This is a genomic window from Aliiroseovarius sp. S2029, from assembly GCF_023195575.1.
Taxonomy (GTDB): Bacteria; Pseudomonadota; Alphaproteobacteria; order Rhodobacterales; family Rhodobacteraceae; genus Aliiroseovarius; species Aliiroseovarius zhejiangensis.
Window position 1 is genome coordinate 115,344 of record NZ_JALPQE010000004.1, and the last position, 224,934, is coordinate 340,277.

At 59.5% G+C, this 224,934-nt stretch carries 229 protein-coding genes and 3 tRNA genes (2 of these 232 running past the window's edge); 110 read left to right on the plus strand and 122 right to left on the minus strand.

Going from position 1 to position 224,934, the window contains the following annotated elements; genetic code table 11:
• A protein-coding gene (locus MUY21_RS09590; RefSeq protein ID WP_248410166.1) for an amidase family protein crosses the window boundary here: on the minus strand, positions 1-934 show its 5' portion. It extends 395 nt beyond the left edge of the window; 934 of the gene's 1,329 nt are visible here — the first part of the coding sequence; the start codon lies at positions 932-934; its stop codon lies beyond the left edge, outside the window.
• Positions 935-1,019: 85 nt separating this feature from the next.
• Between MUY21_RS09590 and MUY21_RS09595 the strand changes: the two genes are divergently transcribed.
• A complete protein-coding gene (locus MUY21_RS09595; RefSeq protein WP_248410167.1) occupies positions 1,020-2,246 on the plus strand; it encodes an FAD-dependent monooxygenase in 1,227 nt (408 codons plus the stop codon).
• A gap of 4 nt (positions 2,247-2,250) precedes the next feature.
• Here the strand turns inward: MUY21_RS09595 and MUY21_RS09600 are convergent, their stop codons facing one another.
• From MUY21_RS09600 to MUY21_RS09620, 5 genes are all read right to left on the minus strand, one after another.
• The gene (locus MUY21_RS09600; RefSeq protein ID WP_248410168.1) at positions 2,251-2,442 is read right to left on the minus strand and encodes a Trm112 family protein; all 192 of its coding nucleotides are present in this window, start codon (positions 2,440-2,442) and stop codon (positions 2,251-2,253) included.
• Positions 2,439-3,083, minus strand: coding sequence for an LON peptidase substrate-binding domain-containing protein (locus tag MUY21_RS09605; protein WP_248410170.1), 645 nt, complete (start codon positions 3,081-3,083; stop codon positions 2,439-2,441). The genes MUY21_RS09600 and MUY21_RS09605 overlap by 4 nt, the downstream gene beginning before the upstream one ends.
• Before the next feature lie 27 nt (positions 3,084-3,110).
• Positions 3,111-4,019 (minus strand): co-chaperone YbbN, encoded by a 909-nt coding sequence (locus MUY21_RS09610; RefSeq protein WP_248410172.1) that lies wholly within the window; start codon positions 4,017-4,019, stop codon positions 3,111-3,113.
• Between the two features lie 54 nt (positions 4,020-4,073).
• Complete coding sequence (locus tag MUY21_RS09615) at positions 4,074-4,862, minus strand: exodeoxyribonuclease III (protein WP_248410173.1); 789 nt, start codon at positions 4,860-4,862, stop codon at positions 4,074-4,076.
• A gap of 81 nt (positions 4,863-4,943) precedes the next feature.
• The gene (locus tag MUY21_RS09620) at positions 4,944-5,321 is read right to left on the minus strand and encodes a VOC family protein (RefSeq protein WP_248410175.1); all 378 of its coding nucleotides are present in this window, start codon (positions 5,319-5,321) and stop codon (positions 4,944-4,946) included.
• 83 nt (positions 5,322-5,404) lie between these two features.
• Between MUY21_RS09620 and soxR the strand changes: the two genes are divergently transcribed.
• The 3 genes from soxR (at position 5,405) to MUY21_RS09635 (ending at position 7,182) form a co-directional block, all read left to right on the plus strand.
• Positions 5,405-5,869 (plus strand): redox-sensitive transcriptional activator SoxR, encoded by a 465-nt coding sequence (gene soxR, locus MUY21_RS09625; RefSeq protein ID WP_248410177.1) that lies wholly within the window; start codon positions 5,405-5,407, stop codon positions 5,867-5,869.
• A gap of 80 nt (positions 5,870-5,949) precedes the next feature.
• Positions 5,950-6,660, plus strand: a complete 711-nt coding sequence (locus MUY21_RS09630; protein ID WP_248410178.1) for a VIT1/CCC1 transporter family protein — start codon at positions 5,950-5,952, stop codon at positions 6,658-6,660.
• Between the two features lie 150 nt (positions 6,661-6,810).
• Positions 6,811-7,182: a 4a-hydroxytetrahydrobiopterin dehydratase gene (locus MUY21_RS09635; RefSeq protein ID WP_348984589.1), complete on the plus strand. Its 372-nt coding sequence runs from the start codon at positions 6,811-6,813 to the stop codon at positions 7,180-7,182.
• Between the two features lie 106 nt (positions 7,183-7,288).
• On the opposite strand, the gene MUY21_RS09640 is transcribed toward MUY21_RS09635, so the two are convergent.
• On the minus strand, positions 7,289-7,975 hold the full coding sequence (locus tag MUY21_RS09640) for a response regulator transcription factor (protein ID WP_191287368.1): 687 nt from the start codon (positions 7,973-7,975) through the stop codon (positions 7,289-7,291).
• Between the two features lie 153 nt (positions 7,976-8,128).
• Here MUY21_RS09640 and ribA point away from each other — a divergent pair, with 153 nt between their 5' ends.
• Together ribA and MUY21_RS09650 are read left to right on the plus strand one after the other, a co-directional pair.
• Positions 8,129-9,208: a GTP cyclohydrolase II gene (ribA, locus tag MUY21_RS09645; protein ID WP_248410180.1), complete on the plus strand. Its 1,080-nt coding sequence runs from the start codon at positions 8,129-8,131 to the stop codon at positions 9,206-9,208.
• Positions 9,209-9,225: 17 nt separating this feature from the next.
• Positions 9,226-9,711 (plus strand): L,D-transpeptidase family protein, encoded by a 486-nt coding sequence (locus tag MUY21_RS09650; protein WP_248410419.1) that lies wholly within the window; start codon positions 9,226-9,228, stop codon positions 9,709-9,711.
• Positions 9,712-9,769: 58 nt separating this feature from the next.
• Here the strand turns inward: MUY21_RS09650 and MUY21_RS09655 are convergent, their stop codons facing one another.
• Complete coding sequence (locus MUY21_RS09655; RefSeq protein WP_248410182.1) at positions 9,770-10,423, minus strand: YggS family pyridoxal phosphate-dependent enzyme; 654 nt, start codon at positions 10,421-10,423, stop codon at positions 9,770-9,772.
• A gap of 95 nt (positions 10,424-10,518) precedes the next feature.
• Positions 10,519-11,358 carry a porin gene (locus MUY21_RS09660; protein ID WP_248410183.1) on the minus strand — a complete coding sequence of 280 codons (840 nt, stop codon included), beginning with the start codon at positions 11,356-11,358 and terminating at the stop codon, positions 10,519-10,521.
• A gap of 295 nt (positions 11,359-11,653) precedes the next feature.
• Here MUY21_RS09660 and MUY21_RS09665 point away from each other — a divergent pair, with 295 nt between their 5' ends.
• The 5 genes from MUY21_RS09665 (at position 11,654) to MUY21_RS09685 (ending at position 16,868) form a co-directional block, all read left to right on the plus strand.
• Positions 11,654-12,157, plus strand: coding sequence for a DUF3576 domain-containing protein (locus MUY21_RS09665; protein WP_248410185.1), 504 nt, complete (start codon positions 11,654-11,656; stop codon positions 12,155-12,157).
• A gap of 74 nt (positions 12,158-12,231) precedes the next feature.
• On the plus strand, positions 12,232-14,775 hold the full coding sequence (gene leuS, locus MUY21_RS09670; RefSeq protein WP_248410187.1) for a leucine--tRNA ligase: 2,544 nt from the start codon (positions 12,232-12,234) through the stop codon (positions 14,773-14,775).
• Complete coding sequence (gene lptE / locus MUY21_RS09675; RefSeq protein WP_248410189.1) at positions 14,762-15,259, plus strand: LPS assembly lipoprotein LptE; 498 nt, start codon at positions 14,762-14,764, stop codon at positions 15,257-15,259. Before leuS ends, lptE begins: the two co-directional genes overlap by 14 nt.
• Positions 15,256-16,281: a DNA polymerase III subunit delta gene (gene holA, locus MUY21_RS09680; protein ID WP_248410191.1), complete on the plus strand. Its 1,026-nt coding sequence runs from the start codon at positions 15,256-15,258 to the stop codon at positions 16,279-16,281. Before lptE ends, holA begins: the two co-directional genes overlap by 4 nt.
• Positions 16,278-16,868 carry a glutathione S-transferase gene (locus MUY21_RS09685; protein WP_248410193.1) on the plus strand — a complete coding sequence of 197 codons (591 nt, stop codon included), beginning with the start codon at positions 16,278-16,280 and terminating at the stop codon, positions 16,866-16,868. The genes holA and MUY21_RS09685 overlap by 4 nt, the downstream gene beginning before the upstream one ends.
• Here the strand turns inward: MUY21_RS09685 and MUY21_RS09690 are convergent.
• Together MUY21_RS09690 and MUY21_RS09695 are read right to left on the minus strand one after the other, a co-directional pair.
• A complete protein-coding gene (locus tag MUY21_RS09690) occupies positions 16,844-18,040 on the minus strand; it encodes a TIGR03862 family flavoprotein (RefSeq protein ID WP_248410195.1) in 1,197 nt (398 codons plus the stop codon). The genes MUY21_RS09685 and MUY21_RS09690 overlap by 25 nt on opposite strands.
• Positions 18,037-19,362, minus strand: coding sequence for a mechanosensitive ion channel domain-containing protein (locus MUY21_RS09695; RefSeq protein ID WP_248410197.1), 1,326 nt, complete (start codon positions 19,360-19,362; stop codon positions 18,037-18,039). The genes MUY21_RS09690 and MUY21_RS09695 overlap by 4 nt, the downstream gene beginning before the upstream one ends.
• Before the next feature lie 45 nt (positions 19,363-19,407).
• Between MUY21_RS09695 and MUY21_RS09700 the strand changes: the two genes are divergently transcribed.
• Positions 19,408-19,740 (plus strand): HNH endonuclease signature motif containing protein, encoded by a 333-nt coding sequence (locus tag MUY21_RS09700; RefSeq protein ID WP_248410199.1) that lies wholly within the window; start codon positions 19,408-19,410, stop codon positions 19,738-19,740.
• Here MUY21_RS09700 and MUY21_RS09705 read toward each other — a convergent pair.
• Positions 19,737-20,369 (minus strand): enoyl-CoA hydratase/isomerase family protein, encoded by a 633-nt coding sequence (locus MUY21_RS09705; protein ID WP_248410200.1) that lies wholly within the window; start codon positions 20,367-20,369, stop codon positions 19,737-19,739. The genes MUY21_RS09700 and MUY21_RS09705 overlap by 4 nt on opposite strands.
• The gene (locus MUY21_RS09710) at positions 20,366-21,121 is read right to left on the minus strand and encodes an SDR family oxidoreductase (RefSeq protein ID WP_248410201.1); all 756 of its coding nucleotides are present in this window, start codon (positions 21,119-21,121) and stop codon (positions 20,366-20,368) included. The genes MUY21_RS09705 and MUY21_RS09710 overlap by 4 nt, the downstream gene beginning before the upstream one ends.
• 117 nt (positions 21,122-21,238) lie before the next feature.
• Here MUY21_RS09710 and MUY21_RS09715 point away from each other — a divergent pair, with 117 nt between their 5' ends.
• The 8 genes from MUY21_RS09715 (at position 21,239) to MUY21_RS09750 (ending at position 28,815) form a co-directional block, all read left to right on the plus strand.
• On the plus strand, positions 21,239-22,585 hold the full coding sequence (locus tag MUY21_RS09715) for a TldD/PmbA family protein (protein ID WP_248410202.1): 1,347 nt from the start codon (positions 21,239-21,241) through the stop codon (positions 22,583-22,585).
• Positions 22,572-23,351, plus strand: a complete 780-nt coding sequence (locus tag MUY21_RS09720; RefSeq protein ID WP_248410203.1) for a 3'(2'),5'-bisphosphate nucleotidase CysQ — start codon at positions 22,572-22,574, stop codon at positions 23,349-23,351. The genes MUY21_RS09715 and MUY21_RS09720 overlap by 14 nt, the downstream gene beginning before the upstream one ends.
• A 95-nt stretch (positions 23,352-23,446) precedes the next feature.
• Positions 23,447-24,487, plus strand: a complete 1,041-nt coding sequence (locus MUY21_RS09725; RefSeq protein WP_248410204.1) for a LacI family DNA-binding transcriptional regulator — start codon at positions 23,447-23,449, stop codon at positions 24,485-24,487.
• 44 nt (positions 24,488-24,531) lie between these two features.
• Positions 24,532-24,608, plus strand: a tRNA-Arg gene (locus MUY21_RS09730).
• Positions 24,609-24,669: 61 nt separating this feature from the next.
• Entirely contained in the window at positions 24,670-26,067 is a 1,398-nt protein-coding gene (locus MUY21_RS09735; protein ID WP_248410205.1) for a tyrosine-type recombinase/integrase, read from the plus strand.
• A gap of 192 nt (positions 26,068-26,259) precedes the next feature.
• Positions 26,260-27,132 carry a hypothetical protein gene (locus tag MUY21_RS09740; RefSeq protein WP_248410206.1) on the plus strand — a complete coding sequence of 291 codons (873 nt, stop codon included), beginning with the start codon at positions 26,260-26,262 and terminating at the stop codon, positions 27,130-27,132.
• Complete coding sequence (locus tag MUY21_RS09745; RefSeq protein ID WP_248410207.1) at positions 27,129-27,752, plus strand: hypothetical protein; 624 nt, start codon at positions 27,129-27,131, stop codon at positions 27,750-27,752. The genes MUY21_RS09740 and MUY21_RS09745 overlap by 4 nt, the downstream gene beginning before the upstream one ends.
• Complete coding sequence (locus tag MUY21_RS09750) at positions 27,727-28,815, plus strand: MBL fold metallo-hydrolase (protein WP_248410208.1); 1,089 nt, start codon at positions 27,727-27,729, stop codon at positions 28,813-28,815. Before MUY21_RS09745 ends, MUY21_RS09750 begins: the two co-directional genes overlap by 26 nt.
• A 224-nt stretch (positions 28,816-29,039) precedes the next feature.
• On the opposite strand, the gene MUY21_RS09755 is transcribed toward MUY21_RS09750, so the two are convergent.
• Positions 29,040-29,519, minus strand: a complete 480-nt coding sequence (locus tag MUY21_RS09755; protein ID WP_282569014.1) for an SOS response-associated peptidase family protein — start codon at positions 29,517-29,519, stop codon at positions 29,040-29,042.
• A 277-nt stretch (positions 29,520-29,796) separates the two neighbouring features.
• On the opposite strand from MUY21_RS09755, the gene MUY21_RS09760 reads away from it, so the two are divergent.
• The 8 genes from MUY21_RS09760 to MUY21_RS09795 all read left to right on the plus strand — a co-directional run bounded on the left by MUY21_RS09760 (position 29,797) and on the right by MUY21_RS09795 (position 36,100).
• Complete coding sequence (locus tag MUY21_RS09760) at positions 29,797-30,387, plus strand: BRO family protein (protein WP_248410210.1); 591 nt, start codon at positions 29,797-29,799, stop codon at positions 30,385-30,387.
• Between the two features lie 182 nt (positions 30,388-30,569).
• Positions 30,570-30,734, plus strand: a complete 165-nt coding sequence (locus MUY21_RS09765; RefSeq protein ID WP_248410211.1) for a hypothetical protein — start codon at positions 30,570-30,572, stop codon at positions 30,732-30,734.
• Positions 30,735-30,861: 127 nt separating this feature from the next.
• The gene (locus MUY21_RS09770; RefSeq protein WP_248410212.1) at positions 30,862-31,479 is read left to right on the plus strand and encodes a recombinase family protein; all 618 of its coding nucleotides are present in this window, start codon (positions 30,862-30,864) and stop codon (positions 31,477-31,479) included.
• 246 nt (positions 31,480-31,725) lie between these two features.
• The gene (locus tag MUY21_RS09775; RefSeq protein WP_248410213.1) at positions 31,726-32,550 is read left to right on the plus strand and encodes a ParB/RepB/Spo0J family partition protein; all 825 of its coding nucleotides are present in this window, start codon (positions 31,726-31,728) and stop codon (positions 32,548-32,550) included.
• Positions 32,551-33,062: 512 nt separating this feature from the next.
• Positions 33,063-33,446 carry a hypothetical protein gene (locus tag MUY21_RS09780; RefSeq protein ID WP_248410214.1) on the plus strand — a complete coding sequence of 128 codons (384 nt, stop codon included), beginning with the start codon at positions 33,063-33,065 and terminating at the stop codon, positions 33,444-33,446.
• Between the two features lie 36 nt (positions 33,447-33,482).
• Positions 33,483-33,941, plus strand: coding sequence for a ribonuclease HI (rnhA, locus tag MUY21_RS09785; RefSeq protein WP_248410215.1), 459 nt, complete (start codon positions 33,483-33,485; stop codon positions 33,939-33,941).
• Positions 33,942-34,444: 503 nt separating this feature from the next.
• Positions 34,445-34,858, plus strand: coding sequence for a helix-turn-helix domain-containing protein (locus MUY21_RS09790; RefSeq protein ID WP_248410216.1), 414 nt, complete (start codon positions 34,445-34,447; stop codon positions 34,856-34,858).
• 927 nt (positions 34,859-35,785) lie between these two features.
• Positions 35,786-36,100, plus strand: a complete 315-nt coding sequence (locus tag MUY21_RS09795; RefSeq protein ID WP_248410217.1) for a hypothetical protein — start codon at positions 35,786-35,788, stop codon at positions 36,098-36,100.
• 235 nt (positions 36,101-36,335) lie between these two features.
• On the opposite strand, the gene MUY21_RS09800 is transcribed toward MUY21_RS09795, so the two are convergent.
• From MUY21_RS09800 to MUY21_RS09850, 11 genes are all read right to left on the minus strand, one after another.
• A complete protein-coding gene (locus MUY21_RS09800; protein WP_248410218.1) occupies positions 36,336-37,232 on the minus strand; it encodes a DUF6615 family protein in 897 nt (298 codons plus the stop codon).
• 307 nt (positions 37,233-37,539) lie between these two features.
• A complete protein-coding gene (locus MUY21_RS09805) occupies positions 37,540-38,160 on the minus strand; it encodes a phosphoribulokinase (RefSeq protein ID WP_248410219.1) in 621 nt (206 codons plus the stop codon).
• Positions 38,160-39,086 (minus strand): carbohydrate kinase, encoded by a 927-nt coding sequence (locus tag MUY21_RS09810; RefSeq protein WP_248410220.1) that lies wholly within the window; start codon positions 39,084-39,086, stop codon positions 38,160-38,162. Before MUY21_RS09810 ends, MUY21_RS09805 begins: the two co-directional genes overlap by 1 nt.
• A gap of 40 nt (positions 39,087-39,126) precedes the next feature.
• The gene (gene xylB, locus MUY21_RS09815) at positions 39,127-40,578 is read right to left on the minus strand and encodes a xylulokinase (protein WP_248410221.1); all 1,452 of its coding nucleotides are present in this window, start codon (positions 40,576-40,578) and stop codon (positions 39,127-39,129) included.
• A 3-nt stretch (positions 40,579-40,581) separates the two neighbouring features.
• The gene (locus MUY21_RS09820) at positions 40,582-42,075 is read right to left on the minus strand and encodes a mannitol dehydrogenase family protein (protein WP_248410222.1); all 1,494 of its coding nucleotides are present in this window, start codon (positions 42,073-42,075) and stop codon (positions 40,582-40,584) included.
• Positions 42,076-42,077: 2 nt separating this feature from the next.
• Positions 42,078-42,851 carry an L-iditol 2-dehydrogenase gene (locus MUY21_RS09825; protein WP_248410223.1) on the minus strand — a complete coding sequence of 258 codons (774 nt, stop codon included), beginning with the start codon at positions 42,849-42,851 and terminating at the stop codon, positions 42,078-42,080.
• Positions 42,848-43,852 carry an ABC transporter ATP-binding protein gene (locus MUY21_RS09830; protein ID WP_248410224.1) on the minus strand — a complete coding sequence of 335 codons (1,005 nt, stop codon included), beginning with the start codon at positions 43,850-43,852 and terminating at the stop codon, positions 42,848-42,850. The genes MUY21_RS09825 and MUY21_RS09830 overlap by 4 nt, the downstream gene beginning before the upstream one ends.
• 9 nt (positions 43,853-43,861) lie before the next feature.
• Positions 43,862-44,692, minus strand: coding sequence for a carbohydrate ABC transporter permease (locus MUY21_RS09835; protein WP_248410225.1), 831 nt, complete (start codon positions 44,690-44,692; stop codon positions 43,862-43,864).
• Between the two features lie 13 nt (positions 44,693-44,705).
• On the minus strand, positions 44,706-45,584 hold the full coding sequence (locus MUY21_RS09840; RefSeq protein ID WP_248410226.1) for a sugar ABC transporter permease: 879 nt from the start codon (positions 45,582-45,584) through the stop codon (positions 44,706-44,708).
• A 117-nt stretch (positions 45,585-45,701) separates the two neighbouring features.
• The gene (locus tag MUY21_RS09845; RefSeq protein ID WP_248410227.1) at positions 45,702-47,009 is read right to left on the minus strand and encodes a sugar ABC transporter substrate-binding protein; all 1,308 of its coding nucleotides are present in this window, start codon (positions 47,007-47,009) and stop codon (positions 45,702-45,704) included.
• 117 nt (positions 47,010-47,126) lie between these two features.
• Positions 47,127-48,158 carry a LacI family DNA-binding transcriptional regulator gene (locus MUY21_RS09850; RefSeq protein ID WP_248410228.1) on the minus strand — a complete coding sequence of 344 codons (1,032 nt, stop codon included), beginning with the start codon at positions 48,156-48,158 and terminating at the stop codon, positions 47,127-47,129.
• Between the two features lie 902 nt (positions 48,159-49,060).
• On the opposite strand from MUY21_RS09850, the gene MUY21_RS09855 reads away from it, so the two are divergent.
• Positions 49,061-49,372 carry a DUF1127 domain-containing protein gene (locus tag MUY21_RS09855; RefSeq protein WP_248410229.1) on the plus strand — a complete coding sequence of 104 codons (312 nt, stop codon included), beginning with the start codon at positions 49,061-49,063 and terminating at the stop codon, positions 49,370-49,372.
• A gap of 42 nt (positions 49,373-49,414) precedes the next feature.
• Here the strand turns inward: MUY21_RS09855 and MUY21_RS09860 are convergent, their stop codons facing one another.
• The 3 genes from MUY21_RS09860 to MUY21_RS09870 are packed head-to-tail and all read right to left on the minus strand — an operon-like array spanning position 49,415 to position 50,764.
• A complete protein-coding gene (locus tag MUY21_RS09860; protein ID WP_248410230.1) occupies positions 49,415-49,750 on the minus strand; it encodes a hypothetical protein in 336 nt (111 codons plus the stop codon).
• Between the two features lie 53 nt (positions 49,751-49,803).
• A complete protein-coding gene (locus MUY21_RS09865; RefSeq protein ID WP_191286899.1) occupies positions 49,804-50,508 on the minus strand; it encodes a helix-turn-helix domain-containing protein in 705 nt (234 codons plus the stop codon).
• On the minus strand, positions 50,480-50,764 hold the full coding sequence (locus MUY21_RS09870) for a hypothetical protein (RefSeq protein WP_248410231.1): 285 nt from the start codon (positions 50,762-50,764) through the stop codon (positions 50,480-50,482). The genes MUY21_RS09865 and MUY21_RS09870 overlap by 29 nt, the downstream gene beginning before the upstream one ends.
• Positions 50,765-50,919: 155 nt before the next feature.
• Between MUY21_RS09870 and MUY21_RS09875 the strand changes: the two genes are divergently transcribed.
• From MUY21_RS09875 to MUY21_RS09890, 4 genes are all read left to right on the plus strand, one after another.
• The gene (locus MUY21_RS09875; RefSeq protein ID WP_248410232.1) at positions 50,920-51,405 is read left to right on the plus strand and encodes a hypothetical protein; all 486 of its coding nucleotides are present in this window, start codon (positions 50,920-50,922) and stop codon (positions 51,403-51,405) included.
• Positions 51,406-51,520: 115 nt separating this feature from the next.
• Positions 51,521-52,159 (plus strand): ribonuclease HII, encoded by a 639-nt coding sequence (locus MUY21_RS09880; RefSeq protein WP_248410233.1) that lies wholly within the window; start codon positions 51,521-51,523, stop codon positions 52,157-52,159.
• A 112-nt stretch (positions 52,160-52,271) separates the two neighbouring features.
• A complete protein-coding gene (locus tag MUY21_RS09885; protein ID WP_248410234.1) occupies positions 52,272-53,372 on the plus strand; it encodes a site-specific DNA-methyltransferase in 1,101 nt (366 codons plus the stop codon).
• 174 nt (positions 53,373-53,546) lie between these two features.
• Positions 53,547-54,170 (plus strand): glutathione S-transferase, encoded by a 624-nt coding sequence (locus MUY21_RS09890; protein WP_248410235.1) that lies wholly within the window; start codon positions 53,547-53,549, stop codon positions 54,168-54,170.
• Here MUY21_RS09890 and MUY21_RS09895 read toward each other — a convergent pair.
• The gene (locus MUY21_RS09895; RefSeq protein WP_248410236.1) at positions 54,167-55,306 is read right to left on the minus strand and encodes an alkane 1-monooxygenase; all 1,140 of its coding nucleotides are present in this window, start codon (positions 55,304-55,306) and stop codon (positions 54,167-54,169) included. The genes MUY21_RS09890 and MUY21_RS09895 overlap by 4 nt on opposite strands.
• A gap of 52 nt (positions 55,307-55,358) precedes the next feature.
• Positions 55,359-56,399 (minus strand): A/G-specific adenine glycosylase, encoded by a 1,041-nt coding sequence (gene mutY, locus MUY21_RS09900; protein WP_248410237.1) that lies wholly within the window; start codon positions 56,397-56,399, stop codon positions 55,359-55,361.
• An 81-nt stretch (positions 56,400-56,480) separates the two neighbouring features.
• Between mutY and MUY21_RS09905 the strand changes: the two genes are divergently transcribed.
• Both MUY21_RS09905 and MUY21_RS09910 read left to right on the plus strand, forming a co-directional pair.
• Entirely contained in the window at positions 56,481-57,002 is a 522-nt protein-coding gene (locus MUY21_RS09905) for a DUF721 domain-containing protein (protein ID WP_248410238.1), read from the plus strand.
• A gap of 8 nt (positions 57,003-57,010) precedes the next feature.
• The gene (locus MUY21_RS09910; protein WP_248410239.1) at positions 57,011-57,664 is read left to right on the plus strand and encodes a DsbA family protein; all 654 of its coding nucleotides are present in this window, start codon (positions 57,011-57,013) and stop codon (positions 57,662-57,664) included.
• A 24-nt stretch (positions 57,665-57,688) separates the two neighbouring features.
• Here MUY21_RS09910 and lpxK read toward each other — a convergent pair whose 3' ends face one another.
• From lpxK to MUY21_RS09925, 3 genes are all read right to left on the minus strand, one after another.
• Positions 57,689-58,684, minus strand: coding sequence for a tetraacyldisaccharide 4'-kinase (lpxK, locus tag MUY21_RS09915; RefSeq protein ID WP_248410240.1), 996 nt, complete (start codon positions 58,682-58,684; stop codon positions 57,689-57,691).
• A gap of 9 nt (positions 58,685-58,693) precedes the next feature.
• Entirely contained in the window at positions 58,694-59,968 is a 1,275-nt protein-coding gene (locus MUY21_RS09920; RefSeq protein ID WP_248410241.1) for a glycosyltransferase N-terminal domain-containing protein, read from the minus strand.
• Positions 59,969-60,056: 88 nt separating this feature from the next.
• Positions 60,057-60,974, minus strand: a complete 918-nt coding sequence (locus tag MUY21_RS09925) for an alpha/beta hydrolase (RefSeq protein ID WP_248410420.1) — start codon at positions 60,972-60,974, stop codon at positions 60,057-60,059.
• A 222-nt stretch (positions 60,975-61,196) separates the two neighbouring features.
• On the opposite strand from MUY21_RS09925, the gene MUY21_RS09930 reads away from it, so the two are divergent.
• The 9 genes from MUY21_RS09930 (at position 61,197) to MUY21_RS09970 (ending at position 69,595) form a co-directional block, all read left to right on the plus strand.
• Positions 61,197-64,022 (plus strand): molybdopterin oxidoreductase family protein, encoded by a 2,826-nt coding sequence (locus MUY21_RS09930; RefSeq protein ID WP_248410421.1) that lies wholly within the window; start codon positions 61,197-61,199, stop codon positions 64,020-64,022.
• Positions 64,022-64,753 carry a 4Fe-4S dicluster domain-containing protein gene (locus tag MUY21_RS09935; protein WP_248410242.1) on the plus strand — a complete coding sequence of 244 codons (732 nt, stop codon included), beginning with the start codon at positions 64,022-64,024 and terminating at the stop codon, positions 64,751-64,753. The genes MUY21_RS09930 and MUY21_RS09935 overlap by 1 nt, the downstream gene beginning before the upstream one ends.
• A gap of 12 nt (positions 64,754-64,765) precedes the next feature.
• On the plus strand, positions 64,766-65,635 hold the full coding sequence (locus tag MUY21_RS09940) for a DmsC/YnfH family molybdoenzyme membrane anchor subunit (protein WP_248410243.1): 870 nt from the start codon (positions 64,766-64,768) through the stop codon (positions 65,633-65,635).
• A gap of 65 nt (positions 65,636-65,700) precedes the next feature.
• Positions 65,701-66,312, plus strand: a complete 612-nt coding sequence (locus MUY21_RS09945) for a ribonuclease D (RefSeq protein WP_191286884.1) — start codon at positions 65,701-65,703, stop codon at positions 66,310-66,312.
• Positions 66,313-66,391: 79 nt separating this feature from the next.
• Positions 66,392-67,015 carry a hypothetical protein gene (locus MUY21_RS09950; RefSeq protein ID WP_248410244.1) on the plus strand — a complete coding sequence of 208 codons (624 nt, stop codon included), beginning with the start codon at positions 66,392-66,394 and terminating at the stop codon, positions 67,013-67,015.
• Complete coding sequence (locus MUY21_RS09955) at positions 67,012-67,509, plus strand: LptA/OstA family protein (RefSeq protein WP_248410245.1); 498 nt, start codon at positions 67,012-67,014, stop codon at positions 67,507-67,509. The genes MUY21_RS09950 and MUY21_RS09955 overlap by 4 nt, the downstream gene beginning before the upstream one ends.
• Positions 67,509-68,270, plus strand: a complete 762-nt coding sequence (gene lptB, locus MUY21_RS09960) for an LPS export ABC transporter ATP-binding protein (protein WP_191286881.1) — start codon at positions 67,509-67,511, stop codon at positions 68,268-68,270. The genes MUY21_RS09955 and lptB overlap by 1 nt, the downstream gene beginning before the upstream one ends.
• Positions 68,271-68,516: 246 nt before the next feature.
• Positions 68,517-69,092 (plus strand): ribosome-associated translation inhibitor RaiA, encoded by a 576-nt coding sequence (gene raiA, locus MUY21_RS09965; RefSeq protein WP_248410246.1) that lies wholly within the window; start codon positions 68,517-68,519, stop codon positions 69,090-69,092.
• Between the two features lie 38 nt (positions 69,093-69,130).
• Positions 69,131-69,595, plus strand: coding sequence for a PTS sugar transporter subunit IIA (locus tag MUY21_RS09970; RefSeq protein ID WP_248410247.1), 465 nt, complete (start codon positions 69,131-69,133; stop codon positions 69,593-69,595).
• Here the strand turns inward: MUY21_RS09970 and MUY21_RS09975 are convergent, their stop codons facing one another.
• The 7 genes from MUY21_RS09975 to cysQ all read right to left on the minus strand — a co-directional run bounded on the left by MUY21_RS09975 (position 69,596) and on the right by cysQ (position 77,603).
• Complete coding sequence (locus MUY21_RS09975; protein ID WP_248410248.1) at positions 69,596-71,020, minus strand: sulfotransferase family 2 domain-containing protein; 1,425 nt, start codon at positions 71,018-71,020, stop codon at positions 69,596-69,598. It lies immediately after the preceding gene.
• A gap of 4 nt (positions 71,021-71,024) precedes the next feature.
• Positions 71,025-72,722 (minus strand): beta-1,6-N-acetylglucosaminyltransferase, encoded by a 1,698-nt coding sequence (locus MUY21_RS09980; RefSeq protein ID WP_248410249.1) that lies wholly within the window; start codon positions 72,720-72,722, stop codon positions 71,025-71,027.
• Positions 72,719-73,729 (minus strand): glycosyltransferase family 2 protein, encoded by a 1,011-nt coding sequence (locus tag MUY21_RS09985; protein ID WP_248410250.1) that lies wholly within the window; start codon positions 73,727-73,729, stop codon positions 72,719-72,721. The genes MUY21_RS09980 and MUY21_RS09985 overlap by 4 nt, the downstream gene beginning before the upstream one ends.
• Before the next feature lie 87 nt (positions 73,730-73,816).
• Positions 73,817-74,854 carry a glycosyltransferase family 2 protein gene (locus MUY21_RS09990; RefSeq protein WP_348984590.1) on the minus strand — a complete coding sequence of 346 codons (1,038 nt, stop codon included), beginning with the start codon at positions 74,852-74,854 and terminating at the stop codon, positions 73,817-73,819.
• 6 nt (positions 74,855-74,860) lie between these two features.
• On the minus strand, positions 74,861-75,757 hold the full coding sequence (galU, locus tag MUY21_RS09995; protein WP_248410251.1) for a UTP--glucose-1-phosphate uridylyltransferase GalU: 897 nt from the start codon (positions 75,755-75,757) through the stop codon (positions 74,861-74,863).
• Between the two features lie 241 nt (positions 75,758-75,998).
• The gene (locus MUY21_RS10000) at positions 75,999-76,802 is read right to left on the minus strand and encodes a manno-octulosonate cytidylyltransferase (protein WP_248410252.1); all 804 of its coding nucleotides are present in this window, start codon (positions 76,800-76,802) and stop codon (positions 75,999-76,001) included.
• A 3-nt stretch (positions 76,803-76,805) separates the two neighbouring features.
• A complete protein-coding gene (gene cysQ / locus MUY21_RS10005) occupies positions 76,806-77,603 on the minus strand; it encodes a 3'(2'),5'-bisphosphate nucleotidase CysQ (protein ID WP_248410253.1) in 798 nt (265 codons plus the stop codon).
• 133 nt (positions 77,604-77,736) lie between these two features.
• Here cysQ and MUY21_RS10010 point away from each other — a divergent pair, with 133 nt between their 5' ends.
• A complete protein-coding gene (locus tag MUY21_RS10010; protein WP_248410254.1) occupies positions 77,737-78,558 on the plus strand; it encodes an ABC transporter permease in 822 nt (273 codons plus the stop codon).
• Here MUY21_RS10010 and MUY21_RS10015 read toward each other — a convergent pair.
• Positions 78,555-79,184, minus strand: a complete 630-nt coding sequence (locus MUY21_RS10015; protein WP_248410255.1) for an alpha-ketoglutarate-dependent dioxygenase AlkB — start codon at positions 79,182-79,184, stop codon at positions 78,555-78,557. The two genes, MUY21_RS10010 and MUY21_RS10015, sit on opposite strands and share 4 nt — an antisense overlap.
• Before the next feature lie 192 nt (positions 79,185-79,376).
• Between MUY21_RS10015 and dnaK the strand changes: the two genes are divergently transcribed.
• The 3 genes from dnaK to radC all read left to right on the plus strand — a co-directional run bounded on the left by dnaK (position 79,377) and on the right by radC (position 83,323).
• Positions 79,377-81,290, plus strand: a complete 1,914-nt coding sequence (dnaK, locus tag MUY21_RS10020) for a molecular chaperone DnaK (RefSeq protein WP_248410256.1) — start codon at positions 79,377-79,379, stop codon at positions 81,288-81,290.
• A gap of 64 nt (positions 81,291-81,354) precedes the next feature.
• Positions 81,355-82,497, plus strand: a complete 1,143-nt coding sequence (gene dnaJ, locus MUY21_RS10025) for a molecular chaperone DnaJ (RefSeq protein WP_248410257.1) — start codon at positions 81,355-81,357, stop codon at positions 82,495-82,497.
• Positions 82,498-82,549: 52 nt separating this feature from the next.
• Positions 82,550-83,323, plus strand: a complete 774-nt coding sequence (radC, locus tag MUY21_RS10030) for a DNA repair protein RadC (protein WP_248410258.1) — start codon at positions 82,550-82,552, stop codon at positions 83,321-83,323.
• 2 nt (positions 83,324-83,325) lie between these two features.
• Here radC and MUY21_RS10035 read toward each other — a convergent pair whose 3' ends face one another.
• Positions 83,326-84,885, minus strand: coding sequence for a phosphate ABC transporter substrate-binding/OmpA family protein (locus MUY21_RS10035; protein ID WP_248410259.1), 1,560 nt, complete (start codon positions 84,883-84,885; stop codon positions 83,326-83,328).
• Positions 84,886-84,972: 87 nt separating this feature from the next.
• A complete protein-coding gene (gene secA / locus MUY21_RS10040) occupies positions 84,973-87,645 on the minus strand; it encodes a preprotein translocase subunit SecA (RefSeq protein WP_248410260.1) in 2,673 nt (890 codons plus the stop codon).
• Between the two features lie 178 nt (positions 87,646-87,823).
• Here secA and MUY21_RS10045 point away from each other — a divergent pair, with 178 nt between their 5' ends.
• From MUY21_RS10045 to mutT, 3 genes are read left to right on the plus strand one after another with little or no spacing between them, the layout of a single operon-like run.
• The gene (locus tag MUY21_RS10045; protein ID WP_248410261.1) at positions 87,824-88,720 is read left to right on the plus strand and encodes a peptidylprolyl isomerase; all 897 of its coding nucleotides are present in this window, start codon (positions 87,824-87,826) and stop codon (positions 88,718-88,720) included.
• A 17-nt stretch (positions 88,721-88,737) separates the two neighbouring features.
• Positions 88,738-90,039, plus strand: a complete 1,302-nt coding sequence (gene argJ / locus MUY21_RS10050; RefSeq protein WP_248410262.1) for a bifunctional glutamate N-acetyltransferase/amino-acid acetyltransferase ArgJ — start codon at positions 88,738-88,740, stop codon at positions 90,037-90,039.
• Positions 90,040-90,058: 19 nt separating this feature from the next.
• Positions 90,059-90,457 (plus strand): 8-oxo-dGTP diphosphatase MutT, encoded by a 399-nt coding sequence (gene mutT, locus MUY21_RS10055; protein WP_191286863.1) that lies wholly within the window; start codon positions 90,059-90,061, stop codon positions 90,455-90,457.
• Positions 90,458-90,766: 309 nt separating this feature from the next.
• Here the strand turns inward: mutT and infB are convergent, their stop codons facing one another.
• The 5 genes from infB to pip all read right to left on the minus strand — a co-directional run bounded on the left by infB (position 90,767) and on the right by pip (position 97,232).
• The gene (infB, locus tag MUY21_RS10060; RefSeq protein ID WP_248410263.1) at positions 90,767-93,250 is read right to left on the minus strand and encodes a translation initiation factor IF-2; all 2,484 of its coding nucleotides are present in this window, start codon (positions 93,248-93,250) and stop codon (positions 90,767-90,769) included.
• Positions 93,247-93,885, minus strand: a complete 639-nt coding sequence (locus tag MUY21_RS10065) for an RNA-binding protein (RefSeq protein WP_248410264.1) — start codon at positions 93,883-93,885, stop codon at positions 93,247-93,249. The genes infB and MUY21_RS10065 overlap by 4 nt, the downstream gene beginning before the upstream one ends.
• Positions 93,886-93,906: 21 nt before the next feature.
• Positions 93,907-95,520 carry a transcription termination factor NusA gene (gene nusA, locus MUY21_RS10070; RefSeq protein ID WP_248410265.1) on the minus strand — a complete coding sequence of 538 codons (1,614 nt, stop codon included), beginning with the start codon at positions 95,518-95,520 and terminating at the stop codon, positions 93,907-93,909.
• Between the two features lie 4 nt (positions 95,521-95,524).
• Positions 95,525-96,109 (minus strand): ribosome maturation factor RimP, encoded by a 585-nt coding sequence (gene rimP, locus MUY21_RS10075; protein ID WP_248410266.1) that lies wholly within the window; start codon positions 96,107-96,109, stop codon positions 95,525-95,527.
• A 133-nt stretch (positions 96,110-96,242) separates the two neighbouring features.
• Positions 96,243-97,232, minus strand: coding sequence for a prolyl aminopeptidase (gene pip, locus MUY21_RS10080; protein WP_248410267.1), 990 nt, complete (start codon positions 97,230-97,232; stop codon positions 96,243-96,245).
• A 56-nt stretch (positions 97,233-97,288) separates the two neighbouring features.
• Here pip and ubiG point away from each other — a divergent pair, with 56 nt between their 5' ends.
• A complete protein-coding gene (gene ubiG / locus MUY21_RS10085; protein ID WP_248410268.1) occupies positions 97,289-98,041 on the plus strand; it encodes a bifunctional 2-polyprenyl-6-hydroxyphenol methylase/3-demethylubiquinol 3-O-methyltransferase UbiG in 753 nt (250 codons plus the stop codon).
• Here ubiG and MUY21_RS10090 read toward each other — a convergent pair.
• From MUY21_RS10090 to MUY21_RS10110, 5 genes are read right to left on the minus strand one after another with little or no spacing between them, the layout of a single operon-like run.
• Positions 98,038-98,820, minus strand: coding sequence for a GNAT family N-acetyltransferase (locus tag MUY21_RS10090; protein ID WP_248410269.1), 783 nt, complete (start codon positions 98,818-98,820; stop codon positions 98,038-98,040). The two genes, ubiG and MUY21_RS10090, sit on opposite strands and share 4 nt — an antisense overlap.
• Positions 98,817-99,263, minus strand: a complete 447-nt coding sequence (locus MUY21_RS10095; protein WP_248410270.1) for a MarR family transcriptional regulator — start codon at positions 99,261-99,263, stop codon at positions 98,817-98,819. The genes MUY21_RS10090 and MUY21_RS10095 overlap by 4 nt, the downstream gene beginning before the upstream one ends.
• Positions 99,263-100,081 carry a carbon-nitrogen hydrolase family protein gene (locus tag MUY21_RS10100; RefSeq protein ID WP_248410271.1) on the minus strand — a complete coding sequence of 273 codons (819 nt, stop codon included), beginning with the start codon at positions 100,079-100,081 and terminating at the stop codon, positions 99,263-99,265. The genes MUY21_RS10095 and MUY21_RS10100 overlap by 1 nt, the downstream gene beginning before the upstream one ends.
• A 3-nt stretch (positions 100,082-100,084) precedes the next feature.
• A complete protein-coding gene (gene grxC, locus MUY21_RS10105) occupies positions 100,085-100,342 on the minus strand; it encodes a glutaredoxin 3 (protein WP_248410272.1) in 258 nt (85 codons plus the stop codon).
• A gap of 48 nt (positions 100,343-100,390) precedes the next feature.
• The gene (locus MUY21_RS10110) at positions 100,391-101,122 is read right to left on the minus strand and encodes a ComF family protein (RefSeq protein ID WP_248410273.1); all 732 of its coding nucleotides are present in this window, start codon (positions 101,120-101,122) and stop codon (positions 100,391-100,393) included.
• 15 nt (positions 101,123-101,137) lie between these two features.
• Between MUY21_RS10110 and MUY21_RS10115 the strand changes: the two genes are divergently transcribed.
• Both MUY21_RS10115 and hemH read left to right on the plus strand, forming a co-directional pair.
• The gene (locus MUY21_RS10115; protein ID WP_248410274.1) at positions 101,138-101,971 is read left to right on the plus strand and encodes an SAM-dependent methyltransferase; all 834 of its coding nucleotides are present in this window, start codon (positions 101,138-101,140) and stop codon (positions 101,969-101,971) included.
• Between the two features lie 57 nt (positions 101,972-102,028).
• The gene (hemH, locus tag MUY21_RS10120; protein WP_248410275.1) at positions 102,029-103,057 is read left to right on the plus strand and encodes a ferrochelatase; all 1,029 of its coding nucleotides are present in this window, start codon (positions 102,029-102,031) and stop codon (positions 103,055-103,057) included.
• 3 nt (positions 103,058-103,060) lie between these two features.
• Here the strand turns inward: hemH and MUY21_RS10125 are convergent, their stop codons facing one another.
• Positions 103,061-103,981 carry a hypothetical protein gene (locus MUY21_RS10125; RefSeq protein ID WP_248410276.1) on the minus strand — a complete coding sequence of 307 codons (921 nt, stop codon included), beginning with the start codon at positions 103,979-103,981 and terminating at the stop codon, positions 103,061-103,063.
• 97 nt (positions 103,982-104,078) lie between these two features.
• Here MUY21_RS10125 and hslV point away from each other — a divergent pair, with 97 nt between their 5' ends.
• From hslV to MUY21_RS10140, 3 genes are read left to right on the plus strand one after another with little or no spacing between them, the layout of a single operon-like run.
• Positions 104,079-104,636, plus strand: coding sequence for an ATP-dependent protease subunit HslV (gene hslV / locus MUY21_RS10130; protein ID WP_248410277.1), 558 nt, complete (start codon positions 104,079-104,081; stop codon positions 104,634-104,636).
• Positions 104,633-105,940: an ATP-dependent protease ATPase subunit HslU gene (hslU, locus tag MUY21_RS10135; RefSeq protein WP_248410278.1), complete on the plus strand. Its 1,308-nt coding sequence runs from the start codon at positions 104,633-104,635 to the stop codon at positions 105,938-105,940. The genes hslV and hslU overlap by 4 nt, the downstream gene beginning before the upstream one ends.
• 57 nt (positions 105,941-105,997) lie before the next feature.
• Complete coding sequence (locus MUY21_RS10140; RefSeq protein ID WP_248410279.1) at positions 105,998-107,092, plus strand: alpha/beta fold hydrolase; 1,095 nt, start codon at positions 105,998-106,000, stop codon at positions 107,090-107,092.
• A gap of 3 nt (positions 107,093-107,095) precedes the next feature.
• On the opposite strand, the gene MUY21_RS10145 is transcribed toward MUY21_RS10140, so the two are convergent.
• The 3 genes from MUY21_RS10145 to MUY21_RS10155 are packed head-to-tail and all read right to left on the minus strand — an operon-like array spanning position 107,096 to position 109,379.
• Positions 107,096-107,689: a Smr/MutS family protein gene (locus tag MUY21_RS10145; protein WP_248410280.1), complete on the minus strand. Its 594-nt coding sequence runs from the start codon at positions 107,687-107,689 to the stop codon at positions 107,096-107,098.
• A 2-nt stretch (positions 107,690-107,691) separates the two neighbouring features.
• Complete coding sequence (locus tag MUY21_RS10150) at positions 107,692-108,672, minus strand: murein transglycosylase A (RefSeq protein WP_248410423.1); 981 nt, start codon at positions 108,670-108,672, stop codon at positions 107,692-107,694.
• A 47-nt stretch (positions 108,673-108,719) separates the two neighbouring features.
• A complete protein-coding gene (locus tag MUY21_RS10155) occupies positions 108,720-109,379 on the minus strand; it encodes a Tim44/TimA family putative adaptor protein (RefSeq protein ID WP_248410281.1) in 660 nt (219 codons plus the stop codon).
• Between the two features lie 105 nt (positions 109,380-109,484).
• Between MUY21_RS10155 and MUY21_RS10160 the strand changes: the two genes are divergently transcribed.
• Positions 109,485-109,979: an FxsA family protein gene (locus MUY21_RS10160; protein WP_248410282.1), complete on the plus strand. Its 495-nt coding sequence runs from the start codon at positions 109,485-109,487 to the stop codon at positions 109,977-109,979.
• Here the strand turns inward: MUY21_RS10160 and idi are convergent.
• Entirely contained in the window at positions 109,959-110,480 is a 522-nt protein-coding gene (gene idi, locus MUY21_RS10165) for an isopentenyl-diphosphate delta-isomerase (protein ID WP_248410283.1), read from the minus strand. The two genes, MUY21_RS10160 and idi, sit on opposite strands and share 21 nt — an antisense overlap.
• 102 nt (positions 110,481-110,582) lie before the next feature.
• Here idi and secB point away from each other — a divergent pair, with 102 nt between their 5' ends.
• Positions 110,583-111,074, plus strand: a complete 492-nt coding sequence (gene secB, locus MUY21_RS10170) for a protein-export chaperone SecB (protein ID WP_191286840.1) — start codon at positions 110,583-110,585, stop codon at positions 111,072-111,074.
• A gap of 9 nt (positions 111,075-111,083) precedes the next feature.
• Here secB and dnaQ read toward each other — a convergent pair whose 3' ends face one another.
• The 4 genes from dnaQ to MUY21_RS10190 are packed head-to-tail and all read right to left on the minus strand — an operon-like array spanning position 111,084 to position 113,839.
• Positions 111,084-111,815 carry a DNA polymerase III subunit epsilon gene (gene dnaQ, locus MUY21_RS10175; RefSeq protein ID WP_248410284.1) on the minus strand — a complete coding sequence of 244 codons (732 nt, stop codon included), beginning with the start codon at positions 111,813-111,815 and terminating at the stop codon, positions 111,084-111,086.
• The gene (gene coaE, locus MUY21_RS10180; protein ID WP_248410285.1) at positions 111,808-112,410 is read right to left on the minus strand and encodes a dephospho-CoA kinase; all 603 of its coding nucleotides are present in this window, start codon (positions 112,408-112,410) and stop codon (positions 111,808-111,810) included. Before coaE ends, dnaQ begins: the two co-directional genes overlap by 8 nt.
• Positions 112,407-113,243 (minus strand): shikimate dehydrogenase, encoded by an 837-nt coding sequence (locus tag MUY21_RS10185; protein WP_248410286.1) that lies wholly within the window; start codon positions 113,241-113,243, stop codon positions 112,407-112,409. The genes coaE and MUY21_RS10185 overlap by 4 nt, the downstream gene beginning before the upstream one ends.
• The gene (locus tag MUY21_RS10190; RefSeq protein WP_248410287.1) at positions 113,240-113,839 is read right to left on the minus strand and encodes a Maf family nucleotide pyrophosphatase; all 600 of its coding nucleotides are present in this window, start codon (positions 113,837-113,839) and stop codon (positions 113,240-113,242) included. The genes MUY21_RS10185 and MUY21_RS10190 overlap by 4 nt, the downstream gene beginning before the upstream one ends.
• Positions 113,840-114,236: 397 nt before the next feature.
• Here MUY21_RS10190 and MUY21_RS10195 point away from each other — a divergent pair, with 397 nt between their 5' ends.
• The 7 genes from MUY21_RS10195 (at position 114,237) to MUY21_RS10225 (ending at position 121,606) form a co-directional block, all read left to right on the plus strand.
• Positions 114,237-114,686 carry a CopD family protein gene (locus MUY21_RS10195; RefSeq protein WP_248410288.1) on the plus strand — a complete coding sequence of 150 codons (450 nt, stop codon included), beginning with the start codon at positions 114,237-114,239 and terminating at the stop codon, positions 114,684-114,686.
• Between the two features lie 133 nt (positions 114,687-114,819).
• Positions 114,820-116,091, plus strand: a complete 1,272-nt coding sequence (gene rho / locus MUY21_RS10200; protein WP_248410289.1) for a transcription termination factor Rho — start codon at positions 114,820-114,822, stop codon at positions 116,089-116,091.
• Between the two features lie 30 nt (positions 116,092-116,121).
• Positions 116,122-117,411 (plus strand): tRNA uridine-5-carboxymethylaminomethyl(34) synthesis GTPase MnmE, encoded by a 1,290-nt coding sequence (gene mnmE / locus MUY21_RS10205; RefSeq protein ID WP_248410290.1) that lies wholly within the window; start codon positions 116,122-116,124, stop codon positions 117,409-117,411.
• A gap of 30 nt (positions 117,412-117,441) precedes the next feature.
• Entirely contained in the window at positions 117,442-119,310 is a 1,869-nt protein-coding gene (mnmG, locus tag MUY21_RS10210; protein WP_248410291.1) for a tRNA uridine-5-carboxymethylaminomethyl(34) synthesis enzyme MnmG, read from the plus strand.
• A complete protein-coding gene (gene rsmG / locus MUY21_RS10215) occupies positions 119,307-119,927 on the plus strand; it encodes a 16S rRNA (guanine(527)-N(7))-methyltransferase RsmG (protein WP_248410292.1) in 621 nt (206 codons plus the stop codon). Before mnmG ends, rsmG begins: the two co-directional genes overlap by 4 nt.
• Complete coding sequence (locus MUY21_RS10220) at positions 119,920-120,723, plus strand: ParA family protein (RefSeq protein ID WP_248410293.1); 804 nt, start codon at positions 119,920-119,922, stop codon at positions 120,721-120,723. Before rsmG ends, MUY21_RS10220 begins: the two co-directional genes overlap by 8 nt.
• A gap of 1 nt (position 120,724) precedes the next feature.
• Entirely contained in the window at positions 120,725-121,606 is an 882-nt protein-coding gene (locus MUY21_RS10225; protein WP_248410294.1) for a ParB/RepB/Spo0J family partition protein, read from the plus strand.
• Here the strand turns inward: MUY21_RS10225 and hemW are convergent.
• Genes hemW through rph form a run of 3 tightly spaced genes read right to left on the minus strand, consistent with a single transcriptional unit; the run spans position 121,603 to position 124,071 of the window.
• The gene (hemW, locus tag MUY21_RS10230) at positions 121,603-122,790 is read right to left on the minus strand and encodes a radical SAM family heme chaperone HemW (protein ID WP_248410295.1); all 1,188 of its coding nucleotides are present in this window, start codon (positions 122,788-122,790) and stop codon (positions 121,603-121,605) included. The genes MUY21_RS10225 and hemW overlap by 4 nt on opposite strands.
• A complete protein-coding gene (gene rdgB, locus MUY21_RS10235) occupies positions 122,753-123,361 on the minus strand; it encodes an RdgB/HAM1 family non-canonical purine NTP pyrophosphatase (RefSeq protein ID WP_248410296.1) in 609 nt (202 codons plus the stop codon). Before rdgB ends, hemW begins: the two co-directional genes overlap by 38 nt.
• Entirely contained in the window at positions 123,361-124,071 is a 711-nt protein-coding gene (gene rph, locus MUY21_RS10240) for a ribonuclease PH (RefSeq protein WP_248410297.1), read from the minus strand. Before rph ends, rdgB begins: the two co-directional genes overlap by 1 nt.
• A 72-nt stretch (positions 124,072-124,143) precedes the next feature.
• Between rph and hrcA the strand changes: the two genes are divergently transcribed.
• Together hrcA and MUY21_RS10250 are read left to right on the plus strand one after the other, a co-directional pair.
• Positions 124,144-125,208 (plus strand): heat-inducible transcriptional repressor HrcA, encoded by a 1,065-nt coding sequence (gene hrcA, locus MUY21_RS10245; protein ID WP_248410298.1) that lies wholly within the window; start codon positions 124,144-124,146, stop codon positions 125,206-125,208.
• 10 nt (positions 125,209-125,218) lie between these two features.
• Positions 125,219-125,782 (plus strand): nucleotide exchange factor GrpE, encoded by a 564-nt coding sequence (locus MUY21_RS10250; protein ID WP_248410299.1) that lies wholly within the window; start codon positions 125,219-125,221, stop codon positions 125,780-125,782.
• 43 nt (positions 125,783-125,825) lie between these two features.
• On the opposite strand, the gene mutS is transcribed toward MUY21_RS10250, so the two are convergent.
• Both mutS and galE read right to left on the minus strand, forming a co-directional pair.
• On the minus strand, positions 125,826-128,447 hold the full coding sequence (gene mutS / locus MUY21_RS10255; RefSeq protein WP_248410424.1) for a DNA mismatch repair protein MutS: 2,622 nt from the start codon (positions 128,445-128,447) through the stop codon (positions 125,826-125,828).
• A 94-nt stretch (positions 128,448-128,541) separates the two neighbouring features.
• Entirely contained in the window at positions 128,542-129,552 is a 1,011-nt protein-coding gene (galE, locus tag MUY21_RS10260) for a UDP-glucose 4-epimerase GalE (RefSeq protein WP_248410300.1), read from the minus strand.
• A 252-nt stretch (positions 129,553-129,804) separates the two neighbouring features.
• Here galE and MUY21_RS10265 point away from each other — a divergent pair, with 252 nt between their 5' ends.
• Together MUY21_RS10265 and MUY21_RS10270 are read left to right on the plus strand one after the other, a co-directional pair.
• A complete protein-coding gene (locus tag MUY21_RS10265) occupies positions 129,805-132,066 on the plus strand; it encodes an NADP-dependent malic enzyme (protein ID WP_191286822.1) in 2,262 nt (753 codons plus the stop codon).
• A gap of 45 nt (positions 132,067-132,111) precedes the next feature.
• A complete protein-coding gene (locus MUY21_RS10270; protein ID WP_248410301.1) occupies positions 132,112-132,978 on the plus strand; it encodes a hypothetical protein in 867 nt (288 codons plus the stop codon).
• A gap of 65 nt (positions 132,979-133,043) precedes the next feature.
• Here the strand turns inward: MUY21_RS10270 and MUY21_RS10275 are convergent, their stop codons facing one another.
• Both MUY21_RS10275 and MUY21_RS10280 read right to left on the minus strand, forming a co-directional pair.
• On the minus strand, positions 133,044-135,257 hold the full coding sequence (locus MUY21_RS10275; protein WP_248410302.1) for an NADP-dependent isocitrate dehydrogenase: 2,214 nt from the start codon (positions 135,255-135,257) through the stop codon (positions 133,044-133,046).
• 182 nt (positions 135,258-135,439) lie between these two features.
• Positions 135,440-136,459, minus strand: a complete 1,020-nt coding sequence (locus tag MUY21_RS10280) for an isocitrate/isopropylmalate family dehydrogenase (RefSeq protein ID WP_248410303.1) — start codon at positions 136,457-136,459, stop codon at positions 135,440-135,442.
• Between the two features lie 186 nt (positions 136,460-136,645).
• On the opposite strand from MUY21_RS10280, the gene MUY21_RS10285 reads away from it, so the two are divergent.
• Entirely contained in the window at positions 136,646-137,527 is an 882-nt protein-coding gene (locus MUY21_RS10285; RefSeq protein WP_248410304.1) for a ribokinase, read from the plus strand.
• On the opposite strand, the gene MUY21_RS10290 is transcribed toward MUY21_RS10285, so the two are convergent.
• The 4 genes from MUY21_RS10290 to MUY21_RS10305 all read right to left on the minus strand — a co-directional run bounded on the left by MUY21_RS10290 (position 137,524) and on the right by MUY21_RS10305 (position 140,630).
• Positions 137,524-137,808 (minus strand): SCP2 sterol-binding domain-containing protein, encoded by a 285-nt coding sequence (locus MUY21_RS10290; protein ID WP_248410305.1) that lies wholly within the window; start codon positions 137,806-137,808, stop codon positions 137,524-137,526. The genes MUY21_RS10285 and MUY21_RS10290 overlap by 4 nt on opposite strands.
• A gap of 74 nt (positions 137,809-137,882) precedes the next feature.
• The gene (locus MUY21_RS10295; protein WP_248410306.1) at positions 137,883-138,287 is read right to left on the minus strand and encodes a DUF1810 domain-containing protein; all 405 of its coding nucleotides are present in this window, start codon (positions 138,285-138,287) and stop codon (positions 137,883-137,885) included.
• Between the two features lie 32 nt (positions 138,288-138,319).
• On the minus strand, positions 138,320-139,546 hold the full coding sequence (locus MUY21_RS10300) for an argininosuccinate synthase (protein ID WP_248410307.1): 1,227 nt from the start codon (positions 139,544-139,546) through the stop codon (positions 138,320-138,322).
• A 115-nt stretch (positions 139,547-139,661) separates the two neighbouring features.
• Positions 139,662-140,630: a hypothetical protein gene (locus MUY21_RS10305; RefSeq protein ID WP_248410308.1), complete on the minus strand. Its 969-nt coding sequence runs from the start codon at positions 140,628-140,630 to the stop codon at positions 139,662-139,664.
• Between the two features lie 139 nt (positions 140,631-140,769).
• Here MUY21_RS10305 and ilvA point away from each other — a divergent pair, with 139 nt between their 5' ends.
• A complete protein-coding gene (gene ilvA / locus MUY21_RS10310) occupies positions 140,770-142,017 on the plus strand; it encodes a threonine ammonia-lyase IlvA (RefSeq protein WP_248410309.1) in 1,248 nt (415 codons plus the stop codon).
• Here ilvA and MUY21_RS10315 read toward each other — a convergent pair.
• Positions 142,014-142,328, minus strand: a complete 315-nt coding sequence (locus MUY21_RS10315) for an Hpt domain-containing protein (protein WP_248410310.1) — start codon at positions 142,326-142,328, stop codon at positions 142,014-142,016. The two genes, ilvA and MUY21_RS10315, sit on opposite strands and share 4 nt — an antisense overlap.
• Positions 142,329-142,521: 193 nt before the next feature.
• Here MUY21_RS10315 and MUY21_RS10320 point away from each other — a divergent pair, with 193 nt between their 5' ends.
• Positions 142,522-143,778 (plus strand): SpoIIE family protein phosphatase, encoded by a 1,257-nt coding sequence (locus tag MUY21_RS10320; RefSeq protein WP_248410311.1) that lies wholly within the window; start codon positions 142,522-142,524, stop codon positions 143,776-143,778.
• Here the strand turns inward: MUY21_RS10320 and MUY21_RS10325 are convergent.
• Positions 143,760-144,200, minus strand: coding sequence for an NUDIX hydrolase (locus MUY21_RS10325; protein WP_248410312.1), 441 nt, complete (start codon positions 144,198-144,200; stop codon positions 143,760-143,762). The genes MUY21_RS10320 and MUY21_RS10325 overlap by 19 nt on opposite strands.
• A 72-nt stretch (positions 144,201-144,272) precedes the next feature.
• Here MUY21_RS10325 and MUY21_RS10330 point away from each other — a divergent pair, with 72 nt between their 5' ends.
• The 5 genes from MUY21_RS10330 to MUY21_RS10350 all read left to right on the plus strand — a co-directional run bounded on the left by MUY21_RS10330 (position 144,273) and on the right by MUY21_RS10350 (position 148,828).
• Positions 144,273-145,265 carry an Hsp33 family molecular chaperone HslO gene (locus tag MUY21_RS10330; RefSeq protein WP_248410313.1) on the plus strand — a complete coding sequence of 331 codons (993 nt, stop codon included), beginning with the start codon at positions 144,273-144,275 and terminating at the stop codon, positions 145,263-145,265.
• Positions 145,258-145,854: a CoA pyrophosphatase gene (locus MUY21_RS10335; protein WP_248410314.1), complete on the plus strand. Its 597-nt coding sequence runs from the start codon at positions 145,258-145,260 to the stop codon at positions 145,852-145,854. Before MUY21_RS10330 ends, MUY21_RS10335 begins: the two co-directional genes overlap by 8 nt.
• Positions 145,851-147,008: a CCA tRNA nucleotidyltransferase gene (locus tag MUY21_RS10340; RefSeq protein ID WP_248410315.1), complete on the plus strand. Its 1,158-nt coding sequence runs from the start codon at positions 145,851-145,853 to the stop codon at positions 147,006-147,008. The genes MUY21_RS10335 and MUY21_RS10340 overlap by 4 nt, the downstream gene beginning before the upstream one ends.
• Positions 147,005-148,225, plus strand: a complete 1,221-nt coding sequence (locus MUY21_RS10345; RefSeq protein WP_248410316.1) for a class I SAM-dependent RNA methyltransferase — start codon at positions 147,005-147,007, stop codon at positions 148,223-148,225. Before MUY21_RS10340 ends, MUY21_RS10345 begins: the two co-directional genes overlap by 4 nt.
• Positions 148,226-148,333: 108 nt before the next feature.
• Entirely contained in the window at positions 148,334-148,828 is a 495-nt protein-coding gene (locus tag MUY21_RS10350) for a L,D-transpeptidase family protein (RefSeq protein ID WP_248410317.1), read from the plus strand.
• 18 nt (positions 148,829-148,846) lie between these two features.
• On the opposite strand, the gene MUY21_RS10355 is transcribed toward MUY21_RS10350, so the two are convergent.
• Positions 148,847-149,341, minus strand: coding sequence for a CAP domain-containing protein (locus tag MUY21_RS10355; protein WP_248410318.1), 495 nt, complete (start codon positions 149,339-149,341; stop codon positions 148,847-148,849).
• 169 nt (positions 149,342-149,510) lie between these two features.
• On the opposite strand from MUY21_RS10355, the gene MUY21_RS10360 reads away from it, so the two are divergent.
• Positions 149,511-150,113: a L,D-transpeptidase gene (locus tag MUY21_RS10360; RefSeq protein WP_191286806.1), complete on the plus strand. Its 603-nt coding sequence runs from the start codon at positions 149,511-149,513 to the stop codon at positions 150,111-150,113.
• A gap of 76 nt (positions 150,114-150,189) precedes the next feature.
• On the opposite strand, the gene trxA is transcribed toward MUY21_RS10360, so the two are convergent.
• The 8 genes from trxA to regB all read right to left on the minus strand — a co-directional run bounded on the left by trxA (position 150,190) and on the right by regB (position 162,168).
• Positions 150,190-150,510 (minus strand): thioredoxin, encoded by a 321-nt coding sequence (gene trxA, locus MUY21_RS10365; protein ID WP_191286805.1) that lies wholly within the window; start codon positions 150,508-150,510, stop codon positions 150,190-150,192.
• Between the two features lie 36 nt (positions 150,511-150,546).
• Positions 150,547-153,918: a double-strand break repair helicase AddA gene (gene addA, locus MUY21_RS10370; RefSeq protein ID WP_248410319.1), complete on the minus strand. Its 3,372-nt coding sequence runs from the start codon at positions 153,916-153,918 to the stop codon at positions 150,547-150,549.
• Entirely contained in the window at positions 153,915-156,860 is a 2,946-nt protein-coding gene (gene addB / locus MUY21_RS10375) for a double-strand break repair protein AddB (protein ID WP_248410320.1), read from the minus strand. Before addB ends, addA begins: the two co-directional genes overlap by 4 nt.
• Positions 156,844-157,536 carry a nucleotidyltransferase family protein gene (locus MUY21_RS10380; protein WP_248410321.1) on the minus strand — a complete coding sequence of 231 codons (693 nt, stop codon included), beginning with the start codon at positions 157,534-157,536 and terminating at the stop codon, positions 156,844-156,846. The genes addB and MUY21_RS10380 overlap by 17 nt, the downstream gene beginning before the upstream one ends.
• Positions 157,518-158,531, minus strand: coding sequence for a phosphotransferase (locus MUY21_RS10385; RefSeq protein ID WP_248410322.1), 1,014 nt, complete (start codon positions 158,529-158,531; stop codon positions 157,518-157,520). Before MUY21_RS10385 ends, MUY21_RS10380 begins: the two co-directional genes overlap by 19 nt.
• The gene (gene tsaE / locus MUY21_RS10390; RefSeq protein WP_248410323.1) at positions 158,528-159,025 is read right to left on the minus strand and encodes a tRNA (adenosine(37)-N6)-threonylcarbamoyltransferase complex ATPase subunit type 1 TsaE; all 498 of its coding nucleotides are present in this window, start codon (positions 159,023-159,025) and stop codon (positions 158,528-158,530) included. The genes MUY21_RS10385 and tsaE overlap by 4 nt, the downstream gene beginning before the upstream one ends.
• A 41-nt stretch (positions 159,026-159,066) precedes the next feature.
• Positions 159,067-160,650, minus strand: a complete 1,584-nt coding sequence (locus tag MUY21_RS10395) for a PAS-domain containing protein (RefSeq protein ID WP_248410324.1) — start codon at positions 160,648-160,650, stop codon at positions 159,067-159,069.
• 99 nt (positions 160,651-160,749) lie between these two features.
• Positions 160,750-162,168, minus strand: a complete 1,419-nt coding sequence (regB, locus tag MUY21_RS10400; RefSeq protein ID WP_248410325.1) for a sensor histidine kinase RegB — start codon at positions 162,166-162,168, stop codon at positions 160,750-160,752.
• Positions 162,169-162,269: 101 nt separating this feature from the next.
• Between regB and MUY21_RS10405 the strand changes: the two genes are divergently transcribed.
• The 3 genes from MUY21_RS10405 (at position 162,270) to MUY21_RS10415 (ending at position 163,866) form a co-directional block, all read left to right on the plus strand.
• On the plus strand, positions 162,270-162,899 hold the full coding sequence (locus MUY21_RS10405; RefSeq protein WP_248410326.1) for an SCO family protein: 630 nt from the start codon (positions 162,270-162,272) through the stop codon (positions 162,897-162,899).
• Between the two features lie 83 nt (positions 162,900-162,982).
• The gene (locus tag MUY21_RS10410; protein WP_248410327.1) at positions 162,983-163,537 is read left to right on the plus strand and encodes an ActR/PrrA/RegA family redox response regulator transcription factor; all 555 of its coding nucleotides are present in this window, start codon (positions 162,983-162,985) and stop codon (positions 163,535-163,537) included.
• On the plus strand, positions 163,537-163,866 hold the full coding sequence (locus MUY21_RS10415; RefSeq protein ID WP_248410328.1) for a hypothetical protein: 330 nt from the start codon (positions 163,537-163,539) through the stop codon (positions 163,864-163,866). The genes MUY21_RS10410 and MUY21_RS10415 overlap by 1 nt, the downstream gene beginning before the upstream one ends.
• On the opposite strand, the gene MUY21_RS10420 is transcribed toward MUY21_RS10415, so the two are convergent.
• Together MUY21_RS10420 and MUY21_RS10425 are read right to left on the minus strand one after the other, a co-directional pair.
• Positions 163,863-164,369, minus strand: a complete 507-nt coding sequence (locus tag MUY21_RS10420; RefSeq protein WP_248410329.1) for a GNAT family N-acetyltransferase — start codon at positions 164,367-164,369, stop codon at positions 163,863-163,865. The two genes, MUY21_RS10415 and MUY21_RS10420, sit on opposite strands and share 4 nt — an antisense overlap.
• The gene (locus tag MUY21_RS10425; RefSeq protein ID WP_248410330.1) at positions 164,366-164,962 is read right to left on the minus strand and encodes an HD family hydrolase; all 597 of its coding nucleotides are present in this window, start codon (positions 164,960-164,962) and stop codon (positions 164,366-164,368) included. The genes MUY21_RS10420 and MUY21_RS10425 overlap by 4 nt, the downstream gene beginning before the upstream one ends.
• A 135-nt stretch (positions 164,963-165,097) precedes the next feature.
• Between MUY21_RS10425 and ahcY the strand changes: the two genes are divergently transcribed.
• Entirely contained in the window at positions 165,098-166,489 is a 1,392-nt protein-coding gene (gene ahcY, locus MUY21_RS10430; protein ID WP_248410331.1) for an adenosylhomocysteinase, read from the plus strand.
• A gap of 152 nt (positions 166,490-166,641) precedes the next feature.
• The gene (locus tag MUY21_RS10435; protein ID WP_248410332.1) at positions 166,642-167,286 is read left to right on the plus strand and encodes a hypothetical protein; all 645 of its coding nucleotides are present in this window, start codon (positions 166,642-166,644) and stop codon (positions 167,284-167,286) included.
• Between the two features lie 67 nt (positions 167,287-167,353).
• Here the strand turns inward: MUY21_RS10435 and trpB are convergent, their stop codons facing one another.
• Positions 167,354-168,562, minus strand: a complete 1,209-nt coding sequence (gene trpB, locus MUY21_RS10440) for a tryptophan synthase subunit beta (protein ID WP_248410333.1) — start codon at positions 168,560-168,562, stop codon at positions 167,354-167,356.
• A 146-nt stretch (positions 168,563-168,708) separates the two neighbouring features.
• A complete protein-coding gene (gene lysM, locus MUY21_RS10445) occupies positions 168,709-169,128 on the minus strand; it encodes a peptidoglycan-binding protein LysM (RefSeq protein ID WP_248410334.1) in 420 nt (139 codons plus the stop codon).
• Between the two features lie 165 nt (positions 169,129-169,293).
• Between lysM and MUY21_RS10450 the strand changes: the two genes are divergently transcribed.
• Positions 169,294-169,635: a DUF2853 family protein gene (locus MUY21_RS10450; protein WP_191286789.1), complete on the plus strand. Its 342-nt coding sequence runs from the start codon at positions 169,294-169,296 to the stop codon at positions 169,633-169,635.
• Positions 169,636-169,885: 250 nt separating this feature from the next.
• On the opposite strand, the gene MUY21_RS10455 is transcribed toward MUY21_RS10450, so the two are convergent.
• From MUY21_RS10455 to tsaD, 5 genes are read right to left on the minus strand one after another with little or no spacing between them, the layout of a single operon-like run.
• Complete coding sequence (locus MUY21_RS10455) at positions 169,886-170,272, minus strand: DUF1761 domain-containing protein (RefSeq protein WP_248410335.1); 387 nt, start codon at positions 170,270-170,272, stop codon at positions 169,886-169,888.
• Positions 170,273-170,320: 48 nt separating this feature from the next.
• Entirely contained in the window at positions 170,321-170,740 is a 420-nt protein-coding gene (locus MUY21_RS10460; RefSeq protein ID WP_248410336.1) for an EVE domain-containing protein, read from the minus strand.
• Positions 170,740-171,012, minus strand: coding sequence for a YciI family protein (locus MUY21_RS10465; protein ID WP_248410337.1), 273 nt, complete (start codon positions 171,010-171,012; stop codon positions 170,740-170,742). The genes MUY21_RS10460 and MUY21_RS10465 overlap by 1 nt, the downstream gene beginning before the upstream one ends.
• A gap of 1 nt (position 171,013) precedes the next feature.
• Positions 171,014-171,961 carry an NAD(P)H-dependent glycerol-3-phosphate dehydrogenase gene (locus MUY21_RS10470; RefSeq protein ID WP_248410338.1) on the minus strand — a complete coding sequence of 316 codons (948 nt, stop codon included), beginning with the start codon at positions 171,959-171,961 and terminating at the stop codon, positions 171,014-171,016.
• The gene (gene tsaD, locus MUY21_RS10475) at positions 171,958-173,055 is read right to left on the minus strand and encodes a tRNA (adenosine(37)-N6)-threonylcarbamoyltransferase complex transferase subunit TsaD (RefSeq protein ID WP_248410339.1); all 1,098 of its coding nucleotides are present in this window, start codon (positions 173,053-173,055) and stop codon (positions 171,958-171,960) included. The genes MUY21_RS10470 and tsaD overlap by 4 nt, the downstream gene beginning before the upstream one ends.
• A gap of 90 nt (positions 173,056-173,145) precedes the next feature.
• Here tsaD and MUY21_RS10480 point away from each other — a divergent pair, with 90 nt between their 5' ends.
• The 4 genes from MUY21_RS10480 (at position 173,146) to MUY21_RS10495 (ending at position 176,976) form a co-directional block, all read left to right on the plus strand.
• Entirely contained in the window at positions 173,146-173,838 is a 693-nt protein-coding gene (locus MUY21_RS10480) for a uroporphyrinogen-III synthase (protein ID WP_248410340.1), read from the plus strand.
• A gap of 87 nt (positions 173,839-173,925) precedes the next feature.
• Positions 173,926-175,215 (plus strand): hypothetical protein, encoded by a 1,290-nt coding sequence (locus MUY21_RS10485; RefSeq protein ID WP_248410341.1) that lies wholly within the window; start codon positions 173,926-173,928, stop codon positions 175,213-175,215.
• Positions 175,216-175,225: 10 nt separating this feature from the next.
• Positions 175,226-176,728, plus strand: coding sequence for a heme biosynthesis HemY N-terminal domain-containing protein (locus tag MUY21_RS10490; protein ID WP_248410342.1), 1,503 nt, complete (start codon positions 175,226-175,228; stop codon positions 176,726-176,728).
• Positions 176,729-176,900: 172 nt separating this feature from the next.
• Positions 176,901-176,976, plus strand: a tRNA-Thr gene (locus MUY21_RS10495).
• A 17-nt stretch (positions 176,977-176,993) separates the two neighbouring features.
• On the opposite strand, the gene MUY21_RS10500 is transcribed toward MUY21_RS10495, so the two are convergent.
• From MUY21_RS10500 to mutM, 10 genes are all read right to left on the minus strand, one after another.
• Complete coding sequence (locus MUY21_RS10500; RefSeq protein ID WP_348984592.1) at positions 176,994-178,133, minus strand: threonine aldolase family protein; 1,140 nt, start codon at positions 178,131-178,133, stop codon at positions 176,994-176,996.
• Complete coding sequence (gyrB, locus tag MUY21_RS10505) at positions 178,066-180,483, minus strand: DNA topoisomerase (ATP-hydrolyzing) subunit B (RefSeq protein WP_248410343.1); 2,418 nt, start codon at positions 180,481-180,483, stop codon at positions 178,066-178,068. Before gyrB ends, MUY21_RS10500 begins: the two co-directional genes overlap by 68 nt.
• A 101-nt stretch (positions 180,484-180,584) precedes the next feature.
• Positions 180,585-181,205: a LysE family translocator gene (locus tag MUY21_RS10510; RefSeq protein ID WP_248410344.1), complete on the minus strand. Its 621-nt coding sequence runs from the start codon at positions 181,203-181,205 to the stop codon at positions 180,585-180,587.
• Positions 181,202-181,618: a VOC family protein gene (locus tag MUY21_RS10515; protein ID WP_191286778.1), complete on the minus strand. Its 417-nt coding sequence runs from the start codon at positions 181,616-181,618 to the stop codon at positions 181,202-181,204. Before MUY21_RS10515 ends, MUY21_RS10510 begins: the two co-directional genes overlap by 4 nt.
• Entirely contained in the window at positions 181,615-182,721 is a 1,107-nt protein-coding gene (gene recF / locus MUY21_RS10520) for a DNA replication/repair protein RecF (protein WP_248410345.1), read from the minus strand. Before recF ends, MUY21_RS10515 begins: the two co-directional genes overlap by 4 nt.
• Before the next feature lie 67 nt (positions 182,722-182,788).
• Entirely contained in the window at positions 182,789-183,907 is a 1,119-nt protein-coding gene (gene dnaN / locus MUY21_RS10525) for a DNA polymerase III subunit beta (RefSeq protein WP_248410346.1), read from the minus strand.
• Between the two features lie 135 nt (positions 183,908-184,042).
• Complete coding sequence (dnaA, locus tag MUY21_RS10530; RefSeq protein ID WP_248410347.1) at positions 184,043-185,419, minus strand: chromosomal replication initiator protein DnaA; 1,377 nt, start codon at positions 185,417-185,419, stop codon at positions 184,043-184,045.
• A 589-nt stretch (positions 185,420-186,008) separates the two neighbouring features.
• Positions 186,009-186,272: a 30S ribosomal protein S20 gene (gene rpsT / locus MUY21_RS10535; RefSeq protein ID WP_248410348.1), complete on the minus strand. Its 264-nt coding sequence runs from the start codon at positions 186,270-186,272 to the stop codon at positions 186,009-186,011.
• Positions 186,273-186,432: 160 nt separating this feature from the next.
• Positions 186,433-187,209: an enoyl-CoA hydratase gene (locus MUY21_RS10540; protein ID WP_248410349.1), complete on the minus strand. Its 777-nt coding sequence runs from the start codon at positions 187,207-187,209 to the stop codon at positions 186,433-186,435.
• 66 nt (positions 187,210-187,275) lie between these two features.
• On the minus strand, positions 187,276-188,127 hold the full coding sequence (gene mutM, locus MUY21_RS10545; RefSeq protein WP_248410350.1) for a bifunctional DNA-formamidopyrimidine glycosylase/DNA-(apurinic or apyrimidinic site) lyase: 852 nt from the start codon (positions 188,125-188,127) through the stop codon (positions 187,276-187,278).
• Positions 188,128-188,201: 74 nt separating this feature from the next.
• On the opposite strand from mutM, the gene ubiE reads away from it, so the two are divergent.
• Positions 188,202-188,954 (plus strand): bifunctional demethylmenaquinone methyltransferase/2-methoxy-6-polyprenyl-1,4-benzoquinol methylase UbiE, encoded by a 753-nt coding sequence (gene ubiE, locus MUY21_RS10550; RefSeq protein WP_248410351.1) that lies wholly within the window; start codon positions 188,202-188,204, stop codon positions 188,952-188,954.
• A gap of 1 nt (position 188,955) precedes the next feature.
• On the plus strand, positions 188,956-190,485 hold the full coding sequence (gene ubiB, locus MUY21_RS10555; protein ID WP_248410352.1) for a 2-polyprenylphenol 6-hydroxylase: 1,530 nt from the start codon (positions 188,956-188,958) through the stop codon (positions 190,483-190,485).
• Here ubiB and MUY21_RS10560 read toward each other — a convergent pair.
• The 3 genes from MUY21_RS10560 to MUY21_RS16160 form a co-directional block, all read right to left on the minus strand.
• Entirely contained in the window at positions 190,471-191,337 is an 867-nt protein-coding gene (locus tag MUY21_RS10560; protein ID WP_248410353.1) for a phosphotransferase, read from the minus strand. The two genes, ubiB and MUY21_RS10560, sit on opposite strands and share 15 nt — an antisense overlap.
• A 154-nt stretch (positions 191,338-191,491) precedes the next feature.
• Positions 191,492-192,163, minus strand: coding sequence for a flagellar hook capping FlgD N-terminal domain-containing protein (locus tag MUY21_RS10565; protein ID WP_248410354.1), 672 nt, complete (start codon positions 192,161-192,163; stop codon positions 191,492-191,494).
• Between the two features lie 12 nt (positions 192,164-192,175).
• Positions 192,176-192,772 (minus strand): flagellar hook-length control protein FliK, encoded by a 597-nt coding sequence (locus MUY21_RS16160; RefSeq protein WP_248410355.1) that lies wholly within the window; start codon positions 192,770-192,772, stop codon positions 192,176-192,178.
• A gap of 1,094 nt (positions 192,773-193,866) precedes the next feature.
• Here MUY21_RS16160 and MUY21_RS10575 point away from each other — a divergent pair.
• The 6 genes from MUY21_RS10575 (at position 193,867) to MUY21_RS10605 (ending at position 197,647) form a co-directional block, all read left to right on the plus strand.
• On the plus strand, positions 193,867-194,166 hold the full coding sequence (locus tag MUY21_RS10575) for a rod-binding protein (protein WP_248410356.1): 300 nt from the start codon (positions 193,867-193,869) through the stop codon (positions 194,164-194,166).
• Positions 194,153-194,506 carry a flagellar protein FlgN gene (locus tag MUY21_RS10580; RefSeq protein ID WP_248410357.1) on the plus strand — a complete coding sequence of 118 codons (354 nt, stop codon included), beginning with the start codon at positions 194,153-194,155 and terminating at the stop codon, positions 194,504-194,506. The genes MUY21_RS10575 and MUY21_RS10580 overlap by 14 nt, the downstream gene beginning before the upstream one ends.
• A 207-nt stretch (positions 194,507-194,713) precedes the next feature.
• Positions 194,714-196,006, plus strand: coding sequence for a flagellin (locus MUY21_RS16095; RefSeq protein WP_191286764.1), 1,293 nt, complete (start codon positions 194,714-194,716; stop codon positions 196,004-196,006).
• 77 nt (positions 196,007-196,083) lie between these two features.
• Positions 196,084-196,455: a flagellar biosynthesis regulator FlaF gene (gene flaF / locus MUY21_RS10595; RefSeq protein WP_248410358.1), complete on the plus strand. Its 372-nt coding sequence runs from the start codon at positions 196,084-196,086 to the stop codon at positions 196,453-196,455.
• Positions 196,452-196,856 (plus strand): flagellar biosynthesis repressor FlbT, encoded by a 405-nt coding sequence (gene flbT, locus MUY21_RS10600; protein ID WP_191286762.1) that lies wholly within the window; start codon positions 196,452-196,454, stop codon positions 196,854-196,856. The genes flaF and flbT overlap by 4 nt, the downstream gene beginning before the upstream one ends.
• A complete protein-coding gene (locus MUY21_RS10605; protein ID WP_248410359.1) occupies positions 196,853-197,647 on the plus strand; it encodes a DUF1217 domain-containing protein in 795 nt (264 codons plus the stop codon). The genes flbT and MUY21_RS10605 overlap by 4 nt, the downstream gene beginning before the upstream one ends.
• A 73-nt stretch (positions 197,648-197,720) precedes the next feature.
• Here the strand turns inward: MUY21_RS10605 and MUY21_RS10610 are convergent, their stop codons facing one another.
• Complete coding sequence (locus MUY21_RS10610; RefSeq protein WP_248410360.1) at positions 197,721-199,037, minus strand: FliI/YscN family ATPase; 1,317 nt, start codon at positions 199,035-199,037, stop codon at positions 197,721-197,723.
• Between the two features lie 85 nt (positions 199,038-199,122).
• Between MUY21_RS10610 and MUY21_RS10615 the strand changes: the two genes are divergently transcribed.
• The 9 genes from MUY21_RS10615 to MUY21_RS10655 are packed head-to-tail and all read left to right on the plus strand — an operon-like array spanning position 199,123 to position 203,699.
• On the plus strand, positions 199,123-199,524 hold the full coding sequence (locus tag MUY21_RS10615; protein WP_248410361.1) for a FlgB family protein: 402 nt from the start codon (positions 199,123-199,125) through the stop codon (positions 199,522-199,524).
• Between the two features lie 11 nt (positions 199,525-199,535).
• A complete protein-coding gene (gene flgC, locus MUY21_RS10620) occupies positions 199,536-199,928 on the plus strand; it encodes a flagellar basal body rod protein FlgC (protein ID WP_248410362.1) in 393 nt (130 codons plus the stop codon).
• 11 nt (positions 199,929-199,939) lie between these two features.
• Positions 199,940-200,230, plus strand: a complete 291-nt coding sequence (fliE, locus tag MUY21_RS10625) for a flagellar hook-basal body complex protein FliE (protein WP_248410363.1) — start codon at positions 199,940-199,942, stop codon at positions 200,228-200,230.
• Positions 200,230-200,499, plus strand: coding sequence for a flagellar biosynthetic protein FliQ (locus MUY21_RS10630; RefSeq protein WP_191286756.1), 270 nt, complete (start codon positions 200,230-200,232; stop codon positions 200,497-200,499). The genes fliE and MUY21_RS10630 overlap by 1 nt, the downstream gene beginning before the upstream one ends.
• Positions 200,500-200,501: 2 nt before the next feature.
• Positions 200,502-201,221 carry a flagellar hook-basal body complex protein gene (locus MUY21_RS10635; protein WP_248410364.1) on the plus strand — a complete coding sequence of 240 codons (720 nt, stop codon included), beginning with the start codon at positions 200,502-200,504 and terminating at the stop codon, positions 201,219-201,221.
• A 12-nt stretch (positions 201,222-201,233) separates the two neighbouring features.
• Complete coding sequence (gene flgG, locus MUY21_RS10640; RefSeq protein WP_191286754.1) at positions 201,234-202,019, plus strand: flagellar basal-body rod protein FlgG; 786 nt, start codon at positions 201,234-201,236, stop codon at positions 202,017-202,019.
• Complete coding sequence (flgA, locus tag MUY21_RS10645) at positions 202,019-202,447, plus strand: flagellar basal body P-ring formation chaperone FlgA (RefSeq protein ID WP_248410365.1); 429 nt, start codon at positions 202,019-202,021, stop codon at positions 202,445-202,447. Before flgG ends, flgA begins: the two co-directional genes overlap by 1 nt.
• Before the next feature lie 18 nt (positions 202,448-202,465).
• Positions 202,466-203,194 carry a flagellar basal body L-ring protein FlgH gene (gene flgH / locus MUY21_RS10650; protein ID WP_248410366.1) on the plus strand — a complete coding sequence of 243 codons (729 nt, stop codon included), beginning with the start codon at positions 202,466-202,468 and terminating at the stop codon, positions 203,192-203,194.
• A gap of 10 nt (positions 203,195-203,204) precedes the next feature.
• Complete coding sequence (locus MUY21_RS10655) at positions 203,205-203,699, plus strand: flagellar basal body-associated FliL family protein (RefSeq protein ID WP_248410367.1); 495 nt, start codon at positions 203,205-203,207, stop codon at positions 203,697-203,699.
• 17 nt (positions 203,700-203,716) lie between these two features.
• Here MUY21_RS10655 and MUY21_RS10660 read toward each other — a convergent pair whose 3' ends face one another.
• Genes MUY21_RS10660 through MUY21_RS10670 form a run of 3 tightly spaced genes read right to left on the minus strand, consistent with a single transcriptional unit; the run spans position 203,717 to position 206,897 of the window.
• Positions 203,717-204,964, minus strand: coding sequence for an FAD-dependent oxidoreductase (locus tag MUY21_RS10660; RefSeq protein ID WP_248410368.1), 1,248 nt, complete (start codon positions 204,962-204,964; stop codon positions 203,717-203,719).
• Between the two features lie 41 nt (positions 204,965-205,005).
• Complete coding sequence (locus MUY21_RS10665; RefSeq protein ID WP_248410369.1) at positions 205,006-205,947, minus strand: proline racemase family protein; 942 nt, start codon at positions 205,945-205,947, stop codon at positions 205,006-205,008.
• Positions 205,938-206,897: a dihydrodipicolinate synthase family protein gene (locus tag MUY21_RS10670; RefSeq protein WP_248410370.1), complete on the minus strand. Its 960-nt coding sequence runs from the start codon at positions 206,895-206,897 to the stop codon at positions 205,938-205,940. The genes MUY21_RS10665 and MUY21_RS10670 overlap by 10 nt, the downstream gene beginning before the upstream one ends.
• A gap of 142 nt (positions 206,898-207,039) precedes the next feature.
• On the opposite strand from MUY21_RS10670, the gene MUY21_RS10675 reads away from it, so the two are divergent.
• The gene (locus MUY21_RS10675; protein WP_248410371.1) at positions 207,040-207,705 is read left to right on the plus strand and encodes a GntR family transcriptional regulator; all 666 of its coding nucleotides are present in this window, start codon (positions 207,040-207,042) and stop codon (positions 207,703-207,705) included.
• Here MUY21_RS10675 and MUY21_RS10680 read toward each other — a convergent pair.
• From MUY21_RS10680 to MUY21_RS10725, 10 genes are all read right to left on the minus strand, one after another.
• Complete coding sequence (locus tag MUY21_RS10680; protein ID WP_248410372.1) at positions 207,702-208,400, minus strand: fumarylacetoacetate hydrolase family protein; 699 nt, start codon at positions 208,398-208,400, stop codon at positions 207,702-207,704. The genes MUY21_RS10675 and MUY21_RS10680 overlap by 4 nt on opposite strands.
• On the minus strand, positions 208,397-209,233 hold the full coding sequence (locus MUY21_RS10685; protein ID WP_248410426.1) for an alkaline phosphatase family protein: 837 nt from the start codon (positions 209,231-209,233) through the stop codon (positions 208,397-208,399). Before MUY21_RS10685 ends, MUY21_RS10680 begins: the two co-directional genes overlap by 4 nt.
• A gap of 40 nt (positions 209,234-209,273) precedes the next feature.
• The gene (locus MUY21_RS10690) at positions 209,274-210,911 is read right to left on the minus strand and encodes an ABC transporter ATP-binding protein (protein ID WP_191286744.1); all 1,638 of its coding nucleotides are present in this window, start codon (positions 210,909-210,911) and stop codon (positions 209,274-209,276) included.
• Positions 210,908-211,723, minus strand: coding sequence for an ABC transporter permease (locus MUY21_RS10695; protein ID WP_248410373.1), 816 nt, complete (start codon positions 211,721-211,723; stop codon positions 210,908-210,910). The genes MUY21_RS10690 and MUY21_RS10695 overlap by 4 nt, the downstream gene beginning before the upstream one ends.
• Positions 211,720-212,676 carry an ABC transporter permease gene (locus MUY21_RS10700; protein ID WP_248410374.1) on the minus strand — a complete coding sequence of 319 codons (957 nt, stop codon included), beginning with the start codon at positions 212,674-212,676 and terminating at the stop codon, positions 211,720-211,722. The genes MUY21_RS10695 and MUY21_RS10700 overlap by 4 nt, the downstream gene beginning before the upstream one ends.
• Position 212,677: 1 nt before the next feature.
• Complete coding sequence (locus tag MUY21_RS10705) at positions 212,678-214,261, minus strand: ABC transporter substrate-binding protein (RefSeq protein WP_248410375.1); 1,584 nt, start codon at positions 214,259-214,261, stop codon at positions 212,678-212,680.
• 222 nt (positions 214,262-214,483) lie between these two features.
• Entirely contained in the window at positions 214,484-217,138 is a 2,655-nt protein-coding gene (locus MUY21_RS10710; protein ID WP_248410376.1) for a TRAP transporter large permease subunit, read from the minus strand.
• 10 nt (positions 217,139-217,148) lie between these two features.
• Positions 217,149-218,147 (minus strand): TRAP transporter small permease subunit, encoded by a 999-nt coding sequence (locus MUY21_RS10715; protein ID WP_248410377.1) that lies wholly within the window; start codon positions 218,145-218,147, stop codon positions 217,149-217,151.
• 100 nt (positions 218,148-218,247) lie between these two features.
• Positions 218,248-219,330 carry a TRAP transporter substrate-binding protein gene (locus MUY21_RS10720; protein ID WP_248410378.1) on the minus strand — a complete coding sequence of 361 codons (1,083 nt, stop codon included), beginning with the start codon at positions 219,328-219,330 and terminating at the stop codon, positions 218,248-218,250.
• A 5-nt stretch (positions 219,331-219,335) separates the two neighbouring features.
• Complete coding sequence (locus tag MUY21_RS10725) at positions 219,336-219,617, minus strand: hypothetical protein (protein ID WP_248410379.1); 282 nt, start codon at positions 219,615-219,617, stop codon at positions 219,336-219,338.
• Positions 219,618-219,720: 103 nt separating this feature from the next.
• Between MUY21_RS10725 and MUY21_RS10730 the strand changes: the two genes are divergently transcribed.
• Genes MUY21_RS10730 through MUY21_RS10740 form a run of 3 tightly spaced genes read left to right on the plus strand, consistent with a single transcriptional unit; the run spans position 219,721 to position 224,314 of the window.
• Complete coding sequence (locus MUY21_RS10730; protein ID WP_248410380.1) at positions 219,721-220,188, plus strand: MarR family transcriptional regulator; 468 nt, start codon at positions 219,721-219,723, stop codon at positions 220,186-220,188.
• Between the two features lie 9 nt (positions 220,189-220,197).
• Positions 220,198-221,253 (plus strand): efflux RND transporter periplasmic adaptor subunit, encoded by a 1,056-nt coding sequence (locus tag MUY21_RS10735; protein WP_248410381.1) that lies wholly within the window; start codon positions 220,198-220,200, stop codon positions 221,251-221,253.
• Positions 221,254-221,263: 10 nt separating this feature from the next.
• The gene (locus MUY21_RS10740) at positions 221,264-224,314 is read left to right on the plus strand and encodes an efflux RND transporter permease subunit (RefSeq protein ID WP_248410382.1); all 3,051 of its coding nucleotides are present in this window, start codon (positions 221,264-221,266) and stop codon (positions 224,312-224,314) included.
• Positions 224,315-224,343: 29 nt separating this feature from the next.
• Here MUY21_RS10740 and MUY21_RS10745 read toward each other — a convergent pair.
• Both MUY21_RS10745 and MUY21_RS10750 read right to left on the minus strand, forming a co-directional pair.
• Positions 224,344-224,417: transfer RNA gene (locus MUY21_RS10745), tRNA-Gly, on the minus strand.
• A 58-nt stretch (positions 224,418-224,475) separates the two neighbouring features.
• Positions 224,476-224,934, minus strand: the 3' portion of a protein-coding gene (locus MUY21_RS10750) for an alpha/beta fold hydrolase (protein WP_248410383.1). Its footprint extends 372 nt past the window's final position; only the last 459 of its 831 coding nucleotides appear in the window; the start codon falls outside the window, past its right edge; its stop codon occupies positions 224,476-224,478.

The window sequence follows — 224,934 nt, forward strand, 5'->3', positions numbered from 1 at the left end:
CATTTTGCCAGGTGGCATAGGCTTCGGTGGTGAACAGCACGCCGGACATCGCCAACGCCTCGTCCACAATGGGGGAATGGACACGCCGGACAACCGCACCGTTATCCATCAGGCGTCCGATGGCGCTTTCAAACCCGGACAGAGGCTCGCCCCGCGCGCCTTCCAGACCGTTTTCCAGAACCAGCAACCGCATGCCCTTCAGGCTGGCGCCCCGCAGGTCCACTGCTGATCGGCCCTCCAGTACGGACAGCATCAGGGCGGCATCCTCAACCGTGCGACACAGCGGGCCGACCGTGTCAAAGCGTGCTGCCAGTGGCACGACGCCTTTGGACGACAAACGGCCCGAGGTCGTTTTCAACCCCACAAGATCGTTCCATGCGGCCGGGATGCGCACCGATCCGCCCGTATCCGACCCGACCGCCCCCGCCGCCAGATGAAACGCCACCGACGTGGCCGCGCCCGAGCTCGAGCCACCCGACACCGCATCATAATCGTTCACACAGGGGCTGGTGGCCGTCACCGGATTCAGGCCGAGACCCGAAAAGGCCAACTCGCTCATATGCGTTTTGCCCAGACAGACAAGCCCTTGCGCGGTGGCGTTGCGCAACACTTCGGCGTCGCGCTCGGGCACGCGGTCCTTCAACAGCGCGGACCCTGCTTCTGTCGCCACGCCGGCGGTATCGAACAGATCTTTCCAACTGATCGGCACCCCGTCGAGCAACCCCAGACGGTGCCCGGAAGCGGCGCGTCTGGACGCTGCGGCAGCCTCGGTCAATGCGCGGTCTTCCGTCAGGCGGGCATAGATCCGGTCCTGAAATTTATGGGCCTTGATCGCGTTCAGATAGGTTTCGGTCAGGGCAACCGGATCAATCCTGCCCGCGCCAATTCCCCGGCCCAGATCGCCCATGCTCATGGTCAGCCAATCGTTGCTCATCGGACCTCTCCTGTCAGGTGTCCCGGTGACGGTAGCGGCGCTTGCGCACATGGACAATCCCCGACAAGGGGTTCAAAAAGGCGATATGAAACTTGATGCCGATATTCTGATCGTAGGTGGCGGGTTGAACGGTCCGGCGCTGGCGCTTGCGCTGGGTGACACCGGGTTCGATGTGACCATCATTGACGCGTTGCCAAAAGACGCACGCGGAGGGGATGATTTCGACGGGCGCGGCTATGCCCTTGCGTTGGCGTCGCAGCGCCTGTTGTCGGCGCTTGGCGTCTGGCCGACGGTTTCCCCCAACGCCCAGCCCCTGCTGGATATCCGCATTTCGGACGGCCGACCCGGTGAAGGCCCCGGCCCCTTCGTGCTGGAGTTCGATCACGCAGAAATCGACGAAGGTCCGATGGGTTATATGGTCGAGGACCGGTTCCTGTCCCGCGCCCTGATCGACGCGGTCGAAGCCCATCCGAAGGTGACACTTCTGGATCAGGAAACCGTGGTCGAACAGACGGTCGATGCGGCCTTCGTCACGCTGGAGCTTGCCTCGGGCAAGCGTCTGACAGGTCGTGTCGTCGTGGGATGCGACGGGCGACGGTCGGGCACGGCAGAGCGGGCCGGGATCGGACGGTTCGGCCATGATTACGGCCAAACCTCGCTGGTATGCGCGATTGACCATGAGTTGCCGCATCACGGTGTGGCGCACCAGTTTTTCATGCCCGCTGGCCCCTTGGCGATCCTGCCGCTTCCGGGCAACCAAAGCTCGATCGTCTGGACCGAATCCCATGGCGAGGCTGCGCGCATTCACGCGCTGGACGACGCGGGGTATCTGGACGAGCTGCGCCCGCGCTTCGGATCCTTCCTGGGGCAGATCAGCCTAGCGGGCAAACGCTTCACCTATCCGCTGAACCTGACCGTCGCAAACGCTTTTTTCGCGGATCGTCTGGCGTTGGTCGGTGATGCGGCGCATGGGCTGCACCCGATAGCCGGGCAAGGTCTGAACGCCGGGCTAAAGGACGTGGCGGCTCTGGCCGAGGTGCTGACACTTGCCCGCCGTCGCGGGGAAGATATCGGGCGGCTGGACGTGCTGGAGCGTTACCAACAATGGCGCCGCTTTGATGTGGCCCAGATGGTCGCCGTGACGGAAGCCACCAACAGGTTGTTTTCCAACGACAACCCCATCCTGCGCACGGTGCGTGATCTGGGATTGGGCGCTGTGAATGCGATGCCGGGCCTGCGCCGAGGCTTCATCCGAGAAGCTGCCGGGCTGACCGGCGATCTGCCCCGGCTTCTGCAAGGGCGGCAAATCTAGCGCCTCAATCCTCGATCTTGCGCGCTTCGTCGACCAGCATCACCGGGATACCACCGCGGATCGGGAACGCCAGCCTCGCGGCTTTGGACACCAGTTCCTGTTTGTCGGCATCATAGCTCAGCACCGTCTGGGTGACGGGGCAGACCAGTGCCTCGATCATGCGACGGTCAAATTCCGGGGTGGACGCTTCGGTCATTGCACTTGCTCCTCGCCCACGCCTTTGCGCAGGGTAAATTCCATCAGCGTCACCAAGGTCTCGCGGCGGGTGCTCAGAGACGGTGCCTCAAGCAACGCCTGCTTGTCCTCGGGGTCGAACGGGCACAACATGGACAAGGCGTTGATCATCAATTCGTCTTCCGCCGTTTGCAAACTTTCCCAATCGGTTTGCAGCTCTTCCAGTTCAAAATATCGTTCAAGAAGTTTGAAGAAGGCTTCGCGATCCAGACCAGGATCATGCTCGGGCTGGCCCAGGTCACGGTCAAAACCGCGCCAATCGGCCTCGGTCCGCAGATAGGGCGTGAACCCTTCCTGCACCGCACCAAGACGAAAACGCGAAATCCCGGTCAGCGTGAGCATATACCGCCCATCCTCGGTTTCCGTGAACGAGGTGATGCGCCCGGCACATCCGATGGCATGCAGGCGGGTCGCGTCCTGATCGCTGTCACCCATCGGCTGAATCATTCCAATCAGCCGTTCGGGCGTTTTCAGCGCATCGTCGACCATCGCCAGATAGCGCGGTTCGAACACATGCAACGGCAACCGCCCGCGCGGCAGCAAAAGCGCACCCGGCAACGGGAACAACGGCAGAAAATCAGGCAGGTCGGCGGCGGACATCATATGACCACTGTAGCGCGGCTTGCCCGTTCACACAAAGATCATCGACGACAGCTTGCGCCGACCGGTCAATGCAATCGGGTCTTTCGCATCCAGCGCGTCGAAAATCGTGAACAGTTGTGCCTTGGCCGCCCCGTCGTTCCAGTCTCTATCCCTGCGGAACAGCTCCAACAACTCGTCCACGGCCGCTTGAGCGTCGCCTGACGCGTTCAAGGCAACGGCCAGGTCAAACCGGGCCTGATGGTCGTCTGGATTTGCATCCACAGCGGCGCGCAAATCGGCCACCGGTCCGGCGCTTTCGGCCTGTCGGGCCAGTTCGATCTTGGCACGCACGGCTTCGATTTCGGGCGCTTGCGAGATTTCGGCGGGCGCGCCGTTCAGCGTGGCTTCGGCATCATCGACCTTGCCCGCCGCCAGATGGCAGCGCGCCAGACCGGCGAACGCTGCGGCCGAGTTCGGGTCTTCCTCAAGGATGGCGGCAAAGGTCTGCGCGGCGTCGTCGATCGCGCCAGCCTCCAACATCTCGTCGGCGGCGGCGATGGCATCCGCCAGTCCGTTGTCTGCGTCACCCCCAAGGGCGGCAACACGCTTGACGAATTCTTTCACCTCGGACGCAGGCAGGGCGCCCTGAAACCCGTCCGCCGGCTGACCCTGCCAGAACGCGTAAACGGTCGGGATCGACTGCACGCGCAGCTGGCCCGCGATCATCTGGTTTTCATCCACATTGACTTTCACCATGCGCACCTTGCCACCCGCTTCGGTCACGGCGGCTTCCAGTGCCGGGCCAAGCTGCTTGCAAGGGCCGCACCAAGGCGCCCAGAAATCCACGATGATCGGCACCTGTTGCGAGGCTTCGACCACGTCCTGCATGAAGGTTGCCTCGCTTACATCCTTGATCAGATCAGCAGCGGCCGGTGCGCCACCCAGTTCGAGTTCCATTGCTCAAGCTCCTTCAAATGCGTTGAGGTTTATATGCCTCCTGCCCCGCCGGTTTTAAAGGTCGAAAGTCGCAAAGACCGGCGCGTGATCGGATGGCTTTTCCCATCCGCGTGCATCACGCAGGATGCGCGAGGCGTGACCGGCATTTGAAATATCGGGCGTGGCCCAGACGTGATCCAACCGCCGCCCCTTGTCGGCAGCATTCCAATCCTTCGCGCGATAGCTCCACCAGCTGTAAAGCTGCCCGTCGGGAATGTCCTGCCGCGTGATGTCGACCCAGTTGGCGGCGTCCTGCACCTGCGCCAGCGCCTCGACTTCAACCGGGGTGTGGCTGACCACTTTCAGAAGCTGTTTATGCGACCAGACGTCGTCTTCGCGCGGGGCGATGTTCAGATCGCCAACAAGGATCGACTTGCCGGGCTTCTCGGCAAAGAAGTGGTCGCGCATATCGGTGAGGTAATCGAGCTTCTGGCCAAACTTCTCGTTCACGTCGCGATCCGGCACATCACCCCCTGCGGGCACATAGAAATTGTGGATCGTGACGCCGTTTTCCAATTGCCCCGCGATATGGCGGGCATGATCCAGACCGGCGAATTCAAAGCTTGTCACCTCTTTCATCGGCAGGCGCGACAGGATTGCAACGCCGTTGTATCCCTTCTGCCCGCGCGCGACCATGTGGGTATAGCCAAGGGCGCGAAACCCATCTAGCGGGATCTTTTCCACCGGGCTTTTGCATTCCTGAAGGCACAGCACATCGGGCGCTTCTTCCGTCAGCAGCTTCTGCACGATCGGTTCGCGCAAACGGACCGAGTTGATGTTCCAGGTGGCAAGGGTGAAGCTCATGTTATCCTCCGATAAGCGCCGCGTGGCGCGACCATAGAGGATGGGGCAAAAAGTGAACAGGGGGCAAGTCGCCCCCCGTGGTCAGGCATAGGACACCACTTCCCACTCAACCCCGTCATGATCATCAAAATAAAAGCGCCGCCCCGGTTCATAATCCGCATGGTTATGAGGCTGAAACCCGGCAGCTTTCACCCGGCTTTCAGTCGCGTCAATGTCATCGACGACGACACCCACATGGTTCAACCCTGCGCGGGTGGTATAGGAATGCTGCGGGTCGTCCATCGGCCTTTTGGGCGTATACAGAGCCACATAGCTGTCTTCATCGCCCACATGGGCGGTATATCCGCCCGAGATCGCATCGCCCTCCCAGCGGGTCTTCCACCCAAACACGGCCCCCAGCCAGGCGGCTGTCGCTTTCGGGTCGCTGACCGTCACATTCACATGTTCCAGATGTGCCATTTTGGCCTCCTTGATCTTCGTTGCGAGTCGGGTTCTAATTCCTAAAGCTAACTTGAGATCAAGGTTTTTCTTTCGAGACTTCCATGGAACGCAGAAACGAGATTTCCATCGGCACATTGGCCAAACGCACTGGCTTGGCCGTGTCGGCAATCCGGTACTATGAAACCCAGGGGCTGGTTGCGCCAGAACGCAACGCGGGCGGGCAACGGCGGTTCCTGCGCTCGGACATACGACGCCTGAGTTTCGTGATGATCGCGCAGAAGTTCGGCTTCACGCTCGATCGCATCCGTGACCTTCTGGATCGCCTGCCCCAGAGCCGCACCCCAACCGCCAAAGACTGGGCTGAAATATCGCAAGACTTCCGTACGGAACTGGACGAACAGATTGCAGCCCTGACCCGGTTGCGCGACAAACTTGATGGCTGCATCGGTTGCGGTTGCCTGTCTCTGGACCGCTGCGCGCTGTATAACCCCGATGACATCGCCGCCGAAAAAGGGGCCGGGCCCCGATATCTGCTTGGGGACGAGGCTGTCAGACCAGAAGGATGAAACAGACCCTGACACACCTTGATCTGCCTTAAGGCAATCCGTTCATTCCCACGGCACACTGACCGGAACGGAGGTCAGCCATGTCCGATCACGGTCACAGCCCACAAGAAATCACCGCCCGTATTGGCGCGCCGCCGGGAAAAGGCGTGTTGCGCGATGCGGTCTATGGCGCCATCGACGGATCGGTCACAACCTTCGCCATTGTGGCCGGTGTGGCCGGGGCCGGGCTGTCACCATTCATCATTGTTGTTCTGGGGCTGGCCAATGTGCTGGCCGATGGATTCTCAATGGCCGCAGCCGCCTATTCCGGCACCAAGGCGGAACAGGACAATTATCGCCGCATTCGCAAGATCGAGGAGGAACATATCCGCGATCACCCGCATGGCGAATGGCTGGAAGTGCGCGAAATCCTTGCCCAGAAGGGACTAAGCGACCGCATCCTGGACGATGCCACCGACGCCGTGACCCAAAACAAGGACCGTTGGATCAACTTGATGATGGAAGGCGAATACGGGCTGGGCGGCATCGACCCGCACCCGATGCGCGCGGCGCTGACCACCTTTCTGTCCTTCCTCGTGGCGGGCATGATCCCGCTTCTGCCCTTCATCCTGAAACTCGACCAGGCCTTCACCGTTTCGGCCTGGATGACGATGGCGAGCTTCTTTTCCATCGGCGCGCTGAAAAGCCACTGGTCACTCAGCCCGTGGTGGCGCTCTGCGATCGAAACCCTGCTGATCGGCGGCGCAGCGGCGGGCTTGGCCTATGGGGTCGGAACGTTGTTTAATGTTTGACGGGCCGGGTTGCCAACGAATGCCGGGTGCGATCATGGCTGAAGGGGCTGCTCGTTTCGCACAACAACGTGCGTTCATAACGCGGATGAAGCCCAACTACCGACCGGCTGTTCGCCGGATTGCATTCTCGGACAAGGAGGAAAGCACATAATGGCAGACCTTTTGACACGCGAAGAACGTCAGGAACACCTCATCCCGTTGGGAGAAGTAGGATGGGGCGCGGTCCCTGACCGTGATGCAATCCGAAAGGTATATATCTTTCCCAATTTCGTAGAGGCATGGGGCTGGATGTCCCGCGTCGCGATCTGGTGTGAGAAGTGGAATCATCACCCGGAATGGCGCAACGTATATCGAACTGTCGACGTCACGTTGGCGACACACGACGCCGACGGCCTCACGAACCTGGATATCAAGCTGGCCAGGAAAATGGACGCACTCGCGAGCGCTTCGACCGATGCACGCTATCAATCAGATATTTCGGAGCCAATCGCCTGTTTGTGTGAACTGGACCCACGCAGGTAAGAGCAATGCGTTCCGGCACCGTTCGCACCAACCTGGATCGGGTTTGCAACAGATAGTCTGATTGGCAGCTCTGGTCGTTGCAAACCCATCCATCGTCAACGGGGTTTCAGGCGTTCAACCGATACCCGCCACTTTCCGTCACCAACAGCCGCGCGTTCGATGGATCAGGCTCGATCTTCTGGCGCAAACGGTAAATATGTGTCTCTAACGTGTGCGTTGTGACCCCGGCATTATAGCCCCAGACCTCGTGCAGCAGCACATCGCGCGCCACCACGCCATCGTTCGAACGATAGAGGAACTTCAGGATATTGGTCTCTTTCTCGGTCAGGCGAACCTTGCGGTCGTCCTCGGTGATCAGCATCTTCATTGACGGCTTGAACGTGTACGGCCCAAGCTGGAACACCGCGTCTTCGCTTTGTTCATGCTGGCGCAACTGGGCGCGAATACGGGCCAGAAGCACCGGAAATTTGAACGGCTTCGAGACATAGTCATTCGCGCCTGCATCAAGCCCCAGAATGGTGTCCGCGTCGGTATCATGACCCGTCAGCATCACGATCGGGCATTTCACACCCTGCTTGCGCATCACACGGCACAGCTCGCGCCCATCCGTGTCGGGTAGCCCCACATCCAGGATCACAAGGTCATAAATCGCCTCTTTCGACTTGGTCAGCGCCTCGGCCCCGTTGCCTGCTTCAAAAACGTCGAAATCCTCGGTCATCAGAAGCTGTTCGGCCAGCGCGTCGCGCAGATCCTCGTCATCGTCGACCAGCAGTATCTTTTTCAGCGTAGACATCTTGCCCTCCTCGGTGATGTTGTGAAACAGATGTTCGCCCCTCACAGGATTGACAAGATTTGCAACAGGCGGCTCACGGCCTCGTGTCCAGTTGCCGGTAAATGTTTCATATCGTGACAGATCGTCCTAATGATGGGGCGTGAAAGGATGCCGATGACACTCGCCCCCAACCAGACCGAGCTTTTGGCCCGCGCCCGCGTCGACCTGCGCATGGGGGTGCCGATTGTGCTGACCCATCACGGACGCACGGTGCTGGTCGCCGCGGCAGAGACCCTGTCATCCGGACGGCTGAATGACATGCGCGGCGTGGGTGACCCGGTTTTGGCCATCACCCCTCGGCGCGCCGACACACTGAAGGCGCGCGCCTATTCCGACCGCGTGGCCCGCATTGAACTGCCGCGCGATGCCGGAACCGAATGGATCGCGTCGGTCGCTGATCCTTCGGATGATCTGACGCGCCCGATGAAGGGCCCATTTCGCACGCGTCGTGGTGGTGACGACGGGCTTGAAGCGCAATCCATTGCCTTGTGCAAATCTGCGCGCCTTCTGCCCGCGACCGTGGTCGTTGATGTCTCTAACACAGCTGAAATCGCCGCTGACAAGAACCTGACCATCGTCTCGCTGGATCAGAAGATGATCGACACGCTGTCCTTGGCACCCGTCGCCCACGCCCGCCTGCCCCTTACCGTCAGCGAGGCCGGACGCCTGCATATCTTTCGTCCCGATGATGGCAGCGAAGAACATTACGCCGTGGAAATCGGCCGCCCGCCGCGTGACGAACCGGTGCTCGCACGCCTGCATTCAGCCTGTTTCACCGGCGATGTACTGGGCAGCCTGAAATGCGATTGCGGCCCACAACTGCACACTGCCCTGAACATCATCGGGCAGGAAGAGCATGGCGTGCTGCTCTATCTGAATCAGGAAGGCCGCGGCATCGGACTGGCCAACAAGATGCGCGCCTATTCGCTGCAAGATCAGGGGTTCGACACGGTCGAGGCCAACCACCGCCTGGGCTTTGAGGATGACGAGCGCGATTTCCGCATCGGTGCGATGATTTTGAAATCCCTGGGTTTTTCTGCGGTGCGCCTGATGACCAACAACCCGCGCAAGGTCAACAGGATGAACGAAACCGGAATCCACGTGACCGAACGTGTCTCGCTGCGGGTCGGCAAAGGTGCCCATAACCAAGCCTATCTCGCCACCAAGGCCCGCAAATCCGGTCATCTGCTGTGATCCCGCACCGCTGCGACATGGTCGTCACCCGCTGGGGCGCGCGATTCATGGGGCGCAGATTTCCCGTGTCCATCGGGCGCGGAGGAATGACCGACCACAAACGCGAAGGCGACGGTGCAACCCCGCGCGGCACATGGCGCATTGTCGGGGGGTATTATCGCCCGGACCGGACCATTCCCCCCAGGGCAATCACACTGGATCGAATCGGCCCGCGCGACATCTGGTCAGATGAACCGGACGATCCCGCATACAACCACCCGCTGCGCACCACGACCCATCCGTTCAGCCATGAACGCCTGCACATGACCGCCCGCCTTTACGACATCGTTCTGATCAGCGACTGGAACTATCCCAACCCCACGCCCGGCAAGGGATCGGCCATCTTCATCCACCATTGGCGCAAACCGCGCCACCCGACGGCCGGTTGCCTGGCCTTCGCGCCCAAAGACCTGCGCTGGATCCTCGATCGTTGGACCGAACACAGACGGATCATCGTCCGCTAGGTTTTTTCTTGTCTGAAATATCCTGGGGTGAGCGGCTACGCCGCGAGGGGCAAGGCCCCTAACCATAATCCCTCTCGCCAAAAATTGCCGACCCGATCCGCACATGGGTCGCGCCTTGCGCGATCGCGCGTTCGAAATCGCTGCTCATCCCCATCGACAATTGATCCAGCCCGTTGCGCGTGGCCATCTTGGCCAACAGGGCAAAATGCAAGGTGGGTTCTTCATCGACCGGAGGAATGCACATCAGGCCGACAATCGGCAGGCCCAGATCTCGGCATTCGGCAACGAATCCGTCCAGATCATCGGGCATGATCCCGGCTTTCTGGGGCTCTTCCCCCGTGTTGACCTGAATGAACAGGGTCGGGCAATGGCCTTCCTCTTTTGCGATGCGGGCGATGGCGCGGGCCAGTTTGGGACGGTCAACGGAGTGGAACACGTCAAACAGCCCCATCGCCTGCCGTGTCTTGTTGGATTGCAATGGGCCGATCAGGTGCAATTCGACATCTGAAAAACGCTTTTTCAGATCGGGCCACTTTCCCGCCGCCTCTTGCACCTTGTTTTCACCGAAAACACGGTGGCCTTCTTCCAGAACGGCCACAACGCGCTCCAATGGTTGAACCTTGGACACGGCGATCAATTTGGTTGAACCGGGGGCACGCCCTGCGCGCGCCTCTTCCTTGGCGATGCGGTCCTGAATGTCGGAAAGTGGCATGGGGCACCTGTTTGCTAGACTCTTCAATGACAGGTGTCCCAAAAGAAAAGAGCGGGCACAAGGCCCGCTCTTCCCTGAGTAAAAATCCGTTAGGATTAGAACAGCATGATGATGCCCAGGTCGGCTTTGGTCACGCCACCAACTTCGCCAACACCGGCGTTGAAGGTTGCGCCGCCACCCAGGTCGTATGCAACGCCCAGGCCGTATGCGTCAGCCGAAGCAGCACCGATTTCGGTTTCCGAGTAAGCAGCCGAGATGGTTGCTGCGCCCATGGTGTAGGCAGCGTGGATACCGTAGGAGGTGATGTCGTTGTCGTCGTTGCGCGAGTACAGGGCGTTGACCGAGAAGTCAGCGATGTCTGCGCCAGCTTTGACGTGAACGGTGCTGGAGGTGTCGATGTTGCCCCAGTCGTCGTAACCCAGACCAACGTTGAAGTCACCCATCGAGTAGGTGGCTGCAACCGAGGTGATCTCGGTGCCGTTGAAGTCGTGCGAGATTGCGATCCCGAAGTCACCGAAGGTGCCTTCGTACATCATGTTGCCCGAGTCAGCCAGGTCAACCAGGAACTCAGCTACGTTGTCGGTGCCGATGCCGCCATAACCGATGTCCGACAGACCCAGTTTTTCGTCAACTGCCGAACCAACGTCACCGACCGAGAACTTGCCGAAGCCGCCTTCGATGTATGCCGACGAACCGTCAACACCACCGCCAGCAGTGGTCGAGGTGATGTCGACTTCTGCGCCGAAGCCCAGGCCGCCATCGGTTTCACCGGTCATCGAGACCGACAGAGTCAGGTAGTGGTCCAGCGTCCATTCGTCAGCAGCGCCGTCCATATACTCGAAGCCTGCGCCAGCTTCACCCGAGAAGCTGATGTCAGCGGCGGCGAAGCCTGCCGAAGCAACCAACGCGGTCGAAGCGAAGAGAATCTTTTTCATTTCGTTTTCCCTCATGTGTTTCAATAGTGCACCTCAATTCAGGGAAATCCGAATTGAGTATGATGGTTCAATCCACCTTTCCGCCGGGGTTTGCAAGAAATGCGGAACGAGAAATCGGATTGTGGCCAGAATTGGTGCTTCTATGTCACAGTTTTCCGAACCGCGTGTTGCGGATGGTGATATCGCCGCCACACGGCCCTCGGTCTGGCCTGCAAATGCGGCTTTTGGGAAAACGCTTGCCCGCCTGAATGGCCTTATATACTAACAAGAGGAAATTGAGGAAACGGGGCTTTTTATGCGCATGTTCAGGTCTGTCGCATTCGGGATTTCAGTGATTGGTGTGCTGGGGCTTGCGGCCTGTGGCGGTGGACGCGGATCTTTGGGGATCAGCGGTGGTCAACAGCAGCAGCAACAAGAGAACACCGTCCGACATACGCCCCAGGCGGAAGAGCGGCGCGAAACCATCTGGGATCTGTTCACCAATGTGGATGATCCCAACACCACGGTCGAAGTGAACCGCTATATCTGGAATGCCTCGTTGGATGTGCTGAGCTTCATGCCGGTCAAGGCGGCTGACCCGTTCTCGGGCATCATCGTCTTTGACTATGGCCGCCCGCCGGGTGGCGGCACCGCTTACAAGGCCACCGTTTATGTCCGCGACCCCGCGCTGGACGCGCGGTCGTTGTCGGTTGCGCTCTATACGCGGGGCGGCCCGGCCAGCGCAGAAGCCGTACGCAAGGTCGAGGACGCGATCCTGACCCGCGCGCGTCAGCTACGTATTCGTGACGGCAAGCTCTAGACCCGGACCGACCAGAGGATTAATACAAGCGCCGGGCCACACGCCCGGCGTTTTCACATCAAGGACCAAGCCACATGTCGCGATACACAGCCGCCGATATCGAACCGAAATGGCAAGACGCCTGGGACAAGGCCGGGATTTTCACCGCCAAGCGCGATGAAACAAAGCCCAAATACTATGTGCTTGAGATGTTCCCCTATCCGTCGGGCCGTATCCATATGGGACACGTGCGCAACTACACCATGGGCGACGTGATCTCGCGTTACAAATCTTCCTGCGGTTTCAGTGTGTTACACCCGATGGGCTGGGACGCCTTCGGAATGCCCGCCGAAAACGCGGCCATGGCGCAGGGAGGTCACCCCGGCACCTGGACCTATGACAACATCAAAACGATGAAGGGGCAGATGAAGCCCTTGGGCCTGTCGATTGACTGGAGCCGTGAATTTGCCACCTGTGATCCGGAGTATTACGGCCAGCAGCAATCCATGTTCATCGATTTCATGGAGAAGGGGCTGGTTTACCGTAAGAACGCCACCGTAAACTGGGACCCTGTCGATATGACCGTTCTGGCCAATGAACAGGTGATCGACGGTTGCGGCTGGCGGTCGGGCGCGCCGGTTGAACGTCGCGACCTGACGCAATGGTTTTTCAAGATTTCGGACTATTCCGCCGAATTGCTGGAGGCGCTGGACGGGCTGGACAACTGGCCCGAGAAGGTGCGCACCATGCAGGCCAACTGGATTGGCCGCAGCCAGGGTCTGCAATTCAGCTTTGAGCGCACAGATGGCGGCGAGATCGAGGTCTATACGACCCGCCCCGACACGCTGATGGGTGCGTCCTTCATCGGTATCTCGCCTGACCACCCCATTTCCAAGACGCTTGAGGCCGAAAACCCCGAGATTGCCGCAAAACTCGCCGAAATGCGCAAGGGCGGCACGACGGAAGAGGCCATCGAAACTGCCGAGAAGCTGGGCTACGACACCGGCATCCGCGTGAAACATCCGCTGGACCCGAATTGGGAACTGCCGGTTTGGATCGCCAACTTCATCCTTATGGACTACGGCACCGGCGCGATCTTCGCCTGCCCGGCGCATGACCAGCGCGACCTTGATTTCTGCCGCAAGTATGATTTGCCGGTGATCGACACCTTCCTGTCGCTGGACGACCCCAATCCCGTCACAACCGAGGCTTTCGTGCCTCCGAAGACAGAAAAAGTGAAGTGGATCAATCACTTCGCCGGGTTGGACGAGGCCACGGGCGACGAAGCCATCGAAGCGACGATCGCGTTTGCCGAAAAGGAAGGTTGGGGCCAAGGGGTTACGAATTACCGCCTGCGCGACTGGGGGCTGAGCCGCCAGCGCTATTGGGGCTGCCCGATCCCTGTCGTTCATTGCCCCGATTGCGGCGTTGTCGCTGAAAAGAAAGAGAATTTGCCGATCAAACTGCCCGAGGACGTCACGTTTGACGTGCCGGGCAACCCGCTGGACCGCCACCCGACATGGCGCGACTGCGCCTGCCCATCCTGCGGAAAGCCCGCCCGGCGCGAAACCGACACGATGGACACATTTGTTGATTCGTCCTGGTATTACGCGCGTTTCACATCCCCGAACGCCGACACGCCGACGGACATGGACGACGCGAGCTATTGGATGAATGTCGACCAGTATATCGGCGGCATTGAGCACGCGATTCTGCACCTGCTCTATTCCCGGTTCTTTGCCCGCGCGATGAACATCTGCGGCCACCTGCCCGACAAGGCGATCGAGCCGTTCAACGCGCTGTTCACGCAAGGTATGGTGACACATGAAATCTATGTCACGCGGGATGAAAATGACCGGCCGGTGTATCACCTGCCCGAAGACATCGAGTGGACCGAAACCGGCGCGCGACTGGGTGCCTGTGGCACCGAGGTCGAGGTCATCCCCTCGGCCAAAATGTCGAAATCCAAGAAGAACGTGGTCGATCCGGCGCATATCATTTCGTCCTTCGGGGCCGACACCGCCCGCTGGTTCGTGCTGAGCGATTCGCCGCCCGAACGGGATGTGGAATGGACGGCCTCGGGTGCGGAAGCGGCGGCCAAACATTTGGCCCGCGTCCACGCGACCGCGGTGAAAATTGCCGCGATGGATGATGGGGAAGGCGACGACACCGACCTTCTGCGCGCCATGCACAAGGCCATTCACGACGTGACGATGGGGATTGAAAGTTTCGGCTTCAACGCCGCCATCGCCAAGCTGTATGCGTTTCAGAACACGATTTCGAAATCCAAGGCCGGGGGGAAAGCGCAGAAACTTGCGATGCGCACCTTGGTGCAACTCATGTCGCCGATGACCCCGCACCTGTCCGAAGAAATCTGGTCGATGCTGGGCGGTGACGGGCTGATCGCGCAAGCCCCATGGCCCAAAGCGGACGAGGCGATGCTGGTCGACGATACCGTGACCATGCCCATCCAGATCAACGGCAAACGACGCGCAGAAATCAGCGTGCCCAAAGATATGGACAAGGCCGAGGTTGAAAAACTGGCGCTGGCCGAGGATGCTGTCGTCAGGGCGCTGGATGGCAAGTCGCCCAAGAAAGTCATCGTGGTTCCGGGGCGCATTGTGAATGTGGTGGTCTGATCGCCGGTCATTGCTGTTGTCATTCGCTGCCGTGGCGGCGTTGTCGGCCTGCGGGTTTACCCCGGTCTATGCGCCGGGCGGCTCGGCCGAAGGGCTGCGTGGCGCCGTGACCGTGGCCGCGCCATCGGACGCCAACAGCTATGAGCTGGTAAAGCGACTGGAAGAACGCCTGGGCCGCAACCTGTCGGCTCCATATGAGCTGAGCTACAAAATCACCACCCGATCCGAAGATGTCGGTGTCACCCCAAGGCAGGAAATCACCCGCACGCAAATCCTTGGTGCAGTTGAGTTTACCGTGACATCCGTTGCAAGCGGGGACGTGGTGGAACGCGGCAGCCTGTCCAATTTCACCTCATATTCGACCGAAGGGTCCACGGTCTCGACCGCTTCGGTTGAACGGGATGCGAATCGGCGCCTGATGGTGATGCTGGCCGACATGATGGTGACGCGCTTCACCGCCACATTCTCAGGTTGGGGCGAATGAAGCTCGCGCCCCGCGATGCGGCCAGGTATTTTGCCAAGCCCGATCCGTCACGTGCGGGAGTTCTGATTTTTGGGCAAGACGCGATGCGGGTCGCCCTGAAACGGCAGGAGCTGATCGCCAACCTGATCGGCCCGGGCGGCGAAGAAGAAATGCGCCTGTCCCGTCTGCAGGCCGGGGATCTGCGCAAGGATCCGGCGATGCTGTCCGATGCGGTCAAATCACAAGGCTTCTTTCCCGGCCCCCGCGTGGCGTTTGTCGAAGACGCCACGGAAACCTCCGCCCCCGTAATCACCGCCGCCCTGTCGGATTGGCAGGAGGGTGACGCGCAAATCGTCGTCACGGCAGGAAACCTGAAACCCCGTGGCGCGCTGCGCAAGCTGTTCGAATCACATCCAAACGCCTTTGCTGTCGGCATCTATGACGATCCCCCCACCCGCGACGAGATCGAGGCTGACCTGAAACGCGCCGGGATCACTGATATTTCACCCGAAGCCATGACCGATCTGACCGGATTGTCGCGCGAGCTTGATCCGGGTGATTTTCGGCAAACCATGGAGAAGCTGGGCCTTTACAAATTGGGTGACCCGTCGCCTGTCATCCCCGATGACGTGCTGGCGGTGTCTCCCACCTCAACCGAGGCCGGGTTGGATGACCTGCTGCACGCCACCGCCGAGGGACGTTCAGGTGAAATAGGGCCTGTTTTGGCCCGACTTCAGGCGCAGGGTGCCGATCCCGTCGGCTTGTGCATCGCGGCCACCCGCCATTTCCGCGCGCTGCATGCGGCGTCGGCTGATCCGGGTGGACCAAGCCAGGGCATCAATCGCCTGCGCCCGCCCGTGCATTTCAAAAGCCGCGACCGCATGGTCCGACAGGCGCAGCAATGGGGGCTGACGCGACTGGAACAGGCGCTGGAAATTCTGGTCGACACTGATCTGACCTTGCGGTCCACACAGAAGGCGCCGGTTATGGCGCTGATGGAGCGCACTTTGATCCGGCTCGCCATGTTGGGGGGACGCAGATGAGCTATACCGTGATCGGGCCAACCGTGACCCGCACCTTTCGGGTGCTGTGGATGTTGGAAGAGCTGGAGCAAAGCTATGACCACCTGCCTCATGCACCACGGTCCGAGGCGATTCAGGCGCTCAACCCGGCGGGCAAGGTGCCGGTGCTTCTGGACGATGACGCCGCCCTGACCGACAGCACCGCGATCATTCAGTATCTTGCCGACAAGCACGGGGCGTTGACCTACCGTGCGGGAACGCTTGATCGTGCCCGCCAGGACGGCTTCACCCATTTCATTCTGGACGAGATGGACGCGACCTTGTGGACCGCTGCGCGTCACACCTTCGTCCTGCCCGAAGAAAAACGCGTTCCCGAGGTGAAACAGAGCCTGAAATGGGAGTTTGCCCGCGCGGTGGACGAGTTGATGCGGCGCAAGAGTGACGCGCCGTTTTTGATGGGCGAGACAATGACCGTGCCGGACATCATCGCCACCCATTGCGGAAGCTGGGCCATCGCGGCGGGCTTTCCGTTGGAGAATACCGCCTTTCGCGCCTATGCCAAACCGCTGCGCGGCCGGGCGGCTTACCTGCGGGCTTCTGGCGCGTGATCTCGCGCCCAGCGCGCTGCGGCCCGCCCGGCATGACGCCCGGTGGCAAGGCAAGTGGTCAACAGATACCCCCCGGTCGGCGCATCCCAGTTCAACATCTCGCCAGCGGCAAAGACGCCGGGCAGAGCTTTGATCATCAATCCGGCGTCCAACGCATCGAAGGATAAGCCACCTGCGGTCGAAATCGCCTCGTCGATCGGGCGCGGGCCTTGGTGCCGGATCGGCAAGGCCTTGATCAGCGCCGCCAGCGTGACCGGATCTTGCGGCAGAGGACGTGCAAATTCCTGCAACAGCGCGATCTTGGCCGGGTCCAGCTTCAGCGACTTACGCAGGTGGTTTGTCATGCTTGACTTGCCACGCGGTTTTGCCAGCCGGGCGGTGACATCCTCAACGTTGCGGTCAGGCGTCAGATCGACCGTCAAGGGCGCACCGTCGCGCATCGCCCGGCTGACGGCATAGACCGCCGACCCTTCGATCCCCCGGGACGATACAACGAACTCCCCCACCACTGATTCCCCGTCGGCTTGCAGCCGCGCAGGCTTGATGGGCGACCCGAAATGGCGGCTCATATGGGCGGTCCAATCCACCCTGAACCCCATGTTCGATGGTTTGAAGGGGACGCAGGAAACGTCGTTTTCAGCAAGGATAGAGACCCATTTTCCGTCTGAACCCAATCGTGACCAGCTGCCGCCGCCCAGCGCCAGAACGGTAACGCAGGGGGTCAGCACCTCTGCGCCCTCGGGCGTCTGGAACGCCATCTCGCGGCCATTGATCCCGGTCCAACGCCAGTCGCGGCGCAGGACAACGCCCAAATGGTCAAGCCGCGCCAGCCATGCCCGCAACAGGGGCGATGCTTTCATGGTCACCGGAAAGACCAGGCCCGAACTTCCGGTGAACACCTCCTGCCCCAGCTCTCGCGCCCAGTCTTGCACCGCCGCGGGCCCGAACCCGGCAACGATGTCACGCAGCAGGTCGGGGCCGTCGATCTGGTTCAGGAACGTGGCAAGTGGTTCGGCCTTGGTCAGGTTCAGCCCCGACTTGCCGGCCATCAGAAACTTGCGTGCCGGCGACGGTTTGGCATCGGCCACCGTGACGGACGAGCCGGCCTGCGCCAGCATCTCGGCCGCCATCAGCCCGGCAGGCCCGGCACCGATGACCAAAGCCTGTGTCACGCGCCGTCCTGCGCAGGCGCCTTCATTTCAACCACGCGATGCGGATAGGGGATTTCGATGTTGTTGGCTTTGAGCGTTTTCCACACCTGCATCATCACACGCGGAGTGAACTTGTTGCGCCCATCGTCGATGCCGTTCACCCAGAACTCCACCGCGAAATCCACGCCACTGTCGCCAAAGGCGCGCAGCTCACAGTCGGGTTTGCATTCTTCGGGGTCATTCAGCACGAAATCCAGCTCGGCCACCGCCTTTTCGATCAGCTCTGGGATCGCCTCGATATCGCTGTCATAGCTGACCGAGAACGGCGCTTCATAGCGGTTGGCACTGCCTGCGTCCGAGTAGTTGACCACGCGGGTGGTGATGAAATGTTCGTTGGGCACAACAATCCAGCGACCGTCAAACGTCTCTAATATGGCCGCGCGGGCGGTCATTTTGACAATCGTCCCCGCCTCGCCCCCGTCCAGTTCGACATAATCGCCAACCGTCGCCTGCCCTTCCAGCAGAAGGATCACGCCCGAGATGAAGTTCGACGCAATCTGTTGCAGGCCAAACCCCAGCCCGACACCAATGGCACCCCCCAGAACAGCAAGCGAGGTCAGGTTGATGCCCATGATGTTCATCAAGACCAGAAACGCTACGCCGAAGATCGCGATTTCAGCGGCCTTGGCGGCCAGTTCCCGCGTGGCGGGGCGCATTTCCTTCTGTTTCTTGATCGCCTGTCGGGTCTGATCGTTCGACCACCGACCCAACCAGAAAATCGCGCCGCTGATCACCACGAATTTCACCGCAAACAGAAGCGAAAAACTCATATTGCCCAGCGGCACGATGGTTTCGTCAAGCTTGGTCGTCACCGGCTCCAGCAGCCCAAACAGGTAAAGTGCCGCGACGGGGATCAGCACGTAACGTCCCAGCAGCTTCAGGAACGGATCCTTGATGATCTGCTTGACGAAGGCACGGACGGCAAGGAACAGGAAAAGCCGCTTGCCGAACGCAATCACCGCGCCGGACCCAAACAGCGATCGTGTCACCTGTTCGCCGATCCCGGTGAAGGCCCAGGCCAAAAGCGGCAAGAGCAAGGGCAGAAACATCAAAAGGAACAGACGCGCCTTGGCCAACGGGTTCGTTTGGCTACCGGTGGGGGTCAGAACACGTGTAATGACCGGGCCAAGTTTGCGCGCCACCAACCGGGCGGCCAGATAGGCCAGAACCAGCAATCCGAACTGAGACCACGCCGCGGGGGACAACAGCCAGCTTTCCGCCAGCTCCCAGGCCTGATTGAAATAGTCGATGGCCTGATCCACGATTTCCGGGCGGTTCTCCATGCGTGTCCCCTTGTCAAACCCTGAATGCTTGCAAAACTGTGCAGCATGGATAGCGAACTGACCTCAAAGGGCAAGGATTCTGTGCCCCTCTGCGAGCTGTGTGGCAGGCCCATTCCGCCTGAGGTGGCGCAAAGCAAACATCACCTTGTGCCCAAGCTGCGGGGCGGCAAGGGTGGGCCGGTGGTGCTGTTGCATCAGATCTGTCACAACCAGATCCACCTTGAACTGAGCGAGGCTGATCTGGCGCGGCAGTTCAACACGGTCGCGGCGTTGAAATCCCATCCCGGCTTGGCACGGTTCATCATCTGGGTGGCGAAGCGACCCCCGGATTTCTATGCGGTGACAAAGGGAGCGCGGCGGCGGCGCGGACGATTTTAGGCTGTATCAGAGCCTGTTTCAGGGATCATCTGCTTCATCTGGGCCACATGGTCAGCTTGTTGCACGCGCGCGGCATCCGCAAGATCCAGCGCGGCAGTCATCAACGCGTCGCGCGGAACCAACCGGTCCACCAGCCCCCATTGCAGCGCTTCGTCGGCCTGCACTTTCTGCCCGGACATCAGAATGATCTTCGTGCGCGCCGGGCCGATCAGCCCCACCATGCGGCGCGGGTCGGACGGTTGCGGCAGGAACCCCAGTTTCATCACCGGATAGAAGAATGACGCCTCGGGCACCGCGATGCGGATGTCACAGGCCAGCGCCATGCCGAACGCGCCACCCGCCAGCGTGCCGTTCAGCGCCGCAATGGTCAGGCAGGGCGCGGCCGAGACCGCGTTTGACAGCCGTTCCCACACCCCGTCCACCGCAAGGCCCGAACGCGCTTCGTCCAGATCTGCCCCGGCCGAAAAGACCTTGCCCGCACCGGTCAGGATTAGCACCCGTGCCTCGCCCGCGGCGTCCATGGCAATCTGCGCCAAATCCTCAAGCATCGCCTTGGTCAGCGAATTGGCCTTGTCGGGGCGGTTCAGGGTCACGATCCAGACCCCGTCCTGCTTGGCAAGGTCAATCATCCACGCACCTGCGCGCGCTCACGGATCGCTTCGTCCCTGAGCGAGATTTCTTCGCCGAGGAATTCGTTCGCGTCGTCGGAGCACATCCACAGAAGGGCGCGCGCCACCCATTCCGGTGGAATGTGATCCGCCCAGGAAAGCTGTGCGACCGCATTGATCCCTGAATGCTTGATCTCGCGCTGCATCTGGGTGGCAACGGTGCCGGGCGACAGGCCCATCGCGCGAATGCCCCGCCCCGCCCCTTCCTTGTGCAGCGATTTGGTCAACATATGCACCCCGGCCTTTGATGCACAGTAATGCGCCCAGCCCTCCAATACGGTATGCGCGGCACCGGAACTGATGGTCAGGACCGAGCCACCCCCTTGCGCCGCCATGATCGGCATCACCGCGCGCATCCCGTAATAGACACCCTTCAGATTCACGTCGATCACATGACCCCATTGGGCGGGATCAGAGTCTATCAGCGGCCCGATCGGTTCGATCACGCCTGCGTTGTTGATCAGCACATCGACCGTCCCGAATTTCGCAACGGCCGCATCGACGGCGGCTTTCACATCACTCCATTTCGACACGTCGCAGAGCACGGAAAGGGCGCGGTTGCCAATGGCGGCGGCGATCGCGTCGATCTGGGATTTTCCGCGCGCCGTCAGCACCACATTGGCCCCGGCCTGGGCAAAGATATGGGCGGCGGCTTCGCCGATGCCACGGCTGGCGCCGGTGATCAGCACGGTTTTTCCGGTCATGTCTGTCATACTCACTCCTCCTGTCTTCTCAGTGCTAGCCCAGCAAAGTGGTTTAGGCCAGAGTCACATCTTGCGACCACGCGTCCCTGACGTTACCTCAGAGACACGACCGGGAAAGGGATCGATATGACAAACGCGCTCGACCAACTGACACAGCAGCTGCTGGATGCTGCCCGAAAGGCTGGAGCCGATGGCGCGGATGCGCTGGCAGTCGACGGGACGTCAGTGTCAATCGACGTGCTGCACGGCAAACTGGAACATGCCGAACGGTCGGAAGGCATCGACATCGGGTTGCGCGTGCTGGTCGGGCAGCGGCAAGCCTGTGTCTCGGCCTCGGACATCTCGGTGCAGACTATCGAAACCATGGCCGAACGCGCGGTGGCCATGGCCCGCGAAGCACCCGAAGACGCACATATCGCACTGGCATGCCCTGACATGCTGGCCCGCGACTGGGATTTGGCGGCGCTGGAGCTGCAAGACCCAACACCCGAGCCAGACCCGGCTGATCTGGAACGTGACGCCGCCGAGGCCGAAGCCGCCGCATTGGCCGTCAAGGGCGTTTCGCAAGTGTCCAGTAGTTCCGCAGGCTATGGGCGGCACCAGTTCCACCTGGCGACCAGCAATGGGTTTTCCGGCGGCTATGGGCGCACCCACAGGGCCATTTCCACGGTCGCCATCACTGGCGAAGGCGCGTCGATGGAACGTGACTATTCCGGCGAAATGCGGACCTTTCAGAGCGACTTGCCATCGGCGCATGAGGTCGGAACCAAAGCCGGCGACCGCACCGTAGCACGTGCAGGCGCCCGCAAACCCCCGACCGGTGCCTTTCCGGTGCTTTACGACGAACGGATTTCTTCGTCGCTGATCGGGCATCTTTTGTCGGCGGTCAACGGGGCGATGATTGCGCGCGGATCATCCTGGTTGCGCGATGCGCTGGGCGAACAGGTCTTGCCCAACGGCATCGACCTGATCGAAGACCCGCATCGCCCGCGCATCTCGGGTTCGCGCCCATTCGATGGCGAAGGTCTCGCAACGCAGATGCGCAAGATCATTGATGGTGGGACGCTCACCGGTTGGACACTCGACATCGCGACGGCCGGGAAACTGGGGCTGCACAGCACCGCGAATGCGTCGCGCGGCACCTCTGCACCGCCGTCGCCGTCAATCTCGAATGTGACCCTGACACAGGGCGATTTGTCCCGCGACGATCTGATAAAGCAGATGGGCACCGGGCTGCTTGTCACCTCAATGATCGGATCCACAATCAATCCGACCGCCGGAGATTACTCGCGCGGTGCCTCGGGCTTCTGGGTCGAGAACGGGAAGATCGCTTATCCGGTCAACGAATGCACCATCGCGGGAAACCTGCGCGATATGCTGCGCCGGATCATCCCCGCCAATGACGCCGAAGCCCATCTGAGCCGTATGGTCCCCAGCCTGCTGGTCGAAGGAATGACCATTGCCGGTGACTGACGACCTGTCCCTGCTGATCGCGGCCGCACAGGATGCCGGCAAAATCGCGGCGCGCTATTTCCACGGGTTTGCCGACCGTTGGGACAAACCCGGCGGTCTGGGCCCCGTAACCGAAGCCGACCTGGCCGTGGACCAGATGCTGCGCGAGGAATTGACTGCCGCACGGCCTAATTATGGCTGGCTGTCCGAGGAAACCGAGGATGGCGCAGAGCGGCTGAAGGCCGAGCACGTGTTCATCGTCGACCCGATTGACGGCACACGCTCCTTCATCGAAGGATCCACCACCTGGGCGCATTCGCTGGCCGTCGCACGACGTGGCCGCGTCGAAGCGGCAGTGGTGTATCTTCCCTTGCGTGACAAGCTCTATGCCGCCGCCCGCGACAAAGGGGCGACGCTGAACGGCAAATCGCTGGCCGTCAGCCCGCGCCGTGACCTTGAGGGTGCCACGGTCCTTGCCGCCAAGCCCAATTTCACCCCATCGCGCTGGATAAATGCCACAGTGCCGCCGATCACCCGCGCCTTCCGATCCTCGCTGGCCTATCGGTTGTCGCTTGTGGGCGAAGGGCGGTTCGACGCAATGATGACCCTGCATCCGACATGGGAATGGGACGTGGCTGCCGGAAGCCTGATCGTCGAAGAAGCGGGTGGCACGGTCAGCGACCCGGCCCGTCGCCCTGCGCGTTTCAACAACCCGGTGCCCCAGTTGTCAGGCATGGTTGCCGGAGCGACGGCCATCCACGACGCGCTGCTGACGCATCTGGCCTAAAAATGTTAGGCTAACATCGGTGTGAAAAGAGGTCATTGCCAAGAATGACTTTATCGCTAACATGAGCGCATTCCCCTTTGTACAAGGATGCCATTGTGACCGATTCAGCCCCTGCCCGCCACCGACGCCCGCTAACGCTTCGTGATGTTTCCGAAGCCTCTGGCGTCAGCGAGATGACGGTCAGTCGCGTGTTGCGCAACCGGGGGGATGTCAGCCAGGCCACGCGCGAACGTGTGCTTGAGGCGGCGAAAGACCTGGGCTATGTGCCGAACAAGATCGCAGGTGCGCTCGCCTCGCAACGGGTCAACCTTGTCGCGGTCATCATCCCCTCGCTCAGCAACATGGTGTTTCCCGAGGTGATGACCGGCATCAACGAGGTGCTGGATGAAACGCCGCTGCAACCAGTCGTGGGCGTCACCAACTACAACCCCGAGCGCGAAGAAAAAGTGCTTTACGAAATGCTGTCCTGGCGCCCGTCCGGGGTAATCATCGCGGGTCTGGAACATTCCGACGCGGCCAAGGCGATGCTGAAGGCCGCCGGCATTCCGGTGGTCGAGATCATGGATACCGACGGCCTGGCCATCGACGCCTGTGTCGGCATTTCGCACAGGCGGGCGGGCCGCAAGATGGCCAATGCCATCCTGAAAGCGGGCTATCGCAGTATCGGTTTTCTGGGCACCAAGATGCCGTTGGACCATCGCGCCCGCAAGCGGTTCGAAGGCTTCACCGAGGCGCTGGCCAAGGAAGGCGTCGAGATCGTGGACCGAGAGTTCTACGAGGGCGGCTCGGCGCTGGCCAAGGGGCGCGAAATGACCGAGGCAATGTTGAAGCGCACACCAGAAATAGATTTTCTGTACTATTCCAACGACATGATTGGCGCGGGTGGGCTGCTGTATTGCCTCGACCAGGGGATAAAGGTACCCGGTCAAGTCGGTCTTGCTGGTTTTAACGGAGTTGAACTGCTGGACGGTCTGCCCCGACAGCTTGCCACGATGGATGCCTGCCGGATCGAAATCGGCCGCGCCGCCGCCCAAATCATCGCAGATCGCAGTACGGAAAAAGGTGACAGCGGCGGCGGAGAGCGGATTGAACTGACGCCCAAGATCCAACCCGGCGACACACTCCGACGACGCTAAACCCCGCTGGACAAGCCGGGTACCGGACACTATTCCACCCAAACGGCCCCGTGGCTCAACTGGATAGAGCAGCCCCCTCCTAAGGGGCAGGTTGCAGGTTCGAATCCTGCCGGGGTCGCCAGATCAAAAAAATATTGCAAATCAAATACCTTAAGAGGTAGTGGGAACTGAGTTGTGGTGTAATGGACACCACCGAGGGACACCACTGGAGTGCAGCAGTGCAATACATCGAACAACCCAAGGGACAGGGAACATCGTACCGATTCAGAATGAAAACTCCCAAGGGTCTACGTGGGACACCAAACCCATGGGCGAATGAAAAGCCATTCGGGATGTGGATTATCAGGCCGATGGGCGGCGAACGGCATCTGCCCAGCGCCAAGAAACTTCGCGACATCTATCTGGCAGAGGTCCGCAAGTTAGAGATCGAATATCGGGTGCGGCAACGGTTCAGCTTGGAGAAGGCGGAAACTTGGGCTGATGCCTTGCGGACAGAACGCGACCCAACCCTTATACGTGATCTAATCTACGATGAGGCCGAGAGGGCACCAGTAGATGAACGGCAGGCATTCCTGAAAGTGGCCACTGCGACAACCCTGCCGTTGTCAAAGGCTGTGGAGCAGTATCTCGGAGCAAGGGCACCTGATAATCCATACGGCATTAAACCACTTGGCAGAACGTCCGCTAATGAGGTGGTCACCGCCGTGAACTATCTGTGCGCCTTCCGCGAAACAAAACCCGAAGCACTCTTCCTCGACGAAATCACACCGGAACTGGTGGCCGAGTTCCAACACGACTTCCTCCCCAAACAGATCTCCAAAAAGACAGGAAGGGGCCTTACACCTGCGACCGTAACCAAGCTTGTCGGTATGTTACGGGGTCTCTGGCGCTGGGCGCTGGCGAGAAAGAAGGTGAAGATGGATGGTAATCCGTTCAAGCCACCCGAAGACGATCTCCCAAGAGCGAAGAAGGCGAGCGAACCGAAGCGCGACCAGTTCAAGCCCGACGAAACCAAGAAAATTCTGGAAGCGGTGCCTCAAGGTGACCGTTTGGGCGACTTGTTCCGTGTCGGGTTGGTGACTGGAGCGCGAGTGACGGAGATTGCCAAGGTGACTGTATCGGACACGAAGGAGGATGGTTCCGTCTTCCTCATTGCAGGGGGCAAGACCGACAACGCCAAACGAGTGGTGCCGGTACCGAACATCGCCCAGCCCATTATCGCGCGCCTCCGTCTTGAAGCTGTCAGCGGGGATAAGGAACGCCTCTTCTACGCCTTTCCTATCAACGCATCAACAGGCACCGCCAAGTCCGCCTCAAAGGCTTTTACCAATCTGCGCCGGAAGGTGCTGGGACGAGAGTCAGATGAACGATTAGCATTCCATTCACTTCGACACACATGGAAGACGATATCCCGACGGGCAGGATTGACTATCGACGACGCCCACGATCTTGGAGGGTGGGCTGGGATTAAGCGAACTTCAGACCCCTATGATCACGGACTAAATAGCAACGAACTTGCAGCCGCACAGGAAAAGGTCGCAGAGCTTCTACAGAATGAGGGCTATCTCGAAGGCTATTGAGGAAGACCGCGTAAGCATGCGTTACGCATTGAGTCTGTATCCTATTGCGAGCAGCAGGCATCCGAGGAGATGGTTTCCATAGGCAAGGGCGGGAAGCGGAAATTCGATGCGCCAGCGAGTTAATCTTCGGGTTGGGCTACAAAGGGACGGCACCCTACAGTCCGAGAGGGCGCCGGTTCTTTGCAGGCTTTCATGCAGACCAGCTGGGCGTACGCACAGCTAAAGAAACCTTATCTCCCCGGTGACATTCTGCTTTCTCGAGAAACAGCGGAAACTGGCAAGTGTTGCCACATCGGCCTTAAGGCGCTATGTGCCGAGTACAGGGATGTGTGTCAAGGCGCACCTTTCCGATTGTTTGGAGGACCGGACTTGGCGGTAGAAATCGAACGCTCGCACTGGTCGATCGTGCTTCTGGGTAGTTTCAACCCTTCCATTTTTCATCCCGCTTGGTTCGCCCAGAACGAGGTGATCTCTAAAGAACACGCAGGGACTTCCGAAGTTGACGTCATTCATAATGAGGTAGCTTCAGTGACGCTTGGCAATCAAATCAGAGTTACTTGCGAAGCGAAGAGGTTTCAGGTGGAAGCTTCGAAAGCGCCGGAAATCCTTCTGCTCGATCTGGTATCCAAGGTTTTCGGAGATTTACTTCCTCACTCGCGAGTACAAAGCTTCGGGATCAATAAGTCTGTCCATTTCCGCGCCTCTTCGCCGGAGAAGAGAACAGAGATTGGTAGGATGTTCGCGCCGACCGACCCCTGGGGTGAGTTTGGAAAGCGCATCCAAAGCAGCGAGGGAGAACAGGTTGGCGGATTGATGTCTCTCAGAATGAGGGAAATAAAAAATGACGAGGACACAACAGGATCACTTGAGGCTCGCATCGAGCCTTCGCCACTGTTAGACAGAAGGAGTGGTGTTTTTGTTGCTGTGAACCGCCATTTCGATATTCGCGACTACAAAGAAGGCTCCGGGGCAATTCAGGCAATTAGAAAACTTGATCAAGAGTTTGCTCAAGCACTAAGAGATAGCGATGAAATTATTGATTCTATTGCGAGTATTTCGACATGAGCGCAACCGCCTTTAAAGAGATCGACCAAGACGCGAGCACGTCAGGAGATCAAGCGCGGGAGGAAATGAGTTTTTTGCCTCTCGACTTGTATGGCAAAGAGTTGTCGGACGAACAGACCGCAAAAATGGACTTGTCTGCAGACCGGTTCAAGGCATGGGACGAAGTTTTGGAGCAGCACTTTATCGGCATCGGCCTTGATATAAGCCAGTCTAAAGTGTTTCGTCGTCCGGCTGTCCGCAGCCACCATCAAGTGCGTACCAATCCTTCCACAACCGGTAATGTCGTTGAGTGGGAAGGGGTTGTCGAAACAGTCGAAGAAGGTGAGTTTTCCGCTCGACTCGTAGCGGTGAAGGGGTCAAAAAACGACTTCGACGAGTTTACTGATTTTGATCTCTCCGATGTTCAACCCGGCGACCGTTATCTAGTCGAGCCGGGCGCGATTTTCAGGTTGTTGATGGGAACTCAAGCAATTGGAGGAACCCGGGAAAAGGTCTGGAATATCGTGTTTCGCAGATTGCCCGCTTGGAAAAAGAGTAGCGTGCACGACGCGCAACAGCGCCTAAATGCAATGTTCGATGGTATCGAGTGGGTAGATGCAGCACAAGCCGAAGGCGACTGAAGCCGAGATCACGGTTTTCGGCCCGGGTTATGGTGAATCGGTTGTCGTCCACATTGGCGATGGCAGATGGTTCATAGTCGACTCGACACTCGCCACTAGAGAAGGCGAACCCGCATCTATTCGATACCTTCGATCGCTCGGCGTTGAGTTTGAAACCTCCGTCGAACTGGTAGTCATAACTCATTGGCACGACGATCACATTCGCGGAGCGGTTGCGACAATAGACGCTTGCCCGCGTGCGAAAATCTGCGTTTCTCAGGCTCTGACGCAAGATGAGTTCCGAAAGTTTGCCGGGGCACTGTCCTCGAACACTCAGTCGGCACATGGGTCAGGCGTCGATGAATTCATTGGTGTGGTCCAGAGGATGATGACGGTCGGACGCGGCCCCCAACGAGGAAGCCAAGACAAGCGCATTCTGTCTATAGGGGGGGATCATCTATCACACGCACAGTCCTTCGAACTCTGGACTCTCTCTCCTTCGGATTTCCAAACCACAGTAAGTGAAGCAAAGTTTGCAGAGCGACAGCCCGAAGCCGGGAAGGCAATCAAGCGTGCTGTTCCCACCGGACCGAACAACCACTCTGTGGCGCTTTGGCTCGTGTTCGGTGACGCAAATGTAGTCCTCGGAGCTGACCTCGAAACAACGGCAGACCCTCGTGCGGGGTGGGAATCTGTCGTCTCGTCGAGTAACCGTCCACAAGGACGTGTCGGTTATCTCAAAGTACCTCACCATGGTTCCATCACTGGACACCATGACGGCCTGTGGGATGATGTTCTCGAAGAAAATCCAGTGGCAGTCCTTACACCTTGGAATCGGAACAAAGGCCTCCCTCAGGCATCCGACGTCGCGCGGCTTGGAGGATTGACGGCGAAGCTTTTTCTGACGGCACCGACGAATGCCTTGGTCCGTGCGAAGCACGATCATGAGGTAGAAAAACTGATGCGAAAGTTCGGCGTGAAGACTTTCCGACATCCGACAAATATTGCGGCAGTGACCGCGCGACGGGAACTTCAGGACAGCCTCGGAGAGTGGATCGTTACTAAATGGGAAATGAGCAACTAGCTTGTAAGTGCCGCGCCGGGGGAAGGAAGCGAGCAGTTATTTCACCAAAATTGTTATAGCTGGTTGCCCACACAACAGTATTTGTTCGACCAGAAATCGGATCAAACGATCAGAATCCTCTCTTGGGGAAGTGATACTGCAGCGATGTATATTGTGACCAGTATCCGATTTAGGCTGGGTATGCTCTGTTGTTCACTCGCTAGAAAACTTCTCTCCGTCCATAGCTAGTCCAACTCAATCAACTCCGGCCCGTCATCTTGAGCACCAAACCTCCCGACCGGATAATGGTGAAGCCGCGACTCTGCCCCCAGTTCCTGAATGTCATCACTTCCAGACAACCACGCCTCACGCTCCTGAATATTGAGGAACACAAGCATACGATGATGAATGCTGTCAACGTCGGCATTGGCCGCGCGGGTCATCATCGTGCAGGTTAGCAGATCGTTCCAGAGGGACGCCAACCCAGATGCCCAGAGCGTCGGTTCGTTTCCGCCGGACAAGATCACATGGGGCTGTTTCTGACCCTTCGCGCCGGTCCATTCATAATAGCCGCCCATAGGTATCAGACAGCGCCCATGTCGCCACACAGCGCGAAAGCTCGGCTTGTCTTTCGCATCCTCTATTCGCGCATTGAATGTCGTGGCCTTCCAGTCTTTCACCTCTCCCTTGTGCCAGGATGGGATAAGCCACCATCGCGCTTCCATAGCGATCAGAGGCGAACCTCCGAAGAACTAGATGTCTTGCGTCGGTGCGACGTTGTAACGACGCGGACCACGCGGCGGGATGATCACGGGATGGCCCGGAAACGGATTGATCTTTGTTTCTGAGTGCTCTTGGTCCGTGCCTCTCAGGTTGGGGTCGATGAAACGCCCACACATATCGAATTCTCCCGTGGTTAACAGGATTGAGATTATGCCTGCGTCCTAGCCCTCACAAGGTATCGCTACGACATACAATGTATCGTTCGAACAGCCCCTTTCGGTGCCCGAGAAGGTGGACCCTGAAGGCAAACCCGAGGTCAGCACTTACGACTTCAATGGGATGTCCCTTCGGGTGGTCCAGATCGACGGCGAGCCGTGGTTTTCAGCCAAGGACACATGCAATGCCCTAAGCCTCAGAGGGTTCCCGTCACAGTTCACGTCGCGCCTTGCTCCTGACGAGCGTATGGTCCTTGAGAAGACTCGCATTCAAGATGGAGGTCTTCTTGAACTGTTTCCGGGCACAACTGCCCGTGTCCCCCTGATCTCCGAAAGCGGCCTCTACAAGCTGATCACCCGGAGCGACAAGCCTGCCGCCAAGCCGTTCCAAGAATGGGTGACCCGCGACGTGCTGCCCTCGATCAGGAAGACCGGAAGCTACAGCCTGACGGATGGCGTTGAGGCTTCCCGTGTGGTGGCCGGTGAGATTGTCCAGAACAACAATGCGGGGGCTATCGAGAGCGAGTTCAAGGCGATAGTGTCCACACGGGCCAACCGTCGCGTTCAGCAGATCGCTGCCCTGAAGGCGGAACTGCACGAGCTTGAGACCGCACAGGTGATCAGTTTCAATTTTATTTTCACCACAAAATTCTAACACCCAGAAATAGATAGGGCGGCCCGCGAATTTCCCCCGTGGGGGCACCCCTAACACGCTGTCCGCTCCGCATGCGGGAAAACTTCATAAGTGCAGATCAGACAATGAGTTCACTAATACTCCTCCGCCGCTGGTGTATTGATCAGGCGAAGCGCCATCCCCCGCCTTCACAGAACACCCCAATGATCATCTTCGACAGTCGCTTCGGTCCCTTCCCAGTCCTCGCCCAGCACGAGACCGTTCGGCATTACTTCAAGGTGACTCGTGAGGGGCCGGGGGAGATCATCCTCGACCTGCCGTTCGCCAGCATTACCTTCACAAACCATCACCGCCCCGCACAGGCGTAATATTAGGGTATACTCTCTCATTACATGTGGCCGGGTAGCAGATGGTGTAACATATGACTTGACTATCCACTTTTGTGACAGTAACGAAAATGCAGATACCCTATCGTTACACTCTGGAGACCCGACCATGACAGCCCATCTTGAAACACTGCGCCAGACCGTTGAAGCCCGTGGAGGTGCCCTTGTCGGCTATGCGAGGGTATCCTCTGCGGGTCAGTCGCTTGAGGTCCAGACCGCCGCCTTGGAGTACGCCGGTGTGGCGCAGCGTCACCTGTATGCCGAGAAGGCCAGTGGAACGAAGCGCGAGGGGCGAGACCAGTTGGCGCATATGCTGCGCAGCTTGCGGCGGGGTGATTGTCTTGTCATCACGCGGCTTGACCGTCTGGCCCGTTCGACCAGCGATCTCCTATCCATTGCTAAGCAGGTAGACGAAGCCGGGGCTGATTTCGTGGCGCTTGAACAGACCATCAACACCACTACGCCAGAGGGGCGGCTGTTCTTTACAATGGTTGCGGCCTTCGGTGAGTTCGAGACCGAAGTTAGGAAAGCACGACAGATGGAAGGTATCGCAGCCGCCAAGGCCAAGGGCGAAGACAGCCCGTTCAAGGGCAGACCCGCGAGCATTGATGCCAAGAAGGTCATGCAACTTCGTGAAGAAGGCGTCGGACCTGCGGAGATCGCCAGACGGCTCGGCATCAGTAGGCAGTCGGTCTACCGCCTGACGCGCCAGACAAGCACGGCGTAGAACGCATTAACCCCCATACAAGCCCTAATAGAACCGCAAGAACAACGCACCACCTAAAAGCTACCCCCCCAACCACCACAACGCCTCGCGCCACCGCTTTCCCAGATTTGCTCGCCCCGGTGACCCTCCAGTTGCCGGGGTGAATTTCGTTTTGGCGGGTGCCTTTCAAGGGGCGCGGCCAATGCTTTTCGCAGTTTGTCACATCACCAAGCACACCCAACCCCGCATGCAAAAAGGACAGATGACATGCAGAACGGAACTTATACGACCATCGACCGCAACAAGATCACGACGGACCACAGCTTCAGGCTCCGCTCAGGTTCCGACAGCGCGACCCACTTGGCCGCCCTCAGGAAGACCCTGCGGAACACCGGGAGGCTGGACCCTGTGCTGGTCTGGCAGGAGGCAGACGACACGGGCACGCCTACGAGCCGTTTGGTTCTCCTTGATGGACATTACCGACTTGCCGCCTACCGCGCGGAGCAATCTGCCGGGAAGATCGAAGGCCGAGGCATCCCTGCGGTGATGCTGACAGGGAGCCGTGTGGATGCCCATCTGGCGGCCCTAACGGCGAACTCGAAGGACACATTGCCGTTGACCATGCAGGAGCGGCTTAACGCGGCGTGGCGGCTGGTGCTGACATATCGGAACGGCATCTCGAAGCCCCGCTTGGCGCGGGCCTCAGGGGTTTCTGAGCGAACCATCCTCAGTATGCGCCAACAGATAAAGAAGTTCGCCGAGGCAGGGGAAACCCCAGACGGCAATTGGCTGATCGACCGCAGGTTCCCCGTTAAGGGCGACTATGAGCCACCGTCAGACGAAGCACGGCAGGAAATGGTGGCAACCCTCTCTCAAGCCCTCAAAGCTGCCTTGAATGAGGTGAGAACCCATGACGTGGAAATCATCGGAGACGCGCTACAAGAAGCCCTCGGGGTGCGCCAGTTGGCCACAATCGCAGATTACCTCGGGGGTGGTGATGAGGAAGACGACAGGGACATCGGATGGATGGAACCTGATATCAAGGAAGGGGGTTACATTGGTGCCGATAATAGCGACGCAGATGACTTTTAGGGCAACCACCCGAGAACCCGAGACGTGACCGCGAGGTTGGACTGAACGCCCCCAAACCACGCAACCCTAGACCACGCAAATTGCGCGGTTCTCATAATCCAATCAAGCCCCTGTCGGACCTTCCGGCGGGGGTTTTTCTATTCCCAGGAAGGAAACGCGAAATGCAAATATTGCCAGTGCTGCCACGAGCGCATCAACATGAGCGCAAGCGCCAATCCGAAACTACCGACGCATCCCCAAGTATTGTCGCACAACTGCTCCCAAATGTCCGCGTCATAACCTGCGCTGCGAACCTCCAGTGGATTCTCCAAAAGCGAACGAACGGTGGCGGGCAGTTCCCGTGGAGGGCTGTTGGGTACTTCCGAACCCGGCAAGCTCTAACGCGAGCGTCCGCAGCCTCATGTGGCCGTGAGCAAGTACCCCACGATGCAATGACCGCTCTGGACGCCCTCCCGGAGAACTTCCCGGACCTGCCCAGCACCAACCGCCACCGCCCAGAATAAGGAAAACCAATGACCAAATCCTACACCCGACCGATCAAAACCAAGGCGTCAGCCGTCGGCGAGCGTAATCGCACCCGATGGACCCGTCATCTACGAAGCAAAGTAATCTCGTTGACCGCGACACCAGCAGTCATGGCGATAAAGAATGCGTCCGCCTTGAATGCAATCCATGGGCAAATGAAATCACCGAGCCGAGCGGGCTGGGCTGATCGCCCGCGCTGGGTAACGACCCGCCTGCGCATTGACCAAATGGCCGTGCTCGAAATGCTCCAAGCTCGCCACCTCAAGGCCACAGGGAAGGAAATCTCGCGGGCAGAAGTTCTGGCTGCCCTCATGGCCGAGGGTCTCGAACGCACTCTGAATCACTCCAACTTCGGCGGCAAGAACGCCTGATGTCGGAACCTCAAGCTACACTGAAAAGGAAACAATATGACGACTAGCGAATTCACAATCCACACCGACGGTTCTTGTATCGGCAATCCCGGAAAGGGCGGTTGCGCGGCGATTATTCGGCGATATGAACGTGACACCGAGATTGAGAAACTGACCATCGCAGACAGCGCGGTGGATACGACCAACAACCGTATGGAATTGGAAGCCGCACTGAACGGCCTGAAACAAATCAAACGCGATGAGAAGGCGAGGGTTACCGTCTATTCCGATAGCCAGTATCTCATAAATGGCATGACCAAATGGCTGCTTTCATGGCAACAAAAGGGATGGCGCGGCTCAAACGGTAAAAACGTCAAGAACCGCGACCTGTGGGAAGCCCTCATAGCCGTTTGCGAAGGGTTGGATGTCCATTGGGTGTGGGTGCGTGGCCATGACGGGGACATACGCAACGAGGAGGCGGACAAGATGGCCTTTGCAATGGCGAACGCCGCATAGCATCCGTGCGGTATCAAAGCGGATGATATTGCTCGGTGCAGCGCGGGCGATGCCATAGCAGCAACTAAGCCGGGAGATCACGCGGTGGTGTAAGGTTCACTACCTGAAAGGTACACCACCGCAAGCGCGGTATAATGTATTTATATCAAATGCTTAGAAGCGATCTTCCGCCTATCACTTCCCCTCCTGCCGGGGTCGCCAAAATTACAAATAAAAACAAATTACTACAAAGATTTCCTTGTAGGTTCTTGTAACAACTTACGTGATTTTACGCTTCATTGCGGCACGAAATCGGGAACTATCCGTACAAAACCTGTACAATACTGTCCTAGTTGGTTGCTGGTCACGCAAAAACCAGCCAACAAAAATCCCGGCTCGGCGGCCACCGAAACCGGGATCAATGTAAGTAAAAAAGCTACCAGCTTTCACCCACTGCATAGCACTGAACAAGCCTCATTTGCAACTCTCAGGATGCGAGTCCTGTCCCATGATGAGGTGCAATCATGACTCAGGATTTAGTGCACAACGGTTTGCCGAACGGCTTAACTCGATGGCAGTTTTTTGGGCTGATCCAGACAGCCCGGCGGCAGCTTGGCTTTAGCAAGGGCGCAATTTCCTACCTGAAAGTAGCGTTGTCCCACACCATGGACGAAGACTATCTTTCGGGTCGAATTTGTAGCTTTTGGACTTCAGTCACCAAAATCGCCACACGGGCTGAAATTGACAGGCGGCAAGTCACGCGTATTGAAGCAGAGTTAATTAACAAAAGTTGGCTTGTAAAAACTGCTTCTGATCACAGCACGCGCTGTGGATCGCGTAGAAATGGCAGGATCTGTCAGGAATTTGGGATCAACCTAGCACCTCTGATCGAACGCGCAGCTGAAATTCAGGCAGCTGCCCGCAAGGCGACCTTCTAAGAGGCCGAGGAAGAGCGATTGCGACTCAGGATAAAGAAACTGTTTTGTCAAATCCGCAAACACTGCGCCGCAAACGCGATGCAAGCCGCTGAGGAGATTCTCCCGAACCGCCGCCCATCCACAATCCAAAACTTTGAGCGCCTTAAACAGGTAGCTGAAGCTTTAGAAACCGTGTGGGAAGATTTTTCGATAGACACCAGTATTAGTGAAATGTCCCACCAGTCGGACATTTCACCCTTACCCAATACACATAAGAAGAGCAAAATTATAACTTGTAGGGCAACGAAACAGGATACGCAGCGACCGATACGCACTCAGCCAGCGCGAGTGGCCCTATTGGCGAGCAAGCCCTTTCAGGGACTCATTCAGCAGTATTGGTCTGTCATAGACCTTGGCGGCCCGCCTAGTTGGAAAAGCGTTCAGATGGCAGCCAGGGATCGTGCCGATCAGCTGGGTATTGGGTCAGATGTTTGGCTCCGGCAATGTAACATCCTCGGGTCTGATCGCGCAGCCCTGTGTTTGATGATTGCAGATCGCAATACTGAACGCACAGATGGTTATCGGGTTCGGAAAACCGCTGCGGCTGCGTTTGTTGGTATGGCGCGATCGGAAGCACGCCAAGGGGCCGTAATAGATAGCCTGTTCGGGGAACTGATGACCTATGCCGAAAGGCAACGAGATGCGGTTTGATTTTGGGATAACTCGGACTCGCATGCTTGCTGACACCAATTTGGCAACCCCATCCCGTGCGCCCAACACAAGGCTGGCGCGGGATGGGGTTGCAGCCACCAACGGTGGCTTTGATCCGGAACGGATCGGCGGCAAAGCCGCTGGCTGGGTGCAGGGGCGCAGCGTCTTGCCCGATGAGTTGTTTATCAACTCAATAGTCGGTCAATATTGTGTTTCATCTCACCGGGGTCGCCAGTAATGTCAGGCCCTCAGTTTTTGCATATTCAAAGCTATTCGCGCAAAGCCAACAAGATTGGTCAAAGTGTGCAGCAGATCCTGGATGAAGCGGGCCGAGCGCCCGAGTTTTGCCAGCATGTAGAGAACCCAGAGCCGCCAAATCTGATCTATGGGTTAACCCCTCTGCAGGTGCGGGAAAAACATGATGAGATCGTTGAATCTGGCTATGTCGAAGTTGCGTTATTCGATACGCATTTCTCAGCCAAAACAAGCCCAATCCACAGGATGATTTCGATCTGGCGAATGTTGATGTCTACCCTTGGGGTTTGTTCATAGACGATAGTGTCGACGAGCGGATCGCAGCTACAGCAATGGAGCGTTTTGGGGAGAACTATCTGGGTTGTATACACTAATTTTCAACACGCCCCCTTTTTACGTTGTTACTGGCTAAACCTTCGGAACTATGCGGTCATTAACATATTGGATTCGTTGTCGAGTTTGAGGTGGTTCGACGCAGCCTATCAATGGATAGTATTGGGTGCCACGGCAACACCAACTCGTCCAAATTCGTCTAGGAGCTATCATCACTGCGCGAAATGAACACTGCCTTACAAATAGTGTTGCTCGCTTTCAATTCTGAAGAAAACTTCCCCGTTTCAAGGACTTCTCTGATTTCCTCCGGGATTCTAAAACTCACATCTAACGGCTGTTTTTCTGTACTTTTAGCGCCATTTTTTTCTCTGACATCGTTCAAACGGTTAACTGCATCACAAATTTTCTGGGGTGTAGGGGGCGTAGGGTATCCAAAGGATGTACCATCAAAAAACAAAGGACCGACAGAAGCAGCTCTACTAAACATCATAGGTCCTATTTTGTTGATGGACTGGGGGCAAAACAGACTCTGCAGGGGGAACATCTTTTCAGAGATAGTTCTTGAGCTTCGGTTCTTCGTTCGTGTTTTACGATCCGAAGCAGAAATTGCCAATTTTTCTATTTCGTAGCCGTCGGCAAGTGTCACGCCAGAGGCATTCAGCGCATTGTCCAACCGTGCAAGTTTACAGGTCTTTCCTGGGACATAAAAAATGTACAACGGGTAAGTTGCGGCTGCTGCTCTCGCAGTATCGCACAACACCTTGGCCTGCAGCGCCTTTGGAGTTCCGGATTGATGATACAGTTCCCTGAAGGAGTGGCGTCCCCACTGCTTCCCTTTTCCATAAGATCGCTTGGCTTGAATCAATAGCCGAACAAATGATCCGTCGCTCCGGTCAACGAGAGTCCATTCCATATCGGCACCCGTGGAAAGTTCGTTTGGAAAATCAACGACGACATTTTTTCCCCCGAGCGCAACAATGTTGGCAATCAACATATCAGTTATAGTTTCCTCTCTGAAACTCTTCTGAAGCGTCGCAGATCTGTCCAAAAAGTTTTCAGTGAAGGCAGGAAAGTTGTGAGCCATATGACAAAGCATGACAGTGTTTTCCTTCGGTCAAGTTTGCATAGGCTCAAAACCATAGGAGTTTTGCCCATTGTGCAAGATACTAAGACCACACACATCACTTGGCTGACTGGCTCTGACCGTCTACGCTCATCTCAACCGTGGTAGCCGGCCTGCATCGCTTGAGCGCCGCAATGGTTCAGCTCAGCTGGGTCCGACAGCAGCCCAAACAACAGAAAAACTCTATACATAGAAGGCCCTGATCGGGAAGCGGGTCACCATCAGTGAACTGGCGCAATCAAATTGGTTAGGTCAATTCCTTTTTGAACGAGACCAACGATTAGTCGCCCACGTAGATAAAGTCCGACGACCGTGAATGTGTCGAAACCAAATCTGCATTGCGCACATCGTTTTCCTGCGCACGTTCTGTTGCGGCAGATGCAGATAATCCGTGATTGACCCAGCGTTCAATCAGACGTCTTTCCAGCTCTGATCGGCCCACAGTAAGCTTTACCGTCATATCAAACAACTTGGCGAGCTCGGACCAAGGCGGACTGTCCAGAAGCAGATAGTTTCCTTCAACCAAAACAATTTTCGAACCAGCATCGATGCGCCCTCCGTCCGGAACTGTTCTGTCTTCTTCACGATCGAAGGTAGGGTATGTCAGGCTTGATTGCTGCTTCAACGCGCGCACCAGCTCAACAAAGCTTTGGGCGTCGAACGTCTCGGGCGCGCCTTTGCGGTTCAGAAGACCTCTCTGCCGCAGCGTTTCGTTGTCGAGGTGAAAGCCGTCCATGGGCAAAACAGCCGCGGATGTGCCGATGCAATCTGCAAGGTCATCCGCAAGCGTGGACTTGCCGGACCCAGGCGGCCCCGCGATGCCGACTATAAGGCGCTTTTCACCGTCTGCGCGCGACTTGATCTCATCAAGAAGCTTTTCGAACCTGATCAGGTTTTCCATTACAACTCATCCCTCCACGGAGGATTTGCGCCAGCACGTGAAACAGTGATCGCGGCCACATTCGCACCAAACGCAAGGGCCTCGGACGCCGTCTCTGGTGTGAGGGCTGAAAGAGCCTTTTTCGTCAATTGTCCCCGCTCCGACAGCTTGGCCATGACGCCCGCATTGAATGTGTCGCCTGCGCCAACCGTATCAACAATCTGAACGCGCTGCGCGGGAACGTCAATTCTTGCGCCTTGTTTCAAAAACCCGCTCGCACCTTCTCCGCCGCGCGTGACGATGACGAATGCGGGACCTTGTTCCAGCAACGCCTGCGCCTTCTCTTCCTGCGGCACCGGGCTCGGGTTGATCCAGTTCAGATCCTCATCCGAAACCTTGACGACATCCGCCAATGAAATAAGTGCGTCCAGCCGCGCACGATACCGTCCTTCATCGGTGATGAACCCCGCGCGGATGTTCGGATCAATCATAACTGCTTGTGAGGTGGCGTGGCGTTTGGCAAATGCCAAATACGCATCTGCCCCCGGCTCACAGGCCAGACTTATGCCTCCGAAATACAGCGCAGAGACGTCTGTCAGCTTTGACGGCATATCGTCTGGCATCAGCATGCGACCGGCCGAGTTTTCATCATAGAACGTATAGCTTGCGTGGCCATCGACCAGTTTCACAAAGGCCAATGTGGTGGGTCGGTCACTTGTAACGACGTGGCGCGTATCGACACGGCTTGCGCCCATCGCCTCTGCCAGCTGGCGCCCAAACATATCGCTGGATAGCCCTGTCAGCATGCCCGTTCGCGCACCCAAGCGCCCCAAGGCGATGGCAGTATTGAATACGGCCCCGCCACAATGGGGCACAAAACCGTCGCGGCCTGATTGAGTCGCTTCCGGGATCATGTCGATCAAAGCTTCGCCACAGCAAAGGATCATCTGGGTTTACCTTCTTGTTGTTGCTCGAAGACAGTCAGTGTCATTGCGCGGACCGGACGGCAGGATAGGCACTTCTGAACCGTTCATAGGCGTCGTCATAAGCCTGAATCAAATCTACCCGTGGGGTGATCCCCTCACACAGCTCTGGTGCCAGCATTACGTCTTCTGGTCGCGCATCTGTAGCGGCAACGATTGCCAGTCTTGCTGCACCAAGGGCCGCGCCGAATTCGCCCCCCTTTGGCAAAGCTATGCTGGTTCCAAGTATCGTCGCAATCAGTTCCACCCAGTATCTTGATGCCGCACCGCCGCCAACCGCGTAAAGCTTGTTGATGTCTGCACCCGTCGTTTTCATCGCCTCGGCACTGTCGCGCAGTGCGAAGGCCACCCCGTTGAGCACTGCGCGCGTCATGTCATCAAGGGACGTCTGAGTATCAAGACCAAGGAACGCGGCCCGGATTTGTGCGTCGTTATGCGGCGTGCGCTCGCCAGACAGATAGGGCAGGAACAGCTCGTCGCTGGGCTTTCCAATGTCGGGTCCAAGCGCCTCGGTCAGTGTCGCCGGGGATTGCCCACTGATGCGGGATAACCAGTTCAACGAATTGGTTGCCGAAAGCATCACGCCCATTTGGCACCACCGGTCTGGGATTGCGTGGCAGAAGCAATGCAGCGCGGTTTCCGGTGCTGGATCACAGCCATCCCGTGCCAACAGTAAAACACCAGACGTCCCAAGGGACACAAACCCCTGCCCTTCGCAAAGAGCGCCTATGCCGCAGGCTGTCGCTGCATTGTCCCCCGCGCCACCCGCCACGATTACCGGTTGATTGATGCCCCAGTCGGACATGAGTTCTGTTCTGAGTTGCCCTGCTGGGTCGCACCCCTCCACAAGTCGGGGCATCTGGTCTGGCCGCATGTTGCCAGCCGTAAGAAGCCTTTCAGACCACCCGCGTGCTCGGACATCCAGCCACCCCGTACCCGAGCAATCAGATATATCTGAAACATATTCGCCCGTCAGATACCAATTCACGTATGCGGCAGGCAAAAGCACCTTGGAAATACGCGCATGGTTTTCCGGTTCATGCGCCCGCACCCATTCCAGCTTCGGAGCCGTGAAGCCGGGAAAGGCCACATTGCCTGAAATGACGCGCGTCTGGGGCATTGCGTCCAGCCGTGCGGCCTCTTCATGGCTTCTTGTGTCATTCCACATGATGCAGGGACGTATCGGATCGCCGGTTTCATCAACCAAAACTGCGCCATGCATATGGCCCGACACCCCAATGCCTTTGAGGCCCGAGAACTCTGGGTGAGCATCGCGCAATTCACGCGCCGCAGATGTAAGCGCATCAATCCAATCTTTCGGGTTTTGCTCGGACCAACCCGGATGGGGATGATGGGTCGCATAGGCGTGTTCAGCCCAGCCAATTGGAGACCCTGCGGCGTCGACAAGCAACGCGCGCAGACCAGAAGTGCCCAGGTCGATACCCAAGAACGCCATCTTTTAGCCTTTCAGATAGTGATCGACGGCGGCCTCGACACCCTTAGACCAGATCATATTGAGCCAGTTGGAAAATGCGTTCGCAAACTGGGGTTGGTACACAAGGTCCCCATAGTACTGCTGTTGTTTTAGCCAAACCGACGGGTCTGCTTTGGCCAGAACGGCAGTTTTCTGAAGGTCATCCCAAATTGGGTCGTTTGGCTCAATCCGGCTTCCGTCTTCGCGCGTGCCTTCGCACATGCGCGCCCACGCGGCTTCGACCAAGGCAAGACCTTCAATCGGCGTGCCCGCCGCGATCCCTTCGCGGATCGTTGGGATAACAAATCCGGGGTGCCGTGACGAGCCGTCAAAGGCCACCCGGCGGGTCGTATCAATGATGCGCGGGTTCGAGAAGCGATGGTCGATCAAGTCGACATAATCCTTGGGCGTGGTGCCCGGAACTGGCTTCACGTGCGGTGCAATCTCGTTCAATGCGATGCGCCGGAAAAGGCTTCGGATTTTCGCGTTCGCCATGCAGTCAGCAATTGTCGCGACCGACAAAATTTCACCAACCCCTGCGATGATCTGATGTCCGCCATTCAGGATGCGGATTTTCATCGCTTCATAGTCATGAACATGATCGGTGAACGTGGCGCCCACCTTGTTCAAATCCGGGCGACCGGCACAGAAATCATCCTCGATCACCCACTGACGATAGTTTTCGTGGGTAACCGGTGAGGCATCAGAAATGCCCAACGAGCGGACCAGCTCGATCTCTTTCAATCCCGTTGCCGGGACAATGCAGTCCACCATCGAATTCGGGAACGAGCAATTCTTGTCGATCCAATCAGCAAGCTCAGGTTCTGTCAATCGCGCCAAAGAGACGACGGTCTGCCGAAGGACCGCACCGTTGCCTTGAAGGTTGTCACAGCTGAGACCAGTGAATGGCCCTGTCCCCCGATCTTTTCGTATCTTAAGTGCAGCCACCATGGCGCCGAACGCCGTGGTCGGGCTTTCCGGATGTGCGACGTCATGCTGGATGTCCGGATGTGTTGCGTCAAACGTCTTGGCGACCGGATCGACATAGTATCCGCCCTCGGTCACGGTCAGGGACACGATACGGATATCGGGCTGCGCCATGCGTTCGATCAGTTGCTGATTGCTCGGCTGAACAGGGACGAAATCAATCATCGGCCCGATGATTTCTGCAGATGTTCCCTGCGGGTCCAGTTCAACCAGAGTTGTCAGATAGTCCTGTTCGGCCAGCTTTTGGCGTTGTTTTTCGTCATGCGGGCGAACACCTGCCCCGACGATTGCCCAATCAAGCGCTTCTCCGTTTTGCATCAAACGATGCAAGTACCAAGCTTGATGGGCGCGGTGAAAGTTCCCAAGCCCGATATGGACAATTCCAGCGATAAGGCTTGCACGGTCGTAGACCGGACAAGACACAGACCGCGGCAGATCTGTCAAATTCTCGTCGCACAACTGAACGAGGGCTGGATCAATTGCATGCGCCATCTTCAACTCATCCAGTTCCCGCCATCTACACCGATGGTCTGGGCCACGATGTAGTCCGCCTCGCTGGTTGCGAGGAAAATGGCCATTCCAGTCAGGTCGTGAGCGGTGCCCATACGCCCGAATGGCACCGCCTCGCCCACCTCTTTCTTTTTCTGACCAAGCGGCTTGCCTTCGTACTTCGCGAAGAAGGCGTCGACACCGTCCCAATGCTCGCCATCGACCACGCCGGGCGCAATGGCATTCACGTTGATACCGTGTTGAATAAGATTAAGACCCGCAGACTGAGTCAGACTGATGACCGCCGCCTTCGAGGCGCAGTAGACACCGACCAATGCCTCGCCACGTCGACCCGCTTGGCTGGCCATATTGATGATCTTGCCCCCTTCACCGCGTTCAATCATGTGGCGCGCCACGGCTTGCATGGAGAACAGTACACCGGACACGTTGATGGCAAAGACGGCATCAAAATCGTCTCGGGTGATCTCGGCGATAGGTGCGGCCGTGAAGATGGCTGCGTTGTTGACCAAGACGTCGATCCCGCCAAACTGCTCTGCTGTCTGTGCGACGGCTGCGTCGATGCTGTCTTGCTGGGTCACATCCATTTCGACGGCAATCGCGGCGCTGCCCAATTCCTGCACGGCGGCTTGCGCGCGCGCCATGTCGATATCGGCCACCGCGACCCGTGCGCCTTCCGCAACATAGGCCTTCGCAAATTCAAGCCCAATACCGCGTGCCGCGCCCGTGATCAGTGCTGTTTTACCGGCAAGTCGTTTCATTCCAGCCGCAGCCCCTCAGCATCAAAGCGGTGTAAATGTGCAAGGTTGGGTGTCAGGAAAACCGTATCGCCGTGTTTCACGCCAAATTCGCCATCCGTGCGAACTGTCATGGGTTCACAACCGGGCACGCCGTGAATGTGAATAAAGGTGTCAGATCCCAAGTGCTCCGCGACCCCAACAGTGCCCTGCCACAGACCTTCGGTCGTAGACACGTCGATATGTTCAGGACGAATGCCGATGGTATGTGCATCGTGCTTTGCGACCTCAGCACCCTCAATCAAGTTCATTTTCGGACTGCCAATAAAGCCTGCAACAAAGACGTTGCGCGGCGCGCGATACAGTTCAAGCGGCGTGCCGACCTGTTCGATCACACCGGCTTGAAGCACGACAATCTTGTCGGCCATGGTCATCGCTTCGACCTGGTCATGGGTCACATAGATCATCGTCGTATCAAGCTTCTTGTGCAGCTCCGAAATCTCCATGCGCATACCGACACGCAACGCGGCATCGAGGTTTGATAGCGGCTCGTCAAACAAGAACGCAGACGGTTCGCGCACAATGGCCCGACCAATGGCCACGCGCTGGCGTTGCCCGCCTGACAGTTGCCCGGGGCGACGATCAAGATAGTCGGTCAGGTTCAGCGCCTTGGCGGCGGCCTCGATGCGCTTGTCTTGTTCGTCCTGGCTCATCTTCGCCATGCGCATTGGGAACGCTATGTTCTTGCGCACCGACATATGCGGATAAAGCGCATAGGACTGGAAAACCATCGCCAGACCGCGCTTGGCGGGGGGCACATTGGTGGCGTCCTCTCCGTCAATGCGGATGTGCCCACTTGTGGTGTCCTCAAGCCCAGCGATCAGTCGCAGCAGCGTGGACTTGCCGCAGCCCGATGGGCCGACGAACACCGTGAATTCACCATCTTCTATGGTCAGGTCCAGCGGTGGGATAACTTCCACCTCGCCGAAGCTTTTGGATACTTGATCGAGTACGATACGTCCCATGATCTTTCCTTATTTCACTGCGCCGAAGGTCAAGCCGCGGACAAGTTGTTTCTGGCTGAACCAGCCAAGGATGAGGATTGGCGCGATGGCCATGGTCGAAGCCGCGCTGAGTTTCGCATAGAACAGACCCTCGGGGCTGGAGTAGCTGGCGATGAAAGCCGTCAAAGGGGCGGCCTGTGCGGCCGTCAGGTTGAGCATCCAGAACGCTTCGTTCCATGCCAGGATGAAGTTCAACAACAGGGTGGATGCGATGCCCGGGATCGCCATGGGCGTCAGGACATACAGGATCTCTTCTTTCAACGTGGCGCCGTCCATCCGCGCGGCTTCCAGAATCTCGCCCGGAATTTCGCGGAAATAGGTATAGAGCATCCAGACAATGATCGGCAGGTTGATCAGCATCAACACGATGACCAGCCCGGCGCGGCTGTCCAGCAGCCCCAACTTGATGAACAACAAATAGATCGGATACAGGACGCCCACCGCCGGAAGCATCTTGGTGGACAGCATCCACAAAAGAATATCCTTGGTCCGCTTGGAAGGCACGAAAGCCATGGACCACGCGGCGGGGATCGCGATGATCGTGCCCAGAATCGTGGACCCCCCCGCGATGATGACCGAGTTCCACAGGAACCGCATATAGTTCGACCGCTCTTGTACGATGGCGTAGTTCTCCAGCGTCCAATCGAAGTTCAGGAAAATCGGCGGGCTTGCGATGGCCTGTGCCTCGGTCTTGAAGCTGGTCAGGATCGTCCACAGGATCGGGAAAAAAATCAGAAGACCGACGACCCAAGCCAGGGCGGTGTTCAGTGCTTTGCGCTGCGCTGTTGCTGTGCGTGCCATGTCGTGCTCCTCCTCATGCGTCCAGGTTTTTGCCAACGATGCGCATCAGGAAGATGGCAACGATATTGGCCAGAATGATTGCATAGACACCGCCCGCGGACCCCAGCCCGACGTTCTGGCTCTCCAGCACGCGCTGGAAGATCAGGTAGGACAGTGTCTTGGTGCCGAATGCACCGCCGGTGGTCACGAAAATCTCGGCGAAGATTGCCAAAAGGAAAATCGTCTGGATCAGGATCACGATCGTGATGGCGCGGGACAGGTGCGGTAGAATGATGAACCAGAATCGTTTCAGGACGGGGGCGCCATCCATCTCAGCCGCCTCTAACTGTTCACTGTCCAGCGATTGAATGGCCGTCAGCAGGATCAGTGTCGCGAAGGGAAGCCACTGCCAGGATACGATCATGATCAGCGACGGCAACGACGCCTGGCTGAGCCATTGCACCGGTTCGGCGCCGAATGCCCGCCACAGATGTGCAAGCAGGCCGTTCACCGGGTCCATGAACATGTTCTTCCACACCAGGGCCGAAACCGTCGGCATGACGAAGAACGGGGCGATGACCAGGATGCGCACGATCCCCTGGCCCCACATCGGCTGGTCCAGCAGGATCGCCAGCATGACACCAAACACGATCGTAATCGCCAGGACGCCACCGACGATGATCAGTGTGGCTTGAATGCTGGGCCAGAAGGAGCTGGAACTGACGAACCGAACGTAGTTGTCGAAGCCCACCCAATCCAGGCCATTGGCCATGGAGTCGCCGCGCAGCGGCAGGTATTTCTTGAATGAAAAGAACAATGTCATGGTCAATGGGACCAACATCCATCCAAGAAGCAGGATTACCGCAGGGGCCATCATCAATCTGGCGGCGGAACGTGAGTGTTGAGTGGCCATGACACATCTCCTTCGTTGACGGACCAAGCCGCCTGAAACGAGGTCAAATTATTTAGGATTTGTTTGTCGGTCGAGGGGCGGGGTGTTTGCCGCCCCTCGTGTGCGTTGCATGAGCGCTTAGCGGTAGCCTGCGGCTTCCATGGCGTCGTTGGTGATCGCCTGCGCTTTTTCCAACGCCTCTTCCACGCTTTGCTGGCCGGCATAAGCCGCCGAGAATTCCTGGCTGACTTCGGTCGCGATGCCGGCAAACTCGGGGATTGCGACGAACTGAATCCCAACATACGGCACCGGTTTGACGGTCGGGTTGGTCGGATCGGCGGCCTGAATGGAATCCAGCGTCATTTTTGCGAAAGGAACGCCCTGATAGTTCTCGTTCTCATACAGTGACGTGCGCGCACCGGGGGGAACATTTGCCCAACCTTCTTTGGCTGCGACCAGTTCGATATATTCTTTCGAAGTTGCCCATTCGATGAACTCTTTGGCGATGTCGACCTTCTGCGAGCCGGCAGGGATTGCCAAGGCCCAAGCCCAAAGCCAGTTCGACTTCTTCTCGACACCTTCACTGTTGGGGGCAAGCGCGAAACCGACCTTGTCGGCCACGGTTGAATCGTCGGGGTTGGTCACGAAAGACGCAGCAACCGTCGCGTCGATCCACATGCCGCATTTGCCTTGCTGGAACAGCGACAGGTTTTCGTTGAAGCCGTTGGTCGCATAGCCCGGAGGGCCGCTTTCTTCCATCATCCCAACAAAGAAATTCAGTGCCTCGGCCCATTCCGGTTGATCAAACTGCGCGTTCCACTCTTCGTCGAACCAGCGTGCGCCGAACGAATTGGCTGTGACGGTGATAAACGCGCCGCCCTCGCCCCAACCGGCCTTGCCGCGCAGGCAGATGCCGTTGATTTCGTTGCCGCGATCCGTCATCGCCGCCGCGGCCTCACGGATGAACTGCCAGGTGGGCGCTTCGGGCATCTCCAGACCGGCTTTTTCCATCAGGTCGGTGCGATACATGATCATCGAGCTTTCGCCGTAGAACGGCGCGGCATATAGCGTGCCGTCGTGGCTCAGACCCGCGCGCATCGCGGGCAGGATGTCGTCCACGTCGTATTCAGCAGAAAGATCATCAAGCGGAACAAGCCATCCGTTGGCACCCCAGATCGGGGTTTCGTACATCCCGATTGTCATGATGTCGAACGCACCGCCCTTGGTGGTGATGTCGGTTGTGACACGTTGACGAAGAACATTCTCTTCCAGCGTTACCCACTCAACCTCATGTCCGGTCTTGGCGGTGAAATCGTCGGTATAGCCCTGCATACGGATCATATCGCCGTTGTTTACTGTGGCGATCGTAATTGTGTCAGCGAAGACCGCACCTGTGCTCATCACAGTTAGCGCCGTTGCCGCACGAAGTGCGTTAGCAAGTTTCATTGTTTCCTCCCACGGAATGTAAATTACTCTACGAGCATAGAGTTTAGATTTCCGCTTCGTCAATCTTAATTTTTACGCGCGTAAATTTATTTGTTCGTATCCCACAAAAACAATTGCTTATGCGGATGCGCGCATTATGAGTTCTCCATCAAATAACGTCGATTTGCGTTCCGGGGCACGCTCTCCAGATTCGATCATCGCCATAATGGTCTCGACGCTTTTGGTCGCGATCGCCGAGTAGTTATGTGACACCGTCGTCAGTGTCGGGCAGGTGTATCGGGAAAACGGGTGGTTATCATGGCCCGCCACGCGCAGCGCACAATCATCCCCCAAACCAACTTTGAACCCTGCTTCATAGGCCGCAGCCAGGAACCCAATTGCCAAACGGTCATTGCTGCAAAACACAGTGGGCGATGGCAGCGAGTCTTCTGACAACACACGTGCACCTTCGCGATAGCCGATTTCCTCGATGTCCCACCCTTCGCCGGATGCCTGTATCACATGGGGCGTGTGCCCCATGCGCTCCATCGTTTCCACGTAAGCTGTTCGCCGCTTGTTGGCGTTCGGGTTCGGTGGGGACTTCATCTCGAAAAATACAGGGGGTTCACCCGTTCTTGTGAGGTACTCCAGCATCATTTCGGTGGCTTGAGCATTATTGTGCCCGACAAACGCTTCACCAACCCCATCAATGTTTGCGTCGAAGTTCACCGTGGGTACCTCACGGCAAAACCGTTCGATCGCGGCTGTGTCAGAAATGCGCCCAAGAGGCGCCAGCAAAACGCCCGCTGGCTTGATCGACAACAACGACTCCAGGTTTTCCACCTCGAGCTTTGCATCGCCATGGGAGCTTAGAAGGATCGGTCGAAACCCAGCCGAAATGACCATATCCTCGATACGTCGCGCGATCTCGGCAAAAAACGGATCGGCCAGATAGGGCACTACGATCCCCAGGTTCTTGGTCAGCTTCCTGTTTTGGTTCATCGCAAAGATATTAGGGCGATAGTCGTGTTTCTTGAGTGCCCTTTCAATTTTCTCGCGCGTCGATGCCCGCACACTCGCAGGATCGTTGAAGTATTTCGAAACGGTCGGTCGCGAGATGCCACTGACCGCAGCAAACTCTTCCATGTTCCTGATCTTTCGGCCACTCATCCCCGGCACCTCAAACTTATCTGAAGTTTACAATTTCTTATCGCGCGGAAAAAATCAAATCAGTTGTTATACACTGCGCCTTATTGACGTGGTGATTGTCCATTGCCGCCATCCGAACACCACGCAGCATCCGTCAATTGGGCTCCCGACATCTTCGCTGCTTCAATGATAGACAAGCGCTTTGTGATGGCAAACGGCAACGCCACTTACCACAGCTGGTTGGATGTCGATCTTTTCTGCGTTGCTCAAAGCATCTTCGAGCTCAACACCAAGGTGGCGTTCGGATCGCTGCCTCAGGCGAGGCCCGGAAGTTCGCGATGCAGGCAGGGTGGGAGCGGATGGCGGGCGTCGATGCTGTGCGCCGCGGGGATGTTCGGTTACCGCCGAAGACCTTCAAGAAAGCCAGAAAAAGTTTGCGCGCACTTCCGGTTTCTCTACAGCCTCCGACCGTACCCGTTTCGTCCGCGGTTGCCGCTGTTGGTTGAAAACAAACTTCGACATTGGGTCGGGCTGATTGAAACCTGATCAGCCGGTTGGTGAATACTGGCCTCGGGCCGACAAATGATACCTTTCCGGTCAGCTTTTATGGATTGATCAGCGGAAACTCGCGTCGGAAGGTCGCAGAGGCCGGGGGTGGCTTGAAGATACGATGGCGAGGGTCCATATCAATCACATGATGATGCGCGATTTACATAAGAAGGTACTGCACTTCGCAGGAACTCTACTGAACCGCCGGTAGCCCCGGGTGGGGCGGACTGTTGTGTCTCGCTCTGCCTCGGGGAAATCTGATCAACCTGATCACATGATATGTACAGGCACCAACGCCGCAGCGAACGGTTAGATCTGTTCGGTGCTTTCTGCGCGTGGTGTCCAGCTCAACAATCAGACTACCGGAGAACGAAATGCATCCCGTTTTGTCACACCGAAACTACTTGAACCAACGCAACCTGCATCTGACCATGGCCTCGGACGAGACATCCGAACCGTTGTTTTCCCGCTGGCGAAGGGCCGTAATAAGGCAATGGAAACGACGCAAGATGATCGCGGCGTTGCAGGCTTTGGATGATTGGACCCTGGACGACATCGGGCTTCGGCGCAGTGACATCAAGCGCGTCGTCGATGCCTTTGATGATCGCGAGCTTGGGATGCAGCCCCTGGCGTCAAACAACGTGCACACGATTGCCGAACAAGCTGCAATGCAGCGAGCGTGCTGACGCTGCAGACACTGGTGACGAGACCTGTTGATCCCGGCCTCGTCACATTGAACCCGTCCCAACTGCACGCGCAACAGAGGAGCTTCCGCCATGATGGTTTGCAAAGCTGATCTTCAAGAAATGTTCCCCGAACTGTTCGAGGATAAAGATGCCGATCCCGTATGTGAAAAGGATCAGAATCTGATCCCATTCATCCCACCGGTCCCCCCTCAGCTGGTCGCTTGGAACATGTTTGTCGAGGCGCAACAGAAACGGGCTGCCACACGCTGAGCACCCAATCTGTTTTGCCTCGTCCATCGCGTAAAACCGCAAACGGTCGAGCGGCCCCCAAGTCGCTCGACTTTTTTTGACTCGTGGGTCATCAGCGATCTTGGTCACAACCGCTCTGTCCCAGCCTCTGTCATGTCGTGGCTTCAACCCTTAGCAGATTGTTACAGCATCCGAATGACATCCTTGTCGATCGACAGCATATAGCCGCGGCGGGCGATGGTTTTGACCAGAAGCTCGCTGATCATCTGGTTGCCCAGTGCATCACGCAGGCGTTTGATGCGGGTGGCACCGGCGGCTTCGTCGCAATCGGCCGGGTCGCGGCCCGAGATCAGGGCCTCCAGCTCCGACCCGGAAAGCACTTCTTCGTCCATCCGCGCCTCGGCCAGGGCTGACAGCGTTTCGATGGCCGCTTCGGTCAGGGCAAATTCCATGTTGTTCAGGTAAACCGTGCGTTCCTCGCGGCTGATCAGAAGCGAGTTGACCTGAATGCCGGCGCGCTCGATCTCGCCCATACGTCGGTTCAGGCCGATGATCGTCAACAGAAAGACAAGTGCTGCGATCAAGAGCGCGGTGGCAAACACCAAAAGAACAAAGATCACCATGCGATAGCTGGTCAGCGTGTCCGCAAAAGCAGTGCCCGATTGGGCCAGTATCTCAAGCAGTTTGATTTCTGCCCCCGAGGTCAGGCCATCATTCTCGATAAAAATCTGTTCGACGCGCGCATTGAAGGCATTGGCGTCGGGCAGGGTCATGAACAACACGATGGCCGCGACCAGCAGGATCGCGACGATCGCGGCGATCCCTGCCACGACCACCCGGTTCGACACCCGCCGCGCGTCAGAAGCGAAGGAAGAATTCTCCGGCACTTTCTTTCCTTTCCGTCAGGCCCGACTCGTCAAAAATCGACTGGATCTTCAAAAGGTGCCACCCCTGATCTTCCAGCCGTTGCCGCACCTGCCGCGTGGCGGCCTGTCGGTTGTTGCACGCGGCATCCGGCAGTTCAACAACGCCGTAATGCAGCCTGAGCGGGTCATCCTGTTTCGCTTTGTAATCCGCATAACACCCCGCCTGGGACGGCAGGGCATACAGGGAAAGCGCAAGGGCAAAGAGTGTCTGTTTCATCATGTGCAAACCATGCGGTGCGCCCGTGGGTTAATCAATATCAAAGCCGTTGATAGGCGATAACACTGCGGCGTTATTGCTTGGCCTGTCGGGGGGCCGCATTCTTGGATCATCTTCCACGCGTCCCCAAGGATGCCTTGCCGAAAGGACACATGATGACACGCCGCCTGACGATCTTGCCTTTGAAATTCGCGCTCAGCGCCACGCTTGCGCTGGCGCTGTCTGTTGCCCCGGTTTCCGCCAACGACTGGGGATCGCGCAATGACCATGACGATACCACCGCAATCCTTGGGTTGCTGCTGGGCATCGCAACCCTGGGTATTCTGTTGTCTGACGATGACGGAGCGAACAAAGACACGTATAAACGAAAAGACCCACCCAGAAAGGTTCACCGAAAGCCTGTCCCGCGACACCTGATCCTTCCCTCAGATTGTCTGCGCACCTATCGGATGCAGGACGGAAAGCGGAAATTCTTCAGCAAACGCTGCATGAAGCGGAACTTCTCATACTATTCCAAGCTGCCGCGCAGCTGTCGCGACACGATTGTGGCGCGCAACAAGCAGGGCACCTATGTGACCCGCAAGATCTACTATCCGCGTTGCTTGCGTAAGCATGGCTATCGCCAGTCGCGGTATTACTGACCCAACATCGAGCAGCGGCGTGGCGTCCCTAACCTGGCACGCCGTGAAACTTGCGGGAGGTTCGCCTCCCGCCTTTTTTGCTTGCAGGGGCAGGTTGGATCGGCCACGCAGGGGCATGACCAGACACGTTCCGGATTACAGCTTTGAAACCGCCGCGATGACACGCGGCCTTGCCCGGATTGCCGGCGTGGACGAGGTCGGGCGCGGGCCGTTGGCCGGGCCTGTCACGGCGGCGGCGGTGGTGCTGAACCCGACTTGCATTCCCGACGGTCTGAACGATTCCAAAGCCCTGACCGCCCGGCGGCGCGAGGTCCTGTTCGATGCCATCATGTCCTGCGCCGAGGTATCCATCGCCCATGCCACGGTCGAGGAGATTGACACGTTCAACATTCTGCGCGCCAGCCATCTGGCGATGGAACGTGCGATTGCAGGGCTGCCCATTCCGCCCGATCACGTGTTGATCGACGGCAACATGACACCGCGCGGATTGACGGTGTCGTCCGAGACCATCGTCAAAGGCGATGCGCGCTCGGTGTCGATTTCCGCTGCCTCGATCATCGCCAAAATCACCCGCGACCGGATCATGGTGGATTTGGCGCAACAGTTTCCCGGCTATGGGTGGGAGACGAACGCAGGTTACCCGTCGAAAAGCCACAGGTTGGCGCTCCGAAATCTTGGTGTGACCCCACACCATAGACGTTCGTTCAAACCGGTGCACAATATCTTGTATCAACAAGAAAATGTAAGTGACTGATTCAAAAAAGAATTTGACGGCGAATCGCCTTTGACTCATTCTGACTTCATCAAAACGAGCGCACCAATGCGCCACCGATAGGCGCAAAATGCGCCGGGTACATGAGGCAGAAATGACAACGAAAACCACAACAAAAGCGGCTGTAGACTTGCCGCTGAACCAGATTATTGACGGTGACTGCATCGAGGTGATGAACAGTCTGCCGGAGAACTCGGTCGATCTTATTTTTGCTGACCCGCCCTATAACCTGCAGTTGAAAGGCGATTTGCACCGCCCCGACAACTCAAAGGTCGATGCTGTTGATGACGACTGGGATCAATTCGACAGCTTCAAGGCCTATGACCAGTTCACCCGCGCCTGGCTGAAAGCGGCGCGCCGCATCCTGAAACCGAATGGCGCGATCTGGGTGATCGGCTCGTATCACAACGTCTTTCGCATGGGCGCCGAACTTCAGAACCAGGGCTATTGGATCCTGAACGATGTGGTGTGGCGCAAGTCGAACCCGATGCCGAATTTCCGCGGCAAACGGTTCACCAACGCGCATGAGACGATGATCTGGGCCTCGAAATCCGAAGGTGCGAAATACACGTTCAACTATGAAGCCCTGAAGGCACTGAACGAAGGTATCCAGATGCGATCCGACTGGGTTCTGCCGATCTGCACGGGGCATGAACGCCTGAAAGACGAAAATGGCGACAAGGCGCATCCGACCCAGAAGCCGGAAAGCCTGCTGCATCGTGTTCTGGTCGGGTCCACCAACCCCGGCGACGTGATTCTTGACCCGTTCTTCGGCACCGGCACCACGGGGGCCGTGGCCAAGATGCTGGGGCGCGAATTTATCGGGATTGAACGGGAGGAGGCCTATCGCAAGGTCGCAGAAAAACGTATCGCCAAGGTGCGCAAGTTCGACAAGGAAGCCCTGATCACCACCCCATCCAAGCGTGCTGAACCGCGCGTGCCCTTCGGCCAGCTTGTCGAACGCGGCATGTTGCGCCCCGGCGAGGTGCTGACAAGCCCGCGCGGCAAGACGGCCAAGGTGCGCGCCGATGGCACCCTGATTTCCGGCGAAGCACGCGGGTCGATCCACCAGGTGGGCGCGGCGTTGGAAAGCGCGCCAAGCTGCAATGGTTGGACCTATTGGCATTTCCGCCAGGACGGAAAGAAAGTTCCAATCGACCTTCTGCGCCAACAGATTCGGGCAGAGATGAACTGATTTTCAAGGATTTTGCAGGGCGCAACGACAAGTGCCCGCAACACGGCGTACCGCCTGTGCCTGTGGCTCGCCCGCCACGGCGCAACTTGACTGACCCCGCCCTGCAAAGGGCGGGGCTTTTTTGCGCTGACCGATGGGTTGCACCCCCTGCCCCATTTCAGGCAGGAACAGACTATGATACCTGTCCTCTATTCCTTCCGACGCTGCCCCTATGCGATCCGCGCACGGCTGGCGATTGCCAGCAGCGGCGTGCAGATCGAGCTGCGCGAGATCCTGTTGCGCGACAAGCCGACAGCGTTCCTTGACGCGTCGCCCTCGGCAACGGTCCCGTGTCTGGTGACGGCCGAAGGCGTTTTGGACGAAAGTTTCGACATCATGCGTTGGGCCTTGGCGCAGAATGACCCCGAAGGGTTGTGCGACATGCCCGATGAAGGGCGCGATCTGGTCGATCTGTTTGACGGCCCGTTCAAACGCGCACTTGATCTGACGAAATATGCCGTGCGTCACCCCGACAGCGACCCCGAAGAAACGCGCGCCGAAGCCATGGAGATTCTGGCCGCGCTTGAGCCGCAACTGGCTGGCGGTTGGCTGTATGGCAACGCGCCGACGCTGGCCGATTTCGCCACCCTGCCCTTCGTGCGCCAATTCGCGATGATCAACAAACCGCGCTTTGATACCGAAGCAACACCGCGCGTTTCCGCATGGTTAGAGACATTTCTGACCAGCAACCGTCTGGCGAATGTCATGCAAAAATACGCGCCGTGGCAGGCGGGCGACACGCCCACACACTTCCCTTAACGCAGCCCTGGCGGCGGCAGGGTGCCAGCCTTATAGGCGCTCCAATCCGAGATCTCGGGGTAATGATGTTTACGCCACGCCCTGACGCGCGGGTTCATCACGCGTCGCCAGACGGGCGGGATCATCGCCGCCACCGTCATCACCGGATAACCAAAGGGCAGTTGCGGTGCCTCGTCATCGGGATAGGTCTGCAACAACGGAAACCGCCGCGCGGGTTTGTAGTGATGATCGGAATGGCGTTGAAGGTTGATCAACAGCCAGTTCGACGCGCGGTGGTCAGCATTCCAACTGTGACGGGGCATCACGCGTTCATATTTGCCGTCACCCAGATGTTTGCGGGTCAGGCCGTAATGTTCGACATAGTTTGTCAGCTCCAACTGCCAGATCGCAATCAGAGCCTGAAATGCAAACAACGCCAGACCCAGCCAACCGCCGATCAGAACCGCCAGAATGCAGAATGTCAGTTGCAACGCGCCATAGCGCCAGAACGGGTTCGATCCATCCAAGACAGACAGCCCCCGCCGCGCCAGCATCGCCTTTTCGGCGCGCCAGGCCGACACCGGCGATTCCCGAATGACGCGGAAGAAATAGCGGTGAAACCCTTCGTTGTATCGCGCGGTCACGGCGTCGCGCGTTGTGCCGACATAAGGGTGGTGAACCAGCAAATGCTCGGTTCGGAAATGGCTGTAAAGCACCGTGGCCAACAGCAGGTCGGCCAGCCAACGTTCCGACCGGTTGGATTGGTGCATCAGTTCATGCGCATAGACGATGCCGACCGCCCCAGACAGGACACCCACACCGAAAAACACTCCGAACTTCTCGGCCAATGACAGGTGGCTTGCGCCGGTCACATACCAGATCATGCCGAAGATCATCACGACCTGAATGGGGAACCAGATCAGCGTGATGAGGCGATACCAAAAAAGATCATTTTCAGGTGTGTCAGGGTCTGCATTCTCGGAATATCGCCCGATCGCGGCGTCCAACATAGCATAGAGCCACCAAGTCCCCAGCGGGGGCAAGAGCAGATACCACCCACCCTTCCACGCCGCGATGCACACCAGTACCGGCAGCAGAAGCGAGACCCCGAAGGGCGCTGCATTTCGGAACCGGGCAACGGTCGACGCAGGAACCATGGCGATGTCCTTTCTGTTCCAACCAAAGATATAGCCTTGCGGCCCGTATGGCTCAATCCGGCATGGCGGCTTTCGCAACGTCAAAGGCCTTGCGCATCACTGTTGGCAGGTCACTGGGCCGGATCTTCTGAAACGTGCCCACCCTTGGTCGCGCACTGTCTGGAACTTCGGCCACGCGAAGCGCCAACCGCAGATGAAAATGCGTAAACGTGTGGCGCACTTCAACACCCGGATCGGTCCAATCCGCCCGAAAGGGGGCCGCCTCGGTGGCAAAATCGCCCCATTCGGCGCCGGGCCAGCCTAGCATCCCGCCCAGCAACCCTTTCTCTGGACGCCGTTCGACCAACCAGGCTCCGTCCGGACGCCGCGCAAGATAGGCGATGCCGTATCGCGTGGGCTTGGGGGTTTTCGGCTTTCGCGCGGGCAGCGTGGCCTGCACCCCTGCCCTGCGTGCCTGGCAATGCGTGGTCCACGGACAGATCCCGCAAGCTGGCGATTTGGGCGTGCAGATCGTGGCGCCCAGATCCATCACGGCTTGTGCGTAATCGCCGGGTCGCGTGGCGGGTGTCAGACTGGCGGCGCGGGCTTTCATCTCGGGCTTGGCCTCGGGCAAGGGCATCTCGATCTGAAACACCCGCGCCATCACCCGCTCGACATTCCCGTCCACCACGGTTTCCGGCAGGTCATAGGCGATCGCGGCAATCGCAGCCGAGGTATAGGGGCCAATGCCCGGCAGTTCCTCAAGCCCCGCACGGGTCGTGGGAAACCCGCCTATCTGCGTCACTGCTCGCGCGCATTTCAACAGATTGCGGGCGCGGGCATAATATCCAAGCCCCGCCCATTCGCCCATGACGCGGTCATCCTCGGCGGCAGCCAAGGCCTTTACTGTCGGCCAAAGGGCCATGAACCGGGTGAAATAGTCTCTTACCGCCGCAACAGTCGTCTGTTGCAACATGATCTCGGACAGCCAGACCGCATAGGGGTCGGGCACCATGCCCGCCGACCGATCCGCAGGCGCCACGCGCCACGGCAGATCGCGGGCATGGCGATCATACCAGGCCAACAGATCGGCGGGTTTCGGCGCGTCACACAAGTGTTATCCCCTATCCGTGCTTTGTACTGGCATAGCATGTTCAACCACCTAAAATAGGGGCAAAACAGGGATGTGCCAGTCGTGAATCAGCCTAAGAACAACCAGCGTCGGCGGAAGGGGTTTGAACGAACCTCGGCCCTTTTGACGCAACGCATTCGCAAGGCGGGCGAATCCCGCGGTTTTGCGGTGTCGCGCGTGTTGACCCATTGGGCCGAGATCGTGGGCGACGCCACCGCCGCCATCGCAAAACCGGTCGAGGTGTCCTATGCCCGTGGCGGTATGGGTGCCACGCTTACGGTGCTGACGACCGGTGCGCAGGCCCCGATGCTTGAAATGCAGAAAGAGAAGCTGCGCGAAAAGGTGAACGCGGTCTATGGATATAATGCCATCGCGCGGGTAAGGATCACCCAGACCGCTCCGACGGGCTTTGCCGAAGGGCAGGCGCAGTTCACTCCGGCACCCAAAAAGGCCCCTGTGATTGACGAAAAAACCTGCGCGCGTGCCGCCGAAGTGACATCCGATGTCACCGACACGGATCTGCGTGCGGCCCTTGAAACACTGGCACGAAACGTGCTGACGAAACAAAAACACGAAAGAGGCTGAGACCTGTCATGACCCGATTTCTTCCCCTTCTGCTTGCGGCCCTTCTGCTGATTGGCGGCGGCGTTTACTATATGAGCCAGAACAATGGTTCGGTTCCCGGTGTTTCGATTGCCGGGGCGCAAGACGCCGATGTCGAACCGGCCCCGGACATGGTCATGGGCGACGAAAACGCACCGGTGACGGTGATCGAATACGCCTCTTTCACCTGCCCGCATTGTGCCAATTTTCACGACACGGTCTTCAAGGAGCTGAAGAAGAACTATATCGACACCGGTAAGATCAAATTCGTGCACCGCGAGGTGTATTTTGATCGCTTCGGTCTTTGGGCGGGCATGATCGCCCGCTGCGGGGGCGAGGATCGGTATTTCGGCCTGACCAACCTGATCTATGCCGGTCAGGAAGAATGGATCGGCGACGGCGATCCCGGCAACATTCTGGCCAACCTGCGCAAGCTTGGCCGCACTGCCGGCATGAATGACGAACAGATGGACGCCTGTCTGCAAGACGAGGCGATGGCACAGAGCATGGTGGCCGCTTATCAAAAGAACGCCACGGCGGACGAGATCAATGCCACCCCATCTTTCGTGATCGACGGCGAAACCTATTCCAACATGTCCTATGAGGAATTTGCCAAGCTGATTGACGAGAAACTGGAAAGCTGAGCGCATGGGCGCGGTCGAAAGAGCCTAGTCCAGCCCGATCCGCCGCAGCTCCGCGTCTATCAAAGCCCAGTCCGACAGCTCTAATCGCACGGGAATGGTCAGCACCTGCCGCTTGAACGCGGGCGGCAGGCGCACGGCGTCTTTTTCGGTCGTGACAAGCTGGGCACCCAGGGTGGTCGCCTCGATCTGCAACCGTTTCATCAGCGCATCTGTCAGGGGTTGATGGTCTGCCAGCGCCTCGGCCCGCACAAGGTCGGCGCCCAGCGCCTTGACGGTTGCAAAAAACTTCTCGGGCAAACCGATCCCCGCGAAGGCCAGAACCTTCATCCCGGCCCAGTCCATCCCGGTCGGAAGCGGCACAAGCTGGCCCGTGGCATGGGGGCAGCGGATGGTGTTTCGCCACGCCTGTGAGAACCGTGCTTGCGCCCCATCGGGACCAATCGACAACAACAGATCGGCCCGACGTAAACCCGCGGAAACAGGCTCGCGCAGCGGCCCGGCGGGAATGCAGCGCGCATTGCCGAAGCCTTTCACCGCATCCGCGACCACGATGGACAGGCTTTTTTTAACCGCAGGGTTCTGAAACCCGTCATCCATCAGGATCACATCCGCCCCGGCAGCTTCAGCGGCTTTCACACCCGCCGCCCGATCGCGCGCGACCCAGACCTTGGCAAAGGCGGCCATCAGCAAGGGCTCGTCACCCACATCGGCGGCGCTGTGGTTGCGTTCGTTTACCAGAATCGGGCCTTCAACCGTGCCTTTATGTCCTCGGGATACGATATGAACGACGTAACCCCGTGCCAGCAGCCGTTGGGCCAATGCGATCGTGGTGGGCGTTTTGCCTGTTCCGCCCGCATTGATATTGCCGATGCAAATCACGGGGACTTGCGCAAGATACCCGTCACCCGCCGCCACGCGCCGGGCCGTGCCAGCAGCATAGGCCCAGCCAAGCGGCGCCAGAAGGCGCGCCCGCCAATCGGGTTGCGACGGGGAAGTGAACCAGAAGCGGGGTGTTTTCATCGCACCCCCCTACCCTTGTCGCAGGTCCAGCGCATCCGCCAACTTGTCGCGCAGCAGGTCAGTGACTTCAGCGCCGCTGGTGGTCACGTCCCAGGCGGCCATCGCCATTTTCGCGGCTTCTTCCGGTGACAGCAGATGTTCCACCGCTTTGGTCAGGCTGGTCTGATCGTCAATTCTGGTCGCCGCACCGGCGCGTTCAAGGCGCCGATAGGATTCGAAGAACCCGTTTACCTTGGGGCCAAACAACACGACCGAGCCCAGCGCCGCCGGTTGCAGCGGGTTCAGCTCGGTTCCGACTCCCATGCTGCCACCGGCATAGGTGATCGGGGCAAGATGCATCCACAGGCCGGATTCACCCTCTTGGTCGGCGATGAAAATCTGGATGTCCGAAGTCGGATCCTCATCGCGGGATCGGCAGGCCACGCCCCAGCCGTCAGCCTCCAGCGTGTCGGCCAGAACGGCGCCACGATCAGGCTCGCGCGGCTCGATGATCAGCAGCAGGCGGTGAGATTTTCGCACCAGTTGTTTGTGGGCATCCACCAGCGCCTGCTCCTCAACCTCGCAGACACCTGACGCAAGCCAGACCGGCCGCGCCGCCAGAGAGGCCGCGATTTGATCCCGCTCGGCCATGTTGCAACTGGGCGGCACGACCTGCACCTGCAACGGGCCCGAAGTCACGACCCGGTCAGCCAGCGCCCCGAAGCGGCGCAATTGACGGGCCGCACTGTCACTTTCCGCAAGAATAGTGTCGAATCCGTTGATCAGAGACTTTATGGATCCGGGCAGCCAGCGCCATTGGCTTTGCACCTCTTTCGGAACATGGGCGTTGACCCAATGAGCCGGGATCCTGCGGTCGAATACCGCTTGCAACAGCGTTACATCCAGCTTGTCATCCATCCACAGAAGCATGTCCGGGCGCCAGTGATCCAGAAACACGGTCACAGGCGCGGTGGCCGAATAGGGCGCATATTGATGGATGAAGCTTTGTCCCTCGGGTGGGGCGCCATCATGGTGGGTTGTCGTGATCAAAACCGACAGATCCTCGTGATCCGCCTGGAACCGCTGCATCAGTCCCAGCACCTTCTCCAACTCATCCGCGTTCTTCAGGTGGATCCAGACCAGCGCCCCGTCCGGGCGGGCCGCCAATCCACGCCCCAATCGCTCGCCGCCGCGCGTGGGGTGTTCGCTGCCGTCTTCGACACCACGCCGCAAACGGCGTTCAAGCCCCGCCGAGCCTTGCATGTTTTGCAGGCCCCGGAACAGAGAAATTCCGATGGGTGGCATTCTTACTGCACTTCCTCATTCTGCGATGCGTTGTCCGCTCGCCTTTTTATGCCGTTAGAATATGGCAATAACGCAGATGTGGAAAGGGTCAGTCGCGCCACTGTTGTTCTGCAAGCATCTTTGTTGCGGCCACGATACGTTGAAAGCTGTCGCGCGCAGACCGGGCGCGGTGGCGCGCCCGCAGATAGCCGTGGACCAGCCCGGCCTCGTTCACCCATCGCGCCTTGCCCCCCGCCGCACGGATTGCATCGCGATAGATACGCCCATCATCGGCCAGGGGATCGCATTCGGCGGTGAAGATCACCGTTGGCGGAAGGCGCGTGAAATCCGTATCAGCCAGTGGCGCGGCGGTTGCATCATTCGTTGGCGCGGCGCCACCAAAGCGCATGGTTTCGTAAAAGTTGACGTCCGCCAACGTCAGCATCGGTGCGTGTGCGTGATCGCGATACGAGCCTTGCGTCTTGTCCCCGCCCAGCCCCGGATAGATCAAAACCTGTCCCGCCAGTTCAAGCGTTTCACGTTCACTATGCGCAACCGCGGCGGCCAGGTTTCCCCCCGCACTGTCACCTGCCAAAACAAGCGTTCCGGGCCAGGTTAGGGTCATATATTTGGTGGCAGTCAGAGCATCTTCAAACGCCGCCGGGTGCGGATGTTCAGGACACAGGCGATATTCGACACTGACCACCCGGACCTGCGCCTGCACGCAAATCTCGGCGCATATGTCGTCGTGACTGTCCAGCCCGCCCACGACAAACCCGCCCCCATGAAAGTAAACCACGGTCGCGCCCGGTGCCGTGGGTTCATACACACGGATAGGAACACCGTGGGCAGACCCATCCTTCACCTGAACCCCTTTGGGATACCCCGCAAAGAAGGCGCGGCACATTCGGTTATAAATCGCGCGCTGCGTCGCAATTTCGGCTTGGGCAGTATCCGCGGGATAGTGGCTTTCGGTTTCGCGAATAAAAGCCCAGATTTCGGCGTCTATCAGGTTGTGATAATCCATACCCCCAACGCTATGCGCCCGCAGACGGGCTGGCAACTGAAGCGTTGCATCGTGCATTCTCACGTCCACCCAGTCTGGACCTAAACCCAGCCCTATCTGGCCCTACCGATAGGTCGGGCAGGCTGATTGGCTCATTGAAACAGCAGGGAAAAGGTGAACATGCCGCGTCACCGCGATAAGCTGTCTTGCAAGACCAATCAGCGCAACGGGGCCTTCACCGAAATGACAAAGCCGGAGCACCTTAGGATCGAGACATCGCCCCCCGTGTCCGATGAGATTCGCAAGACCACCTGCTATATGTGTGCCTGCCGTTGCGGGATCAACGTGCACATGAAGGATGGGCAGGTCGCCTATATCGAAGGCAACCGCGACCATCCGGTGAACAATGGCGTGCTATGCGGCAAGGGGTCGGCCGGGATCATGCAGCATTATGCGCCGTCACGACTGCGCGCCCCGTTGAAACGGGTCGGCCCGCGTGGCTCGGGCGAGTTTGAAGAAATCTCGTGGGACGAGGCGCTGGAGATCGCCGCCGGATGGCTTGCCCCCTTGCGCCAGACAGACCCCAGCCGAATGGCGTTCTTCACTGGCCGCGACCAGAGCCAGAGCTTCACATCCTGGTTCGCACAAGCCTATGGCACACCGAACTATGCGGCACATGGCGGTTTCTGTTCGGTCAACATGGCGGCGGCGGGCATCTATACCATGGGCGGCGCATTCTGGGAGTTCGGGCAACCCGACTGGGACCGCACCAAGCTGTTCATGTTGTTTGGTGTGGCGGAAGACCACGACTCCAATCCGATCAAGATCGGATTGGGCAAGCTGAAGGAACGGGGCGTGCGCGTGATCGGCGTCAATCCGATCCGGTCCGGCTATAACGCGATTGCGGATGAGTGGGTGGGCATCACGCCCGGCACCGATGGGCTGTTCATCTTGGCACTGGTGCATGAATTGCTTCGCGCCGGAAAAGTCGATCTGGGGTATCTGTCGCGTTACACCAATGCGGGGTTCATCGTGAATGAAGAGCCTAACTCACCGGAAAAAGGGCTTTTCCTGCGGGGTGAAAACGGTAAACCTCAGGTGATATGCCGTGCAACAGGTCAGCTGGCGGATTACGATAGGCCCGGCGTGATGCCTGATCTGGCGGCCAGCTATCAGGACGCCGGACAGACACACCGCACGGTGTTCCAGCTTCTGGTCGAACGATATCTGTCCGACGATTACGCCCCGGACCAGGCTGCTAAGCGCACAGGCATTTCTGCCGGTCGTATCAAGTCGATCGCTGCCGAACTGGCCCGCGTGGCGTTCGAGGAGGAGATCGTGCTGGATCAGCCCTGGACGGACTGGAAGGGACAGACCCACGACAAGATGATCGGGCGGCCGGTCAGCTTCCACGCGATGCGCGGGATCTCGGCCCACTCGAATGGGTTTCAGACCTGCCGCGCGCTTCATTTGCTGCAAATCCTGCTTGGCTCGGTCGAAGTTCCGGGCGGGTTTCGTTTCAAACCGCCCTACCCCAAGCCGGCCGAGGCGCACCCGAAACCGCATGCCGGCGTCACCCCCGGCCAGCCGCTGGACGGCCCGCATCTGGGCTATCCGATGGGGCCGGAGCATTTGTTGTTGGACGGAGACGGCCGGCCCAAACGCATCGACAAGGCGTTTACATGGGAAAACCCGATGTCGGCGCATGGGTTGATGCATATGGTGATTTCCAATGCCCACGCAGGCGATCCTTACAAGATCGACACGCTGTTCATGTATATGGCGAACATGGCGTGGAATTCGTCGATGAACTCGTCCGAGGTGATGCGGATGCTGACCGATACGGACGAGGCGGGCGACTATGTCATTCCGCACATCATCTATTCCGACGCCTACAGCTCGGAAATGGTGGCCTATGCGGACCTGATCCTGCCCGACACGACCTATCTGGAACGGCACGATTGCATCAGCCTGCTGGACCGCCCGATTTGCGAAGCCGACGCCGCCGCCGATGCGATCCGCTGGCCTGTGGTCGAACCCGACCGCGATGTGCGCGGGTTTCAGACGGTGTTGATCCAACTGGGGGCCAAGCTGGGACTGCCGGGATTCGTCACGGATGACGGGTCGCCGAAATTCAGTGATTACGCCGATTATATGGTGAACCACGAACGCCGTCCGGGTGTTGGCCCACTGGCGGGCTGGCGTGGGACAGACGGCGAGGGCAGGGGGCGCGGAGAGCCTAACCCAGCCCAAATCGACCGTTATATCGAGAATGGTGGGTTCTGGATCGACCATATTCCGGACGAAGCACGATTCTATAAACCCTGGAACAAGGCGTATCAGGAATGGGCCGTGGATCGCGGCATTTTCGATGCCGAGGCGCCTTACGTGTTCAACCTCTATGTCGAGCCGATGCGGAAATTCCAACTGGCCGCCGAGGGTCATGGCGATATCCAGCCCCCCGATCATTTGCGCGCCCGTATCGCGGAAACCATGGACCCGCTGCCGATCTGGTATCCGCCATTCGAGGATCAGAGCGTTGACCCGGACGAATACCCCATCCACGCGCTGACCCAGCGCCCGATGCATATGTATCATTCATGGGGCACGCAGAACGCGTGGCTGCGGCAGATCACAGGGAAGAACGCCTTGTATCTGCCGACCGAGATCTGGGAACAGTACGGGTTTGCCGAAGGCGATTTTGCCACCGTCACCTCGGCGCACGGGTCGATCACCGTGCCGGTGGCGCATCACGCGGCGCTGAACCCCAAAACCGTCTGGACATGGAACGCCATCGGCAAGCGAAAGGGGGCGTGGGCGCTGGACAAGGACGCACCGGAAGCGACCGAGGGGTTTCTTCTGAACCACCTCATTCACGAGCTTCAACCGCCCAAAGGGGACGGGCTTCGCTGGGCGAACTCAGACCCTGTGACGGGGCAGGCGGCGTGGTTTGATCTGCGGGTCAAAATCGAAAAAACAGAGCCTAAACCTGCGGAAAGTCAGCCTGCGCATCCGCCGATCACCTCGCCTGTTGGGCAAGGTCCGAATGTTGTGGCAAGGAAGATCTGATGACGGCACTGCCTGACAAGACCGACAAGAAGCTGGGGTTGGTGATCGACCTGGACACCTGCGTGGGGTGTCATGGATGCGTGACCGCGTGTAAGGGCTGGAACACGCAGAACTATGGCGAACCTCTGTCCGACACGGACCCATATGGTGCGGACCCCGGCGGCACGTTTCTGAACCGGGTGTTTTCCTATGAGGCGCAAGCCGAAGGCAAAGCAGCGCAAACCGTCCACATGCCGCGGTCCTGTCTGCATTGCGACGATGCGCCCTGCGTGACGGTTTGCCCGACAGGTGCCAGTTACAAGCGATCCGAAGACGGGATTGTGCTGGTGAACGAAGATCGCTGCATCGGCTGTGGCTTGTGCGCCTGGGCCTGTCCCTATGGCGCGCGCGAGCTGGACCGCGAAGCCGGGATCATGAAGAAATGCACCCTCTGCGTTGATCGGATCTATAACGAAAACCTGCCGGAAGAAGATCGTGTGCCCGCCTGCGTGCGCACATGCCCCGCCGGCGCGCGGCACTTTGGCGATCTGGGCGATCCCGACAGCGATGTGTCGAAGCTGGTGGCAAACCGCGGCGGCTATGACCTGATGCCCGATCTTGGCACCAAACCCGTGAACAAGTACCTGCCGCCGCGCCCCAAGGACACGTTGGGCACCGCCCCGTTGACCGCCGTCGCCGACGAGCCGAAAGGTTTTCTTGGCTGGCTTGACAAAGCCCTTGAAAAACTTTGACGGAGAAACCGGATGCATCCCGCCCCCAGCGTCATCATCTTTACCACCCTGTCCGGGCTGGGATTCGGCCTGTTTTTCTGGCTGGGTCTGGGCGTGCCGGATGTGCAGGGCGGCAGCGCCTTTGCCTTCTTCTTCATCGCCTATGCCCTGTCCTGTGCCGGTTTGCTGGCCTCGACCTTCCACCTTGGGAACAGGAAGAACGCGATCTATGCGCTCAGCCAATGGCGCACCAGTTGGCTGAGCCGCGAAGGTATTGCCGCGATCCTGACGCTGTTTCTGTTTGCGCTGGTCGCAGTGCCGCGCATCTTCTTGGGGGCAGAAATGGTCGTTTCGGGTGTAATAGGCTCTGTTCTGGCGCTGATCACCGTGGTTACGACCGCGATGATCTATACCCAGCTCAAAACCATTCCGCGCTGGAACCAACCGCTGACGCCCGTGCTGTTCCTGCTACATGCTCTGGGCGGCGGGGCGCTCTTGGCGGGCGAGTTGAAAATCGCGGGGTGTTTGCTGCTGGCGCTGACATTGGCCCTGTTCGCCGCGTGGCGGGTGGGCGACAGGCGCGCGCTGGCGCGCGGCACGACCGGCGACGCCACCGGGTTGGGCCATCTAGGAGCCGTGCGAATGCTGGAAAGCGGACACACGGCCCGCAACTATGTTGTGGACGAGATGGTGTATCGCGTTGGTCGAAAGCACGCCGAGAAACTTCGGTGGATCGCGCTCGCTCTTGCGGGGGTGCTGCCCGCCGCCATTCTTCTGCTCACCTCTCCGGGCCATATCACCGCCTTCGTGGCGCTCGCCCTCCATTTGGTTGGCGTCGTCATCGGGCGCTGGCTGTTCTTCGCCGAAGCCGAGCATGTGGTGGGGCTGTATCACGGCGCGTGATCCCTTTTCATTGAACCCCGCGCCCTTCGCGCCTATCAGGGGGGAAACGAAGCAAGAGGGCGGATATGGCCAACCATCTTTACAAGCGTGACCTTCCCGACGGGCTGGACCTTGGGCCGATCGTGGCAATTGATTGCGAAACCATGGGGCTGAACCCACATCGCGACCGGCTGTGCGTGGTGCAGATGTCGTCGGGTGACGGTGACGCACATCTGGTGCAGGTCGAAAAGGGTCAAACCAGCGCGCCGAACCTTGAAAAGATGCTGACGGACCCGAACGTGCTTAAACTGTTTCACTTCGGTCGCTTCGACATTGCCGCACTGCTGAACGCCTTTGGCGTGGTCACCGCCCCTGTCTATTGCACCAAGATCGCGTCGAAACTGGTGAGAACCTATACCGACCGCCACGGGCTGAAAAACCTGTTGGAGCAGCTTCTGAAGGTCGATATCTCGAAACAACAACAGATGAGCGATTGGGGCGCGGAAGAGTTAACCGCCGCACAGTTGGACTATGCTGCATCGGACGTTCTGTATCTGCACCGCTTGCGCGACGAGCTTGATCAGCGTCTGGCCCGCGAAGGCCGGAGCGAGATGGCGCAGGCCTGTTTCGATTTCTTGCCGATGCGCGCGCAACTTGATCTGGCCGGCTGGCCCGAGATCGACATTTTCTCGCATTGACCGGCTCAATCCGCATCGGCGGCTTGGATCGGGCGGGTTGATGACTAGATAACAACTTGGATAACGAAACCGAGGTCACATGGTTCGACCCGACAACCCGTATTCGCGCTTCATCGCGTGGCTGAAAGTGCTTCTGCCGGTCAGTGCGCTGGCGCTGTTGTCGACGATGTTTCTGATCTCGAAATCCATCGATCCGACCACATCCCTGACCTATGCCCGCGTCAATCTGGACGAGTTGACCGGCGATCAGCGCATCGACAGCCCGCGATTTTCCAGTGTCACCGAAGACGGCGCGGCAATCACGTTCTCGGCCAGAAGCGCGGTGCCGAACCCTGAACAGACGAACGTGTTTAACGCCAACGGGCTGGCCGCGCGGATCGAAACGCCGGACGGGGGCGCTGTGGACATCAACGCGTCCTCTGCGGTGATCAACGGCCAGTCGAATGTCGTCGACCTGTCGGGGGGTGTTACGCTCGTCACCTCGACCAACTACCATATTGCGACCTCCGGGCTGTCGACCGCGCTGGATGCAACCTCAGCCAGAACGCTTGGCCCGGTCGAGGCGGACGGCCCGATGGGGCATCTGACCGCAGGACGGGCCGAGATCACCCGCGAAGGCGAGGGCAGCGATACCTATCTTCTGGTTTTCAAAGGGGGTGTAAAACTGATATACGATCCCAAGACAGAGGGGACATATAAGTGACAAGATCTGCACGCATCGCGGCCTGTTTGCTTGCGCTCGTATTGCCGATCGCGGCCCATGCGCAGGCCCAGGTTGCCTTTGGGGGTCTGAAGCATGACAGCAGCCTTCCTGTCGAAATATCCGCAGATCTTTTGCAAGTCGACCAATCCGACGGGTCGGCCACGTTCAGCGGAAATGTCCAGATCGGTCAGGGCGCGATGCGTCTGACTGCGGGCAAGGTCCGGGTCGAATATGCCACCGGTGACGATACAACCGGTGAGATTTCGCGCCTTCTGGCATCCGACGGTGTGACACTGGTCAATGGCGCCGAAGCCGCCGAAGCGCGCGAAGCGATTTACACCATCGCCAGCGGCGTGATCGTAATGACCGGCGACGTGATCCTGACCCAGGGACAAAACGCGCTGTCCTCGGAAAAACTGACGGTCAACCTTCAGTCGGGCACCGGCACGATGGACGGGCGTGTGAAGTCGATCATCCAGACAGGTGCAGATTGATGACAGAGACCCCCGATCTGACCGTCGAAAACGGCGATGCCGGTCTGCGCATCATCGGATTGCGCAAAAGCTATCGCAAGAAGCCCGTGATCCGCGAGGTGAACCTTGAGCTTCACCGGGGCGAGGTCGTGGCCCTGCTTGGTCCGAACGGCTGCGGCAAGACGACGACCTTTTATGCCATCGCCGGGCTGATCACGCCCGAGGCCGGGCAGGTCCTGATCGACGGGCGCGACGTGACGCTTTTGCCGATGTATCGGCGGGCGAAATACGGCATCGGCTATCTGCCGCAAGAGATGTCGATTTTTCGCGGCATGTCGGTCGAAGACAACATCCTGGCCATTCTGGAAATCTCGACCCCGGACCGCCACAAACGGCGCGAACGGCTGGAAGAACTGCTGAACGAGTTTTCGATCAGTCACCTGCGACGCGCCCCTGCGCTGGCCCTGTCGGGCGGTGAACGACGCCGGGTCGAAATCGCCCGCCTGTTGGCCTCGAACCCCAAATATCTTTTGCTTGACGAACCTTTTGCCGGGGTCGATCCGATCGCCGTGGGCGAAATCCGAACTTTGGTTCATGACCTGAAGGATCGTGGCATCGGCGTCCTGATCACCGATCACAATGTGCGCGAAACGCTTGAGATCGTGGACCGTGCCTATATCCTGCATGACGGACATGTTCTGATGAGCGGAACCACCGACGAGGTGATCCGGGACGAGAATGTGCGACGGGTTTATCTGGGTCAGAATTTCTCGATCAAATAGGAGGGTGGCGATGTGATGTGGTTGACAAGCCCCCACGACTCGTCGCCAAATGAAGATAATGAAAGACCGCCTGATCCAACGTTCCCGCCCCTTTGCGCGCGGGATCTGCATGACGGATCGTCCAAACAAATTTGGACGGGCAAGGTTGTTCAAAACAGACACAACGCTATGTAAAGTAGATAGGATTTCGCCTTTCCCTGCATGGGGTTAGGCATCTTGAGGCCTGCACGACCATAGGAGGTATGGATGCAATATCAAATCAGTGGCAAGCAAATCGACATCGGTGATGCCCTTCAGGTTCATGTGAAAGATGAACTGGGTGCGGTGGTTCAGAAATATGCCGAACGCCCCACACGTGCGCAGGTGATTTTTTCCAAAAGCGCGCATGAATTTGTGTGTGAAACCATCGTGCATCTGTCCACTGGCCTGACCGCTCAGGCCAAGGGTGTCGCCACCGAGATTTACGCCGCCTTCGACAATTGCGCCGAGAAAATGGAGAAGCAACTGCGCCGCTACAAGCGTCGATTGAAGGACCATCACAAGGATCGTGTGGACCCGGTTGAAGTTTTCGGCGGAGCCTCGTATATCCTCGCCTCAGAAGAAGGTCAGGACGAAGCAGACAACGCCTCGCTCCAACCCATGATCATCGCCGAGATGGAGACTCAGATCCCATCGCTGTCAGTTGGCGAAGCGGTCATGCAGATGGAGTTGGCACATGCGCCCGTTCTGGTTTTCCGCAACGAGAAAACCGAGGGGATGAATGTGGTCTATCGCCGTGAAGACGGCAATGTAGGCTGGATCGACCCTAAAAACGCAGTGTAAACCTCCCGCCCGATGGTGGGCGGGGAAAGTTGGTGGCGATGGAACTTTCGAGCATCCTCGAGCCGTCGGCCGTAAAGGTCGTGTCGACAGTGTCATCCAAGAAGCGCCTGTTTCAGGATCTTGGAGACGTGGTGAACGAATGCTATGGCATCAACGGCAGCGAAGCCTTCACCGCGCTGCAACAACGCGAATCCCTGGGGCCAACAGGTGTTGGCCGCGGGGTGGCCTTGCCGCACGCCCGGCTGAGTGGGCTGGACAAGGTTGTTGGCTGCTTCATGCGTGTGGAAAAGCCCTTTGATTTCGACGCTGTCGACAAACAGCCGGTCGATCTGGTCTTTGCCCTGTTTGCCCCCGAAGATTCCGGTGTCGACCACCTGAAGGCGCTGGCGCTGGTGTCACGCACCATGCGGGATGCGTCGATCTGTGCGAAGCTGCGCGCCAACACCGACACCACCACGCTTCATGCGTTGCTGACTGAAAGCCTGTCCAACAAGGCGGCGTGATCACGGTTGGCGGCGGCGCTGCCAGGGCTGAAATCCGAACATGACATAATCACGCTGATATGCCTTGCGCACAGCGGACTCGATTTCGCCGGAATAAATCTGTTCAAGCGCATAAGGCGCATCCGGCACAGCCGCGGGCAGGGGCGGCGCATGGCTTGCCCCGACCTCGGCCAGAACAGCCGCGATGCCTGTGGGCAACTGGTCTTCCCGCAGAATGTGATCGGGCAGGGTGAAGCGGGCAAAACCCTTGATCGTCGCCACCTGCGTTGCCCAGCGCGGATCGACACCGATGGCGGACTGGCCGCTCAGCGATCTGGCGACAAAGGCGATGAACTGCAAAAACGCTTGCCGATGATCTTCCGGCGTCCAGCTCGCATTGGCCGTGTCAGGCAAGGCGATGTCATGCTCCTGCCGCAACGCCTGTTTCAGGTCCATATCCGACCCGTCTTTGTCCACCGCCAGAAGGTCACAGAACACGGAATGCAAGCGCGTGACCGGATGGCGCAGCACCGTGAAGCTGCGATGTGCCTTGTTCTGCCGTTTCCATCGCCGCAATGACTTTTGCGAGAAATCGCCCAGCAGCGGCCCGGCGGTCTCCATCCAGTCCGTCACAGGTTTCGTCGGCCCCCCCGCAATCGGCAGGAAAACCAACCGCAATTCGTCCGACGCCAGATAGGATTTCATCACAGGTGGTCGGCCCGGCTCGAAATTCGGAAGCCTGTGCAGGTCGAAAATGTCGATACGCGCCACGGTCGAGGCCAACAATTCGAACTGCTGCACCTTGTCGGACAAGGGCTCGGGATTTTGCTTCTTGAACGTGCTTGCGAAGCGTTTGATCCGGCTGTCTTCGCCCAGAAATCTGGCAAGACCATTGATCACATCAAGATTCTGCGCGTCGTCATAATCGACATAGAACGCCGTCTGCCCGGTGCGTTGCAGCCGATCTTTGATTTTCGCCTGAAAGCTCTTGGCCCGATAGAACTGCTTTTCAAATTCGTCCGGGATGAACCGCGCCTTTTCCTTGCGCGCGTCGCCCGTGTCGTTGAGTTGCCACTGGTCGGTCGCCATCGCGATCCGGCGTGACACATATGCCTCGACCGGGTTGCGTGTCAGAACCACCTTGGCACAGCGCGGATCGTCGATCATCGCGTTGAACACGCGCGGGTCGTGGTCATGAAAGAACCGAAATCCGGGCAGGCCATCGGTTTCGGCCTTCATCCGCTCCAGCAACAGCATGGGGTCCGCGTCACGCATGGCCAAGGTCACACCAAACAGGTCATCGGTCTGCGGTGTCACCATGAAATAGGGGTTGAAGGCCTCGCCATAGCAGCGAAGGCCCGGAAACTGATCCAGATTGCTTTCCAGGAAGTTCGACCCGGTGCGCATTTCGGCGAAGATAATGAAACAGTCGAACGGACCAGGCATGGGCTTATTTCACCAGATGGGGTTTGCGCAGAATGCGGGTGGTGGGGACGAGGTCATGACCGGCGGGGAAATCACCCATCAAATAAGGATGCATCCCCTGATTTTTCAGATCCTGCAAGAACTGTCCAAAACCGTTCAGGGACTTCATCTTCGGCAGGTTTGGCAGGGGGCCGATGCTGCGTGGGCCGATATCGTCGACCACATTTTGCAGCGGCTCGGTCGGGTTCAGCACAAAATCCGCCAGCGACCAGATTTGAGAGCGCGCCCGGGCATAGCCGGATCGCAGGGCGGTCAGGTGTTCGCTTTCGATCTTCTGCAACCGTGCGGCCTCGGCCCTGATGTCCGAGAAATTGCGGTTTGAATGAAACAGTGGCAACGCCCAAGCGCCTGACACCACATAAACCCGCGCGTTCGGATCCTTCGCCATGTCCCACGACACGTCCTGATTGTCGCGCGGGCCATAGTGGAAGCATTGACGTTCGCCCCGCGTGTTCCAGATCAGGTTGGTCAGAAACGCCTTGGGGTTATAGTCCCGCAGGTTGACATCATCGCTGAGCGCGCCAAAGAAATCCGGCGCACCGCCCGCAAAATGGACCCTGTCCTGGGCAAAAAGATGGCCGTGCACGCGGGCCGAGACGGTATCGGCCAGCCATTCATCGAACCCTTCAAACAGATCGGAAAACCCTTCCAGAACGGTGTATCGCGCGGCAGTCACGTTGCCCTCGAACCCCTCTCGCGGAAAGCGGCTGGCCATGTAAAGGCCGGGGCGACCCCGGGTGCGTCGTTCAATCGCCTTGGCAAAGATCCGGTCAATCTTGCCCGGGTTCGGTTCGGCACCGGTCAGAACGACCCGTTGATCGGACAGGAAGCTGTCATACAGTTTGTTGGCATGACGCCACGCCTTGCGCGCCACAAAGCAGTCAGACCGACGCAGCAATTGCAGATGATCGTCATAGAACACATGCGGCTTTCCCTGAAAATCGAATTTCGACAGGGTCAAAGAACGACACTCGATCCGGGTCGCATGTCGACGGGCCAATGTCTGATAATAGCTTTCATCGGGGATCCAGACCCGTTTGAAATACCGGTCGTATATGGGACGGTTCGGATCCTTCAGAATGGCAGACAGGGTGTCACGTGTCAGGCACCACCACTGGCTGCCAAGATGCGGCACAATTCCGTCCGGTATGGTGCGCTTGATGCCAAGGCTGCGCTGAATTTTCACATAACGATCGAACAGACGCCGCTGCCGTTTCCACGAAAAAGGAAAGCGTAGTGTAAACCGTTCGATGTCCAGCCCGCCAATGGTCCAGGGCACATCCTCGGTCGTGACGCTTTCGATAAAGTCTGTCTGCGGTCGTTTTCCCAGATAGGATCGCATCTCGGAAATCGGGCGCAACGGCAGACAACTGCCCGAGGCCAACATGATGTGTTTCACCTCCGGAAACGTCTCTAACATGGCTTCAGAGGCTGCCTGACTGGCCGCAACCAGTGACCATGTGCCCCATTCGCAGTGCCGTCGCTTGCAGAACCGCACATTGTCCAGATCGCTTAGCGCGGTGGTGAAATCCACATAGTCATCGCGTGTCACGTTGGCATCGACGTGAACGACGACCGGGCAGTCATGGGTCGCCCAATGGCGCACCAATTGCCCGGCACGATCCAGCGCGTCGTGCACCAACATGACGATGCCAAGGCTCATGCCCAGTTTCCTTTCGACATCAGCCCCAGCATCTCTAACTGACGCCAGTTCAGGTATTTCTCGCTCCAGTCACACCACAGGTCCGTGGCTTCGTTGGTGCCGTCGTGATAGGCGCGGTATTCGTGACTGTTGGCATAGTGCTGTCCGCGCGAAAGCTCCTCGACCGACTTTTCCTTGAACGTGTCCAGAAACTTGGCGTGCAACAGGCAGCCCGACGCCTTTTCACCGCCCCATTGGTCATAGACCAGGTTCAGTCCGCGCGGCAAAAGCGCGTGGGTCGAGCTGACATAGCTGTATTTCCGGTGCCATTTCACCAGCGGGATCTTGTTCAGGGCGGGGGCGTTTACCGGGTTGTCCGAGAAAAAGGCGCGTGCGCGCGGACCGCCCTGTATCCACAGGTTTCCGTATTTCGGATTTTTTGTGATGGTGTAGTTGCCGCTGTCAAACCAATCGGCCAGCTCGAACGGGTTTTGCCCGGCCGCATAGCTCAGGTTATGCATCGGCCCTTTCGGGTACATATCCAGAAGCAGCACCCCGAACGACCTGACACCCGACGTATCCAACCAGTCGGTCAGCGCCCTGATCGGCCGCGTATCGCAGAACGGATAGACCAGAAATTCGTCAGGGTCGACGACCAGCGACCAATGCCCATGAGCGTATTTCCGTTGCAGCCACCCAGTCCAGTTCACGCCGAAATTCGCGCGTTTGTAGCTGGCATCGGTGGACCACAGCGACACATCCGGCTGGTCGGCCAGATATCTGTCCCCGCCATCATCCGACCCGTTGTCGACGAAAAAGAAATGATTCACGCCAAGATCGCGATAATAGGACAGGAAATAGGGCAGGCGGACAGCTTCGTTGCGGATGGTCGAAAAGCACAGGATATCGTCCGGCGCGATGGCAGATGTCCGGTTGATCACCGTGGTCAACTCGCGCCGCTTGCGGAACGCCCGAATGTGGCATTGCTTGCGTTTCAGCCGCAGTCGGTATGATGTCCAGACGCTCACGCCGTTCCTCGTTCCTGATCGGTGCTAGGCTAACACCTGTTTAGAATGTTTCGTGATAAACCTGAATCACAGATTTACGCAGAACGCTTATTCCCAACCGCCCGCCGAGATAAGCCCAAGGTCCACCAACTGGCGCCAGCCTTGATAGGCCACCGCGCCCTCGTGCCACAGGTCGGGCGCGGATGAGAGCCAGTCATAGTAGTCATCAAAATCTTCGGGCCGCCCGAAATGCTCGCGCCGCGCCTTTTCTTCCCGCGATCGGGCCAGGATGTCGGGCAGGAACTTGGTATGGAGCAGCGCGCCGGACAGGCGGGTGTCGCCCGAAAGGCCGACAGGGCCGTCCCAGGCCAGGTTCAGGTGGGGAGGAAGCGCCGAATGGGTCGAATTCAGATAGGCATATCGCCGGCTCCAACGCACCAGCGGAAGCTTGTTCAGGGTGGGTGCCCGCGCAGGCCGGTCGGCAAAATGGACGCGATCGCGTGGGCCCCCCTGCACCCACAGGTTCTGCGCGGGCGATTGCCGCTCTGCCCGATAGGGACCGGCATCGAAATGCGTCAGCACCTCGGTCGGGTCTTGTCCGGGCGCATAGGTCGGTTGATCCAGCGGGCCTTGGGGGAAAAGATCCAGCATCAGCGCGCCCATCGCGGCGGCATCGGATTGCTCCAGAAACTTGGTCAGGTCGGGAAGGCTTCGCGTGTCGCAATGGGGATAGATCAGCACCTCGTCAACATCGACCGTCAGGCACCAGTGGCGATGGCCATAGCGAAACAGAAGCCAGGTGATCCAGTCGACCCCGAAACGTGACGCCTTGTAGCCCGCCTTGGTCTGCCACAGCGACACGTCGGGCTGATCCGCCAGAAAGGCCTCGGTCGCATCATCGCTGTTGTTCAGGACGAACAGGAAATGCCCCACGCCCAGCGCGCGATAATGCGACAGGAAATGCGGCAGGCGCAGCTGTTCGTTGCGCGCCGTGGTGAAGGCCAGCACATCGCCGGGGCGAATCCGATCCGTGCGGTCCACAACAGGCACAAGGTCGCGGCGCGACCGGAACGAACGCCACAAAAGGCGGCGGCGTTTCCACCGCATCCGATAGGCTGTCCACCACTGCCCGCGTTCGTCCGGCACGAGGGGTTACTCGGCCGCCTTCTGCTGTGCCACGATATCGTGCAGATAGGACGAAAACTCATCCCGAAGCTCTTCCCGGGCCATGCCAAAGGCGACGGTGGCCTGCAAAAATCCCGCCTTGGACCCGCAGTCAAAGCGTTGCCCGCGGAACCGATAGCCGAACACATCGCGCCCTTTTTCGATTTCCAAAGCAATGGCATCGGTCAGCTGAATTTCGCCACCCGCACCGCTTTTCATCTTGTTCAGGCTGCGCAGCACATTGGGCGTCAGGATGTATCGACCGATCACCGCCAGATTGGACGGTGCGTCTTCGATAGCGGGTTTTTCAACCATGCCCTTGACCGAAACCATCGCGCCCATGTCCTGTTTGACGTCAAGAACACCATAGGCGCTGGCCTTCTCGACAGGGACTTCCATCGCGGCGACCATGCACCCGCCGGTTTCGTTATAGGCTTCGACCATCTGTTGCAGACAGGGTTTTTCGGCGGCGATCACGTCATCGGGCAGGATGACGGCAAAGGGTTCGTTGGCGATCAGGCGGCGCGCGCACCAGACCGCATGGCCCAGCCCCAGCGCCTTGTGCTGGCGCATATAGGCGATCGCGCCACTTTCCATGTTGGTGTCCTTGAGGATTTCAAGCAGGGCATCCTTGCCCTTCCGGCGCAGCTCTTGCTCAAGAATCGGAGAATTGTCGAAATAATCCTCAAGCGCGCCTTTGCCGCGCGAGGTGACAAAGATGAATTCCTTGATCCCGGCCGCCCGCGCTTCGTCGATCGCGTATTGAATCAATGGGCGATCCACCAGCGTCATAATCTCTTTCGGAATCGATTTGGTCGCGGGCAGAAAGCGCGTTCCCAGCCCGGCGACCGGGAAAATGGCTTTGGTGACCTTTTTGTGCGTCATGAAAACACCTCTGTTGTGACTCGTCCGCCCGAAAACGCATTCGACAAGCCAGCCATGAAACTACTTGCGCAGGCTTAAATCATATACGGAACACCAATGGGCGGAAAATCTGACAACTTCATGGCAATTGTTTACGATACTGGGTCAATCGCTGGCATTTCTCAAGGCAATTCCATTTTTCCGCGAAAAGGTGCGACAGATTGCCCGCTGGGTGTGTGAGCGTCGCGGTGATTTCGCGAGGTCAATCCATTCCACATTCGCGAAGGATGCGCTCGATTCTCGGCACGTCTTCGGGGTTGTTCAGTTCCCAGAACTGACGGCCACGCGCGTCGACCTCGACGCATTGCACCGGATGATCCCGCTCAAGAAAGCGAAGCTGCTCCAGCCCCTCCAACCGCTCCAATGGCCCCGGTGTCCAGCGTGCATAAGCCGCCAGGGCAGAAGGGCGATAGGCATAGACCCCGACATGATGAAACACCGGGGTCGCCTGCGTGTCGTCCCACAGGCTGTTTGCGGTATGGGGGATCACTTCTTTCGAGAAATAAAGCGCCTTGCCCTCGGCCCCGAACACGGCGGTGGTGCCACCCACCCGCCCCGCGCGTCGGTCGTCCAGAAAACCGCTGAGCGCCCGGCCGTCACAACGCAGCACCGGCGTTGCCATTTCGGCAACCGGGTGGGCGTTCAGGGCGTCGATCAGGGCTTCGACAAACCAAGCTGGCGTCAACGGGGCGTCGCCTTGCAAGTTTACCACGATGTCAATTCCATCACCCAACGCCTCCAACGCCTCGGCGCAGCGTTCAGTGCCGTTGCGGCAGGTCGACGAGGTCATGACAACTTCGGCGCCGAAACCTTCGGCTGCGCTGCGGATTCGTTCGTCATCCGTCGCCACGACAACGCGGTCGATACCGGTGACAGCCTGCGCGGCCTCCCAACTGCGGTGGATCAGTGACTTCTTCTGCCCTGTTGCCCCCGTCAGCGGCACCAGTGCCTTACCCGGATAGCGAACCGAGGCAAAACGCGCAGGAATGACGATCAGCACCCCCATTCGTCACGCTTTCTGCAACGCCACCCCGGGCGCATAGGCGATGAAGAACGGGTTGGCATAGTCGTCTTTTCCATAGGTCAGGGGCATATGGTCATCAAACCGCACAACGTCGCCACCTGCCCCTTTCAGCACCGCGTGACCGGCGGCGGTGTCCCATTCCATCGTCCGCCCCACGCGGGGGTAAAGATCGGCCTCGCCGGTGGCAACCAGACAGAATTTCAGCGAACTGCCCGCCGACCGCATGTCTTTCACCGCGTATTTGCCGATATAATCATCCGTGGCCTGATCGCGGTGCGATTTCGACGCGACGACCATCAATGCGCTGTTGTCCGGGGTGGAGACCGAGATGGGGGCCAGCGATCCGACCCTGTCCTTGTCGAACGGGCCTTGTTCCTCGACGCTGCTGCCGTCGGCGCGGGTGAAGAACATGCGCCCCTTGGCCGGCGCATAGACCACGCCGCGAACGGGTGTGCCGTCGACCACATAGGCTATGTTGACGGTGAAATCACCGCGCCGGTGAATGAACTCTTTGGTGCCGTCCAGCGGGTCGACGATCAGGAAGGCATCGGCCTGCTGCCCATGGCTGTCGGCCTGTTCTTCCGTTACCACAAGCACATCCGGAAACGCCGCGCGCAACCCGGCCGAAATCACTGCATCCGCAGCCTCGTCCGCCGCCGTTACAGGGCTGTCATCGGATTTCGAGCGCACCTCGAAATCCTCAGAATCGTATATCTTCATGATCACATCACCGGCCTCAAGTGCCAGTTTACGCATGACGCGTTCCAAACTGTCGAAATCCAAAAGATCGCTCCTTGCCCGCGCTGCTATGCGGTCCAGTTGATTACATAATTTCGCCCACTTATGATGTTTGGGTAAGCGAACGGCAAGATTTCCCTGCAAGAATCCCCCTGATGCGGGCAAAAAAGGCAGCGCCATGTTTGAAGTGAAGGTGAACAGAACCCGGGCCGAGGCTGCGACCTCGATGCTGGCTGTGATCTATCACGCGACCGTCTTCGACCTGCGCAAATCGCACCCGAACGCAGTGATCGGCCTGTTGATCAACATCATTCAGTCGCTTCTGATGGTCGCCATCTTCTTCGTGATGATGAGCGTGCTTGGCCTGCGCACCGCCGCGATCCGCGGGGATTTCCTTTTATACATCATGTCCGGTGTGTTCATTTTCATGACGAACGTGAAGACGATGAAATCCGTCGCCATGGCAACAGGTCCGACCGCGACGATGATGCTGCACGGCCCGATGAACACGCTTGTGTCGATTGTCGCGGCCTCCTTAAGCGCCCTGTATCTTCAGATCGTGTCAATCATCGTTGTGCTGACAGCCTATAGCCTGGCCTTCAACCCGGTGGATATCTATGACCCGGTGGGCACCTTCATGATGCTGCTTTTGGGGTGGTTCAACGGGGTCTCGGTCGGGATTGTCCTGATGGCGCTGAAGCCCTGGTTTCCACGGTTCACGCAGATGACGATGACAGTTTACATGCGGGTCAATATGTTTGCATCGGGCAAGATGTTCGTGGCCAACACGCTGCCCTTCTTCATGCTGGCGATGTTCTCCTGGAACCCGCTGTTTCATATCATCGACCAGGCGCGGGGCTATGCGTTCATCAACTATTTCCCGCATTATTCTAACTGGCCATATCCGCTGATCGTCTCGATCGTGCTGGCCTTCCTTGGGCTGATGGGCGACAGCTATAGCCGCAGAAATGCCTCGGCCAGTTGGGATGCGCGTCGTTAATCCGGTTTGTCTGCGACGACCCGAAGCGTCAGATTGATCCGACCATGATCGCGCAACAGGTCGGATGATCCAAACCGCAGACGGTCGATGCCGTGGAAGGCCAGACGGGCAGGGCCATCCAGCACCAGCACATCGCCTGAGTTCAGCCACGCGGATTGCGTGGGGGCCTGACGTTCGGTGCCGCCGATCCGAAACAGCGCATCATCGCCCAGGCTGATCGACACGACGGGATAGGAGAAGTCACCTTCGTCGCGATCCTGATGCAGCCCCATCCGCGCGCCTTCGCCGTAATAGTTGATCAGGCAGCAATCCGGCAGGCGTTCCGTGCCGGCCACCGAACGCCACACATTCAACACCTCGTCGGGTATCTCTGGCCATTCTGCGCCGCCCGGATGGCGCGGTTCGTACCGGTATCCGCGCCGGTCCGATACCCAGCCCACACGGCCCGCCGCGGTCATGCGCACAGACATCTTCTTGCCCCAACGGGTTTCAGGGTGAAAAAACGGCGCCGCCAACACCAATGGGCGCAGCGCCACAACCAGCGCCTCCTGCGCAGTCCGGTCCAGCATCCCCTTGAAAAGTCTTGCCCCCGCCAGATCAATCGAAGGGCCGTCATACCGCAACATCGTCAAAACCCTGAAAATGACTCGTTTTTTAGCCGCTCACGGCCCCCTGGACGCTTGCAGGCCCCATTTCCCCTACTTATATACGCCGAGACGCCGGATTGGGACACGCCCAACCGGTCATAAATCTGGGATCAGGGGCCGATGCTTTGCAAGGTCGGCTCCCACAACATCGCCTAAGAGAGGATTTTGAGCATGGCTAAAGTCATCGGTATCGACCTCGGCACCACCAACTCTTGTGTTGCCATCATGGACGGCTCGCAACCGCGGGTCATCGAAAACGCGGAAGGCGCACGCACGACGCCTTCGATCGTCGCCTTCAAGGACGGCGAACGCCTTGTCGGCCAACCCGCCAAACGGCAGGCCGTCACCAACCCCGACAACACCGTCTTTGCAGTGAAGCGCCTGATCGGCCGCAACATGCAGGACCCGGCTGTCGAGAAAGATAAGAAACTCGTTCCCTATGCCATCGTCGACGGTGGCAATGGCGACGCATGGGTCGAAGCGGCTGGCGAGAAGTATTCGCCCTCGCAGATCTCGGCCTTCATTCTGGGCAAGATGAAAGAGACAGCGGAAAGCTATCTTGGTGAAGAAGTGACACAAGCCGTCATCACCGTTCCTGCCTATTTCAACGACGCCCAGCGTCAGGCCACCAAAGACGCCGGCAAGATCGCTGGCCTGGAAGTGCTGCGCATCATCAACGAACCGACCGCCGCCGCGCTGGCCTATGGTCTGGACAAGGCCGAAACCCAAACCATCGCGGTCTATGACCTGGGTGGTGGTACATTCGACGTGACCATCCTGGAAATCGACGACGGTCTGTTCGAAGTTAAATCGACCAACGGCGACACCTTCCTTGGTGGTGAAGACTTCGACATGCGCATCGTTCAGTATCTGGTCGATGAGTTCAAAAAGGAAAACCAGGTCGACCTGTCGAAAGACAAGATGGCCCTGCAACGCCTGAAAGAAGCCGCCGAGAAAGCCAAGATCGAGCTGTCCAGCTCGTCGCAAACTGAAATCAACCAGCCCTTCATCTCGATGGGGTCGGATGGCTCGCCGTTGCACATGGTGATGAAGCTGACCCGCGCCAAGCTGGAAAGCCTTGTGTCGGACCTGATCAAACGTTCGTTGAAGCCCTGTCAGGCTGCGCTGAAAGACGCTGGCATGTCCAAGGACGACATTGACGAGGTGGTTCTGGTTGGCGGTATGACCCGCATGCCCAAGGTCATCGAAGAGGTGTCCAAGTTCTTCGGGAAAGAGCCGCACAAGGGCGTGAACCCGGACGAAGTGGTTGCCATGGGTGCCGCCATTCAGGCCGGCGTTCTGCAAGGCGACGTGAAAGACGTCGTGCTTCTGGACGTGACCCCGCTGTCGCTGGGCATCGAAACGCTGGGTGGTGTGTTCACCCGCCTGATCGACCGCAACACGACGATCCCGACCAAGAAGTCGCAGATCTTCTCGACCGCGGAAGACAACCAGAACGCCGTGACCCTGCGTGTGTTCCAAGGTGAGCGTGAAATGGCTGCGGACAACAAGCTGCTGGGCCAGTTCAATCTGGAAGACATCCCGCCGGCTCCGCGCGGCATGCCGCAGATCGAGGTGACCTTCGACATCGACGCCAATGGCATCGTTGAAGTGGGCGCCAAGGACAAGGGCACCGGCAAAGAGCAGAAAATCACCATCCAGGCTTCGGGTGGCCTCTCGGACGAGGATATCGAGGCCATGGTGAAAGACGCTGAAGCCAATGCCGAAGCCGACAAAGAGCGCAAAGAGCTTGTCGAAGCCAAGAACCAGGCTGAAAGCCTGATCCATTCGACCGAAAAGGCGATGGAAGAGCATAACGACAAGGTCGACCCGACCACGATCGAAGCGATCGAGCTGGCCATTGCCGCGCTGAAAGACGTGATGGAAGAAGACAATGCCGACAAGATCAAGTCCGGCATCCAGAACGTCACCGAAGCGGCCATGAAGCTGGGTGAAGCGATCTATAAGGCGCAGCAGGAAGAAGCGGCTGGGGAAGAGCCTGAAGAGGCTGATGGCCCCTCGGCGGTGGATGACGACATTGTCGACGCCGACTTCGAAGACCTTGACGACGAAAACAAGCGTTAAGTCTGAATAGGTAACGGGCGGGGCTGCCTGTGCGGCCCTGCCTCACTCCCAAAGGGAGATTTCCATGGCAAAGCGTGACTATTACGAAGTTCTCGGGGTGTCGAAGGGCGCGTCTGCGGAGGAGCTGAAAAAGGCCTACCGCAAGAAGGCGAAAGAGCTTCACCCCGATCGCAACTCGGACAACCCCAAGGCCGAAGCCCAGTTCAAGGAAGTGAACGAGGCTTACGAAGTGCTGAAGGATGCTGACAAGAAAGCTGCCTATGACCGGTTCGGTCATGCAGCCTTTGAAGGTGGCATGGGCGGTCGTCCCGGTGGCGGGCACCCCGGCGGCAATGGCGATTTCGCCAGCGCCTTTTCCGACGTGTTCGACGACCTGTTCGGCGACTTCATGGGCGGTGGTCGCGGGGGCGGTGCGCGGGCGCAGCGCGGGTCCGACCTGCGCTACAACCTGCGCGTGACGCTGGAAGAGGCGTTCGCCGGCCTGCAAAAGACCATCAATGTGCCCACGTCCGTAACGTGCGAGGAATGCAGCGGCACAGGCGCCGAAGCGGGCGCCGAACCTATGGTCTGCCCGACCTGTTCGGGCATGGGCAAGGTGCGCGCACAGCAAGGCTTCTTTACTGTTGAGCGCACCTGCCCGAACTGTCAGGGCACCGGCCAGAAGATACAGAACCCCTGCAAAAGCTGTGGGGGCGCGGGTCGCAAGCACAAGGAACGATCGCTGTCGGTCAACATTCCGGCAGGTGTCGAAACCGGTACGCGCATTCGTCTGTCCGGCGAAGGCGAAGCCGGTCTGCGTGGCGGACCGACGGGCGATCTTTACATCTTCATCGACGTGGCCGAGCATCCGATTTTCGACCGCGAAGGCCCGCACCTGCATTGCCGTGTGCCTGTTTCCATGACCTCGGCGGCGCTGGGCGGCGATATCGAGGTGCCAACCATCGACGGTGGCCGGTCCCGCGTGAAAATTCCGGCGGGCAGCCAATCCGGACGGCAAATGCGCCTGCGTTCCAAGGGGATGCCGGGTCTGCGTGGCGGGCCACGTGGCGACATGTATATCGAACTTGCGGTGGAAACACCGGTAAACCTGACAGCAAAGCAGAAAGAGCTTTTGCACGAGTTCGAGAAACTGTCGGAAGAGAACAACCCCGAAAGCTCGTCCTTCTTCACCAAGGTGAAGAGTTTCTGGGATGGAATGAAAGGCTGACAACCTTGAGTTGTTAACCTTTCATTCACCATTTTTGGTGCAGTCTGCTCTCATGACCGAGAGCAGACAATTCCAATTCGATGAAATGCCACAGGCGCTGTTTGACAGCGACGAAGCGCCGGTTCTTCCCGTTCAGGTGAAGGACGGCAAGCTGCCGTCTTACATCAAGGATCACCGCAAACGTCTGCGCGATCGGTTCATGGCCGGAGGGGCACAGGCCATGCCCGATTACGAGATGTTGGAGCTTGTGCTGTTTCGGGCCATTCCGCGCCGCGATGTGAAACCGCTGGCGCGAACGCTTTTGGATATGTTCGGCGATTTCAACCGCGTGGTCACAGCGCCCGTGCAGCGCCTGCGCGATGTACCGGGGATCGGGAACGCGGTGATCACCGAGTTGAAAATCGTCGAAGCCGCCGCGCAACGCATGGCGCGCAGTCGGGTCATTCAGCGGCACGTGATCTCGTCCTGGGACGCGGTGCTGGATTACTGCCACACCACCATGGCCCATCGTGACACCGAACAATTCCGGGTGCTGTTTCTGGACCGCAAGAACGTGCTGATCGCGGACGAGGCGCAGGGACAGGGCACCGTCGATCACGTCCCGGTTTACCCACGCGAGGTAGTCAAGCGGGCGCTTGAACTGAACGCCTCGGCGCTGATCCTGGTGCACAACCATCCCTCGGGCGACCCCACACCCTCGGACAGCGATATTCAGATGACACAGCAGGTGAACGACGCGGCAACAGCACTGGGCCTGACCTTGCACGATCATCTGATCATCGGCAAATCCACGGAACTCAGCTTTCGCGGGTCGGGGTATCTTTAGGGTCAGTCGACCCAGATTTCGACCCGACGGTTGACGCTGCGCCCCCAGGCACTGTCATCGCAAGCCATGGGCATTGCTTCACCGAACGCATCGACCTGAAGGTCGACGCGAGTATCATCGAAGGCCTCGAGCTGCGCCAGAACCTGCGCCCGTACCGATGTGGCCCGTTTTCGGGCCAGATCCAGGTTCTGTTCTGCCGCGCCCTGCCCGTCGGAAAATCCGACAAAAACCATCTGGTGCCCGTCAAATCGCCCGCTTTCCAGTGCTTTTGCCAGCAGGGCGACATTGGACCGCGACGGCGCATCCAGCCGTGTCGAGCCGCCTTCGAACCGAAAGCTGATCGACAGCCGGTCCTTGCCATCAAAGACGTCGATCATCCGTTTCAGCTCGCCCAGCGCAATTTCTTCCCCTGCCGCGGCGATGGCATTTGCCATGCGGTCGCCTTGATCCTGAATCGGGATGCGGGTCAACGCCTGGTCGACGAACCCGGCCCGGCGGGTCACGAACTGCGCACTATCGGTGCGAAGATAGGACAGAAACTCACGCCCCAAGAGCGGCAAGCGCCGCTCCGGCAGATACAGGTACATCGGCATGGTCAGGGGGTAATCCTCTGCCTTGATCGACCGCGAAGTGGCTCGCACACGAAAGCCGCAGGTGCCCGACAGCTGCACCACCTCGCCGTTTCCGGGCCGCATGAAGGACGTGATTGCGATGCCGAACGGATCGCTGGCAATGGCGTCATTCAACGCCGTGACCGAGGGGTGAAACCGCACCCGATCAGACAGGGTGACACCGCTGGCGGCAATGACCTGCTGCATGAAGGCCGGGCCGAAGCCTTCTTCGATATCCATCAGATAGGGTGTGATGGGGGCGTCTTCGCCACCCAGTTCGCGCCAATTCGTGATCTTGCCCGCATAGATCGCCGCCAGTTGCGCGATGGACAGTTTCGTCACCGGATTGCCCGGCGCCACGATTGGCACCAGCGCGTCCAGCGCAATCACCCGGCTTTGCCGCGCGATACGCAGATCGCCCAGCCCTGCCTCGCGGGCCATGCTGCGTTCGCGGGTGGACGCCTGCCGCATCGACAAAACCATATCGGCTTGCTGCCCTAAAAGATCGGCAAACCCTTCTGCGCTTGTGGTCAATTTGATCGTAATGCGAGCCTGTTCCTGCCCAGAAGCGCCATCATACAGCGTGTAGAGCGTGCCAATGCCCAGCACCTCTTCGCGCTTCAACGCATAGCCTTCGCGCAGGGCAAAGCCTTCGACCAGCGCCGGGAACAGAACTTCGCCCATCGTATAGGCGCCCGAGATGACCAGCTCGGCCACGAACGGACCAAGGCTGGGGCAGCCCGGTCCTTCGCAGGTGACACCCGAACTGTCGACGGTCAGAATGCCGAACTCGGTATCGACACGATAAAATTCACCGTCGAAGGTCAGCAGCGTGCCGGTCAGCTCGATCGAGCCATCGCGCGAGGTCAGTGCCACATCATCAGCGCGGGCAGCGATACCAGAGGCCAGCACCAGAAAAAACACTGCGGCCAGTGCGCGCAAACAGTTCATGGCTTTCCCCAACCCGTGCAATCCCTGTGCGCAATCATCCGGATTGACGCGCCGGATTTCAACCACAGATGTTCCGGGCACACCGGATCAGGCCAGCCGCCCGTGACAATGCTTGAACTTCTTGCCCGACCCACAGGGGCAGGGATCGTTGCGCGACGGGTTGCCCCAGCTGGCCGGATTGGTTTCATCAAACCCGTCCTTGGCGTCCTGTGCATTGTCTGCCGCCTGCGCCAAAGCCTGCTGCTGCTGGATCATCTGCTGCATCATTGCCTGCTGTTCCTCGTCCGACATCGGGCGGATCTGGGCCAGTTTCTTGGTCACGTCCGAACGCAGGCTGTCCAACATGCTTTCAAACAGCTGGAACGCCTCGTTCTTGTATTCGTTCAGCGGGTCACGCTGGGCATAGCCCCGGAACCCGACAACCGACCGCAGGTGGTCCAGCGTCAAAAGGTGATCGCGCCACTTGCTGTCGATGGTTTGCAGCACAAGTTGCTTTTCGATCGAACGCATAGTCTCGGGCCCGAACTCCGCTGCCTTCTTCGCCATGAAAGCGTCCGAGGCATCGTAAAGCCGCTCACGAATGCTGTCGTCATCCACACCTTCTTCGGCGGCCCAGTCGATCACCGGCGCCTCGAAGCCCAGCGTTTCGATAATCGCAGCCTGCAAACCGCGGGTATCCCATTGATCTGCATAGGATTTCGGAGGCATATGTTCGTCAACCAGATCGTCAATCACCTGATGGCGCATATCACCGACAATTTCCGACAGATCGTCGGCTTCCATGATTTCCAGACGCTGACCAAAGATGGCTTTCCGCTGGTCATTCATCACGTCGTCAAACTTCAGAAGCTGCTTGCGGATGTCGAAGTTACGGCCTTCGACCTTGGCCTGCGCACGCTCCAGCGATTTGTTGACCCATGGGTGGATGATCGCTTCGCCTTCCTTCATGCCAAGCGTGGACAGCACTTTTTCCAACCGCTCAGAGCCGAAAATCCGCATCAGGTCATCTTCCAGCGACAGGAAGAAGGCCGACCGACCGGGGTCACCCTGACGACCCGAACGGCCGCGCAACTGGTTGTCGATCCGGCGGCTTTCATGTCGCTCGGTGGCCAGAACGAACAGCCCGCCCGCATCCTTGACCGCCTTCTCGTCCGCCTCGTGGGCGGCTTCGATCTTGGCGCGGATTTCGTCGGGGTTGCCGTCGGGATCGGCGGCAATCGCCTCCATCACCTGAAATTCGACATTGCCGCCCAGCTTGATGTCGGTGCCGCGCCCGGCCATGTTGGTGGCGATGGTCACGGCGCCCAGTTTGCCCGCATCGGCGACGATCTGTGCTTCGCGTTCGTGCTGGCGCGCGTTCAGAACATCATGCTTGATGCCGGCCTGCTTCAGCATCTTCGACAACTCTTCCGATTTCTCGATCGACGTGGTGCCGACAAGGATCGGCTGACCTTTCTTGTTGGCCTCGCGAATTTCCTCGACCACGGCATTATATTTCTCGGCGGTGGTTCGATAGACGGCGTCGTGTTCATCGACCCGCGCAATGGGACGGTTGGTCGGAATTTCGACCACGCCCAGCTTGTAGATCTCGTCGAACTCGTCGGCTTCTGTCAGGGCCGTGCCAGTCATGCCAGAGAGCTTGTTGTAAAGTCGGAAGTAGTTCTGGAAGGTGACCGACGCCAGCGTGACGTTTTCCGGCTGCGTCTTGCAGCCCTCTTTGGCCTCGATCGCCTGGTGCAGACCTTCGGACAGACGTCGCCCGGCCATCATGCGCCCGGTAAACTCGTCAATCAGCACAACTTCGCCGTCACGGACGATATAATCTTTATCGCGGGTGAACAGCTTGTGCGCCCGCAGGCCCTGGTTCACGTGGTGCACGATGGTGGTGCTTTCGGGGTCATAAAGCGACTGCCCTTCCGGCAGCAGGCCATGGGAGTGAAGCAGCTCTTCAAGAAACTCGTTGCCCTCTTCGGTGAAGGTGGCGCCACGGTTCTTCTCGTCGATCTCGTAATGCTCTTCCGTCAGCTCGGGGATTAGCTTGTCGATGGTCACATAAAGCTCGGACCGGTCCTCGGACGGGCCGGAAATGATCAGGGGTGTCCGCGCTTCGTCGATCAGGATCGAATCGACCTCGTCCACAATCGCGAAATTGTGCCCGCGCTGATACATATCCTTCAGCTCGGATTTCATGTTGTCGCGCAGATAATCGAAGCCAAGTTCATTGTTCGTCGCATAGGTCACGTCACAGGCATAAGCCGCGCGTTTCTCGTCATCCGGCTGATGGGGATAAACGACGCCCGTGGTCAGCCCCAGCGCGCCATAGACCTTGCCCATCCATTCCGCGTCACGTTTGGCAAGATAGTCGTTCACCGTCACGATATGCACACCGTCGCCCGACAGCGCGTTCAGATAGGCGGGGAAGGTGGCAACAAGGGTCTTGCCCTCACCGGTCTTCATCTCGGCAATATTACCACGGTGCAGGAAGATGCCGCCGATCAACTGCGTGTCGAACGCGCGCAGACCCAGCGCACGTTTCGCCGCCTCGCGACAGTTGGCGAAGGCTTCGGGCAGGATCGCATCCAGCTTTTCCCCGCCCGCGATGCGTTTTTTGAACTCTTCCGTCTTGGCGATGATTCCGTCATCCGTCAGGGCGGCATACTCATCCTCAAGCGCGTTGATTTGTTCGACGATCGGGCGGGTCGCTTTGATCATTCGGTCGTTGGGGGTGCCAAAGACCTTACGCGCGATTTTTCCAAGCATATTTTTTGCCTCAATGCGGTTCTGACGCTGGTGTGACCAGAGGGAACTTGCCCGTCCCTGTCCGGCCCCCTATCTAGGGGCCCAAGAACCAGCGCTCTCAAGCCTTCAAGCGATGTAAGCGTCGGGTGGAAAACTGTCAATGTTGCCGGGGAATCCGGCCTGTTTTGAGGACAAAATCATGTTGAAACGCAACGTTCTTCTTCTGACCACGGCGCTGTCGCTGGGCCTGACCGCACCGCTGGCCGCGCAGGACACCGAAACGGCCAATACGCAAACGGAAGACCAGAAGGTCGAAATGATTGACGTAACCGGCGACACGGTCGTGGCGACGGTCAACGGCGAAGACATCACAATGGCGCATTTGGTGGCTGCACGGGTCAGCCTGCCTGAACAATTCCAGCAACTGCCAGACGACGTTCTGCTGCCTGGTATCGTCGAGCAACTGATCCAGCAGGCCGTTCTGGGCCAGGCCATGGGCGAACTGAGCCACCGCGCAGAAATCCGCCTGGAAAACCAGCGGCGCGAACTTGCCGCCAATGACAAGGTGGAAGAGGTGATCGCAGGCGCCGTCACCGATGAGGCGCTGCAGGCAGCCTATGATGCCGAATATGCCGATGCCGAACCGACGCAGGAGTTCAGCGCCGCGCATATTCTGGTGGAAACCGAAGACAAGGCGAAAGAGCTGATCGAAGAGCTGGATGGTGGCGCAGATTTCGCTGAGCTGGCAAAAGAGCATTCAACCGGCCCCTCGGGCCCCGGTGGCGGCGAATTGGGATGGTTTAGTGCCGGTATGATGGTGAAACCGTTTGAAGATGCGGTGATGGGGATGGAGCCGGGTTCTGTCTCGGCTCCGGTACAGACGCAATTCGGATGGCACGTGATCAAGCTGAACGAAACGCGGATGAAAGGTGCCCCGACGCTGGACGAGGTGCGCAGCGAGCTGACAATCAAGGTCGAAAACGACGCGGTCGAAGCCGCCCTGAAGGCGTTGCTGGATGCCGCAAAAATCGACCGTATCGAACTGGAAAGCATCGACCCGGCTGCATTGCGTGATATGACGCTGTTGGACCAATAAGCCAGAAAGGTGACGGCATGGGAAAGACGGCCAAGATCAAGAAGCTAAAGAAAAAGATCAGGAAGCTGAAAGCCCGCCTGACCGCGGCGCAGACGCACACCCATGCCGTAGCACCTTTGGCGCCGAAATCCTTTCCCGACCTGCCGGTGATCGCGGGGGCGCGGTTTTCGGCGGTCAAGGCCGGGGTGAAATACGCAGATCGGCTGGATGTCATGCTGGCCGAATTGCAACCGGGCACGGCGATTGCCGGCGTGTTTACCCGATCTGCAACGCGGTCGGCCCCGGTTCTGGATTGTCAGGCCAAGCTCGGGTCAGACCCAACCGAAGGGGCAGCGATTCTGGTGAATGCCGGAAACTCGAACGCATTTACGGGCGCCGCCGGTGACGGATCGGTCGAGGCCATCACCAACGAGGTTGCCAAGGCACTGTCTGTGCCCAAAAACAGGGTCTATACCGCCTCAACAGGGGTGATCGGTGTGCCGTTGCCGCATGATCGCATCTTATCCAGGATGGGTGAGCTGAAGGGCGCACTGGCCCCGGACGGGTTGGAACGGGCCGCCCAGGCCATTCGCACCACGGACACCTTCGCCAAGGGTGCCAAAGCCGAAGTCAGCATCGGGGATCGCACCGTGCAGATCGCCGGGATCGCCAAAGGGTCGGGCATGATCGCGCCCGACATGGCGACGATGCTGGTTTTCCTTTTCACCGATGCGCAGGTCGCGCAGGATGATCTGCAATCCATGTTGTCGGACCTGACCGAAAGCAGTTTCAACAGCATCACCGTGGACAGCGATACCTCGACCTCGGACACGTTGCTGCTGGCGGCAACCGCCGCATCGGGAGTCGAGGTCAAACCAGACCACCAAGCCTTCCGCGACGCCCTGCATGGCGTGATGCTGGACCTGGCGCATCAGGTGGTGCGCGACGGCGAAGGCGCCACCAAGTTTGTCGAGGTCCGCGTGACCGGTGCAAAATCCGATGCTGACGCCCGCACCCATGCGCTGGCCATCGCCAATTCACCGCTGGTGAAAACCGCGATTGCGGGCGAAGATCCGAACTGGGGCCGTGTTGTCATGGCCATCGGAAAATCCGGCGCCTATGCCGAACGGGACAAGCTGTCGATCCGCTTTGGCGAGGTTCTGGTTGCCGAGAAGGGCTGGGTGTCGCCGGAGTATCGCGAAGAAGACGGCGCACGCTACATGAAGCAGGATGAGTTAATCATTTCCGTCGATCTGGATGTGGGCAGTGGCGCTTCGTCGGTCTGGACCTGCGATTTGACGCATGGCTACATACAGATCAACGCCGATTATCGGTCGTAATCGCGGCAGAGGGCATCACATGAAAGTTGTTCTTGTCTCGGCGGTGGCGCTGATAGACCGCGACGGCCGCGTGTTGCTGGCCCAGCGACCCGAGGGCAAGTCGATGGCCGGCTTGTGGGAATTTCCCGGCGGCAAAGTCGAACCCGGCGAAACCCCGGAACACGCCCTGATCCGCGAATTGAAGGAAGAGCTGGGCATTGACACCTGGGCGTCCTGTCTGGCGCCGTTAACCTTTGCCAGCCACAGTTACGAGGACTTTCACCTTCTGATGCCGGTCTTTGCCTGTCGAAAATGGGAAGGCCAGCCAAAACCGCAAGAAGGTCAAACGCTTAGCTGGGCGCGGGTGGACAAGTTGCGTGACTATCCAATGCCACCGGCCGATCTGCCGCTGATCCCAATTCTGCGGGACTGGCTGTAATCCGCGCAGTTTGCGGCAAAAATATGTCGCAACTCGAAATACCTGCTATGGTTGCGCCGATTCGATGCTGTGAATTGGGAGAATTCAGATGCTGCGGACGATTGTGCTTGGAAGTTGTGTGATGGTTCAAGGCCAGTTTGTGCGGGATCTTCCGGATGGACGCATCGTGGTTCGTGTGGACGATCGCCTGTTTGCAGGCCGTCCAGTCGACAATTGCAAGGCGGCCTAAGCCGAAACACGTTGCGTATTCAGTAAGAAAAAGGGGACGGTCGCACCGTCCCCTTTTCATTTGCAACGCTCGTTCCCGGATTAGTCCAGGGTGCGTTCGACCTCTTCACGTTCGAATATCTCGATCACATCGCCGGGGCGGATGTCTTCGTAATTCTCGAACGCCATGCCGCATTCCTGACCGGACTGCACCTCTTTCACTTCGTCCTTGAAGCGTTTCAGCGTCTTCAGCGTGCCTTCATGGATCACCACGTTGTCACGCAGCAGGCGCACACCTGCCGACCGGCGGGCGACACCTTCGGTGACCAGACAGCCGGCAACCCTGCCAACACCCGACACCTTGAAGACTTCGCGGATTTCGGCGTAGCCGATGAAATTCTCGCGCACTTCGGCAGACAGCAGACCCGAGGCCGCGGCTTTCACATCATCCACAAGGTCGTAGATGATCGAGTAATACCGGATCTCGACCCCTTTTTGGCTGGCGCTGCTGCGCGCCTGCGCATTGGCACGGACGTTGAAGCCGATCACCGGGGCATTTGATGCTTCGGCCAGACCGATATCGGATTCGGTGATCGCACCCACACCATAGTGCAGCACGCGCACGCGCACCTCATCATTGCCGATCTTCTCCATCGCCTGCACGATCGCTTCGGCAGACCCTTGCACATCGGCTTTGACCAGGATGGGCAGCTCGGCGACGTCTTCGTCGGCCTTGGCCTTGGCCATCATCTGTTCAAGCGTTGTGGCGGCCCCTGCGGCAGCGCGCTTGTCTTTCGCGGCTTGCTCGCGATACGCGGCGATTTCACGCGCCTGGGCTTCGGTTTCGACCACGTTCAGGACGTCGCCGGCCTCAGGCGTGCCGTTCAGGCCCAGCACCTCGACCGGAACCGAGGGACCGGCTTCCTTCACGCGGTCGCCCTTGTCGTTCACCAAAGCGCGGACCTTGCCGTATTGCTCGCCCACCACGAAGATGTCGCCTTGTTTCAGGGTGCCGTTCTGAACCAGAACGGTTGCAACGGGGCCACGGCCCACGTCAAGCTGCGCTTCGATCACCGCACCGGACGCGGCACGGTTGGGGTTGGCTTTCAGTTCAAGAATCTCAGCCTGAAGCGCGATGGCTTCCAGCAGTTCATCAAGACCCTGACCGGTGACGGCCGAAACCTCGACGTCCTGCACGTCGCCCGACATCTTCTCGACGATCACTTCGTGCTGAAGAAGTTCGGTCCGCACCTGATCGGGGTTCGCGGCAGGCTTGTCGCACTTGTTGATCGCGACGATCATCGGCACTTCGGCAGCCTTGGCGTGATTGATGGCTTCGATAGTCTGCGGCATGACGGCATCATCCGCCGCCACAACCAGAACCACGATATCCGTCACCTGTGCGCCACGGGCCCGCATCGACGTGAACGCCGCGTGGCCGGGTGTATCCAGGAATGACAACACCGCACCACTATCGGTTTTCACCTGATAGGCGCCGATATGCTGGGTGATGCCGCCAGCTTCGCCAGCAGTCACCTTCGCGTTGCGGATCGCATCCAGAAGCGAGGTCTTGCCGTGGTCAACGTGGCCCATGATGGTGATCACGGGCGGGCGGGCGACAAGGTCTTCTTCCTTGTCCTCGACCTGGTCGATCACGTCTTCAACATCTGCATCGGATACGCGCACGACCTTGTGGCCAAACTCTTCGATGATCAGCTCGGCGGTGTCGGCGTCAATGGTCTGGTTCTGAGTCACCATCATGCCCATGTTCATCAGCGCCTTGACCACATCTGCAACACGCTCAGCCATGCGGACGGCCAGTTCGGACACCACAATGGCTTCGGGCAGCTGCACGTCGCGAATGATCTTTTCACGCTCGACATTCTCGCCCATCGCCTTTTGACGTGCGCGTTCCTGCTTGCGACGCATCGAGGCGACCGAACGTTGGCGATCTCCGCCACCACGCAGCGCCTGGTTCAGCGTCAGCTTGCCCGAGCGGCGGCCATCGTCACGGCCCGCACCTTTGGTGGGGCGAGCTTGACGATCTTCCTTCTTGCGCGGACCTGACGGCGCTTTGCCGGGACCGCGTTGTTCGGCAGCTTGTGCAGCGGCGGGGTCGACAGCGGGTGTCGGCTGTTTGGCGACAGTCTTGGCTTCTTCCGCTTCACGCTTCTTGCGTTCTTCTTCCTCGGCCTTGGCTTTCAGGGCCTCCTCGCGTTCACGCTCTTCGCGCTCTTTCGCTTCGGCTTCCTCGCGGCGGCGCTGGCGTTCTTCCTCGCGCGCCTTTTCTTCGGCGGCGCGGGCTTCGGCTTCCTCGGACTCGCGGGCCTTGGCGGCCTGCAAGGCTTTCATGCGGCGTTCCAGCTCGGCATCCGAAATGCCGGCGGGGCGTTTCTTGGGGTCACCCGCCACGGACGACGTCTTGCCACCACCCGACGACGCACCCGGTTTGGGCACGACAACGCGTTTGCGTTTCGTTTCGACCACGACATTCTTCGTCCGCCCATGGCTGAAGCTTTGCTTCACCTGACCGGGGCGTGCTCCGCCGCGCAGTCCCAGGGTCTTTTTACCGTCATTATCGCTCATCTGGTCTTCGTACCTTTCCGGTGACCCTTGCCACCGTCTTTCTCTTGCTCGCGCAGCGCCTCTAGCTTCTTGGCTTCCTCTACAACACGGGACGCCAAACCACCAGACGCAAGCGCGCCATGTATCACATTTTCACGCCCAAAGGCCATTCCCAGCTCATCTGCCGTCAGGCAGGTAAAGAACCGGTCGCGGCCGGGCGGGGGGCGAAGCTTTGATTTGCCCCGCTCTGACCCGTCCGACGCCTGGATCAAGACGGCGGCCTGTTCCTTAACAAGCCAGTCTTTCACCTTCTCAAACCCGGCGACCGCACCGCCCGCCTTGCGCGCAAGGCTGATCAGGTGAACCACGCGATCCGCCAGGGCCTTTTCAAGCATCGGCAGCAGATCACCCGGCACGGTCACCTGCTGTTTTGCCGCCCGCGAGAACAGCCCCTTTTTGGCGGCTTTCTCTAATGCAGCCCGGTCGGCGGACACCCAGATCCCGCGGCCGGGCAGCTTGCCCAGAAGGTCCGGCACAATCGACCCGTCCGGTCCCACGACAAAACGGATCATCCCGGCCTTGGGCTGGGTTTCTCCGGTCGCGATACAGCGCCGTTCCGGCTCCTCCGGCCGCTTTTTCTGCCCACCGCGCGTCATGCGCCGACCCGAGGCCTGAGATCAGGCCTCGGCCTCCTCGGCAGCACCGTCTTCTTCGGCGTCCTCTGCCACCAGATCGGCCGGATCGACCCATCCCAGAAGGATGCGGGCGGTCATCACAAGGTCTTGCGCCTGCTCCAGCGTCACGCCGAATTTCTCAAGCGAGCCATCATCCTTGATCCGCTCACCATCCACCGTGGTCCAGCCGCCAGCCAGCTCCCAGTCGGCGCAGGTTGCGAAATCTTCCAGCGACTTCACACCATCCTCGGCCAGGGCTTCGACCATCTGCGGGGTCAGACCTTCGAAGGCAATCAGGCTGTCTTCGACGCCCAGCGCGCGGGCATTTTCCAGCGCCTTGGCGTTCTGCGCCTCGATATAGTCGCGGGCGCGGGCCTGAAGCTCTTCTGCAGTTGCGGCATCGACACCGTCGATCACCAACAGCTCATCAAGTTCCACATAAGCAACCTCTTCCAGGTTTGCAAATCCCTCGGACACGAGCAGCTGGGCAAAGAACTCGTCCAGGTCCAGCGTTTCCATGAACAGCTTGGTGCGTTCGGCAAACTCGGCCTGACGACGTTCGCTCTCTTCGGCTTCGGTCATGATGTCGATATCCAGACCTGTCAGTTGCGAGGCCAGACGCACGTTCTGACCGCGACGACCAATGGCCAACGACAGTTGCTCGTCCGGCACAACAACTTCGATCTTGCCCGCTTCTTCGTCCAGCACCACCTTGGACACTTCGGCAGGTTGAAGCGCGTTCACAAGGAAGGTCGGCTGATCTTCGTTCCACGGAATGATGTCGATCTTTTCACCTTGAAGCTCGTTCACCACGGCCTGCACGCGCGAACCGCGCATACCCACACAGGCGCCAACCGGGTCAATAGAGTTGTCATAGGAAATCACGGCAATCTTCGCGCGCGAACCGGGGTCGCGGGCCACGGCCTTGATTTCGATGATGCCGTCATAGATTTCCGGCACTTCCATCTTGAACAGCTCGGCCATGAACTCGGGCGCGGTGCGGCTCAGAAAAATCTGCGGGCCACGGGCTTCGCGGCGCACGTCCTTGATATAGCAGCGGATGCGATCATTCGGGCGATAGGCTTCGCGGCCGATCTTTTCATTGCGGCGCAGGATGGCTTCACCCGTGCCCACATCGACGATGACATTGCCATATTCTTCGCGTTTGACCTGACCGTTGATGATGGTGCCTGCTCGGTCCTTGAACTCTTCATACTGACGATCCCGCTCGGCTTCGCGGACCTTTTGCAAAATCACCTGCTTGGCGGATTGGGCGGCGATCCGGCCCATTTCAACCGGCGGCACTTCTTCGACAAATGTGTCACCAACCTTGGGGTCGTCCATGTATTGCTTGGCCTGTTCGACGGTGAATTCGGCCTGATAGTTCTCAAGCTCGTCATCTTCGACCACGGTGCGCACGCGGGTGAAGGTGGCGCGACCGGTTTTACGGTCAATCGACACGCGAATGTCCATCTCGGCGCCGTAACGCGACTTGGCGGCGCGCGCCAGGCTTTCTTCCATCGCTTCAATCACCAGCGCGGGGTCGATCATCTTTTCACGCGCGACGGCTTCGGCGGTCTGGAGCAGCTCCAACTGGTTTGCAGAAGTAATTGCCATTGTCTCAGTCCTCCTCAGAACCGGTGATTTTTTGAACTTCATCAAATTGGGCTTCGTCAATCTGCCCATCATCCTTCCGCTGACGCAGCACGTCGCGAATAAGGTCGTCTGTCAGAACCAGCTTGGCTTCTGACAGCCAGTCGAAATCGAGGCCAATGGTGACTTTTTCACCCTGATTCTCGATCTCGATCAGAATTTCATTGCCTTCGACACCCGCCAATTCGCCCTTAAAGCGTTTGCGCCCGTCGATCAGTTCAGAGGTTTCGATCTTGGCGACATACCCGTTCCAGTCCTGAAAATCCTTCAGGCGGGTCAGGGGGCGGTCGATGCCGGGTGAACCGACTTCCAGCGTATAGTTATCCTCGATCGGGTCTTCGACATCCAGCACCGCGCTGACGGCGGTGGAAATGTCGGCGCATTCGTCAACTTCGATCCCGCCATCGGGGCGTTCGGCCATGATCTGCAAGGTGGGGGTCTTGCCGCCCATCAGGCGCAGGCGCACAAGTTCAAACCCCATCCCCTCGATCACGGGCTGGACGATTTCGGCAAGACGCCGGTCAATGGCCGCTTTGGCAACAAGGTTGCTCACACGCATCTCCAAAACAAAAAAACGGGCCAGCGGGCCCGTCGGAATTTCCGGTGGAGCTTCGGGGGTGGAGGCCGAAGCGCCGCTGTTGAAAGGGGATATAGGTCAGTTCATGCCGGGATGCAAGCTGAGTCTACTACACCCCCAATGTATCCCTTTGCCGGGCCAGCTTCTCCATCGTGCGGACCAGTTCATCCGCGATGCCGCGTTCGGACAGCGCGTGGCCTGCCATGTGGATCATCCGCAGGTCCGAGGACGGCCAGCGTTGATGCAGTTGATAGGCCGTGGTGGGCGGGCAGATCATGTCATGCCGGCCCTGCACAATGGTGCCGGGAATATGCGCAATCTTGGGCATGTCCCGCAGGATCTGTCCATCCAACTCAAGAAACGCGCCGTGGGTGAAATAGTGGTTTTCCAACCGGGCAAAAGCACGGGCGTAATCCGCCGGGCTGTCGATCATCGTGCCGGTGTTGTTGATCGACGCCAGCGCGTTTTCCCACCCGGTCCATGCCTTGGCATAGCGTGCCTCTTCACCCGGATTGCCCGAAAACAATCGTCGGTTATAGGCGGCGATCATGTCATCGCGCTCGTCTTCGGGAATCAGGCTTTCGAACCGTTCCCACAGCTCGGGCCAGAACCGCCCAGCGCCGCCGCCATAGAACCAGTTCAGCTCGGCCCGCGTCGCCAGGAAAACGCCACGCAGCACCAGCCAGGCCACATGGGACGGATGCGATTGCGCATAGATTAACGCCAGCGTTGCGCCCCAAGAGCCGCCGAACACAACCCAGCGATCAATGCCAAGCGTTAATCGGATATGTTCGATATCCTGAACCAGATGCCATGTGGTGTTCGCGTCGATGCTGGCATGGGGGCGTGAACGCCCACAGCCACGCTGATCGAACAGGATGATGCGATAATCCTCTGGGTCGAAAAACCGCCGCATCGCGGGCGACGATCCACCCCCCGGCCCACCGTGGAACACCACAACGGGAATGCCGTGCGGATTACCGCTTTGTTCGACATAAATCCGGTGTCCGTCGCCCACATCCAGCATCCGCCGATCAAACGGGTCGATCGGCGGGTGAAGCCGAGGCGTGGCGTTGTTTTTTCCTGCGGCCTTGTCCATATGTCATCTATATCTTGACCGGGCCGCACCCGCCAACAGAAAGAAAGCCACCTTTGATGAGTGCTGAGACACAGACCACCGTTGACCCCGCCGAAGTTGCCAAGTTCGAAGCCATGGCGGCCGAATGGTGGGATCCGACCGGCAAGTTCAAGCCATTGCACATGATGAACCCGGTGCGTCTGGATTACATCACGAACCAAATCGCCGCCGAATTTGGGCGCGATCTGGTCGAGGTCGAACCGTTCAAGGGTCTGCGGCTTCTGGATATCGGCTGCGGTGGCGGGTTGCTGTCTGAGCCCATGGCCCGCTTGGGGGCCGAAGTTGTCGGCGCGGATGCGGCCGCGGGGAACATCCCGGTCGCGCAGGTTCACGCCGAACAAATGGGGCTGGACATCGACTATCGCCACACCACCGCCGAGGCGCTGGCCGATGCGGGCGAGCAATTCGATGTGGTTCTGAACATGGAGGTGGTCGAGCATGTGGCCGACCCGCTGGCCTATCTGACCGCCTGCCGCAAACTGCTGAAACCCGGCGGCTTGATGATCGCCTCGACCATCAATCGCAATCCGAAAAGCTTCATGGTTGCCATCGTCGGGGCCGAGCATGTCATGCGCTGGCTGCCCAAGGGCACGCATGAATGGTCGAAATTCATCACGCCGGACGAGCTGGCGGACCTGATCACCAAGGCGGGCCTGACCGAGGTCGACCGCAAAGGCATGGTGTTCAATCCGCTGGGGTGGAGCTGGTCGATTTCGGACCGCGACCTGTCGGTGAATTACGCCATGGCATGCGTGAAGCCAAAGGGCTAACGCGGCGGTCGATAAACGCTCATCGTCGTTTCAGCCAATTCAAACCCCGCGCGGCGATACAATCGCCCGGCGTCGCTGTCCGCCTGTGCGACAATGACAGGCAGCGCCTTCGGTGCGCGTGATCTGGCCCAATCAAGACAAACACACAGAAGTGCCGCACAGATGCCGCGCCGCCGATGATCTTCATGCGTCTGGACAGACTGATATCGGATCAGCTTGTCATCGTGAAAGATCCCCATATCGCCGACCAGCCAATCACCATCGAACGCACCGAACCATTGGCCCAGACCTTTGGCGATTTGAACCTGCCGAGCTTTGGTTTTCTGGCGCAGATAGTCATCCATGCCACGCTCGGGTGCGCCATCCTTGATCAGATCGACCTTTGCTATCGCCTCGCTCTGCACCCAGTCATCGGCGCATTCCATCGGCCGTATCGTCAGACCGTCAGGGGTTTGCGCCCGGTTCAGATCACCGCGTAAAGCCAAGGTGTCAGATTGTTCAACGCGAAGTCCTGACCCGTCAAACACTGCGGCAACCTCGTCGCGCGCCAGATTGGGAATGTCCCAGCCGATGCAAAGGTGTTTGGCCGTGGGAACGTCCGCGTGAAACTGCGCGATCAGCCGGTCTGCATCCGTTGGCGGATCGCAGAAGATCACACGATTGCCGAACCAGAAATTCGGCTCTTCAGGGGTGATTTGCACAACGCGATCAGGGTGGCACGTAACCAAGCATTGACCCGATTGCACCATCAGGTCGGTTGCAAACTCAAGCGACCTCATTCCATGTCGCTTAGAATCTGGCGCATTTCACGCAGAACCGGCAGGACGCCCCGTACCTTGTCGGTGCCGATTTTCGTGACCATGTTGCCGATGATCGGTGTGATCGCCTGAAGCGCCGCGTCACGTGCGGACCGGCCAGAGGGCGAGATCGTGACGAACTTGCGCCGCGCATCGTCCCAGTCAGGGCGGATATGCACATGCCCCGCCCATTCCAGCTTGTTCAGCGTGTTGGTCATGGCGCCACGGGTCACGTGAAAGGCCTTGGCCAGTTGCGCAGGGCTTTTTTCCTCGTTCAATCGTGCCAGATGGTTCAGCACGGAAAAATGGCTCAGCTCCATCCCTTTGGGCAGCGCTTTCGACAGGCGATTGCGCGCCAACTGGTCGGCCATGAACATTTCACTGAACAGGGCAACCGAAAGGGTATCAACCGAGCTTTCTGACATCAGGGACCTTCAAATTCGCGATCATGGTCAAGCGACGGCACGCGTCGGCGCGACCTTCCCACGTCCGCAAGGTCAAGATCAACCATTGTGATGCCGGGTGTGTCACCGCCATCGGCCAGAACCTCGCCCCATGGCGAGACGACCAGCGAATGCCCGTGCGTCGCACGCGTCGGCCCGTTTTGTCCGCATTGCGCGGGGGCCAGGATGAACACACCATTTTCGATCGCGCGGGCCCGCAGCAGGCTTTCCCAATGCGCCTTTCCCGTTACCGGGGAAAAGGCGGCGGGCGCTGTGATGATCGTGGCACCCGCCTTGGCCAGCTTGCGAAACAGGTGTGGAAAGCGCATGTCATAACAGATGGTCAGGCCGATTTTCCCAAACGGTGTGTTGGCAACCACCGCCTGCGTTCCGGGGCGATAAGCCGCGCTTTCGCGATAGGTTTCGGTCTCGTCAATCTCGACATCGAACATGTGGATCTTGTCATAGCGCGCCACGATCTGACCCTCGGGCGAGATCAGAAAGGATCGGTTGGCAAACCGCCCGTCTTCGTCATCCGTCTTGATCGCAAGCGATCCGACAAGCAGCCAGATGCCCAACGCGCCAGCGTCTTCCTGCATTGCGGCAAGGAATGGGTCGTCCGATTCGTGGTGCAGAACCGCTTGCTGGTGGCGGCGGCTGTTGGACAGGATATTGCTGACCTCGGGGGTCAGAACAAACGCCGCGCCGGACCTGGCAGCGTCGCGCACCATATGCCGCACGGTTTCCAGATTGGTTGCAGGATCTTCACCTGCCGTAAACTGGATCAGCGCCGTTTTCATACTCTAACCCGCCAGCAAAGGGTCAAGTTTGCCATTTCGCTCCAGCGCGGCAATATCATCAAACCCACCAACATGAACGTCCCCGATGAAGATCTGAGGCACGGTGTGCCGCCCGTTTGCGCGGCGCATCATTTCCTGCCGCATCTCTGGGTTCATCATCACGTCGATTTCGTCAATCACCACATCCTTGCTGTTCAGCAAACGCTTTGCGGCATGGCAATAGCCGCAAAGAGGCGAGGTGTAGATGGTGACAGGTTGCATGGGCGGCTCCGTTTCGTGGCTGGCCGGGTTGGCCGGAACTTCCGATACCTAGGCATCCCGTGTCACGCGGGCAAGGGCCAGCACATTCACGTGATCCGCGCCCGCTGCAAAACAGGCGCGCGTGGCGGCATCGAAACTGGCGCCCGAGGTCATCACATCATCCAGAAGCAGCACGCTGCGCCCCGCAAGCGCCGCGCCCCTTTTCGGATGCGGCCGGATCGCGCCCTGCATGTTGGCAAACCGCGCCTCGACATCCATCCCGTCATGCGCCCGCGTGCGTTTCGGGCGCACCAGCGCATCGGGCGTGTGGTCCAGATGCAAGAACCTCGCCAAGGCCCGCCCAAGTTCGACAGACTGGTTATAACGGCGACGAAACAGCCGCGACCAATGGATCGGCATCGGCACGATCACCGTATCAGCCGCGATCAGCGGGGTCGCAGCACGCGCCAGCCAGGGCGCCGCAGCACGCGCGAGTTCCGGCCGGTCGCCATGTTTTAGCGCCAGCACCAACCGCCGCGCATTGGCCGAATACCGCAGCGCCGCGCGACCCTGATGCCACGGTCGCGGTGTGGCAAGGCAGGCGTCGCATTGGGCCGGGGCACCGTCGTCTTCGCCGGGCAGGGGATCACCGCACAGATCGCAAACCAACCCTTCGATAAACGGGGTGTCACGCCAACAGGCACCGCAAAGGGCGAAATCGGACTCGGTGGGCGCCGCACAGCTGACGCATTGCGGGGGATAAAGAACGCCAAGCGCCGATTGCATTTTCCGACCTTCCATCTATGGTCCGCGCCCATGACGCAAACCGATCCCAATTCACCGCCCCGCCTGACCGATCGTGCGCAGCTTGCCCGCAATCGGCGGCGCGCCGCGCCCGAGGGGCTGTTCCTGCAACGTCTTGCAGCGGATGAGGTGAAGGATCGCCTGACAGAGGTTAACAGAACGTTTACCAAACCCGCTGTCGTGACAGGTTTTCCCGAAATCTGGTGTGAGTCGTTCCCGGATGCGAAGATTGTGGCGGATGATGACACGCTGGACCTTGAGGTCGGGGCGCATGATCTGGTCGTCCACGGGCTGTCCTTGCACTGGGCCAACGACCCGGTCGGACAATTGATACAGGCCAAGCGCGCGCTGGTGCCGGATGGTTTGTTCATGGGCGTGATGTTTGGCGGCCAGACCTTGTCCGAGCTTCGCGCGGTGCTGGCCGAGGTCGAGATCGAGACCACCGGCGGCCTGTCGCCTCGCATCCTGCCGATGGGCGAAATTCGCGACCTTGGCGCTCTGCTTCAACGGGCGGGCTTTGCCTTGCCAGTCGCTGACAGTGATCTGCGCAAGGTGACATATCCCGACGCCACCGCCCTGATCCGTGACCTGCGTTTGATGGGAGAGCGGAATGCGCTTGAACAGAGACTGAATCGGCCGCTGTCACGACAATTTCTGAAAACCGTCAACACCCGTTATGCCCGGCATTTCCCCGCGGGTGACGGCCGTATCACGGCCAGCTTCGATCTTGTCTTTCTGACCGGTTGGGCACCCGATGACAGCCAGCCCAAGCCCCTGCGCCCCGGCTCGGCCGCCGCCCGTCTGGCCGATGCGCTGGGCACGGATGAAACCAAATTGCCCGATTGACACCGGACCCCTTGCCCGCAATTGATCCAACACGCGAAACGGAACGTAGAGATGATCATGGAAAAACCCGCTGACCACCCCATCCTGCCCGCCCGCAAGGTCGGCGTTCTGTTCGCCAATCTGGGCACGCCCGATGGCTATGATTACTGGTCGATGCGCCGGTATCTGAACGAGTTTCTGTCCGACAAGCGCGTCATCGACTATCCCGCCTGGAAATGGCAGCCGATCCTGCAAGGGATCATCCTGACCAAACGCCCGTTTTCGTCGGGCGAGGCATACAAGTCGATCTGGAACGAAGACTTGGGCGAAAGCCCCCTGATGACAATCACCAAGCAGCAGATCACCAAACTGCAAGCCGCATTGGAAAAGCGATACGGCGCCGAGGTGATGACCGATTTCTGTATGCGCTATGGCAACCCGTCAACCAAATCGAAGGTGCGCGAAATGGTCGCGGCGGGCTGTGATCGCATCCTGTTCTTCCCGCTCTATCCGCAATACGCAGGCGCCACGATGGGCACTGCGAACGACCAGTTTTTCCGCGCCCTGATGGACGAGGCGTGGCAACCGGCCAGCCGCACCATCCCGCCCTATTTTGACGATCCCGCCTACGTCGATGCGCTGGCGCAGTCGGTCGAACGTGGCTATGCGGCGATGGAGCAGAAGCCTGACCTTCTGGTCGTGTCTTATCACGGGATGCCGGAACGGTATTTGCAGCAGGGCGACCCGTATCACTGCCAATGCCAGAAAAGCACCCGCCTGTTGAAAGAGCGGCTGGGCTGGGGCGACGACGACATCACCACAACCTTCCAATCGGTCTTTGGGCCGGAAGAATGGCTGAAGCCCTATACGGTGAAAGAGGTTGCACGGCTGGCCGAAACCGGCAAGAAAAACATCGCCGTGATCGCGCCTGCTTTCTCGGCTGACTGTATCGAGACGCTTGAGGAAATTCAGGAAGAGATTCAGGAAGCCTTTGTCGAAGCGGGAGGCGAAAGCTTCACCTATATTCCCTGCCTGAACGACGATGACGCCCATATCGCGGCGCTAATGGGCGTGGCCGAGCGCAATCTGGCGGGATGGCTGGAATAGGCTCTAATCCACCTGCCAACCACGTTTTCGCAAGGTGCGCAGGATCTGATCCTCGCAATCCTCGGCATCCGCCTGTATGGCGTTCAGCATCGTGAACCAATACAGATACCGGTCGAAATCCGGTGTCATATTCTGGACCGCATCGAACGCTTCTTGCACCCCCAGTTCGTGCACGTTGGGAGCAATGTGGTGAAAGTCGATCCGGCCATATAGTACGGCGGGCTTGCCGAAGAAAAATCCGAACAGTGCGGCGGACGAATTTTGCGTCACAACGAACCGACAGGCGGCGAGGGCTTCGTTCATCTGTCCGGTCGCCAGCGTGATATTCGGGTAACGGGACACAAGATCGTTCAGCGCCTTGTGTTCAGCTTGGGTATACACCTCGGAAGGATGCAACGTGGCAAGGATCGGCGTGTCGGGGAAATGGGTCGCAACCTGGGCAAGCATCTCAACCGGGCTGGCGGCCTGGAAACTGCGCTGGTGTAACAGCCGCCCTTGCAGCGGTATATAAATCGGTCCGTCGCCTGTGACCTGCGACGCCGCCCCCTTGAACAACCATTTGCGCCAATTATCCGCCCAATCACGGGCAACGCGCGGATCAACCTCACCGGGGTCAAACGCCTTCTGCGCGACTTCGAACTCCCACCGCTTGGCCGATGCCTCGATCCGCCAGAACGGATAGAAATAGCTGCGCCGCATGGTCAGCGCCCGGTCATGCAGGGGGTCGTCCATAAGGAACAGCGCATAGCCATTTCGCGCGACCGACCGCAGCCTTTGAACGTCACTATTCTTGCGGTATTCGACGCGGAATCCTTGGCTTTCCAGCGCCGAAGCAGCCCTGTTTACAAAGTTGAACTTGCCCTGCCGCGCGCGCTGTAAAGGCTCGGGATCAAGATAGACGCGAAGGATTTTGGCGACCGGCATGACGCCACGCTAGCCCCCGATCTGGCCAAGAACAAGCCGGGGTGGTTGTCTGACCCGCCGCCCGCGTCCATATAGGGTGAAACGAAACGGAGGCGACATGGCAGAGACGGATTTTCCCGGCTGGCACGGCACAACGATTATTGGTGTGCGCAAGGGTGGCAAGGTGGTGATCGCAGGCGACGGACAGGTCAGCCTTGGTCAAACCGTAATCAAGGGCAGCGCGCGCAAGGTGCGCAAGTTATCGCCGGGCGGGTTCGACGTGGTGGCAGGGTTCGCCGGGTCCACGGCGGATGCGTTCACCCTGCTGGAGCGGCTTGAAAAGAAGCTGGAAGCCACGCCCGGCCAACTTGCCCGCGCCTCGGTCGAGCTGGCGAAGGACTGGCGGACGGACAAATACCTGCAAAAGCTGGAAGCCATGCTGATCGTCACCGACGGGAAGGAGCTTCTGGTCATCACCGGCGCAGGTGACGTGCTGGAGCCCGAACACAACATTGCCGCGATCGGGTCAGGCGGCAATTTCGCCCTGGCCGCCGCGCGCGGGCTGATCGACAGCGATCTGGACGCCGAAGGCGTGGCCCGCAAGGCGATGGCGATTGCCGCCGATATCTGCGTTTACACCAACGGCAACCTGACAGTTGAGGAGATCGGCGCATGACCGACCTGACCCCGCGGGAAATCGTCAGCGAGCTGGATCGCTATATCATCGGGCAGAAAGACGCCAAACGCGCCGTCGCTGTGGCGCTGCGCAACCGTTGGCGGCGCAAGCAATTGTCCGACGATCTGCGCGACGAGGTGTATCCCAAGAACATCCTGATGATCGGCCCGACCGGCGTCGGCAAGACCGAGATCAGCCGTCGGCTGGCAAAACTCGCCCGCGCGCCGTTTATCAAAGTCGAGGCCACCAAGTTCACCGAAGTCGGCTATGTCGGCCGCGACGTGGAGCAGATCGTGCGCGATCTGGTGGATGCGTCGATCATGCAGACCCGCGAATACATGCGGGAAGACGTGAAATCCCGCGCCGAAGCCGCAGCCGAAGACCGAGTGATCGAGGCCATCGCCGGCACGGATGCCCGCGACAACACCCGCGAAATGTTCCGCAAGAAACTGCGCTCGGGCGAGCTGGACGACCACGAGGTTGAATTGGAAATCGCCGACACCTCGAACCCGATGCAGATGTTCGATGTGCCCGGCCAGCCGGGGCAGGGCATGGGGATGCTGAACCTTGGCGATATGTTCGGCAAGGCGTTCGGCGGGCGCACCGTGAAAAAGAAAATGACTGTGCGCGACAGCTATGATGTCCTGATCTCGGACGAGGCGGACAAGCTTCTGGACGACGAAACCGTGGCCCGCGCGGCGTTGGAAGCGGTCGAACAGAACGGCATCGTCTTTCTGGACGAGATCGACAAGGTTTGCGCCCGGGCCGATGCGCGCGGGGCCGATGTCAGCCGCGAAGGTGTGCAGCGTGACCTGCTGCCGCTGATTGAAGGCACCACCGTCTCGACCAAACATGGGCCGGTGAAAACGGATCACATCCTGTTCATCGCCTCGGGCGCGTTTCACGTGGCCAAGCCGTCAGACCTGCTGCCCGAACTGCAGGGCCGTTTGCCCATCCGGGTCGAGCTGCGCGCCCTGACGGAAGAAGATTTCGTGCGCATCCTGACCGAAACCGACAACGCCTTGACGCTGCAATATTCGGCGCTGATGAACACCGAAGAGGTGGCGGTTGAGTTTACCGAAAACGGCATCGCCGCGCTGGCCGCGATCGCCGCCGAGGTCAACCAAAGCGTCGAGAATATCGGCGCGCGGCGGCTCTACACAGTGCTGGAGCGGGTCTTTGAAGAGCTGAGCTTTACCGCCCCCGACCGGGCAGGCGACAAGGTCGTTGTCGACAAGGCATTCGTGGATCAAAACCTCGGAGAGTTGATGGCCGCAACGGATGTCAGCCGCTACATGCTTTGATATCTATGCAGACGCGGTCTCCTCGGGTATCCAGTAGTGAAATCCGGGGGGTCGCGCGTGCGTATTGTTCATCACATAATCCTTGTTCTGCTTCTTGCCGCCTGCGCACCACGCGGCACGCTGAACCTGTATGAAGGGGCGTCGGAGATCGGCGAGGTTCAACGCATCTATGTTGGCACCACGCGCGAGGTCGATGCGCAGGGGTTCCCCGTCGGCAATCGCAGCCGAAACCTGATCTATGGCCGATTCGACGTGTCGGTGCCCCCAGACCGTGAACCCGGCAGCATTGAATGGCCGCACAGCCAAACGCCGGACCCAAGCCGGCATTTCCTGCTGGACAAGCACTTTCCGATCAAATCGCCCGGCGAATTTCAGTCTCTTCTTCGGAAAGAGCTGCGGACACGCAGGCAGGAAGAGCGCACAGCGATCATTTTCGTCCACGGGTTCAACAACAATTTTGCGGAAGGTCTGTATCGCTTCGCCCAACTGACCGAAGACCTGGATCTGCCCTTCTTGCCGATCCATTATTCCTGGCCCAGCGCAGGGCAGGCGTTGGGATATGGATATGACCGCGACTCGATGCTGATTGCCCGGGATGGGCTGGAGGCAGTGATCCGCAATGTCTCGGACACCGGCGTCGGCGAGGTCTTGCTGGTGGGTCATTCCATGGGCGCGCTGTTGGCGATGGAAACCCTGCGCCAGATGGCCATTTCGGATGGGCGCGCAGGGCTTGGCAAGATCGGCGGTGTGATCCTGATTTCGCCTGATATCGACATTGACGTGTTCCGGGCGCAGGCCGAGCGGATCGGAAAACTGCCGCAGCCTTTTTATATCTTCACCTCAACCCGTGACATTGCCCTGCGCCTGTCGGCGGGGCTGACCGGCCAAACCGCCCGACTTGGCAATACCACGGATGTCGAAAAGCTGGCCGAGCTTGATGTGACCATGGTGGATATCTCGGCGTTCAGCGATGGCAAGATTGACCACGCCACGGCGCTGGCCTCGCCATCGTTCCTGCGATTGTTGCGTAGCGTGCCGGATGTGGGTGCAGCCTATGGTGGTGACCCGTCAACGCGGGTGGGTCTGATCCCCGGTACGGTTCTGGTGGTGCAGAACGCGACCCGTCTAATCGTGACGCCGATCACGCAATAGCGTTCAGCGGCGCCTGCGCAGATAGACGTAATATGCCCCCTGACCGCCATGCTTCAGGTGTGCCTCGGAAATCTGAAGCACATGCTGTTTCAGAGGCATGGAGTTCAGCCAGTGCGGCACCTGATGGCGCAACACGCCATGGCGCACCGGGATCGGGCCGCCATCGTCACGATGCTTTCCCTTGCCGGTAATCACCAAAACCAGCCGCCGATCGGCGGCAGCCGCATCGAGTATGAACCGGTTCAGCACCGGATGCGCCTGCGCGATGGTCATTCCATGCAGGTCGATCCGCGATTCAGGCGACAAGCGCCCCTTTTTCATCTTGCCGAAGGTCTTGCGGTCCATCGACACGGGCTGGCTGGCAACGCTGTTGGATAAGGACGGCGAAAGGTCATGGGGCAGGGCATTGGGCTTGGCGTTCTGCCCAAGCTGAAACGCCGGCTGGCGCGCTTTTGGTTGCCGTTTTTTCGGCGGGGCCGGGTTCATCGCAGGCAAATCGGCCAACGGGCGGACAGGATGCAGCCGGTCGGTGCTGTCTGCTACCTTTTTCCAAAGCGCCTTGTCCTCGGCGCTCAGATGTCGGGGTCGGCGGGCCATGCCTAGTCCTCGGGCAGCATGGCAAAGGCACGCTGGATCGGCAGCAGCACGACCATCCGGCCATCATCGCGGATCTGCCCGGCAAGGCGCCCGGCGCGCGCGCCTGTGCCCCAGAAGATATCGGCACGCTGTGCCCCCTTCACGCGCGAGCCGGTATCCTGCGCGACCATCAGGCGGTTGAACGGCTCCTTGCCTTTTTTCTCAAGCCAGACCGGGGCGCCCAGTTTGGTGTATTTCGGATCGACCGCCAGCGACCGATGCGCGGTGATTGACCGGTTCATCGCCCCCAATGGCCCTTTCTGCGGCGCGACCTTACCGATCACCCGAAAGAACACATAGGAGGGGTTGGACAACAGCAGCTCGCGCCCGGCTTCGGGGTTGCGTTTTACCCAGTTCTGAATGACCTGCTGCGATACCTGATGTTCTTTATAGACACCCTGACGCACCAGTTCATTGCCCAGCGACAGGAAACTGTGCCCGTTCGAACCACCATAGCCCAGTCGGATCGTGCCGCCTTCGGCCAGGCGGATACGCCCGGACCCCTGAATTTGCAGGAACTGAAGCTCCACCGGGTCTTCGACCCAGGCGATCTCAAGCCCGCGACCCTCAAGCGCGCCGCCCTCTTCGATCTCGCGCCGCGACAGCCAAACATCGCCCTGCTGCAACTCAGGCGGCTTTCGATAGACGGGATACCGATATCTGAGCGTCTGCGTGCGAGAACCACGGATTTCCGGTTCGTAATAGGCGGTGAACAGTGGTGCATTGCCGTCCTGGATCAGGACAGGGCGAAAGAACAGTTCAAAGAAGGTTTTGCCGTCCTCTTGCTGCGCGGCCAAAGCGCAGATGGGTCGCCATTGCGGATCGTCCAGATCGCGGCATGTGTCCAGAAACACCGCCAACGCCTCTTGATGATTGTCGCGGTCCCATCCTTCAAGATCGTCGAAGGACAGAATCGTAACCTCGGCTTTGTCCAGCCCGGCCATCGCGGGCGTGCCCAAAAGGGCCAGCGCAAATGCCAGCCCCCGAAACATCATCCACCCGTGGCGACAAGCTGCCAGTTCGGGTTGTCCGACCCCATGATGCGGGCAAAGGTCCAGACGTCTTTCTGGCGCTTCACTTCATTGGGGTTGCCTTCGATGATATCGCCCCCCTTGTCGCGCACGACCGAGGTCAGTTCACCGATGAACCGCACCGTCACCTCACCTTCGCGAGTGTCGGGATTGTATTCCGCATCGACCAGTTTCAGCTCGCGCAGACCAACAAACTTGGCATCGACGGTCAGGCCCTTCTTCTCGCGTTCTTCGATCACTGCGGCGAAGGTCTCATACACATCGTCAGCCAGAAACGGCTTGATCTGGGCCAGATCGCCGGCTTCGAACCCCATCAGGATCATTTCATAGGCACCGCGCGCGCCGCCCAGAAACTCGCTGACATTGAAGGTGGGTTCGGCCCCCTTCATCGCGGCCAGCGCACGGGCGGCCGGGCTGCCTTCGGGCACGTGGTCGGTGATGTCGCTGTCGGGCCCGCCCTCGATCACCTCAAGCTGGTCGCGGCCAAGGCGGCGGTCGTCTTTTCGCGTCACAACGGGCTTTTCAAACCCCTCACGCGTTCCAAGCACGTCGCGCAGGCGCAAGATCAGAAACAGGGCGATGCCGGCAAGCACCAGAAGCTGGATCAGGGAAGAGCTCATTTATACCTCTTTTCAAGCGCGATATGGAAACGCGTCAACCGGAGACATATGTAGGTGCTGTGCGGGGCCAAGTCCACCGTTCGAAACGAAAAGGAGACATGACCCATGTGGCTTTTTGCGCTGTTCATCGCGGTTCCGATGATCGAGATTGCCCTGTTCATTCAGGTCGGGGGTGCAATTGGCTTGTGGCCAACGCTCGCCATCGTCGTTTTGACCGCAATTGTGGGCACACAGTTGATGCGCGCGCAGGGGGCTTTGGCGCTGTCACAACTGCGTGAAAGTTTCGGCCAGTTGAACGATCCGACCGAGCCGCTGGCTCATGGTGCGATGATCCTGTTTTCCGGCGCGCTGCTGCTGACGCCCGGGTTCTTCACCGATTTCGTGGGGTTTGCACTGCTGATCCCCGCCGTGCGGCGCGCGGTTTATAACTGGGCGCGATCACGCATACAGGTGCAGACCTTTACGATGGGTCCGCAAGGGCCGCAGCACCCGTATCACCCCGAAGATGATGTGATTGACGGCGATTTCACCGATGTGACGCCGGAAAAACGCCCGACCCATCCGAGTGTGGAAGGCCCGTCAGGCTGGACCAAACACTGAGCTTGCGTGGTGCGACATATAGATCTTCAGCCATGGCGTGAACATGTCGGGGTTTTCGTCGATTTTCGCTTCCAGCGCCGCCCGGTCAAGCCATTGGATCGCCTGCACCTCTGACGGGTTCAGGTTTATCTCTGGCGCTTCATCGGCGTGAATGACGAACATGTCGACCACCTCGTGTTCGATCAGCCCACCACCGACGTCTGCGCGATATTCCAGCTGCTCGACCCATTTCGGGTCCACGTCAGTGATCCCCAACTCTTCTTCCAGACGCCGGATCGCACAATCGCGAGGGTCTTCGTTCCAGTGCGGATGGGTGCAACAGGTGTTCGCCCATTTGTTCGGCGTATGATACTTGCCTGCCGCGCGCTGCTGGATCAGGACCTTGCCCGCGTGAAACAGAAACACCGACACGGCCTTGTGCTTCATGCCCTCGACATGGGCCTGAAGTTTCTCAACCGGGGTCAGGGTGCCATCCAGCCAGGCGGGGATCATATCCTTCATACGGCTCAGATACCGCCAAAACACGCCCGCGAAAACCCCTTGTTGAGGGTGCGGGGCCAAGGTGGTAAGCACATGCCAACAGTTTTCCCGAAGGAGAAGTTCATGGCCGAGGAAGCCAAAACACAAACCGCCCCCGTTCAACCCAAGATGCAGGTTCTTGGCCAATTCATCCGCGATATGTCGTTTGAAAACATCCTGGCCCAGAAGGGTGTGCAAGGCGAGGTTCAGCCCGACATCAATGTCGAAGTAGCCCTGGACGCCAAGAAACGTCCGGCGGACAACCAGTTCGAAGTGATCTCGAAATACACGATCGGGTCGAAAAACAAGAACGGTGGTGAGCAATTGTTCCTGATGGAACTGGAATATGCCGGTATCTTTCAGGTCGAGAACGTGCCGGATGACCAGATGCACCCGTTTCTGATGATCGAATGCCCGCGCATGCTGTTCCCCTTCGTGCGCCGCATCGTCGCCGATGTGACCCGTGATGGTGGCTTCCCGTCGCTGAACCTGGACACCGTCGATTTCCTTGCGTTGTATCGCCAAGAGATCGAGCGCCGTGTGGCCGCCGAACAGGGCGGTGCCAAGGTCAACTGACCGGATCGCCTAGCGACAGGTTTTCCAGATCGCGCCGTCGCCCAGCTTTTCCACGAAAGCATCATGGGCGGCGGCTTCTTCTTTGCTGATCCGGCTGGGCAATGGTGCCGGGCGCGGCTGCGGCCGCCATGCGCCGCCCGCGCCACCATCTGACGACGCCCCCTGTTCCGGCGCCAGAACAAGATCCGGCTGCCGTCCACCAATCAGCTCCAGATACACTTCGGCCAGAATCTCGCTGTCCAGAAGCGCGCCGTGCAAGGTGCGCGACGAATTGTCGATGCCGAACCGGCGACACAGCGCATCCAGCGAGGCAGGCGCGCCCGGAAATTTCTTGCGCGCAATCGCCAGCGTGTCGGTCGCCTGTTCCCAGGGAATTTGCGGAAGCCCCATCCATTTCAGTTCCGCATTCAGGAATTTCATGTCGAAGCTGGCGTTGTGAATGACCAGTCGCGCGTCGCCGATGAAGTCCAGAAACACCTGGCCCACCAGTTTGAACACCGGCTTGTCTTTCAACGTCACCTCGCCCGCCTGCGCCGCGCGCGGGGTCAAAAGCAGGTCGGGGCCGATGCCATGCACACCGAACGCTTCATCCGGCATGTCCCGTTCGGGGTTGATGTATTCGTGAAACGTCTTGCCGGTGGGCATGTGGTTGTAAAGCTCAAGACAGCCGATTTCGACGATCCGGTCGCCAGCCTCGGGGTCGAACCCGGTCGTCTCGGTATCCAGCACGATCTCACGCATGGGACAAACGCTCCTTTACCTGGGCGACCACCGCTTCCACGGCCTTGCGCGCGCCGTCTATCGTGTCTGTCGGGATCACCACATCGGCACGCTTTCGTTTTTCTGCATCCGGCATCTGTTTTGCAAGGATTGTATTGAACTGCTCTTCGCTCATCGAACCGCGAGCCAGCACCCTGTCACGTTGCAATTCAGCCGGGGCCGAGGCGACGACGATCAGGTCCACCTGATCTTCAGCGCCGGTTTCAAACAGAAGCGGAATGTCCAGCAGAATGATCGGCGCCTTGGCAGAAGCGATGAAGTCACCGCGATCCTGCGCGACCAGCGGATGCACGACGGCTTCGATCTGCGCCAGAGCTGTCGGGTCGCGGTTGATCCAGTCTTTCAGCGCGCCACGATCCACCGCCCCGTCCACAATCGCCGCGGGACAGATCGCACGGATCGGCTCGACCGCCGTACCACCTTTGGCATAGAGGCGATGAACCGCCGCATCGGCATCCCATACCGGCACGCCCTGCGCCGCGAACATCGCGGCAGTGGTGGATTTTCCCATGCCAATCGACCCGGTCAGGCCAATGATGAAAGGGTGTTTACTCATATGCCGATCACGGCCTGTCGTAGCGCATCGTCAACCTCCGGCCGCATCCCAAACCAGCGTTCAAATCCGGGCACGGCTTGATGCAACAGCATTCCCAACCCGTCCACTGTCACACAACCCGCCTTTTCGGCTTCGGCCAGGAAATGCGTACGCAGCGGCGTATAGACCAGATCGGTGACAACCGCCGCCGGGTTGAAGCCATCCAGCGGCACCCGAAAATCCGGCTTGCCCACCATGCCAAGCGATGTGGTGTTCACCGCAGTGGCGGCCTCGTCCAGCATGTTGCCGGCCTGGATCCAGTCAAAGACCTTGATCCGGTTGCCGAACTCTGCGCGCAGCGCGTCGGACCGGGCGCGGGTGCGGTTGGCCAGACGGATTTCGGGTGCACCGACCTCGATCAGCGATGCAATCACTGCGCGCGCGGCACCTCCCGCCCCGAACACCGCTGCGGGGCCGGATTCCGGTGCCCAGTCGGGCGCACCCTGTCGCAGATTTTCGGTGAAACCGTACCCATCCGTATTGTCCGCATAAATCTTGCCATCCGGGCGAAAGATCAGCGTATTGGCCGCCCCGATCAATGCCGCGCGGTCGGTCACGGTATCGGCCATGTTCAGCGCCGTTTCCTTGTGCGGAATGGTCACGTTCACGCCGACAAACCCGGCTTTGGGCAGGGTGCGGATGACGTCTGCAAAATCCTCGTTCGTGACATGCATCGGGATATAGTACCCGGCAATGGCATTCGTGCGAAGCCAATGCCCATGCAGGCGAGGCGACAGGGAATGGTCGATCGGGTCGCCAATCACGCCGGCCAGGGGGATACGTCGTTCACTCATATGTCAAGATCTCCTCGCAAGATCAGGTATGACAGCAGCTCGGTCAGCGGCAAACCCAAAACGTTGAAATAGTCGCCGTCCACCTTGGCAAACAGGCGCACACCTTCTTCTTCCAGCTTGTAAGCCCCAACCGCGTGGCGAATGCTGTCCCAGTTGCGCGTGACATAGCTGTCGATATAGTCCGGCGACAGATCGCGCATCCGCATCCGCACCACACCGACATGGCGCCACACAGCTTTGCCGTCATGGTACAGAACGGCTGCTGACAACAGGCGATGGGTCTGACCGGACATCTGCGCCAATTGCGCCTTCGCCTCGTCCCTGTCGCGCGGCTTGGCAAGGACAACGCCACCCAGCTCTGCCACCTGATCACAGCCAAGAACCGTGCGCGCCGGGTTCTTTTCGGCAATCTTGCGCGCCTTGAACTCGGCCAGCGCATCGGCAAGGTCACGCGGGGTTGCCCCTTCAGCCTCAAGCGAGGCGCGGATCGTATCTTCGTCGATCCGGGCGGGCTGAACGTCGATATCGACACCGGCATTTTGCAGAAGCTGCGCCCGGATTTCAGAAGCCGATGCCAGGATCAAAGGGATGGCCATGTGATAACCCTGTGGAAAAACTCTGTTTGTTCCCGTGCTCGGAACATGGGAAAACCCGGTTCCGACATCACAACTGGAAAACTCACCCCTTTCCTAAGACAGTTTTCGGGTTTCCTCCACTGTGGAAAGCGGTTTTTGATGGGGTGAGGTTTTTTGCCCACCCTTGTTTTTCGTCCCGACGGTTATCCACACGGAGGTCCAAGAAGTTCATATAATTTACAATAAGTTGAATAAGTTTTCCCGCCCTTCATGGTCGCTTTTTCCACCTGTTCATAACCACAGGGAAAACCCAATAATCCCCATTATTCACAGCCCCTACAGAAACATCATCTTTCTTTCTTCTTCTATATTATTTTAAGAAGGGCGAACCGGACCCGTGTGAACAGGAGTGCAGAGAATGGGCGCGTTTCTAGCCGATATTTATCCCTGGACGAAATCGCTTCACATTGTGTCTGTGATTGCATGGATGGCCGGGCTTTTCTATTTGCCCCGCCTTTTTGTCTATCATGTCGAGGTTGTCGGTTCAGGTAACGCAACGGATGATCTGTTTCAGACCATGGAACGCCGTCTGCTGAAGGCGATCATGAATCCATCCATGATCAGCACCTGGTTGTTTGGCCTTCTGCTGGTGATGACACCGGGTCTGGTGGATTGGACGATGATCTGGCCCTGGACCAAGGGGCTGTCCGTGATCCTGATGACATGGTTTCACATGTGGCTTGCCGCCCGCCGGAAAGAGTTCATCGCCGGCACCAACACCCTGACCGGGCGGCGTTATCGGATGATGAATGAATTTCCAACGATCCTGATGCTGGTCATCGTCTTCTCGGTGGTCATGAAATTCTAGCATCGTTGACTCATGGGCCGATCCGGCCTATGTGACGAACAACGCGGGCCGTCCGGTCACGCATGTTTCCCATATCCAGACCGACCGCAGAACCGCCAAACCCGCCGTTCTGCCGCAATCGCAGAGTATTCCCATGTCCGACAATCGACTGAACCTGTCCGAACTGAAAGCCAAAAGCCCGAAAGAGCTTGTGAACATGGCTGAAGAGCTGGAAATCGAAAACGCCTCGACCATGCGCAAGGGCGAGATGATGTTCTCGATCCTGAAAGAACTGGCGGAAGATGAATGGATCATCGGCGGGGACGGTGTGCTTGAGGTCGTGCAGGACGGGTTCGGCTTCCTGCGCTCGCCCGAGGCGAACTATCTTCCCGGCCCAGACGACATCTATGTCTCGCCCGATGTGATCCGCCAATATTCGCTGCGCACGGGGGATACGATCGAAGGGATCATCCAGGCGCCAGGCGAGAACGAAAACTATTTCGCCATCACCAAGGTCGAGAAGATCAATTTCGGTGATCCGGAACTTGCCAAGCACAAGGTTGCCTTTGACAACCTGACGCCGCTTTACCCCGATGAGCGCCTGAAGATGGAGATCGAGGACCCCACCATCAAGGACCGGTCGGCCCGCATCATCGACCTGGTGTCGCCCATCGGGAAAGGGCAGCGGGCGCTGATCGTTGCCCCGCCGCGGACGGGTAAAACCGTGCTGTTGCAGAACATCGCGCATTCCATCGAAACCAATCACCCGGAATGCTATCTGATCGTTCTTCTGATCGACGAACGCCCGGAAGAGGTGACGGACATGCAACGCTCTGTGAAAGGTGAGGTCGTGTCCTCGACCTTCGATGAACCGGCCTCGCGTCACGTTGCCGTGGCCGAGATGGTGATCGAGAAAGCCAAGCGCCTGGTGGAACATAAACGTGATGTGGTGATCTTGCTTGATTCGATCACCCGTCTGGGCCGCGCCTTCAACACGACTGTGCCGTCGTCCGGCAAGGTTCTGACCGGCGGTGTGGATGCCAATGCCCTGCAACGTCCCAAGCGGTTCTTCGGGGCTGCACGGAACATCGAAGAGGGTGGGTCGCTGACGATCATTTCGACCGCGCTGATCGACACAGGGTCGCGGATGGACGAAGTGATCTTCGAAGAATTCAAAGGCACCGGCAACAGCGAGATTGTGCTGGATCGCAAGGTCGCCGATAAACGCGTGTTCCCGGCCATCGACATCCTGAAATCCGGCACCCGGAAAGAGGAGTTGCTGGTGGATGCGAAAGACCTGCAGAAAACCTATGTCCTGCGGCGAATTCTGAACCCGATGGGCACCACCGATGCGATCGAGTTTCTGATCTCGAAACTGAAGCAAACCAAGACGAACGGTGAATTCTTCGATTCGATGAACACGTAACTTATTGTTATAAAACAATGGGTTAGTATTATGAATACGATATTCTCACTTGCCAGTGCCCGTGGAAAATCGGGTGTTGCCGTGGTCCGGATTTCCGGGCCACAGGCGTTTTTGGCCGGTCGGACATTGGCGGGGAGCCTGCCACCCATTCGCAAGGCTGGGCTGCGCCAACTCGTGGCTGCGGACGGGCGTGTGCTGGATGAAGCCCTTGTGTTGTGTTTCGACGCAGGGGCCAGCTTCACCGGGGAAGAGGTTGTCGAGTTCCAACTCCACGGCTCCACCGCCGTTGTGCGTGCCGTGTTGGATGAACTATCCACGTTGCCTGACCTGCGAATGGCAGAACCGGGCGAATTCACGCGCCGGGCGCTGGAAAACGAACGCCTGGACCTGGCGCAGGTTGAAGGGCTGGCCGATCTTCTGGACGCCGAAACCGAAGCCCAGCGTCGCCAGGCATTCAGCATCCTGTCAGGCGCGTTGGGAGAGCTTGCCGAAGGGTGGCGCCGCGATCTGATCCGGGCTGCCGCCCTCTTGGAAGCTACGATTGATTTCGCGGATGAGGATGTGCCGGTCGACGTTTCGCCCGAAGTCACGACACTGTTGGGCGACGTGCTGAACACGCTTCGTCGGGAAACCGCAGCCACGCGCATCGCTGAGCGCATTCGCGACGGGTTCGAGGTTGCAATTGTCGGCGCGCCCAATGCCGGTAAATCGACGCTTCTGAATGCCCTTGCCGGGCGGGATGCGGCGATCACGTCGGAGATTGCAGGGACCACGCGCGACGTGATCGAAGTGCAGATGGAACTGTCCGGTTTGCCCGTGACCGTGCTGGATACTGCCGGCCTGCGAACGGCGCAGGACAGCGTCGAGGCGATCGGGGTTGAACGCGCCTTGACCCGTGCAAAGGCGGCAGACCTGCGCGTGTTCCTGATTTCCGATCAGGCGGAGGCGTTGCCGATCTCCCCAACCGGGGACGACATCATTGCGTTCGGCAAGGCCGATCTGCGCGATGTCGATGGTCTTGCGGTGTCCGGCCGGACCGGGCAGGGCGTTGATACACTGGTTTCGCAGATCGCTCGGGTGTTGGAAGACCGGGTGAAGGGGGCGGGCATTGCCACGCGGGCGCGGCACCGGAAGGCGATGCAGCTTGCATTGAAGGCTTTGGAAGACGCCCGAATCGAGGTAGAACGCGGACCCGACCGAGCCGAATTCGCGGCGGAAGAAATTCGCACCGCCATACGCGCCCTTGATAGTTTGGTCGGGCGAGTCGATGTAGAGCACCTGTTGGATGAAATTTTCGCAAGTTTCTGTCTTGGGAAGTAGCGGGAAGAACTTGGGTATGGAGTGTTTCACGTGAAACATCTGGATTATGATGTGATCGTTGTTGGTGGCGGCCACGCCGGGGCTGACGCCGCGCATGCGTCAGCACGGCTTGGTGCGCGTACCGCTTTGATCACATTGCGGAAAAGCGATCTGGGCGTCATGTCCTGCAATCCCGCCATCGGGGGTTTGGGCAAAGGGCATCTGGTGCGCGAGATCGACGCGCTGGACGGACTGATGGGCCGGATTGCCGACCGGGCGGGCATTCAGTTCCGTCTGCTCAATCGGCGCAAAGGACCAGCCGTGCAGGGGCCGCGTGCTCAGGCAGATCGCAAACTGTACCGCGCGGCGATGCAAGCCGAGATCAAAAAGACCCCGAATCTGACGGTGATTGAAGCCGAAACTACCGACCTTCTGATGGATGGTGCGCGTGTCGCTGGCGTTGTTTTGCAGGATGGCAGCACCGTGTCATCTGGCGCGGTGATCCTGACCACCGGAACCTTTCTGCGTGGCGTCATCCACGTCGGCGATCAACGAAGCGAAGGTGGACGTATGGGGGATCGTCCCTCGGTGAAACTGGCAGAGCGCATCGACAGTTTCGGACTGCCCCTTGGGCGGCTCAAGACAGGGACCCCGCCGCGTCTGGATGGTCGCTCCATCAACTGGGATATTCTTGACCGCCAACCCGGCGACGATGATCCGGTGGTGTTCTCATTCCTGAACACCAAACCCGAGGCGCGCCAGATCTCGTGTGGAATCACGCATACCAACGCACAAACCCATGATATTATTCGAGAAAATCTTGATCGCTCGGCGATGTATGGTGGCCATATCGACGGGGTGGGGCCGCGGTACTGCCCGTCGATCGAGGACAAGATTGTCCGGTTTGCCGACAAGGACTCGCACCAGATTTTCCTTGAGCCAGAGGGGCTGGACGATCACACGGTCTATCCGAACGGGATCAGCACGTCGCTGCCGATTGATGTCCAAACAGCCTATGTCCGATCAATCGAAGGGCTTGAGAAGGCAGAGATTCTTCAGCCCGGCTATGCCATTGAATATGATTACGTGGACCCCCGATCCCTGACCGAAACGCTTCAGCTGCGGGACGTGCCGGGCCTTTACCTTGCCGGACAGATCAATGGTACCACAGGGTATGAAGAAGCTGCAGCGCAAGGTCTGATTGCCGGATTGAACGCGGCGCTTGCTGTCCAAAATCGCGATCCTGTCATCTTCTCGCGCGCGAACTCCTATATGGGTGTGATGGTGGATGACCTGATCACGCGCGGCGTGACGGAACCCTATCGGATGTTCACGTCGCGGGCGGAATATCGGCTGTCTCTGCGCGCTGACAATGCGGACCAGCGCCTGACACCGCTGGGAATCGAGCTGGGTTGCGTAGGCGATCTGCGTCAACATGCCTTTGAATCCAAAGCCAACGGGCTTCAGACCGCAAAGACGGCGTTGACCGGACGGATGTTTACCCCTCAAGACCTTGAGAAACTGGGCTTGACGGTGCGCAAAGACGGCACCAAGCGCACGGCGTTTGAGCTTCTGGCGTTTCCAACCGTCGATTTTTCAATGATCGCGCAGCTTGATCCGTCGCTGACTGACATGCCAGAGGAGATTCAAACGCAGATCGCGCGCGATGCCATGTATGCCAACTATGTCGAGCGTCAGGCGCGTGATGTCGCAGCCTTGCAGCGCGACGAGGCCCACCACATCCCCGAAGATTTCAACTATAACGATCTGGAGGGGCTGTCGAACGAACTGGCAAGCAAGCTTGCAATGGCGCGGCCCAGAACGTTGGCGCAGGCAGGGCGGGTCGAGGGGATGACGCCAGCCGCCCTGACCTTGATCCTGGCGCGACTGCGCCGCTCCGATCGGAAACGTTCGGCATGAAGGATGAAGAGGTTCTGGCGGATCTTGATGTTTCACGTGAAACAATGGCGCGCCTCAAGACCTATGCAGCGTTGCTGAAGAAATGGAATCCCGCGATCAATCTGGTTGCCCCGTCAACGCTGTCGCAGCTGTGGACGCGGCATATTCAGGATTCGGCGCAGATCTTTCGACTTGCGCCCCCCAAGCTGCATCGATGGTGCGATATGGGGACGGGTGGCGGGTTTCCGGGCCTCGTCGTCGCGATTCTGGCACAAGAATCCGACCCGCTGCGTGAAATCATCTGTATCGAAAGCGATTTGCGCAAAGCGACTTTCCTGCGCACCGTGGTGCGCGAAACGGGTGTAAACGCAACGACAATCTCTGAACGAATTGAAGAGGTTAAACCGATTGGGGCCGAGGTCGTGTCTGCCCGTGCGCTGGCCCCGCTCAGCACCTTGTTGGGCTATGCTGACCGGCATTTGAAACCCGGCGGCACCTGCCTTTTTCTGAAAGGCGAGAATTACCGCGCCGAGGTCGAAGAAGCCCTTGAAAAATGGCGGTTTGAACTGGATACATATCCCAGCAAGACCAACCCCAACGCCGTTGTTCTGAAGATCGGAGATCTAAGACGTGCCTGATATCATCAATGGCCATGGCCCCAAGATCATCGCGATTACCAATCAAAAAGGTGGCGTGGGCAAGACGACCACCACAATCAACCTGGGGGCCGCGCTGGCCGAGACCGGCAGCAGGGTGCTTCTGATTGACCTTGATCCGCAGGGAAACGCCTCGACAGGACTAGGTATAGAGGTCGCGGATCGAAAACTCACTACATATGACCTGTTGCTGGAAGAGGCACCTCTGACCGACGTCTTGCAGGAAACAGATATCGAGAACCTGTTTATTGCGCCGGCGACCACTGATTTGTCCTCGGCCGATATTGAGCTGGTGTCGAACGAAAAGCGCAGCCATCTGCTGCATGATGCCGTACGGGCAACGGGTCTGGCGCAGCTTGGACTGGATTATATCCTGATCGACTGCCCGCCGTCGTTGAACCTTCTGACGGTGAATGCTCTCGTCGCAGCCGACAGTGTTCTTATTCCGCTGCAAAGCGAGTTTTTCGCGCTGGAAGGCCTGTCGCAGTTGATGCTGACCATCCGAGAAGTGCGCCAGACGGCGAATGCGGGTTTGCGTATTGAAGGGATCGTGCTGACCATGTTCGATACCCGCAACAACCTGTCGCGCCAAGTCGAAGCTGACGCCCGCGACAATTTGGGTGAATTGGTGTTCAACACGATGATACCCCGCAATGTCAGGGTCAGCGAGGCGCCGTCTTACGCGCTGCCGGTCTTGATGTATGATCCCACATCAAAGGGCAGTCAGGCGTATCGCGCGCTGGCGTCCGAATTGTCGATCCGCAACGGAAAGGGCTGAGATGAGCAAGAATCAAAAACAACGCGGTCTCGGCCGGGGCTTGTCGGCCTTGATGGCGGATGTCGGCCCCGAGGAGGCGTCCAGCCCCCAAAGCCCGCGCCGCGCCGATCTTGTTGTTCCGGTTGAGAAAATTTCGCCCAACCCGGAACAGCCCCGACGTCGCTTTACAGAAGAGCAGCTGGATGATCTGGCCGCGTCGATTCGCGAAAAGGGTGTCATTCAGCCGCTGATCGTGCGTCCGAAATCGGGCGCCGATGGGGAATACGAGATCGTGGCCGGCGAACGCCGCTGGCGGGCATCGCAAATGGCGCAGTTGCACGAATTGCCGGTAATTGTGCGTGACTACAGCGATACCGAGGCGCTGGAAGTTGCGATCATCGAAAACATCCAACGCGCCGATTTGAACGCGATTGAAGAGGCCGCGGGTTATCGCGACCTGATGAATCGGTTTGGCCACACGCAGGAAAAAGTGTCGGAAGCCCTGGGCAAAAGTCGCAGCCACATCGCAAACCTTTTGCGCCTACTGAACTTGCCGGACGAGGTTCAGGATTTTGTGCGCGACGGAAAACTGAGTGCAGGTCATGCCCGGACGCTGGTGACGGCAGAAAACCCGGTCGAGCTGGCGCGGCAGATCATCGCCAAAGGCCTGTCTGTTCGCGCGGCCGAGGCGTTGGCGAAAGGGCCAAAACCGACCGCCAAGAAACCTGCGCGCCAAAAGGCGGAGAAAGACGCTGACACTCGCGCGCTTGAGGGCGATCTGTCCGCCGCGCTGGGGATGAAGGTGCAGATCGACCATGGCGCGGATGGGGAAAGCGGCATGGTCACGGTGCGTTACAAATCTCTGGATGATCTTGATACGCTGTGTGGTAAGCTGTCGTCCTAATCGGGCGCCAGTTCACGCAGGATGCCGTTCAATACGGGGCGCCCTTTGTCTGTTGCGGCAAGACGATTGTCGGAGATTTGAATCAGCCCAAAGCCCACTAAATCATTGATTTTATTATGATTTAATCGTGTGTCATATTGGGTGCTAAGGCGCTCCAGGTCAATACCTTCGGTGGTGCGAAGCCCCATCAGCAGAAGTTCGGTCACTTGTTCATCGCGCGGAATGATTGAACGCGCGCTTTCGCCTTTCGACTGGTTGGCGGTGCGCAGCCATTCTGCGGGGGCCAGCGGCGTTTCGGTCGCCACCCTCACATTGTCCCGCGTCAGTCGCCCATGCGCGCCGGGGCCGATGCCGACCCAATCGCCGGACCGCCAATAGACCAGATTGTGCTGGCTTTCCTGACCGGGCCGCGCGTGGTTCGATACCTCGTAAGCGGGCAGGTCAGCGGCATCGCAGATCGACTGGGTCAGGAAATACATGTCGGTCGCCAGATCCTCGTCCGGCAATCCGCGCAGCTTGCCCGCATCAAAGCGCGCGCCGAACGCTGTGCCGGGTTCGATGGTGAGTTGATAAAGCGACAGATGATCGGGGCCGTAGCTTAACGCCTCGGTCAATTCGTCCTGCCACGCGTCCAGCGATTGATCTTGTCGCGCATAGATCAGATCGAAGCTGACCCGATTAAACAGCGACCGCGCGACAGCCAGGGCACGCTGTGCTTCGTCCACGGAATGAAGCCGCCCAAGCCGCCGCAAATCCACATCATTCAACGCCTGAACACCGATGGAAATACGATTGACGCCCGCTGCCTTATAACCCGCGAAGTTTCGCGCCTCGATCGAGCTTGGATTTGCTTCCAGAGTAATCTCGATATCGTTGGCGAAGGTCCAATTCTGTGCCGCGCGGTCGATGATGGCGGCGACGGTGGCGGGCGCCATCAGGCTGGGCGTGCCACCGCCGAAATAGATCGAACTGAGCACGCGATCCGGTGTTTCAGCCGCATATCGATCGATTTCCGCAACATAGGCATTCAGCCATGCGTCGTGATCAATCGACGCGACGACATGGCTGTTGAAGTCGCAATAAGGGCATTTGGATTGGCAAAACGGCCAGTGGACATACAGCCCGAAGCCGCCGATTTGCCAGTTCTCAAGCAAAAGCGCCCCGCACGAGCTTGGCGAACGCATCCGCGCGATGGCTCATTTCGTGTTTTTTCGCCGGGTCCATTTCGCCAAACGTGATGTCATACCCGTCGGGGACGAAGATCGGGTCATATCCAAACCCCAGATTGCCGCGCATCGGCCAGGTCAGACTGCCGTTGACCGTGCCTTCGAAAATCTCGTCATGCCCGTCGGGCCAGGCAAGGCAAAGCGTGCAACAGAACCTTGCGCTCCGGGGATGGGGGGCGTTCTTTTCCTCAAGCAGGTTCCACGTTTTCTTCATCGCCATCGGAAAATCGCGCCCATTGGGCGTTTCGGCCCAATCGGCGGTGTAAACGCCGGGCGCGCCGTCAAGCGCGTCAACCATGATGCCACTGTCATCGGACAGGGCGGGCAGGCCAGACGCTTTGGCGGCGAAATGCGCCTTGATCCGGGCATTGCCGACGAAGGTATCCTCGGTCTCCTCCGGCTCGTCCAGCCCAAGGGCACCGGCAGATGTCACAGTGACGCCAAAAGGCTCTAACAATGCCGAAATCTCGCGCAGTTTGCCTTCGTTATGAGTGGCAATGACCAGTTGATCGCCCTCGAACCTGCGCATCAGGCGGTTGCCTCTAGTTGGGCGGCCACAAGCTCGGACACACCTTTGTCGGCCAGGTCCATCAGCTCGTTCATCTGGTCGCGGGTGAAGGTCGATCCTTCGGCGGACATCTGAACTTCGATCAGTTTCGGACCGCAGAGCACGAAATTGCCGTCCACGCCAGCCTCGGAATCCTCGGGGTAATCCAGATCAAGCACCGGTTGGCCCGCGTAAATGCCGCAGGATACGGCGGCAACCGGGTCCAGAAGCGGGTCGGTGGTCACATCGCCTGCCTTCAGCAGCTTGTTCACGGCAAGACGCAGCGCGACCCAACCGCCGGTGATCGCGGCGCACCGCGTACCGCCATCCGCCTGAATCACATCGCAATCAACGGTGATCTGGCGCTCGCCCAAGCCCACCAGATCAATGCCTGCACGCAGGGATCGCCCGATCAGGCGCTGAATCTCGACGGTACGCCCACCCTGTTTGCCCGCCGACGCCTCGCGCCGCATTCGCGAGCCGGTTGATCGCGGCAGCATCCCGTATTCTGCCGTCACCCAGCCTTTGCCGGAATTGCGCAAAAAGGGCGGCACACGCTCTTCCAGCGATGCGGTACACAGCACATGGGTGTCACCCACTTTGATCATGCACGAGCCTTCGGCGTGCTTTGTGACCCCGGTCTCAATTGAAATCGGGCGCATTTGATCTAGATTCCGACCTGACGGGCGCATGGGCTTCCCCCTTTGTTTCATGTTCAAAGGCGTGATACCCATGGCGCTGGCGAAAAGGCAAGGCGATTGCGTATGGAAGACCGTCACGATCTGATGAATGACATGAACGCCCGCTCGCGCGAGGTGTTTCGCAGTGTGGTCGAAAGCTATCTGACGACGGGCGCACCCGTGGGGTCGCGCACGCTGACACGTTCGCTGACCGAAAAGGTCAGCGCGGCGACCATTCGAAATGTGATGCAGGATCTCGAGTTCATGGGTCTGTTGGACAGTCCGCATGTTTCCGCCGGGCGCATTCCGACCGAGCTAGGCTTGCGGATGTTCGTGGATGGGTTGTTGGAGGTGTCAGACCTAGACCAGGGCGACCGTCAGAAGATTGATGAAACCGTTGGCAAATCAGACAACAATATCAACACAATGATGGACCGCGTCGGGTCGGCATTGTCAGGCATCACAGCGGGTGCCAGCCTTGTCCTGACCCCGAAACACGAAGCCCCGATCAAGCATATCGAGTTCGTGTCGCTGGGTGCCGATCGCGCCCTGGTCGTTCTGGTTTTTGCTGATGGGCATGTAGAGAACCGCGTGTTTACGCCGCCGATTGGGCAAACGCCATCCTCGATGCGCGAAGCGGCGAATTTCCTGAACGCGCTGGCCGAAGGGCGCACCTTGTCCGAACTTCAAATGCTGGTTGAGCGTGAGATCAAGACGCGACGCCAGGAGTTGGATGTTCTCGCGCAGGATCTTGTCGAAAGCGGCGCGGCGCTTTGGGAAAACGAAGGCCAGCCTTACGAGCGGCTGATCGTGCGCGGACGGTCGAATCTGTTGGCCAGTGATGGCGAGGCCGCCGATCTTGAGAAGATCAAAACCCTGTTTGACGACCTTGAGCGCAAGCGCGACATCGCAGAATTCCTTGAACTGGCCGATCAGGGCGAGGGTGTGCGCATTTTTATTGGGTCCGAGAACAAACTTTTCTCACTTTCGGGTTCCTCTTTGGTGGTTTCCCCATATATGAACGCTGATCGAAAGATCATTGGTGCGGTTGGGGTCATCGGGCCCACGCGATTGAACTATGGGCGGATCGTGCCCATCGTCGATTACACCGCGCAATTGATCGGCAAGATGATCTCGGATCGAAGGTAAAGGCGAAGAGATGGCTGACGCAAAGAACGAAGCAGTAGAGAACCTGGAATCGGCAATCGAAGAGCTGATGACCGAGGAAGTAGAGATTGATTTGACCGAAGAAGAGCCGGTTGACGAGCTTGCCACCCTGCGTGCCGAGCGTGATGAATTCAAGGACCGCTTCATGCGGGCGTTGGCGGATGCGGAAAACACCCGCAAGCGCGGCGAACGTGACCGCCGCGAGGCCGAGCAATATGGCGGATCGAAACTGGCGCGCGACATGCTGCCTGTTTACGACAACATGAGCCGGGCGCTGGAAGCCGCTGGCGAAGCTGGCGACGGCGCAAAAGCCCTGGTCGAAGGGGTCGAGCTGACCATGCGGTCGCTCCTGAACATCTTCGAAAAGCACGGCATTCGCCGTCTGGCGCCAGAAGTCGGCGAAAAGTTTGACCCGGAGGTGCACGAAGCCATGTTCGAAGCCCCCGTGCCGGGCACCAAGGCGGGCGACATCATTCAGGTGATGGGCGAAGGGTTCATGTTGCATGATCGCCTGTTGCGTCCAGCGCAGGTCGGCGTGTCATCGACCCCGAAATAAGCAACCCGGATTACGAAAACGCCCCCAGCATCGGGGGCGTTTTTCATTGGGCGTCCAATTTTTCGCGAAGCTGATAGAGAAGGTTCAAGGCTTCAATCGGGCTCAGGCTGTCCGGCTGAATGTCTGCCAATGCTTGTTCAACCTCCGACGGGCCAGCGGCAGGCGTCTGGACGGGGGCGGGCGTGGCGGCAAATAAAGGCAGGTCGTCGATCACCGCCTTCTGCCCTGTCCCCTCACGCTCGCCTTTTTCCAACGCCTCCAAAACGGTGGTGGCCCGCGCGATCACACTGTCGGGAAGCCCCGCCAGCTTGGCGACCTGCACCCCATAGGACCGGTCCGCCGCGCCCTTGCGCACCTCGTGCAGAAACACGACCTCGCCCTCCCATTCTTTCACCGCGATGGTGGCGTTTTCCACGCCGTCCAGCTTGGCGGCGAGCTGTGTCATCTCGTGATAATGCGTGGCGAACAAAGCGCGACACCTGTTTACATCGTGAAGATGCTCAAGCGTGGCCCAGGCAATCGACAACCCGTCATAGGTTGCCGTACCGCGCCCGATTTCATCCAGAATGACCAGCGCGCGGTCGTTTGCCTGGTTCAGGATCGCGGCGGTTTCCACCATTTCAACCATGAAGGTCGACCGCCCCCGCGCCAGATCGTCGGATGCGCCAACACGGCTGAACAGTTGTGACACGATGCCGATATGGGCCGACTTGGCTGGCACGTAACTGCCGCTTTGCGCCAACAACGCAATCAATGCGTTCTGCCGCAGGAAGGTCGATTTACCTGCCATGTTCGGACCGGTTAGCAGCCAGATGTCGGCGTCGCGCGCGCCGTCTGACAGGCGACAGTCATTGGCGACAAACGGATCGCCTGCGCGTTTGAGTGCAGCCTCCACGACCGGGTGACGACCGGCCTGTACATCGAAAACGCGGCTGTCGTCCACCCTTGGTGCCGTCCAGTTTCCTGATCGGGCAAGCGTGGCAAATCCGGCTGCCACGTCCAGTTCAGCCAAGCTGCGGGCGGTGTTGGCAACCTCGCCTGCGCGATCCAGTGCTTTCACAACCAAGGCGGAATAGAGACGTTTTTCGATCTCCAACGCCCGATTGCCAGCGTTCAGGATCTTGGTTTCCATATCGCTCAGCGCGACGGTGGTGAAACGGACCGCGTTCGCCGTCGTTTGCCGGTGGATATAGTGCTCTGACAGCGGAGCACTCAGCATTTTCTGCGCATGGGTCGCGGTGGTTTCGATGAAATAGCCCAGTACGTTGTTGTGCTTGATCTTCAGGCTACCAATCCCTGTGTGTTCAGCATATTGCGCCTGCATCCCGGCGATCACGCCACGCCCTTCGTCACGCAATTGGCGCGCTTCGTCCAGGTCGTCGTCATAGCCGGGCGCAATGAACCCACCGTCGCGGGCCAGAAGGGGCGGCTCTGCCACCAAGGCGTCTTCTAGAAGTGCGGACAGGTCATCATGCCCGGTCAATGCTGATGTCGCCTCGGCGATCCTTGGCGGCAGGTCGTGACCGTCCAGAAGCTGCGCAATATCCGCCGCCGCTGAAATTCCGCCGCGAATGGCGGCCAGATCGCGCGGTCCGCCCCGATCCAGCCCAAGCCGGGACAGGGCCCTGTCAATGTCAGGTACCTTGCGCAGCAGGGCGCGCAGATCCTCGGTCAGCCGCGCGCGTTCATGGAAAAAACGAACGCTATCCAGCCGCGCGTGTATTTCGCTCAGATCGCAGGACGGGCTGGACAGGCGGCGTTCCAACAAACGGCCCCCGCCCGCGGTGGCCGTCCGGTCGATCACCGACAAAAGCGACCCATCCCGCCCGCCGGTCAGACTGTGTGTCAGTTCCAGATTGCGGCGGGTCGCGGCGTCGATCTGCATCGTGCCATGTGCCATTTCGCGGACCGGAGGGCGCAACAGCGGCAGTTTGCCTTTCTGCGTGATGTCGAGGTACTCGACGATCGCGCCCATCGCACCCAACTCGGCCCGCGAAAAGGAGCCAAAGGCGTCCAGCGATCCGACCTTGAACAGCTCAAGCAGGCGCTTTTCTGCGCCGGTGCTGTCAAACGCAGCGCGGCCAAGATCCGTTGTGGACGCCCCGGATTCAGTGACTATTTCGCCCAGATCGGAGGAGAGTTCGTCACACATGACAAGTTCGCGCGGCGCCAGGCGGGCCAGTTCAGGGGACAGGCGCGTGCGATTGCAGGGCATCACCCGAAACGCACCGGTCGAGATATCGACCCACGCAAGCGCCGCATCGTCGCGCACCTCGTTATAGGCCGCCAGAAAGTTATGGCGGCGCGCGTCCAGCAGGCTTTCTTCGGTCAATGTGCCGGGTGTGACCAAGCGGACGACATCACGCTTGACCACCGCTTTCGACCCGCGCTTCTTCGCCTCGGCGGGGTCTTCCATCTGTTCGCAGACGGCAACCCGAAACCCCTTGCGGATCAGGGTCAGCAGATACCCCTCGGCAGAATGGACCGGGACGCCGCACATCGGAATGTCCTTATCCAGATGCTTTCCGCGCTTGGTCAGGGCGATGTCCAGCGCGGCGGCGGCGGCGACCGCGTCGTCAAAGAACAGCTCGTAGAAATCGCCCATGCGATAAAACAGCAGCGCGTCGGGGTAGCCTTCCTTGATCTCAAGAAACTGCGCCATCATCGGCGTGACTTTGGCCATCTTATCGCTCAACTTCGGTCCCCCATGATCCGGTTTGCGCCAGACTATGGTCTTCGCAAGCGGGGTAAAAGGGGGATCAGGTGTTTTTGCGGCGCGACACCCAGTTCCAGCTTGACGCGCACATCTCATCCAGACCCAATTCCGCCTTGAAACCCAGAATATCATGCGCCAACTGCGTGTCGCCATAGACGCAAGCCACATCGCCTGCACGGCGTGGCGCGATGCGATACGGCAGCGTTTTCCCGCAGGCGCGCTCGTAGGCGGTCAGCATTTCCAGCACCGAATACCCGGTGCCCGTGCCCAGGTTCACCACATGCCCCGCGCGTGTGGACAGCAACGCGTCCAGTGACTGCACATGCCCGCGGGCCAGGTCCATCACGTGGATATAGTCCCGCACACCGGTCCCGTCGGGCGTGTCGTAATCGTCGCCAAAGACCGACAGGCTTTCCAGCTCGCCAGTTGCAACTTTGGCGATATAGGGCATCAGGTTGTTGGGAATATCGTTGGGGTCCTCGCCAATCAGCCCGGTGTCATGCGCGCCGACCGGGTTGAAGTAGCGCAACACGCCAAAGGTCCAACGCGCGTCTGAGGCGGCGATTTGTTCCAGCGACTGTTCGCACATCAGCTTGGTGAACCCATAGGGGTTGGTGTAGTCGCGCGGCGCGTCTTCGGTCACGGGCAGGTTTTCAGGCTGGCCATAGACGGTGGCCGACGACGAGAAAACCAGAGTATGGACGCCGGCGCGCTGCATGGCGCCCAGCAGGGCATACAGCCCCGCGATGTTCGTGGTCAGGTAGTCCAGCGGCTTTTCAACACTCTCCCCCACCGCTTTCAGCGCGGCAAAATGGATCACGGCGGCGATCTTGTGGTCGGAAAAGATGCGGTCCAGCAGCGCGCTGTCCAGCACATCCCCGGTGATGCACGTCACGGGGGCGCCGGTGATGACCTCAAGCCTGTCAATGACATCGCGGCGCGCGTTCGAGAAATTGTCGAGGATGATGACCTCGTACCCCGCCTCTGCCAGCGCAACATAGGTGTGCGACCCGATGAACCCGGCGCCGCCTGTCAGTAAGATTTTTTGAGCCACGTGATACCCCTTGTCTGGTGGGGCAGGTATAGGGCGATCGTCCTGAAAACGCACGTAGGAACCGAAGGGATGGCGCGTGTTGGGGCAAGATGGCGCTAACATACCGGTTATTGCAGCAAACCAGCCATTGCTTTCTGATTATTGCGTAATGCCTTGCCCAAGCGATAGAAAATTTCCAGAATAGCGGTTGAGGCCATCGCGAACCCCTTGTATGGGTTGGTCGATACAAGACCAATAACAAAGGCCGTTTTCATGCCCAAAGCCAAGATCACGTCGGAAGAGGCGCTTGCCTTCCATCTGGACCCCATGCCGGGAAAATTCGAGGTCACCCCGTCTGTCCCGATGACGACCCAACGCGATCTGTCCCTGGCTTACAGCCCCGGTGTGGCGGTGCCGTGTGAAGCCATCGCGGCGGACCCTCAGACAGCCTATGATTACACCAACAAGGGCAATCTTGTCGCGGTGATTTCAAACGGGACGGCGGTTCTGGGGCTTGGCAATCTGGGTGCGCTGGCCTCGAAACCCGTGATGGAGGGCAAGGCGGTTCTGTTCAAGCGGTTTGCCGACGTGAACTCGATCGACATCGAGCTGGATACCGAAGACCCCGAGGCTTTCATAAACGCGGTGAAGCTGATGGGTCCGACCTTTGGCGGGATCAACCTTGAGGACATCAAGGCGCCGGAATGCTTCATCATCGAACAGCGCCTGAAGGAAGAGATGGACATCCCCGTCTTTCACGACGACCAGCACGGCACAGCGGTGATCTGTGCGGCGGGTCTGATGAACGCGCTGCATCTGTCGGGCAAAAAGATCGAGGATTGCCGGATCGTTCTGAACGGCGCGGGCGCAGCGGGCATTGCCTGTATCGAGCTGATCAAGGCGATGGGCGCCAAGCATGACAATTGCATCGTGTGTGACACCAAGGGCGTCATCTATCAGGGCCGCAAGGACGGGATGAACCAATGGAAATCCGCCCACGCCGCCAACACCGATTTGCGCACGTTGGAGGAAGCGATGGAAGGCGCCGATGTGTTCCTTGGCGTGTCGGTCAAGGGGGCGGTGACGCAGGACATGGTCGCCTCGATGGCAGACAACCCGGTGATTTTCGCGATGGCCAACCCGGATCCTGAGATCACACCGGAAGAGGCACACGAGGTGCGCAATGACGCAATCGTTGCGACGGGTCGGTCAGATTATCCCAATCAGGTAAACAACGTTCTGGGCTTTCCCTATCTGTTTCGCGGTGCGTTAGACATAAATGCACGAGCCATCAATGACGAGATGAAGATCGCGTGTGCCCGTGCGCTGGCCGAACTGGCGCGCGAGGATGTGCCGGATGAGGTCGCGATGGCCTATGGCAAGAAGCTGACATTTGGGCGCGATTACATCATTCCCACTCCGTTTGATCCGCGGCTGATCTATGTTGTTCCGCCTGCTGTCGCGCGTGCCGGGATGGATACCGGCGTCGCCCGTCGCCCGATCATCGACATGGATGGGTACGAGCTGAGCCTGAAGGCGCGGATGGACCCGACCGCTTCGATCCTGCGTGGGATCACCGCGCGGGCGCGCAAGAACCAGGCGACGATGATCTTTGCCGAAGGCGATACGCCACAGGTGCTGCGCGCAGCCGTTCAGTATCAGCGCAACGGCTATGGCCGCGCGCTTGTGGTCGGGCGCGAGGACGATGTGAAGGCCAAGCTGCAGGCCGAAGGGCTTGGGGACGCGGTGCGCGAGTTGCGGGTGGTCAACGCCGCCAATACGGAGCAGATGCCCCTTTACAAGGATTTCCTGTATGAACGCCTGCAGCGCAACGGGTTTGATCGTCACGATATTCACCGTCTGGCGGCACGGGATCGTCACGTGTTCGCGTCGCTTATGCTGGCGCACGGACACGGGGATGGGCTGATCACCGGGGCGACGCGCAAGTCGGCTTATATTCTTGACCGGATCAACCACGTGTTCGACGCGCGCGCGACGGACGGGGCAGTGGGCGTGACCGCTGTTCTGCACAAGGGGCGGATCGTGCTGATCGCCGACACGTTGGTACATGAATGGCCCGAGACCGAAGATCTGGCCAACATCGCCGAACGGGCTGCCGGGGTGGCGCGAGGTTTGGGGCTTGAGCCGCGCGTGGCCTTTGTCAGCTTCTCGACCTTCGGGTATCCGGTGTCGGAACGGGCCGAGAAGATGCACGAAGCCCCCGCGATCCTTGAAAAGCGCGGCGTGGATTTCGAGTTTGACGGCGAGATGACCGTCGACGTGGCCCTGAACGCCGAGGTGATGGCGCATTACCCGTTCTGCCGTTTGTCCGGCCCGGCGAATGTGCTGGTTGTGCCGGCGCGGCATTCGGCCTCGATCTCGGTCAAGATGATGCAGGAACTGGCGGGGGCGACGGTGATCGGGCCGATTCTGTCGGGCATTGATCAACCGATCCAGATTTGTTCGACCAGCTCGACATCAAACGACATTCTGAACATGGCTGTCCTGGCCGCCGCGCGTCTGGGTGAACGATAAGCCGCCCGGTTTGACCGGCGCGACCCCAAGCCCCTATCGTTGGGCATGGGATATCTGGCGACTCATTGGCGCGGTCAGCAGCCCCTGACCCGAGCGTTCTGGGTGAACGGCTTGGCGGTGCGATTGCTGGTCTATGCTGCGCTGGTGCTGCTGACCATCGCGCAGCCTTTGCCTAAGGCGTTTCTGTATGTTGCCATCGTGGCGGACCTGATCGTGATGGTCTGGCAGTCCGTCGGTTACTTTCGCACGGCGGAACACGGGTTATCCGGCTCAAGCTCCCTGCTGCCGCTATGGGGCGGGATCGTTGCCTTCATCGTTGCGGTCTCGGTGATGCTGTCGCAATGGTGGGGATTGATGTTGGCTGCAAACGCTCCGCCGCCGGACGAGCTGTATTCCGCGAAGATGGATCGTATCCGGGCAGCACAATACGAGATTTCGGTGGATGATGCCCAACAGGTGGTGAGGTTCAAAGGAGAGCTGACCCATGGTGTCACCAAGCGAATGAGCGCGCTGCTTAGCAAGTATCCTGATCTGTCAGCGGTCCATCTGGACAGCCCAGGCGGCAACATCTTCGAAGCGCGCGGGGTGGCGAAACTGATCGTTTCCGCAGGATTAGACACTCATGTTGCCCAGACATGCAGTTCGGCCTGCACGATCATCTTCATCGCCGGGGCCAGGCGCACCGCACATCCCGATGCGCGCCTGGGGTTTCATGGCTATGCGCTGATGGATGCTGCCAGATTGCCGCAATTTGATGTGAAGGCCGAACAGGACCGCGATCGTCGCTTCTTTGTGGCACAAGGGGTCAGTGACGCGTTCACGGCGCGCATCTATGACCGCCCGAACCGGGACATCTGGTTTCCCAGCCGTGCGGAACTCTTGGATGGCAATGTGCTTACCCAGGGACCCTAGGGCGCATATGGAAACACCCCGCCACAAGGTGACGGGGTGTTCAGGGGCAGCCTGTGATTGGCAGCTTAGCCGATGATGGCGTTCAGCGTCGCGCTGGGCCGCATCACTTTCGCCTTTTTCTCAACGCTCGGGTGATAGTATCCGCCAATGTCGGCGGGCGGACCTTGCACGGCGGCCAGTTCTGCCAGAATTGCGTCTTCGCCATCGGCCAGCGCCTTGGCAATCGGGGCGAATTCCGCTGCGATTTCGGCGTCATCGGTCTGGGCGGCCAGCGCCTCGGCCCAGTAGCGGGCGAACCAATAGTGGCTGTCGCGGTTGTCCGGCTCACCCACCTTGCGCGAGGGCGAGCGGTTGTTGTCGAGGATACCTTGCGTGGCTTCCTCAGCCGCAGCGCCCAGAACACCGGCTTTGGCATTGCCTTTCGCGTCGGCCAGGAAGTTCAGGCTTTCACCCAGCGCGCAGAACTCGCCCATCGAATCCCAGCGCAGGTGGTTTTCTTCAACGAGTTGCTGAACGTGCTTGGGGGCGGATCCACCCGCACCGGTTTCAAACAATCCACCACCGTTCATCAGCTTCACGATCGACAGCATCTTGGCCGAGGTGCCAAGCTCCAAAATCGGGAACAGGTCGGTCAGATAGTCGCGCAGCACGTTGCCGGTGATGGCAATCGAATCCCTGCCCGCGGTGATGGTTTCCAGCGACTGGCGGGTCGCTTCGCGCGGCGCCATGATCTGGAACTTGTCCGCCACACCGGCCGCTTTCAGCGCTGGCTTCACATATTTGATCAGCTCGGCGTCATGGGCGCGGTTTGCGTCCAGCCAAAAGATCGCTTCCGAACCGGTCAGGCGCTGGCGATCCATCGCCAGCTCGATCCAGTTTTCAATCGGAGCCTTCTTCACGGTGCAAGCGCGCCAGATGTCACCGGCCTCGACCTGATGCTCATGCAGGGTTTCGCCATTGGCCAGCACGATGCGAATGGTGCCATCTGCGGGGGCTTCGAACGTGGTGGGGTGCGAGCCGTATTCTTCAGCTTTCTGCGCCATTAGACCCACATTCGCCACAGCGCCAGCGGTGGTCACGTCCAATTTGCCGTTTTCTTTGAAGAAGTTGATCGTCTCGTCATAGACGGTCGCATAGCAACGATCAGGGATCACACAGTTGGTGTCGCCTTTCTTGCCAGCGGCGTCCCAACCCTTGCCGCCCGCGCGGATCACGGCGGGCATCGAGGCGTCGATGATCACATCAGATGGCACATGCAGGTTAGTGATGCCCTTGTCCGAGTCGACCATATACATGGCGGGACGCTCAGCGGTCAGAGCTTCAATGGCGGACATAATCTCGGCGTCGCCTTCGACGCGTTCCAGCAGGTCGCCCATGCCGGAGTTCGGGTTCACGCCCAACGCTTCCAGCTTGTCGCCAAACTTGTCGAACACAGGGGCAAGCCATGCTTTAACGGCATGGCCGAAGATGATGGGGTCCGAGACCTTCATCATCGTCGCTTTCATGTGAAGCGAAAACATCGTGCCGTCTTTTTTGGTGTCTTCGATGGCGTCGGCCAGGAATGCACCCAGTGCTTTGGCCGACATGAAGGTCGCGTCTGCGATGGTGCCTTCCTCCAGCGTCCAGCCATCTTTCAGGACTGTGACGTTGCCGTCCTTGCCGACGAATTCGATCTTTGCGTCGCCTGCCTGATCTGCCGTGATAGTGGCCGATTTCTCGTTGGCATAGAAATCATTGTCGGGCATGGACGACACTTTGGTCTTGCTGTCTGCCGACCAGTCGCCCATCGAATGCGGGTTTTTCTGTGCGAAGTTTTTTACGGCCTTTGCGGCGCGACGGTCCGAGTTGCCTTCGCGCAGAACCGGGTTCACGGCTGAGCCCTTGATCGCGTCATAGCGCGCGCGGATCGCCTTTTCGTCGTCGGTCTTGGGCTCTTCGGGGTAATCGGGCAGGGCGTAGCCTTGGGCCTGAAGCTCCTCGACAGCAGCGACAAGCTGCGGGACCGAGGCCGAGATGTTGGGCAGCTTGATGACATTCGCATCCGGCGTTTTCACCAGCTTGCCAAGTTCGGCCAGATCGTCGGGCTGGCGTTGATCTTCGCTCAGGTATTCCGGGAAGGCCGAGATGATGCGCGCGGCAAGCGAGATGTCCTTGGTGCCAACGGTCACACCGGCCGCCGACGCAAACCGCTTGATGATCGGCAGGAACGATGCGCTGGCCAGTTCGGGGGCTTCGTCTACGATGGTATACAGAATATCTGGTTGCGATGTATCGGTCATGTCAGGACACCTCTTTTTTCGCGGAAGGCTTCACCGAAGGGGCGGCGCCCCGATGCGGTGATTGGTGAAATTTCCCCACCCACATACACAAACATCGTGCGAAAAAAAAGGGGCAGGGCGCTAACAGGCAGAAAGAAAAGGGCCGCGATCAGTCCGCGACCCCTGTGGCAGGGTGTGTGCGCTTACAGCCGGTCCATAATCGCTTCGGCAATCGACATGGTGTTGCCGGTGCCGCCCAGATCCGGGGTTACGCGATCTTTGTCCTGAACAGTGCCTATCACTGCTTTTTTCAGGCGTTCGGCGTCATCGGTCTTGCCCACATGCTCCAGCATCAGGCCGGCGGCCATCAGGAACGCGCAGGGGTTGGCCTTTTGCTGACCGGCAATGTCGGGGGCCGAGCCGTGGACGGCCTCGAAAATCGCGGCGTCCTTGCCGATATTGGCGCCGGGGGCCAGGCCCAGACCGCCGACCAGACCGGCGGCAAGGTCGGACAGGATGTCGCCAAACAGGTTGGTGGTGACGATCACGTCGAAATCGTCGGGATACATGACCATCTGCATGGCGCAGGCATCGACGATACGCTCGTCCCACGCTACCTTGCCTTCGTATTCCTTCGCGATCTCGCGGGCCTCTTCCAGAAACATGCCGGACAGCAGTTTCAGTATGTTGGCCTTGTGCACGATCGAGACCTTCTTACGCCCGTTTGCCACCGCATAGTCAAAGGCCGCGCGGGTGATGCGCCGCGCTTCTTCCTTGGTGTTGTATCCGGTGGAATAGACCTTACCTTCGGGGTCGCCATTATGTTCGATGTAACCTTCATCGGCGATGTAATACCCTTCCAGATTCTCGCGGAAAATCACCATATCGACATTGTCATACCGCCCATCGGTCTTGATCGTCTTGGTCGGGCGCACATTGGCAAAGAGCTCGAATTCCTGCCGCAGTTGCAGGTTGATCGACGTAAAGCCACCGCCCACGGGCGTGGTCAGCGGACCTTTCAGCGCCAGTTTCGTGCGCCGGATGCTGTCGATGGTGTTTTGCGGAAGCGGTACGCCTTCTGCGTCAATGCCTGCCATACCGGCCTGTTGCACGTCCCAGTCGAACGGTTGGCCCATATGGTCAAGAACGGCGGTAACGGCTTTGGTGATTTCGGGGCCGATTCCATCGCCGGGAATCAGGGTTGCTTGGATCTTGCTGGTCACGGGTACCTCCATGCTTCGGATGCGCGTCAGTGCTCATCTAAACGGTATACAATGGAATACAAGCAGAAAGTCAAATGCAGTAATCGGAATGAAGACAGGCATCGGTGGTCCAACCTAGCTTTCCCTTGTGATAATAGTCCAGCGCAATAGGCTGTAGCAAAACAACTGGCCCGAACGGGGGATGTCGTGGCGATCTATAATCTTGGCTCCATCAACATTGATCATTTCTATCAGGTCGACCACCTGCCCAAACCGGGGGAAACGCTTGCATCGCAAGGCTATCATGTCGGACTGGGTGGAAAGGGCGCAAACCAGTCCATCGCCGCTGCGCTGGCGGGCGCAAAAGTACATCACATCGGCGCAGTGGGTGCGGACGGGGGCTGGTGCAAATCCCGGCTGTCGGACGCCGGGGTCAACACCGACCACATCGCGACCATCGCAACCGCGACGGGTCATGCGAATATATGCGTGGACCCTGAGGGCGAAAACCTGATCATTCTCTATTCCGGCGCAAATGCCGATATTTCCGAAGCACAGGTCAAAGACGCGTTGCGCGGATCTGGGTCCGGAGACCACCTTCTTCTGCAGAATGAAACCACCCTGACTTATGAGGCCGCGCAGATGGCGCGTGCCGCAGGTGTGTTCGTGATCTACTCTGCCGCGCCTTTCGACGCGTCCCGAGCGATCGCGATGCTGCCGGTCATTGATCTGCTTGCGGTGAACGAGGTCGAGGCCGAGCAACTGTCAGCGGCCCTGGGCACTGCAGTCGAAACCATCGAGGTGCCGCATCTGGTGATCACGCGCGGGGCAAAAGGGGCCATCTGGCTGGACCGTCAGGCGGGGGCTGAACATCAGGCGCCTGCGTTCCGGGTGGACCCCGTGGATACGACCGGCGCCGGGGATTGCTTCATAGGCAACGTGGTCGCCACGCTGGATCAGGGGCAGGATGTTGACACGGCACTCCGCCGGGCGTCGGCGGCGTCGGCCATTCAGGTCACGCGCGAAGGAACATCTTCGGCAATGCCCCGATCCGATGAAGTGGACGATTTTCTGGCGACGCGGCCTTAGCCCAGCAACCGCGCAAGTTTCAGCGCGGTTGGCATGTCGCCTGTGATCCTGATCTTGCCCAACATAACGGCTGTCATCGGGTTGAGCTTGCCTGCCAGCAATTTCTGCAGGTTCTCGGTCGACAGGTGCAGCGCACAGTCAGTGTCGCGATCCACCGTGCTGACATCACCCGTAGCCAGGATGATGACCCCGTCCGCGCCGCAATCAAATTTCAACGATCCGTCAAAGCTGCGCCCCGCAAGGCCCGTGCGAATCCCGTCGGCAATTTTTGTCAGTGGCATGAACACCCCCCTTTTGCGACTGCGATAGGGCAAAGGCGGGATTGTAGGCAAGATTGACCTTGCGGCCGGTGACGTCAGGTTCGGGTCAGCGCGGCGGTTGTGCGGCGGCAGGGTGCGCCGTCATAGAAGGCGTCAAGCACCCGCTGAAACACGGGTGGGGGCTGCGGGACGGCAGCAAACAGTGTCATGCAAGATTGCAATTTCATCGCATCGACTTTGCCAAAGATTTGCCTTGCATCCGTTCCCGCATGCTCCAGCAGCAGCGAGGACACGACGATCAGGCGCCGCTTCAATTCGTCATTGCGCAAATAGGCTTCGGCCTCGGTCAGGTCTTCCAGCCCGTAAAGCTGTGACATATCCGACTGACCAAGCTCGGCCAGTTGTGGAAAGACGAACCACATCCAGTGGCTGGTCTTTTTGCCCACCTGAAGTTCGCTTAGGACATCGTCCCAGACAGTGTCCTGAGCTTCGATGAACATCTCAAGCTCATCGTTGTCTTCGTCTTCGGAATTCACTTGCCGACACGTTTGTTGCGCATGGCGATCAGCTTCAGACGCAGCGCGTTCAGCTGGATGAACCCTGCCGCGTCTTTCTGGTCATAGGCGCCCTGATCTTCCTCGAACGTCACATGCTCTTCGGAATAAAGCGAGTGATCCGACCAGCGGCCCACCACGCGGGCCAGACCCTTGTAAAGCTTCATACGCACGGTGCCGGTCACGTGTTCCTGGCTCAGGTCAATCGCGGCCTGCAGCATTTCGCGCTCGGGCGAATACCAGTAGCCGTTATAGATCAGCTCGGCATATTTCGGCATCAATTCGTCTTTCAGATGCATCGCGCCGCGGTCCATGGTGATCGATTCAATCCCGCGATGGGCGTCCAGCAGGATGGTGCCGCCGGGGGTCTCGTAAATCCCGCGCGATTTCATGCCCACGTAACGGCCTTCGACCAGATCCAAACGGCCAATGCCGTGCTTGCGGCCATATTCGTTCAACTCGGTCAGGATCGTAGCGGGCGACATCGCCACCCCGTTGATCGACACCGGGTCGCCCTTTTCAAACCCAATCTCGACAAACTCGGGCGCGTCGGGCGCATCTTCTGGATGCACGGTGCGTTGATAGACGTAGTCCGGCGCATCCTCGGCGGGATCTTCCAGCACCTTGCCCTCGGACGAGGTGTGCAGCAGGTTCGCATCGACCGAGAACGGCGCTTCGCCACGCTTGTCCTTGGCAATCGGAATCTGGTTCTGTTCGGCAAAATCCAACAGCTTGGTGCGCGAGCTCAGATCCCATTCACGCCAGGGGGCGATCACCTTGATTTCCGGGTTCAGCGCATAGGCCGCCAGTTCGAACCGCACCTGGTCATTGCCCTTGCCGGTGGCGCCATGGCTGACCGCATCTGCGCCATGTTCCGCGGCAATTTCGACCAATCGCTTGGAAATCAGCGGCCGCGCGATCGAGGTGCCCAGCAGATACAGCCCCTCATACTGAGCGTTCGCACGGAACATCGGAAACACGAAATCGCGCACGAATTCTTCACGCAGGTCTTCGATGTGGATGTTTTCCGACTTGATGCCCAGCATTTCAGCCTTTTTGCGGGCGGGCTCAAGCTCTTCCCCCTGACCCAGATCAGCGGTGAAGGTGATCACCTCGCACCCATACTCGGTTTGCAGCCATTTCAGGATGATCGAGGTATCAAGTCCGCCGGAATAGGCCAGGACAACTTTCTTGGGCGCAGACATCGTTTTCTCCTACGTGTGGTCAGCGCGCAGTTACCTGTTTTTGCTGGCAAGAGCAAGGAAGAGAGGCGAAAGCCTGTGAGGCGCAGGCGGCGGGTGAACCGCCTGCGTCTGTTGGTCATGATTCAGATGTCGGATCTTCGGATTCTTCGGTCTCACCGACATCCGTGTCTTCGGGCGACTCCTCTTCCGGCGTGTCCGGCTCTTCGGTCGGAAGTCCAAGGTTGGAATGAAGCTCGGCCATGGCCTCTTCATTCTCGGAAATGTCGCGCCCATCTGTCAGGGCCAGCAGCGCATCCTTTTGCCCTGTCTCGGCGCCTGCTGCGGCGTCCTCAGCCTCGGTCAGCTCGATTTGCAAGCGGTCCAGCTCGGTCTCATAGCCTATCGCGGTGGCCAGGTCTTCATTCGCCGACGCCAAGTTGTCTGCGTTCTCGGCCTGCTGGGTGCGGACCGTTTCCAGTTCGCCCTCGATCTCGTCAAGGCGGGCTTGTTCTTCTTCGGTCAGCTCCGTTTTGCCGTTCAGTTCTTCCTGTTCGGCCAGCAGTGCGGTTTCCTGATCCGCAAGGGTTTGCTTGGTTTCTTCCAATCCGTCGATCACAGCTTGCGTCTCGGCTGCGGTGAAGCCGGGATCGGTGGCTTGGTGTTCTTTCAGCATGGCAGCGGCGGCGGCGGCAGCTTCGTCAGCGGTGGTTGCGGCCAGAACCGCATCCCGATAAAGCGCAGCTTTGCCGACCCGGCTGTTGGGGCTTGCCTGTTCCAGCGCGCGGGCGCTGGCGTTCGAGGCATTGGCCCCCTTCAGCACGCTGCGCACCGATCCTTTGCCCCCGGCGCCGGGAATCACCGCAGCCTTGGCCTGTTGTCCTTTGGCTCGATCCGACCCTCGCGATTTACTTTCACGTTTATCCTTTCGGTCGCGTTTCTCTTTCCGATCACGCTTTTCCTTGCGATCACGGTCCTTGGATTTTCCGCGATCCTTGTCTTTCGCAAAGGCAGGCTCGGCCGTCAGGGTCAGGGCAACGGTGCCGACGGCCGGTACCGCCAGGGCAGCGACCAGTGCACCAATGGTCAGATGTTTCGAGATTTTCATGTCACAGCTCTCCTTCGGATATGCGACGGTTGCAGATGATTACGTCAAATTAGTGGCAAGTGGGCGAGCGTCGTCAATCGCCGATATATCTTTCGGCAAAGGATTGCGCCTGTCGATCGTTCGGTCCAAGCATTGGTGCATGACCAGATTTACCGACAAAGCGCACAGCGCCGAGCATCTGATGCGCACGCTGTTTCCTGCAACACCCCTGCAGCGCAACGATCACCTGTCCGATCTGTATGAAGCCGATATCTGGCTGAAGCGCGAAGATCTGAGCCCGGTGCGCAGCTACAAGATTCGCGGCGCGTTGAATGCGATGGCCAAGGCCCGATCGCGCGACCGGGCGCAGCGTGTTTTTGTTTGCGCCTCGGCAGGGAATCATGCGCAAGGGGTGGCTTACGTGTGCCGCCACTTTGATGTGACCGGCGTCATTTTCATGCCGGTGACAACACCCCAGCAAAAGATCGACAAAACGCGCATGTTTGGCGGCCAGAACGTCGAAATCCGGCTTGTTGGAGACTATTTTGACGACACGCTGGCCGAAGCGATGCGGTTCTGTTCCGACGCGGGCGGGCATTTCCTGTCACCTTTCGACGATCTCGATGTGATCGAGGGCCAGGCCAGTGTGGTTGCCGAAATTGTCGAGCAGTTGCACCGGTTGCCCGATATGGTCGTCCTGCCGGTCGGCGGCGGGGGGTTGTCCGCCGGCGTCACCAGATATCTGCGCGATGTGGCACCAAAGACCGAAGTGCGGTTTGTTGAGCCTGCGGGCGCCGCCAGCCTTGCCGCCGCCCTGGCGGCTGGGGCACCGGTGAAGCTCGGCCAGGTCAACAATTTCGTGGATGGCGCGGCGGTGGCCCAGATCGGGCAGCTGACCTTTGATGTTCTGAAAGCCACGCCAGCCGATCGGGTTCTGGCCGTGCCGGAAGATCGTATATGTTCGACCATTCTTGAGATGCTGAACGTCGAAGGCGTGGTGCTTGAACCCGCGGGTGCCTTGTCGATTGATGCGCTGAAAGACCTGCGCGCTGCGGTGAAGGGAAAAACCGTGGTTTGTGTGACCTCGGGCGGCAATTTTGATTTCGAACGTCTGCCGGAGGTGAAAGAGCGCAGTCAGCGATATGTGGGTCTGAAAAAATACTTCCTGCTGCGGCTTCCGCAGCGGCCCGGCGCGCTCAGGGATTTCCTGCAAACCCTTGGGCCGGACGATGACATCGCCCGGTTTGAATATCTGAAGAAAAGCGCCCGCAATTTCGGGTCGGTTCTGATCGGGATCGAAACCAAGAAACCTGAGAACTTCGACACGCTTTTTGCACGACTGGATGCTGGTGGTTTCGTGTATTCAGACATTACCAACGATGAAACCATCGCGGAGTTCGTGCTTTAGCCGCCGTTCAGAAACGCCTGTTTCGAAGCATCATAGGCTTGAAACACCGGGGTCAGCGGAACGGCCTCAAAGTTGCCGGCGGCGGCTTCCCGTTCGCCTTCGCCGCACAGTTTGGACAGCCGGTCAAACCCCAGATTCAATGACGAGCTTTTCAGAAAATGCATGTCTTGTTCGAATAGATAGGGCTTCGGCGCGGATTTCAGACGGCCAAGAACTTCCTCAACCTCCTCCAGAAACAGCTCAGCCACCTCGGCGAAATCATCCTCCCCGATCTCGGCCTTCAACTCGTTCACGCGCGTCCAGTTGATCATCGCGACCTCCTCATACTTCGGGTCAGTTTACGCGCAGACAGTTAACAAGCGGTAAGCTGCGAAGATCATTTAAAATTTGCGCATTAAAGCGCTGTTAAATGACGGGGCTTAACGATGTCTGTCGAAGCGATTCCTAGGTCGGGACACAGGTGTGAGCGCCGCTAATGCATATATAAACAGTGACGAACCGTCGTTGAACGACACACCAGAGACAGTGGTGATGAATCCGGTGCGACGCATCTTGGTGGTTGATGACAGTCGGGCACAACGGCGCATTCTGACGTCTTCGCTGACGCGCCAGGGGTATGACGTGACCGAGGCGGGCACCGGTGACGAGGCGCTGGAAATTCTGACGCGGAACCACTTCGATCTGATCCTCAGTGATTGGATGATGCCGGGGATGGACGGGTTGGAACTGTGCGCCGCGTTTCGCGACCTGCCACGTACGGGCTATGTGTATTTCATTCTGTTGACGTCCAAGACCGACAAGGGCGCGGTCGCGCAGGGGCTGGATGTCGGTGCCGATGATTTCCTTGCCAAACCTGTCAACCCGGACGAATTGCGCGCACGTATCAATGCCGGTGGCCGTATCCTGTCGATGGAGCGGGAATTGCAGGACAAGAACCGTCTTGTCACCACCACCCTTGCCGAAATCCAGGCGCTGTATGATTCGCTGGACCGCGATCTGGTCGAAGCGCGAAAGATGCAGCAGTCCCTGGTGCGCGAGAAATATCGTGATTTCGGAACGGCCGAGGTGTCATTGATGCTGAAGCCTTGCGGCCATGTCGGGGGTGATCTTGTCGGTTTTTTTGAGGCCGGTCCTGACATGCTGGCCTTCTATTCCATTGACGTATCGGGTCACGGGATCGCGTCGGCCCTTCTGACTGCGCGTCTGGCGTCGTATTTCTCGGACGGCTCGCCGACCCATAATATCGCGTTGGAGCAAGGCCCGAACGGCGATTATCGCCCTCGTCCACCCGAAATGGTTGCCGATGAATTGAACAAGCTGCTGCTGAACGATCTGCGGTCCGAGCACTATTTTACCATGCTGTTCGGGTATCTGGATCTGACCAGTGGCGGGGTCGACCTGACGCAATGTGGGCACCCGAACGCGGTACGGCTGACACCGCAAAACGATGCCACTTTCTTCGGTGAAGGCGGCATGCCCATCGGCCTGATCGAGGACGCCCAGTTCCAAAGGCAGCAAATGACCTTGTCACCGGGCGAGCGACTGATCTTCTATTCCGACGGCTTTACGGAGTGCGTTGGCCCCGGTGGTGCCATGCTGGACGAAGTCGGGTTCGCCGACTTTCTGCGTAAGAACAGCGCGCTGACGAACGAGGCCCTGTTTGACGCGCTGGTCTGGGATCTGGATGCGTATTCGGGCGGTCAGGATCTGGGTGACGATCTGTCCTGTGTCATGGTGACCTTTCAGCCAGACCGCAGATAGCGGCGAAGGAAGTGACGATCGCCTGCATTGCACAGAAGGCGCTGGGCGGTTGCGGCGTCCGTCCAGATGGCGTCGTGATCCGGCTCCAGCGGGGTGCTGACCCTGCGGGCGGGTCGGGCAGTGAAAATGTGGCAGATCTTCTCGGCCCACAGATCGTATTCCGGCATATAGCTGAACCGCCGATACGCGCCAAGGCGCCGTGGTTGAGCGATCTTCCAGCCTGTTTCCTCAAGCACCTCACGATGCAGCGCGACAATTGCCGATTCCCCGGGGTCGATCCCCCCGCCAGGCAGTTGAAACTCGTTGAACGGCGTAGCCTGATGGGTGATCAGAAAATCCCGACCCCGCATCAGAATGGCATAGGCGCCCGGTCGCAGCACATATCTGCGCCCGGCCTCTCGCTGATTGCCAAATCTGCGCATCTGACTTTTTCCCTTCGGTTGCCGACACCATATAGACGCGGTATGCCAAGCTGAACGCCGATAGGAAACCCCATGACTCTTGGAACCCAAATCGCCTGGGATGACACCATCCTGCCCTTTCAACTGGACCGCAGCGACATTCGCGGGCGGGTGTTGCGGCTGGACGGAACGTTGGACACGATCCTGTCCCAACACAACTATCCCCCGGCGATCGAGGCTTTGGTGGCCGAAGCAGCCATGCTGACTGCGCTAATCGGGCAGACGATCAAGATGCAATGGAAGCTGTCGCTGCAGGTCCGTGGCGATGGACCGGCGCGGCTGATTGCCACCGATTATTATGCGCCCAAGACAGAAGGCGAGCCCGCCACGATCCGCGCCTATGCCAGCTTTGATGAAGACCGGCTGCAGCCGGATGCGCCGGGGTTTGAACAGATCGGCAAAGGGTATTTCGCCATCCTGATCCATCAAGGCAGCGAACAGAAGCCCTATACCGGGATGACGCCGATTGCCGGGCAATCGCTGTCGGATTGCGCACAAGCGTATTTCGCTCAGTCCGAGCAGCTGCCGACCCGGTTTCACCTGACGTTCGGCAAATCGACCTGGACGGGTGGCAGCGAAAGCTGGCGGGCAGGCGGGATCATGTTGCAGCATATGCCGAAAGCCGCGCCGCAGGTGACTGGCGAAGGCGGGTCCGGCGAGGGCGGGCTTTTGTCGGCGCAGGATCTGATGTCGGATGATGATGCCGAAAACTGGAACCGCGCGAATATCCTGCTCAGTTCAGTGGAGGAGCTGGAACTGGTCGGCCCCTCGGTTCAACCCACTGACCTGCTGGTGCGCCTGTTTCACGAAGAGGCTCCGCGCGTGTTCGATCCGCAAGCCATCAGCTTCGGCTGCCCGTGCTCGGAACAGCGCGTGCGCGAAAGCCTGTCGATCTATTCTGCCCGCGACATCGGCCACATGACGACTGACGATGGGCGTGTGACCGCCGATTGCCAGTTCTGCGGCGCGCATTACGATCTGGACCCGGCCACGTTGGGCAAAGATGCGGTCGATCCGGGTGACTGACAGGCTCGACATGATCCGAAAGGCCGTGACCCAGCCGGGGCGCGGCAGTTCGGATTTTGATTTGAACCCCGATGTGCAGCCTCCAATGGGCCGCAAGCTGCGCCCGGCTGGTGTTCTGATTCCGTTGATCGAAGAAGCTGGTCAGCTTCAACTGATCCTGACCAAGCGGTCATCGGCGCTGAAGCATCACCCGGGTCAAATCGCCTTTCCGGGCGGCAAGGTCGATCCGGGCGACGCAGATGCGATCGCCGCCGCCCTGCGTGAAGCACAAGAGGAGGTCGGATTGCCACCGACCCATGTAGAGCTGATCGGTCAATTGCCCCCGCACGAGACCGTGACAGGGTTTTCCGTGACCCCGGTGATCGGGTTCATAACAAAACCCTTCGACATCATTGCCGAGGTCGGTGAGGTGGAAGAGGTGTTCAAAGTGCCGTTTGATCATGTCTCTAACCTTGCCAAATACGCCCGCCAAGGCCGGATGTGGCAGGGGCGGATGCGGCTGTATGAAACCGTGCCCTATGGGCCATATTATATTTGGGGCGCCACCGCACGGATGTTGCGCGCGCTGGCCGAAAGGCTGCCGCAATGACACGTGTGACCGGCGAATGGATCAGGACAGATGCCGCACAGGCTGTCTGCACCGCGATCGCGCAGGCGGGACATCAGGTGTTCTTTGTCGGCGGGTGTGTGCGCAACGATCTGCTGGGTGCGCCGATTTCGGATCTGGACCTGTCGACAGACGCACGGCCTGACCGCATCATGCAGGTTGCCACGGACGCAGGGTTGCGGGCCGTGCCCACCGGCATCGATCATGGCACTGTCACCGTCATCGCTGACGGCATTGGGTTGGAGGTCACGACCTTTCGCAAGGATGTCGAGACCGACGGTCGGCGCGCGGTTGTCGCGTTCTCGGACCGGCTGGAAGATGACGCGCATCGGCGCGATTTCACCATGAACGCGCTTTACGCCACGCCGGATGGCTTCGTCGTCGACCCGTTGGGCGGGCTGGCTGATCTGGCGGCGCGTCGGGTGCGGTTCATTGATGATCCCGGCGATCGTATCCGCGAGGATTATCTGCGCATTCTGCGCTTCTTCCGCTTTCATGCCTGGTATGGGGATCCGTCACGGGGGATGGATCAGGATGCGCTTGCGGGGATTGCTGCAAACTTGGGCGGGTTAGAGACGTTGTCGCGTGAACGTGTCGGGGTCGAGATGTTGAAGCTGCTGGCCGCGCCCGACCCTGCGCCAGCCATTGCCACCATGGCGCAGATCGGAGTTCTGGGTTCCGTTTTGCCGGGTGCCGAGGCGCGGGTGTTGCCTGCCCTCATCCATCTTGAGGGTCATCTTGAGGGCCATCGTGCTTCCGATCCCTTGCGCCGTCTTGCGGCACTGGGGGGGCAGGACGTTGCCGCGCGTTTGCGACTGTCCAGACGGGATCGCAAGCGGTATGAACGCCTGCGCGACGAAATGGGAAACATGGTCGGCGCGGGAGAACTGGCATATCACGACGGCGCTGAATTCGCACAGGATGTCGTGCTGCTGCGTGCTGCGCAAATGGGGCAGCCTATCGACACGACTACAGCGGACGAGATCAAGGCAGGCGCACAGGCCACGTTTCCCGTGCAACCCGCCGATTTGATGCCGAAATTGACCGGCCCTGCCCTTGGCGCCGAGTTGCGGCGGCTGGAACAGCTTTGGATCGCATCCGGCTTCACCCTGACACGGAAGGATCTGTTGCCGTGAGCGAAACGCATGTCATCGACCGACTGGGGCATCTGGGCGACGGGATCGCACCCGGTCCGGTCTTTGCACCACGCTGCCTGCCCGGAGAGGTGGTCACGGGCGAGATCGAGGAGGGGCGCATCACCGCACCCCGGATCGTGACCCCTTCGGCTGATCGGGTCAAAGCGCCATGCCCGCATTACAACGCCTGCGGGGGCTGTGCGCTCTTGCATGCCTCGGATCCATTCGTGGCCGATTGGAAGGTGGACGTGGTCCGCACGGCGCTTGCCGCGCATGGCCTGTCGCCGGAGTTCAGACCCATTGTGACATCGCCTCCCCGATCGCGCCGCCGCGCGGTTCTGTCTGCGCGGCGGGGCAAGAAAGGGGCGATCGTCGGGTTTCACGGACGCCGCTCCGACACAATCACCGAGATCAGCCAGTGCCACCTGCTGCACCCGGATATTCTGGCGGCGCTTCCAAACCTGGCTGCATTGGCCATGTTGGGGGCATCGCGCAAGGGCGAGCTGTCGATCAATGTCGTTCATTCGGTCGCTGGGCTGGATGTGTCGGTTACGGACGGAAAGCCGCTTGACCGTGAGTTAGAGACTGATTTGGCCCTAGCTCTGAACAAGTTTGGTTTTGCACGACTGACTTGGAACGGTGAAATAATCGCCACGGAAACGCCACCCGAACAGACGTTCGGGGTCGCCGCGGTCGTGCCGCCACCGGGCGCGTTTCTGCAAGCCACGCGCGAGGGCGAAGCGGCCTTGCTGGACGCTGTGCGCGAGATCGTTGGCAAAGCCAGTTCGGTGATCGACCTGTTCGCAGGCTGCGGCACCTTTGCGCTGCCTCTGGCGCAATCTGCCGAGGTTCACGCGGTCGAAGGCCTTGCCGCGATGACAGATGCGCTGACCTTGGGCTGGCGGCGGACGCAAGGACTGCGTCGGGTCACGACCGAAACGCGCGATCTGTTTCGCAACCCAATGATGGCAGATGACCTCGCGCGGTTTGACGCCGCCGTCATCGACCCACCCCGCGCGGGGGCCGAGGCGCAGGTTGCCGCACTTGCGGCGTCCGGTATCAAGTGCATCGCCATGGTCTCGTGCAATGCGCAGACCTTTGCACGCGACGCAAAAACTCTGGTTGATGCGGGATATGAACTGAACTGGGTCCAAGTGGTCGACCAGTTCCGCTGGTCCACCCATACCGAACAGGTGGCCAGCTTTTCCCGCGGCTGAGCGTTTCGTGGAATCGCCGATCCGACCGCTCGTTTGCAAATTTTCTTGTGTTGCGACCAATCTGATTTACGATTGTCGCAAAAAACAACGAGCAGTTTGGGACATGAAATGAGAGCCATTCTAACAATCCTTGCCGTCCTGTCCGTGGTCTTTGTCGCATCCTGCGGCCCGAAAAGATACAAGTATGACGGGCCGGAGGTGACGCAGATCATCGTCAATAAGGGCGACCGCAAGATGTATCTGATGCACGGGACCGAGATCCTGAAAGCCTATCGCATCAAACTTGGATTCGCGCCTGAGGGCCGCAAGAAATACGAAGGTGACGGCAAGACGCCGGAAGGGCGTTATGTTATCGACCGCCGCAATCCGAAAAGCGCCTTCTATCTGTCAATCGGGGTGTCTTACCCGAACCGGCAGGACGCCGAGCACGCGCGATCGGTGGGGCGCAAACCGGGGGGCGAGATCTTCATCCACGGTGACAGGCGCCCGCAAGATCCCAAGCGGGATGACTGGACCGCGGGTTGTATCTCGGTCAAGAATCACGAAATTCGTGAAATCTTCACGATGGTTCGCTTGGGAACTGTGATTGATATCAACCCGTAAACGGATTGGAGGGGTGGGTTAACCACCCATCTCCATCACCCACCAGATCTTGCCATTACGCTCTTGCAACCAGGCAAAGCCAAGATCGCGCGCGCGCGGGTCAAGGATGATCCGCCGCGTATCAGGCTTGTTCATCCAGGCTGACAGCGTCTGCAATTCGGTCTCGAAGGTTTCCGAGATGTTTTCGCCCAGATAGTTGCCGGTATAACCAGCGCGCCGGGCGCGGTCGATCGGGGACGATCCGTCAGACCCGAAGTGCCACGGCCGGTTCTGCACCGACATGTCGCGGGCATGGGTCAGCGCCGCCGCGTTCAGTTGCGAGTTGAGCTTCACCGGCTGGGCACCGGCCGCCTGGCGCAACTGGTTGATGCTGTCCAGCATTCGGTATTGAACCTTTGACGTCTGGCCAGACGAGATTCGATAGATGTTGACGCCACCGCCAATGCCTCCGGTCGTCGGAGCACACGCAGAAAGGGCCACAGCAGCGGCAACTGCCATCAAAAACACGCGCATTGTCTGTCTCTCATTCAAAAAACATTGTATCTGTGCCGTTCTATCGTGAGTATAGGCAAGTGGCAAATGACGGCTTTGCGAGATTAAGCCGATAACACGCGATTGAATTGCGACTGATGCGCAGACGCAATATATGACGACGATACAAGTGAATACTGGAGACTTAGTAATGCGGAAGAAACCGGAAGCGCTGCTGGGCAGACGCGCGTTCCTTGGAGGAACGATCGCAGCCGCAAGTGGCCTGGCGACACCTGCACTTGCACAGTTTGAAAATACGACGCAGGGCGAACGTGACCTGACCGAAGTTGTGAAACGCAACGTTTCAAGCTTTCGGGCCCTGAACTGGCAGCCTTATTTCAGCAACACGCGCAATGGGGCCATCCTGGTCGATATCAGCTCGCGTTGTTTGCACTACTGGTCCGAGGATCAGTCGATCTACCGCCTGTTCCCGACCTCGGTGCCGCTGACCGAAGATTTGACGCGCCGAGGCCGCACCAGCGTCATTCGCAAGGTTGAAGGCCCGTCCTGGGCGCCTACCCCGGCGATGCGGAAACGAAATCCGGAATGGCCACCCTTTGTGGGACCGGGGCCGGACAACCCCTTGGGCACGCATGCGCTGTATCTGAGTTGGAAGTATTACCGTATTCACGGCACCCATGACACGCGCAAGATCGGGCGGCAATCGTCGAACGGCTGTATCGGGCTTTACAATCGCCACATTGCCGAACTGTTCGGATATGCAAAGAACGGCACGCAGGTTCTGCTGATCTGAGCCAGACGCCAAAAAGAAGAAAGCCCCGCCAAACTGGCGGGGCTTTTTTTCGACGTTCCGTCATGCAATGCCGGGATCAGACGCTTTCGTCGATCCAGGATTGCAAAGCCGCTTTCGGCGCCGCGCCGACCTTGTTCGACACGACCTGACCGTCCTTGAACATGAACAGGGCCGGAATGCCCCGCACGCCCATCTGAGCGGGCGAGTTCGGGTTCTCGTCAACATTGACTTTGACGATCTTGACCTTGCCTTCGTATTCGGTCGAAAGCTCTTCCAAAGCCGGGCCGATCTGCTTGCAGGGGCCGCACCACTCTGCCCAGAAATCCACGATGACGGGGATGTCCGACTGGCGAACTTCCTGTTCGAAAGTGGCGTCGGTGACAGCTACAGTTGCCATATTGTCTTCTCCTGAAACCTATATGTTGTGGTGAACCTAGGTAGGCAGACGGGTTGCGTCAAGGTGCGTGAAAGCCGCATCCACCAAAGCATTTTCGAAACGCATCAGCTCACGGGTTTGTGTCCACAGGATCGCGCAGCGCACATCCCGGTCGGGGTAAATCTGGCAAAGCACCGCGCGATAGGCCCCCAATTGCCTGAGCAGCCCGTCAGGCGTGTCCTCGGCTGTGGCAGGTACGACGCGATTGGTTTTGAAATCCACAGCCAGCACCTCGTTTTCGGTCAGGATCAGCCTGTCGATCACCCCATGCAGCACACGACCCGGCAGGTTGGGCAGGGTGGCGGTGACGGGCACCTCGGCCAGGTCGGCGCGGGCAAAGATGGGGGCCAGATCAGGGTCGGTGAGAACCGCGCGCGCCTCGTCCAGAAGGGACGTGAGCGCGGTGTCCGAGGCACGATCTTCGCCCGATCCAAGCAGGAACTGTGCCGTCTCATCCCATTTGGATTGCGGGATTTTGGGAAGGTGTTCCAACAACAGATGGATTTGCCGTCCCCGCATTTTGGCGTCATCGGTATCGCCAAAGACCTCTTCTCCCGCCAGCGCCTTGGCCCCGCCCAGATCCGAGGGAGAGATGGGTTTGACAGTGGACGTGGGCGCATCCACGCGCGTCGTCAGCCAGCTTGGCAGGTCCGGTTTTGTGACCTGCACCTCTGTTGTATCGTTCAGGGCCGGTGCAGGCCAATCACCTGCGGAAAACCGTTTTCCCGCCCCGGTGGGAAAATCGCAATCGACACCGCCCGCCATGCTCATCGCGCCTTCGCAAATGCGATACCAGACATCGGAGCCGGGCTTGCCAATGGTCCCGGCCGCCGCCAGAATCAGCCAGTGTTCGGCACGTGTCATGGCAACATAAAGCAGCCGAGTCCGCTCCTCGATCTCGGCGTCTTTCAAGGACTGGGCAACCTGGTCGATAGACGTAGTCCGATCTTCCTGCTTGGGCGAGAAAAACGCATGGCCACCCGGAAGCTTCGCAACAGCCGGCATCGGGGACGCTTTTTTTTGCGCGAGGTCCGGCAGGATGACAATCGGGGCTTCAAGGCCTTTTGCGCCATGGATGGTCATCACGCGAACCTGACGGCCCACCGAATCCATCTGACGCTTGATCGTCACATCGTCGGTTTGCAGCCAAGTCAGAAACCCGGTCAGACTGGGCGTGCCGGATCGCTCATAGCCGATGGCCTGTGCCAACAGCGCGTCGATGCCATCTTCGGCCTCTTGGCCAAGGCGTCCCAGAAATTTGCGGCGACCGCCATGGCGCGTCAGCGCCCGCTCCAGCAATTCATAGGGGCGCAGGAAATCCGCGGAATCGCGCAGATCCTGCAAGACGCGCACCGTTTCGGGGTGTTGCTCGGCGCGGTCGGACAGGGCGCGCCACAGATATTTGCCCTTGCTGCGCGGATGCGCCAACCGGAACAGATCATCCTCGGACCACCCAAACAACGGCGACCGCAAAAGAGCGGCCAGAGACAGATCATCCTCGGGCGTTGCCAGAAAAGACAAAAGCGAGGTCAGATCCTTAACCGCAAGCTCGGCCCCGATCTTCAACTGATCCGCCCCGGCAATGGGAATGTCACGGGACTTGCAGGCGCGGATGATCTCGTGAAACAGCTCTTTGCGGGATCGGACAAGCACCAGAATGTCACCGGCATGAACCGGGCGATGTTTACCGTTTTCCGCCGGAATAGTCTCGGTCTTGATCATACGGTCGATGTCGTCGGCGATATGCTCGGCCAGTTGAACACGATGGTCTTGCGGTGACGGGGCATCGACCGGATCATGCCAATCCCGGTCTTCATCATGGCTGGCGGGTTCGATTGCAGGCCACAGATCGACCCGCCCGGGCTGGGTGTCGAAGAACGCGCGGTGCAGGAAATCACCGCCCAAACCGCTCCGGGTTTTCAGGGCAAGGTCAACAAACTCCAGGATCGCGCGGGACGACCGGAACGAGTATTCAAGCGGCATCTGAACCAGACTGCGCCCCACTTGCGACAGGCGGTCGGTGAAGGTCGCGCGCATCCGGTCGAAGGCGGCGGGCTCGGCCCCCTGAAAGGAATAGATCGACTGTTTCGGGTCGCCCACCACGAAGATCGTGCGATCCACGTCGTCTCGCGCGCCGAAACCGCTGGTGAACTCGCGCGCCAGATTGTCGATGATGCGCCATTGCGCGGGGCTTGTATCCTGCGCTTCATCGACAAGAATGTGGTCGATCCCGCCATCCAGCCGAAACAGCACCCAGGCAGCGACCGATGGGTCCGTCAGAATGGCGCCCGCTTTCAGGATCAGGTCGTCGAAATCCAACCACCCCCGCGCCAGTTTTGCCTCTTCATAAAGGCGCACATAGTGATAGGCGAATCTGTGCAGTGCTGCCGTGCGCTTGACGTTCAAAAGGGCGATCCGCGCCAATACGGCATCCTCGACCCGCTGCATGAAATCATCCAGTTGCGGTACAATCGCCGCACACGCCCCGGCACGCATTGGCTTGGTGGGAAAAGACCCTGATTTGGCGGAATAGGGTGGTTTTTGAAGGATCATGAACCGCGCGCAACGGTCCAGAATGTCGAAAGATGGTGCGGTCAGGTCCGCCCCCGTCAGATGCCCGGCCGCCCTTTGTTCGGTGGTGCTGCCGGTGGCAAGGTTGTCGCGCAGCGCGGCCAGCATCTGCAAGTCGCCGGGTTGGAACAGCGCGTCAAGAATGGCGTCCTCGTCCAGCGAGGGCGACACGTCGAACCAGGCGGCAATCTCGGCTTCTGTCACCTGCTCGACGAACAGGGTACGATTGCCGGTGATCTCGGCGGTCAGTTGTTCCATGTCCTCGCCGGTGAAATGCTGCGACAGAGCGGCAACATGACCTGCCAGCGACCCCTCGCTCATCCGGTCCAACAGCTCGGCGCGCAGGTCGCGGGCGGCGCGGTCATCCATCTCGGTGAATTGCGGCGAGACCCCGGCCTCCATCGGGAAGCGACGCAGAAGCGATGCCGCATAGGCGTGGATGGTCTGGATCTTCAGCCCGCCGGGCGTTTCGGTGGCGCGCGCGAACAACTGCCGCGCGAGGGACAAGTCGCCGATGGTCTCCAACCCCAGTTCACGCAGCGCGGTGGACAAGGCTTGATCGTCTTTCATCGCCCATTCTCCCAGCCGCTTGAACAGGCGGTTCTGCATCTCGCTTGCGGCGGCCTTGGTATAGGTCAGACACAGAATGTTCTGGGGCGACACGCCTTCGAGCAACAGGCGCGCCACGCGGTCGGTCAGAACACGCGTCTTGCCGGACCCGGCATTGGCCGACAGCCAGGTCGAGTTTTGCGGATCAGCGGCCCGGATCTGGCTTAGCGTGGCGTCGTCAAACATCATTGTCCCACCCTGATATTCACGGGGTCTGCGCTGTCATCCCATTCCCCGAACCGGGCCAGGTGATCATAGTCCCCGTCAAACCGTTGCTTGTGAACCGCGCGGCGGGCGGTGAAGCCCTGATCCGGGCTGTGATAGGCACGGATCAATGTCAGAAGCTCGGCCTGAACCAGATCAACCTCTGCATCCGAGAGCGGCATGATCTTTGTTTCCTGTGGTGTCAGCCCGATATAGGCAACACTGGCAACCGACGCGGCAGATATGTCCCTAAACCCGCCCAACCTGGCGATCACGGCTTCCAGCAGCAACTGCTTGTCATAGTGCTTTTGCATCTTTTCGCTGGGGGGCTGACCCGATTTGTAGTCATAGATTTCAAGCTGCCCGTCCGGCCGTTGGTCTATCCGGTCAGCCTTCGCGCGCAACGTGAACCCGATGTCGTCGAACATCGCTTCGCCCCAGACCTCGTTTGCCAGATTGATGGCCGTTTTGCGCCGCATGCGCTCTTCGTTTACGAACCAGTCTGCGACTCGCCCGATCCGGGCCAGCCACAGGATGCGTGTGGCGGGCCATGGAACGTGTTCATCCAGAACCTCTTGCGCGATGGTCATAAGCCGCGCGGTGTCGTCGTCGGGATTGCTGGCCGGATCGAACTGGGCAACATATCGTTCAAATACTTCGTGCAAAACCGTGCCCCGGATGCGGGCATCCGCAGTTTGACGAATCGGCTCCAGCGGTCTGAGGCGCAGCACCTTGTCGGCATAGATGGCATAAGGATCGCGGATCAATTTTGTCACACCTGTCACCGAAAGCTCGGTCGGGCGCGCAGACACCGGGGGGGCTGGCGACGGGCGCGGGGCGGGGGTGGCCGGTTGCACAGGTTCGTCCAACTGCGTCGCAAATTTGACCCAATGATCACCACGTGCGCGCATTTCGGAAAGGGCCTGCTTCCCCGCCTCAGACATCCCCCCCATCAGATTGCACAACCGGTTCAGCCAACGCGAGGGGATGGTCTCGCTGTCTTCATCGCGGGTTGCGCGGGTCAGAAACACCTCGCGGGTTGCGATGGCTTGCTGGAAATCATGGGCAGACAGGCCGATACGGCGTTCGGGCAGCAGCAGCCCTGCATCCATGCGCATCTTGCGGTTCAACCACGGGTCCGGCCCCGGCAGTTCGGGCCATGTGCCATCGTTCAACCCCGCCAGAATGACACGATCTGCACCCTGGACACGGGCTTCGAGTGTGCCCCAGAACATCACACCGGGATGCGCCGTGACCGGGTCACGCACCACACCCGCATTCAGAACCGAAGTGAAAAGATCACGATAGGCAGCAGCCGTCATGTTTCCGCCAAATTCAGCGTTTTCGGCAAGATCAGAGACTGTTTCCAACGCGTTCTGCCCTGCCGCCTGTTCCCACAGCGCGCCTGCGCCGTCCGTGGCACACCCCCGTGCGATACGCTCGGTCAGGTCGGTATGAATTCGCACCAAACTGGTCAGAGACAACTCGCCGGGTTGCACTTGGTTCAGGAACGTGTCGCCGACCCAGCTGGCCCACTTGGCGCGCGCGGGCTCTTCGGAAAACTCTTTCGCCCAGTCGGTCAGTGCCTGCGCAGTTGGTGGGGCATAACGGCCGCGCAACACGCCAAGTTCAAGGTCGCGGGTCCAGCGCAGATGATCGCCCCGCGTCCCGGCGGTGCTGTGGGTCAGAGGGTGCTTCAGCAGGGCCAGCAACGCCTCGCCGCTGGTGTCTTCACACAGAAGTTGCGCGGTCTGGCGCAGCAACCGACCCGGGGCCGACAGGGCAAGCGGGCGACCGGCGCTGTCATCAGGCGCAATCCGCCAACGGTCCAGCGCCGCCGCCACTTGTCGGGTCAGGTTCCGGTCGGGGGTGATCAGTGCAATCGATGCCCCATCCTCGACGGCCCGGCGCACGACCACGGCAATCGCCAGCGCCTCGTCCCTGGGTGTGCGGGTTTCGATCAGGGTCAGGTTCTGGGTCGCCGCCTCGACCCCCTTGAAGACCTTGCCCTCAACCTGCCACTGATCCGTGACCGGTGCGGGACGCAGCGCGAGAGAGACAAGCCGATTGCGCTCGGGTTCGGGGGGTGGATCATCGGTCCAGCGCGGCAAGTCTGATGGTGAAAGCTCGCAGCGTTTCAGGAAGGCCGCAAACCGGTATTGCGGGTGATCCTGTGCTGAGAAAACATTGTCTAATTCGGCCCAACTTTGCCGAGGCAGGTCATAATCAAACCCCGGCAGAATGACCGCACCTTGCGGCAAACGGGCGACCGCCTCCATCAACATTGCTGTGGCCCCGCGCGACCCCGTGGACCCGGCAATCAATATCGGGTGCTGCGGTGGTTCGCTTTGCCATTTCGCAATCGTGGCCTCGACCACCATGCGCTGGCGGGTTTCAACATCGGGCAGGTCCAGCGTGTCGTGATCGAAATAATGTTCGACCAACGAGATGAACTTCAGGCTTCTGGCCCAATGCTCGGACATTTCGCCCACATCCAGCATATGCAGGTCGTGCGGGTGAATGCCTTCGCTGTGCATCTCGTCCATCAGGTCGGCAAGACTGTCCGCCAGGTCGAAGGCCGCGGCCTTCGGGGCAAGGTCCGGCTCCTTCTCCAACAAGGCGGCGATCAGCTGGCGCAACTCCAACCGTCTGCGCAAAGGGGCGACCGGCAGTGGCACATCGTGCAGGGCCGGGTCGCGCGCCAGGTCGGTGATCAACCGGATCCGGGGCAGAAATCGGGTCCGCCCATCAAACAGGGCACGTGTGCGGGCCTGCATACGGCTGGTGTTGACGAACATTTCGACCCGTGCAAGCGCATCCGGGCCATGCGAGGTCAGGCGATGTACAACGCCGTTGACCAGCGCACGCGGAAAATCGACCCCGAGCGGTGTGCCGAATATGCGCGGTGCGTCAGTTGGGTCGAACATTGGCATCCCTTAGCATGGTTTCGGCAAGGGTGATCCCCTCGGAGTGGCCAACATCGCACCAGCGTCCGTGGTGTTCCAGACCGAAAACGCGACCTCTGGACAACAGTTGATCCCACACGGTGTTGAGCGAAAACACGTCTTCGGCAATCGACGCGACGGGCTGGGTCTTGATGATCTGACAGCCGGTATAGGTCAGACCAGCACCTCGGCGCAGGTCTCCGCTTGGCTCCATTATGAAATCGCCTTCGCCCTTGTGGCCGATCGCATTTTTCGGTGCAACCAGCATCAAGAGCGCGTCCATTCGGTCAGGATCCCATGCCTGCATCAATGCCTTTATCGGATTCGGCCCCGACCAGACCGCGTCAGAGTTCAACGTCACCACCGCATCGCTTTTCAGCAGATTTAGTGCCTTTTTCAACCCGCCACCCGTTTCAAGAAGCTGATCCGTCTCATGCGAAAATCGAACGTCGCGCTGGCCAAGGTGTTCGACGATCTGATCGCCCAGATGGTGCAGGTTGACGACGACCTTCTTGATCGGACCATCGTCGACAAGATCAAGCGCGTGGTCAATCAGCGGTTTCCCGTTGACCGGGATCAGCGGTTTTGGAAGCGTCCGGGTCAACACGCCCATGCGCGTGCCAAGCCCGGCGGCAAAAATCATGACGGCGTCTGGCATGGTGTCCTCAGGTGGTGCAGGAAATCCGCAGTTGGCGGGGGAAGCAGCGGTCCCAACGCCGCCGACAAGCGAGACAGCGACGGGTGCGACAGGTCGGTCTGCAAATTGGCCCAGACCCGTGGAATCAGATCGACGTAATGCGGTTTACCCATCACACGCGACAGGCGGGCAAAGATGCCCAGAATCCGCAGATTGCGCTGGGCCGAGATCAGGGCTGCCTCGGCACGAAAGCGGGTTTCGTCATGGCCATTGATCTGACAGAACATCGTGATCAAGTGGTCGGCAATGGCAGGCGAGACATCGCGCCGCGCATCGCGGATCAGCGACATAAGGTCATAGACCGGATGGGTCAGAACCGCATCCTGAAAGTCCAGCAGTCCGACGCGGGCGATGCCGCTGCGTTGGGGCAGCCAGATCAGGTTTTCGGCATGATAATCGCGCAACGAGACTTTGTTGAAATCATCCAGCCGCGCCAGCATATGTCGCAGCACGTCCATCGCTTCGGTTGCGTCGGCGCTTAGCTGCACGCGCGGCGTTTCCTGATAGTGCAAGAAGGCCAGATCCGTGGCTTGCGCCATTTGTGCCGGGCCAAAGGTTGGAAGCTGGGGATTAGGGTGGCTGTGCAGATGGCAGATCACATGCACGGCTGCTTCGTAAAGCGGGCGTTCCTGAGATGGATCGTTTGTGATCACATTTGTGAAGAGATCGTCGCCCAAATCCTCCAGCAGCAGAAATCCGGCTGTACTGTCATGTGCAAACACGTCCGGCGCCGACAGACCAGACCGCTTTAGATACTGGGCGACAGCCAGGAAAGGCGCCGATGAACCGGCGCGATCTGGCGGGGCGTCCATCAGGATCGCCGTTTGTTGTGTTTTCGGGTGAAACAGTCTCTGATACACTCGGGCCGAGGCATCGCCGGTGATCGGTGACATGTTGGCAGATTGCCAACCGGCACTGGCCAGAAACCGCGACATTTGATCCGCACGATCAATCATGCGGGCACAGACTTCAGAACACGGGTTCGCCAGGTATCGGCATCACCTTCAAATGTGATCACACGATGGTCCTCGTGCCCGTCCTCGGCGACCGGCGTGAAATATACAAGCAGTGCCTTGTCGGGCCAGAGGTCACCCAACCGGTCCGGCCATTCGACAAGGCAGATGGCCTCCTGAAAGGCCTGTGTCAATCCAAGCTCCTCAACCTCGTCCGGGTGGGTCAGCCGGTAAAGATCGGCATGCCAGACCTCGGCCGGGGAAAGGTCATAGGTTTGGACCAATGTAAATGTGGGGGATGGGACATCTTCGATCTGGCCGGTCCTGACCTGCAGCGCCTGAATCAGCGACCGGGCGAAATGGGTTTTGCCAGCGCCGATCCCGCCTTGCAGCAAGATCACGTCGCCTTTGCGAAGGCGGGTCGAAAGATTCTCTGCAAATCGCCGGGTGTGATCCGGTGACGGGAAATGAACCTGGTGAGAAAACGCCTGCGACATGGCAGGAGTTTTATCCCTCTGTCAGGGTGACGCAAGCCCGTTCACGCGTTTGCGGTCACGAACCTGTCGCGGTTCACGATGGGCAGGGTTTCGGTCGCAGAGGCGGCGAAACGCACCATGGTTGCCCCGCGCATCATCGGCGTGACAAAGCAGGTCAGCTGGCGCCCGTCCGACAGTGCCACAGGTTGGTGCCAGTCGGATCGCTCGCCGCTTGTGGCGATGAATTCTTTCAGGGACTGCCACAAAGGCGTGTCCCCACAGGCCGCGCGCCATGTTTTGACTGCGTCGCCCAGGTTGATGTCACCCAATGTGACAGACGGATCGTTCTGCCAAAGGGTGCTGTAGGCCTTGTTTGACATCGCCAGGACGCCCCCGGCATTGAAGATTGCGATGGCATCATCCATCCCGTCCAGGGCGGCCTGGCCCATCTCAAGCTCGGCCCGGAAGCGGCGGGTCAGGGAAATCTCCGAGCTGATATCCTCGAACAGGAAGGCGACGGCCCCATCGGGATGGGGGCGTCCGGTCACGCGGTAGGTCTGCCCGGTGGGCAGCGCCCATGTTTCCTCGTAAGTTCCATTGACCGCCGCTGCCTCAAGGTCGGACATCTGCTGGCGCCACGAAATGTAGTCTTTCGGTTCGGGCATCATGCGTTTTTCGCGCAGTCGGTCCAGAAACCCGGACAGGGTGGGTCGCCCGACCAGAAAGTCGACCGGCAATGCCACCAGATCGGTCAGGGCCGGGTTGAAAAGCGTCAATTGCCGTTTGCGGTCGAAAATCGCAAGCCCGATCGGCAGATGCGCGAAGGTCTTGGTCAAGGTGGTGATAAACTCGTTTCGCGAAGTCTCGGCCTGGACGATCCGGTCTGCGGGAACGGCCGTATAGAGCCTATCTTTGCCCAACTCGGCCTCGTGCAGGTCAAACCAATGCCGGGTGTCATCGCCGGGAAACTGAATTGCGACACGGCCCGGTTGCTTCAGATCCTGCGCGTCCATCAACTGGCCTTGCTGAAACATCTTCAGCGGCGGCCAGGTGGCCATGTCATCGGGTTCGGTCATCCGTTCGGCAAGGTCCAGATAGGATTTGTTGGCCCAGGTGATGGCGCCGCCTGCATCCTCGCGCCAGACCATCAGGGGCAGATGCTCGGATGTAGCGCGCAGGCTTTCCAATTCGTGCTGCATCGCGTCAAAGCTCAGCCGGTCCATGGCTTTTGTCGGGGCATGGCTTTCGCGGTCGATCAGTTCGATGCGCGCCAGCCCGTCCCGCCATTCCGCGATGATCCGGTTGCTGCCATCGGTCGATGTCAGGGACAGCGTTCCAAGATCGGCCAGATCGCCCATATGCCGGGTCAGGTCGGGGAACCGGTTGTGCAGAAGCTGTGCGAACCGCTGCCAATCGGATTCAGGCCCGGCAGGGCGACCGGCCAGCATCATTTGCCGTGCGGTCGGTGTGGCGTCGCACAGGGTTTCATCGTCGAACAGGAACACCAGTTGCCCGTCGCTTGCCGCCGCATCGTCACGCAGGCTTTTGCGCCGCCTTGTTTCCACCCACGACAAGGCCAGAAGCGCGACAAGCGCGGTCAGGAACGCGACCAGGACGATCCCGATAATAAGCAGAGTGTTGACCATCTTTGCCCCTTTCCGCCCTGGCGCACCCGTTGCGCCGCCATCGGCAGTGAGGAACACCCTAGTCGCGTGTTGGTTAATGAAGGTTTAACCGGAGCGCATTCAGCCGAAGGGGATGTTTTCGCCCAGCCCTCCCTGGGCTGGTCTGTATTCGATTCCGTCCGTGTCGCGGGGCCAAACCACCTGGGCGATGGCGCCGGATTTTTCGCGCGGATGCGGCCGACCTGTATAGGGTTCGGTGCCGTTGGCAAAGCTCAGCTTTGCGCCGGTGCGTTCCAACAGCGTCTTGGCGATGAACAGGCCCAGCCCCATACCTTTGTATTCCCGGCGCTGGCCCTTGTCCTGGGCGGGCTTCCTGCCGCGAATGAAAGGATCACCGATCCAGCCGATCACCTGCGGAGAATACCCGCGCCCGTCGTCAATGATCCGCAACTTGATCTCATCGTGGGTCCAGTCAACTTCGATCCAGACCGTGGTGGTGGCGAAATCCACCGCGTTCTGAATCAGGTTGCGCAGGCCGTGAATGATCTCAGGGCGGCGCGCGACGACGGGCTCGTCTGCCGGGTCGTTCAACTGGGACATGACCGCGACTTCCAGTGTTTTGCCCCGGTTGACATGCGGCTCGGCGGCTTCTTCGACCAGCGTCACAAGTGGCACGCTTTTCATCAACATGTCGTCCTTGCCCGCCCGACCCATCGACTGAAGAATATCGCGACAACGGTCGGCCTGTTGCCCGATCAGGGCCGCGTCTTCGCGCAGCTCGGTCTGATCGCCCAGTTCGTCCACCATTTCTGATGCAACCAGTTTGATGGTGGCCAGCGGCGTGCCAAGCTCATGGGCGGCGGCGGCCACAACCCCGCCAAGATCCGTCAGCTTCTGTTCGCGCGACAGGGCCATCTGCGTGGCCAAAAGGGCCTCGGACATCGACCGCATTTCAGATGAAATTCTGCGGGTATAGAGACCAACAAAGCCGATCGAGGTCACCACGGCGACCCAGATGCCAAATACGAAAAGATCGGGCATCAGCACCACCGTGCCGTCCCGTGTGTGCAGCGGGATGTTGAAATCCGCAACCGCTGTGGTGGCGGCGATGGCGACGCTGCCGACAATCACGGTCGCGCGGGTCGACAGCGCGGTTGCAGCCACGGTGACAGGGGCCACGATAAGCACCATGAAAGGGTTGTGAAGCCCGCCCGCCAGATACACCATGAAGGCCAGTTGCAGCGTATCGAACAGAAGCATACCTGTGGCGTCCCGTTCGTTCAGGCGTGCGTTCTTGGGAAACACGGTCAGCGAGACCAGATTGGCAATCACCGCCAGGCCGATCGCCACCGCCGCCAGACCCAGCGGAATTTGCAGCGAGAACACGTAAATCGACACGATGATGGCCGCGATTTGACCGAAGATCGCCGCCCAACGCAGCACGACCAACGTGCGCAGGCGCACCCAGCGGCCCGGCAGGATCTCTCCGTCCCCCTGAAACATGCGGTGGGCCAGGGGGTCTGTGCTGTTCTCGCTCATGTGATCCATCGCCTGCTTGTTTTGGGTTGCGTCATTGTGGTCCCTTGTTAGTCCTGCGGAAAAATCGGATCAATGCCGACACGTTCTGAAGGAGAGAGCCGATGATGCGAATTTATGCCGTAACCGGGGCCTTGGCCATCGCCGCGCTTGTGGGTGTGACCTGGTATGTCACCACCGGCGAGGTCGACAAGTTTGCCCAGTGTCGGGCCGGTGCGGTGGGCACCGGGGTCGCCTCTATCGGTGGCCCGTTCGAGCTGACCGATGAAACTGGCAAGCTTGTGACCGACAAGGATGTGATCACAAAGCCAACTCTGGTCTATTTCGGCTATACGTTCTGCCCGGATGTCTGTCCGCTGGACAACGCGCGCAACGCCGAGGCGATGCGTCTGTTGCAGGATCGCGGCTACGATATTCAGTCGGCGTTCATCTCGATCGACCCCGAACGCGACACGCCCGAGCATCTGGCCGATTTCACCAGCTATATGCACGAGGATATGATCGGGCTGACCGGCACGCCTGAGCAGGTGAAAGCCGCCAGCCAGGCCTATAAAACCTATTACCGCAAGCAGGAACCCGAAGAAGGGCAGGAGGAGTATTACCTGATGGATCATTCCACCTTCACCTATCTGATGTTCCCTGACACCGGGTTTGCCGATTTCTTCAAACGCGACGAGACGCCGGAACAGATGGCCGACCGGGTAGGGTGCTTCATCGACGCCTCGGAGAAATAGCCAGTTTCGGTGCGTTGAAATTGACCTTACGGTGCGAAACGCATAGGTAAAGTTGAATAAGACGCGAACCGGAGGTTGGTCTGATGACGGCACAGGAACTTGAAGCGATCGGTGAGGACGCATCCCTGCTGCTTGTCGATGACGACGAACCGTTTCTGCGCCGACTGGCGCGGGCGATGGAGAAACGCGGGTTTGCACCCGAAACGGCCGGATCCGTCGCGGCGGGCAAGGCCATAGCCACTGCTCGCCCGCCAGCCTATGCCGTGGTTGACTTGCGGCTTGAGGATGGCAACGGGCTGGACGTGGTTGAAACCATTCGCGAAAAGCGCCCCGATGCCCGGATTGTGGTTCTGACCGGCTACGGCGCGATTGCCACGGCGGTCTCGGCGGTGAAAATCGGGGCGAATGACTATCTGTCGAAGCCCGCTGATGCAAATGACGTGATGAACGCGCTGTTGGCGAAAGCGGACGCCATGCCGCCACCGCCGGAAAACCCGATGTCGGCAGACCGGGTCCGGTGGGAACATATTCAGCGGGTCTATGAGCTGTGTGACCGCAATGTCTCGGAAACCGCGCGGCGTCTGAACATGCACCGCCGCACCCTGCAACGCATCCTTGCCAAGCGCAGCCCGAAGTGATGCGGTGTCTTGGTGCCGTCGTGATGATGGTTGGTCTGACCGCCTGCGTGGCGCCAGCACCGACGCGCAGCGCGGTGGTCATTCGCCCAGATGCCGCCGGGCTACAGGTTGATCCGGTGAACAAGCGCATAGACTTCGGACGTTCGCCCAAAGGCGTCGTGCCGGCGCTGGACCGCGAACTTGGTCGGCATGAGGTGCTGCCGCTTTCAGGTTGCCCCGCAGGCATTGCGCAGCAGCTGCAATGGAATGATCTGATTCTGACCTTTTCGCAGCAACAGTTCTTGGGCTGGCGCGATGCAACTGGGCGGCAGGGGCAAACCTGCGCTTAGGCGATATCGAACCGTTTGCGGGTCTTGTCGACCACTGTTCCATCCGACAAAACCATGCCGATTATGCTGGAATAGTCTCTGAATCCGAGCTTCGCGTAGTAGGCCAAGCCTGGCTCGTTATCGGTTCGGATGCTGGCGTCTATGGCCCGTACATTTGCCCGTTTGGCGGCCAAAAGCGTGTCCCGCCACAGCACCTGCCCCAAACCACGGCCCTGCAACCCGCTGCGAACGAAGCTTGCGATCACGGCCCAGTCATCGGGCAAGGCCTCTGGTCCGTCATTGTCCGGGTCTGCCCATTCCAGCAGTTGAAACCCCAGCAGGTCATGGCCGTCAAATGCCAGCGTCGTGCGGATCAGCCGTGGCGCGTCGATATGCGTGGCCCGCATCCGCTTCACGTCAAACTCCGACCGATGCGCGGTCGTGGACCCTTCCCGAATGATCGGATTGAGCACATCACACATGGCCTGCGCATCCCCGGCACGGGCTTGCCGGGTGGTGATCATGTCATCTGTCCCAGCAGATCTTCGTGTCGTCTGGTGAAGTCGCGCCGCACTTCGGCAGGGGGGCGTAGCGCAATGGACAACCCTTTGATCTGCTCAGCGTTCGGCGTGCCGAAAAATCTGTTGGATTCCGCGACCGAGAAGCCCGCGATCTGGGTCGCCTCAAGCCAGGCCGAGATTCGATCCGCCTTCTTGATCGCCTTTTTGACGGTCTCGGGCAGCTTTGCAGGCAGGCCGAATTTAATATGGATCGCCGCCATCAAGCGATCATCAAGCTCTCCATATGCCGGGCCAACCGCCGATTTGACGGGGGATATCATGTCGCCGATCACGTATTCCGGCGCATCATGCAAGAGGGCAGCCAACCGCCACTTCACCGGCGCGTTGGGATTCATGCGGGAATAGAGCGTTTCGACCAGCAGCGAATGTTCGGCCACCGAGTAGGGGAAATCCCCAAAGGTCTGCCCGTTCCAACGCGCGACGAAAGCCAGACCGTGGGCGATATCCTCGATCTCGATATCCATCGGTGTTGGGTCCAACAGGTCCAGACGCCGACCAGACAGCATCCGTTGCCATGCGCGGGGTTGTTTGGGCATTTGGCGGTCTCCTCGCGTGTTCAGGGCCGCACTCTGGTGTTTTTGGCCACCGTGTCAATCAGGCTTGATTGCCAGCCCGCCGATAGGATGCTACGGCACCTGCAAACGTATTGGGTTCCGTATCGGAGAGACACCGTGACCACTGACTATATCGTAAAAGACATCAATCTGGCCGAGTTTGGCCGCAAGGAACTGGACATCGCCGAAACCGAAATGCCGGGGCTGATGGCGCTGCGCGACGAATATGGCGAAACGAAACCCCTGAAAGGCGCGCGGATCGTCGGGTCGCTGCACATGACCATTCAAACGGCCGTGCTGATCGAAACGCTTGTGGCTCTGGGTGCTGATGTGCGCTGGGCGTCGTGTAACATCTTCTCGACCCAGGACCACGCGGCGGCGGCGATTGCAGCGGGTGGCACGCCTGTTTTCGCCATCAAAGGCCAGTCGCTGGAAGAGCATTGGGATTATCTGGACCGCTCGTTCATGTTCCCCGAAGGCCCGAACCTGATCCTGGATGATGGCGGCGATGCCACGCTTTACATCCTGCTAGGTGCACGTGTTGAAAATGGTGAGACAGACCTGATCGAAACGCCCACTTCGGAAGAGGAAGTGGCGGTCTTTGCCCAAATCAAGAAGCGCATGAAGGCCAGCCCCGGTTGGTTCACCAAGATGCGCGACCAGATCAAAGGCGTGTCCGAGGAAACGACCACCGGTGTTCACCGCCTGTACGATCTGGTGAAACAGGGTCAACTGCCGTTCCCCGCGATCAACGTGAATGACTCGGTCACCAAGTCAAAATTCGACAACAAATATGGCTGCAAGGAATCGCTGGTTGACGGTATCCGCCGCGCCACCGACACGATGATGGCCGGTAAGGTTGCTGTTGTGTGTGGTTATGGGGATGTGGGCAAAGGCTCGGCCGCCAGCTTGCGTGGCGCTGGCGCCCGCGTGAAAGTGACCGAGATTGACCCGATCTGCGCGCTGCAAGCCGCGATGGACGGGTTCGAGGTCGTGACGCTGGAAGACGCCGTGGCGGACGCTGACATCTTCATCACCACCACCGGCAACAAGGACGTGATCCGCATCGAGCATATGCGTGCGATGAAGGATATGGCGATCGTCGGCAATATCGGCCACTTCGACAATGAGATTCAGGTGGCCAGCCTGAAGAACCACAAATGGACCAACATCAAAGAGCAGGTGGACATGATCGAGATGCCGTCAGGCAACCGCATCATCCTGCTGTCCGAAGGCCGTTTGCTGAACCTTGGCAACGCCACCGGCCACCCGTCTTTCGTGATGTCCGCCAGCTTCACCAACCAGGTGTTGGCGCAGATCGAGCTGTGGACCAAGGGCGATGAATACGACAACAAGGTTTATATCCTGCCCAAGCATTTGGATGAGAAGGTCGCGCGCCTGCATCTGGATCGCATTGGCGTGAAGCTGTCGAAGCTGAGCAGCGAACAGGCGTCCTATATCGGTGTCACGCCTGAAGGCCCGTTCAAGCCCGAACACTATCGGTACTAAAACGGGTTTTGCCGGGAAAAACGGCGGAAATCTGCGCTTCCTAAATGTGGAATCCGGCAACAATTTGCCGGTTCTGCATCGACTGTCTCTGCATTGGAACCAACGCCCTTTGGATTGGTTGTGGACACGTAGAGTGACCAAAGGAGGCACACATGAAACGCAAGCATTTCTTGATGAGCACCGCTGTTGCAATGATGATCGCCGGTGGCGCCGTGGCACAAGACACCGCCACGCCGGAAACCGACACAGCAACCACGGGTGCAGACACCGCAGTCGTTGAACCCATGTTCACCAGTCTCGGGGACATGACGGTTGCCGACATGATCGGCATGTTCGCCTATGACCCGGAGGGTGAGCGGATCAGCGAAGTTGACTACGTGATCATGGGGGCGAACGGGCCCGAGGTCGTGTTGGGTATCGGTGGTTTCCTGGGCCTTGGCGAATACACCGTGGCCCTGCCGCTGACCGAGTTCAAACTTGGCGAGGACGGCGCGACTCTGCGTCTGGACACCGACAAGGAGACATTGAAAACCTATCCGGAATTCGATGAATCCACGGCCGAGAACCTGCCGGGCGAAACCTCGATCGGGTCGCTGCTGGCACAGGCTGAAAGTGGTGCCAGCGGTGACGCCACGATGACCGAGGAAAGCGCGACGCCGACTGAAGAAGGTGCTGCCGACACCATGACGGATGAGGCAGCCAGCGAAGAAACCTCGGAAACCGGGGAAGGCGCCGCGACTGAAGAAGGCGAAGCCACCGGTGAAGCGACCACCGAAGAAGGCACCACGACGCAATAACGTGTCGATGCCGTCTTTCATGGTTTGAAGCTGAAAGCGCCGCCCTTCGGGGCGGCGCCATCTTTTATCAGTTCTCGTCCCCGAATCCGAATGTTTCGGTGACATAGTCAATATCCTTGTCGCCTCGACCCGACAGGTTGATCAGGATGGACTTACCGGGGTTCTTGGGTGCCTCGCGCATGGCAAAGGCCACCGCGTGGGCGCTTTCGAGAGCCGGAATGATGCCCTCGTGACGGCTAAGCGCATAGAACGCCGCCAAGGCTTCCTTGTCGTCGGCGGCGGTATAGTTCGCCTTGCCGGTGCGATACAGATGCGCGTGTTCCGGCCCCACACCGGGATAATCCAGGCCCGAGGCCACCGTGTGCACCGGCGCGGGTTCGCCCTTTTCATCCTTCAGAACCATGGTGCGGAAGCCGTGGATGTCACCGTCTTCACCATAGGTGATGGTGGCCGCGTGATCCCCCAGCTTGGACGAGGTGCCCATCGGTTCGACCCCGTAAAGCGCGACGTCCTCGTCGTCGATGAAGCCCGAGAACAGGCCCATGGCGTTCGAACCCCCGCCCACGCAGGCGGCAACCATGTCGGGCAGGTCGCCGGTCAATTCGAGAAACTGTTCGCGCGCTTCGATGCCGACGACGTGCTGGAAATCACGCACGATCAGCGGGAAGGGATGCGGGCCAACGACCGACCCGATGGCAAAGAGCGCGGTATCTGCCTGGTCCAGATAGCTTTGAAAGGCACTGTCGACGGCTTCCTTGAGCGATCGACCGCCGAAACCCACCGGCACGACCTCGGCACCCAGCAACTTCATGCGGGTGACGTTCGGAGCTTCCTTGGCGATGTCGATCTCGCCCATGTGAATCTCGCATTCCAGCCCGAAATAGGCGGCGGCTGTGGCAAGTGCGACCCCGTGTTGCCCCGCGCCCGTTTCTGCCATCAGCTTCTTCTTGCCCATGAACTTGGCCAGCAGCCCTTCGCCCATGCAGTGGTTCAGCTTGTGCGCGCCGGTATGGTTCAGGTCCTCGCGCTTGGCATAGATCTGCGCCCCGCCGGACATATTCGACAGATTCTTGAGGTAGGAAATCGGCGTCGGCCGCCCCTGGAAATGCTTGCGGATGTGACGCAGTTCGGCAATGAAATCGGCGGATTTCGAGATCCGGTCATAGGCTTCGCGGATTTCCTTGAAATGCGGCTCCAGCGGGGGCGGCAGCATGGCTCCGCCATAGTCGCCGAACATGCCGTCACGGGTTGGGGTGGATTTCAAATATGATGCCATCTTTTGTCTGATCCTCGCTTGCAGATTTCAACGGATCAGACAGCGACTTAGCTTGTGTCACAAGGCAAAAATTGCCGCAGGGGTGGGTTTGGCACGAAAAAAGCGGCCCGTCCGGAAACGTGCCGCCTTGGTTGGTAACACGCTTGTCAGCCGGGGATGCGCAGCTTTTGACCGGGATAGATCAGGTCGGGATCTTTCAGCATCGGCTTGTTCGCCTCGAAGATCTCTTTGTAACGTGAACCGTTGCCTAGCGTCTTTTCCGCAATGGCCCACAGCGTGTCGCCCTTTTCGACGGTGTGGAATGTGGGTTCACCGTCAAGGTCGGCTTCGACCTCGGCAACGCCTTCGACGTTCCCCACCGCCAGGATCACCTTCTCGCGGTCCTCCGCGCTCAGATTCTCGCCACCTTTCACAGTAACCTTTTCACCATCCACCTTGATGTCCAGTCCGGACGTGTCGATGCCAAGGTCGGCAACCTCCTTGTTCAGCGTATCGGCCGAGGCGGATTCATCACCGCCGCCGAACAGCGATTTTCCCGCACCTTTCACAAAGCTCCAAAGACCCATGGTATCCTCCTAAATCAAACTGAGCACCGTGGCATGGTGCGCGAAATCGCCCGGAAAGCCTAGGGGGAATACGCGCGCAAACTTTTCCTTTGACCCGTTCGTGAATAACCCTAGTCTCATTGGCGAGTTGGGCAGAGCCCCAAAGTTGTAACCAAGGAGACCAACATGGGTAAACGTGACGAGCTGATTGCAAAGTATGCAGAGGACCTGAAAACCAAATGTGGCATGACCCCGGACATGGATCTTTTGACCAAGGTGACCATCGGGTGCGGCCCGGCAATCTATAATGATGATGCGTCAACCGTCGCTGCCACTCAGGACAGCGAGCTTGAGACCGTGAAGGACAATTTTCTGGTCAAGAAGCTGGGGCTGGCCGACGGGCCGCAACTGATGGATGCAATCAACGCCGTTATCGACACTTATGGCCGCAGCGAACGCAACAAGTATCGCGCCGTTGTGTATTACATGCTGGTCAAGCACTTCGGCAAGGAATCCGTTTACGGTTAAGCCGATACGGACCGGACACAGGGGCGTCGCCACGGGTGCGGCGCCTTTGTTAATTTCACCTTAACATTCTGATTTCGAATAATATTGTAAGCATTGTGAGCTTGCAGGGCGGTGCGCCAACCGCTAATGTCAAATCGAAGGCTAGGACGGCCGGACCCGAATTTCAAAGTCGCTTGTGGTGCTGGGGAGCACGTGGGGTGGAAAGGAGGGGCCGAGACGTCAGCCCCTCCTTTCTCGTATTCAGACAATGTCAAAACAGGGCCAGTACCAGCCCGATCACCGCACAGCCACCCGCGGCATAGCCACCGTCGATCCAGATCAGGCTTCTATCGCGGTCGCCAAACATCACATTGTTCACGATCCACGGTGCCGCTACGAACAGGCCCAGACCCAAACCTGTGGTCAGACCTTTGCCGACCGTATCAATACCAGCCATGACGAAGATGTGCCGCATCATTCCGGCCACCACCAGCGCAGATATGAACGCGACGATGAAAGGCAGCGGGGAAGTGTCGACCGGCTTTCCATTCTCATCCACTTCGATCCCAGTCGCTGCCACCCATTTTTTGGCCAGGACCATATACCAGACCGCGCCGAACGCATATCCGGCGATGGCCGAGATCAAGACCTGCAACATTTGTTCTCTCCTGTTCGCATCCAAGATGTGACCAGTATGATCCCAAGATCAGGTTTTGTCGCCAGAAAGCTCCAGCACCACGTTCCATTCCTGTTCGGTTACGGGTTGCACTGACAGGCGGGTGTTGTTGACCAGCACCATATCGGCAAGGCGGGGGTCGTCCTTGCACATGGCCAGAGTCACCGGGTTTTTCAGCGGCCGCACCGCCTTTATATCCACGCAGTCCCAGCGATCGTCATCGGTCGTGCTGTCGGGATGGCTTTCGGCAATCACCTCGACGATGCCGACGATCTCTTTTTCCTTCTGCGAATGATAGAAGAACCCAAGATCGCCCACCTTCATCTCGCGCATATGATTGCGCGCCTGATAATTGCGCACCCCGTCCCATTCCTCGCCGGCGTCCCCCTTGGCGACCTGTTGGTCCCAGCTCCAGGTCGACACTTCGGATTTGAAAAGCCAATACGCCATTATCCCACCACCTTCTTCCATTCCTCGATCCGTACATCCGCAAACAATCCCGCCTTGGCATAGGGGTCGCTATCCGCCCAGGTCTGTGCCGCCTCACGATCGGCCACGTCAAGGATCACCAGCGACCCGCACATTCCGCCGTCTGCGTCCAGAAAGGGACCGGCCTGCGCGACAACGCCGGTGTCCTTGATATAGGCCAGATGCGCCTCACGATTGGCTTTGCGGGTGTCTATCGCACCGGGTTTGTCGGTGCAGATCAGGGCGAAAGGCATGTTATTCCTCCTTCAAGGGGCGTGTCAGCAGCATCTCGGCGGCTTCCTTTACCGTCAGATGTTTTTCCAGAACGGCCACGACCATATCGGCGATGGGCATGTCCAACCCCAGCTTTTGCGCAAGGTTAGAGACTGCTTTGGCGGTGGCTTTTCCCTCGACCGTGGTGCCTTCGGGCAGGGGATCGCCGCGGCCCAGGGCCAATCCAAAAGCAAAGTTGCGCGATTTTTCCGACGAACAGGTCAATGCCAGATCGCCAAAGCCGGACAGGCCGGACAGGGTGTCGGGGCGCGCGCCGCGCGACAGGGCGAACCGCTGCATCTCGGCAAATCCGCGGGTCATCAGGGCTGCATGGGCGCTTTCACCAAGTCCTGCCCCCACTGTGATGCCACAGGCAATGGCCACAACGTTTTTCAGGGCACCGCCGATTTCGACGCCGACCAGATCGGCGCTTCGATACAGGCGGATATTCGGCGTCGACAGCGCCGCTTGCAGCGCGTGACCGTCTTTGACCGCCAGGGTCAGGGCGGTTGGCAGGCCCGCGGCAATATCCACCGCGAAACTGGGGCCGGACAGGATGGCGGGGGTCGCATCGGGGCACGCGCGCCGAATGATCTCGGCCGGGCCAAGACCTGATTTCAGGTCAATGCCCTTGCAGCAGGCCACAAGAGTTTTGCCATTCAGTTGACCGGCATTTTCGGTCAGGAACCCGGCAAGGGACTGCATCGGAACCGCCACAAGGATAATCCCAGCCTGCGTGGCAAGCGACAGATCATCCGTCACGATAATGGAGTCGGGAAACGTGAAGCCTGCAAGGCGTCGGGTGTTTTCCCGTGTTTTGGCCATGTCGCCCAGATCGCGCGCCCACAGCGTCACCGGCTGACCCGTCCGCGCAAGCGAAATGGCCAACGCCGTGCCGAACGCGCCGGCGCCCAGAACCGAAACACTCATGCCTTTGCCCCTTTCTTTCCCGATCCAAGCATGGCCGGGGCCTCTTGGTCCAGTGGCCAGCGCGGTCGTGCCTGCAAGGTCATATCGTCACACACCCCCGCTCGCATCCGTTCGATCCCGGCCCAGGCGATCATCGCGGCATTGTCGGTGCACAGGGCAAGTGGTGGCGCCAGAAACGCGGTCCCCGCCTGTGTGCAAACAGTCTCTAACGCACTTCGAATTGTCATGTTCGCGGCGACTCCACCGGCCACTGCCAATATGGGGGCAGAGGGTTTCAGGGTCAGGTATTCCGCCAACGCACGGCGCGATTTTTCCGCCAGCACGTCAGCGACGGCGGCCTGAAATCCGGCGCACAAATCGGCGCGGTCGCGGCGTCGCAGCCCCCCATGCTCTGCAATCAGGCGGTCCCTTTCCCGCAACAATGCGGTTTTCAGGCCTGAAAAGCTCATGTCGCAGCCGGGGCGATCCAGCAGGGGGCGGGGGAACCTGAACCGCTGCGGGTCGCCCTGGCGCGCCTCGGCCTCGACCGAGGGGCCACCGGGTTGCGGCAGACCCAACAGCTTGGCGGTTTTATCGAACGCTTCACCGGGGGCGTCGTCGATGGTGCCACCCAGACGCTGAAACGCCTCTGGTCCCTTGGCAATCAGAAACTGGCAATGTCCGCCCGAGACCAGAAGCATCAGATAAGGGAACGACGCCTGATCGGTCAGTCGCGGGGTCAAAGCATGACCGGCCAAGTGATTCACGCCGATCAACGGCAACCCTGACCCCGCCGCCAACCCTTTGGCACACATGACACCTGCAACCACGCCCCCGATCAGCCCCGGCCCGGCCGTGACGGCGATGCCGTCCAGGTCTTTCAGGTGCAGATTGGCCTGCAACAGTGCCTGTTCCACGCAGATATCCAGTTTTTCGGCGTGGGCGCGTGCCGCGATTTCGGGCACGACCCCGCCAAAATCGGCGTGCAGCTCCGCCTGACCTGCGACGACCGAGGACAGGATCTGCGGCATCTCTCCGGGCGTATGGCGCACAACCGCCGCCGCCGTGTCGTCACAGGAGCTTTCCAGCCCCAAAAGGGTTAACGTGTCAGTCATTGCGTTTAGGTCCGGGCGGGATTGGTTGCAGATTGGCCTTGGGTCGGGGTAACACCACAGGGCAACTCAGACAATCCCGGCAGGCCCGTCATGTCGACCCAAAAGACCCTGGTACTGACCCGGCCGGCACTTAGTGCCAGCCAGATGTTGACCCAAATCGAAACGGATCTGGGGCATAAGATCCCGGTGGTGCTGTCACCGATCCTGAATATCGTTCCGACCGGGGATTGGCCCGACCTGTCCGGTATTGACGTTGTGATTGCCACCTCTGTCCACGCGATCCAGGGTTCATTGCAGGGAAAGCGGGTCTTTTGCGTGGGCACACGCACCGCCGAAGCGGTAACGCAGGCGGGGGGCGAGGTGCGCCATTGTGCACTGGATGCAGCGGCTTTGCTGGCGTGGATGGACACTCAGCCCGATCCGGGGGCGTTGCTTTACCTGCGCGGATCGCATGTGGCGACCGATTTTCCTGCCGCGCTGTCGCACCGGTCGGTGAACGCGCGGTCGGCGCAGACATACCGGCAGGAAGATCTGCCGCTGTCCAATGCGGCCCGTCATGTGCTGGAAGGGGAGCGTCCTGCGATCCTTCCCCTTTTTTCGCCTCGCTCGGCAAGGTTGGTTGGGCAGGCGGTCGCGACGATCGGACCCGACGTGCACGTCATTGCCATCAGCGATGCGGTGGCCGAGGTCTGGCGAAGCGAGACTGGCGGGTCCAGCGAGGTGGCCACCGAACCCACCGGATCAGAAATGGTCGACCGGACAATCGCCGCCCTGCGACACTGACCTTGCTTGAGCCATCCGGGGTCGCAAGCTAAGCTGAAACCGCAGACGCACCGTGATTTTCTTTAAGAGATTCGAGAGGTTCCGAAATTGGCCAAGCCCCGCAAACCAGCCAAGGATAAGCCAGAGACGGTCGAAGACGCCGTTGTCGTTGACGAACCCAAAACCGCAAAGTCGAAGCCGGACGACCGGCCAACAGTCACTGATACACCGGAACAAGCGCCCGAGGCGCCTGAGAAGTCCGATCCGCCGGAAGCCGAGGCGCCGGATGGCAAGACCCCCGATGCCGAGGCGGACGTAGTGCCCTCGAAAGATGATTTAGCTGACCCGCAGCCTGATGAAACGACGTCCGAGCCATCTGATACTTCGGCTGACACACCCGCTGCGCGCGGCGGGTCCGTCTTTATGCCGCTTTTGCTGGGCGGGGCTGTCGCGGCGGCTCTGGGCTTTGGCGCGGCACGGTATCCCGACCAGTGGCCCTTTGCCCGTCAGCCCGATGTGGATCCGGTCGAGGTCAAGCTGACCGAACTTGGCGACCGTGTTTCGGGGATCGAGGAGGCGACCACGTCGCAAGGTGCGGCATTGACTGCGTTGCAGCAGGATACTGGTCTTGATGAACTGCGCGGTGAACTGACCGGGCAACTGGACCAGATTCGCGTGCAGTACGAGGCCATGTCCCAAAAGCTGACCGATCTGGAAAACCGCGTTCACACGGTCGAGAAACTGCCGCAAGGTTCGGGAATGGAAGCGGCCGCCGCTGCGGCAGCGGCTTATGAGCGTGAATTGCAGCAGATGCGCCAGATGCTGGATGCCGAGCTTGAACGGATCAGCGCGGCGCAGGATCAGGCCGAAACGCTTGAGGTCAGCGCCGCCGAAGCCGCCAAGGCTGCTGCGGCACGGGCCGCGATGTCACGCGTTCTGGCGGCGCTGGAAAGCGGGCAGCCTTATGGTGATGCACTGTTTGATTTGACCGAAAACGCTGGTGTTGAAGCACCCGACGCGCTGTCGGCCCATGCCGCGGACGGGATCATAACTTTGGCCACCTTGCAGGCACGGTTCCCCGAGGCGGCGCGCGCAGCCCTGGACGCGTCGATCCGTGCAGCGGTCAAGGATGGCGAAATGGACCGCGTCACGGCCTTTTTCCGCACCCAGCTCGGGGCCCGGTCACTGGAACCGAAAGAGGGCGACGACCCCGATGCCATCCTGTCCCGCGCCGAGGCGGCGTTGAAGGATGGTCGGATCGCGGCCGCTTTGAGCGAGCTTGAGGCGATGCCCGAGGCTGGCAAAGCCGCCCTGTCCGCCTGGATCGCAGATGCCACCGCCCGCAAAGATACGCTTGAGGCCGCGCAAGCCTTGGCCCAGCACGTCAACAGCAAGTAAGGACGCACCGATGCTTTGGTCTCTTTTCAAGATTATTCTCTTCGTGACTGCCATCGCCTTGCTGACGCTGGGGGCCGGGTTCCTGATGGAAACCGAAGGTGGTATTCGCATTGCCATTGGCGCGACCGAATACAATCTGGAACCGCTTCAGGCCGTGATTGCCGGCGTCTTGCTGGTGGTCGCGATCTGGCTGGCGATTATCGTCTTGGGCTTGCTGGTGGCGTTCATTCGCTTTGTGAACGGGGACGAAACGGCGATTTCGCGCTATTTCGACCGTTCGCGCGAGCGCAAGGGATATGAGGCGCTGGCCGAAGGCATGATCGCGCTGGCGTCCGGCGAAGGCAGCACGGCCATGTCCAAGGCCAGCCGGGCCGAGAAATATCTGCATCGTCCCGAATTGACCAATCTTCTGACCGCGCAGGCCGCCGAGATGACGGGCGACAAGCGCAAGGCGGGCGAAGTCTATCGGCGTCTTTTGAAAGACGAACGCACGCAGTTTGTCGGGGTGCGCGGCATCATGAAACAAAAGCTGGCCGAAGGGGATACCGAAACCGCGATGAAGCTGGCGCAGAAGGCCTTTGCGCTGAAGCCGCGACACACGGAAACACAGGATGTTCTGCTGGGTCTGCAAGCAAGGCATAATGATTGGTCGGGCGCGCGCAAGACACTTGGTGCGAAGCTGAAATATGGTGACCTGCCGCGTGATGTGCACAAGCGGCGCGATGCGGTTCTGGCCCTGTCGGAAGCCAAGGGCGTTTTGAACGAAGGCAATGACATCAAGGCCCGCGAAGCCGCGATCGAGGCCAACCGCCTGTCGCCTGATCTGGTCCCCGCCGCGGTGATGGCGGCACGCACCTATATCGAACAGGGCAAGCCGCGCTATGCGTCGCGTGTTCTGATCAAGGCGTGGAGCGCCCAGCCCCACCCGGACATCGCAGCCGCGTTTGCCGAAATCGTGCCCGATGAAACGCCCGCCGAACGTCTGGTGCGGTTTCGGGCACTGACCAAGCACCGCGATGGCGACCCGGAAACGCGGATGTTGCTGACCGAACTGAACATTGCTGCTGAAAACTACACCGAAGCGCGCAAGGCGCTGGGCGATCTGCCCGAAGTATTGCCCAGCCAGCGTGCCCTGACACTGCTTGCTGCAATTGAAAGGGGCGAGGGCGCGGATGACCAGACCGTCCGCGCGTTGCTGGCCCGCGCCGTGACCGCCCCGCGGGGTCCGCAATGGGTGTGCGACAACTGCAACCATGTGCACGCGGCCTGGACCCCGATTTGTGACGGATGCCAAGGCTTTGACACGCTGGCCTGGAAACCTGCCCCGGAAACCGATCATGCGATGCAGGGGGGCGCCGAAATGCTGCCTCTGATTGTCGGCGAAGCCGAAGCCGCCGACGCCACCACCGAATTGCTTGACCCGGAAGATGGGCCGAAAGACGACGTGTTGGAGGCCGAACTGGTGGATGCTGATAGCGACGGACCCGAGGAAACAGATGCGCCAAAACCCTGATCTGCCGGGGCAAAGGTGTGTGGTGGGCACGGGGGCTGGTGACCGGGCCTGTTTCTGACATGAAAACATCGCGCCAGGCTTGCAAAGGGCGCGAAATTCGCTTGCACAGCCAACGCCCCGCGTCTAAAACCCCGATCGCTGCTGCGCTTAATGGGCTGGCAGCCATTTGTGGGCCGCTGTAGCTCAGCTGGTAGAGCACGTCATTCGTAATGATGGGGTCGGGGGTTCGAGTCCCTTCAGCGGCACCACTTTTGATGCACCCGTGTCAGGCTTTGCAAGCATCCTTGATGGCTTTTGCGGCGCCAAGAATTTGCTCACTAGAGATACCCAGATGAGTGACTGCCCTGAAGCGGGTGGGGGATTCGGCGTTTAGCCGAACGCCACTTGCAGATAGGATCGTGTTAATTATGCCAGTGGTTTTGCCAGTCCTCGTGATGTCAAGGAACAGAATATTGCTTTCAATTACTTCAGGGAAAACATCTATTCCTGGTGTATCAGACAGTAAATCCGCCAGTAGGCGCGCGTTTCTATGGTCATCCGCCAGACGGTTGATATTGTGATCCAGCGCATAAAGTCCTGCCGCTGCCAGCACTCCGGATTGGCGCATGGCACCGCCTAGACGGTGTTTCCAAACCCAAGCCTGACGAATGAAGTCCGAATCACCTGCGAGCACAGCGCCAACAGGGCATCCAAGCCCTTTTGACAAGTCGATCCAGGCACTGTCGAATCCAGCGCAATGGTTCTTGGCCGGTAGGGTGCTGGCAACAACGGCGTTGAGCAGCCGTGCGCCATCCATATGCATCACCAGACCTTTGGCCCGCGCCAGTTTGGCCAGTTTACTCAACGTGTCGATGGGCCAGACGGCGCCGCCACCGGAATTTGTTGTTTGCTCGACACAGATCAAGCGAGTGACAGGCGCGCGGTCTCGCCGGGTTCGGATCAAGGGTGAAACATCGTCTGCGGTGAAAATGCCGCGCGATGTGGGAATCGGGTGGATCTGCGCGCCTGCCAATGCGGCAGCCCCGGCTCCTTCGGATCGCATAATATGCGCGTTTCCGGCGGCGATGACCTCGTCCCCCGGGCGGCAATGCACCAGAAAGGCGATCTGGTTGCACATCGTCCCAGAGGGCAGGAAAATCGCATCGTCAAAGCCCATCATCTGCGCGACCCGATCACAGAGCGCGAGCGTCGTGGGGTCTTCGCCGCGTTGTTCGTCGCCTGTTGACGCGTCGACCATCGCCTGCAGCATTCCTGGCGAGGGGCGAGTCACTGTGTCGGACACCAAATCGGTGTAGAAATGCGACATCTTTTCGACATCCCCACTTATTGCGCCGCAATCAGAAATCCAGGTTCTCAACCGACAGCGCGTTTTGCTGAATGAACTCGCGTCTTGGCTCGACCACATCGCCCATCAGCTTCGTGAACAGATCATCGGCGTCGGCAAGGTCATCGACCTTCACCTGAAGCAACGTGCGTGCCTCGGGGTCCAGCGTTGTCTCCCACAGCTGATCGGGGTTCATTTCGCCCAGACCCTTGTAGCGTTGCAAGGTCAGGCCCTTCTCGCCCTCGGCCAGAATGGCGTTCAGCAGGTCGATCGGTCCCTGGATCAGGATCTCGCGATCCTTGCGCACCAGTTTCGAGCTATCGCGATAGATATCGCGCGTGTCCATCGACACTTCCGACAAACGACGGGCTTCACCCGAGCGCAGAACGGCACCGTCCAGCGTGCGGATCTCTTCGACCCCGCGCAGGATGCGCGCCAGGCGAATGCCGTGATCCTGTGTAATCCGACCTTGCCAGCCGCGTTCATACTCAACGGCCACCTTGTCCAGTCGCGCCGCGACACTTTCGGCCACAGCTTGCAGATCGGCATCAGCGCGACCCGGATCGAACCCGCCGGCAAGGGCGGCCTGTTCCAGAATGTTGCGCGGATAATGGGTGGGGAAGGCGTCAAGGATGCGGCGGAAACTGCGGGCGGCTTCGACCACGCGGGCCAAATCGGCACCTGCGATTTCTTCCCCATTGGCAAGCCGCAAAACGGTGCCGTCGATCCCTTGCGCGATCAGGTAGTCCTCCAGCTCGACCTGGTCCTTCACATAGACCTCGGATTTGCCGCGACTGACCTTATAAAGCGGCGGCTGCGCAATATAGAGGTATCCCCCCTCGATCAGTTCCGGCATCTGGCGGAAAAAGAAGGTCAGCAGCAATGTGCGGATGTGGGCGCCATCAACGTCTGCGTCGGTCATGATGATGATCTTGTGATAACGCAGCTTCGAGATGTCGAATTCATCACGACCAATACCAGTGCCGAGCGCGGTGATGATGGTGCCGATTTCCTGGCTGGACAGCATCCGGTCAAACCGCGCGCGTTCGACATTCAGGATCTTGCCGCGCAGTGGCAAAACGGCCTGATTGTGGCGGGATCGTCCCTGTTTTGCCGATCCACCGGCCGAGTCGCCCTCGACCATGAACAGTTCACGCTTGGCGGGGTCACGTTCCTGACAATCGGCCAATTTGCCGGGCAGGGACGCCACGTCGAGCGAGGATTTCTTGCGCGTCATCTCGCGCGCCTTGCGGGCGGCTTCGCGGGCCAGGGCGGCTTCGATGATCTTGCCGACGATCAGCTTGGCGACGTTTGGGTGTTCGTCGAACCACTCCTGCAACTTCTCGTTCATCAGCCCTTCGACGGCGGGTCGCACCTCTGAGCTGACCAGCTTGTCCTTGGTCTGAGACGAGAACTTGGGATCGGGCACCTTGACCGACAAGACGCAGGTCAGACCCTCGCGCGCGTCGTCGCCGGTGAAGTTGACCTTTTCCTTTTTCGCCAGACCCGTCGAGTTGGCATAAAGGTTCAGGGTCCGCGTCAGCGCGCCACGGAAGCCCGCCAGATGGGTGCCGCCATCGCGCTGCGGGATGTTGTTGGTGAAGGGCAGCACGTTCTCGTGATAGCCGTCATTCCACCACATCGCGACCTCGACCCCGATGCCGTCTTTTTCACCGGTAACGAAGATCGGTTCCTCCATCAGCGGGGTTTTCGACCGGTCCAGGTATTTGACGAATTCCTTGACGCCGCCGTCATAATGCAGCTCGGTGTGCAGTTTCTCGGCAGGGCGTTCATCTTCGATCACGATCCGCACGCCCGAGTTCAGGAAGCTCAGCTCGCGCAGACGGTTCTCCAACGTCTTGAACTGATAGTCGAGGTTCGAGAACGTGTCGGTCGAGGCCAGAAACCGAACCTCGGTCCCGGTGCGGTCGCCGCAGTCGCCAACGACCTTCAGATGTTCGACGGTCTCGCCGCGCTCAAAGCGGGCGACATGCTCTTTGCCGCCGCGCCAGATGCGCAGCTCAAGCCAATCGGACAGGGCGTTCACCACCGACACGCCCACACCATGCAACCCGCCTGACACCTTGTAGGAGTTCGAGTCAAACTTACCGCCCGCGTGAAGCTGGGTCATGATGACCTCGGCGGCCGAGACGCCTTCTTCGGGGTGGATATCAGTTGGAATGCCACGACCGTTGTCGGACACGGAAACCGAGTTGTCGGCGTGAATAGTGACGGTCACGGCATCGGCATGACCGGCCAAAGCCTCGTCAATGCCGTTGTCCACGACCTCATACACCATGTGGTGCAGGCCCGAGCCATCATCGGTGTCCCCGATATACATGCCGGGGCGTTTCCGAACTGCTTCCAACCCTTTGAGAACTTTAATGGAATCGGCGCCGTATCCGGCACCGTTTTGCGCGTCATCAGCCATGAGGGCCTTCCTGTTGTTTGGTCCGGAAAATATAGTTATTTTCAGGGGTAATGTCACCTAGCTGACACAAGATTTAGTGTCAAACAGGGGGGCTTTTCCGCCTAGGTGAACGGGATGATCAGACCGACCAGAATCAACAGGCTCCCAGCGGTCAGATTCATGCGCCGCAAGCTGTTCGGTGACGACAGAAGTTGACGCGCGCGATCAATGAAGAACGCCATACCAAGGTTGCCCGTCAGCGGCACGATGAAGGACGCGGCACCGATTGCCACCACATCCGGTGCGGTCAGGCGTGACAGGTCGAAGAAGCCCGGCAGGACGCCCATGTAGAACAGGATCGCCTTGGGGTTGGCCAGGATGACGATCAGGCCTGCGACGAAGCCCGCCCAGATGCCGGGGCGGGTCAGTTTACGATCCTTAGTGATCTTGTGGTCGGCAGAGCGGATGATGGTCACGCCCAGCCAGACGAAGAACAGGGCTGCCACGATTTTCAGAACCAGCATCGCGCCGCCGAAGCTGGACGCGACCCAGCCCATGCCAAGGGCGGCGAGCACGGACCAGAAGATGTCTCCGATGGCGACGCCCATCGCAAGGGGCCAAGCCTGTGCAAATCCACCTGACATGACCCGCGCCACCAGTGCAACCCAGACCGGGCCGGGCGTCAGAAACAGGATATAGAGACCGATGATATAGAAGCCAAGCTCGGTCAGAGTGATCGTCATTTCAGATGACCGTCTTCGTCCAGATCCCAGAACGGGTTCATGGCATATTCCCAAAGATGCCCGTCGGGGTCGGCAATGTAGCCGGAATATCCGCCCCAAAAGACCTTTTCCGGGCGGGCGACCGCGGTGGCCCCAGCGGCCAAGGCGGCTTCGTAGGCTGCATCCACTTCGGCCTCGGTCGGGAAGCATTGCGCAAGGGTCATGGCGCCGGTTTTCAGATCTTCGACCTTGCGCCCTGTGTCGTTCGCCAACCCCTCCAGCGTATAGAACCCGAATTTCATGCCGTTCATGTCGTAGAACACCACCTTGTCCTCCACGCCCGAGGGCTCCCACCCGATGGCTTCATAGAAGGCGCGGGCGCGGGCAAGGTCTTTGACGCCAAGGGTGATCAGGCTCACGCGGTTGGTTTTCATTGTGTCACCTCTTCTATGTGCGAGGTGCCATCGACCTCGCTGACTTCGAAATGGCTGGCACGGTCGCCCAGTTCTGCAAACAGTTCCGGCCCGGTGCCGGTCATGAACGCCTGCGACCCCAGCGCGCAGACCTCGTCATACAGCGCGGCGCGGCGGGTGGCGTCAAGATGGGCGGCGACTTCGTCCAACAGCAGGATGGGCGGGGCGCCGAAATCCCGCGCCAGCGCGCGACCATTGGCAAGGATCAGCGACACCAGCAGCGCCTTTTGTTCACCCGTCGAACAATCGCGCGCGGCGATGCCCTTGGCGGCATAGATGGCGGCAAGATCGGTGCGATGCGGGCCGATCAGCGTGCGTCCTGCCAGAAGATCACGCGGGCGGCTGTCGGCGAACGCCTGAGCCAGATCAAGCTCGGTTTCTGGCAATTCAGTGCTTTCAGGCTGGATTAGAGACAAATTTGCAGTGGGAAAGGCGGTTTCGGCCTCGGCTTGCGCAGCGGCCAGTTGCGACAGCGTGGCGGCGCGATTTGCGATGATGTCGGTGGCGGCGCGGGCCATCTGGCTCTCTAGCGCGCCATACCAATGATCGTCGCGCTGACCATCCTTCAACAGGCGGTTGCGTTCGCGCATCGCCTTATCATAGGTCAGGACGGCGTCGGCGTGGTCAGGTTCAAAGCTCATGGTCATGCGGTCCAAAAACCGCCTGCGCCCCTCGGCCCCCTCGACCCAGAGGCGGTCCATTACCGGCACCAGCCAGACGATGCGCGCGATCCGGCCAAGGGCGACCTGCGGCGCGGTCTTGCCATCAATCCGCACCTGTCGGGGGCTGCCCGCTTCGACCCAGGTTTCAACCTCGTGCATCTGGTGCAGGCTTTGCAGAGTGGCGGTGACTTTCCAGCCGACGCCTTCGGGGCGGCGGATCATCTCGTCCACCGTGGCGCGGCGCAGGCCGCGACCGGGCGACAGCATCGAGACCGCTTCCAGAATGTTGGTCTTGCCCGCGCCGTTGCGGCCATGAATGGCCACGGGCCGCCCATCCAGCGACAGCCGCGCGATGCGGTGGCTTCGGAAATGGCTGAGTGTCAGCTCACGCAGGGCCAGCATCACGCCCCCTGTCCGTATCGGTTCGTAATAATGCCCGCCGGGGCATCAGGTGGCGGTGCGGTCCCGGTCAAACACGCATCGGCATGACGACATAGACGGCGCTGGTGTCGTTGCCTTCGCGCATCAAGGTCGGGTCGCCGGACGAATTGAACATGAACACCGCGTTTTCACGGTCCACCTGGCTGGCGATTTCAAGCAGATACTTGGCGTTGAAGCCGATTTCCAACCGTTCATCGCCATAGGCCACGGCCAGTTCTTCCTCGGCCGCGCCGGCATCCGGCGCATTCACCGACAGGATCAGCCGGTCTTCGTCCAGTTGCAGCTTGACCGCGCGCGAGCGTTCGCTGGACACGGTGGCCACACGATCAACGGCCTGCGCGAACTCGGTCGCGTCCACCTCCAGCTTGCGGGTGTTGCCGGTGGGAATGACGCGGGTGTAGTCGGGGAAGGTGCCGTCGATCACCTTCGAGGTCAGGGTGATCGCAGGCGTGGCAAAACGGATCTTTGTTTCCGATACGGACACGGCAATGGTCGCATCGTCATCATCCAAAAGCTTGCGCAGCTCGCCCACGGTCTTGCGGGGGACGATCACGCCGGGCATATCCGCAGCACCTGCGGGCAGGTCGGCATCGATGCAGGCCAGGCGGTGCCCGTCGGTGGCGACACAGCGCAGCACCTTGCCGCCTTCGGCGTCGGCCACGTGCATGTAAACGCCGTTCAGGTAATAGCGCGTCTCTTCAGTTGAAATCGCGAATTTCGACTTGTCGAACAGACGGCGCAGAACCGGAGCAGGGGCCGAGAAATTGGCCGAGTATTCCGATGACGCCATGACCGGGAAGTCTTCCTTCGGCAGCGTGGCGAGCGAGAAGTTTGAGCGTCCTGCCTCGACCGTCAGCCGGCCCGTTGCGCCATCATCGGTCAGTTGCACCAACGCCCCATCAGGCAGTTTGCGCACGATCTCGTGCAAGGTCACGGCAGACACGGTCGTGGCCCCGGCGCGTTCGACCATCGCATCGGTCTTGTCCACAACCTCAATATCCAGATCGGTGGCGCGAAACGAGACGCTGTTGCCTTCGGCTTCGATCAGCACGTTTGCCAGAATGGGAATGGTGTTGCGGCGTTCGACAACGGATTGCGCCTGTGACACGGCCTTTAGCAGCGCGCCGCGTTCGATACTGATCTTCATGTCCCACTCCTGACAGATACCGGGACGGGGAACATATCATGCTCGCCGCCCGGCTCAATTTGTTATTGGGAATGTCTGATTCTTTCGCGGGCGGGTCAAGGGGATAGGCCCAAAACCCGCCGTCGTTTTGCCAAATCAGGCTTCAAGCGCGCGGCGCAGAAGCTCAAGATCCTCGGCGATCTGATCGTCGGCGACTTTCAGTTCGTCGATCCGCTTCACCCCGTGCATGACGGTGGTGTGGTCGCGGCCCCCGAAACGTCGCCCGATTTCGGGCAACGACCGCGAGGTCATGTGCTTGGCCAGATACATCGCCACCTGGCGCGGTCGGGCAATGGTGCGCACCCGCTTGGGGCCGATCAGGTCGGACAGACGAATGTTGTAATGATCGCTGACCTTGCGCTGAATCTCCTCGACCGTGACCTTGCGATCAGAGGCGCGCAGGATGTCACCCAGACAGTCCTGTGCCAGCTCCATCGTCACTTCGCGCCCGACAAGCGAGGCAAACGCGAACAGCCGCATCAGTGCGCCTTCCAGAACGCGCACATTGGTCGAGATACGATGCGCGATGAATTCCAGAACGCCATCGGCAATCACCAGCCCGTTATACTGTTCGCGATAGGCATTGACCTTGTTCTGCAACACGCCAAGACGCAGTTCGTAGTCGGTCGGGTGCAGGTCCACCACAAGGCCGCATTGCAGACGGCTCTTGATGCGGTCTTCCATGTCCTTGATTTCACCGGGGGCACGGTCGGCCGAGATGATGATCTGCTTGTTCTGATCCACCAACGCGTTGAAGGTGTGGAAGAATTCTTCCTGCGTGCTGTCCTTGCCCGCAATGAACTGCACATCGTCCACCATCAGCACATCGACCGAGCGGAACAGTTGCTTGAAATCCATCATCTGCTTTTCACGGATCGCTTGCACGAAGCGATACATGAATTGTTCCGCCGACAGATAGACAACGCGCAGTTCGGGGTTACGGCTGGTCAGTTCATGCGCAATGGCATGCATCAGGTGGGTCTTGCCCAATCCCACGCCGCCATACAGGAACAGCGGGTTGAACGTGACGGGGCCACCTTCGGCGACGCGGCGGGCGGCGGCATGGGCCAGTTCGTTGGGTTTGCCCACAACGAAATTGTCGAAGGTGAAGCGGTCATAAAGCGGCGCGCCGGGCAGGTCGTCCTGATCGGTTCGGGTGGCAGGCGCGGTGGGGGCAGCACTCTCCGCACCGTCAGCCTTCTGCGACGATGAGGGATTCGCCTGCGCGGGTTTGCGTGGAACTTCGAAGTCCAGCCGCGAGACCTTAAGGCCTTCGCCGACCATATGATTCAGAATTTTGTCACCGAAATTCCGATCCACCCAGTTGCCCATGAAGTTGGTCGGAACCAGAAACCTTGCCACGCCGTTCTTCAGATCGGCAAATTCAAGCGGTTCAATCCAGTTGGTATAGTTGTTCTGCCCTACAGCCTTTTGCAGCTTGTTTCGAACAAGTCCCCATTCTTCGTTCGTCATGTCACCTCGACCCGGTTTCTTAAACGGACTGCTCACTGACAGCCCTTTGCCCAAACACATTCACACCAGGCGCCCCCAAGCACCTGACGATCCACATTTCCGGCACGCTTGCCTCACCTAAGCGTGCACGACCAAGGACGTTCGCTGCACAAGACCGTGGTCTTGGCGCAGGATCGCCCGATTGGGCCAGGAGACATAACATAAGTTAACAAACCGGTCCGAGACGGTCCGGCATTCACTGAGTGACGCAGATTTCCCCACCGACCCCCAAGTCGGCAACAAAAACTGGCGTCGATTGCACCGGACAGGCTCCGATTCAATCTTCAGGTCAGATTTTAACCTAATTTTTCAAGGGGTTAACCCTTGATGTATCATAGTCCCAAGTCGGCGATGTGAATCGCTGAAGGCAAATTAGCAATCTGTCCGCGGCGCGTGCAACTGATCTTCGTGCTTGACTCAGTCTTTCCCAGAGCGAATCCCAAGCGGCTTGCACTAATGCAATTTTTGCCGCCGAAAACGCGAACGGAGCGTGCCTTTGAGGACACGCTCCGCCTGTTTTTGCTTACCGGTCTTTCGACCAGAATCGCGATCAGCCCAGGGCTTTGACGCGCGCCGACAGGCGCGACATTTTGCGGGCTGCGGTGTTCTTGTGATAAACGCCTTTGGTCACGCCGCGCATCAGCTCGGGCTGGGCATCCTTCAGGGCAGCGGTCGCGGCTTCCTTGTCGCCGGACGCAATCGCTTCTTCGACTTTGCGCAGGAAGGTGCGGATGCGCGAACGGCGGGCTTTGTTGACGGCGAAACGAGCCTCGTTCTGGCGGGCGCGTTTTTTGGACTGGGGCGAATTTGCCATGTGTCTGTTCCCTTCATCGGGTGTGGTTAACGTTTCAAAAGCTGCGCATCAGCACCCGACCGGGTTCAGAACCGGTGATTCTGGCCAAAGCGGGCCTCACGCGCATGTATGAGGGCACCCTTTACGGAAAAACCACCGTAAAGGGAACCCATAAAACGCGTTACTTGTCGCGGAACTGCGGTTCGCGTTTTTCCGAGAAGGCGGCCATGCCTTCTTTCTGGTCCTCGGTCGCAAACAGCGAATGGAACAGGCGGCGTTCAAACAGGATGCCTTCGGTCAGCGGCAGCTGTTCCGCGCGGTTCACCGATTCCTTGATCGCCATCACGGTGATCATCGACTTTTCCGCGATCTTGGCAGCGGCGGACATGGCTTCGTCCATCAGCTTCTTGGCGGGCACGACGCGGCTGACCAGCCCCGAACGCTCTGCCTCTTCCGCATCCATGAAACGGCCGGTCAGGTTCATGTCCATCGACTTGGCACGACCGACCAGCTTGGTCAGGCGCTGCGTCCCACCCATGCCGGCCATCACGCCCAGGTTCACCTCGGGCTGGCCGAATTTGGCGGTGTCTGCGGCGATGATGAAGTCGCACATCATGGCCAGTTCGCACCCGCCGCCCAGCGCATAGCCGGACACGGCCGCGATGATCGGCTTGCGAATGCGCATGATTGCATCTTCTTCCGGTGTGAACAGGTCGCCCGCGAAGACATCGACAAAGCTTTTCTCGGCCATCATCTTGATGTCAGCCCCGGCAGCGAAGGCTTTTTCGGATCCGGTGATGACGATGCAGCGGGCCTTGTCATTCTTCTGAGCGTCCGCCAGGGCGTCACCAAGTTCGCCCAGCAAGTCAAGGTTCAGTGCGTTCAGCGCGTCGGGTCGGTTGAGCTTGATCAGACAGATGTGATCTTCGATCTCAACGATAATATTTTTGTAGGCCATGGTTCCCCTGCCATTGTCCGTGGTGGTCGAAGCGGAGTCGTAAGGCTGCCCGCCCCGGTGATCAAGTTATCTTTGGCATTGCGCACAATAGAATGTCGATCGCCCGGATTGCGTGATTCGCCTTATTTTTCCAGTGCAACCTTGCGTCACACAGGGTTGGCCCTCGCGCCCATAGACCCGGAAATTGTGTTGGAAATAGCCCAGTTCACCATCGGCTTGCCGGTAATCGTTCAGTGATGACCCCCCGCTTTCAATCGCCTCGCCCAGCACGTCGCGGATGATCGGCACCAATCCGGCGGCGCGGGTTGAGGACAGGCGCGCGGCCTTGCGCGTGGGGTGAACACCAGCCCGAAACAACACCTCGCAGACATAAATGTTGCCAAGTCCCGCGATGATTCCCTGATCCAGAAGCGCGGATTTGATGGGGGAATTGCGACGCTTGAGCGCGCCAACCAGATAGGGTTCATCAAACGCATTGCCCAAGGGTTCCGGACCCAGCACACGGATCAGCTTGTGGGCATCAAGCCCGACTGTGTCACACAGGTCCATCGCACCGAAGCGCCGTGGGTCGTTGAACGTCACCCGCGCGCCATTGTCCATGTCCAGCACAACGTGGTCGTGTTTTTCAGGCGCCGGGTGGTCGTGATGAAACTTGCCCAGCGCATGGCCCGAGATCAGCATCCGCCCCGACATGCCCAAATGGGTGATCAGAGTTTCGCCCGTATCCAGATCGGCCAGCAGGTATTTCGACCGTCGGCCCAGTCGCAACACCCGTGCGCCGGTCAACCGGTCAGCCATCCGGTCGGGAAACGGCCAGCGCAGACCTTCACGCCGAATGTCGGCCCGAACGATCCGCGCGCCTTCCATCACGGGGGACAGGCCGCGACGAACCGTCTCGACCTCGGGTAATTCGGGCATATCGGGCGCCTCTCCATTGTGCGTGGGTATTCGTCGGGATATGAGGGATCAATCGCAAGAAATGGGCAAGCCCGATGAGCACATCCGACAGAAAAACAACCCATTTCGGGTTCAAGACCGTGGCCGAGGATGACAAGGCCGGGATGGTGCACGGTGTTTTCACCAACGTCGCATCAAAATATGACATCATGAATGATGTGATGTCGGCGGGCATACACCGGGTTTGGAAAGACGCGATGATGGATTGGCTGGCCCCCCGAAACGGTCAGCGGCTTCTGGATGTGGCGGGCGGCACCGGTGACATTTCGTTCCGGTTTCTGGACCGCGCGCCGGACGCCTCTGCCGTCGTGCTGGACATGACCGAACAGATGCTGGTCGAAGGCCGCAAACGCGCCGATGCCACCAACAAGGCAGATCGGCTGGATTGGGTCGTTGGTGACGCGATGGCGCTGCCGTTTGAAGACAACAGCTTTGATCGCTACACGATCAGCTTCGGCATTCGCAACGTGACGCGCATCCCTGACGCATTGCGCGAAGCCTATCGCGTGCTGCGCCCCGGTGGGCGCCTGATGGTGTTGGAGTTCAGCCAGCTTCCCAATGACGGAATGCAGAAGCTCTATGACCTGTATTCCTTCAACGTCATTCCCCGGATGGGCAAGCTGATCGCGAATGATGCCGACAGTTATCAGTATCTGGTCGAAAGCATCCGCAAGTTCCCCGATCAGGAAACCTTCGCGCAAATGATCCGGCAAGCCGGGTTCGAGAATGTGAAATACCGCAACCTTTCCATGGGCATTGCGGCGCTGCATTCGGGTTGGAAAATCTAGGATGCGCGGCCCCCACAACATTTGGCGGCTGATCCGCACCGGTGCGACCTTTCAACGGACGGGCGCGATGGGGGTTGTGCTGGATGCGATGAACGCGCCGCCGATCATTCGCATGGCCGCGCGGATCATCGGCTTTCCCTTTGCGTGGCTGGGCAAGAAGGGCGACACATCGCTGCCGCCCCTGACGCGCGCGATCACCGCGCTTGGCCCGGCCTATATCAAGTTTGGCCAGATCCTGTCGACGCGGCCCGATGTGGTTGGTGCGGAACTGTCCGATCAGTTGCAATATCTGCAAGACAAGCTGCCCCCGTTTCCGTCTGCCGTGGCCCGGCGGATGGTCGAAAAGGAACTGGGCATCAAGATCGACGAGGTGTTTTCCGAGTTTTCAGAACCTGTCGCCGCCGCATCCATCGCGCAGGTGCATCGCGCCCGGATTGCGGCCACCGGGGAAGAGGTCGCGGTCAAGGTTTTGCGCCCGCATATCGAACGCGCCTTTCGCACCGACATTGACGCTTTCCATTTTTCGGCTGCGGTGATCGAGTTTTTGCTGCCGTCCACCCGCCGCCTGCGCCCGGCCGATGTGGTCGAACATTTCGAAGGCGTCGTGATGGGCGAGCTTGATTTGCGTCTGGAAAGCGCCTCGGCCAGCGAATTTGCAGAGAATACCGCGAATGACGAAGGGTTCGTGGTGCCCAAGGTGAATTGGGGCCTGTCCGGGCGCACGGTGATGACGCTGGGTTGGGGCGAGGGGATTCCGGCCAATGATCTGCCGGCCATCCGCGCTTCGGGGCTGGACATGGATCGCTTGGGGGAACGTGTGTTGCAACTGTTTCTGTCACACGCGCTGCGCGATGGGCTGTTTCATGGCGACATGCATCAGGGCAACCTGAAATTTGCTGCAAACGGGGACATCATCGCCATTGATTTCGGTATCATGGGGCGGATCGACGAATACACCCGCCGTGTCTATGCCGAGATCCTGTATGGCTTCATCAACCGCGACTATCGCCGAGTGGCCGAGGTGCATTTCGAAGCGGGCTATGTGCCTGCCGACCGCAATGTCGAAGAGTTTGCCCGCGCCCTGCGCGCCGTGGGCGAGCCGATCTTCGGCATGGATGCGACGCAGATTTCGATGGGGCGGCTTCTGTCTTACCTATTCGAGGTGACCGAGAAGTTTGGGATGGAAACCCGCACCGAGCTGATCCTGCTTCAACGCACCATGGTGGTGGTCGAAGGGGTGGCGCGATCGCTGAACCCGAACATCAATATCTGGCAGGTCGCAAAACCGGTGGTCGAAAGCTATATCGCCAATTCGATCGGCCCAAAGGCGCTGCTGACCGATCTGGCCCAGACAATACGTGTGCTGGCGCGTTTCGGCCCGCGCCTGCCCGAACTGGCCGAAGCCGCCCTGATCCGGCAAGCCACGCCGATACCGGAAACCGACCGGGCGCGTCCGGTCCGGGCAATGGGTTATGTCACCTTGGGCGGCGGTTTGGCGTTGGTTGCGGTCTGGGTCTCAAGCCTGCTCTGACGCGGCCAGTTCCAGGTCGGCGGCGCGGGCATAATCCTGATCCCCGCGCCCCGCTTTCCAGAGGCAATAGGCCGCCATGCGCCAGTGATACAGCGGGGACAGCGCGCGATAGCGTGCGATGGTCTGCGCGTCGTTACTTTCGCGCCGATAGGCGGACAGAAATTGCGCAATCTCGTCCCCATTTAGTGGACGATGGCCGTATAAAAGCTGCATGGCTGGCGACAAAAATATCGCGATGTCCGCGCTGGGGTCGCCAAGGGCCGGGCATTGCCAGTCGATCAGGCGCAACCCATTGGCCGTGTCCAGAATATTACCCGGCACAATGTCACCGTGCAGAAATGCACGGCGGGCATTTGGTAGTTCATCCGGAACGGGTGGCGGAGCTGTCAGGCCGGATGGCGCCATGCCTAACCCATCGGCACACAACGCGGCGGGGGTCACAGTCAGTTCCGGCAGACCATCCGGTGGGGTATGTGCGTGCAGCCGCGCCATCATCCGTGCAACCTCGGTCACGTCGCCGCTCCAGCCACGCCCTTCGATATGTTGATAGATGACCGTTTCGCCAATCGTGCTGTCCTGGAATGCCACAAGATCCGGCGCAATCTCTGCGCCCGACAAGGCGCGCAGGGCCAAGGCCTCGCGGGTACCGTCATTGGCAAACAGCGGCGTGGCGGTGTTCGGAAGGAACAGTTTGCAGACCAATGGCGGTCTGTCGGGCATATCAACCCGCCAGATCAGGTTGGTGCGTCCACCGGTCAGAAGGGACCAACTGGCATATTCGGGAACCACACCCGCATCCGACCAGATGCGTTGCAGTTGGCGTCGTCGTGACCCCGGAAGATTGTTCCCCATAGCGCCGCCCCTGTTTCGTCCATCGCCAAGCTAGGGGGCCGGGCCGTGAAGGGCAACCAGAGTGGTCCCTATTGATACCGGGCCGTTGCGATGGCTTAACAGTTCGACCTTTCGCGGCCGCACCGCTTGAGGTGGTTGGCGAAGCCGCAGCCTTTTACGGTTCGCGGATGGCAGACACGGTATCTGCCTCGATCTTTTGTCCGCTTTCAAGGATCAACCAAAGTTTACCATCGGCGTTCTGGCTTTCCGTGATCTTGCTATAGGCTTGCACGGGTTCGGTCGATAGATGCCGCCCGTTGCCCGAGCTGACCAGCTCGAACGTATAAACCCCGCGTGGGAACGGCGTACCGGATTCGTCCACGCCAGCCCATTCGATCGGGTCGGTCGAGGTCGGGATGATCTTGTTTTCAACAATCGCGCCGTCCGCATTCTTGACGACAAGCCGGGTTTCGTCCGCACCGGTTGCCGGGGCGGGCACCAGCGTGACCGGGGTTTGGTCAAACAGAACCGGCGCGGCGACGCGCGCCTCCATCCCGACCCATCCGGCAATATCGGACAATCCCATCAGCCCCAGCTTTGTGCCAAGCCCGTCCAGCAGGTCATTGGTGCGCACTTGCTGTTCGACACCCGAGAATGTGGCAAGCTGCACGGCGTAATCCGAACTTTCAATCGGGTTCATCGGATCCTGATTTTCCATCTGGGCCGTCAGCATCTTGAGAAACGTCTCGAAATCGGACGAGATCACGGCATCACCGTTCCTGGTTCCCTCGGAATACTGTGCGGGTCCGGCCGTCAAGGCGGCGGGCATGGTTTGAGTGACGTCCATCTGCTGTCCTTTCTATATGCGAATGTCCATGCCAGCGCCCGGGCTGATATGGATTTGCACCTTGTCCTGCGCGACGGGTTGGTCGCCATGACCATCGGTGCGTGGTGTCGATCGTGTATCTGGATCCGCACCGGCCTGACCGTTCGACGCGGCATCCTGTTGCTGTTGCTGGAACGTGAAATTGACCTGTTCATAGCCAAGATCGTGCATGTCCTGCGCCAGTTGCTCGATGTGGCGCCGCATCAGATCCAGCGTTTCGGGCCGTTCGACCTGAAGAACAACGGTCAGGGAAGATGCATCTGTTTGAAAGCTCATCCTGAGACGCCCCAACTCCTCGGGGTTCAGGGTCAGTTCAACTGGTTTGTCCGGGGCAGTGCGCACGATTTCGGCCAGTTGCGCCGCGATGTGGCGCGGCAGGTCAGGCAACGTGCGGGTCGGTTGGGACGGCTGGCTTGCCTCGCGCAGATGGGATGTGGTCAGTTCGAACTTGGGGTCATCGGTCGAGATAGCTGCATCGTTCAGTCCGGCACTGTCATCCACGGGATTGATCAGCGTCCCTATCGTGCCGACCTGCGTTTGGGCAGTGACAAGCGGTATGGGTCCGGTCACAGGTGAGGACGGATGCGGCGCGGTGTTCTGTGACGCATTTCGGATCTGGCCAGTGAGCGGAGCGGTTTCCTGCGGCGCATTTTGCCCGCGCAGATCCGCGGTCGGTGGGTGTGGGGCGACCTTTGTGTGGTCATGTGCTGAGGCCGCGGGCGGGGTCGACTTCAGACTTGGCGCAGTGGGGTCTGCGGCCAGATGCTCAGAATGCGGCGAAGGCGTTGGTTGGAAGCAACCGCGATTCGAAAGCGGTGGCTGACCCGCGTTCGGCGATGCCAGGACAACGGATTGGATGGGTGCAAAAGGCGCAGGTGTCGTGGACGGCGATGCCGTGCCGAACGCTGCAAGATCAGCTCGCACGTGTTTCGCCGGGTCCGACTGCGACTGATCGCGCAGCGCAGTGTCTGAGTATGTCCCCCCCTTGTTTGCCTGAGGCGCATCGACCGGTGGTATCATTTCACGCAATCTGCCCCCCTCTCTCGCGATCGGCATCTGCCCGGCGGGCGGCAATGGGGTTTCTGATGCATTCTGCGGGTTCCGCGCGGGCACCGACCCGATGTTGCTTGCCAACGCCCCGGTCCCCTCATCAGGTTGCGCCACCCGTGGCCTGGAAGGTGGATTGACGGCCGGCATCGCTTCTTCGTCGTGCGATCTGTCGGGTTGCGACGCAGCCATACGGTGTTCGGCGAGAACCGGATTTGCGTCAGAATCAAGGGCAGGCTGCATGTCCTTGCTGCCTTGAACCGCTAGATCCGGGCCGCTCTGATGTCGTGCTTCCCTTGCGCGCGCAACCCTTGCCTCGGTGTGCGTCACCGCAATGCCGGGATCATGGGGCGCCATCGACGGACCCTCGTCCAGCGAAAACGACGCTTTATCCGGCGCGGCCCCAACCTTCGATGGCACGACGTTGGCCTTGGCCGTCACATGGCCATTTCTGGTGTCGATGTCGCCTTGTCCGACGGACGGGATGGCGGGATTGAACTGCATGTCACGTTCCGGGTGTTCTGACTCCGATACCCCGATCATGTCAGGTGCAAGTTACCAGTTCTTTACCGCTTGCTGCGATAACCGGGAAAATTGTCGCTAAAGAGGACTGGAACATGGATGCAGTTGCCGCCCCCCGCCTGATCGGCGCGCCCCCCAAGACCGACCCAAACGGGCAAGATGATGCACGCCTGAAGGAGGTCGCCCGCAAGTTGGAGGCCAGTTTCCTGTCCGAAATGCTGAAATCTGCGGGGGTTGGCGCCACGCCCGACCAGTTCGGAGGGGGTGCAGGTGAGGATCAGTTCTCCTCGTTTCTGCGTCAGGCACAGGCGGATGAAATGGTGAAGTCCGGGGGCATTGGATTGGCCCAATCCTTGTTTGAAGCGTTGAAGGAGCAGGCCAATGGCGGACAATAAGGCCCGATCCATAACCCACGCGCTGGAAGATTTGCTGGAGCGTGAACGGCACCTTGTTCTTGCTGGCGAAATCGAGCAACTGACCCGGCTTGCCCCTGAGAAAGAGCGTTTGCTGCAAAGCCTTGCCGCATGTGACAGCAGCCCGACGGACTTGGAGCATTTGCGATTAAGCACCGAGCGGAACCAGCAGTTGCTGACGGCAGCGGCGCGTGGAATTCGTTCAGTAAAACAGCGGCTTGATGCGCTGATGAACGGTCAATCAGAGTTGCGCACCTATACGCGCGACGGTTTCGCGCGGGATCTGTCCCGGCGGGAATCACGTTTCGAGCGGAAGGCTTGATCGTGCCGAAGTTGTCTCAAATTGAAGGCAACTTAAGCGGGCAGATTCAGACTTCCTTTAGACCCTTGGAACACGGTTGTCCTGCATCCCAAGGGGTGGCGCGTTCCGGTCAAATGGCAACGCAACGGTCAGAACGACTTGAATACCCGCCGTGACAGGCGGTTTTGAAATCTGGTGCAAAGCACCAAAGACTGAAGGAACAACTCAATGTCCAGTATTCTGACCAACAACAGTGCGATGGTCGCACTTCAGACGCTGAAATCCATCAACTCGAACCTCGCCAGCACGCAGGCGGAAATCTCGACCGGTAAGTCCATTGGTTCAGCCAAGGACAACGCGGCTGTTTGGGCCATTTCCAAGGTGATGGAAGCCGATGTCAAAGGGTTCAAGGGAATTTCCGACAGCCTGTCGTTGGGGGAAAGCACCGTCGCCGTGGCACGCCAGGCGTCGGAAACCGTGACCGACCTTCTGACCGAGATCAAATCCAAGATCGTCGCCGCTCAGGAAGACAATGTCGACCGCGGCAAGATCCAGACCGACATCGTCGCGCTTCGCAACCAGATCACATCGGTGGTCGGCGCGGCGCAGTTCAACGGACTGAACCTTGTTGATGGCTCGCAAACCGGAACGAATGCCAATGGCAACACCGGTGTGGATGTGCTGTCGTCACTTGATCGCAAGGCGGACGGGTCCATCGTGACCAGTTCGATCGGTGTCGACGCACAAAACCTGTCCCTGACCGCTGGCACGGCGCTGGGCGCGGCCGCCGCGTCTGTCGGAACCGATACGGGAACGGCTGGCGTCATCGACGCCAATGATGGCGGAACCAACGATTCGATCACGTTGGATACGTTTGCGTTTCTTGATGCTTCCGGGGGTGCCACAGCTACTGCTGCGGTGATGCCGGATGCCGCGGGTGTCGATACCGCTGTAACCAACGGCTTGGTTGTCGGTGATCAATTGTCCCTGACCATCGGAACGGTGCAGGGGAACTATGTCGTCAAGGAAGGTGACACCGCAGAATCGGTCGTGGCCGGGATGAAAAATGCCCTGGTTGCGCAGGGTCTTGACGGTGACAGCTTCAGCATGGACATCGACACCAACGCGGCCCAGCTGGTGATTACCAATGAAACCAACGCCGATGTCGCTTACTCTTTCAGCGCATCGCGCGGGTCGGGTGGATTGTCCGGTCTGGCCACGATGGATGTCTCAAGCAGCGGTGGTGCTGATGCCGCTCTTGGTGCGATCGAGAACATGATCCAAACCTCGATTGATGCCTCTGCCGCGTTCGGTTCCGTCGAGGGCCGGATCGAGATCCAGTCCGACTTCGTCGGCAAGCTGTCCGACTCGCTGAAGTCGGGTATCGGCGCAATGGTGGATGCTGATATGGAGGCGGCTTCGGCACGGTTGCAGGCGCTTCAGGTGCAGCAACAATTGGGCACGCAGGCCCTGTCGATCGCCAACCAGGCGCCGCAGAACATCCTGTCGCTGTTCCGCTAAGCGGTCCTTGAGGGCGCCAAAAGGCGCCCTCTTTCCCCCACCCCACCTAACCAACCCGTCACAGGAAGGACTCCCCCGTGAACGCAGTTGCCTTGGCCAAAACGGCCTATAACACCTCCTCCCGTGCGCCACTTCGCACGTCCCGCGGAACCGAATATGATGCATTTGCGCAAGTCACGCATCAACTTGGGCGGGCGCAGACCGCCGGCTTTGCCGACCTTGCGGCCGCCCTGCACGAAAACCGCCGGCTTTGGACCCTGCTGGCAGCAGATGTCGCGGAAGTCGGAAATGGTCTGCCGGATGACCTGCGGGCCCGCATCTTCTATCTGGCCGAGTTTACCGCCGACCACAGCCGCAAAGTCCTGTCCGGCGAGGAAGAGGTTTCCATCCTGATTGAAATCAACACGGCCGTGATGCGCGGATTGCGCCAGTCGGGGGAAGCGACATGAGCGGTCTGGTCCTGAAACTCAGCCCGAAAGAACGCGTCTTGATCAACGGGGCGGTCATCGAAAATGGTGATCGCCGGTCGCGTCTTTCGATCGTGACGCCGAATGCCAACATTCTGCGGCTGCGGGATGCGATCCATCCTGAAGACGCCAATACACCGGTGCGCAGGGTATGCTACATTGCACAGCTTGTTCTGTCGGGCGATGTGACCAAGGATGATGCGCACCTGCAGCTTTTGCGCGGGATAGAGCAGTTGAGTCAGGTGTTTACTGATCCGGACAGTCGCGATTTGCTGTCACTGGCCACGTCTGCGGTGCTGGAAGATCAACACTATCTTGCGCTTAAACAGTTGCGGGCCTTGTTGCCGCGCGAGGAGCGTCTGTTGGGCGCACGCCTGTCGTGAGCTATCAACCCGTCATCCCCATGAGCGGCGCGGCGGGCTACGCGTTTCTGAAACGCACCCAGGTCGTGCAACAAGCAGCGTTTGACGCTTCACCACAAATCCAGCGGGATACGAAATACTTCGAAGACAAGATCGGATCGGTCAAAACCAGCGAAGAATTGGTCAGTGACAGACGCCTGTTGCGTGTGGCGCTTGGGGCATACGGGTTGGGCGACGACATCAACAGCACATACTTCGTGAAGAAAGTGCTGGATGACGGGACGCTTGATCCGGGCGATCTCGCCAACAAACTGTCTGACAAGCGATACCTTGAGTTTGCCAAGGATTTCGGCTTTGGCGACTATGATATTCCACGCACACAGCTTTCGGACTTCGGGGCCAGGATCACCGGGGCGTATCGAAAGAACCAGTTTGAAATCGCGGTAGGAGAGCAGGACCCGAACATGCGCCTGGCCATGACGCTGGACAACCAGCTGTCGGATATTGTGCAAGGCACAGGGTCGGATGACACCAAATGGTACAGGATCATGGGCAATCCGCCCCTGCGTGAAGTGTTTCAGACGGCATTCGGACTGCCCGCTGCCTTCGGGGCCATCGACCTTGATCAGCAGCTTGCAACCTTCCGCGACAAGGCGGACCGGTATCTGGGGGCCTCGTCGGTTGACCAGTTTGCGGATCAGAGCAAGGTCGATGAACTGAACCGGCTGTTCCTTGTGCGGTCCCAGATCGCCTCCGGTTCGGCGTCGATGTCCAGTGGAGCAATTGCACTAAGCTTGCTTCAGACTGCTTAGGAGTGCACCGGCGGGCGTCAGTGCGTCAGTGCGTCAGTGCGTCAGTGCGTCAGGGCGTCATGGCCTCAGGGTTTCAGGGCGTCATGCAAGCCGCAAGACGCTGGAAGCTCGCGGCGCAATCCCCGACTTCGGATTGGGTCAGGAATGCGTCCAGGTTGGGCCAGGCAGCGATCGCCTCGTCCAAAGCCGGGTCCGATCCGGGAGTGTACAAGCCGGACTGGATCATCATCTCGGACCGGCTGTAGTGACCGAGCAACCGCCGTCCCTTTGAAATCAGGGCGTTTTCGTCGTCCGTGGCGGCCTCGGGCAATGCGCGCGACACCGAGCGCAGCAGGTCGATCGCCGGAAACCGGCCACGTTCGGCGATGGTTCTGTCCAGAACGACATGCCCGTCCAATACGCCGCGCAAGATGTCTGCCACCGGCTCTTCCATATCTGAACCTGCGACCAGCACCGAGAATATGGCGGTGATGTCCCCCGCCGCCGCGGACCCTGGCCCGGCGCGTTCGCACAGGGTGGTAATCTGTTGTGCGGTCGACGGGGGAAAGCCACGCAGATTGCCGCCTTCACCGGATGCCAGCGCGATCTCGCGATGGGCTTCGGCATAGCGGGTGACGCTGTCAGCCAGCAGCAACACATGCAATCCATGGTCGCGAAAGTGCTCTGCCACTGTCATCGCAGTCCAACCACAGCGCCGCCGCACCATCGGTGACTGGTCCGAGGTGGCGGCAACCACAATTGCGCGCTTCATGCCCTCGGGGCCAAGGACCCGATCAACGAACTCTTTCACTTCGCGCCCACGCTCGCCGATCAGCGCGATAACGACAACATCAGCCTGCACACCGCGCGCGAGTTTCGCCAGCAATGTCGACTTGCCCACCCCCGAACCGGCAAACAACCCGATTCGCTGCCCACGCACGATGGGCAAAAACGTGTTGAACGCCGCCAGACCGGTTTCCAACCGGGATCCTAGGGGACGTCGCTGGGTGGGGTTTGCTGGCTGCCCCCGCAAGGGTATTGTCTGTGTGCCGCGCAAGATCGGCTGTCCGTCCAGCGCCTGTCCCATCGGGTCGATCACGCGTCCAATCCAACTGTCATCAGGCGCGATTTCGGCCCGTCCGTGCAGGATCACCTGATCCCCGATCTGCAACCCTTCGACGTCCCCGTCAGGCAGGATTGTAACGGTATCCGCGTTCAGGTTCAGAATTTCGCCCATGCGCGCGCGGCTGGCGGATGGCTGGATGTCGACCAGGTCAGCCTGTGCAGCAACCGATGACAACCCGCGCACCTGAATGGTGCCACGCCCGATTTCCACAATGCGTCCAACATCGCGGACGGGGCGCACCGCCGATACTTCGGCAGCCAATTGTTCAAAACCGATCTGGGTCACGTCTTGCCTCCAATCATGTGCTGAAACCCTTTCTAAAGGAATCAGGGTTAAGCCTTGGTTGAAGCCAATCGAGGGAGAAGCCCCGATGTTTGAAAAAATGAATGTTCTGAACAAAGCCGTGGGGCTGGCCCAGCATGCCGCCGCCCGTCAGTCTGTCATCGCTCAGAATGTGGCGAATGCGGACACACCCGGATATCGCGCGAGGGACATCGCACCTTTTGCGGATCAGTTTCGGGAAGGTCCGGGGGCTGCGATGCGGGCAACACGTGCGGCGCATCTGAACGGATCAACCATTGCGTCCCACGGGCAGGCAGGGGACGTGCCCCAGGCGGTCTATCGTCCAGGCGCCATGTCACCCAACGGCAATTCGGTCGCATTGGAAGCCGAGATGATGGCTGCCGCCGAGGCAAAGCGCGACCACGATCTGGCCCTGACGGTGTACAAGACGTCGCTGGGCATCATGCGCTCTGCGCTGGGTCGCAGGTGAGGTTGACCAAGATGAATGATCTGAAAGCCTCAGTCGCCGCCGCCGCATCGGGTATGCAAAGCCAGGCCAACCGTTTGCGCCATGTGTCCGAGAATATCGCCAACGCCGACACACCCGGATACCGCCGCAAACTGGCCAGTTTCGAGGCGGTCATGGACGGCGGGCAAGCCACCGGCGCGGTGCGGTCGGGTCGCGTGACCCTGGATCAGACCGCGTTGCCTGCGATCTACGATCCCGCCCATCCATTGGCGGATGAATCGGGTCATTACCAAGGGTCAAATGTCGATCTGGTGATCGAGATTGCCGACGCCCGTGAAGCTCAACGCAGCTATGAAGCCAACCTCAAGATGTTCGATCAGGCCCGACAGATGTCGCGCGGTCTGCTTGACCTTCTGCGCCGATAGGAAGCCTCTCCATGGATATCAGATCAACCCTCGCCGCCCAGCAATATGCCGCGTCCCGACAGGCCGCGACGCCAACGCCGCAAAGCGAACAAAGCACGAACCCGTTTTCGACCGCGACCACCAGCTTTGCCGAAACCGTTCAGCAGGGCGAAAAGACTGCGATGGCTGCCCTGTCGGGAAATGCCGATCCACACGCACTTGTGCAGGCATTGGCACAGACAGAACTGGCGGTCGAAACGGCCGTGACCGTCCGGGACAAGGTGGTCGAGGCCTATCAGGAAATTCTGAGGATGCCGGTCTGATGATGGATGAAATCATCTTTTACGACACGTTGCGGGCGGGTCTTTGGATCGCGGTGATGATTTCATTGCCAATCCTGACCGTGGCGCTGCTGTCGGGTCTGATTGTTGGCCTGTTCCAGGCGCTGACCTCGATCCAGGAAATGACGCTGACATTCGTTCCGAAACTGATCGCGATCCTGGTCGTGTTCTGGGCCAGCATGGGGTTCATGACGGAAACCCTGGTCGGATTTTTCCAGTTGCGGGTGATCCCGCTGATTGCCGGAGGATAGGCATGGACAATATCGGTTACACATCACTGACCCGCCAATCCGGGTTGATGCGCGAAATGCAGACCGTCGCGAACAATATCGCCAATGCCTCCACAACCGGCTTTCGTCGCGAAGGGGTCGTGTTCTCGGAATACATCCATGCGCTGGAGGCGGGGGATCCGTCGCTGTCGATGGCAACGGCCAATGCCCGCGCGCTGGATCTGCAACAAGGGACGCTGACCCAAACCGGCGGTGCGTTCGATTTTGCGATCGAAGGGTCGGGGTTCTTTCTGCTCGACGGCCCGGATGGGCAGTTTCTGACCCGCGCCGGGTCGTTCACCCCGTCAGCCGAAGGCGAATTGTCCACCCCGGACGGCTATCGTCTGCTGGACGGTGGTGGCGCACCGGTTTTCGTTCCGCCGGACGCCCAAGCCGTGTCGGTGGCCGCCGACGGCACATTGTCGATAGATGGCCGGGCGGTGGCCCAGATTGGTCTTTATGCCCCCACGGATCAGAACGACCTTCTGCACCGCGATGGCGTCCGGTTCGAGGTCGCAGGCGGCACCGAACCCAGCCTTGAGGGCGCGGCCATTCTGCAAGGGTTTGTCGAAGGATCGAATGTCGATCCGATCACGGAAATCGCCCGGATGATCGAGGTCCAGCGCAGCTATGAGCTGGGTCAGAAGTTTCTTGAAAAAGAGGACGAACGCATCCGTTCCGTCCTGAAAACCGTCGCCGGATAAAGGGGATACACCATGCGTGCTTTGGATATCGCAGCCACGGGAATGTTGGCACAGCAAATGCGGGTCGAAACGATCTCGAACAACCTCGCCAATATGTCCACCACTGGATACAACGCGCGTCGCGCCGAGTTTGCCGATCTGCACTATCAACAGATGGCCCGCGCGGGTACAATCAATGCGTCCGATGGCACGGCCTTGCCGACCGGCATTCAACTGGGTCTGGGGGTGCGGCCGACATCGGTGTCTATGCTGGTGCAACAAGGAACATTGTCGCAAACCAATGGCAATCTGGATATCGCCATTGAAGGCAAAGGGTATTTCGAGGTGACTCTGCCGTCAGGCGGTTCCGGATACACCCGCGACGGTGGCTTGAAACTGTCGGGCGACGGGCTGATCGTGACCTCGGACGGGTATGCCGTTGCGCCAGAAATCACTGTTCCCAGTGATGCCCGATCCATCTCGATCAACGCAGACGGCGAGGTTTACGCCTATTTCGAAGATGCGGTCGAGCCGGAGCTGCTGGGCGCCTTCACCCTTGCCGGGTTCACCAATGACAAGGGGCTTGAGGCGATCGGATCCAACCTGTTTCGTGAAACGCCGGCCTCGGGTCCGGCATTTGTCGGCGCACCAGGCGAAGATGGGCGTGGCACCTTGCGGCAGGGTTATCTGGAAAACAGCTCGGTCGATGCGGTGCGCGAAGTCACTGAATTGATCGAGGCGCAGCGGGGATACGAGTTGAATTCCAAGGTCATCACCGCCGCAGATCAGATGTTGGCCGCAACGACGCAGGTGCGGTGATGCGCGGGATTCTGACCCTTTTGACGCTGCTTGCCACATCTGGTCTGGCCTATGCCGATACCGTGGTCGCCACACGCAACATCCGCGCGAACGTGATCATCACGGCGCAGGATCTGAAGCTGGTGCCGTCCGATCTGCCCGGTGGGTTTCAGCTTCCCGAAGACGTGGTCGGGCAAGAGGCTCGCGTCGTGCTGTACGCCGGTCGTCCGATCCTGGTGAAAGACATCGGCCCCCCCGCTTTGGTTGAACGCAACCAAATTGTGACGCTGGCCTATGTCTCGGGTCCGCTGACTATTCAGGCCGAAGGTCGCAGCCTGGGCCGGGCGGGCATCGGTGATCGCGTCCGCGTCCTGAACCTGTCGTCCCGCACAACCGTTACCGGATCGGTTCTGGCCGACGGAACGGTTTCCGTCTCTCAGTCGCACTAACAAGCCCGAGGATCTCCCATGCGCCCCGTTTCCTTTCTACTTCTTGTCCTGATCGCTGTTTCAGCCTGCACCCGCATGAATGAGGTGGGCAAAGCGCCCGATTTGAACCCGGTCGAGATGAGCGCCGAGCACGTCGCGATGAGCGCAACAGCCCTGCCGCGCGCCACTCCCGCCAAAAGCTCGCCCGTGCGGGCATCGTTGTGGAGCGGCGGGCGTCAATCCCTGCTGGGCGACCGTCGGGCGCAACAGGCGGGGGACATTCTGACGGTGGTCATTGAAATTGATGATCGGGCCGAGTTTTCAAACAGCTCGAAACGCGCCCGGTCCGGGTCGGAAGAGATGGGGGTTCCCAACCTGTTCGGGCTGCCGCAATCCATCGACAAAGACCTGCCCGACGGCGCGTCGATGGGCAACGCCGTGTCGCTGTCATCCAGCAGCGCCTCGAACGGGAACGGATCGGTCAAACGGAACGAGAAGCTTGAACTGCGTGTCGCCGCAACGGTGATCGGCACGTTGCCCAATGGCGTTCTGAAGATTCAGGGCACGCAAGAGGTGCGGGTGAATTTCGAACTGCGCGAGCTTCTGGTCACCGGGTTCGTGCGGCCCGAGGATATCTCGCGTCAGAACGAGATTTCCTATGACAAGATCGCGTCGGCCCGCATTTCCTATGGCGGCCGTGGTCAGATCAGCGATGTTCAGCAACCCCGGTATGGCCAGCAGGTCGCCGACATCATCCTGCCCTTCTGAGGAGCTTGCGATGGGAAAGATTCTTCCGGTACTTCTGGCTTTGGTCGGGTTGGTCGCGGGGGGGGCTGCCGGTTATGTCCTGAAACCCGCGCCTGAACCCGAGCTTGCAGATCCTTGTGGTGACGCGGCCGTCGAAAACGTGGATCACACGCCCGCAGCAACCCCGGCAGACGTTGAATTTGACAGTGAATTCGTCAAGATAAACAATCAGTTCGTGATCCCGATCATGAAGGATGAAAAGGTGACCGCGCTTGTCGTCATGTCACTGAGTCTGGATGTCGCAGCGGGCAATCGCGAAACCGTTTACCTGCGCGAACCAAAACTGCGCGACGAGTTTCTGCAAGTCATGTTCAACCACGCCAATAGCGGCGGTTTTGACGGCGTGTTCACCCAGACAAGCCGCCTGACCAGTTTGCGCCGTGCACTGCGCGAAGTGGCGACCGGCATTCTTGGCGAAATCGTCCATGATGTGCTTGTCACCAACCTCGTGCGCCAAGATCAGTAGGCGCTGTTGGCGAGGCATCAGAACCGGGTGGCAGAGAACGGGGCCAGATCGATGGGCGGATTGGACCGCATGGCCAGGTCGGCCACCAGCTCGGCGGTGCCTGCCGATTGGGTCAGACCAAGATGCCCATGCCCGAACGCATAGAGGATGCGGTCGCCCGCGCCAGAGGGACCAATGACCGGCAGGCTGTCCGGCAGCGAAGGCCGGTACCCCATCCACTCTGACCCGCCCGACAGGTTCAAACCGGGAAGGAAGGTTTTCGCCTTCTGCACCAGCACCCTGGCCCGGCGGTAGTTGGGTGGCAGATCCAACCCGCCCAGTTCAACCGCGCCACCGATGCGCAGACCGGAGCCGATCTTTGACATCACGAATCCATGCGCGGCGAAGGTCAGATGCGTTCTCAGCTCGACCGAGGCGCGATCAAATGTGGTGTTGTACCCGCGCTCGGTCTCAAGTGGGGTCTTGTCTCCGATCTTCGCAGCCAACCTGTGGGACCAAGCCCCGGCACAGATGACCACTTGCCGCGCCAGGATGGGGCCTTCGTCCGAGAGGATCTCGATATGATCCGCGCGCGGTGTCAGGTCGTGTATGTCCCGCACCTGCAACGCACCTCCGCGATCTGTATAGGCGCGGGCCAGGGTCTGGGTCCAGGTCAATGGATCGGTGGTGTTGAACCATCCAGGGGTAAACCCGGCATGGGTGAACTTGCGGCTCAACCCTGGTTGAATGTCGGCAATGGCATCGGCGCTGTCCAGCAGCGTAACGTCGATGCCAAGATCGGCACGGCGTTGCCATCTGGGACGCGCGAGTTCAAATGCGCGGGCGCCCTCGTACAGCTCCAACTGTCCTTCGCGGCGGATCAGGCTGGGATCCCCGAACTGCGCCAGTTGCCGTTCGAACGCGGCCTGACAATACTGCATCAGCCGGGTTTGCGCAGACACTGCCGCATCATAGCGATCCGCCCAACTGGCGCGCCAGAACCTCAACATCCATGGCGCAATTTTCAGGGCATAAGCAGGCGGGATGGAAAGCGGCCCCAGCGGGTCGAGCAGCCATTTCGGTGCCCGACGCATGATGCCCGGCGTGGCCAGCGGCTCGACCTCGGAAAAGGCGAAGGCGCCGGCATTGCCGCGCGACGTTTCAGCGGCGACGCCAGCGCGGTCGATCAGCAGGGGGGTGCGACCGCGGGCCTGAAGCGCCAGCGCCGCGCTGACCCCGATGATGCCAGCACCGATGACGACGATGTCAATGGGGTCTTGTGTCATTCAGGTCTCCGCAAATCCGGGGCGTCCGTCTGGCGGCAGCATCAGCGATGATCGGCGCGAATGCCAGTCCGAAACGGATCGTCGGAATTGAAGATCAGGGTGGCCTCTGCGGTCACAAAGGCGCGGCCTTGAATGGTGGCCACGATCCGATCTGGGGATTGGTCCACATAGGTACAGTCATAGGTGCTGCCGATTACACTTTCCTGTCGCCACGTCACACCTGCGGCAAGCGATCCATCCGCCGCAAGACAGGCCAGCTTGGCCGAGCAGCCCGTGCCGCAGGGCGACCGGTCATAAGCCATGCCGGGGCACAGGACAAAACTGCGACCGTGTGCCGTGCTGGATTTTGCAGGTCCAAGCAGTTCGATGTGGTCGATTTCGGCCCCATCCGTCCCGGTGATGCCGTTGCGTTGCAACGCCGTCCGGATACGATCTGCCGCGTCCGTCAAGGCCGGGATGTTGTCCGGCGTCAGGTCGATCTGGTGGAAATCGGTCAGGAAGAACCAGTTTCCACCCCATGCCACGTCACCTGTAATCGGACCGAGCCCGTCCACATCAACCGTGACTCCGGCGTGCAGGCGATAGCTTTCGACATTGGTGACGCGCACGGTATTGGTGTCCAGAAGCTGGGCCGTCACCACGCCGACAGGGGTTTCAATCCGGTGGGTGCCGGGGCCGATCTGACCCAGATGAGCCAGAGTTGCCGTCAGCCCGATGGTGGCGTGTCCGCACATGCCCAGATTGCCCACCGTGTTGAAATAGATCACTCCGGTCACGCAGGTCGGGTCGGCCGGTGGGACCAGAAGCGCGCCCACCATCGCGTCATGACCGCGCGGTTCGCCCAGCACGCCAGTATGGATCCAGCCATGTTCATCGCACAGGCGCCGGGCGCGGTCTGCCAGGCTGCCACTGCCAAGGTCCGGTCCGCCCGACAGGATGACGCGGGTCGGCTCACCCTCGGTATGGCTGTCGATCACGCGCATTCAGAGACAACGCCGCCCTGTTTAGACCAGGTGTCATACCAGGTGCGGAACAGATGAAACTGGTTCTCGGCATAGTTGCGCTGGGCGTCTGACAGCGCGTCGGTTTCGTTGAAATGGGTGCGATAGGCGTCATCACCGGTCAGGGCCATCAGATGTTTGTAATATAAAACTAGGTCGGGGCCTTCGTCGAAACTGGACAGGATCGCCAATGCGCCCTCAAGCTCTTGCGCCTTCACGCGGGCGTCGGGGTCCCCGGCGGCGGCTTTCTTGCTGAGCGCGACAAGGTGCAGCACCTCGCGCGGCAGCACGTTGCCGATGCCGGTGATTGCCCCCGTTGCGCCGCAGTTTACATAACCGTGGTAGACCGTGGTATCGACGCCGATCATCAGCGTGACCTTATCGTCTTTCGAGGTGATGTGTTCGGCGGCATAGCGCAGATCGTCCGCGCCGCCGAATTCCTTGAAGCCGATCAGATTCGGATGCTCGGCACGCAGTGCGAAAAACAGGTCGGCACGGGTCGCGAAGCCGTAATAGGGACTGTTATAGATCACAGCAGGCAGGTCGGGGGCGGCCGACAGGATGGCGGCAAAGTGGTTGCGCTGGGCGGCAGGCGACGATCCGCGTGACAGAACCCGTGGGATCACCATCAAGCCGTGTGCGCCGACCTTTGCGGCGTGGGTGGCGTGGGCCACGGCCATCCGGGTGTTTACCGCGCCGGTGCCGACGATCACCGGGATGCCTGCAGCGGTCAGGCGGGCGACACCTTCCATCCGTTCGTCATCCGTCAGAAGCGGCCAGTCGCCCATCGACCCGCAATAGACGACAGCTGACATGCCCGCGGCAATCAGTTCCTGCCCCTTGGAGACAAGTGCATCGTAGTCCGGTCGGCGGTCGGGCGTGCATGGGGTCATCAGGGCGGGGATGCAGCCTGTAAAGATGTCGGTGTTCATCGGGGTCTCCTGCAAGGATGGGTCGCATTGGGCGAAGGGCTGTTTTCAATTATTGTAAATTGGATCCAATATGCAATAAATATCTTGATCCCTTCAAACCGATACCGCGCCTTGTTAGGGTGCGCCTCGCAGGAGACCGTATATGCCACTTGAATCTGTTGATATTTCCAAGACCGCCTCTGCTGCGACGATCATATTTGACGCGCTCAAGAAAGCGATCATCGAAGGCGAGATCGAAGAAGGCGCGCCCCTGCGGCAGGATGAAATTGCCAGAATGTTCAATACGTCGCGCATTCCGGTGCGTGAGGCGATTCTGCGGCTTGAAGAACACGGATTGGTGCGGTCGCAGCGCTACAAGGGTGCGGTCGTGTCGTCGCTGTCATCGACCGAAGCCTCCGAGATTTTCGACTTTCGCGCTGTGTTAGAGCCACATGTCATTCATCAAGCGGTGCCCAGAATGACGCCGGAAACGCTCGCACAGGCGCGCAGCTTTTGTGAAGCGTTCCACCGGGAAACGGACCCGATGAAATGGGGTGATCTGAACCGACAATTTCACGCAACGCTCTATGACGCCAGCGGGCTGACCTATCACCTTGAGGCGATCGATGGCGCGCTGAATCGAATCGACCGTTATCTGAGGGCACAGCTTGTGCTGAGCCGGGGTATGTCGCGCGCAAATGACGAGCATATGCAAATACAGGAGGCCTGTGAGCGCGGGGATGCGGACAAGGCCGCCGAACTGACGCGCCAGCACATTCTGGGTGCGCGCGACAGCCTGATCCTGCATCTGTCGTCAATCACGGGTTAGGCGGCGGGCGTTCCGATCCTGGTGGTCAATCGGCCCAGGCCGTCGATCTCGACCACGCAGGTGTCGCCCGGCACCAGCGGGCCGACGCCTTCGGGTGTGCCGGTAAAGATCAGGTCGCCGGGGGCCAGCGCCACCATCGAGGACAAATAGGAAATCACATCGGCCACAGGCCAGATCAGGTCGGACAGGTCCGAAGATTGGCGCGGTTCACCATTGACCGTCAGGCTGATTCTTCCGCTTGACGGATGGCCTACGGCGGCCACCGGGTGCAAAGGCCCACAGGGGGCGGAGTGATCGAAACCCTTCGCCATATCCCATGGCCGCCCGATCTTCTTGGCCGTTGCCTGCACGTCACGCCGGGTCAGATCATTGCCGACGGCATAGCCCCAGACGTGATCCAGCGCCGCATCGCGCGCGATGTTGGTGCCCCCCGTGCCGATGGCCACGACAAGCTCGGCCTCGTGATGCAGGTTCTCGGTGCCGGGTGGATAAGGGACGGTCGTGCCGTCTGCCACCAGTGCATCCGCGGGTTTCGAGAAGAAGAAGGGCGGCTCTTGATCGGGGTTTGATCCCATTTCACGCGCATGTGCGGCATAGTTCTGGCCCACGCAATAGATGCGGCGCACAGGGAAACGCGCGTCCGAGCCTTCGATTGCAAGGAAGGGTTGCGCAGGGCAGGGAATGGCCCACGTCATGTCAGAAATACCTCGGCTTTCATGGTGTCGGGGATTGGGGCGCCCAGTCGCGACAGAATCGTGGGGGCAATCTGCAACTGGCACAGGCGGTCGTCGAAATCCGGGCCGGTCGCGGGGCCGAAATAATAGAGCGCCGCATCCTGTTGCAGATCCTCGCGCCCCCCATGGTGCCCGCGATCGGTCTGGCCGTGATCAGCGGTCACGATGACCTCGTACCCATCAGCGCGCCAGCGATTGATGAACAGCGCCAGTTGCTCATCGGCCTGAAAACAGGCGTGATCCATTTCGCGGCATTCATGCCCGAACCGATGCCCCATACTGTCGAGCGTGCAACTGTGCAGGATGCCGTAGTTCAGCCCGAACCGGTTGCAAAGCATGGTCAGCGTTGCGAACAGGTCCACATCCGCAGGCGTGGTCTGATTGATCAGCCCGTATCCCGTCATGGTGTGAAACCGACCGTGATTGATCGTCGGGCTGTCGGGCTCGTCATATTCGATGTCTCGCACCAGATCGAAAGGCGCGCGGTTGAAAAACTCGGACCAATAACTGTGCGTGACCGCACCCGTAATGCCGCCCGCTTTGCGCACTTGGCTGAAAATGTCGGGCTGCGTCATACGGAACACGTTGCTATTGCCCGTTGCGCCATGTTCCTGCGGTGTGACGCCCGTATGGATCGAGGCATAGCAACTGGCCGATGTCGATGGCAGCACCGACCGGATCTTCCAGCGTTGTGCCTCGCCCGCGTCCACCCAGCCTTCCAGGTTACCAAAAAGCCTGCGCCAGTTGCGCCAAGGCACACCATCAAGGATGATCAGAAGCAGTTTGCGATCCATCAGGCCCATTCCGAAATCCGCGCCTAGTCCGTTCCCGGAGTCAGTTCCCGGCGCTTTCCATCTTGCGATGCTCCACAACCTCTTCCAGCCAACCCAGCCGCATTTCAGGCACAGAGCTGAGCAGAAGGTCGGTATAGTCATCAAACGGCGGTGTCAGCACATCAGCTTTCGGGCCATAACGGACGACCCGACCCTGATACATCACGGCAATACTGTCCGCGATGGCGCGCACCGTGGCCAGATCGTGCGTGATGAACAGATAGGCGACGTTTTCCCGTTTCTGAAGATTGTGCAGCAGCCTGAGGATATCTTCGGCAACCAAGGGGTCCAGCGCCGATGTCACCTCGTCACAGATGATGATCTTGGGTTTCGCGGCCAGAGCGCGGGCGATGCAGACCCGCTGTTTCTGGCCGCCCGACAGCTCGGCTGGATAGCGGTCTTTGAACTCCACGCCCATTTCGATGTCGTTCAAAAGCTCTTCGATGCGCTTACGCTTTTCGGCGCCGCGCATCCCGAAATAGAACTCCAACGGGCGACCGATGATCGTGCCGACGGTCTGGCGCGGGTTCATCGCCACATCGGCCATCTGATAGATCATCTGAATCTCGCGCAGGTCGTCGCGCGACCGCCCGGCAAGGTCGGCCGAAAGGGTGCGCCCCTCGAACACAATCTGCCCCTCGCGCGCGGGCAAAAGCCCGGTCATCACGCGGGCGGTGGTCGACTTGCCCGAGCCGCTTTCACCAACGACAGCAAGGGTCTGGCCTGCATGAAGCTCCATCGAGACATCATGCAGCACATCGAAATTCGTGCCTTTATAACGGGCGGTGATGTGTTCGATCGTCATCACCGGGTTGTCGGTCGGGGGCTTACCTTCGTGCTGACGTGACCGGACGGACACCAGATCGCGGGTATAGTCCTCGACCGGGGCGTTGATGATCTGATCGGTGGTGCCATGTTCGACCATGTCGCCCATCCGCAGCACCATAATCTCATCCGACACTTGTGCCACCACTGCCAGGTCATGCGTGATGTAAAGCGCGGCAACCCCGGTGTCGCGGATCGCGTCCTTGATGGCCATCAGCACGTCGATCTGTGTGGTCACATCCAGCGCCGTGGTCGGCTCGTCAAACACCACCAGATCGGGTTCGGGACACAGCGCCAGCGCCGTCATGCAGCGTTGCAACTGTCCGCCCGACACTTGGTGCGGATAACGGTTTCCGATGCTTTCCGGGTCCGGCAGGCCCAGCTTGGCGAACAATTCAACCGCGCGCGCCTCGGCGTCTTTCTTCGAGAACTTGCCCGCGTGCACCGACGCCTCGATCACCTGTTCCATGATCTTCTTGGCCGGGTTGAAGCTGGCCGCGGCGGATTGCGAGACATAGGTCACCTCGGTCCCGCGCAGCTTGCGCAGGTCGCGCAGGCTGGTGTGCAGAATCTCACGCCCGTTGACCCAAACCTCGCCACCCGTGATTTCGACGCCGCCGCGACCATAGGCCATCGTGGCAAGCCCGATCGTGGACTTGCCCGCGCCGCTTTCCCCGATCAGGCCCAGCACTTTGCCTTTTTCCAGATCGAAGGACACGCCGTGCACGATTTCAATGTCATGCGGCTTTTCGCCGGGGGGATAGACCCGTGCCCCGATTTTCAGGTCACGCACTTTCAGAAGTTGATCGCTCATCCCCGGCCTCCTTTCAGGCTGGTGGTGCGGTTCAGGATCCAGTCCGCCACAAGGTTGACCGAGATGGCCAGCGTTGCGATGGCAACAGCAGGCACAAGGGCCGCCGGGATGCCATAGACGATGCCATCCTTGTTTTCCTTCACGATCCCGCCCCAGTCGGCATTGGGCGGCTGCACGCCAAGGCCAAGGAAAGACAGGGTCGAGACGAACAGGACCGCAAAGATGAAGCGCAGACCCATCTCTGCCACCAAAGGCGACAGGGCGTTGGGCAGGATTTCACGGAAGATGACCCAGATCCGACCTTCGCCGCGCAGTTTGGCGGCTTCGACGAAATCCATCACGTTGATGTCCACGGCGACCGCGCGGGCCAGACGATAGACGCGGGTGGCGTCCAGCAGGCCCATGACAAGGATCAGGATCGTCAGCGTCACCGGCATGACCGACAGCACCACAAGCGCGAAGATCAGGGTCGGGATCGACATGATCAGGTCGACAAACCGGCTGAGCACCTGGTCAATCCATCCGCCGATGACGGCAGCGGTGAAGCCAAGCACAGACCCTGTGACAAAGCTGAGGATCGTGGCCATGGTGGCGATGAAGATGGTCGTGCGCCCGCCATAGATCATGCGGCTGAGCAGGTCACGCCCGATATTGTCGGTGCCAATCAGGTGCTCTGACGACCAAGGCTCCCACACGCCGCCGACAACTTCGGTCATCGAATAAGGCGCGATCCAGGGGGCGAAGATCGCCATGAAGAAATAAAGGCCGGTGAAGAACAGGCCGAACAATGCGGCGGGGGGTATTCTGGTCATTTCGGATGCCTCAGCCTTGGATTGGCAAGGATGGACACGATGTCCGCGACCATGTTCAGCCCGATATAGACCGCCGCGAAGATCAGCCCGCAAGCCTGCACCACCGGCACGTCGCGTTTGGACACGTGGTCCACAAGATACTGTCCCATGCCGGGATAGGTGAACACGACCTCGACCACCACGACACCGACGACAAGATAGGCCAGGTTCAGCATCACCACGTTCACGATGGGCGCGATCGAGTTGGGAAAGGCGTGGCGCCAGATGATGGTGAACATCGTCAGGCCCTTCAACTCGGCCGTTTCGATATAGGCAGATTGCATCACATTCAGAATGGCAGCCCGCGTCATGCGCATCATATGGGCCAGCACCACCATGGTCAGAACAGCGACCGGCAGGGCGATCGAGCTGAGTTTCTGCCCAAGGCTCATACCGTCATGGATCATCGACACGGTGGGCGCCCAGCCCAGCTTCACGCCGATGAAATACATCAGGATATAGCCGATCAGGAACTCGGGCACGGAAATCGACGCCAGCGTGATGGCCGAGATCAGCTTGTCGGGCCAGCGTTCGCGATAACGCACGGCCAGAAGGCCCAGAAAGATGGCCAGCGGCACGGCGACCACGGCGGCCCAGAAGGCCAGGAAAAGAGTGTTTTTCAGACGCGATCCAAGGCTCGACGCGATATCCTGACCCGAAGTCAGCGCGGTTCCAAGGTCGCCATGCGCCAATCCGCCAAGCCAGTCGAAATACCGGCTGACCGCAGGTTCGTTCAGGCCCAGTTCTTCGCGGATATTGGCCAGGGCTTCGGGGGTGGCCGATTGACCCAGAATGGATTGCGCCACATCGCCCGGCAGGATGTTGGTTCCCCAGAAGATCAGGGCCGAGACGAGTAGCAGAAGAAGCAGGCCCAACGCGATGCGTTGGACCAGCAGTTTCATGAGTAAGGGCATATCAGCCGACGACCCACATTTTCATCGGGGCATAGAAGTTCATCAGGTCGAAGCCCTTGTGGTTCTCGACCCAGCCCGCAACGCGGTTGGTCGTGCCGTCAATGAAGTCGTTGAACATCGGGCAGATCAATCCGCCTTCGTTGTGCAGAAGCATCCCCATATCGGCATAGATCTGGGTGCGCTTTGCCTCGTCCAACTCGCCCCGTGCGGCCAGAAGCATCTGGTCGAACTGTTCGTTGAAGAACCGCGTGTCGTTCCAGTCTGCCGTCGACAGATAAGCCGTGGAATACATCTGGTCCTGGGTGGGGCGGCCGCTCCAATAGCTTGTGCAGAACGGCTGGGCGTTCCAGACCTCGGACCAATAGCCATCGTTCGGCTCGCGCTTGATCTCAAGATTGATGCCGGCTTTGGACAGGGATTGCTGGAACAGAGCCGATGCATCGGGCGCGCCGGGGAAGCTGTTGTCCGAGGTGCGCAGCAGGATCGGCCCCTCGTGCCCGGATTTGTCAAAGTGGAACTTGGCCTTGTCCGGGTCATAGGTGCGCTGCTCCATCTCGGTGAACAGCGGGTAGGAACTGTTGATCGGCGTGTCGTTCCCGATCGAGCCGTAGCCGAACAGGATCTTCTCGACCATTTCTTCGCGATTCATGCCGTATTTCAACGCCATTCGCAGGTCGTTGTTGTCAAACGGTGCCGTGTTGCAATGGGCGATAAAGACATAGTGGCCCGGCCCGGGGGTCGAATGGACATTGATATTGGGTGCGCGTGCCACAAGTTGCGCGGTGCGCGGTGGAACGCGTCCGACCATATCGACCTGCCCGGACTGAATGGCAGCCATACGGGCCGTATCATCGTTGATCACCACGACTTCGATCGTGTCGGCGTGACCCATGTCACCCCAGTAGTCCGGGTTCTTTTCAGCCACAAAGCGCACGCCCATATCGGCTTCTTTCAGAATATAGGGGCCGGTGCCGATGGCTGCTGCGGGATCATCCTTGCCGCCGTTGGGCTGAATCAGCAGGTGATAGTCGGTCATCAGGTAAGGAAGGTCGGCATTCGGCGTGTCCAGCTCGACGATGAACTTGTCACCGTCAACCCGCATCGCCGTGATGCCGCGCATGATACCCAGCGCGCCCGATTTTGTGTCTTCGCCTGCATGGCGCTCCATCGTTGCAAGCACGTCATCAGCGGTCAGCGGCTGACCGTTCGAGAAACTGATGCCCGAGCGGATCTTGAACGTCCAGACCTTGGCATCGGGCGATGCCGACACCTCTTCAGCCAGCCGGTTCTCAAGACCGCCTTCAGGCGCAAGTTCGACCAAGGGTTCACCCCAAAGGCGGCTGATCATGGTGCCTGTCGAGTTCGTCGTGGTGGCCGGGTCAAGGCTGTCGGTGGTCGAGCCGCCCGGAAGGCCAACACGGATCGTTCCGCCCTTGACCGGGCCTTGGGCATAGACCGCTGACGACAACATGGTATTTGCCCCTGCTGCGGTCAGGCCAAGCGCCGCCGCGCGGCCCATGAAGTGGCGGCGAGACAGCTTGCGCGCGACAAACTGTTTGGACAGATATTCAAGTTCTTTGGACATTGAGGACTCCCTGTGTGAAGCATTTGGGCCTGTTGCGGCTCGGTTTTTTTCTGGATCGACCCAAGGGTTCACCAGATGGTCGGATTACGCAAGGTTTTATACCGACCGTATATCATGCGTTTCCGACACTTATCCTATGTTCGGGCAGAAATTGCCACCCTTTCCACACACAAAAAGGGCCTGTGCAAACACCGACCCTTTTTATTGAGCTTATGAATTTGCTTAGAAATTCAAAGATATATCGCGATGGCGCGACGAACACGCAGCCATGGCCAGCGCCTGTTCGCGGGTAAAGCGATCTTGCACGCGAATGCCCAGACTGCCGCGCAACGTGTCGATATAGGCGGCCAGACCCGGGCGCAGGCTTTCGTTCGCTTGCTGTCGCCATGCGATCTGTGCGTCATAAGCCGCGATAGCCGCGTTATAGGCTTCCATCGCTTCGGCGCGGTCAGGCTCGCTTCCCTTCAGCGCCTTGGCCGCATCTTTCAGGGCGTCTTCGATATCATCCGCTCCGTCGATCTTGCCAAAGACCTTTGCCAGTTCGTTGACCAAATCCCTGGCATCATCGCCAGAAGTGGTCTCGACCGTCGCTTTCAGGTCGCGCAATTGCGGTTCCAGCGCGACCAATTCCTCGGTCTCTTCAAGAACGGCCAGCACATCCAGCGCGTCTTCATAGGCCGCATCTGCAGCCCTGCGATACTTTGTGCGTGCCGCATTCTCGGCGTTGGTCAAGGCCTGGAAGGTTTCGTGAACCTCTTTCCAGCTTTCAGGGATCTGTTCGCGCAGATGTTCGACTTCGGTGGTCAAGGTGGCCATGTCGGCTTCCAACGCGTCGCGCGCCGTCGCCTGGCTTTCATCCCGCATCCGGCCAATCCGCGTCTTCAGCTTGTCGATCTCTTCATTTGCGCTGCGGATCTCTTTTTCGATCCCGCGCACCAGACGCAGTTGCGGGCGATACGCATCTGCGGCGCCTTCCACCTCTTCTGCGGCGGCAAAGGCAGCCTCAAGCTCGGCCACGGCGGTGTCTGCCGAGTCCAGCGCATCGGTCAGATCGTCCGACAGGTCGTCGGGCAGCACGGCCAGATCGAAATTGCGCGCGGTCGCGATGGCGTCCTGGACCTCGGTGCTTTCCGAGAGCTTCTGCCCCACATATTCCTCAAGGCACATTTGAAGCCGTGGGTTGCGCGGTGGTGGGCTGGTTTCGGACAAGAAACTGACGCGGTTGGGCAGATAGTTCACCAGCGGGGGATAAGTGCCCACAATCGCCAGCGCCGTCAGTTGCAGCAGGATGAAGGCGATCACGCCCTTGTACATCTGCACCGTTTTCACGATCGCCGGGGCGACCCCGCGCAGATAGAACAGCGCGAAACCGAACGGTGGCGTCAGGAAGCTGGTCTGGATGTTCAGACCAATCATCACACCCAGCCAGACGGCGGTGATGTTGGCTTCGGGATCGGCCAGCAGGATGGGGGCCACGATGGGCACCACGACCACGGCGATCTCGATGAAATCGAGGAAGAAGCCGAGGATGAAAATCACCAGCATCACGATGATGAACTGGGTCCAGAAGCCGCCGGGCAGACCCAACAGGAACTCCCGCACCAGTTCTTCCCCACCGAAGGCACGGAAGGCGGCGGTCAGCATGGCGGCGCCCAGCAGAATGATGAACACCAGCGATGTGGTCTTGGCGGTTTCCAGCATGACGCCGGACAGCGTGTTTTCGATCTTGAAAATGCGCCAGCAGGACCAGCCCAGCGCAACCAGCAGCATCAGGGTCGAGATTACCCCCAGCGTGATGCCCAACTGATCGGTCGTGTTGGTGATGCCTTTCACGTTCATGTCAAAATTTGACAATGCATAGGCCGCAAGCGCCAATGCCGCCATCGCCAGCAGCGCCGGGTAATACAGCGTGCGTCCGGGGGCAGGCAGACGATAACCCGCCATGATCATGGCCCCGGCCGCGCCGATGGCGCCGGCCTGGTTCACCGTCGCGATCCCTGCGATGATCGACCCCAGCACAAGAAAGATCAGCGCCAGTGGCGGCACGAGGGTCAGCAATACATTTTTCAGGAAGTCGAGATTGTATGCGCCTTCATAGTGAACGGCAGGTGCGTTCTTGGGGCGCAAGATCGCATAGAACAGGATATAGAGCATATACAGCCCGACCAGCAGGATACCCGGGATGAACGCGCCCAGAAACATCTCGCCCGCCGACGTGGACACCACGTCGAACATGGACGGCATGGACAGTTCGCCTGTGGCTTCCTTGTGCAGGATCTTGCGTGCGGTTCCAGCCTGGTCGGTTGCGGATGCGAGCTGGTCAGCGAGGATGATGAGCACGATCGAGGGCGGGATGATCTGCCCCAATGTACCGGACGCGGCGATGGTGCCGGTGGCCAGCGATTGCGAGTAGTTGTTGCGCAGCATGGCAGGCAGCGAGATCAAGCCCATGGCCACCACGGTTGCGCCGACGATCCCTGTCGTGGCCGCCAGCAGCGCGCCAACGAACACGACCGAAATGCCCAGACCGCCCGGCACGGGGCCAAACAGTTGGGCCATCGTGACCAGCAGGTCTTCGGCGATCTTCGACCGCTGCAGCATGATGCCCATGAAAATGAACAGGGGAATGGCGATCAGCGTATCCCGCTCGACCTCCCAATACACCCCCCTGAGGTTTGTCACCCCCGCAGACAGCCACTGGTTCGGGCCACCACTGTGGAAATAAGCGTCCGTCGATCCCGCGAACATATAGCCCGCGCCAGCCGCAAGACCGATGGTGATGATCGCGGCGCCCGGAAGGGCAAAGGCAACCGGATAACCGGACCCAAGCGCACCTGCCATGATCGCGATCAGCAGGAAAAGAAAGAAAAGTTCCATGTGTCAGACCTCAGTGCGCGGATGATTGTGCGATTTCGCGGTGGCCGGGTTCATCCCGCTTATCCGCCACGGCATCGAAGAAATAGCTGACGAACTGGATCAGCATGGTGATGGCAAACAGGCCGATAAAGGCGGCCATCTGATATTTGGTATAAAGGCCAAAGGGACCGGCCTGCGAAATCTCGAAATTGCTGACGGGGGCGTTAATGATCGACTGCTTGCCCCCGAAGCCCACGGCCATGATGACCCAGGCGGTGGACATGCCCAGAAGGATGGTGCCGATGCCGTTGACAATCCCCCGCGTGGTGCGGCCAAACCCGGCATAAAGCACATCGACCCGTACGTGGCCTTCGTCAAACAGCGTATAGGCCGACGAAAACAGGAACAACGCGGCGTACCAGTAGCGCACAAGGTCACCCATCAGCGCCTGTTCATAGCTGAACATGAAGCGCGAGATCACGATCAGAAGCTCGGCCACCACGATCAGGAAAGCCAGCCAGAAAAACCCAAGCGTCCGCGTGACGGTCGCAATCGCAAAGGCAATCACGATCAGCGGGATGTGCACATAGGAGCCGACCCAGCTTGGCCGGCTGAACAGCCTGGCATTCTCAGATCCCAGAAGCGGCTCGATCAGGCTTTCGGCGCGCATGAAGGCAATGGTCGCATCAGCCACCCCGATCAGGAACACCGCCCAGAACAGGGCGCGGATCAGATAGACGTTGAACCTGTGCACCCGGTGCGCGTCCCACCTGAGCGACGTTGTCCGGTCACGCAACACCACCGCCACGGCCACCGCGATGGCCACTGCATAAAGCGCCACATGCACCCATCCGCCGGGGGCACTGCCTCTTAGAAATGCCTGTGTGCCGGGAAAGCCGAACCCGACAACCAGCACATTGTTGATCAGGAACGCTGCCAGAACGGTCAGCGTGCTCCAACCGAACAGCCGCGCAAGGATCGCGGGGTCGCCATGTCTTGGAATGTCTCGGTGGGTGCTGTCTTGTGCCATGTCGCCTCCCGAACGGCCGACGGATCAATTCTTGTGTGATCCTTTGGAAAGGACGGGGAATCCTCCCCGCCCTTGTTTTTTGTGTTGTCGTTAGACCAGCTTACAGATCCAGGATCCGGTTACGCTGGTTCACGAACTGCCCTTCGAACAGCGAGATACCGCGACCGATTTCGCGCATCTTGGCCTGAACGGCATCGTTCACTTCGGCAGCCAGTGCGTCATAGCTGGCGGTTTCTTCGAACACTTCCTGAGCGGCTTCGCCCATGGCATCCCAAGTATCTTCGTCGAAGCTGCGCACTTCCACGCCTTGTTCGTCGACCAGCTTGGTCAGGTATTCACCGTTCAGGGCCATGGCTTCGAAATACGAATTCGAGTTCTCTTCCAGGGCGGCTGCGGTGATCACCGAGCGTTCCCAATCCGACAGGCTGGACCACCACGATTTGTTCGAGGTCAGCGACAGTTGCGCGCCCGGTTCATGCATCCCGCCAGTATAATAATACTTCGCGGCTTCGTAGAACTTCATGAAGTAGTCGTTATAGGGGCCAACCCATTCGGTTGCGTCGATGGTGCCCGACACAAGGTTTTCATAAATCTGGCCACCCGGCAGTGACACGGTCGATGCGCCCAGCTTCGCCAGAACCTGACCACCAAGGCCCGGAATACGCATTTTCAGACCTTTGAAGTCCTCTGCGCTTTCGATTTCCTTGTTGAACCAGCCACCAGCTTGGGTGCCGGTATTGCCTGCGGGCAGACCTTTCAGGCCGAACTGGTCCTGAACCTTGTCCCAGATTTCCATGCCGCCACCATACAGGCACCAGGCGTTGATCTCGGCGAAGGACATGCCGAAGGGCACTGCGGTGAAATAGGCCAGCGCAGGGTGTTTGCCGGTCCAGTAATAATCGGCACCGATGTAAGCCTGGCTGTTGCCCGAGGCGACTTCGTCAAACACGTCCAGCGCGCCAACACGTTCACCGGCGGCAAAATACTCGACGTTCAGCGCGCCTTCGGACAGCTCGCCGATGCGGGCGGCCAGACGCTGCGCCGAGACACCCAGACCCGGAAAGTCGCGCGGCCAGGTCGACACGATCGTCATTGTCTTGCCACCTTGCGCCAGTGCCGGTGTGGCAAGAGCCGTTGCGCCAGCACCGATTGCTGCGCCTTTCAGAAACTTACGGCGTTCCATGTATGTTATTCTCCTCCGAGTTTTGGATATTTTGTTATTCGAACGCGTGCCGACCAGGGGCCGACGATACGCTGCCACGCAATTACTACGTAGATAAAACCAGATTTCAAAGGATATTTCACAAACTGGTAATATTTTTTTACCAGTTTGATGGAAGCGTGAGCAAGGGCCGCGACGCGAACGTGCGGTGGATTGCTGATAACCCGTTGATGATCGCCGAGGATTTTCTGCGACGCAACGGAAACTCGCGGTTTACGTAGGGGCAGCTCGACGCTTTGGCGATCCATCTGTGGATGTTGCACGCTAACGGAGGTATTTTTTATTTTCTCTCTGGAAGTTTCAAAATATGAAGTATATTTGGGCGTCACTGCGACTCGGATTACTGCCCCTATGACCAACACGCCTGATCCTCTTAATCCACACCACACCCCGGTCGAGCCGGAGCTTGGCGCATTGCTGGGCGTTTTTGCCCTGCACGGCTTCATCGACGCCCTGATGGGCGAAATCGACAGACGAACGGATGTGTCCTACCTTGAACGAAAGATCATGATCTGGCTTGACCGCCCCAAGCGGCTGGGCACCCTGGCGCGCGAAATGAATGTGCTGCCCTCGACCATGACAACCGCCGCCGATCAGCTTGAGGCACACGGGTTGGTGGTGCGCGAACGTGACCCCGATGACCGGCGGGCCTGGCTTCTGACCCCGACGGATGCCGGTGCGGACCTGCGGGCCACGATGGTCGTGATGGCGCGCACGCTTCTGTGCGAAACTCTGGGCCTGAGCGATGAAGAGCTTCGCAGCTTCGCGCAGACCTCGTTGAAAATTCATCGAAACATTCAAAAACACATGACCTGCTAAGGACGACACATGCCTGTATTTCCGCGTTTTCTGGCCGCCGTTGCAGCCGCGATCATCGCCACCGCTTCGACCGGCTTCGCAGAAGAGCCCGTCAGACCCGTCAAGTTGATGACGGTGACGGCGAATGATGACACGTTAAGCCGGGTGTTCTTTGGCAAGGTGGTGGCGCGGCAAAGCGTTGACCTGGCCTTTCAAGTGGGGGGTCAGATTGTCGAATTTCCGGTGATCGAAGGCCAGTTTGTGTCCGAAGGTGACATGCTGGTGCAACTGGATCAGGAACAGTTCTCGCTGGCGCTGGAGCAGGCGGTGGTTCAGAAAGATCTGGCTGAACGGACATTGGATCGGTTGACCAAGCTGCAAGGAAATACCGTCAGCCAGGTCGCGCTGGATGATGCGACGACGCAACTGACCCTGACCGACATTGCCTTTCGTCAGGCCGAGCGGAACCTGAACAACGCCACGCTTTACGCGCCATTTGACGCGCTGGTCACGGCGCGCAATGTCGACAATTTCGTCACTGTTTCAGCCGGAACGCCCGTTGTGCGCCTGCATGACATGAGCGAAGTCCGGATCGAGATCGACGTGCCGGAAATCCTGTTCCAGACGGCATCCAAGGAAAAGAACGTGCGCTTCATGGCCGAGTTTCCGGCCCATGACACGCCCTTTCCCGTCGCGATCCGTGAATTCAATGCCGAGGCATCTTCGGCCGGTCAGACCTATCGCCTGACCCTGGGCATGGCGCCGCGCAGCGACCTGAACGTGTTGCCGGGGTCGTCGGTGAACGTGCGGGTGTCTGCCTCGCACGAGTCCCCCGGCATCCTGATCCCTGCAACCGCCATCGTCGCCGCCCCGGATGGTGCGCTGTCGGTGATGCGGTTTGTCGCGGATGCGGGTGACGGTGATACGGGCACGGTCAGCGCGACGCCGATCACCGTCGAACCCGCGCCGAACGGGGATTTCACGCTGCTGTCCGGCCTGTCGGACGGTGATGTGATCGTCGCGGCGGGCGCGACCGCCCTGCGTGATGGCGATGCGGTGCGCCGCTTCACCGGCTTTGCGAACTAAGGGGGCTGACATGCCGAACATCGCGCGCGCGTCGATCGAAAAGCCCCTTTATACGTGGCTGATCATCCTGACCATGCTGCTGGGTGGCATCTGGGGGTTTCTGAACCTTGGCCGCCTGGAAGACCCGGCCTTCACCATCAAGCAGGCCGTTGTTGTCACGCATTATCCCGGTGCGACAGCCGCCCAGGTAGCGACCGAGGTGTCCGAACCGCTGGAAAGCGCGCTGCAGAAGATGGAAGAGGTTGAAAAGATCACGTCGACCAACCGTCCGGGCGAAAGCCGGATCGACGTCGAGATCAAGTCGACCTATCCCGCCGAAGCCTTGCCGGATATCTGGACACGCCTGCGCGCGCGGGTGCGCGACACCGCGCGGCAATTGCCGGACAACGCGCAGCCGCCTTTCGTGAATGACAGTTTTGGGGATGTATTCGGGCTCTACTATGCCGTTACGGCGCCGGGCTTCACCGATGCCGAGAAGTATGACCTTGGCACATTCCTCAGGCGCGAGCTTCTGGTGGTCGATGGTGTGGCCGATGTCGACCTGTCCGGCATTCCAGAAGAGGCGATATACATCGAGCCTGACATGACCCTGTCGGTCAATCAGGGCATCCCACCCAACGCGATCATCGGCGCGGTGTCGTCGGCCAATTCCGTGACCTCGGCGGGATCGCTGGAAAAGGATGGCGCGCGGATCATGTTCCAGGCCCCCGAGGGGTCGGAAACCGTGTCCGACATAGCCTCGCTCAGCATCGGGGTGAACGGGCAGCTGTTCAATGTGGCGGATGTGGCCCGCGTCAGTCGCGAGCGCGTGGCAACTCCGGGTCAAATCATCCGGTTCAACGGCGAAGAGGCGTTTACCATCGGCATTGCAGGGCTGGACAGTGAAGACATCGTCAAGGTCGGTCACCGGGTCGATGCGCGGCTGGCAGAGCTGTCGGCGGACATACCGCACGGGATCGAACTGCATCCGATCTATCAGCAACATTTGGTGGTCGAGCAAAGCTCGAACGATTTTCTGAAGAACCTTGCCCTGTCGGTGGGCATCGTGATCGTGGTGCTTGGGGCATTCATGGGCTGGCGGGCGGCGATCGTCATTGGCGCCACGCTGCTTCTGACCGTGGTCGGGACGCTATTGTTCATGGCGATCTTTTCGATCGAGATGGAGCGAATATCGCTGGGCGCGCTGATCATCGCGATGGGGATGCTGGTGGACAATGCCATTGTTGTCGCGGAAGGGATGCAGATCTCGATGCTTCGCGGGCGTAATTCCCGTCAGGCGGCGGATGACGCAGCCAAGAAAACACAGATTCCATTGCTTGGGGCCACGGTGATCGGGATCATGGCCTTTGCTGGGATCGGCCTGTCACCGGATTCCACCGGTGAATTCCTGTTCTCGCTCTTTGCAGTGATCGGGATCTCGCTTCTGCTGTCATGGCTTCTGGCCCTGACGGTCACCCCGTTGCTGGGCCATTACCTGTTCAAGATCAGCAATCAGGATGCGGCGGATGCCTATTCCGGGCGGTTCTTCGTGCTTTACAAGAAAGTTCTGGACAAATCCCTGACCTTCCGTTGGCCGGTGATTGCCGGGCTGGTTGCCATCACCATGGCCTGTTTCGTCGGGTTCGGATCGGTGAAGCAGCAGTTTTTCCCCAACTCGAACACACCGCTGTTCTTCGTTTACTACAAGCTGCCACAAGGCAGTTCGATCCAGCAGGTGTCAGACGACCTTGCGGTGATGGAAGACTGGTTGCTGGCCGAAGAAAGCGTAACCTCGGTCGCTTCTTATGCCGGGCGGGGGGCAGTGCGCTTCATGCTGACCTATGATGGCGGCAAGGACAATCAAAGCTATGGGCACCTGATCATCCGCACCGCGTCGCTTGAAGATATTCCCGACCTGCACGCCCGGCTTGAGGCGTTTGGCAAGGAAACCTTCCCCGAGGCCGAGTTCCGTGTGCAGCGCCTGGTCTTTGGTCCCGGTGGCGGCGATCCGGTGCAGGTGCGGTTCTCGGGTGGGGATCCGGCGGTGCTGCGGGGGCTTGCAGATCAGGCCATGCAGGTGATGGCGGACAATTCGGACAGCCTATTGAACCTGCGCACCGATTGGCGCGAGCATGAACTGGTGATCGCGCCGATCTATGCCACCCAACGGGCGCAGACGGCGGGGATCAACCGCGACGATGTGGCGGCGTCGCTTCTCTATGCCACTGATGGGTTGCGGGCGGGTGTCTATCGCGAACGCGAGCGGCAAATCCCGATCATCATGCGCCGTCCGCAGACCGATGCGTTCAACCTGAATGACCAGCTTGTCTTTTCGCCGATCACGGGCACCTATCTGCCGATCGAGCAGTTGATCGACGGGTTTGATTACCGTGTCGAGAACACCCTGGTGCAGCGACGCAACCGGGTGCCGACGATTTCTGTCGGGGCGGATGTTGCAACAGACGTCACCGCCGCCGAGGCGCATAGTGACATCCGCGCGGCGGTCGAAGCGATCCCGCTGCCCGCCGGATACACGATGGAGTGGGGGGGCGAGTTCGAGAACGCGTCGAAAGCGCAGGCCAGCCTTGGTGCGCAACTGCCGCTGAGCGCGCTGATCATGGTGATGATCTCGATCCTGCTGTTCAACGCGATCAGGCAGCCCATCATCATCTGGCTTCTGGTGCCGATGTCGGTGAACGGGGTTGTGATCGGTCTGTTGGGCACGGGCCTTCCGTTCAGCTTCACCGCGCTTCTGGGGCTTCTGAGCCTGTCGGGAATGCTGATCAAGAACGGCATTGTCCTGGTCGAGGAAATCGACCTGGTCCGCGCCGAAGGCGTGCCGCTGCGACAGGCCATCATCGAGGCGTCCGCGTCGCGGGTGCGCCCCGTCGTGCTGGCCGCAGTGACGACGATCCTGGGTATGGCGCCCCTGTTGTCGGATGCGTTCTTTGTGTCGATGTCGGTGACGATCATGGGCGGGCTGGCGTTTGCCTCGATCCTGACCCTGGTGGCGGCGCCGGTGTTCTACTACGTATTTTTCAAGCGGGACGAGGCGCGGGAACTTGCCGCGCAACCTGCGTGATAATGTGGAGCGAAGGGCAAGAAGAGTTCTGGAGCGGGCGGCGGGAATCGAACCCGCGTCATTAGCTTGGAAGGCTAAGGTCTTACCACTACACAACGCCCGCCCAGTAGGTTGACGACATATGCCATGCGCTTTTGGGCGTCAAGTCCGTGCTCAAAGTCTCAGCCGTCCAGAAACGCACCGACGGTCGCGCCCACATCCGCGCGTTGGGAATACATCAACAGGTGCCCGGCGGGGTAAACCTCAAGCCGGGCATTCTGCATCATGTTTGCCAACAGGATCTGGTTGGTGATTGGGATCAGCGCATCATATTTCCCGGCGATGATCAGCGATTTTTGCGGCAGTTGGCGCAGCCAGGGCAGGCTGGTCCAGCTGCACATCGCGCGCACCTGTGTGAAATACCCTTCGGGGCTGGGTGCGATGGCGTGTTTTGAGTATTCGTGGAACTGGGCCGGGGCGAAAATCGCCTCTCCGCCATACATCAGGGGACCGATGAAGTTGCCATAGGTCTTGCTGATGTAACGCATCGGGAACATGATTTCAGACAGCGCAATCGGGGTCCCCCACCAACTGCCGATCCCGCCCGCCGAGGTGATGGACAGCACAAGTCGGCGCACGCG

Bases quoted from the DNA above. Each gene is read 5' to 3' on its own strand.
- MUY21_RS09595 (WP_248410167.1), top strand. From the start codon at position 1,020: ATGAAACTTGATGCCGATATTCTGATCGTAGGTGGCGGGTTGAACGGT.
- MUY21_RS09600 (WP_248410168.1), bottom strand. From the start codon at position 2,442: ATGACCGAAGCGTCCACCCCGGAATTTGACCGTCGCATGATCGAGGCA.
- MUY21_RS09605 (WP_248410170.1), bottom strand. From the start codon at position 3,083: ATGATGTCCGCCGCCGACCTGCCTGATTTTCTGCCGTTGTTCCCGTTG.
- MUY21_RS09610 (WP_248410172.1), bottom strand. From the start codon at position 4,019: ATGGAACTCGAACTGGGTGGCGCACCGGCCGCTGCTGATCTGATCAAG.
- MUY21_RS09615 (WP_248410173.1), bottom strand. From the start codon at position 4,862: ATGAGCTTCACCCTTGCCACCTGGAACATCAACTCGGTCCGTTTGCGC.
- MUY21_RS09620 (WP_248410175.1), bottom strand. From the start codon at position 5,321: ATGGCACATCTGGAACATGTGAATGTGACGGTCAGCGACCCGAAAGCG.
- soxR (WP_248410177.1), top strand. From the start codon at position 5,405: ATGGAACGCAGAAACGAGATTTCCATCGGCACATTGGCCAAACGCACT.
- MUY21_RS09630 (WP_248410178.1), top strand. From the start codon at position 5,950: ATGTCCGATCACGGTCACAGCCCACAAGAAATCACCGCCCGTATTGGC.
- MUY21_RS09635 (WP_348984589.1), top strand. From the start codon at position 6,811: ATGGCAGACCTTTTGACACGCGAAGAACGTCAGGAACACCTCATCCCG.
- MUY21_RS09640 (WP_191287368.1), bottom strand. From the start codon at position 7,975: ATGTCTACGCTGAAAAAGATACTGCTGGTCGACGATGACGAGGATCTG.
- ribA (WP_248410180.1), top strand. From the start codon at position 8,129: ATGACACTCGCCCCCAACCAGACCGAGCTTTTGGCCCGCGCCCGCGTC.
- MUY21_RS09650 (WP_248410419.1), top strand. From the start codon at position 9,226: ATGGTCGTCACCCGCTGGGGCGCGCGATTCATGGGGCGCAGATTTCCC.
- MUY21_RS09655 (WP_248410182.1), bottom strand. From the start codon at position 10,423: ATGCCACTTTCCGACATTCAGGACCGCATCGCCAAGGAAGAGGCGCGC.
- MUY21_RS09660 (WP_248410183.1), bottom strand. From the start codon at position 11,358: ATGAAAAAGATTCTCTTCGCTTCGACCGCGTTGGTTGCTTCGGCAGGC.
- MUY21_RS09665 (WP_248410185.1), top strand. From the start codon at position 11,654: ATGCGCATGTTCAGGTCTGTCGCATTCGGGATTTCAGTGATTGGTGTG.
- leuS (WP_248410187.1), top strand. From the start codon at position 12,232: ATGTCGCGATACACAGCCGCCGATATCGAACCGAAATGGCAAGACGCC.
- lptE (WP_248410189.1), top strand. From the start codon at position 14,762: ATGTGGTGGTCTGATCGCCGGTCATTGCTGTTGTCATTCGCTGCCGTG.
- holA (WP_248410191.1), top strand. From the start codon at position 15,256: ATGAAGCTCGCGCCCCGCGATGCGGCCAGGTATTTTGCCAAGCCCGAT.
- MUY21_RS09685 (WP_248410193.1), top strand. From the start codon at position 16,278: ATGAGCTATACCGTGATCGGGCCAACCGTGACCCGCACCTTTCGGGTG.
- MUY21_RS09695 (WP_248410197.1), bottom strand. From the start codon at position 19,362: ATGGAGAACCGCCCGGAAATCGTGGATCAGGCCATCGACTATTTCAAT.
- MUY21_RS09700 (WP_248410199.1), top strand. From the start codon at position 19,408: ATGGATAGCGAACTGACCTCAAAGGGCAAGGATTCTGTGCCCCTCTGC.
- MUY21_RS09705 (WP_248410200.1), bottom strand. From the start codon at position 20,369: ATGATTGACCTTGCCAAGCAGGACGGGGTCTGGATCGTGACCCTGAAC.
- MUY21_RS09710 (WP_248410201.1), bottom strand. From the start codon at position 21,121: ATGACAGACATGACCGGAAAAACCGTGCTGATCACCGGCGCCAGCCGT.
- MUY21_RS09715 (WP_248410202.1), top strand. From the start codon at position 21,239: ATGACAAACGCGCTCGACCAACTGACACAGCAGCTGCTGGATGCTGCC.
- MUY21_RS09735 (WP_248410205.1), top strand. From the start codon at position 24,670: ATGGACACCACCGAGGGACACCACTGGAGTGCAGCAGTGCAATACATC.
- MUY21_RS09740 (WP_248410206.1), top strand. From the start codon at position 26,260: ATGCAGACCAGCTGGGCGTACGCACAGCTAAAGAAACCTTATCTCCCC.
- MUY21_RS09745 (WP_248410207.1), top strand. From the start codon at position 27,129: ATGAGCGCAACCGCCTTTAAAGAGATCGACCAAGACGCGAGCACGTCA.
- MUY21_RS09750 (WP_248410208.1), top strand. From the start codon at position 27,727: ATGCAGCACAAGCCGAAGGCGACTGAAGCCGAGATCACGGTTTTCGGC.
- MUY21_RS09755 (WP_282569014.1), bottom strand. From the start codon at position 29,519: ATGGAAGCGCGATGGTGGCTTATCCCATCCTGGCACAAGGGAGAGGTG.
- MUY21_RS09765 (WP_248410211.1), top strand. From the start codon at position 30,570: ATGATCATCTTCGACAGTCGCTTCGGTCCCTTCCCAGTCCTCGCCCAG.
- MUY21_RS09770 (WP_248410212.1), top strand. From the start codon at position 30,862: ATGACAGCCCATCTTGAAACACTGCGCCAGACCGTTGAAGCCCGTGGA.
- MUY21_RS09775 (WP_248410213.1), top strand. From the start codon at position 31,726: ATGCAGAACGGAACTTATACGACCATCGACCGCAACAAGATCACGACG.
- MUY21_RS09780 (WP_248410214.1), top strand. From the start codon at position 33,063: ATGACCAAATCCTACACCCGACCGATCAAAACCAAGGCGTCAGCCGTC.
- rnhA (WP_248410215.1), top strand. From the start codon at position 33,483: ATGACGACTAGCGAATTCACAATCCACACCGACGGTTCTTGTATCGGC.
- MUY21_RS09790 (WP_248410216.1), top strand. From the start codon at position 34,445: ATGACTCAGGATTTAGTGCACAACGGTTTGCCGAACGGCTTAACTCGA.
- MUY21_RS09795 (WP_248410217.1), top strand. From the start codon at position 35,786: ATGTCAGGCCCTCAGTTTTTGCATATTCAAAGCTATTCGCGCAAAGCC.
- MUY21_RS09800 (WP_248410218.1), bottom strand. From the start codon at position 37,232: ATGCTTTGTCATATGGCTCACAACTTTCCTGCCTTCACTGAAAACTTT.
- MUY21_RS09805 (WP_248410219.1), bottom strand. From the start codon at position 38,160: ATGGAAAACCTGATCAGGTTCGAAAAGCTTCTTGATGAGATCAAGTCG.
- MUY21_RS09810 (WP_248410220.1), bottom strand. From the start codon at position 39,086: ATGATCCTTTGCTGTGGCGAAGCTTTGATCGACATGATCCCGGAAGCG.
- xylB (WP_248410221.1), bottom strand. From the start codon at position 40,578: ATGGCGTTCTTGGGTATCGACCTGGGCACTTCTGGTCTGCGCGCGTTG.
- MUY21_RS09820 (WP_248410222.1), bottom strand. From the start codon at position 42,075: ATGGCGCATGCAATTGATCCAGCCCTCGTTCAGTTGTGCGACGAGAAT.
- MUY21_RS09825 (WP_248410223.1), bottom strand. From the start codon at position 42,851: ATGAAACGACTTGCCGGTAAAACAGCACTGATCACGGGCGCGGCACGC.
- MUY21_RS09830 (WP_248410224.1), bottom strand. From the start codon at position 43,852: ATGGGACGTATCGTACTCGATCAAGTATCCAAAAGCTTCGGCGAGGTG.
- MUY21_RS09835 (WP_248410225.1), bottom strand. From the start codon at position 44,692: ATGGCACGCACAGCAACAGCGCAGCGCAAAGCACTGAACACCGCCCTG.
- MUY21_RS09840 (WP_248410226.1), bottom strand. From the start codon at position 45,584: ATGGCCACTCAACACTCACGTTCCGCCGCCAGATTGATGATGGCCCCT.
- MUY21_RS09845 (WP_248410227.1), bottom strand. From the start codon at position 47,009: ATGAAACTTGCTAACGCACTTCGTGCGGCAACGGCGCTAACTGTGATG.
- MUY21_RS09850 (WP_248410228.1), bottom strand. From the start codon at position 48,158: ATGAGTGGCCGAAAGATCAGGAACATGGAAGAGTTTGCTGCGGTCAGT.
- MUY21_RS09855 (WP_248410229.1), top strand. From the start codon at position 49,061: ATGCATCCCGTTTTGTCACACCGAAACTACTTGAACCAACGCAACCTG.
- MUY21_RS09870 (WP_248410231.1), bottom strand. From the start codon at position 50,764: ATGAAACAGACACTCTTTGCCCTTGCGCTTTCCCTGTATGCCCTGCCG.
- MUY21_RS09875 (WP_248410232.1), top strand. From the start codon at position 50,920: ATGACACGCCGCCTGACGATCTTGCCTTTGAAATTCGCGCTCAGCGCC.
- MUY21_RS09880 (WP_248410233.1), top strand. From the start codon at position 51,521: ATGACCAGACACGTTCCGGATTACAGCTTTGAAACCGCCGCGATGACA.
- MUY21_RS09885 (WP_248410234.1), top strand. From the start codon at position 52,272: ATGACAACGAAAACCACAACAAAAGCGGCTGTAGACTTGCCGCTGAAC.
- MUY21_RS09890 (WP_248410235.1), top strand. From the start codon at position 53,547: ATGATACCTGTCCTCTATTCCTTCCGACGCTGCCCCTATGCGATCCGC.
- MUY21_RS09895 (WP_248410236.1), bottom strand. From the start codon at position 55,306: ATGGTTCCTGCGTCGACCGTTGCCCGGTTCCGAAATGCAGCGCCCTTC.
- MUY21_RS09910 (WP_248410239.1), top strand. From the start codon at position 57,011: ATGACCCGATTTCTTCCCCTTCTGCTTGCGGCCCTTCTGCTGATTGGC.
- lpxK (WP_248410240.1), bottom strand. From the start codon at position 58,684: ATGAAAACACCCCGCTTCTGGTTCACTTCCCCGTCGCAACCCGATTGG.
- MUY21_RS09920 (WP_248410241.1), bottom strand. From the start codon at position 59,968: ATGCCACCCATCGGAATTTCTCTGTTCCGGGGCCTGCAAAACATGCAA.
- MUY21_RS09925 (WP_248410420.1), bottom strand. From the start codon at position 60,974: ATGGATTATCACAACCTGATAGACGCCGAAATCTGGGCTTTTATTCGC.
- MUY21_RS09930 (WP_248410421.1), top strand. From the start codon at position 61,197: ATGACAAAGCCGGAGCACCTTAGGATCGAGACATCGCCCCCCGTGTCC.
- MUY21_RS09935 (WP_248410242.1), top strand. From the start codon at position 64,022: ATGACGGCACTGCCTGACAAGACCGACAAGAAGCTGGGGTTGGTGATC.
- MUY21_RS09940 (WP_248410243.1), top strand. From the start codon at position 64,766: ATGCATCCCGCCCCCAGCGTCATCATCTTTACCACCCTGTCCGGGCTG.
- MUY21_RS09945 (WP_191286884.1), top strand. From the start codon at position 65,701: ATGGCCAACCATCTTTACAAGCGTGACCTTCCCGACGGGCTGGACCTT.
- MUY21_RS09950 (WP_248410244.1), top strand. From the start codon at position 66,392: ATGGTTCGACCCGACAACCCGTATTCGCGCTTCATCGCGTGGCTGAAA.
- lptB (WP_191286881.1), top strand. From the start codon at position 67,509: ATGACAGAGACCCCCGATCTGACCGTCGAAAACGGCGATGCCGGTCTG.
- raiA (WP_248410246.1), top strand. From the start codon at position 68,517: ATGCAATATCAAATCAGTGGCAAGCAAATCGACATCGGTGATGCCCTT.
- MUY21_RS09970 (WP_248410247.1), top strand. From the start codon at position 69,131: ATGGAACTTTCGAGCATCCTCGAGCCGTCGGCCGTAAAGGTCGTGTCG.
- MUY21_RS09975 (WP_248410248.1), bottom strand. From the start codon at position 71,020: ATGCCTGGTCCGTTCGACTGTTTCATTATCTTCGCCGAAATGCGCACC.
- MUY21_RS09980 (WP_248410249.1), bottom strand. From the start codon at position 72,722: ATGAGCCTTGGCATCGTCATGTTGGTGCACGACGCGCTGGATCGTGCC.
- galU (WP_248410251.1), bottom strand. From the start codon at position 75,757: ATGACGCACAAAAAGGTCACCAAAGCCATTTTCCCGGTCGCCGGGCTG.
- MUY21_RS10000 (WP_248410252.1), bottom strand. From the start codon at position 76,802: ATGGGGGTGCTGATCGTCATTCCTGCGCGTTTTGCCTCGGTTCGCTAT.
- MUY21_RS10010 (WP_248410254.1), top strand. From the start codon at position 77,737: ATGTTTGAAGTGAAGGTGAACAGAACCCGGGCCGAGGCTGCGACCTCG.
- MUY21_RS10015 (WP_248410255.1), bottom strand. From the start codon at position 79,184: ATGTTGCGGTATGACGGCCCTTCGATTGATCTGGCGGGGGCAAGACTT.
- dnaK (WP_248410256.1), top strand. From the start codon at position 79,377: ATGGCTAAAGTCATCGGTATCGACCTCGGCACCACCAACTCTTGTGTT.
- dnaJ (WP_248410257.1), top strand. From the start codon at position 81,355: ATGGCAAAGCGTGACTATTACGAAGTTCTCGGGGTGTCGAAGGGCGCG.
- radC (WP_248410258.1), top strand. From the start codon at position 82,550: ATGACCGAGAGCAGACAATTCCAATTCGATGAAATGCCACAGGCGCTG.
- MUY21_RS10035 (WP_248410259.1), bottom strand. From the start codon at position 84,885: ATGAACTGTTTGCGCGCACTGGCCGCAGTGTTTTTTCTGGTGCTGGCC.
- secA (WP_248410260.1), bottom strand. From the start codon at position 87,645: ATGCTTGGAAAAATCGCGCGTAAGGTCTTTGGCACCCCCAACGACCGA.
- MUY21_RS10045 (WP_248410261.1), top strand. From the start codon at position 87,824: ATGTTGAAACGCAACGTTCTTCTTCTGACCACGGCGCTGTCGCTGGGC.
- argJ (WP_248410262.1), top strand. From the start codon at position 88,738: ATGGGAAAGACGGCCAAGATCAAGAAGCTAAAGAAAAAGATCAGGAAG.
- mutT (WP_191286863.1), top strand. From the start codon at position 90,059: ATGAAAGTTGTTCTTGTCTCGGCGGTGGCGCTGATAGACCGCGACGGC.
- infB (WP_248410263.1), bottom strand. From the start codon at position 93,250: ATGAGCGATAATGACGGTAAAAAGACCCTGGGACTGCGCGGCGGAGCA.
- MUY21_RS10065 (WP_248410264.1), bottom strand. From the start codon at position 93,885: ATGACGCGCGGTGGGCAGAAAAAGCGGCCGGAGGAGCCGGAACGGCGC.
- nusA (WP_248410265.1), bottom strand. From the start codon at position 95,520: ATGGCAATTACTTCTGCAAACCAGTTGGAGCTGCTCCAGACCGCCGAA.
- pip (WP_248410267.1), bottom strand. From the start codon at position 97,232: ATGGACAAGGCCGCAGGAAAAAACAACGCCACGCCTCGGCTTCACCCG.
- ubiG (WP_248410268.1), top strand. From the start codon at position 97,289: ATGAGTGCTGAGACACAGACCACCGTTGACCCCGCCGAAGTTGCCAAG.
- MUY21_RS10090 (WP_248410269.1), bottom strand. From the start codon at position 98,820: ATGAGGTCGCTTGAGTTTGCAACCGACCTGATGGTGCAATCGGGTCAA.
- MUY21_RS10095 (WP_248410270.1), bottom strand. From the start codon at position 99,263: ATGTCAGAAAGCTCGGTTGATACCCTTTCGGTTGCCCTGTTCAGTGAA.
- MUY21_RS10100 (WP_248410271.1), bottom strand. From the start codon at position 100,081: ATGAAAACGGCGCTGATCCAGTTTACGGCAGGTGAAGATCCTGCAACC.
- grxC (WP_248410272.1), bottom strand. From the start codon at position 100,342: ATGCAACCTGTCACCATCTACACCTCGCCTCTTTGCGGCTATTGCCAT.
- MUY21_RS10110 (WP_248410273.1), bottom strand. From the start codon at position 101,122: ATGGAAGGTCGGAAAATGCAATCGGCGCTTGGCGTTCTTTATCCCCCG.
- MUY21_RS10115 (WP_248410274.1), top strand. From the start codon at position 101,138: ATGACGCAAACCGATCCCAATTCACCGCCCCGCCTGACCGATCGTGCG.
- hemH (WP_248410275.1), top strand. From the start codon at position 102,029: ATGGAAAAACCCGCTGACCACCCCATCCTGCCCGCCCGCAAGGTCGGC.
- MUY21_RS10125 (WP_248410276.1), bottom strand. From the start codon at position 103,981: ATGCCGGTCGCCAAAATCCTTCGCGTCTATCTTGATCCCGAGCCTTTA.
- hslV (WP_248410277.1), top strand. From the start codon at position 104,079: ATGGCAGAGACGGATTTTCCCGGCTGGCACGGCACAACGATTATTGGT.
- hslU (WP_248410278.1), top strand. From the start codon at position 104,633: ATGACCGACCTGACCCCGCGGGAAATCGTCAGCGAGCTGGATCGCTAT.
- MUY21_RS10145 (WP_248410280.1), bottom strand. From the start codon at position 107,689: ATGGCCCGCCGACCCCGACATCTGAGCGCCGAGGACAAGGCGCTTTGG.
- MUY21_RS10150 (WP_248410423.1), bottom strand. From the start codon at position 108,672: ATGGCCGGGCTGGACAAAGCCGAGGTTACGATTCTGTCCTTCGACGAT.
- MUY21_RS10155 (WP_248410281.1), bottom strand. From the start codon at position 109,379: ATGAGCTCTTCCCTGATCCAGCTTCTGGTGCTTGCCGGCATCGCCCTG.
- MUY21_RS10160 (WP_248410282.1), top strand. From the start codon at position 109,485: ATGTGGCTTTTTGCGCTGTTCATCGCGGTTCCGATGATCGAGATTGCC.
- idi (WP_248410283.1), bottom strand. From the start codon at position 110,480: ATGAAGGATATGATCCCCGCCTGGCTGGATGGCACCCTGACCCCGGTT.
- secB (WP_191286840.1), top strand. From the start codon at position 110,583: ATGGCCGAGGAAGCCAAAACACAAACCGCCCCCGTTCAACCCAAGATG.
- dnaQ (WP_248410284.1), bottom strand. From the start codon at position 111,815: ATGCGTGAGATCGTGCTGGATACCGAGACGACCGGGTTCGACCCCGAG.
- coaE (WP_248410285.1), bottom strand. From the start codon at position 112,410: ATGAGTAAACACCCTTTCATCATTGGCCTGACCGGGTCGATTGGCATG.
- MUY21_RS10185 (WP_248410286.1), bottom strand. From the start codon at position 113,243: ATGAGTGAACGACGTATCCCCCTGGCCGGCGTGATTGGCGACCCGATC.
- MUY21_RS10190 (WP_248410287.1), bottom strand. From the start codon at position 113,839: ATGGCCATCCCTTTGATCCTGGCATCGGCTTCTGAAATCCGGGCGCAG.
- MUY21_RS10195 (WP_248410288.1), top strand. From the start codon at position 114,237: ATGGGCGCGTTTCTAGCCGATATTTATCCCTGGACGAAATCGCTTCAC.
- rho (WP_248410289.1), top strand. From the start codon at position 114,820: ATGTCCGACAATCGACTGAACCTGTCCGAACTGAAAGCCAAAAGCCCG.
- mnmE (WP_248410290.1), top strand. From the start codon at position 116,122: ATGAATACGATATTCTCACTTGCCAGTGCCCGTGGAAAATCGGGTGTT.
- rsmG (WP_248410292.1), top strand. From the start codon at position 119,307: ATGAAGGATGAAGAGGTTCTGGCGGATCTTGATGTTTCACGTGAAACA.
- MUY21_RS10225 (WP_248410294.1), top strand. From the start codon at position 120,725: ATGAGCAAGAATCAAAAACAACGCGGTCTCGGCCGGGGCTTGTCGGCC.
- hemW (WP_248410295.1), bottom strand. From the start codon at position 122,790: ATGCGTTCGCCAAGCTCGTGCGGGGCGCTTTTGCTTGAGAACTGGCAA.
- rdgB (WP_248410296.1), bottom strand. From the start codon at position 123,361: ATGCGCAGGTTCGAGGGCGATCAACTGGTCATTGCCACTCATAACGAA.
- rph (WP_248410297.1), bottom strand. From the start codon at position 124,071: ATGCGCCCGTCAGGTCGGAATCTAGATCAAATGCGCCCGATTTCAATT.
- hrcA (WP_248410298.1), top strand. From the start codon at position 124,144: ATGGAAGACCGTCACGATCTGATGAATGACATGAACGCCCGCTCGCGC.
- MUY21_RS10250 (WP_248410299.1), top strand. From the start codon at position 125,219: ATGGCTGACGCAAAGAACGAAGCAGTAGAGAACCTGGAATCGGCAATC.
- mutS (WP_248410424.1), bottom strand. From the start codon at position 128,447: ATGATGGCGCAGTTTCTTGAGATCAAGGAAGGCTACCCCGACGCGCTG.
- MUY21_RS10265 (WP_191286822.1), top strand. From the start codon at position 129,805: ATGCCCAAAGCCAAGATCACGTCGGAAGAGGCGCTTGCCTTCCATCTG.
- MUY21_RS10270 (WP_248410301.1), top strand. From the start codon at position 132,112: ATGGGATATCTGGCGACTCATTGGCGCGGTCAGCAGCCCCTGACCCGA.
- MUY21_RS10275 (WP_248410302.1), bottom strand. From the start codon at position 135,257: ATGACCGATACATCGCAACCAGATATTCTGTATACCATCGTAGACGAA.
- MUY21_RS10290 (WP_248410305.1), bottom strand. From the start codon at position 137,808: ATGCCACTGACAAAAATTGCCGACGGGATTCGCACGGGCCTTGCGGGG.
- MUY21_RS10295 (WP_248410306.1), bottom strand. From the start codon at position 138,287: ATGTTCATCGAAGCTCAGGACACTGTCTGGGACGATGTCCTAAGCGAA.
- MUY21_RS10300 (WP_248410307.1), bottom strand. From the start codon at position 139,546: ATGTCTGCGCCCAAGAAAGTTGTCCTGGCCTATTCCGGCGGACTTGAT.
- MUY21_RS10305 (WP_248410308.1), bottom strand. From the start codon at position 140,630: ATGAAAATCTCGAAACATCTGACCATTGGTGCACTGGTCGCTGCCCTG.
- ilvA (WP_248410309.1), top strand. From the start codon at position 140,770: ATGACCAGATTTACCGACAAAGCGCACAGCGCCGAGCATCTGATGCGC.
- MUY21_RS10315 (WP_248410310.1), bottom strand. From the start codon at position 142,328: ATGATCAACTGGACGCGCGTGAACGAGTTGAAGGCCGAGATCGGGGAG.
- MUY21_RS10325 (WP_248410312.1), bottom strand. From the start codon at position 144,200: ATGCGCAGATTTGGCAATCAGCGAGAGGCCGGGCGCAGATATGTGCTG.
- MUY21_RS10330 (WP_248410313.1), top strand. From the start codon at position 144,273: ATGACTCTTGGAACCCAAATCGCCTGGGATGACACCATCCTGCCCTTT.
- MUY21_RS10340 (WP_248410315.1), top strand. From the start codon at position 145,851: ATGACACGTGTGACCGGCGAATGGATCAGGACAGATGCCGCACAGGCT.
- MUY21_RS10350 (WP_248410317.1), top strand. From the start codon at position 148,334: ATGAGAGCCATTCTAACAATCCTTGCCGTCCTGTCCGTGGTCTTTGTC.
- MUY21_RS10355 (WP_248410318.1), bottom strand. From the start codon at position 149,341: ATGCGCGTGTTTTTGATGGCAGTTGCCGCTGCTGTGGCCCTTTCTGCG.
- MUY21_RS10360 (WP_191286806.1), top strand. From the start codon at position 149,511: ATGCGGAAGAAACCGGAAGCGCTGCTGGGCAGACGCGCGTTCCTTGGA.
- trxA (WP_191286805.1), bottom strand. From the start codon at position 150,510: ATGGCAACTGTAGCTGTCACCGACGCCACTTTCGAACAGGAAGTTCGC.
- addA (WP_248410319.1), bottom strand. From the start codon at position 153,918: ATGATGTTTGACGACGCCACGCTAAGCCAGATCCGGGCCGCTGATCCG.
- addB (WP_248410320.1), bottom strand. From the start codon at position 156,860: ATGTTCGACCCAACTGACGCACCGCGCATATTCGGCACACCGCTCGGG.
- MUY21_RS10380 (WP_248410321.1), bottom strand. From the start codon at position 157,536: ATGCCAGACGCCGTCATGATTTTTGCCGCCGGGCTTGGCACGCGCATG.
- MUY21_RS10385 (WP_248410322.1), bottom strand. From the start codon at position 158,531: ATGATTGATCGTGCGGATCAAATGTCGCGGTTTCTGGCCAGTGCCGGT.
- tsaE (WP_248410323.1), bottom strand. From the start codon at position 159,025: ATGTCGCAGGCGTTTTCTCACCAGGTTCATTTCCCGTCACCGGATCAC.
- MUY21_RS10395 (WP_248410324.1), bottom strand. From the start codon at position 160,650: ATGGTCAACACTCTGCTTATTATCGGGATCGTCCTGGTCGCGTTCCTG.
- regB (WP_248410325.1), bottom strand. From the start codon at position 162,168: ATGAGCGAGAACAGCACAGACCCCCTGGCCCACCGCATGTTTCAGGGG.
- MUY21_RS10405 (WP_248410326.1), top strand. From the start codon at position 162,270: ATGATGCGAATTTATGCCGTAACCGGGGCCTTGGCCATCGCCGCGCTT.
- MUY21_RS10410 (WP_248410327.1), top strand. From the start codon at position 162,983: ATGACGGCACAGGAACTTGAAGCGATCGGTGAGGACGCATCCCTGCTG.
- MUY21_RS10415 (WP_248410328.1), top strand. From the start codon at position 163,537: ATGCGGTGTCTTGGTGCCGTCGTGATGATGGTTGGTCTGACCGCCTGC.
- MUY21_RS10420 (WP_248410329.1), bottom strand. From the start codon at position 164,369: ATGATCACCACCCGGCAAGCCCGTGCCGGGGATGCGCAGGCCATGTGT.
- MUY21_RS10425 (WP_248410330.1), bottom strand. From the start codon at position 164,962: ATGCCCAAACAACCCCGCGCATGGCAACGGATGCTGTCTGGTCGGCGT.
- MUY21_RS10435 (WP_248410332.1), top strand. From the start codon at position 166,642: ATGAAACGCAAGCATTTCTTGATGAGCACCGCTGTTGCAATGATGATC.
- trpB (WP_248410333.1), bottom strand. From the start codon at position 168,562: ATGGCATCATATTTGAAATCCACCCCAACCCGTGACGGCATGTTCGGC.
- lysM (WP_248410334.1), bottom strand. From the start codon at position 169,128: ATGGGTCTTTGGAGCTTTGTGAAAGGTGCGGGAAAATCGCTGTTCGGC.
- MUY21_RS10450 (WP_191286789.1), top strand. From the start codon at position 169,294: ATGGGTAAACGTGACGAGCTGATTGCAAAGTATGCAGAGGACCTGAAA.
- MUY21_RS10455 (WP_248410335.1), bottom strand. From the start codon at position 170,272: ATGTTGCAGGTCTTGATCTCGGCCATCGCCGGATATGCGTTCGGCGCG.
- MUY21_RS10460 (WP_248410336.1), bottom strand. From the start codon at position 170,740: ATGGCGTATTGGCTTTTCAAATCCGAAGTGTCGACCTGGAGCTGGGAC.
- MUY21_RS10465 (WP_248410337.1), bottom strand. From the start codon at position 171,012: ATGCCTTTCGCCCTGATCTGCACCGACAAACCCGGTGCGATAGACACC.
- MUY21_RS10470 (WP_248410338.1), bottom strand. From the start codon at position 171,961: ATGAGTGTTTCGGTTCTGGGCGCCGGCGCGTTCGGCACGGCGTTGGCC.
- tsaD (WP_248410339.1), bottom strand. From the start codon at position 173,055: ATGACTGACACGTTAACCCTTTTGGGGCTGGAAAGCTCCTGTGACGAC.
- MUY21_RS10480 (WP_248410340.1), top strand. From the start codon at position 173,146: ATGTCGACCCAAAAGACCCTGGTACTGACCCGGCCGGCACTTAGTGCC.
- MUY21_RS10490 (WP_248410342.1), top strand. From the start codon at position 175,226: ATGCTTTGGTCTCTTTTCAAGATTATTCTCTTCGTGACTGCCATCGCC.
- MUY21_RS10500 (WP_348984592.1), bottom strand. From the start codon at position 178,133: ATGTGGTCGAGCCAAGACGCGAGTTCATTCAGCAAAACGCGCTGTCGG.
- gyrB (WP_248410343.1), bottom strand. From the start codon at position 180,483: ATGGCTGATGACGCGCAAAACGGTGCCGGATACGGCGCCGATTCCATT.
- MUY21_RS10510 (WP_248410344.1), bottom strand. From the start codon at position 181,205: ATGACGATCACTCTGACCGAGCTTGGCTTCTATATCATCGGTCTCTAT.
- MUY21_RS10515 (WP_191286778.1), bottom strand. From the start codon at position 181,618: ATGAAAACCAACCGCGTGAGCCTGATCACCCTTGGCGTCAAAGACCTT.
- recF (WP_248410345.1), bottom strand. From the start codon at position 182,721: ATGCTGGCCCTGCGTGAGCTGACACTCAGCCATTTCCGAAGCCACCGC.
- dnaN (WP_248410346.1), bottom strand. From the start codon at position 183,907: ATGAAGATCAGTATCGAACGCGGCGCGCTGCTAAAGGCCGTGTCACAG.
- dnaA (WP_248410347.1), bottom strand. From the start codon at position 185,419: ATGACGAACGAAGAATGGGGACTTGTTCGAAACAAGCTGCAAAAGGCT.
- rpsT (WP_248410348.1), bottom strand. From the start codon at position 186,272: ATGGCAAATTCGCCCCAGTCCAAAAAACGCGCCCGCCAGAACGAGGCT.
- MUY21_RS10540 (WP_248410349.1), bottom strand. From the start codon at position 187,209: ATGGCCTACAAAAATATTATCGTTGAGATCGAAGATCACATCTGTCTG.
- mutM (WP_248410350.1), bottom strand. From the start codon at position 188,127: ATGCCCGAATTACCCGAGGTCGAGACGGTTCGTCGCGGCCTGTCCCCC.
- ubiE (WP_248410351.1), top strand. From the start codon at position 188,202: ATGAGCACATCCGACAGAAAAACAACCCATTTCGGGTTCAAGACCGTG.
- ubiB (WP_248410352.1), top strand. From the start codon at position 188,956: ATGCGCGGCCCCCACAACATTTGGCGGCTGATCCGCACCGGTGCGACC.
- MUY21_RS10560 (WP_248410353.1), bottom strand. From the start codon at position 191,337: ATGGGGAACAATCTTCCGGGGTCACGACGACGCCAACTGCAACGCATC.
- MUY21_RS10565 (WP_248410354.1), bottom strand. From the start codon at position 192,163: ATGGACGTCACTCAAACCATGCCCGCCGCCTTGACGGCCGGACCCGCA.
- MUY21_RS10575 (WP_248410356.1), top strand. From the start codon at position 193,867: ATGGATGCAGTTGCCGCCCCCCGCCTGATCGGCGCGCCCCCCAAGACC.
- MUY21_RS10580 (WP_248410357.1), top strand. From the start codon at position 194,153: ATGGCGGACAATAAGGCCCGATCCATAACCCACGCGCTGGAAGATTTG.
- MUY21_RS16095 (WP_191286764.1), top strand. From the start codon at position 194,714: ATGTCCAGTATTCTGACCAACAACAGTGCGATGGTCGCACTTCAGACG.
- flbT (WP_191286762.1), top strand. From the start codon at position 196,452: ATGAGCGGTCTGGTCCTGAAACTCAGCCCGAAAGAACGCGTCTTGATC.
- MUY21_RS10615 (WP_248410361.1), top strand. From the start codon at position 199,123: ATGTTTGAAAAAATGAATGTTCTGAACAAAGCCGTGGGGCTGGCCCAG.
- flgC (WP_248410362.1), top strand. From the start codon at position 199,536: ATGAATGATCTGAAAGCCTCAGTCGCCGCCGCCGCATCGGGTATGCAA.
- fliE (WP_248410363.1), top strand. From the start codon at position 199,940: ATGGATATCAGATCAACCCTCGCCGCCCAGCAATATGCCGCGTCCCGA.
- MUY21_RS10630 (WP_191286756.1), top strand. From the start codon at position 200,230: ATGATGGATGAAATCATCTTTTACGACACGTTGCGGGCGGGTCTTTGG.
- MUY21_RS10635 (WP_248410364.1), top strand. From the start codon at position 200,502: ATGGACAATATCGGTTACACATCACTGACCCGCCAATCCGGGTTGATG.
- flgG (WP_191286754.1), top strand. From the start codon at position 201,234: ATGCGTGCTTTGGATATCGCAGCCACGGGAATGTTGGCACAGCAAATG.
- flgA (WP_248410365.1), top strand. From the start codon at position 202,019: ATGCGCGGGATTCTGACCCTTTTGACGCTGCTTGCCACATCTGGTCTG.
- flgH (WP_248410366.1), top strand. From the start codon at position 202,466: ATGCGCCCCGTTTCCTTTCTACTTCTTGTCCTGATCGCTGTTTCAGCC.
- MUY21_RS10655 (WP_248410367.1), top strand. From the start codon at position 203,205: ATGGGAAAGATTCTTCCGGTACTTCTGGCTTTGGTCGGGTTGGTCGCG.
- MUY21_RS10660 (WP_248410368.1), bottom strand. From the start codon at position 204,964: ATGACACAAGACCCCATTGACATCGTCGTCATCGGTGCTGGCATCATC.
- MUY21_RS10665 (WP_248410369.1), bottom strand. From the start codon at position 205,947: ATGCGCGTGATCGACAGCCATACCGAGGGTGAGCCGACCCGCGTCATC.
- MUY21_RS10670 (WP_248410370.1), bottom strand. From the start codon at position 206,897: ATGAACACCGACATCTTTACAGGCTGCATCCCCGCCCTGATGACCCCA.
- MUY21_RS10675 (WP_248410371.1), top strand. From the start codon at position 207,040: ATGCCACTTGAATCTGTTGATATTTCCAAGACCGCCTCTGCTGCGACG.
- MUY21_RS10680 (WP_248410372.1), bottom strand. From the start codon at position 208,400: ATGACGTGGGCCATTCCCTGCCCTGCGCAACCCTTCCTTGCAATCGAA.
- MUY21_RS10685 (WP_248410426.1), bottom strand. From the start codon at position 209,233: ATGGATCGCAAACTGCTTCTGATCATCCTTGATGGTGTGCCTTGGCGC.
- MUY21_RS10690 (WP_191286744.1), bottom strand. From the start codon at position 210,911: ATGAGCGATCAACTTCTGAAAGTGCGTGACCTGAAAATCGGGGCACGG.
- MUY21_RS10695 (WP_248410373.1), bottom strand. From the start codon at position 211,723: ATGACCAGAATACCCCCCGCCGCATTGTTCGGCCTGTTCTTCACCGGC.
- MUY21_RS10700 (WP_248410374.1), bottom strand. From the start codon at position 212,676: ATGCCCTTACTCATGAAACTGCTGGTCCAACGCATCGCGTTGGGCCTG.
- MUY21_RS10705 (WP_248410375.1), bottom strand. From the start codon at position 214,261: ATGTCCAAAGAACTTGAATATCTGTCCAAACAGTTTGTCGCGCGCAAG.
- MUY21_RS10710 (WP_248410376.1), bottom strand. From the start codon at position 217,138: ATGGAACTTTTCTTTCTTTTCCTGCTGATCGCGATCATGGCAGGTGCG.
- MUY21_RS10715 (WP_248410377.1), bottom strand. From the start codon at position 218,147: ATGGCACAAGACAGCACCCACCGAGACATTCCAAGACATGGCGACCCC.
- MUY21_RS10720 (WP_248410378.1), bottom strand. From the start codon at position 219,330: ATGGAACGCCGTAAGTTTCTGAAAGGCGCAGCAATCGGTGCTGGCGCA.
- MUY21_RS10725 (WP_248410379.1), bottom strand. From the start codon at position 219,617: ATGGATCGCCAAAGCGTCGAGCTGCCCCTACGTAAACCGCGAGTTTCC.
- MUY21_RS10730 (WP_248410380.1), top strand. From the start codon at position 219,721: ATGACCAACACGCCTGATCCTCTTAATCCACACCACACCCCGGTCGAG.
- MUY21_RS10735 (WP_248410381.1), top strand. From the start codon at position 220,198: ATGCCTGTATTTCCGCGTTTTCTGGCCGCCGTTGCAGCCGCGATCATC.
- MUY21_RS10740 (WP_248410382.1), top strand. From the start codon at position 221,264: ATGCCGAACATCGCGCGCGCGTCGATCGAAAAGCCCCTTTATACGTGG.